We start from the raw sequence: 230,686 nt of genomic DNA on the forward strand, positions 1-230,686 counted from the left end.
CTTGCATTTAGATTAAAATGAAAATTCATCAAATTAAGCGAAATTTTTTCTGTATATAAAAAACTAACCATATTGAATTAATTTAGTAACTTTCAACATAAAAACAATTTTTGTCAACTAGATTAATTTTATTTGCAAAAAATATAAATATCTTAGAAGTGCTAAACTGGCGGAGTCCTGTCAGCAACATCCCGGCACATACATCCCCTGCTATGGCTGCTTCTTTCCAGACCTGACCAAGTTAACAAGTTAGCATTGCGGGAGCACCAACAGGACCCCATTGAATGGCTCTATATGAACAATAGAGGCACGCATTATGCGCTATTCATATTCAAATAGCAAGAAAGCAGAAATCAAGTGTTGTTTTCTTATTCAAATAAATAATATTAAACATTTAACTAGTTTAAAATATATAAAATAATAGCAAAAAAGATCAATAGACCACATCGAGATATTCTAAGCTAGCAGGATGTAATAAATTACCAATCTGCTGCAATTGGTACATCTGGGCATACAGCCCTGGGTGTCGCAACAATTGATTATGTTTGCCTTGCTGAACGATTTTACCACGATGTAAGACAAAAATTTTATCCGCGTCGATAACAGTAGAAAGTCGATGGGCAATAACGATTAATGTTGTCTGTCGACGAATTAACTGTAAAGTTTTTTGAATCGCTTTCTCAGTTCCTGAATCAACATTGGCCGTTGCCTCATCCAATATTAAAATTTTCGGCGTTTGTACTAAAGCCCGCGCTAACGCCAGTAGCTGCTTCTGCCCAGTAGATAGCATATTACCTTGCTCACCTAACAGTGTATTTAAGCCATTAGGTAATTTATATACCCAATCAGCGAGCTGTACAATTGTTAAAATTTGCCAAACTTTCTGTTCTGAAATTTCTCGGCCCAAAGCGATATTATCAAAAACAGTCGTTGCTAAAATAACCGGCTCTTGTTGTACAATAGTAATACAATTACGCAACACCTGATGGGAAAGAGATGATAGTGGACGTCCATCAAGTAATATTTGTCCTTCTTGCCACGGATAATATCCCATTAATAAGTTAGTGATCGTGCTTTTTCCACTACCTGTATGCCCAACTAATGCGACAAATTCGTTATCCTCTATCTGCATATCAATTTCGTTCAATACATATTTATCATCACGATAAGCAAAAGAGAGCTTTTGTATATCTACTCGACCTGACAATAAAGGTAATTGATCATGACCATAATATTGTCGTGGGCTATCTATTAATTCAAAAATTCTTTCGCCTGCAACTACCGCTTGTTGTAATACCGATTGCTGTGAAGTTAATTTAATTAATGGCTCATTTAAACGTCCAAGGTAATTAATAAAAGCATACAATACTCCAACACCAATAACATCTATTCCTTTAAATCCAAATAATAGAATTAATCCACAAAGGGTTAAGGCCGAAAATAAATTTAATAATGGGCGTAAAAGAATGCTATCTAACTTTAATGCCTGCATCCGAGCAGTATAGTGCTGACGATTCACCGCTAACATTTTCTCCCCAAAGCGGGCTCGTTGCCTAAATTGCTGAATCACAGTCATACCGTTAATGATCTCATTAAAACCATCGTTAATATCAGCTAGGTAAGTACGTACTCGACGAACAATTGGCGTACTTAAACGTTGGTAAATTACCATGATCAAAAATACTATAGGGAAAATTAAGCTAGCAACAATTGCCATGCGCCACTCTAAAAAAAACATCGCTACTAACATGGCAATAATTAGCGCTATACTACGAAATATAGTCGGAATAACCGTTACAAACAGATCCTTAACCACTTCAGTATCATTTGTCACTCGAGAGATAAGCTGTCCTACTGGTTGATTATCAAAAATACTCAATGGCTGCCTAATAGCAGCACTCATTACATCTGTACGTAATGTTTGAACAACGCCTATAGCTGCTTGATTAAATAAAATTGTTTGATAATAGTGTAAGATGGCAGCAATAATTTGTGATGCAAAAAAAACTATTATTAATATAACCGCACTTTCCAACGGTATATGACCTTTTGTTAACAAATTATCAATAAAGTAGCTTACTAGAAGGGGCCCACAAATTTCTACCGCAGCGGCTAGCCAAGATATCAAAACCGCAATAGTTATCGGTTTACGAAATGGATCTCCATAAATTAATAAGCGCTTTAAGGATGGCCATAAAAGACGAGGCTTATTCATGTTCATTTTCCATGGTGGCTTGAATTTGCTGATAACAATACATATCTCGATACCAACCAGGTTTTGCAATTAATTGCTGATGGGTACCTTGACATGCGATAGTTCCTTGTTGCAATACAAGTATCTGATCTGAATCCACTAAAGCAGATAATCGGTGGGCACTAATGATGATAGTATGACACCCTCGCCACTGACGTAAATTTTTTAAAATTCTATTTTCAGTCTGTCCATCTACAGCAGACAAAGCATCGTCTAATATCAAAATTTCAGTATTTAATAATAGTGCTCTTGCTATAGAAATACGCTGCTTTTGTCCACCAGATAACATAATGCCACGCTCACCAACTTGTGTGCTATACCCATCAGGTAAACGCAAAATATCTTCATGTACATCAGCTAGCCTTGCCGCTTCCTCTATTTCTGTTTGGCTGGCAGTTGGTCTACCTAAAGCAATATTACCTGCGATAGTATCAGAAAATAAAAATGGTATTTGGTTCACAACTGCCAGTCTGGCATGCCATTCTCGCTGCTGAATATGAGTCAGAGAAAGAGATTGAAACAAAATTTCACCATCAAGAACATCAAAATGACGTTGCAATAATGATAATAGTGTTGATTTCCCCGCCCCGGTTGGACCGCAAATTCCAACTAATTGCCCTGGCTGTATATTAAATACAATATTATGCAAGGATGATATTCCAACACCTGGGTAATTAAATTGCTGAATATTTACGCTCAATTGACCAGATGTTGGCTGCAAATACTGTTTCCCATCAATAATCGATAGGGGTTCTTCAAATAAAACACAGATTCTGCTATAGGCAGCGCTTCCACGCTCAACGATATTAAACATCCATGCAAGCGCTAACATTGGCCATATCATAAGCCCTAAATACATAACAAAACTGGTCAAGTCACCTAGTGTCATTTTATTATGCCAAACCATCCAGCTTCCACCCGCTACTGCCAAAAAATTTGCAGCGCCTATCGCAATATAGATAGTAGGGTCAAATTTCGCATCAACTTGAGCAACATGCATATTTTTACGCCCAGCCTCTAATGCCGCAATCTCAAACTGATGAGATTGGTGATCTTCTAGACCAAACGCTTTAATCATACGGATACTGGTTAAACTTTCCTGAGCATGATTATTGAGAGAAGAAAATGCACCTTGGGCAGATTTAAAGCGTGTATGCAGTTGTTCACCATATCGCTTAATAATGACTGCCATGATTGGCATTGGTAGCAATGAGATCAGGGTCAGTTGCCAACTGATTTCAATACTCATGACAATCAACACTGCACATCCCATCACCAAAGAATCGACTAATGTCAGGACACCTTCTCCTGCTGCAAAGACAACTCGATCAACATCATTGGTTGTACGTGCAATAAGATCGCCTACTCTATGTCGTAAATAAAACTCGGGAGTCTGACGACTAAATTGTTGATAAAATTTCTGTCTTAACTGTACAGCTAGTTTATAAGAAGCGCCAAATAACCATAATCGCCAAATATAGCGCAATCCATAAATAATAAATGCAATAAGTATCATTACACTTATCCAGCCCAAAAGTTGTTTGCTACTTAGGGTTTGCTTACTAATACCATCAATAATAAAGCCAACCAGCCGTGGTGGAATAAGTTGTAATCCTGCAATAATAATTAATAACATGATTGCACCAAAATACCGGCACCACTCAGTTAAAAAATACCAACGTAATTGAGAAAATAATCTCACATTTTTTTATCCTGATATTGAAAATTACATCAAAAAATATAATAAGTTACAGCTCAATAAATTAATCAGATACAGTCAAAATTGTTGTATATTTTATTTTCTCAATCAAAAATAAAAAAGATCAATTCAATTAGCAATATTGTTGATTATATGTTTACAAAAATACCAAAAACTATCCAATCTCATAATATCTTGCGAAAATGTTTTTAACAAATCAGATTTGTCAGCTTTATAATCAAGGAAATATTACGATATATTCAACAAATCATGGCATTTCTTATCTAATGATTTCATAGAATCAATTTAGTGTTATTAATAAATTGTTAGAATAAAATCATCCATATTTAAAAATTTAAACAAAATAATATAACACAATGAAGAAATCTTCCCAATTAAGGCTATCTAAACTAGATTAAACTGGGTAACATAACGTATCATCTGGAATAGCAAAAATTTTTTACTTGTACTTTATCGATGGATAGTATTAGCATGACGAAACGAGCAGTTATTGTATTTAGTGGCGGACAAGATTCCACCACTTGTCTTATACAAGCAATAAAACAATATAACGAAGTTCATTGTATCACTTTCAATTACGCTCAACGTCATAGTGCTGAAATTGTTGCTGCTCAAAAGATATGCCAGCATTTTAATATCACAGCACATAAAATACTGGATGTCGGATCATTAAATGAACTTGCCATTAGTAGTCTAACTCGCGACAACATTCCAATACCTTCCTATGAAAAAAGTATTGAAAGTGAATTACCCAACACTTTCGTTCCAGGACGTAATATTCTATTTCTCACGCTTGCTGCTATTTATGCTTACCAAGTTCAAGCTGAGGTGGTTATAACCGGTGTTTGTGAAACAGACTTTTCTGGTTATCCTGATTGTAGGGATGAATTTGTTAAAGCGCTCAATCAAGCTATTTGCCTAGGGATAGCTAAAGCAATTCGCTTTGAAACCCCACTTATGTGGCTAAATAAAGCCGAAACTTGGGCACTAGCCGATTATTACCACGCATTAGAATTTATACAAAATAAAACCCTTACTTGTTACAATGGTATTATAGGTGATGGCTGCCAACAATGTGCTGCCTGCCATCTGCGTGCTGAAGGATTAAAATATTACCTTAATCATCGACAAGCAATTATGTCTTCATTAAAACAAAAAATACGCCTTAAGTAATTTCAAACCGACACTATTTAACGATATTTAAACAATCAGCCAATTTAACTTACAATAAATACCACTATAATAATCAATACAAGATATAATAAATTGTATTTAGTATTTTTAGCTTAACTGTATTTTATAGCTATAGCTTATTCTGGTGTAAGCAATAAGGAACTGAGACTAATACTCCCTCTCAGTTCCTATTACGTTTTAATAGGTTAATTTCTCACGATTCTTTTCAATAAAACCCAAACCAATACCTGGCACATCCTGAAGATGTTCAATTGACTTAAAGCCGCCAAATTTCTTGCGATGCAGCACAATTAACTGCGCTTTTTTCAATCCGACTCCATTTAATTTCTCTGCCAGCTCCTCCTCAGATGCAGTATTAATATTGACTTTCTCATCTATCAACTGTCGCTTGTCTATTTTATTTATAACTAATTTCGTTGCATTTTGCGGTTGAGCATTAGCGACTTTTAGCTGATCTGATTGAGCAAATGCGGTATGAGTAAATCCTATCGCAAAAATCAAGATCCTAGTTGTATACTTTAGTTTATTTTTTATCATTAGCAGCATCTTTAACCTCCTTGCTAATTAGTAAAAATTAATATTTATTTACCAAAATAGGCATTATATTTCCCTGATGTAGACGCTTTATAGCCGTTTGCTAAGCAATCCTGCGATAATTCCTCTATCAAAAAACAGACTTTCTAAGCAATGGATAAGATACAAGAATAAAAAAACATTACGACCCCAGAATGATAAAATAGTAAAAGGCTGCGTAAACGCAGCCTCTAATTTATGTAACCGTATTCAATTATGTGAAAGCCGATCGCAAATTACTCGATCCGTCCTAAATCGACTTTAGCCCTATCACGTAAATTCAGCATCAGTGATTCCATCATCACATTGCCAAGTATCATTTTATAACGTTGCGAAAAAACTTTTAATTCTTCTTCCGTCGGTTGACCCTGAGTAACTTTGAGCAATTGGATAATAACTAAATTATCTTTAGCATCTTTGGTACTGAGATAAGTTGGTGTATTTTCTTTAGGAATTGGCATTTGAAAAATTGGTTCAGCCAATGCGTCATTTTGCCCAAAACGCTCAATAATCTTAGTATCACCAAAGTTAATACCTAGTTTCGCTAAAGCCGCTTCACCTGCCCCTTGTTTTAATGCAGTAAGCAATTTATTGCCCTCTGCTTCCATCTCTTTTGTGGCCTTATTATGCTTAAGTAATTCAGCTACGTTATTTTTCACTTCATCAAATGGCTGTGTTACCTGGGGTTTATATTTTTCAACTCGAATAACAAACGCACGATCACCATCGACATTAATAACATCTGAGTTAATACCTGTTGGCCCATTTTTATCTACTAAGTTACCGTTAAAAATAGTATCAGCTACCTTATCAAATCTTATTTCCTCAGGAAGATTATTACGACTAAACCAACCTGTTGTTACCGCTTTAATACCAGTAGCCTTTTCAGCGGCAGTTAAAGATTCGTTATCATCCATTGCCGCACGGCTTACAGTTTGTTGTAGTGAATAAAATGCATTAATCGCTTTTTCATTTTTTAGTGTATTGGCAATCTCCGTTTTCACGACCTGAAAAGGTTTTACTACTTCAGGTTTAATATCATCAAGGCGAAATATAATGTAATTGGTAGCCGATTTTATTACCCCAGAAACCTGCCCTTTCTTAGTTAGATTAGCAGCAATAATTTCACTTGGCGTTGAAGTCGCCTCCATCCAACCAAGGGCGCCATGATTTGCTGCACTAAATTTATCTGTCGATTTTTCAGCAACCAATTGCTTAAAATCAGCACCCGCAGCTAAGGCTTTAACAACGGAATCCGCTTCTTTTTCTGTTGCCAATTGGATCATGCTGTAATGTTTTTGCGCTGGCTGAGTAAAATTAGCTATATTTTGCTCATAATAGTTTTTCAGCTCTTCATCTTTGACCGCCACATTTTCACGCTGAGAAGCTGCATCTAACTTAATATAACTAACCTGTACCTGTTCGGGTGAAATAAAACTGTTCTGATGCGCATTATAGTAATCTTGTAACTCTTTATCTGTAACCGTTTGTTTAGATTGATAGTTAGCAAGCGATAAAGTTGCTGTTTTTACTTCACGTTGCTGTAAAAGTAACTGAGCATAGGACTTAACTTCTTCAGGCAAGACAAATTCATCCGTTATGTACATTTTACTAAGTTGACGGTTAATCAGGTTTTGCCGTATTTCCTGGGCAAGATCATCGGCATTAACATTATGTTGGGATAGAATAGCCCGATATTTTTCACTATCAAAATGCCCGTCGGTCTGAAATATCGGCATATTGTAGATATCCTGCTTAATTTGATTATCACTTGCCGTTAAACCCAATTGGTTTGAATATTGATTAAGCAATGTCACGCTAATTAAACGTTCCAAAGCTTGACGACGCAACATCTGGATCCCTTGTTCACTACTAGCAATTTCAGCAAATTGATCACCCAGTCGTTCTTGTAATGCTTGCTTTTCTTGCTGAAAAGCTTGCTGTAGTTGAACTTGACTAATTGTTGTACCATTCACTTTCGCCGCGTGATTACTTGAACCGCCAATCAGGTAACTACCAACGCCAGTAAGCACAAAGGATAAGATAATAATCACAAATACTATTTTTAGCACAAGACTATTCGCCGCCGTGCGTAGGTTGTCCATCATAAAGAGGCTACTCTCCGTTTTTAATCAAAGTAAATAGACGCATAATACGCTATTTTAGTATAAAAGAAAAAAGCGCATCATAAATATGATGCGCCCGATTCTAACTTACTAAAACAATTGACTCTGTTTTAGTTTATCCGTTAACAGTATGCCGCAATCCTTATTTTTTCTTGTGGCCGTTAACAGTATCTTTTAATCCTTGGCCGGCTTTAAATGACGGAACCTTAGAAGCAGCTATCTTAATTGCCTTACCTGTACTAGGATTACGGCCATTACGTGCTGCACGTTGTTTTACTTCAAAAGTGCCAAAACCTATTAACTGAACTTTATCTCCTTTCTTAAGAGCATGAGATACAGTTTTCAGAAATGTATTCAACACGGTCTCCGTGTCTTTTCTAGTAACCTTTGACTCTTTTGCAACTTTATCTACTAGTTCTTTCTTTTTCACGCTTATCATCCCCATTTTATTAATTATGGATTAAACAAACATATTGCTAACGGTTCACAAAAAGATGACACCGTCGTATCACTACTACAAAAGTATGGCAAGAAAACATATTACAGCCAAATAATTATAGATTTGTTTACTGAAATTATTTAGTCGATAAAAAAAACTGATAAACCATTTAAGATTTATCAGCTTTAATTTTATATAAAATTTTTAATTTAAATCAGTGCATTAAGAACATTTTTTGTTCACTATCTCCATCCCAAAAGGGGGATTTTGTAATGCAATAGAAAAAACCTCTTCAATGGTTTTTACCGGGTAAATTTTTAAATTTGCGATAACATTTTGAGGTATTTCTTCCAAATCACGACGATTTTCATCGGGAATTAACACAATTTTGATTCCACCACGGTGAGCCGCTAACAATTTTTCTTTTAAACCACCAATAGGTAACACTAACCCACGTAATGTTATCTCACCTGTCATCGCGACATCTGCTCTTACAGGATTACCGGTCAAACAAGAAACTAACGCTGTGCACATCGCAATTCCTGCACTGGGGCCATCTTTTGGCGTTGCACCCTCTGGTACATGCACATGAATATCCCGCTTTTCGTAGAAATCAGCATTAATACCTAACTTTTCGGCTCTCGCTCGCACTGCAGTTAACGCAGTTTGAATCGATTCTTGCATAACCTCACCTAACGAGCCGGTGTAAGTGAGTTTACCTTTGCCCGGTACACATGCCGTTTCAATAGTTAATAAATCGCCACCAACTTCTGTCCAAGCCAAACCAGTCACTTGACCAATACGATTTTCAGTATCTGCACGACCGTAATCCACTTTACGCACACCAAGATAGTCTTTTAGATTATCATCATTAATGACAAGGTGTTTTAATGATTTATCCATCAGTAGTGCTTTTACGGCTTTACGACATAATTTGGAAATTTCCCGTTCTAAACCACGGACACCAGCCTCGCGGGTATAATAACGAATAATACCAATAATTGCGCTATCGTCGATCGTAAGCTCACCTTTTTTCAGGGCATTTCGTTGGATTTGTTTTGGCAACAAATGTTTTTTTGCAATATTGAGTTTTTCATCTTCGGTATAACCAGAAAGACGAATCACTTCCATCCGGTCTAATAAGGGTGCTGGAATGTTCATTGAGTTTGAAGTTGCAACGAACATAACATCAGAAAGGTCATAATCCACTTCTAGATAGTGATCATTAAACGCAACATTTTGTTCTGGATCGAGTACTTCAAGTAAAGCTGATGCCGGATCACCACGCATATCCGAGGACATTTTGTCAATTTCATCTAACAAAAATAAGGGGTTCTTAACACCCACTTTTGCCATCTTTTGAATGAGTTTTCCCGGCATGGAGCCAATATAAGTTCTTCTATGTCCACGAATTTCGGCCTCATCACGGACACCTCCGAGTGCCATACGAATATATTTACGCCCTGTTGCTTTAGCAATTGATTGACCCAATGATGTCTTACCAACACCAGGCGGCCCCACTAAACATAAAATGGGTCCTTTAATTTTACTCACGCGACTCTGTACAGCTAAATATTCAAGAATACGTTCCTTAACGCGTTCTAAACCATAATGATCGCTATCCAATGTCTCCTGAGCTTTCACTAAATCTTTTTTAACTTTACTACGAGCATTCCACGGGACTTGCACCATCCAATCAATATAGCTCCGTAAAACTGTCGCTTCAGCAGACATCGGTGACATCATTTTCAATTTTTGTAATTCTGCTTCCGCTTTTTGCCGAGCTTCCTTCGGCATTTTGACTTCTTCAATTTTGCGTTTGAACATTTCATATTCATCAGGCGCATCTTCCATCTCACCTAATTCTTTCTGAATTGCTTTCATCTGCTCATTCAAATAGTATTCGCGCTGACTTTTCTCCATCTGCTTTTTAACGCGATTACGAATACGTTTTTCAACTTGCAGTAAATCAATTTCAGATTCCATCATTGCCATCAAATATTCAAGGCGCTCAACCACATCCGCCATTTCTAATACACGCTGTTTATCCGCTAATTTTAACGGCATATGGGAAGCAATTGTATCAGCCAATTTGTCCGATTGTTCAATAGAATGCAATGATGTTAATACTTCAGGTGGGATCTTTTTATTTAATTTAATATAGCCTTCAAACTGATTAATGGTTGTCCGATTTAGGACTTCTTGCTCTTTTTCATCAACAGTTGGAGAACTAAAATACTCAGCCTGTGCAATGAAATATTCTCCATTATCTGTTAGCGTTGTGATTTTTGCCCGCCGCAAACCTTCAACTAATACTTTAACAGTACCATCTGGTAGTTTTAGCATCTGCAAAACAGAAGCAACTGTCCCTACAGAAAAAAGATCATTTACACTTGGCTCGTCAGTAGACGCTTCTTTTTGAGCCACCAACATGACCTGCTTATTATGATCCATTGCGGCTTCAAGACAGTGAATCGATTTCTCACGGCCAACAAATAATGGGATCACCATATGTGGATAAACCACGACATCACGCAGAGGCAGTACGGGAATTTCAATGCGTTCGGAACGCTCAAGATTCATAAGGTTCTCTCTTCGTTTAGCTTATGCCAATTTTAGGGTTTCCTTAAAAGTTTTGAGAAACCTCAGTTCAAATATAAAGATATATGGGGACAAGATTTTGACATTCAATAGCCTGATTTGCTATTAAACACAAAATGAGGGAAATCCCTCATTTTGCATTATACAATTCAATCAAAAAAAGCATTGCGATTTATTTTTCACCGGATGCTTGAATATCAGGCTGACTATAAATCACCAAGGGTTCTGATTGACCGGCAACCACCATTTCATCAATCACTACCTTCTCAACATGCTCCATTGACGGCAAATCATACATAGTTTCTAGTAAAGCGCCTTCCACAATAGAGCGTAAACCACGTGCTCCTGTTTTTCTCGACATGGCTTTTTTTGCAATTGCTTTCAATGCTTCTTCACGAAATTCCAGATTAACACCTTCAAGTTCAAAAAGGGCTTGATATTGTTTAGTCAACGCATTTTTAGGCTCTTTCAGAATCTGAATTAATGCCTCTTCACTTAATTCACCTAAAGTAGCTACGACAGGTAAACGACCAATAAACTCAGGAATCAAACCAAACTTAATTAAATCTTCTGGTTCCACTTGAGAAAGCAACTCACCTTCAGTCGCCCGCTCAGATTCGCTTTTCACCTCAGCGGAGAAACCAATGCCTGAACGTGTATTTAACCGTTGTCCAATCACTTTATCAAGACCTGCAAAAGCTCCACCACAAATAAATAAAATTTTAGAAGTATCAACTTGCAAAAATTCTTGTTGTGGATGTTTACGGCCTCCTTGAGGCGGCACCGCAGCAATTGTACCTTCGATAAGCTTAAGTAAAGCTTGCTGAACCCCTTCCCCTGAAACATCTCGCGTAATTGACGGATTGTCCGACTTACGAGATATTTTGTCTATTTCGTCAATATAGACGATACCACGCTGTGCTTTCTCTACATCATAGTCACATTTTTGTAGAAGTTTCTGAATAATATTTTCAACATCTTCACCAACATAACCCGCTTCCGTTAATGTTGTCGCATCAGCCATGGTAAATGGGACATCTAGATAGCGAGCCAAAGTTTCAGCTAATAGCGTTTTACCACTACCTGTCGGCCCAATAAGCAAAATATTACTTTTACCTAGCTCTACCCCTTCACCATTCATTCCTTCGTTAGAAACATTACGTAGGCGTTTATAATGGTTATAAACGGCTACCGCCAATACTTTCTTAGCATTTTCTTGGCCAATAACATAATCATCCAGATGATGACGAATTTCATGGGGTGTCGGTAATGCGCTGCGCTCGCGATGTGGCGCAATCTCTTTAACTTCTTCTCGAATAATATCGTTACAGAGCTCAACACACTCATCACAGATATAAACTGACGGACCAGCAATTAATTTACGAACTTCATGCTGGCTTTTTCCGCAGAAGGAGCAGTACAGCAACTTTCCTGAACTCTCTTTGCGTTTATCTGTCATTCAGATAACCTCACTTTTTTAACCATTACCCTAATTTTAAAAAGGTAACAGAAAATTGTTACTAATTAATCATGTATATAACTATATCAGGCATGCCATACATTTATGTAAATTAATTACGATTAGTATAAATTTTATCTACCAAACCATAACTAACTGCTTCCTCTGCAGTTAAAAAACGATCCCGTTCGGTATCGTTCTCAACCTCTTTTATTTTTTTACCCGTATGCTTAGCCATTAATTCATTCATACGCGATTTAATTTTTAAAATCTCTTTGGCGTGAATTTCGATATCAGACGCTTGTCCTTGAAACCCGCCTAAAGGTTGGTGGATCATGACACGAGAATTGGGCAAACAATAACGTTTTCCTTTAGCACCAGCTGTAAGCAGAAAAGCGCCCATTGAACAGGCTTGTCCCATACAAATTGTACTAACGTCAGGTTTAATGAATTGCATTGTGTCATAAATTGACATACCTGCTGTGATAACTCCACCCGGTGAATTAATATAAAGATGGATGTCTTTATCCGGGTTTTCAGCTTCTAAAAACAGCATTTGAGCAACCACTAAATTTGCCATGTGATCTTCAACCTGGCCAGTTAAAAAAATAATTCTTTCTTTAAGTAGGCGCGAATAAATATCATAAGAACGTTCACCGCGTGAAGTCTGTTCGATTACCATTGGCACCAATGCCATACGCGGCGCAAGTTGATCTTGATTATTATGATATGACATTTCCATCTCCTAATTAAACGCTTTATGGTGCCCAATCTATCTAATTCTACTTGAGATAAATAAGAATGACTATAATTACAAACTTAACCATTATTCACAAAGGGATATTCTCCCTTATGAAGAAAGTCATACAACAATATAGAAAATTATCTGGGGTTATTCTTTTCTTTTTTCAAGAAAAAAGAAAAGTTTTTTAACGATAAAAAACCCGCAGCATAAAAACTACGGGTTTTCACAAAACCAGATAATAACGTTTCACTACTCAGAAACTACCTCATCTGAGCCTGATTCATCAACTCTTGGAATTGAGTTTCTTTATCTGTTACTTGCGCTTTTTCTAATAATATTTCAATGGCCTGTTCTTCTAGCGCCAGATTACGCACACTATCCATTAACTCTTTATTTTTGCTGTAGTATTCGATCACTTCAGCCGGATCTTCATAAGCTGAAGCCATCTCTTCAATCAGTGATTTTACGCGAGCATCATCTGCAGTGAGCGAGTTTTTATTAATAACTTCACCTAATAGTAAACCAACAATGACGCGATGTTTAGCTTGCTCTTCAAATATTTCACGTGGTAATTCTAACGCTTGTTTTTCATTACCACCAAAACGTTGTGCAGCTTGTCGACGTAGTACATTTATTTCACTGTCAACAACAGCAGCAGGCACCTCAATTTCGTTTTCCTTGACTAAACCATCAAGTACTTGGCTTTTAATTCGATTACGAACAGCCGTTTTCAGTTCACGCTCCATATTTTTGCGCACTTCTGCACGTAAACTCGCCATTGAACCATCAGGAACACCAAATTGTTTGATAAATTCTTCGGTCAGTTCTGGTAATATCCGTTGTTCCACTTTCTTCAAAGTGATAGCAAAATTAGCTGCTTTACCTTTTAAATTCTCGGCGTGATAATCGGCTGGGAAATTGACATCGATGGTAAATTCCTCACCTGCTTGGCGCCCCATAATACCATCTTCAAAACCAGGTATCATACGACCTTCACCCATTACCAACACAAAATCGCTTGCATTACCGCCTTCGAACGCTTCACCATCAATTGTGCCTTTAAAATCGATAGTCACTCGCGCATCAGCGCCAACTTTCTCTTTTGTCTCTTGCCAAGTTGCTTGTTGCTTGCGTAATGTTTCCAACATGGTGTCAACATCTTCATCTTTTACCGCAACAATAGGCTTTTCAACCTTGATATTTTCTAAACCTTTTAGCTCAATTTCTGGATAGACTTCAAATTCAACAGTATAGGTAAAATCTTCACCCGTTTTAAACTGTTCAGGTTGATATTTTGGTGCCCCAGCTGGATTAATTTTTTGTTCTATGATTGCACTGACAAAATTACGTTGCATTAAATCGCCCAGCACATCCTGTAATACAGAAGTACCATAACGTTGCTTAACGATATTCATTGGCACTTTGCCTTTACGAAAACCATCAATGCGCACTTTTTTTGCTACATTAATAAGTTCACTATTCACCGCTTTTTCAATATCAGCATTAGGAACGGTAATTGTTACACGACGCCCCAGGCCTTGAGTTGTTTCAACAGAAACTTGCATCTTGTTACCTCAAAAGAATCTTAGTACTCGGTCAACTCCAGAGTGAATGTTATCAAGCACTTGCTCTGACAACACACGGCTCCCGAAACCCGGGTTTACCCTCTATTTTTGAGGACCCCTGATAAGTAGAAGTGTTCCGAAACCTTATAGAAAATTAGACGCGACATTATACAGATGCATAAGGGGTGAGTCGAGAAAAGGTGAATAATAAATAGTAAACGCACTAAAATTGCTATATCTAATACGGTATAAGCCAAAAACGATAGCAGTATTTTATATTAGCAATTATTGTCAGCTAATAGCGGGGGTAAACCAGCATAATTATCTATTGTTTACCTAGTTTGATCTACTCTCCACCACGGCAAGCTGGTGAAGGAAAGGCTGTCTGTTGGCGTTGTTGCCACTCAATTGGGGTATATGTATGTAATGCCAATGCATGAATACAATTGGATAATTCATCTGCTAATAATTGATAAACAGCCTGGTGACGAGCAACCATCCTTTGTGCTGCAAATTTTTCTGTCACTAAAATAACTTTAAAGTGACTTTCCGAACCTTGCGGAACATTATGTTGATCACTTTCATCTAATACCAACAAATATAGTGGAGAAAAAGCGCATTTAAGTTTTTTTTCAATTTGCTTACACATGGTTTGCATAGGTTTAGTTACCATATTAATAGACTCTTTCAATTTAATTTACTAAGTAAGCTTTTTTTATTATTACTGACTGCGATTCAGCCAATATCGGTTAGCAATAGGATCATATTTTACTAAATTACGATTAAAGCATCATCCAGGCAAACTTTTTAGGGGGTTATTTCATCAAATGCCGATAACTTTCTGGCATACTAGCAGTAAAATTCCAAAATATGGTAACGATTAAATCAAGTAATTCCAAAATAGGTATGAGAAAATATGTTAAAAAACACCTTTTGTCTAATCATTGCTCTGTTAATTTCATTGGCTTTAATGGGATGTGTTGCCCCAAGTAATACCCTATCTATCGCTCCAAATATTACACTGCCAGCTCAAGATCCGACGATAAGAGCAGTTTCAATTAATATTACTAGCCTTGATAAACGAAGCTCAACGGCACTTGCCGAAGTTAATCGTAATGCGTCACTAGCCGTATTAAAGCCCTCTCGCGATTTACGCTATCTATTACAGGAAGCATTAGAAAAGCAGATGATTGCCAGAGGCTATACGATTAGCGCACCGGCTAATATTAACTTGCAAATTGTTCTAAATAAGCTGTATGCCGATGTACAAGAAGGTAGTTTAAGTCACAATATCACTGTCGATGTGGCGATCAGTGTCGTCGCTATGGCATCTAACGGCTCAACCAGTACGCGTACCTATACACGTAGCTATAACGAACGAGGGCCGCTTGATGCCAGTAACGAAAAAATTGCTAGTGCTATCAATAAAGCGTTAAGCGACATTATTGCTGATATGGCCAATGATCCTGAAACAAGCCAGTTTATTAAACGCAACGCACAATGAATGGTAAAGCGTATTAATAAGTGTATTGCCAGCAATAGCTCTGTCTAACAATAACAGAGTAACAGGACGACTATGAAAAAAAACTACCTGACCGTTTTTACCCAACATCGTTCCCGAGTGCTGCTTTTGTTAGGTTTTGTGTCAGGATTGCCCCTGGCACTTACCGCAAGAACTTTACAAGCCTGGCTAACCGTCGAAAATATTGATATTAAAACGATCGGTTTTTTTTCATTAGTTGGCCAAGCTTATGTATTAAAGTTTCTTTGGTCACCCTTAATGGATCGCTATACCCTACCGTGGTTAGGTCGTCGTCGTGGTTGGTTATTAACCACGCAGATTTTGCTGATTATCAGTATTGCGGCGATGGGATTTATGAACCCAAAGGAACATCTTTGGTACTTGGCAGCAGTTGCAGTGCTTGTCGCTTTCTGCTCTGCATCCCAAGATATTGTTTTTGATGCTTATAAAACCGATTTATTGTCGGCAGAAGAGCGCGGTGCTGGCGCAGCAATATCTGTTATGGGATATCGTATTAGTATGTTGGTTTCTGGCGGACTAGCCTTATGGTTGGTGGATCATTTTGTTACTTGGCAGCAACTCTATCTACTTATGGCCAGCTTAATGCTAATTGGTGTCTACGCAACACTATCCGCCAAAGAACCGCTAATAAAATCCTCACCACCCAAAACACTCTACGAAGCTATCTATGAACCCTTCGTAGAATTTTTTAGTCGTAATAATGCCTGGATCAGCTTGTTGTTGATCATTTTCTATAAAATGGGTGATGCATTTGTTATGGCGCTAAGTACCAATTTTCTATTAAATAAACTTGGTTTTTCTCTGGGTGAGGTTGGCACTATTAATAAAACTTTTGGACTATTTGCAACTATTATTGGCGCTTTATATGGCGGTTATGTTATGCAAAAAATGTCCTTATTTAAAGCCTTACTTATTTTCGCTATTTTACAGGCTATTTCTAATTTTGGTTATTGGTTTTTGGCAGTAACACCGGCCAATATTTATACTACCAGTAGTGTTATCTTTATTGAAAATATCTTCTCTGGCATGGGAACGGCCGCTTTTGTCGCACTACTTATGACGCTTTGCAATCATTCTCTTTCTGCAACTCAATTTGCCTTACTGTCGGCTTTATCTGCCATAGGACGTGTTTATGTGGGCCCCATAGCAAGCGCATTAGTAAGTAAATATGATTGGCCTGCTTTTTATCTTATCTCTATCGTTATTTCATTGCCGAGTATTTTTTATTATTGATATGCAAACCCTCTTTATCTTATATCCAACAAACTGGCCAATTTATGCGTCGAACTTATTTTAAACAATCATATAAATTAGCTATTATGTGTCTTGCCATATCAGCAGGTATATTTATATTTTGGCTAATAATAACAGTTGCTTGTTATTTTTCCGCCTGCCAAATTTATCTATTTACCCAACATATTGAGCTATGGCTAAAAATGTTAATCTATAAAGAGCAACTAATTAGTTTAAGTATAATAATGGGTACGGTTGGTTTTATTTTAGGCGGAATTCTGGATTATCTGGCAATACGTAAAACAGAAATACCTAAACAATACAATAATAACATTTAGAATATATTAATAAATACAGATAGTTAAAATCATAATATTTATATAAATTATTTATTGTTGACTGCTAAAAAATAATTATTGATACCGAGTGATCTCTATCACTCTATCAATAAGATCCTATTTCTATTTACCAAAACAAGCTCTATCATCTCGCGACTTTCACTTTCCCATTGCATTGTATTAAAATGCGTTTAAATTTATTTAAAATTAAGTTAACAAATTTATGAGTAAAAAGTTTTTACCTATTACAATATTGACCTCGCTAACTCCGTTTACCATGGCTAGTACCACAACAGAAAACCCTGTGGGTTATCAAAATGGTTTTGCTAATGTTAGTCTAAATTATTTTGACTGGTCACAACGAGCAGCAAATAAATCTGCTCACTCTACCCGCAAAAAAGATTTTGCCTATTTTGAACTGGAAGGAGGCGCTAACTTTAATTGGGGTGAACTTTATGGTTTCTTTGACGTTGAGAATCCATTTCATCCGCGTAAAACTGAGCCCAGCAGAAATCAACGCTATGCCGTTAAAACCACAGGTCGTTTTTACTTAGGTAACAGTGGCTTTAACCTCTATGGACATCTTTATGGTATTTGGTCCTTACCCGGCTATAAATATGGAGGTAATTTCCACGAAATTAACACACTTTATGGTTTTGGCTACAATTTCTCACGCGGCAATTTTTGGCTAAAACCCTTTTTAGCCTTACATTATGTTGATCAAAGCTTCTATTCTGGTAACAATGGTTATGTCATTGGTTGGGTCGCTGGCTATAGTTTCCAATTGTGGTCACAAAATTTTTCTATCACTAATTGGCATGAAATGGAATTTAATCGCGCAAAACGCTATGGCAATGGCGGAAAAGAAGGGGTTAATGGCGCTATTGCCTTATGGTGGACGCCATTTGAAACTTTATCTGCGGGTATTCAATATCGTTATGCCGATAACAAGCTTGGGGATGATTTTTATCACGATGGGATCATTTATACCATCAAATACAATTTTTAATTGCGTAAGCTAACGTAAAGACAGTATATTTGATAATAAATGCTATTTTTTACTAATGCTAAATAACATGCATCAAAAAAATTAACCGCTATTTAGCATGATAATTAATTTTCAACTTATAATATCACACGGCCACTTCCTTTTATCTACTTCTTTTTATTAATAATAAAATCATTTAATGTAAATAACTGTTAACAGCAAAATAATCATGAAAACCGTTCTATAATAAATTCAATTTTACATGTGATCACTTTAACAGAAAGTAATAACAATTATATTTGTGCGCCTTACAATTGTTTACACTAATATAACCTTACCGTAAAATGCCCACACTGAACAAAACGACAATAACCATCTTTGTCATTTGGGGTCGCTAAATGAGACTTATAAAATATAAAGGCAGTATTGGAGTCATCTCACTGCTTGCTATTGTTTACCTGCTAACTGGTTGCGATATGGTATTAATGGATCCCAAGGGCGCCATTGGTATCGAGCAAAAAAAACTAATACTGACTGCGCTTGGTTTAATGTTAATTGTTGTCATTCCAGTCATTTTTATGGCGATTATCTTCGCCAGAAAATATCGAGCAAGCAACAAACAGGCAACCTACCGGCCAGACTGGGCTCACTCAAATAAAATCGAGTTAGTTTGTTGGACAGTTCCTATCATCATTATCATCATTCTTGCCGTAATTACCTGGAAAACCACCCATCAACTGGATCCCTATAAACCATTAGAAAGCGATAAAAAACCTATTACCATTCAGGTCATTTCAACCGATTGGAAATGGGTATTTATCTACCCAGAAGAAAATATTGCTACCGTTAATGAAATTGCAATTCCTGTCGGCGTGCCAATTAACTTCAAAGTGACAGCCGAGTCAGTAATGAATTCCTTTTTTATTCCCGCCCTTGGTGGCCAAATTTATGCGATGGCCGGTATGCAAACTAAGCTTCACTTAATTGCTAATGAACCTGGTACCTATAAAGGCTTTTCAGCAACTTATAGCGGTCATGGCTTTTCAGACATGAAATTTAATGTCATTGCAACGCCTGATACGGCAAGTTTTGATAAATGGGTACAAAAAGTAAAAGCATCTCCCAAAAAACTAGATAGCATGGCAACATTTAACCTATTGGCTAAACCTAGCCACAATGTTCCTGTTACCTATTTTTCAAGCGTAAAACCAAATCTCTATGAAGAACTGATATTAAAATTCGGCCATGAACATCATATCAATCATGCTAACAAAACCGTACATGAAATGTCTGGCAATCAATCAATGCATATGAACCATTCTGCTCATGTCGATGCTAAGGAATAAATAGTATGTTGGGTAAATTAACGCTCGATGCAATCCCGATTCACGAGCCAATTATTGTCGTCACTGTGATCTGTATTTTATTAGCGGGTATCGCTATTTTAGGAGTTATCACCTATTTCGGTAAATGGAAGTGGCTGTGGAGTGAATGGCTAACCAGTGTCGATCATAAAAAAATTGGCATTATGTATATTATCGTTGCCATGGTCATGCTACTTCGCGGTTTTGCCGATGCAATTATGATGCGAGGCCAACAAGCATTAGCATCAGCTGGAGAAGCCGGTTTTTTGCCACCGCATCATTATGATCAAATTTTCACCGCTCACGGTGTGATCATGATTTTTTTCATGGCAACACCTTTCGTGGTTGGCTTAATGAATTTGGTCGTACCATTGCAAATTGGTGCTCGCGATGTCGCCTTTCCTTTTTTAAATTCTCTCAGTCTTTGGTTATTTGTTGTTGGCGTTATCTTGATTAATCTGTCATTAGGTATTGGTGAATTTGCACAGACCGGCTGGCTAGCTTATCCCCCATTATCAGGTAAGGAATACAATCCTGGTGTCGGGGTAGATTACTGGATTTGGAGTTTACAAATATCAGGCATTGGCACGACGCTAACCGGAATAAACTTTTTTGCAACTATTCTTCGAATGCGAGCACCTGGCATGTCAATGATGAAAATGCCTGTTTTTACCTGGACCGCGCTTTGTACTAATGTTCTGATTATTGCCGCATTCCCTATCCTAACCGTTACCATCGCACTCCTCACACTTGACCGATATTTAGGCACCCATTTCTTCACTAATGATATGGGCGGCAATATGATGATGTATATCAATTTGGTCTGGGCTTGGGGACATCCTGAAGTTTATATACTTGTGTTACCTGTTTTTGGCGTATTTTCGGAAGTTACCGCCACTTTCACCAAAAAACGTTTATTCGGTTATACGTCTCTGGTTTGGGCAACCATTGTTATTACCGTAATGTCGTTTGTTGTCTGGTTACACCACTTCTTTACCATGGGCAGCGGCGCCAACGTTAATGCCTTCTTTGGTATAGCTACCATGATTATTGCTATTCCAACTGGAGTCAAAATATTCAATTGGTTATTTACCATGTACCATGGCCGTATCGAATTCAAAACACCGATGCTCTGGACGATTGGCTTTATTATTACCTTCTCTATTGGTGGGATGACGGGTGTACTACTGGCGGTTCCCGGCGCAAATTTTGTGCTGCATAATAGTTTATTCCTGATTGCCCATTTCCATAATGTGATTATCGGCGGGGTTGTTTTTGGCTGCTTTGCCGGTATGACCTACTGGTTCCCGAAAGCTTTTGGTTTCACATTGAATGAAAAATGGGGCGTTCGTGCTTTCTGGTTTTGGATCAGTGGTTTCTTTATTGCCTTTATGCCACTTTATATACTGGGTTTCATGGGCATGACTCGTCGTTTAAGTCAAAACATTGATCCACAATATCATCCGATGCTGATGATCGCTTCACTCGGTGCGGCTCTAATTGCTATCGGGATTTTCTGCCAACTCATACAAATAATTGTCAGTATTCGCGATCGCCACAAAAATCGCGATATCACCGGCGACCCATGGGGTGGTCGTACACTAGAATGGTCAACATCATCTCCGGCCCCTTTTTATAACTTTGCTAAAGAGCCACAAATTGATACACGTGATGCTTGGTGGGATATGAAAGAAAAAGGGATTGCATATAAACAGCCAACTAAATATGAACCCATTCATATGCCTCAAAATACTGCTGCCGGAATCATTATTTCAGCCTTTTGTTTGATTTTCGGTTTTGCTATGGTCTGGCATATTTGGTGGCTAGCGATTATTGGCTTTGCAGGTGTTATCGCCACCTGGATTGGTAAAAGTTTTGATGACAATGTTGATTATTATGTTCCTGTTGAAGAAATTAAACGTATTGAAAATCAGCATTACGATGAACTGAAAAAAGCAGGTATCCACCATGTCAACTAATTCAATAACTAATCAACATATTGCCCATGAAAATCATGGGCATCATGACATAGGCGCAACAAAAGTATTTGGTTTTTGGATCTATTTAATGAGTGATTTGATCCTGTTTGCTTGCCTGTTTGCTACCTATGTTGTTCTAGTTAATGGTACTGCCGGCGGCCCGACAGGAAAGGATATTTTTAACCTCAATTTTGTATTGGTCGAAACCTTCCTGTTATTGTTTAGTAGCATCACTTATGGATTTGCGATGCTGGCGATGTATAAGCAGAAAATAAATCTAGTTAAGTTATGGCTACTGATTACTTTTTTACTCGGATTAGGTTTTGTTATCATGGAAATTTACGAATTCCATGAGCTGATTGCTGAGGGTTATGGGCCTGATCGCAGCGCTTTCCTTTCCGCTTTCTTCACCCTAGTTAGTACTCACGGTATTCATGTAAGCTTTGGATTAGCCTGGATTATTATCATGATTATCCATATCTCACGTCATGGCCTCACTGCCGTCAATCAGACTCGTTTAAGTTGTTTAAGTCTTTTTTGGCACTTCTTAGATGTTGTTTGGATCTGTGTATTCACCGTTGTTTATCTGTTGGGGGCCCTTGCATGAGTTACACCAATACACCGCACTCTGGTGCTAGCCACGGCAGTATGAAGACCTATCTAATTGGCTTTATACTCTCGATAATTTTAACGGTTGTCCCGTTTTGGATGGTAATGAATAGTCCTGCATCTCATGACACTATCCTGTGGATCGTTATTGGTGCGGCAATTGCCCAGATCCTGGTACATCTTGTCTGTTTCTTACATATGAATACCTTTTCAGATGACCGTTGGAATCTTGTTGCCTTCCTGTTCACGATGCTAATCATTGGCATTGTTGTTATTGGCTCTCTGTGGATAATGTATAACCTGAACATCAATATGATGCTCGACTAAAGAGTTGTGGATCTGATGAAGCAATATCTACAAGTGACCAAACCAGGTATTATTTTCGGTAATCTAATTTCTGTTATTGGCGGTTTTCTGCTCGCGGCTAAAGGGATAATTGATTACCCGCTATTTATGACTACATTACTCGGCGTATCTCTAGTCGTCGCTTCTGGTTGTGTTTTTAACAACTATATCGACCGAGATATCGACCGAATGATGGAGAGAACCAAAAATCGACCTTTAGTTAAAGGACTTATTGATCCGAAATTTTGCCTAATTTATGCCAGCATACTGGGTATTGCTGGCATAGCTTTGCTCTATATTGCCACCAATGCCTTAGCGGCTCTGCTTGCCGTTATCGGCTTTGTTATTTATGTCGGTATTTATAGCCTCTATATGAAACGTAAATCGGTTTATGGCACCCTAGTAGGCAGTTTATCCGGCGCTGCACCGCCAGTTATTGGTTACTGCGCTGTTTCTGATCAATTTGATATGGGAGCATTGATTCTGCTATTGATTTTTAGTTTATGGCAAATGCCACACTCTTATGCGATTGCTATTTTTCGTTTCAAAGATTATCAAACTGCCAATATTCCGGTGCTACCAGTGATTAAAGGAATTTCCGTCGCCAAAACTCATATCTTTTTATATATCCTGGCTTTTATGGTAGCCACGATTATGCTCGCCATTAGCGGCTATGCCGGCTACAAATATCTTATTGTTGCTGCTGCGGTGAGTTTATGGTGGCTTGGTATGGCAGTTTCTGGTTTTAAAAATCAGAATGATGATCATCTTTGGGCACGAAAATTGTTTATTTTCTCTATCGTGGCAATTACTTCTCTCAGCGTCATGATGTCTATTGATCCAACTGTTACCGCTAAACAGTCTTTTGTCTATCTCAAATAATAAGTTACCTTAAATAGTGGCAGCTAATTGCCACTACTTGAATGATTAAAATAGCTAAAATGCGAACCAATTCCCTACTTTTTTATTCATAGCTTGCTAATGCCTCCGCAACAAATATATTAACTAATCGATTAAACCATTTTACAATGTCTACTGTTAAAGTTTCAGAGATCAACCATGAATAACAGTATAATGACACCAAGAGAATTAAAGGCAATCTGGGGGTTAGGAGCAGTATTCACATTACGTATGCTAGGCATGTTTATGGTATTACCCATACTAACAAGCTACGGACTTGAACTAAAAGATGCTAACGAATTATTACTTGGTCTGGCTATTGGCATTTATGGTATAAGTCAGGCAATCTGCCAAATCCCTTTTGGTCTAATGTCCGACCGATTTGGTCGTAAGCAATTAATTATCGCCGGCTTGCTTATTTTTATTGCTGGTAGTGTGATCGCAGCCATTACAGATTCCATCTGGGGTATTATTATTGGCCGTGCTTTACAAGGCGCAGGCGCCATTTCTGCTGCCATTATGGCATTACTTTCCGATCTGACTAGCGAGCAAAATAGAACCAAAGCGATGGCTTTTATGGGAATAAGCTTTGGTATCACTTTTGCTATTGCGATTGTTCTTGGCCCGATTATTACTCATGCTATCGGTCTCCATGGTCTGTTTTGGGGAATAAGCTTACTTGCTTTGGGTGGAATATTGATAACTCGTTTCGTTATACCTGACTGTCAATACCATATGGTTAATCGTGAAACACATTTTATAAAAAATAGTGTCCAAAGAGTCATTAATAATCGCCAACTCCTTAAACTTAATTTTGGTATATTTTGTTTACATACCCTGCTGATGGCAAATTTTGTTGCTTTACCGTTAGTGCTTATCGATTCAGGCCTACCAACTAACCAACATTGGAAAATATATTTAATCACTTTACTTATTGCTTTTATCACGGTTCTACCTTTTGTTATCTATGCTGAAAAGCAACAGCGAATGAAACAAGTTTTCCTATTATGTATTAGCATCTTATTTATATCTGAATTAACGTTTTGTTTTTCTAATCAACAGGTTTGGTTAATCGTGCTTGGTCTGCAACTGTTTTTTATTGCATTTAATGTTATGGAGGCATTATTACCTTCACTTATTAGTAAAGAAGCGCCTGCCGGATATAAAGGAACCGCGATGGGGCTCTATTCAACCAGTCAGTTTCTCGGCGTTGCGTTAGGCGGGATTTTAGGCGGATGGCTTTTTCAATTAAATGGCGCTTCCTTAGTTTTTATGGCCGGCTTAATACTTTGTGCATGCTGGTTTTTTATTAGCTTAAATATGCATCAACCTGCTTATATCAGTAGTATTCGCTTAATTTTACCCCAAAAAATCAAAGATTTTAATTTACTACACACTCAATTAATCAATGAACCGGGTGTGCATGAAGTAATGCTCGATCTTAAAGCGCTTAGCGCCTACATTAAAATAGATAAAAAAATGATTAGTCGGATGCAGTTGGAAACTATCATTAATAACCAATAGCATACTACCTGCTGTAAGATATACAGCAGGAATGATAAATTTAGTCACGAAAATTAGTAAATTGAAAGGGTTGACCAAGTTCTGCCTCTCGCACTAATGTGATCACAGATTGTAAATCATTTCGTGACTTACCGGTTACTCGCACTTGTTCCCCCTGAATTTGCGCTTGAACTTTCAATTTACTCTCTTTAATTAGTTTAGTGATCTTTTTTGCCATGACCGAATCAATACCTTGTAATAATGAAGCCTCAAGGCTATAGGTTTTCCCACTATGAACAATATCGTCAGATATATTTGAAACAGCACCATCTATTCCACGTTTAGCTAATTTCTCGCGTAAAATATCTACTAATTGATTTACTTGAAAGTCGGACACACTCGTCACTTTAATGGATTCATTCTTTTCATTTAATTCAAAACTGGCTTCAACATTGCGAAAATCCCAACGACTAGCTAATTCACGTTGCGCATTTTCAACAGCATTACAGACTTCATGCATGTCAATTTCAGAAACTATATCAAATGATGGCATATTTCATGACCTCCTAATTACTCATAAAATAGCATAATACTACTTTTTATTATCAGCAAAAGCTCTATACTTGAAGTTAAATAACTTATCAAAAAGCATAGTTGATTCAGTCAGATGGAAAACAATCGCGATCTTTGGTGATGACACTGTTGGCAAGTTATGGCTGACAACATGATAAGTACGATTATTTATCCATTAATTAGACAGAGAGAAACTGAAATGTCACCAACCGTTCTCGTTTGCCTGACGCACGGTAGCGAAGAAATCGAAGCTGTAACAGCAATTGATCTATTAACTAGAGCCGAGATCTCAGTAACAACCGCTAGTAGCGCAGATAATGGCGAATTGGTATTAACTTGCTCAAGAGGAGTAAAAATTGTTGCCGACACTCAGTTAGTCAAGATTATTGAACAAGATTTTGATGCCATCGTATTACCTGGTGGATTAAAAGGAGCAGAAGCGTTTCGTGATAATCCGCTGATCATTGAAAAAATTCGCCAGTCCCATCATCAGGGTAAAATCATTGCCGCTATTTGTGCCGTACCTGCCATCGTATTAGAACACCATAATTTATTTCCCATTGGCAATATGACAGGTTATCCTGCTTTACAAAGTAAAATTGCCAGCCATAAACGCGTTGATTCTCGTGTCTACTATGATGAACGGGTAAAACTACTTACTAGTCAAGGGCCTGCCACAGCTATTGATTTTTCACTTAAACTTATCGAACTACTGGTTGGCAAAAAACAGGCAGCGGAAGTTGCTGCACAACTTGTCCTGCCACCTGGTATTTACAATTATGCTAATTAACGGCGATATAGTGACAAGTTGGCCATGTTAACTTGCAACTAGCCAGCCTATGCCTAGGACGCAAAAAGTTAAGCCGTTAGCATTAAGGTCGATACACTTTTACATTTTTAAAACCCTGTTCATGTAAATAAAGTGCTTGTAAGCGACTCATAACTCCACGCTCGCAATAGAGTAAATAAGGTTTTTGCGGTGGTAACTCACCAAATTGGCTATTGAGCTTATAAAATGGCAGTAGCTTGATGTTAACACCTGCCAGCTTGAGTGGGCGAGCTTCCTGTTCATCCGGGGAACGAATATCCAAAATAATATCATCAACAGAAAATGTACTAACTACTTCTACTGCTGGCGTTTCCTCTTGACTGTCATTCATTATCTGACGAATATCAATATTTTGTGCTGTACTAATAACATGATCAAGCAGCGTAAAATCAAAATTTGCTTCCTGCGCTTCAATTTTCGCTTTTACTGCTTTCACCGTTGGCTTTTTCGAGATCACACCACAATATTCGGGCATAGTATGCGCAAATTCTGCCGTCCCTATCTCACGAGCTAGGTTAATAATATGTTCTTTATCATGTGAAATTAATGGCCGTAAAATCAAGGTATCTGTAACATTATCAATTAAACGTAGATTGGTTAATGTCTGACTAGAAACTTGTCCTAACGCTTCACCGGTTACTAACGCTTGAACCCCATAACGTTCTGCTATTATCGATGCGGTACGCATCATCATCCTTTTTAGGACTACTCCCATCTGGCCGTCATCAATCTTTGTAAGAATTTCGCTTACAATTGGCGCAAAATCTATCGCCACAAAACGCACTTTATGTGAACGACCAAAACGATGCCAAAGATGGTAAGCAACCTGTTTGACACCAATCTCGTGGCTGGCGCCACCTAGATTAAAAAAGCAGTAATGAACTCGGCAGCCACGTCGCATTAGCATGTAGCTAGACACCCCAGAATCAAAGCCACCAGATATCAGCGATAAAACATCTTCTTGTGTACCGATAGGAAAACCACCAATTCCTTGAATTCGGGATTTAACCAGCATGACTTTATCGTTTTCAATTTCAAGATTCACGGTGATATCAGGCTGATTGAGTTTCACCTTAGCCGACGAAATATGTTGATTTAATCCGCCACCAACGTAACGTTCTACTTCAATTGAACTAAAATCGTGCTTACCGCGACGCTTAACGCGCACACAAAAGGTATTATTGGTTAGCGATTCAGCATAAGTGGCATAAGCCAACTCAAAAATATGGTGGAGATCACGGAATTGATATTCTTCAACTAACAGAATATGATGGATGCCAGGAATTCTTGTTAAGGCATCACAAATTTCATCATAATATGTGTTTTTTTTAGCGCGAACTACGATGTTATCCCAATGGCGAGTAACGGTAATTTCCGCATCTAATACCTTTAATATATTAAGAATATTGCTAGCCAAGATCTTAATAAAGCGCAACCGCACAGACTGGCTTTTGATGGTAATTTCAGGAAATAGTTTAATAATAAACTTCATAATTTTGTATAAAAGTCGGTTTTTATTTTTGCGAATAAACGCATATTATGCATATTTATTAGCAGGGCGTTTAATTTTAAGGCGGGAAGTATATCACTATATTGTGCTTTAGCGCTAAAAATCACAAAAAGAATAAATTGCATGCATAAATATAGTAAAATAAATCGCCTTATGCGCATATTCATCTGATATCAAGGCAAGTAAAACGATTATGGCTAAAAAGAAAATATCTGATAGACAAGATCCGCTATCTTTTGAAACTTCACTTACCGCGTTAGAGCAGATTGTCTCGCGCTTAGAGTCAGGCGAACTTCCGCTAGAAAAAGCATTAAGTGAATTTGAACAGGGGATCCAATTAGCCAGGCAAGGCCAGAAAGCGTTGCAACAGGCAGAACAGCGGGTTCAAATTTTGTTACAAGACGATGACAATGCACCATTAGATAACTTTACGCCGGAAGATAAATAAATCATGCCTGAAATAGTGACACTTTCTTTTGCCGATCAACGTCAGTGGGTACATGATCGCGTCAATAAAACACTACTAAACCAATTCCAGCGCTTTCGGTTTAATCAGAGTCAACTTGTTACGGCAATGGAATATGGCACATTGCTGGGTGGAAAACGACTAAGACCTTTTTTAGTTTACGCGATAGGTGATATGTTAAATGTTGCTGTGGAAAACCTGGATGTACTTGCTGCAGCTGTTGAATGTATTCATGCTTTTTCATTGATCCACGATGATTTACCAGCAATGGATAATGATAATCTACGCCGTGGCCAGCCTACCTGCCATATTTCTTTCGGTGAAGCCCATGCAATTTTAGCGGGTGATGCCCTGCAAACACTTGCCTTTGACATCTTGTCTCGTTCTGCTATGCCTGATGTTAGTGATACTAATCGCCTTGCCATGATAGCTGAGCTGGCTACTGCTACTGGTGCAGCAGGCATGTGTGGTGGCCAAGCGCTTGATATGGAATCAGAAGGTCAACAGATTGATCTCGCAACACTGGAATCAATCCATCATCATAAAACAGGTGTTTTAATTCGTGCCGCCATCAGAATTAGTGCACTTGCAGCTGGCAACCAAGGCTACAACTTACTACCATTATTAGATAATTATGCCAATGCGATTGGACTGTTATTTCAAGTCCATGATGATATTCTTGATGTTACTGGTGATACCGTCATTTTAGGTAAAAATCAGGGTTCTGATGAAAAACATAAAAAAAGTACCTATCCATCATTAATCGGTCTTGAACAAGCACAAAAAAAAGCGAACAATCTATATGAACAAGCACTGGATACACTCTATATATTAGAACAACAGTATGGACTTAATACGGAAACACTAAAAAACTTAACACATTTTATTATCAAACGAAAAAACTAATTTCCTTGATACAAAAACAGAACATTTTACCGGTAATAAAATTCCAAATAATCTTTTGGCGGCCTACTACAGCGTCATTAGTATAAACAAAAAAACAATTATTTAATGGGCAGACATGAGTATTGATATCGCTTCCTATCCAACTTTAGCATTAATAGACACACCGGAAGAATTAAGACTTTTACCAAAAGAAAGTCTTATCAAATTATGTGAAGAGTTGCGACAATTTTTATTAAATAGTGTTAGTCGTTCCAGTGGGCATTTCGCTTCTGGACTAGGAGCCATTGAACTCACTGTCGCTTTACACTATGTATATAAAACCCCCTTTGATAATCTTATCTGGGATGTCGGCCACCAGGCATATCCACATAAGATATTAACTGGTCGCCGCGACCGTATTGGTACAATACGACAAAAAAATGGCTTACACCCTTTCCCCTGGCGAGCAGAAAGTGAATATGACATTCTTAGCGTTGGTCATTCCTCTACTTCCATCAGTGCGGGACTCGGCCTGGCGGTAGCGGCAGAATATGAAAATAAAGATCGCAAAACGGTTTGTGTTATTGGTGATGGTGCCATTACAGCAGGTATGGCTTTTGAAGCAATGAATCATGCAGGTGATATTCACAAAGATATACTAGTGATCCTCAATGACAATGAAATGTCAATTTCAGAAAACGTTGGTGCATTAAATAATCATTTGGCACAACTGTTATCTGGCAATCTATATACTTGCTTACGTGAGGGTGGAAAAAAGGTATTTTCTAATATCCCATCCATTAAGGAATTATTAAAGAAAACCGAAGAGCATCTTAAAGGAATGATGATCCCAAGTACTATGTTTGAAGAATTGGGGTTTAACTACATTGGTCCAATTGATGGCCATGATGTACTTACATTAGTACAAACATTAAAAAATATGCGTGAGTTAAAAGGCCCGCAGTTTTTACATATCATGACTAAAAAAGGCAAGGGTTATGAACCGGCCGAAAAAGATCCTATCAGCTGGCATGCCGTGCCTAAATTTGATCCAGCAACGTTTAGCCTACCCAAAAACAGTAATAAGCAATTAACTTTTTCACAGGTTTTTGGCGATTGGTTATGCCAAGAAGCAACCGATGATCCTAAACTGATGGCAATTACGCCAGCCATGCGAGAAGGATCGGGCATGGTTGAGTTTTCTAAAACCTATCCTAAACAATATTTTGATGTAGCAATTGCAGAACAACACGCTGTGACTTTTGCTGCTGGCCTTGCCATTGGAGGCTACAAGCCTGTCGTTGCCATTTATTCAACTTTTTTACAACGTGCGTATGATCAAGTGATCCATGATGTGGCCATTCAAAAGTTGCCTATTCTGTTTGCTATCGATCGAGCTGGAGTTGTGGGAGCCGATGGACAAACCCATCAAGGTGCTTTCGATTTATCATTCTTACGTTGCCTACCTGATATGATCATTATGTCACCTAGTGATGAAAACGAATGCCGTCAAATGTTACATACGGGTTATCACTACCAGGATGGCCCTGTGGCAGTTCGTTATCCAAGAGGAACGGGTTCTGGTGCCACTCTACAACCACTAGCAAAAATTCCAATTGGTAAAGGGCTAATTTGCCGCCAAGGAAAAAAAATTGCCATCCTCAACTTTGGAACATTGCTTGCTGAAGCTATAAAAGCAGCAGAATTACTGAATGCCACGGTGGTTGATATGCGGTTTGTAAAACCGTTAGACGAAACATTGCTACTGGAGATAGCTCAAACTCATAAGCTATTGGTCACATTAGAAGAAAATGCAATTATGGGGGGAGCAGGTAGCGGCGTTAATGAATTTTTATTAAAAGCGCATCACATTATGCCTATTATCAATCTCGGCTTACCAGATCACTATATTCCACAAGGAAGTCAAGCAGAAATTCTGGCTAAGCTTGGGCTTAATTCAGCTGGAATTGTTAAATCAATTAACAACTATTACGCCAAATAAATTAATGGATAGGTTGAAAAAATTAAAAGCAGCGGTTTAGCGATCGCTTTTGATTTTCAGTAACTCACTGATATAAAAATGTAGGAAACCAGTGAACAAGAGCAGCTATGATCACAATAGCAAAAATGGCCGCAATGATATCATCTAACATGATACCTAATCCTCCGCCTACTTGCCGATCAAACCAACCAATAGGCCAAGGTTTTAACATGTCAAAAAAGCGGAAAAGCACAAATGCGATCAATACCCACTGCCAATTAACCAACGGTATCGCCATAAGGGTCATCCACATGCCAATAAATTCATCCCAAACAATACTACCGTGGTCGTGAACTTGCATATCATCAGATGTTCGTTGACAAATAACAATGCCAACAGCAAAACCAAATAAAATAATTAACCAACATAACCAAACCGGTAACAGCCAATACATAAGTAGCCAGAACGGAATAGCCGCTAAGGATCCCATGGTTCCAGGGATGATAGGTGATAAACCACTACCGAATCCGGTTGCCAATAGATGCCAAGGATTTGACAGTTTTAAGCGTGATTTGGCATCAGTCATAACAAGCTTCCTCAATAAAATGATCAAACCCGGCTAAATCAGGTGAAACTTCCTTATTGCCATGAAAATAGCGAATACCTTCTGATTCTGGTGTGATCTGACCAATACAATGAAAGTTTGCCCCAGTATGGGCGAGTGCTGACTCTAATGCACCACGGTTTATCTCTGGCACGGTAAAGCACAGTTCATAATCTTCTCCACCACTTAACGCCCAGCTTAATGCCTGCTCTGAGGTAACTTGTCTGCGCAATGCGTCGGATAATGGTAAAAAATCCAATTTAATTTTAGCGCCACGGCCACTAATTTTTAGAATATGACCGAGATCAGAAATCAAGCCATCAGAAATATCTATCGCTGAAGAAGCAAGATGGCGTAAAGCCTGGCCTTGCAAAATACGTGGCTGTGGCCTTAAATGACGCTGGAGCAAAAAATGACGATCTTTTACATCATCAACAACCAACTGAGATTGTAAAATCGCCAGACCTGCTGCACTATCTCCCAATGTTCCGGTGACATAAATCCAATCACCATTACAGGCACCTGACCGTGTTAGTGATTTACCTATAGGAATCAAACCATGGGCAGTATAGGTTAGACTCATTGGCCCACGGGTTGTATCGCCACCAATAAGCTGCATTTCATAATAATTAAGCTGTTCAAATAGGCTAGAACTAAATCTTGCCAACCAATCTTCATTGATTTGTGGCAATGTTAACGCCAGAGAAACCCAGGCAGGATCGGCACCCATAGCGGCTAAATCACTCAAATTAACCGCTAAAGATTTGTAGGCTAAATCTTCTGGTGAAATACTATCAAGGAAATGGATACCAGCAACTAGTGTATCAGTAGTAATTGCTAATTGCTGTTTTTCCGGTATTGTTATCAATGCACAATCATCACCAATGCCGATATTAACGTCATGCCGATTTTGCTGTTGACGATTAAAATAACGTGCGATGATATCAAATTCGCCACAAACCATAATAATATTCCAATATACTATGTTCCGATTGCTATAAGGCTATCACACTACCTTATAATCAAAATGAACATCAAATTATTCGAAAAGCCTGAACACCATTACTTCTTACGTACAATAGCAACAACTTTATCGAGGGCACCATTGATAAATTTGTGACTCTCCTCGGCACCAAAAACTTTTGCTAATTCTATCGCTTCATTAATAGCAACTTTATAAGGTACATCATTACGGTAACAGAGTTCAAACATCGCTAAACGTAAAACCGCTTTCTCTACCTGACCCAGTTCCCCCAATTGACGAGAAAGATAAGGAGCCATCTTTTTATCCAGTTCCGACACATGCGTTGAAACACCATTAAGTAGCTCACGGAAGTAAGTTACATCAACATCTGACATATCCTGTTCAGATAAAAATTCCTCTGTAACATCAGCAATACTATTACCCGATAATTGCCACGAATAAATCGCCTGAACAGCACACTCACGCGCGCGATGACGAGCAGCAGGTTTCACAAAATTCCCCTTAAAAAAATATTTAGCCTTTAATGGCCTGAATTACATTAACCATTTCCAGCGCAGCTAACGCAGCATCAGCACCTTTATTCCCTGCTTTTGTACCTGCACGCTCAATGGCCTGCTCAATATCCTCGGTGGTTAATACGCCAAAGGCAACCGGAATATTACTAGTCATCGCAACATTAGAAAGTCCAGCACTACATTCACCGGCAACATAGTCAAAATGTGGGGTTGCACCACGTATAACGCTAGCAAGAGCAACCACTGCATCATATTTTTTTGTTTCTACTAATGTTTTAATCGTCAATGGTAGTTCATAAGCACCAGGCACCCAAACTACCGTAATATTTTCTGTTTTAACTTGACCTACACGCGCCAGGGTATCCATAGCGCCTTCGAGCAAGCTATTGTTTATAAAATGATTAAAACGTGCAATAGCTATTGCTATACGCGCTTTTGGTGCTGTTACCGTAGCTTTTATTTCCTTCATAGCCTTCCTTAAATACTAATTATTCTGTACAGAAACAACAATTTTACCATATTCTTTTATATACTGCGCTGCTGAATTTAGCTAACTTTAGAACAGTTATTAGAAACGCTAGATTGAATCAATTAATATTATTTCAACAATAGAACTAGGCTCTGTTAAGCTAACCAGCTAATAAGAATATGACATCACAATGGACGCAGTGTTAAACGTAAATCAGTGCCAATAAGTTCAATATTAATAAATTCGAATCCAGGTGCATCTTTCAATTTTTGTAATTCTGGAATATTAATTAATCCTCTGGCGCTTGTCCCTAAAATTTTAGGGGCTATATAAACAATCAATTCATCAACTAAGCCTAGTGTCAACAAAGCGCCAGCAAGGGTTGGCCCGCTTTCAACCCAAATTGAATTAATATTACGTTTAGCCAACTGCATCATCAGCAAAACTAAATCAATACCATTTTGGTAGGTTGGGATGGTTATTTGTTCAACATTACCACACCAATTTTGCGCGATAGGATTCGGGCGAATAAGCCAACATTCACCCGCTGATTTTGTTACAAAATGTTCTGGTTTTACTTGATTATTGCGATCCAAAACAATTCTAATTGGTTGGCGCAACTGACTTTTAGGATATATATTTTGCAGTTCAGGCGCAAAATCTGTCCAACGAACATTTAAAGCAGGATTATCTGCTAAGACAGTGGCACTGGTGGTTAAAATTGCACTCGCCTGAGCTCTGAAATTTTGCACATCCTGACGAGCTGCTGGCGAAGTGATCCATTTGCTTTCACCTGATGCAAGCGCTGTCCGACCATCAAGGGATGCGGCTAACTTAAGTTGAACATAGGGGAAACCGGTTCGCATCCTTTTTAAAAAGCCTCGATTTAACTGCTCAGCTTCATCCATTAGTAAACCATGAATTACTTCGATACCAGCCTGCTGGAGTTTAAGTAAACCACGTCCTGCAACTTGAGGATTTGGATCTTGCATCGCCACAACAACACGCCGAATACCTGCACTAATTAACGCATCTGCACAAGGCGGCGTTTTACCATAATGGCTACAGGGTTCTAATGTGACATATGCGGTTGCTCCATTAGCTTTATCACCCGCCATTTGTAAAGCATAAATTTCCGCATGCTCATCGCCTGCTTTACAATGAAAACCTTCTCCCACAACTTCACCATCGCGCACAATGACGCAACCTACATTCGGGTTGGGTGAAGTAGTAAATCGTCCTTGGCTGGCCAATGACAACGCACGGCTCATAAACTGCTGATCAAACGGGGGCATTTTTTACTCTTAATCCTGTAACTTAGCTATTTCTTCGCCAAATTCACGAATATCTTCAAAACTACGATAAACCGAAGCAAAGCGTATATAAGCAACTTTATCCAATTTTTTTAACTCATCCATGACAATTTTTCCGATCATTTTCGCCGGAATTTCTCGCTCTCCAGTTGCGCGAAGTTGCGATTTTATATTGTTAATAGCTGTTTCAACATCATCAGAACTTACCGGGCGTTTTTCTAGTGCTTTTTGCATACCTCGTCTAAGTTTGTGTTCATCAAATGACTCACGCACATCATCACTTTTTACTACCCGTGGCATAACTAATTCAGCCACTTCAAAAGTCGTAAAACGCTCATGACATTCAAGACATTGTCGACGACGACGAACCTGCGAACCATCGCCAACCAGACGTGAATCAATCACTTTGGTATCTACAGCGGTGCAAAATGGGCAATGCATAAAATTTCCTGATTTTAGGGTCCGGTTTTTCAGTTTAACCCAGCTATCAATGAAAAACACCCTGCTAGCGCAATCTAACAGGGTGCAAGTTAACAAAATTTACCTTTAAGGCACCAGAGAATTTTGATCTGCTCCCTCTTTTTCGACTTTAGGAGGGATCAAATGCTCTCGTTTCATTCCCATCTTTAATGCCAGAGCAGAAGCAACATAAATTGAAGAAACGGTGCCAATCGTCACCCCAATTAACATAACTAGAGAAAATCCTTTCAGTATTGAACCACCAAAAAGATAGAGCATCAGTACCACTAATAAAGAAGTTCCTGATGTAATAAGTGTTCGACTCAATGTTTGTGTTAAGGAAACATTGACTATTTCGTATGAAGTACCGCGGCGGATCTTGCGGAAATTTTCACGAATACGATCAGAAACAACAATGCTGTCATTTAAGGAATAACCGATAACCGACATTAATGAAGCAACGATAGTCATATCAACTTCAATTTGAAAAAGCGACACAATGCCTAATGTAATAACTACATCATGAGCTAATGATATTACCGCACCAGCAGCCAGACGCCATTCAAAACGAAAACCAACGTAAATCAAAATACAGATCAAAGCTGCTAAAAGTGCCATTGCTCCGGTTTGAGCTAATTCACTACCGACACTCGGCCCAACAAACTCGATGCGCTTAACCGTTGCTTGATCATCGACATTTTTGTTAATCACTGAAATAATAGACTTACCGATTTCTTGACCTGCCACGCCTTCAGTGGGAGGCAACCGGATCATAATATCTCGGCTGCTACCAAAATTTTGGATCAGAGGTTCCTGATAACCATTATTCGCTAAACTGGCTCTAATTTTATCAAGATCTGCAGGTTGACTGAGGTTAATTTCAATTACAGTCCCACCGGTAAAATCTAATCCCCAGTTAAAACCTTTCAATGATATGACCGTAACGGAAAGAATAAACAAAGCAATTGAGATAGCAAACGCTAAATAATCCCAACGCATAAAATCGATAACTTTGCGGCCATGATTTAACTGTTCTACTGTGTAATCTTGCGCCATAACCACGCTCCTTAAATAGACAGCTTTTTAATACGTTTACCACCATACAATAAGTTCACGATAGCACGTGTTCCTACAATGGCAGTAAACATGGAGGTGGCAATACCAATTGCCGTAGTAATAGCAAAGCCCTTAATAGAGCCGGTGCCTACCGCATACAAAATGGTTGCCGTGATCACAGTTGTCAAATTCGCGTCTAATATACTGGAAAATGCCCCTTTATAACCTTCATGTATCGCTTGCTGTACCGAACGACCATTTTTTAGCTCTTCTTTAATACGTTCATTAATCAATACATTCGCATCCACTGCAACAGCAAGCGTTAAAACAATACCAGCAATTCCCGGCATGGTCAGAGTAGCTCCCGGCAATAAGGACATAATTCCCATAATGAGGATCAAGTTTGCTAACAACGCCGAACTGGCAATCAGGCCAAACTTGCGATAATAAATGACCATAAACAGCACAGAAGCGAGTAAACCAGCTAATGAGGCTTTCATACCTTGCTCAATATTTTGCAATCCTAATGTTGGCCCAATTGTGCGTTCTTCAACAATTTGAATGGGTGCAATCAATGCGCCAGCGCGTAATAATAAAGATAATTGACGAGCTTCTGTTGGATTGCTAATACCGGTAATACGAAATTTGCTACCAAAACGAGCGGAGATTCTGGCGACATTAATGACTTTTTCATCTTTTACCAAAATAGCACGACCATTGGCATCCTTTCGCCCGCTATCTTTATATTCGACAAATAAAGTTGCCATCAATTTATCCTGATTATCACGCGTAAAATCAGACATAATAGAGCCACCGACACTATCTAGACCAATACTGACCTGTGGACTACCCATTTCATCCATATCAGATGTCGAATCAGTAATGTGATCCCCTGTCAAAATCACGCGTTTATAAAGAACCACCGGCTCGCCATCACGCGTATATTTTATCTCGGAATCACCAGGAATATGGCCACGTTGAATAGCCGAACTGTCTATGCCGACATTAACTAAGCGAAACTCCAGTGTTGCAGTTGCACCGAGGATCTCTTTTGCTCGCGCCGTATCTTGAATACCCGGTAATTCAACGACAATACGATCAGCTCCCTGACGTTGCACCAATGGTTCAGCAACGCCTAATTGGTTAACGCGGTTACGGATAATATTAATATTTTGTGATACTGCATAATTACGCGCTTCACGGATCCGCTCATCTGTCATTACTGCCGTTAATATATTGTTGTTACCCATAGTAAAAACTAAATCACGATAACGTGGTGTCAGATAAGATTCTGCTTGTGAGCGATCACTATCATCACGGAAACGAATTTCAACGCCGTAATTATCTATTTTACGTATCGTTGAATATGGGATCCCTTTTTCTCGTAAATCACTACGCAGGCCATCCATATTCTGTTCTTGTAATTTACCCAACGCCGTTTCCATATCCACCTCCATTAAGAAGTGAACACCACCACGCAAATCTAACCCTAATTTCATGGGTTCACCGCCCAATGCCCTTAACCAATGAGTGGTGGCAGGTGCCAGATTTAACGCCACAATATACTGCTCTCCTAAACCAGCAACTAGGGTTTCGCGTGCATGTAACTGGACATCTGGATTATCAAAACGAGCAAGAATTACACCGTTTTCCAGTGCAATTGATTTACTTTCGATTTTCTCTTTCTTTAAAATATTGCGAACCTGATCAACAGTCTGTTCATTGGCAGCGGTTCCCCGCACGCCAGTGATCTGAACAGCCGGATCTTCTCCATAAAGATTGGGAAGCGCATACAGCAGACCGATGAGTAACGCAGCGATCAACATCAAATACTTCCACAAAGGATAACGATTTAGCACGGCAATTCCCTTCGGGAAAATCAGAAATTAGATAGACTTCATTGTACCTTTTGGTAGTACAGCAGCAACGAAATCACGTTTAATGGTTACTTCATTGCTGTCATTTAATGCGACAACAATATAACCTGTTTCAGATACTTTGGTGACACGGCCAATTAATCCACCAGTTGTTAGTACCTCATCACCTTTAGAAATAGAATCCATTAATTTTTTGTGCTCTTTAGCTCGCTTCTGCTGTGGGCGTAAAATCATAAAATAAAAAATTAATCCGAAAACAACCAGCATGATGATCAAAGAATATGGGTTTCCTTGCGCCTGACCACCCGCTGAAGCGACTGCTTCAGAAATAAACAAACTCATCAAAATTTCCTCATTGTGATTAAAACTATATGTCTAACTCAAAAAATTAATCTAAGCCAATAAATCCTACACTGATTTGATTCAATTAGCACGACTGAAATTATACTCTAGTTTGATGAAATCGATTTATTGATTCGTCGATAAAACGCTACCGCAAAAGCCTCAAATTCACCTTTCTCAATCGCTTGTCGAATTTCAGCCATTAGCCGTTGATAATAACGCAAATTGTGTAAGGTATTAAGCCTGGCCCCAAGAATTTCATTACAGCGGTCAAGATGATGTAAATAAGCACGGCTATAGTTAGAGCAAGTATAGCAGTCACAATGGGCATCTAGTGGCGAAGTATCCGATTTATATTTAGCATTACGGATTTTAATTACCCCTTCAGTGACAAATAGATGACCATTTCGTGCATTACGGGTTGGCATCACACAATCAAACATATCAATGCCGCGACGAACCCCTTCAATTAGATCCTCCGGTTTACCGACGCCCATTAAATAGCGTGGTTTATTATGCGGAATTTGTGGGCAAACATGCTCTAAAATGCGATGCATATCTGCTTTCGGTTCTCCCACAGCTAAACCGCCAACAGCATAGCCATCAAAACCAATCTCAACCAGGCCTTTTACTGATATGTCTCGTAAATCCGGGTAAACACTGCCCTGAATAATGCCAAAAAGCGCATTTTTATTGCCTAACTCATCAAACCGTTGACGACTACGTTGTGCCCAACGAAGCGACATCTCCATCGACTTTTTAGCATAATCCCAATCTGCTGGATAAGGCGTACATTCATCAAAAATCATGACAATATCCGAACCCAGATCATACTGAATTTCCATCGATTTTTCCGGACTAAGGAAAATTTTTTCACCATTAATTGGATGACGAAAATGGACACCCTCTTCTTTAATTTTACGCATCGCACCAAGGCTAAAAACTTGAAATCCACCTGAGTCAGTCAAAATTGGTCCTTGCCATTGCATAAAATCATGCAAATCACCATGTAATTTCATTATCTCTTGCCCGGGACGCAACCATAAATGAAAAGTATTGCCTAACAGAATTTGTGCTCCGGTCTGTTTAACTTCTTCCGGCGTCATACCCTTAACTGTGCCATAAGTACCAACCGGCATAAAAGCAGGCGTTTCTACTGTACCACGCTCAAAAATCAAACGACCTCGACGAGCCTGCCCATCTTGGGTTTGTAATTCATATTTCACTTTGCCTCTCCAACATCAGAAAAACAGTCCAATGTGTTATTTACCAATTTAGTAACTAAATTGATGATGTTAATTATCAAGTTAAGAACGCGTTAGCCAATTTTTTCATTCATTGCATTTGGATTATGCGTGATAAACATGGCATCCCCATAACTAAAAAAACGATACTTTTCTGCGATTGCTTTTTGGTAGGCATTCATCGTATTTTGATAACCAGCAAAAGCAGATACCAACATAATTAAAGTTGATTCAGGTAAATGGAAATTAGTAATCAATGCATCGACAATTTGAAAATGAAAGCCTGGGTAAATAAAAATTCGGGTATCAGCAAAAAAGGGAGCAATAATACCTTCTTTACAGGCGCTCGCCGCACTTTCTAAAGCTCGAATTGAAGTTGTGCCAACCGCAATAACCCGTTTACCTCTCGCTTTACACGCCAATATTGCATCAACAACCTCTTGCGATACTTCAACATACTCTGCATGCATGGTATGTTCAGCAACATTTTCCACCCGAACAGGTTGAAATGTACCTGCACCAACATGCAGCGTCACAAATGCCATTTCGACCCCTTTTTGCCGCAGCGCCGCTAGTAATGATTCATCAAAATGTAATCCTGCCGTGGGCGCAGCAACTGCACCAGGTCGTTGGCCATAAACTGTTTGATAAAGTGTTCTATCAACTTCTTCATCAGGACGAGCAATGTAGGAAGGTAATGGTATATGGCCAATATCATTTAAGATAGCTAACACATCAAGCTGATCCTGAAAAGCAATTTCAAATAATGTATCGTGTCTTGCTAACATAATAGCTTTGACGCTTTCATCATCACCTAATAATAATTCAGCGCCTACCTTGGGCGCTTTCGAAGCACGAACATGTGCCAAAACTCGGTGGGGATCTAACATGCGCTCAATTAATACTTCAATTTTGCCACCAGACATTTTACGGCCATAAAGGCGTGCAGGTATAACCTGCGTATTATTGAAAACTAGCAGATCACCTGATTCTAATTTATCAATAATATCAGTAAAAATACCATGAGCCAGTTCACCAGTTGAACCGTCTAAAGAAAGTAGCCGGCAGTGACTACGTTTAGCTAAGGGATAATGGGCTATTAACTCATCAGGTAATTTAAAAGCAAAATCAGAAATACGCATTTCTTTATACTATTTGATCAAAACAAGCGCACTAGTCTAGTGCGGTGATAAAGACAGTGCAACAAATAAGCATCACGAAAACTAAAAATTCACTTATAATGACACTATGAATTTTCTTGCACACTTGCATTTAGCTCAACGAGCTCAAAGTTCCTTATTAGGAAATTTAATGGCGGATTTCGTTCGCGGTGATCCTGATGGTTTGTATTCACCGGATATTGTGGCCGGGATCAGAATGCATCGCCAAGTAGATAAATTTACCGATCAACACCCCATTGTGATTAATGCAAAGCAACTTTTTCGGCCGCCATACCGTCGAGTCGCCGCAATTACTCTCGATTTAGTTTGGGATCATTTTCTCGCTTTATATTGGGATCAAATCGAATCAAAGCAAACTCTACCCCAATTTGTTGATTATGCTCGCCAGCAAATTGAACCGAACTTATATTATACCCCAGAGAAATTTCAAGAATTAAATGAGTATTTATGGTCACAAAACTGGCTGATCCGTTATGCAGAACCTGAATATATTAGTAATGTATTAAACAGCATGGCGCGCAGACGGCCTAAACTGGTTAATTTAATCGGTTCCTTTGATGACTTTATTCTGCATTACTCTCGCTTTTCTACTTTCTTTTGGCAATTTTATCCAGAAATGATCATCTTTGTTGAAACTCGAACAAAAAAAAGAGCGCTATTAATGAAAACAAATAAACCCTAGCTGATTAAAGACTAGGGTTTATTGCTATTAAATTACATGCTTTAGGCATCTAACTTTATATTAGTGCTGTTTAGTGTTAATACGATCATATAATGCAAACAAAACTAAGACAATTAATGATGGTACCAGCCAGGCTAGATCATGATTATAAAGTGGTAATTTTTTTGCCATTGCAGGAATGAATGCTTGCAAAAGCTCAGAGGATTTCATGGCACCTAATAAACCAAATAGTAAACTTACCAACATTGTTGGCGCAACCACCCTGGATGCACACTTCCACCATTTCAAAGTAAAGCTCATTATAATCAATACAATACATGGTGGGTAAATCGCAATTAATACTGGAATAGAGAATTCAATCAGTTTACTTAATCCTAAATTAGAAATCACCATAGAAAAGATACCAAGTATCCAGACTAATTTACGATAAGAAAATGGTACATAAAGCGCGAAAAATTCAGCACAAGCACAAGTAAGTCCAACCGCCGTTACCATACAAGCAACAAAAATCAGTACTCCTAAGAAAAAGCTACCATAATTACCGAAAGTATGTTGCACATAGGCATGCAAAATATCAGCACCATTACTGGCGTTAGGCAATAACGTGCCGCTATTCTCACCCAGTTTAAACAATGAAACATAAACCAATGTTAATAACACGCCGGCAATTAATCCAGCCCACATCGTATAACGGGTTAGAAGAGCGGAATTTTCGACGCCACGTGAGCGGGCAGCATTCACAATAACAATGCCAAAAACCATCGCACCCAAGGTATCCATAGTCAGATAGCCATTAATAAAACCATTAGAAAAAGCCATTTCTGTGTAGGATGGCGTTGACATAATAGGTTCACCTGCTGGCCAAAGTAACGCAGCAATACCTAAAATAGCTAATGCAATCATTTTTATTGGCGCTAGGATATGCCCTACACTATCGAGCAATCGGCCTGGATAGAGTGAAATCGCTATCACAATGGCAAAATAAATAAGACTATAGATAAACAATGAAATCGAAGAAACGCCGCCTACTAGTGGGGCAATTCCGACTTCATAAGAAACGGTTGCAGTACGAGGTGTCGCAAATAATGGCCCGACCGATAAATAGGCGACGATTGCTAACAGTAACCCCGCACATTTGCCAATCGGCGCACTAAGCTGTTCGATACCGCCACCTACTTTTGCTAAGGCGATAACAGCAATAACAGGCAAACCAACACCTGTTAGCAGGAATCCAGCTGCCGCTATCCATACATGCTCACCAGCTTGCAAACCAACCATGGGAGGAAAAATAATATTTCCTGCTCCTACAAATAACGCAAAGGTCATAAACCCTAACGCTAGAATATCTCTCGATGTTAAACGATATGCCATAATTGTTGTTAATTTGTTGTTATTTATCATCCAGCTTAAGTAGAACTAAAACCTAAACCACTTTTTATTTATTGACTGTGATCTCCGCTAATTTTAATCAGTAAAAAATATATTTAATTAATCTGATAAATTTGATAAAAACAGAAAAATACGCCAATAACAGACTACAAGTAAAACTTTTATAATGATAAAAGGCAATAGTAAATCGAAAAAGCAGAATAAAAATCTGAAATAAATTTTTTATTTAGTGATTGGTTTTAGTGTTTACTCAATATACGTTATATGATTTGCACAAAATTTAACCAACACTAACATTTACTCATGCAAATGTATTATTTTGCTAAACTTATTTAACTAAAATACAGCCAATGAAATTTAATTTTGTCCATTTTTTGTTATCACAACTAAACTAGACGGTAAAATAAAACTAAATACCGACCCCTTACCTAATTGACTTTCAATATTTAATTGGGAATGATGATGAATTAATGCATGTTTAACAATAGCCAATCCTAATCCACTGCCGCCGCCCATTCGGCGAGAACGCGATTTATCTGCTCGATAAAAACGTTCCGTTAAACGTGGCAAATGCGTGGAAGCAATTCCCGGACCATTATCGCGAATAGAAAAAAGTGCTCCCTGTTTAACATGTTGCCAACAAATGTGAATAGATGTTCCAACCGGTGTATGGTTAATCGCATTATAAATAAGATTTGAAATAGCACTTCTTAATTGCTCTTCATTACCATAAACTTGCAATTCTTTATCTACATCAAAAATAATTTTATGCTTTGCCAAGCTTAAATTTATTACATCCTGTTTTATTATATTTAGCATTGCCGGAATATTGATCTGTTCATTCAAATTAATATGCGCTGCTATTTCAATGCGGGAAAGCTGGAGTATTTGTTTAATTAAACTATCCATGCGTGCCACTTGTTCACGCATTGAGCATAAGGCTTTTTTATTAGCCGGATAGCTATCGTTTTGCTCATCCATGATTTCCAGGTAACCTTGCAAAACGGTCAACGGTGTGCGTAACTCATGATTAGCATTAGCAAAAAATTCGCCGCGTAATTTTTCCAATTTCTCCTTTTCCGTTATGTCTCTTGCAACCATTAGTAATTGGTCATCAACATAAGACATAATTTGAAATTCAACTATTGCACCGTTATTTAACGCTATCGTAAATGGCACGGAATAGTCGGCCAAAATAAAATAGCGGTTGAAATCAGGATAACGAAGTAAATTGAAAATAGATTGCCCACTATCTTCTGGCCAACGAAAACCTAATAAATATTCAGCTAAACGATTACACCAAACAATATTACCTTCTGCGGTCATGATGATTACGGCATCAGGTAAAGATTCTGCACCACTACGAAATCGCCTAATAATCTGTACCAATTCATGCCGGCGTTTACGATTACGTTGTTGTAACTGATAAATACCATAAAAAATCGGCTCCCAAACACCTTTCCCGGTGGGTGGCAGTAAACGACGTTCAAGCCAAAGCCAATCGGATAATTTCAGTAAATGATAACTATGCCAGCATAAAGCCGCTAATAGTGAAATCACGAGCAACCAAGATAAATGACCAATAAAAAGTGATAATCCACATGCCGGTAAGCAGAATAAAACCAGAACAACCACTAAGTTTTTCCACGACAAACGTTCAAGCACGTCGACTTTTCCTTATAACCAGCAATCAATAACGGACAGAGAAACGATAGCCTGTACCTCGAACAGTTTGGATCATTTTTTCATGACCAGCCACAGCCAGTGCTTTACGTAAACGACGAATATGCACATCTACTGTACGATCCTCAATATAAACATTCACACCCCATACATAATTTAATAATTGCTCACGATTATAAACTCGTTCTGGATGGGTCATAAAAAAATACAATAATTTATATTCTGTCGGTCCCAGTTCTATCGACATTGTATCGCTCATTACCCTATGAGAAGCAGGATCTAATTTCAATCCGTTCATTTCGATAACATTGTCGCTAGCCAAAGCTGAAACACGACGTAAAATTGCGTTTACCCTAGCAATCAGCTCTTTAGGTGAAAAAGGTTTAGTAAGATAATCATCTGCACCTATTTCTAAACCACGTACCCGATCTGCTTCTTCTCCCCTAGCGGTTAACATCATAATGGGAATATTTCGCGTCAGTTGATCACGTTTTATATGGGCAATAAGCTGGATGCCCGAACCACCTGGGATCATCCAATCCAGCAAAATAAGTGCAGGATAAGGCTCTATAAGCTGCGCGATTGCTGAATCATAATCATCTGCCTCAACTGTTTGAAATCCATTCTGTTCTAATATAAAGCAAATCATCTCACGGATCGCAGTTTCATCTTCGACGACCAGAATACGTCTTACCATGATTGATCCTATCATTATTTCATTATCAAATTAATTGGCACTATTATTTCATATTTATAACCATTTAATGAATTATTGTCGCCAATTTTATTAAGTTGCAAATTTTTAAACTTAAGATGAGATCTGGTATGTAATTCACAAAATTAATTAATAACTGAATTTTTGAACTATATAGTTAAATTTTTTATCTATGATTTTTTGTCAGTCCGATTATAGTTATCAATAACCTAGCTGCGCACAATCAATTTATGACCTTATTAATATAAGGAGAATATAATGCCAAACAAATTTATAGAAATGATGAAAGAAAGAAGAACCATTTACAATATAGATAACTCATTACCTATTTCTCAAGCAAGACTTATTAAATTGGTTAAAGAAGCCGTTAAAGAAGCACCTTCTTCATTTAATTCCCAAACATCGCGGGTGGTTATTTTATTAGGCGATGAACATAAAAAACTGTGGCACAATATTACCAAAGAAACGCTAAAAGAAATTGTTGCTAAAGAGATATTTACTACCACAGAGAAAAAAATCGATAGTTTTGCTGCCGGCGCAGGTACGGTATTATTTTTTGAAGAACAAAATATTATCAAAGAATTACAGCAAAAATTCCCACTTTATGCCGATAACTTCCCTGTTTGGTCAGAACAGAGTAGCGGAATGGCACAATATGCGGTTTGGGCGAGTCTAGCACAAGAAAAAGTGGGCGCATCACTGCAACACTACAATCCACTCATTGATGAAAAAGTGCATGCCAGTTGGAAGATCCCAAACTCGTGGAAATTACGTGCTCAGTTAGTCTTTGGTGCAATTAAACAACCGGCTAATGAAAAAACCTATATTGACGATAACATTCGCTTCAAAGTATTTGGTGAAAATTAACACAACTTGCAGCAGAATTTATTTTGTCCAATCGTTACTAACTATTAGCAAGTCGGCATTAGTATAGCAAAACACTATGCGTTTTTAGTGACTTTCTTATACCATTAAGATAACAATTGATAAGATATGGTTTGCCAAATATAGTGATTTTGCCATTGAATCTAATATAAAAAATAACAGCCATTCTGGCTGTTATTATAATTTTTACCTTTATATAATAGACTAAATCGCTATCATTCATTAGGGTGAATTTTCATGAAATTGGTTAGAAAAAGAAACGCAAACCTGTCTCAACCAAAAACCAATTATCTTTCTCATAAGCTTGATTTTTACTATGAAGGTGGTTATACGCCATTTCCATATATAAAAGTAATTGCTTATTTTTCATTACTGCAAAGTCTTTATCTACACCTAACGTATAAGTCTGCTTTGGATAGTCAAAGGTTTTTTTATCGCCTGATCTTAGTCCGTAACCGGCATATAAGCCTGTATCTGATTCTGGCCAGTGCCATTTTGCGCCAATACTGTAGAGATGAGCTGACCAATCCCCTGTCACCGATGTTGGCGTCAGTGTTTTCCTGGCGACTACTACATTCGTTGATTGTAACCGACCATAATCAATTCCAATTGAAGCGGTCTTATCAGGAAAAATATATTTGACCCCCAATGCGAACATTTTGTCTTGCGGTTTTTTTCCTGTTTGGTTTTTTTCACCCACCGCTTCAGCCCAACCAGTAGCCAGTTCGAAACCTAAAGCGTTCTGATAAAAAAGACCCAATGAGTAAGCATGAAGAATATCACTGTAATCACGCTCACCACTGCCTTCCGAGGGTCTAGAATAACTGCCTGCAAACTTTACGCCTTTAAATGAAGGTGTTTCTAAATAGATAGTATGGGGCAAACGTAGGGTAAAAATATCCCGTCCAGTACCACGATAAATGGTATTGCCATTTTCTTGCTTTACATAGCCAGAAGATATACCGGTATTTCGACTCAGTACATCAGCAAAATAGAGCACACCAGTATTGTTATAACCTAAATTAGATTTAGCAACTGAATCAATAGGAACATAAGTACGGCCAAATTGTACTTTCCCATATTCTGCATGAGAAATACCAACATAGCCAACCCGATTATAGAGTTCAAATTGGCTGTTAGGATTATTACTATTCGACTTTTGCGTATCTAAACCTAATTCAATATTGCCAAATACTTTAACCTCATGAGGCAGCTTATGCTCGGCAAATAAACCAATACGACTACCATCATCGCCAATCATGGCTCTATTTTTTTCCGTATCCCAGCTATTTAATAATCTAATTTGCCCATAAATATCAAAACGCGTATATTGATCATCATAAATACTTGTTGCCTGTGAAATCTCTGCTAAAGATAAAGTAGCAATAAATGTTATGATGGGTTTTAATTTTCTTGCCATAAAAATACCCATTAATTTATGCTGAACAAAATAATTGAAAAATGCCAATTTCAAATAATAAAATAATTTTCTTTGCTTTTAGTATTTAAAAAATCATAATAAAATAATAAAATGAAAATATTTTATAAAATGAATTAAAAATAATTTATTAAAATAACCCTACCCTCATAAATAAAAAACAAGCTTATAAAATCAGTAAGTTTACAATAAATCACCTTTAAGCATACAGCAAAAATATTATTTTTATGGCAAAAATAATCTCATTTTTATATTCTATTTCTGGCAATAGATCCCTCTAAAAATTTATTAAATAATTTAATCAAAAAAATAAGACATTATTTACCCTCTTTTTTAATCGATTATAAAAACCAGTATCAAGCAATAAAAATTTCATTAAAAATAATTAATGACAGAATATTAGCCTATATTTTAAAAATGTAATTTACCATTTAATTAAATAATTATTAAAGATAAAAATAACCTATGCGGATGGATAAAATCGATTAAAACTGACTTAATCAATAAAAATAGCGATTGAAAACTAGGGTCGAAGAGTGTGATCCGTTATCATATCCCCAATTTTTAAATAAGGAATAACGAGGAAGCCTTGAGATGTGGTTTAAAAATTTAATGATCTACCGCTTAAATCGGGAATTCAAATTATCCGTAGATAAGCTTGAAAAACAACTTGCCACCCTGGCTTATAGCCCATGCACAAGCCAAGATATCATGAAAATGGGCTGGACTTCACCGATGGGATCTCACAGTGAAGCACTAATACACACGGTTAATAACCAAATTTTACTTTGCGTCCAAAAAGAAGAAAAGCTTCTGCCAGCACAGGTTATTAAACAAGAGTTAGAAGCTAAAATTAAGAAAATAGAAACAGCCCAAGCACGAAAACTGAAAAAAAGCGAAAAAGATCCATTAAAAGATGAAGTCCTGCATGCACTTTTACCCAGGGCCTTTAGTAAAATCAGTCATACTTATATCTGGTTAGATATAACCAATAACCTGATTATTGTTGATGCAGCGAGTACTAAACGTGCTGAAGATAATCTGGCATTTTTACGTAAAACATTAGGCTCGCTTCCGGTTGTGCCTTTAAGTTATCAAAATCCGATCGAACTAACTTTAACGGAGTGGGTGCGCTCTGGCAAACCTGCTAATGGATTCAGTTTAATGGATGAAGCTGAATTAAAAGCACCCGTTGAAGAAGATGGAGTGATACGTTGTAAAAAACAAGATTTATTCTGTGATGAAATTATCGCCCACATTGAAGCTAAAAAACGAGTAACAAAGTTAGCATTAGAATGGGAAGAGCGTATTCAATTTATTCTTTCCGACGACGGAACAATTAAAAGACTAAAATTTAGTGATCTGATAAAAGAACAAAATGATGATATTGATAAAACAGATTTTGCCCAACGTTTTGATGCTGACTATATTTTGATGACAAACGAAATTAGTGCACTGATAAAATGCCTAATTGATGTATTCGGTGCAGAAATGAACATTTAATTAGCTTGACTTGGTAATGCAATAAACCACTAGGAATGGCGATTTTTAATCGCCAGTTTAGTTTTATCGACTAGATAGATTCACCCTCGCCTCCCAGACTGGATGATATATAAACGCATATCACTATACATTTATTTGTATAAATGAATAAAATATAATTATAAGTGGTAACTTATATATATTTTATGACAAATTTTTTCAACCGATAGATTATGACTAATCATAGTTAGATTAATTTTCTATCACTAAAAATTATAATACTAACTGTTTCAGTTATATTCGACTGAAAATTCCATTAAAATCAATAATAATCATAAATTAAAAAGTAAATAAAAAATTTATTATTTACCAAGATGGATAATTGAATATATCAACTTCTATATGGAACATATTAAATAGATTAAAAAAAACGTTATCTTGGCTAGATAACGTTAATATTACTGTAGTTAAATATTATTGATATACTTTGCTGTATGTAGTTATTGAAAAGTCAGCCCATTAAAATTTCTAAACTTGCTTTAAATCATAGCCAGCTTAAAAAATGACTATGGTTTATGGTTATTAGATATAAATTCCATTGCAGGCATAACTATATTAATTGTACAAATGATTTATAAACACAACTATTCTACTCTAATAGTAATTATCTACAATATTAATAATATATTATCTAATATTTAGCATAATTATTCTATAATTAAACTCTATTTTTATGCAAGTATTTTTTATTAAATTATTTTTTATCTGACAAGGCAATTAAATTACCTTATTTTTTTGTAGGTAATTATAGCGTACATTAAGCTAAACTTTCTTAAATACATTCATTCTCTTTATCTATGCTATAAATAGAAGTCAACTACTTATATGAATAAAAAACTTACCAACGCTTACTTCTAACTTATTAGTTTAAGAAAAATGAAATTAATAACTATAAATTATATAAAAAATAAATATAAGTTTTTTATTAAAATATTTTTATTCTAAGTAATAGTTTATTATTTTGTAATATAAATAAATTTGAAATTATTAATTATCTAATTTATTAACCATGCAATTAATATGTTTATAGAATATAAAAAATATATTATACTATTGATTTATTACTAACGTATATAAATCAACACTGGGTATTTAATTACCCAGTGGACAATATTAGCAATACGCTATTTTGTGCTCTGTGACATCTCCATGCCAACTAATCCCACTTTAAGGTAACCAGATTTACGTAATAAGTTCATTACATCCATTATTCTTTCATAATTTACTGTTTTATCTGCTTGAAAAAAAATAGTGGTTTCTTTATTTATACCAGTTATCTGATCCAAAGCTGATGCCAATTGCTCCTGAGAAACATTTTGCTCTCCAACATACATTTGACCATTCTCTTTCACTGTTAAAAATAACGGTTTTTCCGGTCTAGGTTGGGGTTTAGCCGTAGAAGCGGGTAAATCAACTTTAATGTCGACTGTTGCTAAAGGTGCCGCAACCATGAAAATAATCAGTAAAACCAACATTACATCAATAAATGGTGTAACATTAATTTCATGCATTTCACCATTATCATTTAAATCATCGTTCAAACGGATCGCCATAAGTACTTACCTTTCTCTTTTACTATCAGCTAAATCCAAATCTCTACCTAACAATACCGTAGCCTGAGCAGCTACATCACCCAGTTGTCCACGATAGGTATTAATCATGCGCGCAAATAAATTATAAATAACCACTGCTGGTATCGCAGCTACCAGTCCTATTGCCGTAGCTAACAAAGCTTCTGCTATGCCAGGGGCAACAACCGCTAAATTAGTCGTCTGAGAATGAGCTATACCAATAAAGCTATTCATAATTCCCCAAACCGTTCCAAATAAACCAATAAAGGGGGAAATTGCCCCTATGGTTGCTAAATAACCATTACCTCGCCCCATATAACGACTAATTGAAGCAACAGCTCTTTCAAGGCGAAAACTGGCACGATCTTTGGTTCCATTTAAATCACGACTGCCGGCAGATAATGTTTTTTCCGCCACAACTTCATCATATAATTTTCGAGTAATACTACTTTTTTTAAATGTTGCAGCAATTCCTATCGCTTCATCGAGTGATTTTACTTTAGATAGTTTTTGCTGTTCTTTTCGAAGCTGTCGGTATGCTCCAATCAGTTCGATGCTTTTTGAAAAAAATAGAGCCCAGGTAATAATTGAAGCAAAAATTAATCCTAACATGACGGCTTTTACAATCACGTCAGCATGCTGATACATACTCCAAATCGAAAGATCTTGATCAAATCCTCCTTGTGCAGTTAATAAGTTAGGTTCCTGTTGTAGTGTTGCTACATTTTTTTCAGTGGCAAGATCTTTCTCGCTTAGTTGCTCTCCATTGGCCGAAGTCGTTGGAATTTGATTAGCAATGGATATATCTTGCTGATTAGGTATATTAACAGGCTGAAACTGCTCAGACAGACCTACCGGATTTGTCTCGGCGAAAGTTACATTTATCAAACTTATTGCCAATAAAATAGAAGCTATCAATTTACGCATCAGTTGGCTATCACTCTTCTGTTATTTAACGCGATCCTTTTAGCTGATCATAGCTTATGCCAGCTAATCTATTCGTAGTAAATTTTTATTTTCCACACTTACATTATGAAAAACTTACTGATCATACCAGACATTAAATCATTTGATAGTAATTATCATTACTATTTGATGAAATTTTTATTTATTTACCTGTTATCAATAAGTTTGCAGCAATTTGATTTGTTCTAATAACAGATAGCCGCAACATACATTTGCCATCTTTAATATTTTTACTCTGAGATAGGCACTTTCTATCCAACTGCTTTTATAATAAACGCGTGAATAAATCCAACATAATCCAGTTTTTTAAGGTAAACTGACAACTATATCGGTTCTTCATTGGTGGTTATTAACAGGGTAAGCTATGCAAGTTCTCAATGAAATCGTGATGGCAATTTGGCATCATGATTTTGCTAAATTAATTAATCCCGATACTTTATGGATTATTTATGCGGTGCTTTTTACCATTATTGTATTAGAAAACGGTATTCTTCCTGCAGCATTTCTGCCCGGAGATACACTACTTGTTCTTTCCGGTGCTTTGATTGCCAAAGGTGTTCTTTCCTTTATTCCGACAATTATTATTTTAACTATTGCTGCTAGCCTAGGTTGTTGGTTAGGTTTTTTACAGGGGCGATGGCTTAGTGATACGAATGTAATAAAACAATGGTTAAAACAGATCCCACAAGAGTATCACGATCGTGCAAATCGATTATTTAACGACCAAGGCTTATATGCGCTTCTGTTCGGTCGTTTTTTAGCTTTTGTTCGCACACTATTGCCGGTTTTAGCCGGACTTTCAACCTTAAGCCACCGTCGCTTTCAATTATTCAATTGGCTTAGTGGTCTATTATGGATTGGGATCATTGTTTCTCTAGGCTACGCAATTAATCAAATTCCTTTTATTAAACGCCATGAAAATATTGTCATGAATATTTTAATATTCTTACCTATTCTGTTACTCATTAGCGGATTGATTGGCTCACTTGTTGTATATTGGAAACATAAAAAAGCCAAATAAATATCACGGCTTTTATTGGCACAGAATAAAAAATGACCCATTTAACAGGGCCATTTTTTAAATAGTAATAAAAGTTAACGCCCGATCATTTTATGCATCTCTTGGACAGAGATAACCCGCTCCGTAGGATCAGCATTGAGGGAAATCGCTGTCGCAAAACCGCCATTAATAGTAGTGTCATAATTTACTTTATATTGTAATGCACTTCGACGAATAAGCTTCGAATCTTCTATTGCACGGCGACCGGCAGTCGTATTGACAATATAACTATATTCACCATTTTTTATTCTATCCTGAATATGAGGGCGTCCCTCATGTACTTTATTAACTAAACGCGGGTTAATTCCTGCTTCACCCAACACAATTGCAGTACCATGAGTTGCATCTAAGTCAAAACCATGCTCAATTAATTTAGCTGCTAAATCAACAATTTTGGCTTTATCATTTTCTCTGACTGAAAGTAATGCCCGTCCAGATTTTTTCATTGTAGAAGAGCAACCAAACATGGCTTTAGCAAATGCTTCGGCAAAAGTACGACCTATACCCATAACTTCACCGGTCGAACGCATTTCTGGTCCCAAAATAGGATCAACCCCAGGGAATTTATTAAATGGTAATACAACTTCTTTTACCGAATAATAAGGTGGAATAATTTCTTTCGTTATACCCTGTTTTGCTAAGGATTGCCCAACCATGACGCGAGCGGCCACTTTTGCCAGTGGTATTCCTGTTGCTTTTGATACAAAAGGCACTGTACGCGCAGCACGCGGATTCACTTCGATTAAATAAACTTCATTATTTTTAACCGCAAATTGAACATTCACTAATCCTCGAACGCGTAATTCAAAAGCCAGTTTTTTTACCTGCTTACGCATGACATTCTGTATATTCTGACTCAAGGTATAAGGTGGCAAGGAACAGGCAGAATCACCAGAATGAACACCAGCCTGTTCAATATGCTCCATAATACCACCAATTAAAACGGCTTCCCCATCACAGATAGCATCGACATCAACCTCAATGGCATCATCGAGGAAATGATCGAGCAATACTGGTGCATCATTAGAAACACTGACTGCTGTCTGAAAGTACCGACGTAAGTCAGTTTCATCGTAGACAATCTCCATTGCGCGTCCGCCTAAAACATAAGAGGGACGTACAACTAATGGGTAACCAATACTGTGAGCTTTTTCTATAGCCTGTTCAATAGTGGTAACTGTGGCGTTTTCTGGCTGTTTCAACCCTAAACGGGTCACGGCTTGTTGAAACCGCTCACGATCTTCAGCGCGATCAATCGCATCTGGGCTAGTGCCAATAATAGGAACGCCCGCTTCTTCCAGAGCAAGTGCCAATTTTAATGGTGTCTGGCCACCATACTGCACAATTACACCTGCAGGTTGTTCGATCCTAACTATTTCTAATACGTCTTCTAACGTCACTGGTTCAAAATAGAGACGATCAGAAGTATCGTAATCGGTAGAAACTGTTTCAGGATTACAGTTTACCATTATTGTTTGATAACCGTCCTCACGTAACGCCAACGCAGCATGAACACAGCAATAATCAAATTCAATTCCTTGACCAATGCGGTTTGGTCCACCACCTAGTACCATAATCTTAGATTGGGTACTGTCAGGATTGGCTTCACATTCATCTTCATAAGTGGAATAGAGATAAGCGGTATCGGTAGCAAATTCTGCCGCACAAGTATCAACTCGCTTAAAAACAGGATGCAATTTATATTTATGACGTAATTTACGGATTTCAGCTTCAGAAACACCGACTAATTTAGCTAAACGAATATCGGCAAAACCTTTTCGTTTCAAGCGCCGCAAAAACTCTGCTGACAATCCATTAACGCCAAACTCAGTAACCTTCTCTTCTAAACGAACAAGTTCTTCAATCTGTACCAAGAACCAACGATCGATATTAGTTAAATTAAACACACCATCCACAGACATACCTGCGCGGAATGCATCGGCTATATACCAAATACGTTCAGCTCCAGCGTCTTTCAATTCACGGCGAATTTTGGTTAACGAGTCGAATTCATCTAAATCTACTTTAGGATCAAAACCCGTTGCGGCGACTTCTAATCCACGCAATGCTTTTTGCATAGATTCTTGAAAAGTTCGCCCAATCGCCATGACCTCACCAACAGATTTCATCTGAGTTGTCAGACGATCATTACTACCCGGGAATTTTTCAAAGTTAAAACGCGGGATCTTAGTCACGACATAATCAATAGAAGGTTCAAAAGAAGCGGGTGTGCGCCCGCCGGTAATATCATTCATTAATTCATCAAGGGTATAACCTACCGCAAGTTTCGCTGCAACCTTAGCAATAGGAAAACCAGTTGCTTTAGATGCCAGGGCCGATGAACGTGATACCCGGGGATTCATTTCAATAACAATTAAACGACCAGTTTTAGGATTTACGGCAAATTGAACATTTGAACCACCTGTTTCTACACCAATTTCTCGCAACACTGCCATCGATGCATTGCGCATAATTTGGTATTCTTTATCGGTTAATGTTTGTGCAGGAGCAACAGTAATAGAATCTCCCGTATGGATCCCCATCGCATCGACATTTTCAATAGAACAGATAATGATACAATTATCATTTTTATCACGAACCACTTCCATTTCATACTCTTTCCAACCAATTAACGATTCATCTATCAATAATTCATTGGTTGGTGAAAGATCTAAACCGGTCAGACAAATGTCTTCAAACTCTTCACGGTTATAAGCAATACCGCCACCCGAACCGCCCATAGTAAATGAAGGGCGAATAATACAGGGGAAGCCTACTTGCTCTACCACTTCTAATGCTTCTTCCAGGGAATGGGCAATTCCTGAACGAGCAGTTTCAAGGCCGATTTTCTTCATTGCTTTATCAAACCGCTGACGATCTTCCGCCTTATCAATTGCATCAGCCGTTGCGCCAATCATAGTAACAGCAAATTCGTTTAATACGCCTTTACGCTCTAATTCTAAAGCAAAGTTTAAAGCAGTTTGTCCACCCATTGTAGGTAAAATCGCATCAGGCCGCTCTTTTTCAATAATTTTGCGTACCACTTCCCACTGAATCGGCTCAATATAAGTAGCATCCGCCAGTTCGGGATCTGTCATAATAGTTGCCGGATTGGAATTGACTAAAATAACGCGATAACCCTCTTCACGTAGTGCTTTGCAAGCTTGTGCACCTGAGTAATCAAATTCACAAGCTTGGCCTATAACAATTGGACCGGCACCTAAAATCAGGATACTTTTTATATCTGTACGCTTTGCCATTTTTTGCTCCTGATCAATCAACTTGAGTAGCTAAATTTATTTGACGATACTTTATAATCAATTCAATAAAATAATTGAATAGAGGTTCTGCATCTTTAGGGCCAGGACTTGCCTCAGGATGTCCTTGAAATCCAAATGCAGGTTTATCGGTACGATGTATGCCCTGTAGGCTGCTATCAAATAGTGATTTGTGGGTAACTCGCAATTTGTCAGATAATGTTGTTTCATCAACCGCAAAACCATGATTTTGTGCGGTGATCATAACGCAATTATTAACTAAATCTTTTACTGGATGGTTACCACCATGATGGCCAAATTTCATTTTAACGGTATCGGTTCCACTAGCTAGTGCCAGTAATTGATGACCTAAACAAATACCAAAAATAGGGATTTCTGTCGTTAAAAACTGTTTGATGGCTTTGATCGCATAATCACAAGCGGCTGGATCACCCGGGCCATTAGAAAGAAATATTCCATCAGGTGCCATTTTTAATACTTCATCAGCAGGGGTTGTTGCTGGAACAACCGTCAAATAACAACCGCGATCAACGAGTAAGCGTAAAATATTTTGTTTGACACCAAAATCATAAGCAACAACATGATAAGGGAGTTGCTCCCGTGCCTTAATAGTCGATAATCCATCGGCTGCCAGCTGCCAACTCTGCTGTTGCCAGGTATAAACCTCTTTAGTTGTGACTTCTTTAGCTAAATCCAGTCCTTTTATTCCACCAAATAATTTAATTTTTTCTAATGCCAAATGGGCATCTAAATTATTGCCAGTAATAATACAACCATTCTGTGCGCCTTTTTCCCTTAATAACCGCGTAAGCTTACGAGTATCAATATCAGCAATTGCTACTGTTTTATGGCGCTTTAAATAATCAGATAAGCTTTCTTTTCCGCGAAAGTTACTATAAATTAATGATAAATCACGTATAACAAGCCCTTGAGCATGAATGATAGCAGACTCTTCGTCATCAGGATTGATGCCCGTGTTTCCAATATGAGGATAAGTAAGTGTAACAATTTGGCGGGAGTAGGAAGGATCAGTGAGAATTTCTTGATATCCAGTCATTGATGTATTAAAAACAACTTCTCCAACAACAATTCCTTCAGCCCCAATGGAATGACCATGAAACTGGGTTCCGTCTTCCAGAACCAATATAGCTGGCTTAATCAAAATACCCTCCAAAAGAATAAAAAACCATGTATTGAGCATATTTATTCATGCGTAAGCCAATAAATTCGTGCCAAAATGGACTTTAAGCAAATTTTTGACAAATTGCGCGCATTCTAATGATGAGAAGAGTGATTGTCTAGTAAAAAATTATTTTTTTAGCTAATTTATAATGAAAAATCAATGTAACTAGTAAAATGATAGATTATCTTAGCAAGATAATCGATTACATAACAAGATAATTGCAAAAATAGGTTTTAACTAAATTTCATTATAATGAATGCGCCAAAAACATCTTAAATCAATAAGATTTTCATTTTAAATATTAAAAAAAACAGTTATCAAACAAAACACTTAATAAATCTATAAATAAAACAAAAACTAAAAATTAATTATGCTTTATCAAATAAATAGATTAATAAAAAACTAAACATTTTCTAAATTTAATACATCTTTCATGCTATATAAGCCACTATTTTTTCCTTTTAACCACAAACAAGCTTTAACAGCGCCATTTGCAAACGTCATGCGACTTGATGCTTTATGAGTTATCTCAATTCTTTCACCAATATCAGCAAAAATCGCTGTATGCTCCCCAACAATATCGCCAGCTCTAATCGTGGCAAAACCAATGCTGTTCTTTTCTCTTTCACCCGTAATACCTTGACGACCATATACTGCACAATTTTTTAAATCACGACCCATTGTCTTAGCAATAACATCGCCCATTGCTAAGGCGGTTCCTGAGGGTGCATCGACTTTATGCCTGTGATGAGCTTCAATAATTTCAATGTCACTATATTGACCCATCACTTTTGCTGCTTTTTCTAATAACTTTAACACCAAATTAACGCCGACACTAAAATTTGCCGCCAATACAATAGGGATTGTTTTCGCCGCTTCTTCAATCAACTTTTGTTCAGTTTCATTAAAACTTGTAGTACCAATGATCATCGCTTTGGCATATTTTTTACAAACAGATAGGTAATATTGCGTACCTTCGGGACGAGTAAAATCGATCAAAATATCAAATTTATCTAAAACATTAATCAGATCATCGCTAATTATAACATTTAAACGGCCAATGCCGACTAATTCACCAGCATCAGTACCTACTATGCTTGAGCCTTTTCTTTCTAACACTGCCCCTAAAGTAACGCCATCCTGTTGTGAAACTGCTTTGATTAGTTCACGTCCCATGCGGCCACCAGCACCAACGATGGCAACTCGCATATCTGAATTAGTCATGTTTTTCTCTCTTGATTAAAAAACAGATTAAATATCCTAAGTTTGACAAGGCTAACACTGATCTAGTAAGCGTCAGTGACAAAAAAAGCCATCAGAGTTGGCTTAATTAGTAAATAAATTGCGGTACTAAAAATTAGTTGAATAAAATACCAAAATAACAATTATTATATTTGCTTGATCTCAACCCGTAGCTCTTTTGGCACTTCAAAAACAATATTTTCTTCATGACCCGCAAGTTCGACCATTTCACTAGCTCCTAAAATTTTTAAGCGTTCAATAACCTGGCGAACAAGAATATCCGGAGCAGAAGCACCAGCAGTAAGACCAATAATCTGCATATTTTCCAGCCAATGTTCTTGAATATCATCAGCAGAGTCAATTAGGTAACCAGGTTTGCCTGCTCTTTGCGCCAATTCAGCAAGACGATTGGAATTAGAAGAATTTTTAGAGCCGACAACTAATACAATATCAGCCTTATCGGCCAACTCTCGCGCCGCTTCTTGACGATTAGTGGTGGCATAGCAGATATCATCTTTACGTGGTCCGATAATATTTGGAAAACGCGTGTTTAGTGCATCTATAACATGAGCTGTGTCATCTACCGATAAAGTAGTCTGCGTCATAAAACAGAGATTATTTTCATCTTTTACTTGTAACTTCCAAACATCTTCCGGCGATTCAACAAGATACATACCACCCGCCGGGTTATTATATTGTCCCATTGTACCTTCTACTTCAGGGTGGCCAACATGCCCAATTAAAATCGCTTCTTTACCTTTACGACTAGCACGTGCCACTTCCATGTGTACTTTAGTCACCAATGGGCAAGTTGCATCAAATAACATGGTCAGATTACGTTGCTTAGCTTCCCGCCGGATTGCTTGAGAAACACCATGAGCAGAAAAGATCAAAATAGCACCATCAGGTACTTCAGCAATTTGTTCAATAAAAATCGCACCGCGTTGACGTAAATTATCAACCACATAACGGTTATGGACGACTTCGTGACGAACATAAATCGGAGCACCATAAAGAGCCAGTGCACGATCAACAATGCTAATTGCCCGATCAACACCGGCACAGAAACCTCGAGGGTTAGCCAGCAATATTTGCATTTGAGCCCTCCCATTTCGGGTCAATTTCCAACACTTCAATGTCAAAAATGATGTCCTGAGCCGCTAACGGGTGATTAAAATCAACGGTGATAGACTCTTCTGTCACTGCGGTTACCATCCCGGGCATTTCACTACCGTTTATCACAGTAAATAATATGATGGCACCAACTTGAGGCATACCGAGCTGAATAAAATCTTTTGGCGTAAAGTATTGGATCATATCTGGGTTTGGTTTACCAAAAACATCCTCTCCGCCTAAGGTAAATGTTTTTTTCTCACCAACACTTAAACCCATTAATTGTTTTTCCAGTGCTAGCGAAAGGCTTTTATCGCCAAGGCGAAAAAGTGCCGGTTTATCCTGATTATAGGTTGAATCAGCAATTGAGCCATCCTCAAGTTTCAGCGTGAAATGCAGCAACACGGCACTATCTGCTTGTACTAACGTTAACATGACAATAAAAACCTACTGTTAGAAATAAATCAACCTGTGATCAGCGTAAACGAACGATGAACTAAGCTGCACTCACTTTCTTGTCTGTATTGATGAAGCTGTCGAGAATAATGAGTGCCGCACCAATGCAAATCGCCATATCAGCAATGTTAAATGTCGGCCAATGCCAGTCACCAACATAGAAATCAATAAAATCAACTACAAAGCCATGGACTAAGCGATCACACAAATTCCCTAATGCTCCACCAATAACCAATGCATAAGCAATATTACTCAATTTTTTGTTCACGCTTTGACGATACATCATTACGATAAGCACCACACAAATGACAATCGCCACAAATGCAAAAAACCAACGCTGCCAGCCCCCTTTATCAGCTAAAAAACTAAATGCTGCACCAGGGTTTTGAGCATAAGCCAAATTGAAATAAGGCATTAATGGTATCGACTCATATAATTGAAAATGATTCAAAATGAGTTGCTTACTACCAAGATCAACAATTAATATCACAACCGTTAACCATAACCAGCGTAAGCCAGTAGAGCAAATAGGATTTTTCATTAGGCAAACTTACGTATTTCACCGTTACCGGCTACATTAGTAACACAGCGGCCGCATAATTCTGCATACTCCGCCTCCCGACCAATATCCGTTGCATAATGCCAACAACGAGGACATTTATCGCCTTCCGCCTGCTGGAAAGCAATTTTTAATCCACTCAGTTCACTATTCTGTGCGTGAACTGGAGCTTGGGTAATATCAATTACTTTAGCTTGTGAGGTTAATAATACAAAACGTAACTCATCACCTAAACGATTAAGTATTTCAGCCAGTTCGGTATCCGCATATAAAGTCACTGCGGCCTCCAACGAGCTACGAATAAGCTTATCTGCACGTGCTTGTTCAAGAACTTTATTAACCTCACTACGGATAATTAATAGTTCATCCCAAAATTCATCATTGAGTGTTTCATTATCATCCAGGCCAAACAAGCCATCATAATACTCCTCAGTAAAGACATATTTGCCATGTTCACCAGGCAATTGCTGCCAAATTTCATCGGCAGTGAAAGAAAGGATCGGCGCAATCCAACGTACCAATGCCTCTACGATATGGAATAAGGCTGTCTGGCAACTACGCCGCGCCAAACTATCACTTTTTGCTGTATATTGACGATCTTTTATTATATCTAAATAAAAAGAACCCATTTCAACAGAACAAAACTGCATTAACCGCTGAACAACTGCATGAAAATCATAATTAGCATAATGCATCATGATTTCCGTTTGAGCAGCTTTAGCCCGCCCTACTGCCCAGCGATCTAATACAACCATTTGTTCTGGTTTAATTTGGTGTAAAGCCGGATCAAAACCGTTCAAATTGGCTAATAAGAAACGTGCTGTATTACGAATACGCCGATAGCTATCGGCAGAACGTTTTAAAATCTCACTTGAAACAGCGATTTCACTGGTATAATCGGTTGAAGCAACCCATAGCCGTAGAATATCAGCGCCTAAATCATTCATGACATCTTGTGGACTAATCGTATTCCCCAAGGATTTTGACATTTTACGACCTTGTCCATCAACCGTAAAACCATGGGTTAATACTTCTCGATAAGGCGCTTTTCCTTTCATCGCCGTTGACAGCATTAGAGACGACATAAACCAACCACGATGCTGATCAGAACCTTCCAAATATAAATCCGCAGAATGTCCTTTAAATTCAGGGCGAACATCGACAACGGCATAATGGGTAGAACCAGAATCAAACCAGACATCAAGCGTATCGGGAACTTTAACATAATCAGTTGCATCACTGCCTAATAGGGCAACGGGATCCAGATCCCACCACGCCTGAATACCTGATTTTTCAACAAGTTTAGCAACTTCTTCAATCAGTTCTAACGTACGTGGATGTAATTTCTCTGTCTGCTTATGCACAAATAATGCCATCGGCATACCCCAAGTGCGCTGACGAGAAATGCACCAATCTGGGCGATTTGCCACCATAGATTCAATCCGGCTTTGACCCCACTCAGGGATCCATTTAACACCTTTGATCTCTTTGAGTGATTGTTCACGTAAGCCATTTTTTTCCATACTCACAAACCACTGAGGAGTTGCACGAAAAATAACGGGTGTCTTATGCCGCCAACAACAAGGATAACTATGCTGTAATATTTCTTTATGTAGCAGTGTGCCTTTGGCCGCTAAAAGTTCGATAATTAACTCATTTGCTTTAAATACAAAAACGCCATCTAAACCAGGATAAGTATCAGGTAAATAACAACCATTTGGGCCGACAGGATTTGCTATTTCAAGTTTATATTTTTGTCCAACAATATAATCCTCAGGGCCATGACCTGGTGCAGTATGTACAAGCCCGGTACCCGCATCTAAAGTAACGTGATCACCCAAAATAACAGGTACATCGAAATTCATAAACGGGTGATGAAAGCGCAGTAATTCCAATTCAGCACCATTACATTCTGCTATAATTTGCCACTCTGTGGCTGCAATACGCTGCATTACCGTTTCAACTAGCGATTTTGCCAAAATTAAACATTCATCATTATTAACTTTGACTAATTGATATTCCAAATCAGAGTTAACCGCAATCGCACGGTTAGCCGGCAATGTCCAAGGTGTTGTTGTCCAGATCACGGCTGAAACCGGCAAAGTTGCCGATTCTACACCAAATTTACTATAAACGGCTTTAGCATCCACCGCGCTAAAGCGTACATCAATGGAAGGCGATGATTTATCATAATATTCAACTTCCGCTTCTGCTAAGGAAGAACCACAAGCAGTACACCAATGAACCGGTTTAGCACCTTTTACTAAATGGCCATTTTCAATCACTTTACCTAACGCACGAATAATATTGGCTTCGGTATTAAAATCCATGGTTAAATAAGGCTGCGCCCAATCACCAAACACGCCCATTCTAATAAAATCAGCTCTTTGACCTTCAATTTGTTCCTTAGCGTATTTGCGGCATTGTTCACGAAATTCAGCAGCAGAAACCTTATCACCAGGTTTACCGATAATCTGTTCAACCTTATGTTCAATTGGCAAACCGTGGCAATCCCAACCAGGAATAAAGGGCGAATCAAACCCAGCCAGTCCTTTAGATTTAATGATAATATCTTTGAGAATTTTATTAACTGAGTGACCAATATGAAGACTACCGTTAGCATAAGGAGGACCATCATGCAGTATAAACATCTGTTTACCTGTTTTGGCCTGGCGAATAGCTTGGTACAAACCGTCTTTATGCCAACGGGCTAACATTTGTGGTTCTCGTTTAGCGAGATCACCACGCATAGGGAACCCTGTTTCCGGTAAATTCAGGGTATTTTTATAGTCACTCATTTAGATTCTCAGTTCCAATTTTCTGCTAAATATCTTAATTATGACGACTGGAAGAATTGTCTCGCAGCCATTATATCCTCACCGATTTGCTGTCTTAATTCATCAATAGAAGCAAATCGCTGCTCGTTACGCAATTTTTTACGCAATACAACATCAATATGACGTCCATATATATCCATACACACATCTATCAAATGCACTTCTATTTGCTGTTCTACCCCATTCACTGTTGGGCGGGTACCAATATTTGCTACTGCCTGCAATGGGTGGTCGGCTAAACCATATACTTCTACCACATAAACGCCTTTAACAGGCATAACTAAACATTTAAATGGTATATTTGCTGTTGGAAAACCGATCTTACTACCAAGCTGGCTACCATAAATCACTCGACCGCTTAATCGGTAGGGGTGTCCCATAAGATTCTCAGCAAGGGTAAGATTATCACTTAATAGTGCTTGCCTGACAGCCGTACTGCTAACACGCTGTCCGGCATCACAAAAACTTTCGGTATTGGCGACTTCAAAACCATATTGTTCACCAGCTGCACGGAGATATTGAAAATCACCCTGTCTATCTTTGCCAAAGCGAAAATCATCACCGATCGCCAAAAATTTAACCCCTAATTTCTCCACCAGTAATTGTGAAACAAAAGCTTGAGGTGATAATGAAGCAAATGTGGGATTAAATTTAACACACAGTAAATAATCAACGCCATATTCGGTAAAGTATTTTATCTTATCACGTAAACGCGTTAAACGTGCTGGCGCATTTGCGCCCAAAAAAAATTCCAATGGTTGCGGTTCAAAAATCATGACCATCGTTAGTAGTCCGAGACGCTGACCCTGTTGTTTTAAATGTTTCAATAATGCCTGATGTCCTCGATGAACAGCATCAAAATTGCCAATAGTCAATACACAACCATGATGATATGCGCGAATATTATGTATCCCACGTACTAACTTCATAATCGGCTCAATATAATAAAAATTGCTGGATTATACCGCTTACTACCTTGAAGGTTAAGTCACCATTTGATTAATATTTATAACAAATATAATAAGTTGTTGTTTGTCAGCAAGAAAAATAGTTAATTTACCCACTTTCCTGCAATTTCATCCCGTTTTTCACATTTAAAACTGTATTCTCACTCAGTAAACTGATAAAATCATCGGTCATCACAACAGATTGCATTGCAGTACACGATGCTTATTTACACAAATTCATTGACAAATGAGGGCTAAAAAGGCATATTCCTCGGCCTTTAGAGTGTCCTTGATAGAATAAATATTTGGGAGTTGGACCTTGGCTAATATCAAATCAGCTAAGAAACGTGCCATACAATCAGAGAAACGCCGTCAGCATAATGCTAGTCGTCGTTCTATGGTGCGTACTTTTATCAAAAAAGTTTATGCCGCTATCGCTACCGGTGATAAAGAAGCAGCACAAAAAGCATTTAACGACATGCAACCTATTGTTGATCGCTATGCTAGCAAAGGCTTGATCCACAAAAACAAAGCTGCACGTCATAAAGCAAACTTAGTTGCACAAATCAAATCAATGTAATTTATTTTGATTTTGCTAAAAAACCGGCTTTAGCCGGTTTTTTTATTACATTACTATTGAAAATGATTATTATGGTTTATAAAAGGTTTGATCAAATAAACCAGAAAAATCTTTATTACATACACGTTGCACTGCTGGATGCTGGATCATACGTTCAGCAAAAATAACATAATATTCTTCTTTCACTTTATCCATATGACCAATTTCAACCACTTCATTATCTGAAAAAATTTCATTAGCGTATAATGATGGTGCGACAAATATTGCGTTATGATACATGCCAAATGCTTTCATCAACGCAGCATCATCAAATTCACCCAAAATTTCTACCTGCAATTTATTATTCTGGATCCAAGAAAGTAGATGACGACCTAACATAGAACGTCGACCAGGGATCAATAATCGCCGCTCTTCTAAACAAAGCGGAAAAGGTTTTTCCGGTATTGGTTTGCGACAGAAAAAACTAACGCCACATTCACCAAGCTTCACGGAAAATAATCCTTCTTGTTGTGATGAATCAACCGGGCAATCAGATAAGATCATGTCTAACTTATGTTGACTCAATTGTTCCAATAAAAGCTCATGGGTCGATTCAAAACAACGTAAATGGATCCGCTCATGCTCAACGATAGCTGTTTCAAGGACGCGGCTTACCAGCCGTTTAGATAAAGCGTCAGCGACACCGACATCAAATAACAAATTCGATTCACGACTATAATTAACAATATCTAACATTTCCTGGCTTAGCACAAACATTTTATCAGCATAACGAAAAACCAGTTGTCCGAGTTCTGAAGGGACCAGTCCTCGGCCTTGCCTTTTAAATAATTTACCATTCAAACGTTCTTCTAACGCTTTTATCTGACCTGTTATTGTCTGAGGCGTTAAATAAAGTTCTTCAGCGGCGCCAACAACGGATCCCTCTTTACAAACATGCCAGAAGTAATAGAGATGATTAAAATTGAGATGCGACATTCTCATATCGATACCTTTTGTACCATCGATAACTGTTTATATACGTTATTTTCTAAACATCAGAAGATAAGCGATCCATTTTATTTTACCTAAACAAGATACTCGCGCTATAAATAAAAATATTGTAGCGCGAGCACAAAAACACTATTTATTTCACGTGACTATAACTTAAAATTAACTTTATCTTACCTAATTAGTCGTTTGCTCGCTAATTGGCTTTTTCGGTAATGCGGAATTCAATAATAATAATCCTAAAATTGCCGCTAGTGTCGAACCAATTAGGATCCCCAGTCGTGCATAAGTACTAAAATTATCTAAACCTTCGAATGCTAAACTAGCAATAAAAATTGACATAGTAAAACCAATACCACATAGCACTGAAACTGCAAATATCTGTTTAAGATTAATTTTGGCAGGCAATTTTGCGACGCCTGATTTTAATGCGAGCCAACTGAATAAAAAAATACCTGCTGGTTTGCCAATTAATAAACCTAACGCAACACCAAGGGGCAGGGAACTGGCAAGGTTGGCTAATGTCACACCACTAAGTTGCAAACCGGCATTAGCAAAAGCAAATAATGGTAAAATTAAATAAGCTACCCAAGGATGTAAAAGATGTTCTAATTGTTCAGAAGGGGAATTATTTTGTTTCCCTTTAAGGGGTATCAAAAACCCCACAATGACACCAGCTAATGTAGCATGAATACCCGATTTTAAAATACAAACCCATAAGATGATGCCAACAACCAAATAAGCAGAGGTATTTTCAACTTTACGCCAATTCATCCATAATAATACCAGCAGAGAAAGCGTAGCTAAACCTAATGACATAATAGAAACAGACTTGGTATAGAATAAAGCAATAATGATAATCACCCCAAGATCATCAATAATCGCCAAGGCAGGTAAAAATACTTTTAACTCTGTTGGTACACGCTTACCCAATAGTGCCATGATACCAAGTGCAAAAGCAATATCGGTCGCTGCCGGGATTGCCCAACCCTGCCGGGCAATTTCATCATTCACATTAAAAAATAGATATACCAGAGCAGGTAACAGCATACCACCTATCGCAGCAACAGCTGGGAATATCGCTTTATCACGACCAGCTAACGAGCCCTCTATTAGTTCTCGCTTAACTTCCAGGTCAACAACCAAAAAGAAAATGGCCATTAAACCATCGTTTATCCATAATAAAAAAGGTTTATCAATATTTAATGCACTGATTTTAACCGCAACGGGAATATTAAGAAATTGCTGATAAATACTTTGCAATGGGGTATTAGCCATAATCAAAGCTAAGACGGCAGCAATAATTAACAGCACCCCACTTGCTGCTTCTAACTTTAAAAATTGTCGTATAATTGCTGTCATTACAATAACCTCAGTGTTAATTAGCAAAATTAATTTTACGCTAATACTTACAATTCGGAAAATCATTTTTTTTAGCAGAAATAACACCGTTATACCGAATAATTACTAACAATATAGACGTTATTTGACTAGTTAGCAGTTTGAAACTGACTTAACTTTGAAAAACGATTAGTTAACCTTACTGTTAAAAAAAGTAGGTAATAAAAGCCTGATGAGTTTAGTTTTGATAAAATCCCGCGATGTTGCCAAAAGTTGCGTCGTTTTTTGGCGCAGTTTTTGCCAAAAACTGGGGTTACTTTCTCGTAGTAAATCTGATTTATCTGGTATTTCTACTTGTTGCTGGGATTGTTTTGCCACTTTATTTAATATAACCCCTCCACCTTGTTCTATTTCCTTTCTTTTCTCTACTTCCTCTGGACATAGTTTTAATGTTTCTTCTGCTATTTCCGTTCTGCTTTCAACTAATGTTAACTCTGCCGCTTTTGTTTTATTTTTCATAGCATATTCATTAACATGACTTATAATTATAAACTTATTAAGACATTCCCTAATTTCTTTGTTTATTTTATCTTCATCTGTCATATGATCAATCTTATTGGTACATTCTTTCGCATAACTAAAATCCTGTTAATCTATATTCTTACTTAAAACCCCTAATCCAATTGCATCTATAATATTTCCACCTATTTGTAATCGTATATTATCTAACTTATCTGAATTTTTTATCTCTTTAATACAATCGAAAAGAGAGCAACCAAACTTTTGTAAGTTAACTTTATTTATTTTCTCTACACCATGCCAAGTATATTTACGAGTTAAAATTGTCTCTAATCCTTCAGTGGAAAATGAACAATACTTTCCAGCTGCTATCTTGAATGTCTCGCTAATTTTAATATTTCCTTTACTATTATTTGCGATAAATTTTAGACAGTTAAGCAATTCCTTTTTAAAATATTGCTGGCAATTTTGTTCAGTGATAACTGGTTTGTTAAAAGAAAATGAGTTTTTTATTCTTAGCGCTAACGATTCTGCCATAACTATTTCCTATCTAATAAATTAATTAAAAATAAAACTAAATTGTATAGAAAATTCTGTTAAGCTCACGTTTAACGTATCGAAATTAATCTTAATTTATTTTTATAAAAAAATTAAAGCAGAAAATTTATATAAAACAGGCAAAATTTATCTTCATAATTAAACTTTTTAAATTTAATTTGTATAGATAAAAGCAATAAAATAATTCAAATTAATAAATAAAACACAATAAATTAGCCACTGTTATAAGATATCTCATTAATCAATTATTATTCTATTAAAAAAATCAAATAATCCTATTTTCAATTAATAAAAAAAGCATCGATCACTTACTATCGATGCTCTGTTAATTTAGCTAACTACCGTTATTTGGTCAGATCATCAAAAAACTTTTTCACACTATCTAAGAAACTCTTTGAACGAGGGCTATTCTTACCACCACTTTCACCATTCAAAGATTCACCAAATTCTTTCAGTAAAGCTTTTTGTTTATCATTAAGTTTAACCGGAGTTTCCACCAGAATGCGGCACATCAAATCACCTGTCATACCACCACGAACAGGCTTAACACCTTTTCCTTTCATGCGGAAAATTTTTCCTGTTTGTGTCTCAGCTGGAATTTTGAGACTCACCCGGCCATCAAGTGTTGGTACATCAATTTCACCGCCCAATGCCGCAATCGTAAAATTAATGGGTACTTCGCAATATAAGTTATTACCATCGCGCTCAAAAATAGCATGCCTTGCGACATTGACCTGAACATAGAGATCACCGGCTGGAGCGCCATTTTCACCGGCCTCACCTTCACCATTTAAGCGGATACGATCGCCAGTATTAACCCCTGGTGGAATTTTTACCGATAAAGTTTTGTATTTCTCTACTCGTCCATGGCCATGACATTTAATGCAAGGTTCTTTGATGATTTGACCACGACCATGACAAGTTGGGCAAGTTTGCTGAACTGCAAAAAATCCTTGCCGGATCTGAACTTGGCCTGCACCATGACAAGTTGAGCAAGTTTCTGGTTTGGTGCCTGGTTTAGCGCCACTTCCGTTACAAACATCACATTTTTCCAAAGTCGGAATACGGATCTCTTTGCTGACACCCCGAACTGCTTCTTCTAAGGTTAATGTTATTTCGTACTGAAGATCGGCCCCACGAGCCGATCGCTGACGCCGGCCACCACCAAAAATATCACCAAATACATCACCAAAAATATCACTAAAATCGGCGCCAGAAGCAAAGCCGCCGCTAAATCCGCCACCCATGCCACCTTGTTCAAAAGCAGCATGTCCATATTGATCATAAGCAGCACGTTTTTGCGCATCAGTTAAAATTTCATAAGCTTCTTTAATTTCTTTAAACTTACTTTCTGCTTCTTTATCACCCTGATTACGATCTGGATGATACTTCATCGCCAGACGTTTATATGCTTTTTTGATCTCTTTTTCATCAGCCGTTTTAGTAACGCCTAAAACTTGATAATAATCTCTTTTTGCCATATTTATTTTACCCTTAACACACGGAAACGGGCGTAGAGTTCCCCCAACGCCCGTACTCGGTTTTCAGTAACAGAGGAAATAATCCTAACACTATTACTGTGCCCGCTAAGGGCCCCTATTTTTTATCTTTATCCTTGTCATTGACTTCTTCAAATTCAGCATCAACAACATTATCATCCTGCTTAGGCTGGGCGCCTGCGCCTGTATCAGTTGCTCCTGCTTGAGCTTGCTGTTGAGCTAACTCGAGTAGTTTGGCTGAAGCTTGAACTAAAGCTTGAATTTTCTCTTCAATGACGGCTTTATCCTCACCTTTCACTGCGGTTTCCAGCTCAGAAATAGCTTTCTCTATGTTAGTTTTATCATCAGCAGGTAGCTTGTCAGCCGCTTCTTCAATTTGTTTACGCGTACCGTGAACTAATTGATCAGCCTGATTACGTACCTGAACTAACTGTTCAAACTTAAGATCTGCTTCCGCATTTGCTTCTGCATCGCTTACCATTCTTTGGATTTCATCTTCTTTCAAACCAGAAGATGCTTTAATGGTAATCTTCTGCTCGCGGCCAGTATTCTTATCTTTGGCTGACACATGTAAAATACCATCAGCGTCAATATCGAAGGTAACCTCAATTTGTGGCATACCACGTGGTGCCGCTTGAATACCATCCAAATTAAACTGGCCTAATGATTTGTTATCACTTGAGCGTTTACGTTCACCCTGCAACACATGAATGGTTACTGCCGACTGGTTATCTTCTGCTGTTGAAAACACCTGACTATGTTTAGTCGGAATAGTGGTATTCTTGGCAATTAACGTTGTCATTACACCACCCATCGTTTCAATACCTAAAGATAGTGGAGTTACATCAAGTAACAAGACATCTTTAACATCACCAGCTAACACACCACCTTGTACCGCCGCACCAATAGCAACCGCTTCATCAGGGTTAACGTCTTTACGAGGTTCTTTTCCGAAGAAGTCAGCAACCGCTTTTTGTACCATTGGCATGCGCGTCTGACCACCAACCAGAATGACATCGTTTATATCATTAACATTTAAGCCCGCATCTTGCAGTGCAACTTTCAGCGGCTCCATTGAGCGTTTAACCAAATCTTCAACCAGTGATTCAAGTTTCGCTCGCGTCACCTTAATATTCATATGCTTAGGACCGCTGGCATCTGCAGTAATGTAAGGCAGATTGACATCGGTCTGCTGGGCAGAAGAGAGTTCAATTTTAGCTTTCTCTGCAGCTTCTTTTAAGCGTTGCATTGCTAACGGATCATTGCGTAGGTCAAAACCTTGCTCTTTCTTAAATTCATCGACCAAATAATTGATCAGACGATTATCAAAGTCTTCACCACCTAAGTGAGTATCACCATTAGTTGCCAGCACTTCATAGGTTTTTTCACCATCGACTTCATCAATTTCAATAATTGAAATATCAAAGGTACCACCACCTAAGTCATATACCGCAATGGTACGGTTACCTACTTCACGATCTAAACCATAAGCAAGCGCCGCTGCCGTTGGTTCGTTAATAATACGTTTTACATCTAAACCAGCAATACGACCGGCATCTTTAGTTGCCTGACGCTGAGCATCATTAAAATAAGCTGGTACAGTAATAACAGCTTCAGTAACGGGCTCACCCAGATAATCTTCCGCCGTTTTTTTCATTTTTTTCAGCACCTCAGCGGAAACCTGAGGAGGAGCCATTTTTTGCCCCTTAACATCCAACCAAGCATCACCATTATCTGCGGCAATGATTTTATAAGGCATAATAGAAACGTCACGTTGAACTTCTTCATCTTCAAAGCGACGTCCAATCAGACGCTTAATAGCAAAAAGTGTATTTTGAGGATTTGTCACTGCCTGCCGTTTTGCCGGCTGACCGACAAGAATTTCACCATCTTGCGTGTAAGCAATAATAGAAGGTGTGGTACGGTCACCCTCACTGTTTTCCAATACTCGCGCACTTGCGCCATCCATAATAGCTACACAAGAGTTAGTTGTACCCAGGTCAATCCCGATAATTTTACCCATCTAAACAGCCTCCAAAGGGAATTCTTAACCAATCTAGTTACCAACCTATATGAGGTTCATTAAATTTTTTTTCAAGGGATTTTTTCCCTGACCTCAAAAAAAATCTACCTAACGAGACACCTTGTGACAGGTTGATAGATTGACCATTGGTAACTACGCTTTTCATTAAAATGGGGACATAAAAATATTCATCAAGGGGAAAGTAAAAAATTATTTTTAAATAAAAAGTCATTTTATTCTTTGTTTTGATGCAAACACTACCTATTATACTTGCTTTTCGTAAGACCCAATAGCATATATTAATTTGTATCCTATTGAATATTATATATTTTATGACATTTAGAGGAATGTATGAGTGCTAATAATATTGCCAATCCGGGCCCATTAGGTTTGATGGGTTTTGGTATGACAACCATTTTATTAAATATTCACAATGCAGGATTTTTTCCATTAACTTCAGTGATACTGAGTATGGGGATCTTCTATGGTGGTATTGCTCAGATTATTGCCGGTATTTTTGAATATAAAAAAGGAAATACCTTTGCCGCAACTGCATTTTTATCATATGGTCTGTTTTGGCTAAGTTTAGTTGGCTTACTGATGCTACCTAATATAGCATCCGTACAAGCAACATCAGCAGATTTTCTCGCGGTATACCTGGCACTTTGGGTTATCTTTACCTTGTTTATGTTTGTTGGTACATTAAAAGCTAATCGCGCACTACAATTTGTTTTTGCTAGTCTAACCGTACTTTTTGCGCTGTTAGCGATCGGTAATCTGTATGAAAACAAAACCATACTTACTATTGCCGGTTTTGAAGGTATTATCTGTGGCGCCAGCGCTTTTTACCTTGCTATGGCAGAAGTCATTAATGAACAATTTGGCCGTACCATATTGCCTATTGGTCATAATTCTTAAATAGCATCCAGAGATATTAATAAAGCAGTTTATGCTGCGCTGCTTTGTTAACTGCTGGTTAAAGGTGATTTTATTTAGATAACTATCATAATATGCAATGTACTAGCATATCTTATTAAATTAAGAAGATTCCTGAGTATTTTTAATATTCAGGAATAATGAATTGTAAAATTAATATACTAAGATAGTTAAACTAAATTTTTATTTACTATTTACTTCAAAGCAAACTTTAGTAAACTCTTGGAGTTTTGGCGACCAAGTAGTGCCATAGGTACATCCAGCTCTTAGATCATGTATTATGGCATTTGTGGTAACAAAAGTGTTTCCCTTATAGCCCTGCATTAAAACAGGTTTAGAACGAAATAAATCTTTTAATGCATCAATACTTTTTTCTGGGCTATATATAGCACGTAATTTAGCCGTATTAAGCCTCCATAATGTATTTGCAGATAAATTATCAAACAACCGTCAATTACCTTGAGCATATTTTTGCACCATCCATTTTTCTTCACCAATCGGATGATTGGTATGAACAATAAAGCCTTTCTGTGTACCATCAATTACTTTATTACCTTTATCTGTTATTTCTATGGTAATAATTTGGTTATTTAAATCGACAAAGCTTGGTGAATATGCGCCGTTGGTTTTCAAATCAGAGAAAATAGCAGGGATTTTATAGACATTATCATTTTTGGCAACCATTGCCATAATAACCGCACTAATAGGTACACCATTTTTACCACTACCTTGACGTAAGCCTTCAATAATATTTGTTGTAGTAGCTAGTTTTTTCCCCATTGCAATTGAGGTAAAGAAGGGCGTTGGTGCATGCACAATTAAGTCTGGGCTTTGCCAAATAGCGCCCCAACCAGAATATGCTACATTCATATCCTGGGTTTGACCTAAAATACCATTTGACCATCCTATCGCGGTACATGCGGAACTATTATTCTTCATCTCAGCCATTTTCTTTACAGCATTACCTGTCTCTTTTTGAATTTCCTTAGCAAATAATCCCTCTTCAGCCCAGGCAACCAAATAAATTTCGTCTAAAGTATGATTTGTTGCTGCTGCCAGTCCTTGCCAAAAACTAATTAATTCAGGAAATTGTTTTTTTATAACATCAATATTTTTAAGAATAGTAAGTTGATCATTTTCTAATATTTGTTTTTTTACTAAACCAAGTTGCAGTTTGATGTAATCGCCCATCACATCACTTTTAAAAACTTGCTTGTAACCGTTAACTATTTGTTTTCCACCTTCTTTAGATAGACCTTCAAATGAGAGAACGGGTGTTTTCTTTTGAATAATATCTGTTGTGTTAGAATGATAATAATTACCTGTCAAATGGAATTCTGCTCCATTAAAAGCTTTAACAATATTATCATTTGCTAAAGCAAATTCAGCATTAAGTAAAATCGATATGATAGTTGCTGAATATATTACTTTTTTCATATTATTTTTTTTCATAAACATTTCCTCTTAAGCATTTATTAACAAAAAATGCTATCTTCAGAACGTGTTATAACAAAAACTTAAATTTTTACAAATGCTTAAAATTATCTCAGATTATCATTCTATCCCCCATTATTTGTATTAATTTAATTACGGGTGAATTATTCATATATACCTAAATAGATGGCAAAAATAGATATGCCATATTATAACTAGTCATTTTTAGCTTTAATGAAAACAAATTATGATTTACATTTTTTTATTAAATATAATAATTGGTTAAATAAAATAACATTATTGTCTAATTATTTATTAATGACATTTAACATTAAAATTTATTAAATAAATTAATACTCAATCAAAAATACCACAAAAAAACATTAATATACTTTAATTTTATTTAAGGAAAATATTCGTGCTAAATATATGCTGATATATAATAATTTTAAACATTACTAAATTAAGATAAATAACTTCTGATATTTATCTTTGTTTAATTTTGAAGTTAACATAGAAAAGAAATTAGAATTAATCAAATATAGCTAACTAAATCACTTAAGTTAAATTAAAAAGAGTTAATATTTAACAAGTTAATTGTTTAATTGTTTAATTGTTTAATTATCTGATGATTTAATGATTTAATGATTTAATGATTTAATGATTTAATGATTTAATGATTTAACGAAATGGTTTAACATTAACTATATTAAAAAATAACTTACAAAAAGTAAAAACAATGTAATTAATTATAATTAAAATCTTTAATGCAATATTATTTTTGTTGTTTTCAATAAGAAATTAAACATAACTCACTCATTTTTGAAATTATTTATAAATAAAACCTTTCGATTACTTTTCATTATTTAACTATATCTGACTATAGATTTACTCAGTTTATAATAAAAGAAAATTTATAACTCTGGTTTCAATTATTATTAATTAAATTTCAACAACACCGCACAATGATAAACAAATTCACTATAAATATATTATTGACAAAAATGTAACCCTATAAAAGCAGTTGCAACGGCACTCGCCAGTGTGGCACAAAAAGTGCGCGCCATGGCTTATATTAGTGCTTATGACTGCCAAACTGTCAGTGAAGCGATTAAATATCGGAAAAATTTTAGCCCGCGTGAATTGATGTTAATCTGGCCGGATCTTTTGCGTTTCGATAGTGTAAATAAAGCCGAAAATACCGCCTAAGCAATAGCAACCATAACTGTCACAGCAATGAAGAAATTTTGTATTTAAAAATTGACACTATTTGATGGCAACGCAATTAACTGTTGTTTTAATCATGACTAATATTATTCTCTAATGTCAAAAACCCTCCGGTTGATCCATGCTAGCGCATGACTGATTTAGGTCTAAATGCTTTGATAACGTTGGGATCGGTTTCAACATAGGGGCCTTCTAATAACTGGATACAGTAAGGTACGCTAGCAAAAATTCCAGCAACAATTTCGCTTCCCTGTTGATCTTTTAAACCGGCTAATGTTTCTGTAATAGATTTTGGTTGGCCAGGTAAATTCAAAATCAATGTTTGCTTACGGATCACGCCAACTTGACGCGAAAGGATCGCCGTTGGGACAAAATGCAAACTAATTTGCCGCATTTGTTCACCAAAACCCGGCATGTGCCGATCAGCAATCGCCAGTGTCGCATCCGGTGTTACATCACGCAGCGCTGGCCCTGTGCCACCGGTTGTTAAAATTAAATGACAAGCTAGATCATCAACTAGCTCACAAAGTGTGAGTTCAATAATTTTTTGCTCATCAGGGATCAAACGTGACTCAATGGTAAAAGGGGTTTTAAGGGCGTTTGAAAGCCATTTTTCAAGGGTAGGGATCCCCTGATCTTGATAAATTCCCTTCGCTGCCCGATCTGAAACAGAAACCAAACCTATCCGTAATTTATCCATGAGATTCTCAAATTCAATATTGAAAACAAGATGTTTAATACTAAATCTATTCAACTTTTGCTGTAGCAACACAAAGATAAATAATATTATTCCCTTAAGCACCCTTAGACCAACAAATAAAAGCCAAAAGCCTAGTAAGATAATCCACTAGGCTTTTACTTATAACAGAGAAATATTAATTACAGTTGCTGTGCAACCATTTTTTCCAACTTTTCCTGATCGATAGCAAATTTACGAATACCCTCAGCCAATTTGTCGGTCGCCATAGCATCAGCATGATGTTGCCAATAGAATTCGGCTTCCGTCATTGGTTGAGGTGGTGACTGAGTTTGACCATTGGATGTCAATTGGCGAACAACTTCACCTTGTGACTCAGAAAGCTCTTTGAGTAATGCCGGTGCAATCGTTAAACGATCACAGCCTGCCAGTTGCAAAATTTCACCACTATTACGGAAACTGGCCCCCATCACCACCGTTTTATAACCATGTTGTTTATAGTAATTGTAAATTTGTGTAACAGAAATAACGCCAGGATCTTCTTGTGGGGCATACTCTTTTGTATCAGTATTGGCTTTATACCAATCAAGAATACGACCAACAAAAGGTGAAATCAGATAAACGCCGGCTTCAGCACAAGCGCGTGCCTGAGCAAAAGAGAATAATAGCGTTAAATTACAGTTGATACCCTCTTTTTCTAACTGTTCTGCTGCCCGGATCCCTTGCCAGGTTGAAGCCAACTTTATCAAAATACGATCATTTTTAATGCCTGCACTATTATAAAGTTCAATAATGCGGCGCGCTTTTTTAATGCATGCATCGCTATCATAGGAAAGACGTGCATCAACTTCGGTTGAAATTCTTCCTGGAATTAATTGTAAGATTTCTAACCCAACATTAACTGCCAATTTATCGCATGCATCAATGATTTGTTGCTCGCGAGAATTACTTTGCTCACGTGCCCATTTGATAGCTTCATTAATAAGTGGCTGATATTCTTGGATCTGAGCCGCATTAAGGATCAAAGAGGGGTTAGTTGTTGCATCTTCAGGTTTATAAAGCTTTATTGCGCTAATATCCCCTGTATCTGCCACAACCGTCGTTATTTTACGTAAAGAGGTTAATTTATCGCTCATTTTTTAATCCCGTCGTTATTGAGATGAAGCCAAGACTCATAATCCTATCTGGTTTTGATAATATCATGCATTGATATTACAACAAATAAGTGCACCAACCATTGTTGTTGATAACAAATTTAGCCCGCCATTTTTCACAGCCTACTGTCGTTTGAATAGCAATAATTGACGTTAAATGCTACAAATAACCGCAATGATAGCAATTTATCATTTTGATGAAGTCACTTATTTTTGAATTTTACTGGATATTAATTATGCTTATCACGATTTCACCAGCCAAAACACTTGATTATGATAGTCCGCTGGCTACAACAGAATATAGCCAACCAACCCTGTTATCACAGGCAGAGCAATTGATTAAGATCTGCCGTCAACTTACACCGGCGGAAATTGCCAGTTTAATGCATATTAGTGACAAATTAGCCGGTTTAAATGCCGCACGTTTTGGACAGTGGCAGGCTAATTCTACCTTAGAAAATGCCCGAGCGGCGATCTTGGCTTTTAAAGGTGACGTTTATACCGGCCTGCAAGCGGAAAGTTTTACGCCAAAAGATTTTACTTTTGCCCAAAAACATCTTCGGATTCTATCCGGTTTATATGGTGTATTACGTCCACTTGATCTGATGCAACCTTACCGATTAGAAATGGGAACTAAACTAAATAATAAACAAGGAAAAGATCTTTATGCTTTTTGGGGTGATATTATTACTGAAAATCTTAATCAAGCCCTAAATAATCAAGGTGATAATATTCTAATTAACTTAGCATCAGATGAATATTTTAAAGCCATTAATAGCAAAAAACTGGATGCTTATATTGTTAAACCTATTTTTCTAGATGAAAAACAGGGCAAATATAAAGTTATTAGTTTTTATGCTAAAAAAGCCCGTGGGCTAATGAGTCGCTTTATTATTCAAAATCAAGTAAAAAATATTGAGCAACTGACTGAATTTAATTTAGCCGGTTACCAATTTGATGACTCTGCTTCTAAAGATAATGTACTAGTGTTTAAACGATCTCAACAGAGTTAACAATGGAAGCTAGCGCTTCCATTTTAGCTCATTGTTATCTAACCGCATGCTGGAGCAAAAAATTACGTAATAAAGCAAAATCAGCGGGTAGTTGATGGGAAAGTAGTGGTAATTTAGCCCGTTTTGCTAAAGCGGTTGGTAATGGTAATGATTTAGCAAGAATACGCTCTACACTCTGTTTAAATTTTGCTGGGTGAGCGATACTTAAAAACAGTCCGTATTCATCATCTTGCAGTTGATCACATAAAATACGATAAGCAACTGCGCCATGCGGCTCAGAAATATAACCTTTACTCGCCAGTTGTTGAACGGTTTTTACGGTCGCTTTATCATCAACAACGCCATAACTAAGCTGATCAAGCTCCCATTTTTGGCGCTGGAAAAGCGCCTCTATCCTGGGCCAATTATTTGGTCGACTAACATCCATGGCATTTGACAGGGTCGCTATTGTCTGATGTGGCAACCATTGCCCCTGAGAAAGATAACGTGGAACGGTATCATTAACATTAGTGGCGGCAATAAAACGTTTTACTGGCAGCCCCATTGCTTTGGCTAATAAGCCGGCGGTTAAATTACCAAAATTACCACTGGGTACCGAAATAACCAAATGCTGGCGTTTTTCAACCGGTAGCTGGGCAACCGCCTCAAAATAATAACAAATTTGTGCCAATAAACGGCTAATATTAATCGAATTAGCAGAGGTTAGGCATACTAGCCGTTTTAATTCTTCATCATCAAATGCTTGTTTTACTAATGTTTGGCAATCATCAAAGTCACCATTGATAGCAATAGTGTGGATATTTTTCCCTAGTGTACAAAATAGCTTCTCCTGTAAAGTAGTGGTCTTGTTTTCCGGATAGAGAATAATTACCTGAACATTATTGAGACCATAAAAAGCATGGGCAACGGCTGCGCCAGTATCACCTGAAGTCGCAGTTAAAATAGTCATAGGTTCATTACTGGCAATTTGTGCCAATATTTGTGCCATAAACCGCCCACCAAAATCTTTGAATGCTAAGGTTGGGCCATGATACAACTCCAAGCTGGCGATATTTTCTTCTATTGGCCTAACCATTACCGGAAAATTAAATGCCTTTTTGACTCTTTCTGTCACTTGTTCAAACGGCATTTCATCACCAATATAGGCGGATAAAATATGGCTACTACGAGTGATAAAATCGTACTGTAACCATTTAGTTAGCTGCTCAGCACTTAGTTTTGGTAAATTAAGCGGGAAAAAAAGGCCCTGCTGCTGACCAAGCCCCTGTTTAACTGCCTGTACAAAACTAACCTGCTCATTTTGATTTTTTAAATTATATAATCTCATTTTTAGCCTATCACTCTTGCACCAACTTGATCTAAACGACAGATATGCACAAAACCTGCCCTATTTTGTAGGTAATATTGTGTCAACCATTGCATTACTTTTTCTGCTGTCTTTCTTTCATAACAAATTGCAAATAATGTCGGCCCTGAGCCAGAGATGCCACAAGCGACTGCGCCGAGATTTTTTACCTTTTCGCGGGCGGATATAAAACCGGGCAATATTTGAGCGCGATAAGGCTCAGCAATCACATCTTGCAACATATCGATCGCTAAATCAGTTTGCTGAGTATGACAAGCATGAATAAAACCAGCTAATAATCGGCCATGGTTAATTGTATCCTGCCGTTGATAATGCGTTGGCAAAATAGCCCTAGCTTCTGCTGTCGCAACCTTGATACCAGGATAAGCCATCACCCAAATCCAGTCAGCAAAAGTTGGGATTGCCTGGCTGATCATATTATTCTGTTCGACGATAAGCTGCATACCGCCCAAGTAGCAAGGCGCAACATTATCATAATGAATACTACCAGCAACAAGGCCTTCCAATTGCCCCATCATTAATAACAAACTATTTTTATCAAAAGGACGACCGGCATACTCATTTAATGCCATCAGGGCGGCTACCACTGAGCAGGCACTAGAGCCTAATCCAGAACCAATTGGCATATTCTTTTCCAATGTCATTTCAACATTAAGAGATTGGCCCAATTCTTGACAAAACAGTTGCCAGGCCTGGTAAACGATATTTTGCTGTTGCTGCTGGGGCAATTTGCCAACAAAAGCACCACTATTTTTCAAATTAAATTTATCCGCCTTCATGACTGAGACACAGTCACCTAATTGCTGATTATCAATCGGAGAGATAGCCGCACCTAATACATCAAACCCAACACTGACATTACCTATCGATGCGGGTGCATAAACTTTAACCATTTTATGCTCCTATTTTCCTTGTTAGGGCCCGTAATATATCGGCAAATACTCCTGCTGCCGTAACTTCATTACCCGCACCGTAACCCCTTAATACTAATGGAATGGGCTGATAATAGCGGGTATAAAATGCTAAAGCATTTTCACCATCCTGAACTTTATAAAGTGGATTATGTTCATCGACGGCTACCATTTTTACCTGACAACAACCGTCTTTAATTAACCCGACATAACGAAGAACTTTTCCCTGAGCCGCTGCTTGGGCAACCCTTATTTTAAAATCTTGATCTAATTGGGTTAACCGTTGAAGAAAATGGTTAACATCACCACTAACATCAAAAGAGATAGGCAAGATAGGTTCAATTTCAATATCACTAAGCTCAAGACAGTAACCGGCTTCACGCGCCAGGATCAGCAACTTACGCGCAACATCCATACCAGAAAGATCATCACGCGGATCCGGTTCAGTAAAACCTTTTTCTTTAGCTAACCGCGTCGCCTGCGATAAAGACATTCCTTCATCAAGTAAACCAAAAATATAGGAAAGTGAGCCAGATAGAATACCGCTAAACGCTAGCAGTTCATCCCCGGCATTGAGTAAATTCTGCAAATTTTCAATGACAGGTAACCCTGCACCAACATTCGCTTCATACAGAAATTTACGCTTTGATTGCTCAGCAACTAATCGGATCTGGCGATAGTAATCCATACTAGCGGTATTAGCTTTTTTATTTGGCGTAACAACACTAAATCCTGCCTTGAGCAAAAAAGCATAGTGCTTAGCTATTTGCTGAGCTGCGGTACAATCAACGATAACTGGATTGAAAAAACAATGTTTATCTTGTAGTTGGCATAAATCATTTAAACTAAAAGATCGTTTAGATTGTGATAATGCTAGTTGCCAATTATCCAGTGTTAATCCTTTAATATCCGTTACCATCAGCCGCGAATTAGCAATTGCACAAACTCGCAGATCAATATGTTTCTTTTTTAACCAATTTTGTTGCCGGTAAATTTGTTCAAGTAAAGCACTGCCAACGCCACCAACACCAACAATAAAAACATTGATAATTTGATCGGTATTAAACAACATTTGGTGACATAACTGCACCGCGATAGTAGTCATACTATTATCAATCACGGCAGAAATTGAGCGCTCAGAAGAACCTTGTGCAATAGCGACAATATTAATATTGCCACGTGCCAAAGCAGAAAAAAAACGAGCCGATACTCCTTTGCAAGTTCGCATACCATCACCCACGACTGAGATAATCGCTAGCTGCTCGATGATATCCAATGTTCCAAGCAAACCTTCTTTTAATTCCAAATAAAACTCTGCATTCAATGCCTGATATGCCTGTGATAACTGATCCTGATGCACACAAAAACTAATACTGTACTCAGAAGAGGATTGCGTGATTAACACAATGGAAATTCTCTTATGGGACATTGCAGAAAAGATACGAGCGGCCATACCTACCATGCCCTTCATACCAGGCCCTGAGACATTAATCATCGCCATATTTTTTAGGCTAGTGATCCCTTTAATTGGCATACATGCACTATTTTCTATATTACCAATTAAAGTGCCGTTACGATTAGGCGCGGAGGCATTTTTAATTAAACAAGGGATCTGAAATTGGGCAATCGGAGCAACTGTTCGCGGATGAAGAACTTTAGCTCCAAAATAGGAAAGCTCCATAGCTTCTTGATAAGATATTTCTGTTAGCAACTGAGTCTCTGGCACGATACGAGGATCACAAGTATAAACACCGTCAACATCAGTCCAAATTTCACAATAATCCGCCTGTAAGCAGGCAGCTAAAACCGCGGCTGAGTAATCTGAGCCATTACGCCCTAATATTACCGGTTCATTTTGCCAATTACCGGCAGTAAAACCTGCCATCAAAATAAGATTATCTTTAGGTATATTCAATGCGCTAATACGTTGGCTGGATTCACGAATATCGACTGTCGCGTCGAGATAAGATCCTTGTGCGAATAAATTTTTTACTGGATCAATAATTGTTATTCGGTAACCACGCGCACGCAGTAGAGATGCCATAATCGTAATCGAAATTTTTTCGCCACGACATATTAATCCGGCCTGAAGACTTGCTGGACATTGTCCCAATCCCAATAGCGCAATACCCTGTAATATTTGCTGAATTTGAATAAACTCATTGTCAATCATTTGCCTGATATTTTCATAGGCAAAATCAGCTTGCTTTTCCTGTAAACCGGAGATCAAAGTAGAAAAGATTTCATTAGCGCCTTTGATATGTGGAGTAATATCAGCGCCCGACGTCGCTGCATCGATCATAGCAACAAGATAGTCTGTGATCTTAGCTGGTGCTGACAAAACTAGCGCCACCGGTCCTGCTGTAAATTTATCCGCAACAATATTTGCAACGTTAAGCATTTTATTATCATTGGCAACCGACGTTCCACCAAATTTGAGCACACGCACTGGTTTTTTCCTTCTGAAATTGGGTTAAAAAAAAACCCGCATCATTTGCTTGGATGCGGGCTTTCTGTTTGATTTCGATTTTAGTTATGCGTCAGCCCGCCCCATAACCAATGGTTACGGTAGTGGTAATAATGCTGGTATTGAAGCTGGCTTTACGCATCACAGTCCTAACTTTTTTATTAAAAAATGTTTAGCTATATACTGGTTAAAGCAATTTTAATGCAAAGTCAAATAATTTGTTCTTTAATTACTAAAACTAATTAAACATATTTATTTCTTTGCTAAGTAACTTTACGTACAAAATACATTTCACTTTAAGTAGATAAAAAAACATCCATAACCGAATAAATAAGAATTTTTATCTAGTTACAGACACGAATGCTTGTATGCTAACAGATAAATAATAATATAAGGCTTAGCGTTTATATCTTTCATATAAATTACATTAGCGCCTATTTTAATATAAATACAATATTTTATGACACAAAAAATCATATAATTTAAGAAATAATCTTTATAATAGCTTTATTTCGATTTTGACGTGTATCAACAAAAGTCATTTTTTTAGGTGGTAAATAGCCTTTTAGCTGTTATATTGCTGTTAACATAAAAAGAGAAAAGAATTGTTTAGTAAATTTCTTTTAGGTTCGGCATAATTGTTTTTTTGTTACAAAAAATTTATATGAACTTTAATGATATTCGCTAAGCTTTCATTAGTATTATAAAACGAAATTAGAGAAAGCATGCTCTTGAAACATTAGTGTGTAAATCTGGTAATTTATATTGTAGAGAGTTAGGTAGCACATATGCAAACCCCACATATTTTGATTGTTGAAGACGAGATTGTCACACGCAATACCTTAAAAAGCATTTTCGAAGCAGAAGGCTATATTGTACATGAAGCTACTGATGGTGCCGAAATGCACAATATTTTATCTGATAATGATATTAATCTGGTCATTATGGATATTAATTTGCCAGGCAAAAATGGTCTGCTTCTTGCACGCGAATTACGTGAACAAGCTCATGTCGCGCTGATGTTTCTTACTGGGCGTGATAATGAAGTTGATAAGATATTAGGATTAGAAATTGGCGCTGATGACTATATAACTAAGCCTTTCAATCCTCGTGAATTAACAATTCGTGCCAGAAATTTACTTTCACGCACAATGAATCTTTGCCAAATTAGTGGTGAACGTCGCCAGGTTGAGAGTTATAAATTTAATAGCTGGGAACTGGATATTAATAGTCGCTCTTTAATCAGCCCGATTGGTGATCAATATAAATTACCACGTAGTGAATTCAGAGCTATGTTACATTTTTGTGAAAATCCAGGTAAAATTCAAACACGTGCAGAACTATTGAAAAAAATGACCGGACGTGAATTAAAGCCTCACGATAGAACTGTTGATGTGACTATCCGCCGTATTCGTAAGCACTTTGAGTCGATAGCCGATACACCTGAAATAATTGCCACCATCCATGGTGAAGGTTATCGTTTCTGTGGTGATATTGAAGAATAAATATAGAATATTAAACCCCTTTTATTTAAATCGGGGTTTTAATATATATTAATGCCATGGCATAATTGGCACGGCACTAATCGCATTTTTAGGCGAGCCATCAATTATTTTGTCTGAATAAGTTAAATAAATAAGTGCATTCCGTTGCTTATCGTAAAAACGTACTACTTGTAGTTTTTTGAAAATCAATGAAGTCCGTTTTTGGAAAACAACCTGCCCCTTTTTATTATTTAACTTAATTTTGTCATCTATAATTATTGGCCCAACTTGTTGACAAGAAATGGCCGAATCAGCAGTATCTTCTGCCAGACCAAGACCTCCTTTAATACCGCCTGTTTTTGCTCGACTCAGATAACAAGTTATATTGTTAATATCAGGATCGTCAAATGCTTCAATAACAATTTTATTATCAGGACCAAAGAATTTAAATACAGTATCAACAGCACCGATTTCTTCTGCAAATATTGTATTTGGTAGACAAAATATTATTAAAATAGATAGTATTTTTGATAAATTCCGCATGATATTAATTTTCCTTAATACTCATTTAATAATAAAATTATTTTTACATTATTAATGTCTATAAAAATAATAAAATAGCTATATAAAGCAACTTAGTATTAAATGGATGTTTATTATAAAGTCTTTATACTATTTATAGATGATTATTTAAACCAGGTACTTCTATGGATCAAAACAATATTATCCGCGATTTACTATATTGGATCGACACGCATTTAGATCAACCGCTATTTCTCGATAACGTGGCCGCTAAAGCCGGTTATTCAAAATGGCATTTACAGCGGATGTTTAAAAACATTACTCAGCAAGCGATTGGCTCTTATATACGTGCTCGCCGACTTTCTCGTGCGGCTGTTGCTCTTAGGCTAACTAGTCGGCCAATTCTTGATATTGCACTGCAATACCGTTTTGATTCACAGCAAACCTTTACTCGTGCATTTAAAAAACAATTTGGCATTACACCGGCTCTCTATCGTCGTAGTGAAGATTGGTGTGCAACAGGTATGCAACCTCCAATCACTTTAGAAAAACAGAAATTACCTAACGTCTCCTTTGTCACACTACCACCCAAACATTTAATGGGAATAGAACAAACTTGTTCATATATATTAGAAGAGTGGTCTACTGCCTGTGCCGAAATGCGCAAACATTTTTGGCAATATTATCAAGATAAAGCAAAAAATATACCTAATGAAGTTTATGGATTACATAGTGTCGTACATAGCTCAGAAAAGGATGATGAACAAACCGTTTTATATATCACTGCAGTTGAACCGCAATATGATGATAATAAAAATAATTTATACCATTCAATTATCATCGAAGGCGGTGATTATGCCCGCTTTACTTTTGAAGGCAAACCAACCAAAAGCGATCTACAACAGTTTTTGTATATGATTTATGGTGTTTATATGCCTAATCTCAATCTGACCCGTCGCGCGGGACACGATATAGAACATTATCATCTCAAAGATCCTAATAACCCTGAATGTAGCTACGATAATCCAGAAAATCATATGATCGCATTTGATTATTTTGTGCCGATTAAAAAAACACCTCTCCCTCCACCAAACACTAATTGATTATAATAGTTGCTAGTGGATCAAATCCAAGGGAATTTTTCCCTTGGCTAGATCATTCTTAAATAGTTTAATTATTATCAGCGTTAAATTTGCTGTTCATCTAATGCTGGCTCAACTAAATGAGATATATCCCCAGCGGTTTCTACTACCCAGCCATTCGCTAACCAGGGCGTTTCCTGAAAATCTACTTTTGAAATAGAGCAGTTACGTAAACGTAAACGCCTTTCAGCGTAAGTCGGCACACCCAGTATACGATTAAGAAGTGCCCCTAACCCTATCCCATGACTAACCAATAATGGTTGACTCCCCGCTGGTAAAGAACGACACTTCTCTAGTGCAGTAAACATACGTTTGGTTATCTCATCCATCGATTCTCCATCGGGAATACGTGCCCCGGGGGTTCCATTAACCAAACTTCGACGCCAACGTTCTTCTTCATCACTCAAGGAGCTAAGTGCCCTTCCCTCAAGTATTCCCATGTTCAATTCCCTTAACCGCGGCTCAAGAATAATGTTACAATGGCAAGCTTGCGCGATAATTTCTGCCGTTTTCTGGGTACGCCCTAAGTCGCTGGATATAATATGTGTGATGCCAATTGATTTAACTTTTTCAGCAACCAATTTAGCTTGTCTAATACCAACTTCAGTGAGTGGGCTGTCAGATTGTCCTTGAATACGCCGAGCCACGTTCCATTCAGTTTCTCCGTGGCGAACAAGATAGACCTGTAACATAATAATTTTCCGTTATACTGCACAAATAATATTTTAGAGGATACTAATTAATGTATAAAGTAATCGCAGCAACCGCAAATCCAGCCAAGATAAACGCTATTCACTTAGCATTCGAAGCGGTTTTTGGGACTAGCAATTATCAAATCGAGAGCATAAAGGTGAATAGTCACGTAGCCAAGCAACCAATTGGTAATACAGAAACCCGCACAGGTGCACGCCAACGTGTTATGGCTTAGCGCCATGTTCGACCTGAAGCCGATTTTTGGGTCGGTATAGAAGCCGGCATTGAAGATGAAATGACTTTTGCCTGGATTAGCATTGAACATAAACAAATTCGAGGTGAATCGCGTTCTGCCAGTATTATGTTACCCGAGCAAGTTCTGTTTAGCATCCAGCAAGGCAGTGAGTTAGGCGATGTGATGGCTCATATCACTGGCATAGCTGATATTAAACATAACGAAGGGGCAATTGGTTTTTTTACCAAGGGTTTACTCAGCCGAACCAGCGTCTACCAGCAAGCGCTTATTTTAGCATTAGCGCCTATCCAACATGAAATTTATAAAGAACTTAATGTGATGCATGACAACTAAGTCATGTCATCTTAACCAAATCCTAGCAAGACTGGTTAAAGATGTACATTTACACAATTAATAAAACATTTTTATAACTGGCTTAACTGCTGTTCCAACCAAGCTTTCACCTCTTTAGTTGCACTCTTCAAGCCATTAGAACCTCGCGTGATGGTTGCAATTCCGACACCCAACTCACTTTTAAGCTCCCGCTGACTCATTTCACCTTCCATTAAAGCCTGAATAATTCGCACCCTAGTCCCGAGCGCCAAACGTTCATCTGGGGTTAAAAATAGTTGTAAAATAGGTTGCTGTAAATCTTGTTGAAAAGCACTGCGTAATAATTCAACAAAGCGTTGCCAATCACTATTTTCTTCAGGTTCAAGGGCTGGATCAATAAGATAGTTTTCCATAATATATACCGCCATACTATTTAACTAGTACAACAGCATAGCATAAACGGCTTGATGATGGCTATAAGAGCACTAAAGTTCATCAACCATTCCCTTTCCGTCAATAGTTTAACTGATTTACCGAGAAAATGTTGATAATAAAGATTGTAGACAAGCACATTTTTAACATAACGTCGCGTTTCAGAAAATGGAATAGTTTCAATAAAAGCGATAACATTTAATTTTCCGTCACTTACTGCCAACCAACGTGTTACGCGAGCAGGGCCTGCATTATAAGCTGCACAAGCTAAAACTCGATTAAGACCAAATTGCTGAAAAACGGTCTCTAGATATGCGGTACCAAGCTCAATATTTTTTGCCGGATCAATCAATTTACTACTATCGGTATAAGCTACAATGCCATTAGATTTTGCCACTTGTTGTGCTGTCTGTGGCATTAATTGCATCAAACCTATCGCACCCGCCGCAGAACGCACTTGTGAATTCCAACCACTTTCTTGTCTGGCTATCGCCATGGCAAAACTTTTATCAATTTTTTTATCTTTTGTGTAGCGTTCAAATTCACGTTCCCAGGCTATAGGAAAACGTTCGGTTATATGATCCCATAGTTTGGCAATAATTGTCGCCTGTACACTCAAATCGGCCCACCGGTGTTCAAATGCATAGCGTGCTAGTTGCTGTTGGCGAACTTTTTTCTGCCTGATAAGCAGATTGATCCATTCAGTTCGGGCTAAATTTTCCTTTTGCCAATACAATAATTCGCCAATTCTCCGCACTTCAGGCAATGAATCGATATCATCTTCAGGTTTAGCGGTAAGCGCAATATTAATAGGATACGAAATGTTCAATTTTTGTGCCGCAACCATGGGATAAAATCCGCGCCGCTTTACCAAATTGAATAATATTTTTTTACCTTGTTTATGTTTGCCTTGAGCGATTAAGGTGATCGCTTGCCAATATTGCCACTCTTCCTTATTTTTGCTCTCTTTCGGTAATCGTTTTAACCATTGCGCAAGTGAATGCATATCATTGCTTGCTAACGCTAAGCGCACTCTTCGTTCACGTAAAGAAATGGAAGATGAATGTTGAATAACACTATCACGCCACTTTGCTTGTGCTTGCGTCACATCACCGAATAATTGCCAGGCAATATCTTCCTTCAATTGCTGTTGTTGGAAATGACTCATTTTCTGTGTTTGCGTAATTATGGGGAGCGCTAGCTTGGCTTTTTCTACCGATTGGCGCGCAAAACGGCTAAATATTACTAATATTAGTTGTCGATTAAACTCTGATGGCTTGACCTTGCTAGCAAATTCCACCACTGAAGCAGGATCTTGCTGTAATTTGGCCAAGTGTTGACCGATAATTTGCTCTTTAGTGGGTAATCGATTGACTAAGCTAGTAACCAAAGCAGCATCATTACTTTTAATGGCTAAAAAAATACGTTGCAAAATCAATTCTGTAGTTAATTGACCCGCCTGTTGCCAAAGAGTAAATAGTTGATCGCATGCTTTAGGTAGTGAATAACCGTGCAACCAAATCTGTTTCGCCCCCTGCCACGCCGCTTGCTTATTACCGGTTTGCCATTTAGCATAGTAATAATTACAGCGTGCAATAATCGCTTTCGGTGCTGTCGGGCTAAAAGCTAGCAAACCATGCCATTCGCTACGCTTGGCAAGCTGATTGACAAAAAGGGTAGATAACTTTTGATTGAGAGGAAAATAAGGATATCGTTTAATAAAATCCTTAACTTGCGCTATCGATATTGTATTAAGATCTTGCGTTAATCGTCGATATTCCAAATAGGGATAAAGCGGGTATTCTGTTAATGTTGGCATCAAATTTGCGACTCGCTGATTATCATTAGCATCCCAAGCTTGTTTAATTGCCTGATAACGCTCACGTTGAGCAGTTAATGAGTCTCCCAGAGCAAGGAAAGGTAACCAGAGTATGATCAGCAATATTATCTTTTGCCACCATTTTTTCGACATCGCTGTTCACTCCTGTTTAAGATAACAATATCTATATAAAAATATTATTATCAAAAACAAATATAATCACTGAGATTATTAAAAAATAGATTATAAAATACCATTCATAGGATGGTAAAATGATTGTCAGTACGCTTGACAATCAATATCCTAGCTAAAAACTAAACTACTAATGATAGTAAATAGGATCGTGTATAATAACCGCGCAGCAACCTACCTGCTTAATTAAATGGCTTAATACAATATGGATAAGGTAATTATTTATTTTAACAAAACTTTATGCTAAAGATCCGCAATAAATCTTAATTAAGATCTTATTAATATTATTAATCTTAATCGCAATTTAGGCAGAATTTAACCAAGAGTCTGAATATTTTCTTTAAATGAGATAAGCAACACGTTGATATCTAAAATTATTCAATTAGCTAAAAGGTAGAATAAATTGGCACAGTTCGTCTATTCCATGCATCGAGTGGGAAAAATTGTCCCACCGAAAAGACATATCTTAAAAAATATCTCTCTAAGTTTCTTCCCGGGTGCCAAAATTGGTGTTCTAGGCCTTAACGGAGCGGGTAAATCAACCTTACTTCGCATTATGGCTGGCATCGATACTGAAATTGAAGGTGAAGCACGCCCTAATCCAGGGATCAAAATTGGCTATCTCTCCCAGGAACCAAAACTTAACCCTAATCATACCGTACGTGAAGCAGTCGAAGAGGCGGTTAGTGAAATAAAAAATGCTCTAACTCGCCTTGATGAAGTTTATGCTGCCTACGCAGAACCTGATGCTGACTTTGACAAATTGGCAAAAGAACAGGGACAGTTAGAAGCCATTTTGCAATCACATGATGGTCATAATTTGGATAATCAGTTGGAGCGTGCCGCCGATGCATTGCGCTTACCCGCCTGGGAGACAAAAATAGAACAACTTTCCGGTGGAGAGCGGCGTCGAGTAGCTATTTGTCGGCTACTACTGGAAAAACCCGATATGCTATTACTTGATGAGCCAACTAACCATTTGGATGCAGAATCCGTTGCCTGGTTAGAACGGTTTTTACATGATTACGAAGGCACCGTTGTTGCAATCACTCACGATCGTTACTTCCTGGATAACGTTGCCGGTTGGATCCTGGAGCTTGATCGAGGAGAGGGCATTCCATGGGAAGGTAATTATTCCTCTTGGTTAGAACAAAAAGAGACTCGCCTAACACAAGAGGCTTCCAGCGAAGCAGCTCGCCGCAAATCGATCGAAAAAGAACTTGAGTGGATCCGACAAAATCCTAAAGGTCGTCAAGCGAAAGGAAAAGCCCGTTTAGCCCGTTTTGAAGAGTTAAACAGTGTTGAGTATCAAAAACGTAATGAAACTAGTGAGCTCTTCATTCCACCAGGTCCGCGCCTTGGTGACAAAGTTTTAACGGTTGAAAATCTCAGTAAATCTTATGGTGATCGAGTTTTAATTGATAACCTCAGTTTCTCGATCCCTAAAGGAGCTATCGTAGGTATTATCGGTCCAAATGGCGCGGGAAAATCAACCCTTTTTCGGATGATTTCAGGTCAAGAACAGCCTGACTCTGGCAGCATAATCTTAGGTGAAACCGTTAAAGTTGCCTCGGTTGAACAATTTCGCGACTCGATGGACAATAACAAAACTGTGTGGGAAGAGGTATCCGGCGGACAAGATATTATGCGCATCGGTAATTTTGAAATCCCAAGTAGAGCCTACGTCGGGCGTTTTAATTTCAAAGGTGTTGATCAGGGTAAGCGCGTTGGCGAACTTTCTGGTGGTGAACGTGGCCGATTACACTTGGCAAAACTACTCCAGGTTGGTGGAAATATGTTACTGCTGGATGAGCCAACCAATGATCTGGATGTCGAAACATTACGCGCGTTAGAAAATGCATTACTGGAATTCCCTGGCAGTGCATTAGTTATTTCCCACGATCGCTGGTTTCTTGACCGGATTGCTACTCATATTATTGATTATCAGGATGAAGGAAAAGTCACTTTCTTTGAAGGTAATTTTAGTGAATATGAAGATTACAAAAAACGGACATTGGGCGCTGATACGCTAGAACCGCATCGTATCAAATATAAAAAGATGAGCAAATAAATAATTCAAATAGCATAAGGCTTGCTAAAGCGAGCCTTATCATTTAAAGACTTGGGGATCTTTCATCCATCATAAGTAATTGCTGAACCAGCTCAATACAGCGTAAGAAACGCTCATCATAATTAGGCGAATCAACCACCACAAACTGCACTTGATTTTCAATCAGTAGTTCAATCAATAAATTTTGAAATGTTTTGCGTTCCTCATCACTACCCAAACTACGTAATCCATCCGCTACCCATGGAGTATTATTTTCTAATAAAATAACCAGATCAAAACGGTATTTATCAATCAATGCTTGCACAAAAGGATGTGGTTTGCCCTCATATCGTTTACAAAAAGCTTGAGTGGTAATGAAATCAGTATCGATAAACGCAACTTTATTGGCATATTTAACGGCAAAATCAATATACTTTGCATGACCCAATGCGATCTTGTCATAGTCAGAATATTGTAATGCCATCTCATCGCCACCTAAATGAGAGAAAACATAATCACGACCATATTCCCAGGCACTGGTGGTGTTAAAAATATTTGCCAACTTATTAACCAAAGTCGATTTACCGCTCGACTCTCCACCTAATATGGCTACCTTACGGACAAAAAAAGGTTTTACTTCCGTTGGAATATATTCCCAATAACGAAATGGCGCTTGCCTAATTTGATGACCACTAATATTCATAAATGTGCGTTCAGGATCAATCAGCACCACTTCTGCGCCAAGATATTTTTTATAATGCGCAATATCATCCACTTCGCCTGAATAAATAAATTGTGGTTGAATATTTTTTGCCATTAAAAATTTTTTCATTCCTTCACTCCACACTTGCCAGCCATGTGGGTATGGCTCAAAGCCTTGTTCATCAAAGCAATGAATATAAATATTTTTTTGATATTTGAAGGTTTGTAATAACCATCGTAGCCGATCGCTGACGGTCGGTTGCTGTGACATAGAACTGTCGATAAAAAGCGCTCGATCACGTGGTTCATCATGGCAAAGAATGACATATAACTCATCAACTTGACTACATGCGCGTTGAATCAAATAAATATGTCCGGTATGTAAGGGATAAAATTTACCAAATACTACGCCAACCCGTTTAGGCTTTAATGGATATTCAATATTTAAAAAACGATGTAATGCGGCAATTTTTCGCGCGCTAGGATTGTTAATTTTATCATTAATTAATTGGCTTAAATAACCTTTAGTCATGCCGCAAGCGCTAGCAATCTGTTGTAGAGTACAACCAGTTTGCTTTATTGCCTGTTTCAAATAATCAAACTGTTTCATCGCCTCTCCGGTTAATCAAAGTCTTCCATAACCGTTAATGCCTCTGACAGTTTTTTTACCCCAAATAACTGCATATTGGGTAATGGTTTTTTGGGCACATTTGCATAAGGGACAATCGCGCGTTTAAAACCATGTTTTGCCGCCTCAATAATTCGCTCTTGGCCACTCGGTACTGGACGAATTTCACCGGCTAACCCCACTTCACCAAAAACCACAACATCACGCGGCAGTGGACGATTACGGAAACTTGATACTAATGAAAAGAGTAACGCAAGATCGGCACTGGTTTCCGTCACTTTAACTCCACCTACAACATTCACAAAAACATCTTGATCCGACATTTGCAATCCACCATGTCGATGCAAAATAGCCAGCAAAATTGCTAATCTATTTTGTTCCAAGCCAACAGCAACTCGCCGCGGATTAGCTAACATTGAATAATCCACTAATGCCTGAATTTCCACCAGCAATGGGCGTGTTCCTTCCCACACCACCATCACCGAGCTACCTGAGGTGATCTCTTCTGCCCGACTGAGAAAAATAGCGGATGGGTTATTTACTTCTTTTAACCCTTTTTCCGTCATAGCAAACACACCCAGTTCATTAACCGCACCAAATCGGTTTTTGTGACTTCTTAGAGTACGAAATCGTGAGTCTGCTTCACCATCAAGCATGATTGAACAGTCAATACAGTGTTCAAGCACTTTGGGACCGGCCAAAGAACCATCTTTCGTGACATGACCTACCATGATAATGGCGATCCCTCGTGTTTTAGCAAATCGGGTAAGATAAGCCGCCGTTTCTCGCACTTGTGCCACACTACCCGGTGATGACTGTATATCAGCCATATGCATGACTTGAATAGAATCAATCACCATTAATTTTGGTTGCTCCTGCTCGGCTATCAAACAGATTTGCTCAATACTGGTTTCAGATAGCATATTGAGATTGTCGGACGGTAACCCTAATCGATGAGCTCGCATCGCTACTTGTTGTAAAGACTCCTCACCAGTGACGTATAAAGTTTTCATTTGTGAGGAAAGCCGACACATAGTTTGCAGCAACAATGTACTTTTACCTGCGCCTGGATTACCGCCAATTAAAATTGCGCTACCGGGTACCACTCCACCACCAAGCACACGATCAAATTCTTTAAAATCAGTAGAAAAACGTGGCAATGCTTCTAAACTAATGGCAGACAATTTTTGAACTTGATTACCTGCGGCGCCACCGGCATAACCATTAAAGCGTTCTGCTCGTGAGGAAGAACTGGCTGCTAACCTTACCTCGGTGATCGTATTCCAGGTATGACAAGCGATGCATTGGCCTTGCCAACGAGGATAATCTGCACCACATTCATTACAGACAAATGCTTTTTTTACTGCTTTTGCCACCGCCATTGCCTCTCTTATTTATTGTTCTAATAATTAACGTTCTTCATGCTTTAAACCACCACTTAAAACACAAAGTACTCCCATTAAATCACCATGTTGAATCGCTACTTTTGCCCTGGCCTGTACTTTGGATTTTGCATGATAAGCAATACCTAACCCTGCCTTACGGATCATTTTTACATCGTTGGCGCCATCACCGATAGCAACGGTTTGCTCGATTGGAATAGAGTATTGTCTAGCTAATTTTATCAAGGTTTGAGCTTTCACTTTAGCATCGACAATATTGCCATGCACTTTACCTGTCAATTTGTTATCCTTAATTTCCAGTTTGTTAGCCACCGCTGCGGTTAATTTTAATTTTTCCTTTAAATAATTAGTAAAAAAATTAAATCCACCTGAAACTATAACAACATGCCAATCAAACGCCTGCAATTTACGGACAAGACTCGTTAAGCCTGGTGTCAAGGGCATATGCGTTAATACATTTTGCAAAATTTGGATGTCGGTTCCAGCAAGTAACTTAACCCGAGCTTTTAAACTTTCACTAAAATCAATTTCCCCTTGCATAGCGCGTTCAGTAATTTCAGCAACCTGCTTACCAACTCCCGCCAAACGAGCAATTTCATCAATACATTCGATTTGAATTGCTGTTGAATCCATATCCATTACCAACAATCCTGGCGCACGTAAACGAGGAATATTACCCAGCGGTACAACATCTAGACTACACTCTTCAGCTATTTTCTTTATTTTTGCACTTAAGCTACCCGCAATACGCACGACTTGATAATCATCAATACGCCAAGAAGAAACAATGACAATGGCACTACCAGAGCGTTGTTGAAAGTGACTAATACGTTGTTTATTAAGCCCTCGCCCATAAAGCAACCAACCACTATCACCAGCCCGATAATCTAATGGCATAATTTCTTCGCCACTCAATGAAAGTGGTAATCCAGGCCACTTTTGGATCTCATTAGGCAAATAACAATAGGTTAAACTGGTCGACATTAATTCATACTCCTGTAATCCAATTGCGACAATTGGCCAACAAAAAAATAACTTTTTAAACTACCCTAACATCTTAAGCTCTGGCAATATGATAATGAACTAAGTTTAAAAGAGCCGATTATGATTAAAACAAAATTAAAGTTTCGATTACATAAAACAGTTATCATTTTAATTTGCCTCTTCTTACTTGTTATTCTAATCCAAGGAGTTACCTATTTTAGTCGTTCACATCAGCAAATCAGAATCGAGCAGTTTAAAGAACTAGCAATTACACTTGCTGAACAAGTCGCTTTTAGCTTATCCAATTATATACAAAGTGATGGTAAGAGTTTTAATAATGAACAGATCCTGGCCATTCTTAATCAATTAACAATTAATGAACATATTCTTGATGCCAGCGTTTATCTTAATGATGGTACCCAAATTCAACATGCGGGTGAAAAGGTTGCTTTACGAGAGCGGTTATCCCTTAATCAACCACCATGCCACAGCTATGTTAACTATCAATTGGTTGTTCCAATCATTGATACAGAAAAACCAAAAGGTTTTTTACGTTTAACCATCGATACTCATCAATTCAGTATAGGATCTAAACAAATAGATAATATGGCTAATTTATTAAAGATCATGCTATTGCTAGCACTCACAATCGGTTTTATTTTGGCTAATATCTTAGCAAGATCGATTCCAATACATTGGCCAAAATTACCATTTTTATCAATAAGCAATAGTCGCAATCAGCAAAAATAAAAATTGCTAAAAAGAAAGCAGATTAAAATCTGCTTTCTTACTTGATTTAAATTTAATGCTCTATTTTTAATCTAGTAATAATACTGATTCTAACGCAATTTCAACCATCTCATTAAATGTCGTTTGCCGTTCTGCTGAAGTTGTCTTCTCACCAAGACGAATATGATCAGATACTGTACAAATAGTTAGAGCTTTCACACCATACTCTGCGGCTATACTATACATACCAGCAGCTTCCATTTCTACGCCCAAAATGCCATATTTTTCCATCGTATCAAATACTTGCATTTGAGGTGAATAAAACAGATCAGTAGAAAAAATATTACCTACCCGAACATTGATGTTTTTTGCTTTAGCGGCGGTAATCGCATTATGCACCAAGTCATAATCAGCAATAGCAGCAAAATCATTATCATCAAATTTTAACCGATTTACTTTTGAATCAGTGCATGCGCCTAGGCCAATAATAATATCGCGTAATTTAACTTGAGGGCTAATCGCCCCACAGGAACCAACTCGTATTATGGTTTTAACACCAAAGTCAGTGATTAACTCTTTCATGTAAATCGAACAAGATGGGATACCCATTCCATGTCCCATCACAGAAATACTACGGCCTTGGTAATTACCAGTAAAACCTAACATACCACGAACATCATTTACCTGACGGCTATCAGTCAAAAATTTTTCTGCAATATGTTTGGCACGTAACGGATCACCTGGCATCAAAACAATATCAGCAAAATCGCCCATCTCAGCATTAATATGTGGGGTAGCCATAGATAGATTTCCTTTAATTTCTTATCAATAATATTGGGAATATCAACGAATATTTCCCATCATACTTAAAATAGCGTTTTGCCATATGCCATTGGAGATAAACCAAAATATTGTGCAATGGTTTGACCAATATCAGCAAAGGTCTGCCGATGACCTAATGCTCCAGGTTTTATTTTCGGACCATAAATTAAAATAGGTATATTTTCTCGCGTATGATCAGTTCCTCGCCAAGTCGGGTCACAACCATGATCAGCAGTAATAATCAAAATATCATCGTTTTCAATTAACTCCAGCATTTCAGGTAAACGGCGATCAAATAACTCAAGTCCAGCCGCATAACCTGCAACATCACGACGATGTCCATATGAGGAATCAAAATCAACAAAATTAGTAAATACAATAGTATTGTCGGCCGCTTTTTTGATCTCCTCAATGCTCGCTGCAAATAGTGCTTCAATACCTGTTGCTTTTACTTGCTTAGTAATGCCTACATTGGCATAAATATCGGCAATTTTGCCAATTGAAACTACCTCGCCAGCTTTTTCTTCCACCAGTTTTTTCAAGACAGTTGGTGCGGGGGGTTCAACGGAATAATCTCGCCGATTACCTGTACGCTCAAAACAGCCCGCTTTATTGCCGATAAAAGGTCGAGCAATAACCCGCCCGATATTATAAGCGCCATCATCCAGCGTCTTTCTCGCAATCTCACAAAGCTGATAAAGATTTTTAACCCCAAAAGTCTCTTCATGGCAGGCTATCTGAAACACTGAATCGGCTGAAGTATAGAAAATAGGTTTGCCTGTTTTCATATGCTCTTCACCTAATTGATCCAAGATCACTGTACCAGAAGAGTGGCAATTTCCCAGATAACCAGGCAAATTGGCTTCTTCAACAAGCTTATCCAATAATTGTTGCGGAAAACTATTTTTTTCCTGGGCAAAATATCCCCATTCAAATAAAACTGGTACCCCGGCAATCTCCCAATGACCTGATGGAGTATCTTTGCCGGAAGATAACTCACTCGCATAACCATAGGCAGCGATAATCTCAGCATCTTCATCCAGGCCGATTGGAAATGTTCCTGATGATCCCTCAGCAGCTTTTCCTAACCCTAAAAGTGTTAAATTAGGCAAATAGAGTTTCCCTTTACGACCTTTATCCGCCTTCCCTTGTGCACAAGCGGCCGCAATATGCCCTAACGTGTTCGCGCCAGCATCGCCAAATCTATTAGCGTCAGGTGTAGCACCGATACCAAAAGAATCAAGAACCATAATAAATACACGTTTCATAACTACCCTTGGTTAGTTCAAATTCAATTAATCCATTATTAAACAAAAAATAACGCATTCCATAATTCGAGTTCAGAATAACTTTTCACTAGCGTCAATAAATAAAAATACTAATCAATGCTAGTATTTAAAAACTGCTTTATTAGCGATTATTTTCACAAATTATTAAAAAAGATATTTTCATTTTTTTGCCAGCCAATAATTACTGAAACACTGCTTAAAGAGAGCAATAAAAACTAATAGTCGCCAGCAAAATTATCTATTTGACATCCTAATGTATTTAATAAACTAGCCAATAAACTTGATGCACCAAAACGAAAGTGACGAATATCCACCCATTCTTTTCCCATGATGCGATCGGCTAATGCCAGATATTGAGCTGCATCCTCTACCGCGCGAACGCCACCTGCCACCTTACAACCCACCTGGTTAGCAACGCCCATATCTCGAATAACCTTAAGCATAATTTCAACATTCTCAAGGGTGGCATTTATCGCTACCTTACCCGTTGAAGTCTTAACAAAATCAGCACCGGCAGTAATGGCAATTTCTGTCGCTTGACGAATAAGAGCTGCCTGCTTTAATTCACCGGCTTCAATAATAACTTTCAGTAATACTCTACTGGTTAGGCACATTTCCTTACACGCTTTAACCAGCTCAAAACCAATTTGCTTATTACCGGCTATTAACGCTTGATAAGGAAAAACAACGTCAACTTCGTCTGCGCCATAAGCAATAGCGGCTTGAGTTTCAGCTAATGCAATCGCGATATCATGCCCGCCAAATGGAAAATTAGTTACTGTTGCAATTCGAATACTCGGAGTGTTTTGTTCAGTTAAAATCTTACGTGCCAATGGAATAAAGCGAGGATAAATACATATCGCAGCTGTATTTCCTCGGGCGGTTTTTGCTTGATTGCATAATATCTTTACTTGTTCATCAGTATCGTTATCATTTAGCAGAGTTAAATCCATCAAGTTTAATGCACGTTGTGCTGCAAGTTTTAATTCCATCATATAATTCTCTAAAGCTAATCACATTGTTGCTTCAGTGTTTAAACAACCGTTTATATACCAGGCTTATTAGGTTACATTGTCGCTAACGATAAAAAGAAGCCAGCAATGGTGGCACTCATTAGATTGGATAACGAACCGGCTAAAACCGCTTTCAAACCTAACCGAGCAACATCTTTACGTCGATTTGGGGCAATTCCACCTAACCCACCCAGTAATATGGCTACGGAAGCCAAATTAGCAAACCCACATAATGCAAAAGAGATTATTGCTTTAGTATGCTGAGAAAGTACTTGCTTGCCTGCGGCAATCACCTCGCTATCAGGTTTTAAGTATTCGCCAAAGTTCATATAAGCAACAAATTCATTGACCACTAATTTTTGCCCGATAAATGAACCGGCAATTGTCGCTTCATGCCAGGGTATACCAATCAAGTAGGCGATTGGCGCAAAAATCCAGCCTAAGATCAATTCTAATGATAAGCCTGGTATATGGATCCAGCCACCAATCACCGCCAAAATGCCATTAAGCAAAGCTATCAATGCAACAAATGCCAGCAACATCGCACCGACATTTAAAGCAAGTTGCATACCGGAAGAGGCACCGGCGGCGGCGGCATCAATAATGTTAACTGGCCGCTCTTCGCCAGTGGCCACTGTGACCATATTGACGGCATCATGAGTTTTCTCTGTTTCCGGTACCATTAATTTGGCAAATAACAATCCGCCAGGTGCTGCCATAAAAGATGCTGCGATCAGATATTCCATTGGCACCCCCATTTGCGCATAGCCGGCCAATACCGAGCCAGCAACAGAAGCTAATCCACCACACATAACAGCAAACAGCTCAGAGTTTGTCATTGTGGCAATGTAGGGTCTGACAACCAAAGGCGCCTCAGTATGACCGACAAAAATATTAGCGGTAGCCGATAACGACTCAGTGCGTGAGGTGCCTAATATCCATTGCAAAAGTCCACCTAACATTTTGATAAAAAACTGCATAATACCAAGATAATAAAGCACAGCGATTAATGAGGAGAAGAAAACAATGACCGGTAAAACCCGTAAGGCAAAAATAAAACCACTACCGCCAAACAGTTCAAACATTTTATTGGAGACCAAACCACCAAAGATAAAATCCATACCAACTTGTCCATAACCAATCACACTAGAAACTGCATCAGACACGGTTTCTAAAGTACGGCGACCGGCAGGGACATAGAGAACAAATGCTCCCATTGCCATTTGAATAATAAAAGCACCAAATACGGTACGGAATTTAATTGCTCGGCGGTTACTGGAAAAAATGATAGCGATAAAAATCAATACTACCATCCCTAGCAGGCTCATAATGAGTTGCATGAATAATATCCCTGTATATTTTATTTCAAATGAAAAATTTCTATTGTTTAAAAAATAAACTGTCAGTGTAATGCGCAGACATTATATCGATTTTGCATTAATAACTTGCAGTCCGTATCGCAAATAATCATAACGAAAAATCACGAAAAAATAAATTTTGCGACACATATCACTTACGAAAAGCGATTTTGCCAGCAAAAATTATCGAAATAAACATCATTTTATAATTAAATGCCTTATTAATATGAGTATTAACCAATATTATTCTGCCTTTTTTTTGATATTAAATAGTTGCAAACTATTGTTATAAAGCTGTGCTGCAATTTCCTCTGCTGGCTCTTGTCGCAGGTTACATAGTGTCTCAAATACCAAATGTATTCTTTCGGGACGATTAACCTGGCCCTGAAATCCGGCTAATGGCATATCAGGCGCATCAGTTTCAAGTACTAATGACGTTAGTGGCAATTGCGCAACTACTGCTCTAGTTTTCTTAGCCCGCTCATAAGTGATAACACCACCAATACCGATAAAATAGCCTAAACGGACAAAAGCATTCGCTTGCGATAAACTGCCCGCAAATCCATGAATAACTCCCTTTTTCGGCACATCAAATCGTCTTAATAAAGCAGCTAAGTGATCATGGCTTTTACGCGAATGTAGAATAACCGGTAACTCATATTGTTTAGCCAACTTTAATTGCTGGATCAGCAATGTTTGTTGTTGATCAATCGCAGCATTAGTAACAAAATAATCTAAACCTATTTCACCAATAGCAACACATTTATTGCTGTTTTGCTGCAATAATGCCACTAATTTAGTAAAATGATCCGGTAAATAATTTGCAATATACAAAGGATGAAAACCTAATGCGGCATATAAATGCGGATGTTGTTGTGCCAGTGAATATACTCGCTCTAAATTCTCAATACCCACTGACGGGATAATGATATCGGTCACGCCAACTTTTGCGGCATGCAAAAAGCTATCTTCAATATCATGGATAAAAGGAGGAAAATCAAAATGACAATGGGTGTCAACGAACATCAATGACTAATCCTTCATCACCGGATTTAGGTTCTTCATCTTGCTGATTCGAAGTCATATTAGCAGACAAAGATGCCGAATTAACCATTTGATTATTTTCAATAGAATAGGGATAAGATGCGGCATCATTAGAAGCAAAATAGTCTCTTAAACTGGTTAAAAAATATCGGCCACATTGACGTCCAATATGATAATCACTATTTAAGTTTGCAGCACGGCTACCTAATGCACAACTCATTAAAGGTTTCGGTGGATAAATTTCAAAAATTTGGATATCTGGTGGTGGCGCAGCAATAAATTTCTGTGTTTGTTGGTAGCTTTTAATATGTACTTTGATCATCTTAGCCATGCGCCGTATATTGCGGTGTTCCAGCCAGCGTGTCATCCTTTTTAACCATTCGGATGTATAATAAATTCCCGAAGGAACTGTTCTAATCACCACAATTGTTTTTGCGCCACGGCGATAAGCTTCTTCAACAGGAATTGAAGCAGTTATACCGCCATCATGGTAAAGTTGACCATTAAATACCGCCCCCTGACGATAAAATCCAGGGATAGCACTTGACGCCCGAATAATATCTAACCAGCTATCTTGCGTAGGTTGAAAATAAACCGGACTAAAATCTTCATAGCGACATGCACTAATTAAAAATTGACGTCCACTATCTAAACAGGACAATCCTGTAGAGAAATCAAGGGGTAATTCACGGGAAGTAATCTCAATTAGCCAATCTAAATCAATCATATGGCCACCACGAATAAAACGTAATGGACTAAAAAACTGAGATTTAGTGGTATAATCAGTAATTACTTTCCGGGCATAACCGCGTTGTTGACAAAGATAGGCCGATAAATTTTGCGCTCCTGCCGATGTCCCTACCATGATGTCAAATGGATTGAAGCCAACACGGAGAAATTCATCCAAAACACCTGCGGTAAAAATACCGCGTTGCCCACCCCCCTCACAGACTAATGCTATTTTGCCCAGATCTGGTGCATTATCGTCGAAGGCTATAGGCTTAATATTCCCCAATGTAATTGGTATATGTCTTCCCATATTGCTTTCCCCTAAAACTGATAGTAGACCCTTAAAATAAAGTCTGCTATTCAATATCTACTATTGTGTTTAATACTGAAATTTTTGTTGCCTCAAAAGTTTGGGAGAAATCAATAAATACAACAACTAAAGAATAGACATACCCCCCACTAATAACAAGTGAGGGTAATGTAATAAAAAATCAATATGCGATTAATTAATGCTCACGCGTTTTACAGAACCGAATTTCAGGATATCGCTCACTGGTTAAGTTAAGATTTACCATCGTTGGAGCAATATAACTGAGGTTGTCACCACCATCTAAAGCTAGATTCTGTTCATTTTTCCGTTTGAATTGCTCTAATTTTTTCACATCATCACATTCGATCCAGCGTGCGGTTGACACATTTACCGGCTCATAAATAGCTTCAACGTTGTATTCACTCTTCAAACGAGCCACCACCACATCAAACTGAAGCACACCTACGGCACCAACAATAAGATCATTATTGGCTAAAGGGCGAAATACCTGGACAGCCCCCTCTTCGGATAACTGAACTAATCCTTTAAGTAACTGTTTCTGTTTTAACGGATCACGTAAACGGATGCGCTTGAAGAGTTCAGGCGCAAAATTGGGAATACCGGTAAATTTTAACGCTTCTCCCTGGGTAAAAGTATCACCGATCTGAATAGTGCCATGATTATGCAAGCCGATAATATCACCCGGAAATGCTTCTTCAACATGAGAACGATCACCTGCCATAAAAGTGAGTGCGTCTGAAATAACGACCTCTTTTTTATTTCGTACTTGATGAAGTTTCATACCTTTTTGATAGCTACCAGACACGATGCGTAAAAAAGCCACCCGATCACGATGTTTTGGATCCATGTTAGCTTGTATTTTAAATACAAAACCAGAAAATTTCTCTTCTTGGGCATTAACAATACGACTATCAGCCTGGCGCGGCATCGGTGTTGGAGCCCAATTGACCAAACCATCTAACATATGATCAACACCAAAATTACCCAAAGCGGTACCAAAAAAGACCGGTGTTAATTTGCCTTGCAAAAAAGCGTCTAAATCGAATTCATGAGAAGCCCCTTTGACTAACTCAAGCTCTTCGCGTAGCTGAGCAGCAAAGTCATCACCAATGACTTTATCCAATTCGTTATTATTTAATCCTTTAATAATAACGACTTCTTGAATAGCATGTCCTTGTCCGCTTTGATATAAAATGGTTTCATCACGATAAAGATGATAGACCCCTTTAAATAACTTACCACAACCAATTGGCCAAGTAATCGGGCTACAAGCAATACTTAATTCACTTTCAACCTCATCCATTAATTCCATTGGGTCGCGAATATCACGATCTAATTTATTCATAAAGGTTAAAATAGGGGTATCACGCAGCCGAGTTACTTCCATCAATTTACGCGTGCGATCTTCAACACCTTTAGCCGCATCAATCACCATTAAACAACAATCGACCGCCGTTAAAGTACGATAAGTGTCTTCCGAAAAATCCTCATGTCCTGGCGTATCAAGCAAATTAATCAAACAATCTTGATAAGGAAATTGCATTACCGAAGTGGTAATTGAAATTCCCCGCTGCTTTTCCATTTCCATCCAGTCAGACTTTGCATGTTGATTCGAACCACGACCTTTCACTGTGCCTGCTTTTTGAATAGCTTGGCCAAACAATAGCACTTTTTCTGTGATCGTGGTTTTCCCTGCATCAGGGTGAGAAATAATAGCAAAGGTTCTCCGCTGTGCTATTTTCTGACAAAAACTATTCTCTTTCATTATAACTACCCAGCATACACAACGTGATGTATAAAAATTGGCGAAAATTCTACACCGACAAAGCCACTTTGAAAACAATTACCATCTAATTAAAAAACATTTTTTAGTTAGTCGGCGAAATTAAATATAAAAAAGATCTACAATTGTTTTTAGCTAGAGATAAATTATCTAATTAACATACTTATTATCTTATAAAATTTTATCAATATAAGTATATATCTATACATGCTCAAATAAATAAAGCTATCAATAAAATACCTATTACAAAATAGGTTAAATATTAACATATTATTCTTATAATAGACGTTTCATATTTAAAGTAAATTTATAAAATAAGCGACTAATACTTTTATTACAATTGACAATGTTTTATTTTCACTGCATAAAATATTATAAACTTTTTTTCGCTGACATCTGGGAATGATTGACATAAATGGTGGATATATCATATTGCTTTGAAAAGGCGCCAGCAATTTGATCTTGCGGTTTTAATGTACCTAATGATATAAAAAAAATAAATGTGAAAATATTTTTTGCGGTACTAACAACCCCCGGTTCGGTTAATTTATCTGGTATTAATACTTTTATAATAAGATCCGCTATTTCAGAATCATGATTAACACCATTCATTGAGGTTACGGAAACAATACTGGCTGAATAGTTGGCAGCAAAATAGCGTGCAAATAAAGCATCTTGACTATAAACAATCAAGTTGACTTTCTCGCGGCGACTTAGCTTTCTTTTACGTACATTGTTGTAAAACCATAATTGCTCTTCATTTACTTCATTTGAATTAACGTCAGACAATAAAGATGAAAACACATTATGCCCTGTTTTTTCAATCGATTTTCTATAGCAAAAACATGGATAACCCGCTATGCTATCAAAACCAAATAATCCGTGAACTAAAATAATAGGGATATTTCGTCTCCATGATCTCCCCTTAGTAAGTTAATTTAATGATAAAAATATATCCGGCTACTTTAATCAGAGTAATTAATTATAAAATTGAGATCTTCATAATTGAATAATTGAAGTTGAAAAAGGTAAGCAAAAAAATATTATATAACAAGTAACTTAAATTCATTGATATAACAATTTCAATTAATTAAATTTTTGATAAATAAGTTAATATTATTCATCTTTAGTAGAGTGATTAATATAAAGATAATTATTACATAATAAAAATCTGAAATAATATAAAAATGCCATCAATAAAGATGGCATTGGGGAAATGTTACCAATAAAAAGTCGCTAATTTAATAATAATAAACAAGATAAATCATCACCAAAATTAAGTTTATCAATTAATTCATCAAGCTGCTGGCGTAAATTAATAGAGTGCTGAGTAACGGTCGAATAATGACAAAACATTAATTGAATACTTTCCATCGATACCTCAATATCATAAATTGATTGAACCGACAGTAATGTTTTAATATAAAAATAATCAGTAAAACAATAATAAAGTGAGCGTAAACTCTGCTTCAAATCATATAAGCCAAATTTTTCGTCATATATTCGATAAAGAAAATAGTTTTTCAACACCTGCGGTTCAGCTAAACAACTACTTGACAAGATCTTTTGCCATTCATCATCCAATTTTTTCCAATTAGCTAGCATGTCCTCATTGAGTGATTCTGACTCTAAACCAAAAAAGTGCATGGTATTGGTAAAAGCGGGTAATAAATAATGTTTAGAACGATCTGTAACAGTAAAAAAACGTAGCATTATAAGTAATAAAGAAAACTTTAATTGATGCCTGGCTGAAGAGGTAATTTGTTTTCTTTGTTGATATATTTCTCCATTTGTTAATTTTTCCACTAACGACATAAATATACTTTCTACTTGGCTACAATTGGCCTCTACTTGATAATCTATTGATTGTAAAAACACCATAAATTGAGCAAGGGCATAGAGATTATCCTCAATAAAAGGACTATCTGCCATAATCAAATGACTACAAAATAGTTGTATCAATTGATGTTCTTGCGTAACTACTCTAGTCTGATCAATCACGCGTTTTTCAGTAATTTTAACATTTTCAATCACTGTATTTTCTTCATATTGCATCGAATCTGGCTGAAATAACACTAAACGAACCACTTCTGGACAAGAAAAACTTAAAGAATGTTGCGTATAGCCATCCAGTTGAGTTTTTGAGCGTGGATAAGTCTGACAAGTATGACTTAATGCGCTGGGGCCTAATGTTTTATATATCCCACACAATTTATCATGCCCGAAAAAAGGACAATTACCTTCTTCATTCATGGCGATATAAGAATAATTGTTAGTACCTGTGCCATTAGGATATTTTATTAGATGTTTATCCGTGATCTCTTTAATTTCAATTTGATGGGCGGTTTTATATTTTTTATGTGTTTTTTTATCAACATTAATCGTCCAGCCACGGCAACAATGAGATAAACACTGATCACCAATGCATTTAAATTTTTTATAAAAAAGTGGGATAATTTCTCTATGTTGTTTCATTACAAATAGACTCTATTAAGCTAATATTGCCATGCAAGTTCCCACTTAATAGCGCCTATCAATGGTACTATTATCGAATATAAACCATTTTTTTTATCTTAATTGGAGTATTTCTAATTTATAAAGCAGGCAAAATAGTTAACGCCATAACCACTGCATCTTCCCGTTTTTTTGCTGCTGGATAATAATTTTTTCTTATTGTGACAATATGAAAACCCAGTTTTTCATATAAGTGAATTGCCGCATGATTTGATTGTCTGACTTCCAACCACAAAGTTTGAATATTTTTGCTTACCAATTGATCGATTAAATAACGTAATAAATACTCACCACAACCTTGACCTTGATAATCAGGATGAATAGCAATATTAAATAGTGTAGCTTCATCAAGCAGATATTGTGTGATGGCAAAACCAATTAATCGATTTTCTAGACTGATTTTTAAATTAATATATTGTTTGCCTTGATTACTGTAAAAAACTTTTTCACTCCAGGGAAAAGTATGACTCATTTTTTCAATAGCAAAAGCAGAGACTAAATCAGTTTGTTCTAAATTCGAAATTATTTTCATACTGGCATATTTGCGCCCACAAAGCGCGTTTTGACTGCGGATTAAAGTAAATCTCTTGCAATGGCAAAGTATGGATAACCCATTTTTTTGAACTAACAGCTAATTGCCTGCCTAGGATCCAACAGGGCCAAAGAACTTCTTTTGGTAGCAGCGATACCTCTTTGGTTAATAGACAACATACCTGACAACTGTCTATCATCATCGCTCGTAAAATATCTTTGACAAAATGGTTGTCTAAATCAATGCGCTCATCAGCGATGATAAGTAATTGGGTAGAATCAGGAATAGACACCGCATGTTCACCACGCAGTACCGTCGGATTGCGTAATGTCCATTGCATAATTCCCATATGCTTTAGTAATTGATCTCTAATCGTCATCAAACTACTCCACCACAAATATAACGCGCACCTTAGCAAACAGAGCTAGATAAATCAAAATAATAACATTGCAAGACATAGCAATATAAGCACAATTACTGTCGCTTGCTAGTAACATTTTATTTGCTGAATTTAGACCTTAAATCAAACAAGAACAATGTACAACTTATTAAGTTATCAAGGGACAACATGAACACCAAATATTAGACAACAAGTAACTATTGGATTGAAGTCTCATAATAGTGATATAATCCTACTAATAAGTTCATATCTCACGAATTTATCAAAATTACCGATTTTATGAGCGATATTTTTGCGCCACGCGGCGAATTTTTTCCTTTTATAGCTAGTTGATAAAAAGAAACTTAATTTCTACTACAGGAGCCAAAATTTATGTCTTCACTGACGCCCGCTAGTGAAGTGATTTTACGCCATGATGAATATTTTATCGGCCGTCGTGTTTTAATCGCTGGTAACTTGCAAGATAATATTAGCTCACAAATTAATGCTGAAATTTTACATATTTTAACTAATCAATACCACTACTGGTTATCATTTAACAAAGCACTAGGCGAAAATGCCCATTATGACTTAACACTTGAAAAAGCAGTAGCAACACAATTTAATACTCTGATCTATTTTTGGCCCAAAAACAAACAAGAAGCCAATTTCCAACTACAAAATATATGTTCAGTTCTACCAATAGGTAGTGATATTTTTATTGTTGGTGAAAATCGTAGTGGGGTAAATAGCGTCGATAAAATTCTAAAAGAAATAGGTTGTGTACGTAAAGTTGATGCAGCACGGCGCTGTAGCCTCTACTATTGCCAGCTAGAAAAGCAACCCTCATTTCATTTGCCTGATTGGTGGAATATCTATAAGGTAGCTGATATTACTATCAAAACTCTGCCTGGTGTATTTAGCCAGCAAGCGCTGGATACAGGTAGTCAATTACTTCTTTCTACATTCCAGACGCCAATAAAAGGTAAGTTGTTGGATATGGCATCCGGTTGTGGTGTACTAGGCACGGTTATTGGCAAAAAAAATCCTAACATAAAATTAACGCTTTGCGATACCCATGCAGCAGCGATCACATCATCTATTGAAACCTTAAAAATAAATGGCTTAACTGGCCATGTTATAGCCAGTGATATCTACTCTATGATTGAAGATAGTTACGACTGGATAATTTGCAATCCGCCGTTCCATGATGGATTAAAAACAGATTATTCAGCCGCTGAAACCATCATCAAACAAGCACCAAGTTATCTAAAATCAGGTGGAAAATTTAGAATGGTTGCCAACGCCTTCTTACCCTACCCTAATTGGTTAGATAAAGCTTTTGGTCGCCATGAAATACTTGCCCAAACAGGTAAATTTAAAATTTATCAAGCCAGCAAATTTCGTTAAATCTAATACGATAAATTTCTAGCAAAATAATTAACTATCTGAACAATATTGTTACCTCTTTCGTTTTAAATGAATTTGAGATGAGAATGAAAATAGGTAGCAATATTTAACTGCAATTTTATATAGCATAAGTAAATAATTAGTTTAAATAACAAGATGCGATAAAGATAACGGTTTAAATCATTCTGCGCTTATTGGCATTCATTGGCTTCAAATTAATATTTAAATAATTAATTATATATTTTTATCGTTTTCCAGATTAATTTGTTCGGCTCGACTTTCGCTTACACCGTCTAGTACATGATAGGCAATCGCACAAAAAAGCGAATTCAATCGTTTCATATCACCAAGTAAACTAACATGTAGGTTACTGGTATCTAAACTTTGCATATTTCGTTTATGTAAGCGCTCAACATGTGCATAAGCATAACGTTGATTTAATAACCGGAATCGATGTTTAGCTCTTCGTAATCGACGCGCATTATCTATGTCTCCAGAGACAAATACCGACATTGCTAAACTTAAATTATTCTGTAACCGTTCCATAAGCGTATTTAGCTCTTTAGTTCCTTCAGGCGAGAAAAAGTTTTGTTTGCCAAATATTTTTTTGACCACGTCAGTTGCCATACGATTGATGATGGTGGCTGATTGCTGTAAATTCAGAGCAGTATCAATAATCTCTGCCCAGCGACGAGAATCGGCTTCTCCTAATTCATTTTGCTGAATTTGAGCCAAATAAAGTTTAATACTACTATGGAGCATATCGATCTCTTCTTCCAGATGCGTAATATAACGCCGCTGAATTTTATTGCCATTTAAAACTTCAGCCAAACGTTGAACCATTTGCTCAACGATATCCCCCATGCGTAATGTTTCTCTTACCGCATTAGCAATGGCTAATGAAGGTGTTTCCAACGCCGCCTTGTCTAAATAGCGGGGTGCAAAAATCTCAACCTCTACAGGCGAAATAGGGATAAGACGTTGACATAAACGTGACATGAATTCAACAAAGGGCAGCATAACTAAGCAACGCAGTAAATTATAAAACACATGAAAATAGATCACGACTTCAGACGGATTAAAATTATAATGTTCTAGCCAAGCGGCTATTTGTGTAATCCAGGGTAAAACCACTATTGCACCGATGAGTTTGAACAACAAACTGCCTAAAGCCACCTGTCGTGCTGATCCGCTTTGCCGACTACTGCTTATCATAGCTAAGAAACCACTACCGATATTTGAGCCAATAACAATCGCTAGGCTAATATAAAGCGGAACGAGTCCTGCCACGCTTAATGTGGCTGTTAATAAAACCGCCGCCAAACTAGAATAAGTGAGCATAGCAAATATAGCACCAACGAATAGTGCTAAGATAATATCACCTCTTAAAGAAGTAAAAATTGCTTGGATAGCGGATGCATGGGTAATCGGCGTTGCTGAACTAACAATAAGCTGTAAAGCTAATAAAATGAGTCCTAATCCTATGGCAGCTCGCCCTAATTGACCAACCCGATTTTTTTTCTGACTAAGAAAAGTAATAACACCAAACAAAATTAACAAGGGTGATAACCATGCCAAATCAAAAGTTAACACCCGGGCCATTATGGCGGTACCAACATCTGCACCCAACATAATAACCATAGCTGGCGTGATAGAAATTAAACCTTGCGTTACAAATGAAATAACCAATAGTGCCGTCGCATTACTACTTTGCACTAAAGCAGTAACCGCCATACCCGCTAAAAATGCGCGCGATTTTTTTCCGATACTTTGGCCTAATATTCGGCGTAAATCGGTACCGAAAAGCCGCATAATACCGGTTCGGACAATATATGTGCCCCATACCAACAAAGCCACAGATGATAATAATTCAAGTAATGTTAACATTAATTATCCATGCTATTTGTCTATAACTCATTATATTAATATTGACTCTTCTATATTAGCATTTACAGCCATTTTATCGCTTAATTTAAATTATTTACTAGAAAATGTTATTTTTTATTTTAATAAAAATAATATCAATTTTCTTTTAATGCTGATACAAAAAATTGCCACTGCTTGTTTAAACAAACAGTGGCAAACATTATCCATTACTTGGGAAATTTATTTAATATCCATAGAATATTTAATTATAAAGTAAAAAAACATTTGATCCATTAAACCCATCACATTTGTCAATCTAAGAATTCTAAACTCTGGTATAAGTTTAATAACAATATCACCAGCTTATTCTCAATATAATAATAAGGGGAATGCTATTTTCTCATTACCACAATCTCTATTTGCATATCATTACGATTTGTATTTAAGTAACGATTTTAGCTTTAAATAACGCCGACTCAGGCGCCATTTTAATTTTAAGGTTGTCGCATTTTGCCAAGTAATTTGCCAATATCCTTCGTCAAAAAAGCGCTTAACCATCTCGTATTTAATTTTTGGCGATTCAATTGCTTGAATAGACAACACAACCCCAAAACCTTCCTTACCAATCTGCCACCAATAAGCGGGTGTTTGATTTACCGCATTAGGATATTTTTTGTAAATATCCATTAGCATATCAATAATTTTTAAATAAGTATTAACCTTACGCACGCGTAAAGCATCGCCACATAATGAATGAGATACTGATTTACTATGAATAAAATAATCATAATAAGATTCATTGATAAACTGAACGCGTTTTGCATTAAGTAATATTTCTGTTGTCCAAGGGATATCTTGATGATGAAGTTGCGGTTCAAACTGATACTGATGTTCACGAATAAAACTTAACTTATAAATATTCAGCCAAGTAACGTGTAAAAATTTACCTGAGCTTAAACCTTTTTGTAACCATTCAATTCCTGAAATTATGCCTGTCGATGGAACTTTCTTTAAAGGAAAAATTAATTTAGAGGGTGAGCCATCCATATAAACATAAGTACCATTACACATCGCCACATCTAAATTACCCAACTTTGTCAATGTTAATAAACGGTTATACATACCTTCATGAATGACATCATCAATATCCGGAAAGGCTATATATTTACCTGTCGCCATATTCATTCCTATATTTCGTGCGACAGATACCCCGCGATTTTCCTGATGTAAAATCTTAGTATTTGGGAATCGTTCTCTACATTCCTCTAATAGTAAAGCACTATTATCCGTTGAACCATCATTGACTAAAATAAGCTCCCAATTTTCTAATTTTTGTTGTTCCAGACAATTAAAAAATTTTGGTAAAAATGGTTCGCCATTAAATATAGCAACAACAATACTTAGCATAGGTTCAGCTAACATATGTTTACCTTAATCATTATCCTTTTATTGAGGTTATTTAATCTTATATCAAATATTCAATAGATAAATGTTTAGGCACTCAATTTTGTTAAAAAAATAGAATAATAATATTTCTAATATCAAATAAATATACCATAAGATAATTTATATAATTAATTATGTATTAATGTAAGTATTAAAATTAATATAAATATCACTTGTATTATCGATAAAGAAATTGCATCAGTATTAAAACTGTTATGCAAATTTTATATTGAATATAGCTATTTTTCAGATAAAAAAAGCCACCCTTAGGTGGCTTTTTAAACATAATTAACGTCTGGCAGCTCCCTACTCTCACATGGGGAGACCCCACACTACCATCGGCGCTACGGCATTTCACTTCTGAGTTCGGCATGGGATCAGGTGGCACCACCGCGCTATTACCGCCAGACAAATTCTTTTTTCGCTATCCTGTTTCGTTACGCTACTGCCTCGGGCGCTCATCTCGGCTGCCTCTCGCTATGCGCAGGCCATCTCGCCCGTTGACTTCTAGCGCCGTAACCGCTTACAGGCACCAATCTCTGAACAAGCTAAAATCTCTTCTCTCTTCTCAAAACACCTTCGGTGTTGTCAGGTTAAGCCTCTCGGGTCATTAGTACTGGTTAGCTCAACGTATCGCTACGCTTACACACCCAGCCTATCTACGTCCTCGTCTCGAACACCCCTTATAGGACATTACTGTCAGGGAAGACTCATCTTGAGGCAAGTTTCCCGCTTAGATGCTTTCAGCGGTTATCTCTTCCGCACTTAGCTACCAGGCGATGCCATTGGCATGACAACCTGTACACCAGTGGTGCGTCCACTCCGGTCCTCTCGTACTAGGAGCAGCCCCCCTCAATCTTCCTTCGCCCACGACAGATAGGGACCGAACTGTCTCACGACGTTCTAAACCCAGCTCGCGTACCACTTTAAATGGCGAACAGCCATACCCTTGGGACCTACTTCAGCCCCAGGATGTGATGAGCCGACATCGAGGTGCCAAACACCGCCGTCGATATGAACTCTTGGGCGGTATCAGCCTGTTATCCCCGGAGTACCTTTTATCCGTTGAGCGATGGCCCTTCCATTCAGAACCACCGGATCACTAAGACCTACTTTCGTACCTGCTCGCGCCGTCACGCTCGCAGTCAAGCTGGCTTATGCCTTTGCACTAACCTCACGATGTCCGACCGTGATTAGCCAACCTTCGTGCTCCTCCGTTACTCTTTGGGAGGAGACCGCCCCAGTCAAACTACCCACCAGACACTGTCCTCAGCCCGGATTACGGGCCCAAGTTAGAACATCAAACATTAAAGGGTGGTATTTCAACGTCGGCTCCATGCGAACTGGCGTCCACACTTCAAAGCCTCCCACCTATCCTACACATCAAGGCTCAATGTTCAGTGTCAAGCTATAGTAAAGGTTCACGGGGTCTTTCCGTCTTGCCGCGGGTACACTGCATCTTCACAGCGAGTTCAATTTCACTGAGTCTCGGGTGGAGACAGCCTGGCCATCATTACGCCATTCGTGCAGGTCGGAACTTACCCGACAAGGAATTTCGCTACCTTAGGACCGTTATAGTTACGGCCGCCGTTTACTGGGGCTTCGATCAAGAGCTTCGCCTTACGGCTTACCCCATCAATTAACCTTCCAGCACCGGGCAGGCGTCACACCGTATACGTCCACTTTCGTGTTTGCACAGTGCTGTGTTTTTAATAAACAGTTGCAGCCAGCTGGTATCTGCGACTGGCTTCAGCTCCATGGGCGAACCACTTCACCTAACGCCAGCGTGCCTTCTCCCGAAGTTACGGCACCATTTTGCCTAGTTCCTTCACCCGAGTTCTCTCAAGCGCCTGAGTATTCTCTACCTAACCACCTGTGTCGGTTTGGGGTACGATTAATGGTTACCTATCGCTTAGAGGCTTTTCCTGGAAGCCGGGCATCAACTACTTCACCACCTTAGTGGCTCGTCATCACGCCTCAGTGTCTTGGTCATGCGGATTTGCCGGCATAACCCACCTACACGCTTAAACCGGGACAACCGTCGCCCGGATAGCCTAGCCTTCTCCGTCCCCCCTTCGCAGTCACCCTTAGTACGGGAATATTAACCCGTTTCCCATCGACTACGCTTTTCAGCCTCGCCTTAGGGGTCGACTTACCCTGCCCCGATTAACGTTGGACAGGAACCCTTGGTCTTTCGGCGAGCGGGTTTTTCACCCGCTTTATCGTTACTTATGTCAGCATTCGCACTTCTGATACCTCCAGCAGACCTCTCAGTCCACCTTCGACGGCTTACAGAACGCTCCCCTACCCAACAACATTGCTGTCGCTGCCGCAGCTTCGGTGCATGGTTTAGCCCCGTTACATCTTCCGCGCAGGCCGACTCGACCAGTGAGCTATTACGCTTTCTTTAAATGATGGCTGCTTCTAAGCCAACATCCTGGCTGTCTAAGCCTTCCCACTTCGTTTCCCACTTAACCATGACTTTGGGACCTTAGCTGGCGGTCTGGGTTGTTTCCCTCTTCACGACGGACGTTAGCACCCGCCGTGTGTCTCCCGTGATTACATTCTTCGGTATTCGGAGTTTGCATCGGGTTGGTAAGTCGGGATGACCCCCTAGCCGAAACAGTGCTCTACCCCCGAAGATGAGTTCACGAGGCGCTACCTAAATAGCTTTCGGGGAGAACCAGCTATCTCCCGGTTTGATTGGCCTTTCACCCCCAGCCACAAGTCATCCGCTAATTTTTCAACATTAGTCGGTTCGGTCCTCCAGTTAGTGTTACCCAACCTTCAACCTGCCCATGGCTAGATCACCGGGTTTCGGGTCTATACCCTGCAACTTGACGCCCAGTTAAGACTCGGTTTCCCTACGGCTCCCCTATGCGGTTAACCTTGCTACAGAATATAAGTCGCTGACCCATTATACAAAAGGTACGCAGTCACCCCATCCTCAAATGTCCCGCTTGTCTTTGCGGCCAATCTTGTCCGCTTTTTTAACTTCCGCTGCTCGTGTACTTTTAGGTACACTGCGCTGCGGCTTGAAAAAACCGAACAACCTTGTTGGCAAAGCCTGCGCTGTTATTGTGATGGTATGCCATCACCCAACTGCCGAGGCACTTGAGTGATGGGGCTCCCACTGCTTGTACGTACACGGTTTCAGGTTCTTTTCACTCCCTCGCCGGGGTTCTTTTCGCCTTTCCCTCACGGTACTGGTTCACTATCGGTCAGTCAGGAGTATTTAGCCTTGGAGGATGGTCCCCATATTCAGACAGGATAACACGTGTCCCGCCCTACTCTTCGAGCTCACCATACTAACATCTTCGGATACGGGGCTATCACCCTTTATTGCGCGCCTTTCCAGACCCTTCTCCTGATGCTAATATCGATGCTGACTCTGGGCTGCTCCCCGTTCGCTCGCCGCTACTGGGGGAATCTCGGTTGATTTCTTTTCCTCGGGGTACTGAGATGTTTCAGTTCCCCCGGTTCGCCTCGTTTGACTATGTATTCATCAAACGATAGTGCATTAATGCACTGGGTTTCCCCATTCGGACATCGCCGGCTATAACGCTTCATATCAGCTTACCGACGCTTTTCGCAGATTAGCACGTCCTTCATCGCCTCTGACTGCCTAGGCATCCACCGTGTACGCTTCATTCGCTTAACCTCACAACCCGAAGGTGTCTTTATTTCACTATCATTCTGATAGGTTATGGCTGCGCGTACAGTAATTCTTTGTTGGGTAGTGCTCGCAATGCTCACGTACTTTTGTACGCTGCGCTTGCTGCGCGCTGGCCGCCTCGAATTCCTGACTGCTCGCTCATAACGCCTGCCTTCCTGACTGTGATGACACTTCACGTTGGAGTATTGAGAGTTCTCCACATTATTTTCTCAATAATGTGTGTTTCAATTTTTAGCTTGTTCCAGATTGTTAAAGAGCATTATTATTCGCAGCATACTGTTGCCAGCCTGCTCTGAATAACCTTTTATCTAGTTTTATCTTGCAATATGGTGGAGCTAAGCGGGATCGAACCGCTGACCTCCTGCGTGCAAAGCAGGCGCTCTCCCAGCTGAGCTATAGCCCCATTAAGATTCTCGTATCATTACTCCTTACCGCTAACTTCACCTTTGGGCAAAATCCGACAGCAATGTTGGTAGGCCTGAGTGGACTTGAACCACCGACCTCACCCTTATCAGGGGTGCGCTCTAACCACCTGAGCTACAAGCCTAATGATACCTTCTGCTCAATCTTCATCAGACAATCTGTGTGAACACTCACATTCCATCTATCTCGGTAAGGAGGTGATCCAACCGCAGGTTCCCCTACGGTTACCTTGTTACGACTTCACCCCAGTCATGAATCACAAAGTGGTAAGCGCCATCCCGAAGGTTAAGCTACCTACTTCTTTTGCAACCCACTCCCATGGTGTGACGGGCGGTGTGTACAAGGCCCGGGAACGTATTCACCGCGACATGCTGATCCGCGATTACTAGCGATTCCGACTTCATGGAGTCGAGTTGCAGACTCCAATCCGGACTTCGACGTACTTTCTGAGTTCCGCTTCCCCTCGCAGGCTCGCCTCTCTCTGTATACGCCATTGTAGCACGTGTGTAGCCCTACTCGTAAGGGCCATGATGACTTGACGTCATCCCCACCTTCCTCCGGTTTATCACCGGCAGTCTCCTTTGAGTTCCCGACCGTATCGCTGGCAACAAAGGATAAGGGTTGCGCTCGTTGCGGGACTTAACCCAACATTTCACAACACGAGCTGACGACAGCCATGCAGCACCTGTCTCAGCGCTCCCGAAGGCACGCCTCTATCTCTAAAGGCTTCGCTGGATGTCAAGAGTAGGTAAGGTTCTTCGCGTTGCATCGAATTAAACCACATGCTCCACCGCTTGTGCGGGCCCCCGTCAATTCATTTGAGTTTTAACCTTGCGGCCGTACTCCCCAGGCGGTCGATTTAACGCGTTAGCTCCGGAGGCCACAGTTCATGACCACAACCTCCAAATCGACATCGTTTACAGCGTGGACTACCAGGGTATCTAATCCTGTTTGCTCCCCACGCTTTCGCACATGAGCGTCAGTCTCTGTCCAGGGGGCCGCCTTCGCCACCGGTATTCCTCCACATCTCTACGCATTTCACCGCTACACATGGAATTCTACCCCTCTACAAGACTCTAGCTAACCAGTCTTGAATGCCATTCCCAGGTTAAGCCCGGGGATTTCACATCCAACTTAATTAACCGCCTGCGTGCCCTTTACGCCCAGTAATTCCGATTAACGCTCGCACCCTCCGTATTACCGCGGCTGCTGGCACGGAGTTAGCCGGTGCTTCTTCTGTCGCTAACGTCAATTGCTAAGAATATTAACCTTAACACCTTCCTCACGACTGAAAGTACTTTACAACCCGAAGGCCTTCTTCATACACGCGGCATGGCTGCATCAGGCTTGCGCCCATTGTGCAATATTCCCACTGCTGCCTCCCGTAGGAGTCTGGGCCGTGTCTCAGTCCCAGTGTGGCTGATCATCCTCTCAGACCAGCTAGAGATCGTCGCCTAGGTGAGCCTTTACCCCACCTACTAGCTAATCTCATATGGGTTCATCCGAAGGTGTGAGGCCTAATGGTCCCCACTTTGCTCCTTAGAGATTATGCGGTATTAGCCACCGTTTCCAGTGGTTATCCCCGCCTTCGGCCAGATCCCCATACCTTACTCACCCGTCCGCCGCTCGCCGGCAAGAAAGCAAGCTTTCTCCGCTGCCGCTCGACTTGCATGTGTTAGGCCTGCCGCCAGCGTTCAATCTGAGCCATGATCAAACTCTTCAATTAAAAGTTTGATGCTCAAAGAATGTTTTACTGGCCGTAACGCTTCTTTTTGCCACTTTGTCGACGTTTTAACGCCTTCGCTGTGGCCCAAAATCACGTTACTGCTTATTAGTTCATATATGAATTAACTGTTTTGTCACTCTTCAAGACTTAATCTTCAAATAGTTTTTGATGATGTCTTGCGAGTGCCCACACAGATTGTCTGATTAATTGTTAAAGAGCGTGCGACCCAGGTCGCGAGGTGGCGTATATTACGCTTTTCACCTGTAAAGTCAAGTAGTTATTTCTACTTTTCTTTACCCTAAGTTGATAAAATCCTCTTTAATTGATTCGTTCTATCCTGACTCAGTGGGGGCGCATTATAGGGAGTTTTACGCGGCAGGCAAGCAATAATTTGTAAACTTTAGCTGTTTGCTCTTTTTTTCGACAAAAATGAGAGGAAATAGCCATTTTTAAATAAAATTTTTATTTAAGCGCATTAAATTCACGTGCAAAATATTCAACTTTTTGCCAATCAGTATATTCAATTTCGTTATTTGTATTCGTTTCTCCGCCCGTTATTTTCATAATAAATTGGATCATCATACGATCAAACCAGTTATATTGGGGATAACGTAGCGCGCCAGCAAACACATTAGTAATAGTCGGTTGCCACGGAGTTTTAGCTAAAAATTTACGTACATAAACATTTGTTTCAGGTGTATCTTTGCCCTTTTTTCTGGCCGTTAAATTAACGCCAAAAAATGCACTTGGCATGGAATTTAACTCTTTTTGGTGATTTTGCGCAAAATTTAACACCGCAGAATTAAAATGACCATAACGTATTGAGGCACCAACTAATACTTTTTGATAAACAGAAAGATTAAAATTTTTATCCATATTTAAATCTCTGACATCACATTGCTTACCCTCTTTACGTGAATATTCAGTAATTTTAAGTATTATCTTTTTAGTCTGACCATTTTCACCAGAATAAAGTAGCAAATAGCTCATGAGTTACCTATAAAATTATATAAAAAATTATTCTCGCCAAAAGGTTGGTGTGAAAAGAACCAGTAAAGTGAAAACTTCCAATCGGCCAAATAGCATAGTAACAATTAGGATCCATTTTCCCGTTGGATTCATAGTGGTAAAATTTTCAGCTACCGAGCCTAATCCTGGCCCTAAATTATTGAGTGTTGCTGCAATTGAGGCAAAAGCAGAAAACTCATCTACGCCGGTAGCGATTAACAATAATAAACTTATAAGAAAAACCAATGCATAAGCAGAAAAGAAACCCCAAACGGCTTCTATAATACGTTCAGGTAATGCCCTGGCGCCTAATTTTATCGTGTAAACAGCATTTGGATGTACCAAACGTTTTAGCTCTCGTGATCCCTGTAAGAATAATAACAAAATTCGAATAACTTTTAATCCACCTCCGGTTGAGCCTGCACATCCGCCGACAAAAGCAGCACAAAGTAACAATATCGGTAGTGAAAGTGGCCAATTTGCAAACCCATCAGTACTAAAACCCGCTGTTGTTGCCACAGAAACAACTTGAAAAAAGGCTTGATCAAATGTTTGAAATAGTGAGTCGTAAACGGAATGATATAGAAGTACTAATGTACATATGACAATCAATACTAATTGAAAACCGATAAATACTCTAAATTCGGGATCACGCCAGTAAATTGTCAAACTACGGCCGGATAAAACGGCGAAATGAAGACCAAAATTACAGCCAGAAATCAGTAAAAAAATAGCAATAATGGTATTAATAGCAGGGCTATTAAAGTAGCCAATACTTTGGTCATGAGTAGAAAATCCACCAATAGCAACAGTAGAAAAACTATGAGAGATAGCATCAAAGACGTCCATGCCTGCACCCCATAATGCTATCGCGCATACTATCGTGAGCAAAACATAGATTAACCAAAGTGTCTTTGCTGTTTCCGCAATCCTTGGACGCATTTTATTGTCTTTAAGTGGCCCAGGCATTTCTGCCCGATAAAGCTGCATTCCTCCTACGCCTAATAAAGGCAATATGGCTACCGCTAAAACAATGATCCCCATGCCACCTAACCACTGTAGCATTTGTCGATAAAAGAGTATTGCTTTAGGTAAAGCATCTAACCCAACCAATGTGGTTGCCCCAGTTGTTGTTAAACCGGAAAAAGATTCAAAAAAAGCATCGGTAACCGAAAGATGGGGCCGATCAGCAAAGATAAAAGGTAATGCCCCAACACTGCCTAACACAGTCCAAAAAAGGGCGACGATCAGAAAACCTTCTTTAGGCTTTAAATCATGTCGATTATTTCTGTTTGGTATCCATAGTAGCAAACCTATAATCAACGCCGCGATAAAGGTCTGGCTAAAGGCACGTCCTGCTCCATCTCGATAAATCAATGCCACTATGCCTGGAATGATCATAGTGACAGAAAATAAGATAACAAGTAGCCCAACAATTCGGGTTATTGCTCGAAAATGCATGAATGGTTCCTTGAGAATCTAGTTATAACATTAAGATTTAGGGATTAAATTTAATGCGCCTCTACTCAAATTACGTAATTTATCAGCAAACTTTTGTTCAGCATTGGCAGGCAGGGAAATTTCTAATATCACATTTTCACTATATTCCCGCACAAGGATCTGCCCCGATGATTGTTGTATTAATTGCTCAACCATTTTTATATGCGTATATTCACAATATATAAAATAATATTTTTGTAACACTTTTTGCTGTGTATTTAAAAGTCCCAACGCTTGTTGAACACTATTACCATAAGCTCTAACCAATCCTCCAGTTCCCAATTTGATACCACCAAAATAACGAACCACAACCACGGTAATTTCTCCAATATGGCTAGCTAACAACTGGGTGATCATTGGCTTACCTGCCGTTCCTGTTGGCTCGCCATCATCAGAAAAACCTAACTGTTGACAATCATCAGGTCTACCGGCGACATAGGCCCAACAATGATGTCGGGCATCTGGATATTTATGCTTGATAATTTGGATAAAATTTTTCGCTTCAACAACTCCATCAGTATGTTCCAAGTAAGTAATAAAACGACTTTTTTTAATCTCTTCGGTAACCACAACCGACTCTGCAGGTATTAAATAGGCATTCATTATTTTAAATGTAAATTACGCGTCATATTTTCAACTTTATTTTCATATATGATGATATTATCTTCAATACGAATAACACCATTGGGCATAAGGGACGCAATTTTATGCCAGTTAAAATATTTACTAAACGAGCCTTCGCGCCAAGGCGCTAGCAGTGTCTCTATAAAGTAGAGACCAGGTTCAATCGTTAATACCATACCAGGTTGTAAAATCCGCGTACAACGCAAGAAAGGATAACATTCAGGTGCAGCCAAAGAAGCTCCTGTTTCATCCTGCATAAAGCCACCAACATCATGAACTTGTAATCCCAAAAGATGACCTAAGCCATGTGGGAAAAAGGGAGTTGTAAGCCCCTCTTTTATCATTGCTTCTTCACTGATATTGCAAATAATGCCATGATCTAGCAGTAAAGATGCAATATGTTGATGCATCCGTTGATGATATTCAGTATAGCGAATCCCCGATTTAATTGTATCAATCAATATTTGTTGTTTACTATCCAAGTCGTTAATCAGATTAGCAAATTCATTATTATTTCTAGCTGCATAGGTACGCGTAATATCTGCGGCATAACCGTGATATTCAGAACCTGCATCAATTAAAAAACTATACATTTTTTTTGGTGGTTGATATTTCAATTTAGTGTAGTGGAGTACTGAACAATTTTCATTGAGGGCAATAATATTACTGTATGGAACGTCGATATCTCGCTGACCCGTTGCCTGCAAGTAACTAACATTAATATCAAATTCACTCGCTCCCTGATAAAAAGCCTGCCGCAGCATGATGACCTGCTATTGCCATTTTCTGCGCTTGCTGTAAGCAACTTAATTCATAGTTTGTCTTATAAGCACGATGAAAATGAAAATAATCTACTACCGGTTTACAATTAATATTAGTCGCTAAAATGCCTAATTCTTTAGCTCGAACAATAGATTCACCAATATAACCAATATGTTTTTTATTTAATTGAAATAACCATTTTTTAATTTCATTAGCTTCTTTTAAATGAAACAACTCAAACTCCTTTACCCAAAAGTTGTCAGGTAAAGGCTCAATACTATGCCAATAATCAATTGGCGAATAAAACCATAATTTAGGCTTACTCACGCCATCAACCAATAACCAACAATGGGCAACTTGAGTAATAGGTAGCCAGGCTTTGAAATGTGGATTAGCTCTAAAAGGATAATGGTAGTCATCAAGAAAAATGCCTTGCGGCTCTCCAGAATGAATAAGTAAGGCATTCAATTTATTATTTTTCAATACATTCTGTGTACGTTGCTGTAATATTTTAATATGTTCTTGATATTGACTAGCAAGATTTTCCATTTTTAGTTCACCTGTTATTTTTTATCTCTAATATCCAGCAAAATACTACATTAAATATTATCATTAATTTAATGAATGCTATTTCCCAATTAAAGTGTCTCATTTTTATTAATAAAAACAAATAAGTAAGTATTAATGCGGTTTTTAATAGCCCAGATAATTTGTTGTGATCAGGCTAGCATATTTCTTATACTTAATTTGCATTTTCTTAACAAAAAAATCACACTGCCAACACCTGGTCGTACCAGACGGAAATCATAGGAGAACAGTATGCTCTATCAAAGTAATACTATTCAGGTTGATTGGATAAAACCCGGTATCGCAAAACTGATATTTAATTCACCAAATGCCATTAATAAATTTGATATAGAAACCATTAACTCGTTAAATCAAGCCATTGATTCTCTGGAAAACAAAAATACCTTGAGCCAATTAAAAGGGCTTATTCTGATTTCACAAAAATCCGCTTTTATTGTTGGGGCAGATATTAAACAATTTCTCTCGCTATTTAATGCACCAAAGTCACAACTTCAGCAATGGCTTAATTTTGCTAACAGTATCTTTAATTGTATCGAAGATCTACCCATTCCAACAGTAACTGCAATAAGTGGTTATGCTTTAGGGGGAGGCTGTGAGTGTGCATTAACAACAGATTACCGTATCGCCGCACCCGATCTTAAAATTGGTTTACCGGAAGTTAAACTGGGAATTATGCCTGGATTTGGCGGTTCAGTACGCCTACCACGTTTAATCGGTTTAGATAACGCCTTACAGATGATCACCACAGGAAAAGATATTGATGCCATAACCGCTTTAAAAAATGGCCTGATTGATGCGATTGTTGCCAAAGAACAGTTACTGAATTCAGCACTCTTACTACTAGAAAATGCCATTGCAAACAAATTAGATTGGCGGCAAGTACGTCAACCTAAAACCCAACCGTTAAAACTGAATAAAATAGAACAAACCATGAGTTTTGATGTCGCAAAAGGTTTAGTCATGAAAGCGGCAGGTTCACATTATCCTGCACCATTGACAGCGTTAGAAACTATCAAAAAAGCAGCCAATTGTGGGCGTAAAGAAGCGTTATTATTCGAAACTGAAGCTTTCATTCCATTGACTCAATCCCCTGAAGCTCATGCCTTAATTAGAGTTTTTCTTAATGATCAATATGTTAAAAATTTAGCTAAACAGAGAAGTCAATCAATTGAAACTCCCATAAAAACCGCTGTTATTGGCGCAGGCATTATGGGTGGCGGCATCGCTTATCAATCAGCACGTAAAGGTGTACCTATCATAATGAAAGATATTAGTGAAAAATCTCTTCAGTTAGGCATGAATGAAGCCGCTAAATTGCTAAATAATCAGTTTGAACGTAAGCAAATATCAGCGCTCGAAATGGCGAAGATATTATCTTCAATTACTCCAACACTCAATTACGCCGGAATTGAAAATGCGCAAGTTATTGTTGAGGCTGTAGTTGAGGATCCAAAGGTTAAAACAGTCGTTTTAGCGGAAACAGAAAAATTATTAAATGAACATGCCCTATTAGCCTGGAATACTTCAACTATCCCAATCACAAAATTAGCTAGTGTTTTACAGCGGCCAGAAAATTTCTGCGGCATGCATTTTTTCAATCCAGTTCATCGCATGCCATTAGTGGAAATTATTAAAGGCGAAAAAACTAGCGCGAAAACTATCGATACGATAACTGCCTATGCCAATAAAATGGGTAAAACGGCTATTATCGTCAACGATTGTCCAGGTTTTTTTGTTAATCGGGTGCTGTTCCCTTATTTTTCTGGCTTTAATTTACTCTTACAAGATGGCGCTGATTTTTATCAAATCGATAAGATCATGGAAAGGCAATTTGGCTGGCCGATGGGGCCTGCTTATTTGATAGATGTTATTGGTATTGATACTGTGCAACATGCTCAACAAGTTATGGCCGAAAGTTTTCCAGCACGTATGACAAAAATTGATCAAGATGCCATTTCTGTTCTATTCAATCATCAACGTTATGGCCAGAAGAATGGTGTTGGTTTTTATCAATACGTTAGCGATAAAAAGGGAAAAATAGAGAAACAACGCGATCCTAAAATTAACGACTTATTAGGCAAATTTGGCGCTAGCAGCAAACAATTCACCGAGCAAGATATTATCATGCGCATGATGATACCGATGATTAATGAAGTGGTTCGTTGCTTAGATGAACATATTATCGCCAGTCCTGCTGAAGCCGATATCGCTCTAGTATACGGTTTAGGTTTTCCGCCATTTAGAGGCGGTGCTATTTGCTATCTTGATAACCTTGGTATCGAAAATTATATCAAACTGGCTGAAAAATATGCCTCTCTAGGCCCTTTATATACCATTCCTACCAGTTTAAAAACCAAAGCAGAAAAACACGCGAGTTATTATCCTGCACCAGAAAAAATCACCTTTAACAGCAAATAATAGGCTTAAGGTCGTGATCATGGAAAATATTGTAATTATTGATAGTATACGCACGCCAATGGGACGTTCTAAAGGTGGCGCTTTTCGCCAGGTCAGAGCAGAAGAGCTATCTGCCCATTTAATGACACAATTATTAAGCCGTAATCCTGCCCTGAATAAAAATGAAATTGACGATATTATTTGGGGATGTGTACAACAAACTTTAGAACAAGGATTTAATATTGCTCGCAATGCGGCGCTATTAACGGATATTCCCCATACAGTACCCGCAGTAACGGTTAATCGGCTGTGCGGTTCATCCATGCAAGCATTACATGATGCCGCTCGCTTTATTATGTCAGGTGATGCAAATGTTGCGCTTGTGGGTGGTGTTGAACATATGGGACATGTTCCTATGACTCATGGTATCGATCTCAATAGTAAAATAGCGCTTCATGTTTCTACCGCTTCGGCTTCAATGGGATTAACCGCTGAGATGCTCGCCAGACAGTGCCAAATCAGTCGTGTTGAACAAGATGAATTCGCCTTACGTTCTCATCAAAGAGCAACTGAAGCAACTAAACAGGGATGGTTTAATGATGAAATTGTAGCAACTGTGGGCCATGATATTGACGGTAATCTGGTTGCCATCAATCAAGATGAAGTGATTAGATTTGATGCAAGTTTAGCTAGCCTAACGGCTTTACCACCGGTCTTTGATCCTGTCTCAGGCTCAATCACAGCAGGAAATTCCTCAGCATTATCGGATGGTGCATCCGCCATACTCGTTACCAGTGAAAAATATGCTAAAACACGAGAATTAAGGATAAGAGCTAAAATCCGATCCATGTCTGTTATTGGTTGCGACCCTGCCATTATGGGCTATGGGCCTGTCCCGGCAACTACAATGGCATTAAAACGTGCTAAGTTAACGCTGCAAGATATAGATGTTTTTGAAATTAATGAAGCTTTTGCTGCCCAAGCTTTGGCTTGTTTAAAAGATTTACGCCTTATCGATAAGATGGAAGAAAAAGTTAACCTGCATGGTGGAGCAATTGCTTTAGGTCACCCGTTAGGATGTTCTGGTGCGCGGATCATCACTTCTTTATTAAATGTTATGGAACGGAAAGATGCTCAGTTTGGTTTAGCCACTATGTGTATTGGCTTTGGACAAGGCATCGCTACACTTGTTGAGCGAATTAAATAACTAGTCTACGCTTTATTGTATGTTGTTGCTATTTTCCCGCCCAGAAGGGCGGTTTTTTTTATTTTGTGATTTCATTTAGATAAATTCGAACGCATCGCCATAAAGATACTCAGGGCTAACGCCTCTTTCACTACAAAAACGTTCTCTCGCAATTTTCGCCATTTCAAAACGCCCAGCAATGTAAATTTCGTACTTGGTAAGAGAACCAAAGTCATCCAGCACCGCACTCAAAACCGTACCTGTCCGTCCTCGCCAATCTGCTTCAGGTTGTTCAACAACAGGAATAATTTTTATGTTGCGATATTGCTCTGAAAGAGCCTGCAATTCACCTAAATCATATAGGTGTTCTAACCTTCGTCCTCCCCAATAGAAGGTAATATCTCTGTCGGGATTTTCCTCCAATGCAGCATATAAAATTGCGCGGGTATAAGAAAATCCGGTTCCGCCAGCAATAAGAATTATTGGTTTTTTACTTCCTTCACGGAACCAAGCTTTACCATGAGGAATATCAATATTAATGCTATTTTGCGCAAAAATACGCTCCATCACCGCCATGGCATACAGATTAAACTCTGACGCACCAATATGAAGCTCAATGAGTTTTTTTTCTGAAGGAATTGAGGCCAAGGAAAATGGGCGCTTATCACGCTCATCCATAATGACCATTAAATATTGACCGGCACGAAAGGAAAATTGACCTTCTGGTAATAAGCGAACGCGATAGACCGTATCAGTGATAGATTCAATTGAAATCACCTTACAACTTAATGTTGTCATTCACATCCTCTCATCATTTTAAAATATCCAATTCATGCCAAATTTCATCTATCCGTTTTTTTATTTTTTCTGTCATAACGATTGGACGACCCCACTCTCTTTGTGTTTCACCCGGCCATTTATTGGTTGCGTCAAGTCCCATTTTTGAACCTAAACCTGAAATGGGTGACGCAAAATCAAGATAATCGATCGGGGTATTTTCCATCATAACGGTATCTCGTGCAGGATCCATCCTGGTTGTAATTGCCCAAATAACATCATTCCAGTCACGAGCATTAATATCTTCATCACAGACAATAACAAATTTTGTATACATAAATTGCCGTAAATAAGACCAAACTCCCATCATAATGCGCTTAGCATGCCCAGCATATTGTTTCTTGATAGTCACCACAGCAAGTCGATAAGAACAGCCCTCGGGAGGTAAATAAAAGTCAACAATTTCTGGAAACTGTTTTTGTAATATAGGGACTAAAACCTCATTTAACGCAGCACCTAAAATAGCAGGCTCATCAGGAGGACGACCGGTATAGGTTGAATGATAAATAGCATCACTACGTTGAGTTATATGGGTAACTGTAAAGACTGGAAATTTATCCACTTCATTATAATAGCCGGTATGATCTCCATAAGGCCCTTCGGGGGCAAATTCTGCAGGATCAATATAACCTTCTAGAATAATTTCTGCCCCTGCCGGCACTTCAAGCTCATTAGAAATACATTTTACCACCGCTGAACGATGTCCGCGTAATAATCCAGCAAATGCATATTCGGAAAGGGTATCTGGAATGGGTGTCACCGCAGCTAAAATTGTGGCAGGATCAGCCCCTAAGGCTACCGCTACCGGAAAAGGTTTAGCTGGATATTTATTACACCACTCTTGAAAATCTAATGCCCCACCCCGATGAGATAGCCAACGCATAATCAGCTTATTTTTAGTTAATAGTTGCTGTCGATAGATACCTAAATTTTGCCGCGCCTTAAAAGGTCCCTGAGTAACCGTTAATCCCCATGTAATTAATGGTGCAACATCTTCTGGCCAACAATGCATTATAGGAAGACGAAACAGATCAACATCGTCACCTTGCCAAATCTGTTCTTGGCAGGCGGCCGACTTTAACCTTTTAGTTGGCATATTAAGCACTTGTTTAAACTTTGGTAGTTTGTCAATTAAATCAGTAAATCCTTTCGGCGCATCCGGCTCCTTAAGGAAAGCCAATAATTTGCCAACCTCATGTAATGCTTGGATATTTTCTTGTCCCATTCCCATTGCAACCCGTTCAACGGTACCAAACAAATTGCATAGAACTGGCATAGTAAAACCCTTTGGGTTTTCAAATAATAGTGCCGGCCCACCCGCTCGCAGAGTTCTATCCGCTATTTCTGTCATTTCTAAATAAGGATCGACTTCACGGCTGATTCGCTTCAGCTCTTTTTTTTGTTCTAATAATGATATGAAATCTTTGAGATCACGGTATTTCATTATATATTTTCTACTTTTTAATTTGTTGGAACTTCATTATAAATTGTTCTAAGAAGGTTACCAATAAAGGTTCAATTCGTTAAGATTAGTAAGCCTTTTAAATTGAACAGTAAACTTAGATACAGCAATAAGGAACCCATTTTTTTAATATTTTGGTATCATATTGTTCTGGAAAATGTTGGTTATACTGAAAAATCTTAAAACCTTCATTTTTCCCACTAAAATAATGTAGTTCCCTATCTTTAATTTGTAAGCCACTGCCTTCCCGTAAAGCAATAACAATTTCATGGGGATTGATGACACAAAACTCAGCAATACGATCATCTCTAGTTTCTCCCATATGTCCACTAATACGAGTATCAATATAATGCGGATTAATTTGTATTGGGAATAGCCCCAACGAGGGCATTACAACCGCATTAGATACTGGCATATCATTGGTTGTTCTTATACTAGGCGTAGCGACATTACATCCAGCACTCCAGCCAATATAGGGAATATTGCGTTCAAAAACAGCGCGTTGTATAGCCACGATCAGTCCATTTTCATGCAGGCATTTATTCAACCACCAGGTATTGCCTCCACTAACTAAAATACATTCTGCTGATTCAATTGCTTTTACTGGCGATTCAAAATGGGCAATTGAAACCACTTCGATACCTAATGATTGACTAAGCTCCGAGGCACGCTGATCATGATCACCGCGTAAAACAGCATAAGGGACTAATACTGCTTTACGGATCTGTCGGCGTTGAAACATTTCTTGTAATTGTGTTGTAGCATAATTTAGCCATTGAGAACTGGTGGTTAGTCGACCATTACTGAGAAGAAATATATCCATCTATCATTACCTTTTATTTTTTAATTATCATGTAAAACTATGTTACCCAAATTACAGAGAATTAATGCTGTTAGTTTTAACTACATAATAAGTTATAATTTGATATAGTAATAAAGTGTAATTTTATTTTTGAGCCATAACATGGAAAATTGGTATCTTCTTTACTGTAAGCGTGGGCAAATAGAGCGAGCAATAAAAAATTTAAAAAGACAGCATGTTATCTGCTTAACACCAGAAGCTCAAATAAAAAAAATAGTGCGCGGCAAGCGCATCACCGTTACAGAAGCGTTATTTCCCAACTATCTTTTCGTAAAATTTGATCCTGAAGAGATCCATACTACAACGATACGCTCAACCAGAGGTGTTAGCCATTTTATTCGATTTGGTCTCTATCCTGTGATCGTACCAGATAATATTATTAACGAGTTAAAGTCCGCCACTAAACCTGAAATTGTTGCAGCAAAGACACCGGTAGCAGGTGATACTGTTATTATTACTGAAGGTATTTTTGAAGGCCTAAAAGCAATTTACTCCGAACCTGACGGTGAAAATCGTTCAATTATTCTACTTAACATTCTTAACCAAAATATAGCTAAGCTAATAGATAATAAACAATTTAAAAAAAGTAATTAATTAGGATTAGGAAAATAGCTCTTTATTCTATTATTTGATCAGAATTTTTATCATCAGCCGCCTTGCGTCCTTTACCAACATAGAAGCGTGATAACAACAAGCCTAATTCAAATAATAAATACATTGGTACTGCCAATAGGGTCTGAGAAAACACATCTGGTGGAGTCAAAAACATACCGACAATAAAAGCACCAACAATAATATAAGGACGCTTACGTTTTAACAAATCTGGAGTTGTAACACCTGTCCAGCAAAGAAGAATAATGGCAACAGGAACTTCAAAGGCCGCACCAAATGCCATAAAAAGTGTCATGACAAAGCTGAGATATTTACTGATATCAGGAATGAAATTAACACTTTCTGGTGTGGTTTTTACAAAAAAACCAAATGCTAAAGGGAAAACAACAAAATAGGCAAAAAGCATCCCTAAGTAAAAAAGTACACTACTGGAGACCAGTAAAGGCAACATTAAGCGCCGCTCGTGCTTATAAAGTGCTGGCGCGATAAAAGCCCATAACTGATATAAGATCACTGGAATAGAAATAAATACCGCCACCATAAACGTAAGTTTAATGGGGGTAAAAAAAGTTGATGCCACATCGGTTGCACTCATGCGAGAGCCAACCGGTAGCTGTTCAATCAATGGTGCAGCAACTAAATGATAAATATCATTGGAAAAATAGACTAGGGCAAGAAAAACCACTGCAACAGTCAATAAACTATAAAGAATACGTCTACGTAATTCAATTAAATGGCTAATAAGTGGTTGTGGATCATCAATAGACATAGACTAATTTTCACCGTTAGTTTGATCAGAGTGCTTTTTTACTTCCTGGGCAGGGAATTTGAGTGCTTTTTTATTTTTAATAGGGCGGCGGTCTGATTCAGTTACCAACTGATCAGTCTGCGCTGGCTGACGTTGTTTATTAGCGGTTATAGGCATTTCTTCATCTATTTTACCTGCGCTATTTTCTTCCAGATCACTGGTAAATGCTTTTACTTTTGCCAATTCTTCTTCAATACGACTGTTGGATGATTGATAATTTTTCTTTAATAACTCAGTAGATTCTCGCAATTCTTCCATCGATTGCTTAAGTTCCGGCGAAAGGTCTTGTAATTGTGCTTTTTCTTCTGCCTTCCTCAACGTTTCCTGCAATTCCTGTAATTTTAACTCTTGCGAGAGTTCATGTTGAACGTTAGCTGCCAATGAGCGCAACGCACGTATCCAACCGGCAACCGTTTTAACGGCGATCGGCAAACGCTCTGGACCAAGAACCACCAAGCCAATAATCATAACCAATAGCAGTTCACTAAAACCAATATCAAGCACGGTTCATACCTACTCTTTATTTTTTTTATTTTCAGCCGTTTCTTTTGTCTGACTTATGGTTGTTTTTTCAGTAATGTTTTTCGGTTTAAAGTCTGCATCAGCCTGCTGTTTTTCTGCTTTGTTACTATCATCAGTTTTACTATGATCATCACTCATTGCTTTTTTGAAGTTTTTTAATGACTCCCCCAAATCTGAGCCGAGTGAGCGTAATTTCTTAGTACCGAAAATTAAAACAACCAATAAAGCAATAATAAGAAGCTGACCGGGACTACCAAATGTAGCCATAGCAATTGTTGTTCCCATTGATATATACCTCTACGAAATTAGGTTCAACTATGTATAATTTCATTATAAACAACTAATTTTATGTAAGATACATACAGATCCTAAGATAAATTTGTTTAAAGACAAACTTTAGCCAATTTTACCTGTACGATACCATCCCACACCCCATGCAATTATACCGAAAAAGATAAACCCAATGGCAGCAATTTTTGAATCGAAAATCTGCAATAAAGTACCAGATATCAAGCAAGTTGCGCCAATTCCAAGTAAATATTGGCCTTGTCTTTGCTTTACTTGTTGGCCTTGTAGCTGGACAGAGAATTTATCAATACTATCTTGTAAATATTTATGTTGCTTAAGCGCTCCGTAAATAAGATCAGGAATTTCTGGCATTTTTTCTGCCCAATAGGGTGCTTTTTCCTTAAATGCACTAATAATCGCCGCTAATCCCATTTGCCGATGTAGCCAATCTTCAAGAAAAGGTTTGGCTGTCTTCCACAAATCTAGTTGTGGATAAAGCTGCCTTCCCAAGCCTTCAATATAGATCAAGGTTTTTTGCAGTAACACTAATTGAGGCTGAACCTCCATATTAAAACGACGGGCGGTATTGAATAAATTGAATAAAACATGACCAAAAGAAATTTCTGCCAGTGGTTTCTCAAAAATTGGCTCGCATACTGTTCGAATGGCAAATTCAAAATCTTCTACATTAGTATCAGCTGGTACCCAACCCGAATCGACATGTAATTCAGCTACCTTCCGGTAATCACGATTAAAAAAGGCGATAAAATTTTCTGCCAAATAACGTTTATCTTCTTTATTTAACGAACCGACAATACCACAATCAATACCGATATATTGTGGATCCTCAGTTTGCTCTCGACTGATAAAAATATTACCAGGATGCATATCAGCATGAAAAAAGCTATCGCGAAAAACTTGGGTAAAAAAGACTTTTACCCCGCGCTCAGCTAATAACTTCATATTAATTCCCTGTTTCTTTAACGCGTCAATATCAGAAACAGGAATACCATAAATACGCTCCATAACCATCACATTCTCCCGACAGTAGTCTGAATAGACTTCGGGAATATAAAGCATGGAACTATTTTCAAAATTACGCCTCAATTGGATTGCATTTGCTGCCTCACGCAACAAATTTAATTCATCAATTAATGTTTTTTCATACTCTCGAACAACTTCCCGCGGACGTAAACGCCTTCCATCAGGTAAAAGTGGGATCCAATTAGCCAGCCGATACATCAAGTTTATATCGGCTTTAATAATAGGTAATATATCTGGGCGAATGACTTTAATTACAATTTGTTTATTATTCTGTTTTAATTTTGCCGTATGTACTTGGGCAATTGAGGCCGAGGCCAAGGGCTCCTCATCAAAATCATCGAACCAGGTTTCAAGAGAGCCACCTAATGACTGCTCTATATGTTGACGAGCCAATCGGCCATCGAAACTAGCAACTTTATCTTGCAATAATGCTAATTGGTCAGAAATTATAGTGGGAAAAAGATCGCGACGAGTAGATAGCATCTGACCTAATTTAATCCAAACCGGGCCTAAATCTTGTAAAGCTAAACGTAAGCGTTCACCAAGGGCTTTGTCTTTATGCTTATTTGATAACCAAAATAAACAATGGCGTCCAACCCTTAGTGGTAAAGTAAATTTAATTTTGGGAATGAGTTCATCTAAACCATAATTTAGAAATACTCGAACGATAAAATAGAGCCGTTTAATCTCTCCCGGTCTCATATTTTTCCTCCAATTTAGCCAAACGCTGTTCCAGTTTTGCAATATCCGCTGCCACTTTCTCAACCTTATCAGCAAAACTTAGCACTTCCAATGTATTAGGAGACATTCGCCATTCTTCCACCAATACATCTTTAAAATGATTTTTTTGTTGATATAACAAACCATTTATTCCAATTAAACCTTTTTTCACCCAGCGGCTCATCCCTTCGGCAAGGACATTACCGACATAAGGAGCAAGATAATGAGCGGGATCCCATTGCGCAGCATCAAGCAATGCTGACCAATGCTGCACAATTTGCATATCCCCTTCGATAACAATCTTGCCATCGTTGATAAGCGTTGAAAGTTGTTGTTTATCTTTAAGCTGCACTAGCGTTACAAACGCCGTTTTTATCACACAATCTGCCGGTGTAGGCCACTGATTTACGACATCAACTCGTTGCTCGGAGAAGATAAGTATTAATGGTTGAGATAACTCTTTTAAATTAATCGCCAACACTTTGCCAATCAACCTTATTCTGGCTGATTTCAACGCCACTTCCCGATAAAAAAATTTATTCAACATGTTCTGTAAAAAGGAAGCTGCTGCCGCATGTAATACAGGTATTGTTGAATCGCTTTTCGTTGACGAGGTAGCCATTTTAAAATTTGAACCCTCTATGTAGGGCAACAATTCCACCAGTCATATTGGTATAGGAAACTTGTTCAAACCCGACTAACTCCATCATTGCTTTTAACGTGTCCTGATCTGGATGCATGCGAATAGATTCAGCTAGATAGCGATAGCTATCGGCATCATTAACTATCATTTGACCAACGCGTGGCAAAATATGAAAAGAGTAGGCATCATAAGCTTTAGTTAATGCGGGTAAAATGGGTTTTGAAAACTCTAATACTAATAAACGACCGCCAGGTTTTAACACCCTAAACATTGATTTAAGTGCTTTATCTTTATCAGTAACATTGCGCAGCCCAAAAGAAATACTAATGCAATCAAAGTAGTTATCAAGGAAAGGCAGTTCTTCAGCATTAGCCTGGACATAATTAACATTACCAACAATACCCCGATCACGGAGCTTTTCTCGCCCCATCTTCAGCATAGAATCATTGATATCAGCAAGAACAACCTCACCTTTTTCGCCAACTATTTTAGCAAATTTAGCTGTCAAGTCGCCAGTCCCACCCGCCAGATCTAAAATATATTGCCCGCGGCGTGCGCCACTAGCTTCTATCGTAAAACGTTTCCAGATTCGATGGATCCCTAATGACATAAGATCGTTCATAAGATCATATTTCGCGGCCACCGAATGAAAAACAGCAGCAACCAAATTCGCTTTCTCATCCTTGGCTACTTTACGAAAGCCAAAATCAGTGGTTTCTTTAATTGGATCTACCATATTCACGCTCATTTAATCATTAAAATAATCGAAAGTGTAATCATGTTTATCGCAAGCACTTATTTACGATCTACCGATTTTTGTTAATTATGATTTAGCAGTTTGTTTGCTAAATTCAGTATCAATCGGACGTTTCACTTCTATTCCCAATTCTTTTAAACTTTCCGCCTGACTAATCAAATTACCTTTTCCTTCCGCTAATTTTTTGATCGCCGATTGATAATTCAGCTGTGCTTTGCTCAAACTCTGACCCAAAACCTGTATATCATCGACAAATAATCGCATTTTGTCATACATTCTAGCGGCACGCTCAGCAATGACTTGCGCATTTTGACTCTGTCGTTCATAGCGCCACAAATTATTAATAGTGCGTACTGCCACCAATAAGGTTGAAGGACAAACCAGTAAAATATTATTTCTCAACCCTTCGTCAATCAGGTCAGGGGCTTCACGTAAAGCAATCAAATAAGCGGGTTCGAGTGGAATAAACATTAATACATAATCTAGCGATCTTAATCCATTTAATTGATGATAATCTTTTCGTCCAAGCTCTTTTATATGGTTACGCACAGAATTAACATGCCCCCGCAATGCCGTAGCTCGCTGCTGCTCATCTTCACTATTAAAATAGTGCTCATAAGCTGTCAGAGACATTTTAGCGTCGATTACAACATCTTTACCTTGTGGTAAACGAATAATCACATCCGGCTGATAACGGCTATTGGAGGTATTGATACTGACTTGAGTTTCAAATTCATGCCCCTGCCTTAGCCCAGAAGCCTCCAATATGCGAGAAAGAATTGTCTCTCCCCAATTGCCCTGAATTTTATTATCCCCTTTTAGCGCTTTAGTCAGATTAATCGTTTCTTTTGCCATCTCTGCATTTAACTGCTGAAGCTGACGAATTTCATGCGCTAGGGTATGACGCTCACGCGCTTCCTGACTAAAACTTTCATGTACCTGACGGCGAAAACCGTCCAGTTGTTCACGGAAAGGTGTTAATAGTGCAATTAAACTCTGACGGTTCTGCTCAGAAGCGCGACGTTCATTCTGTTCAAAAATACGATTGGCTAAATTCTCAAATTGAACATTTAACCGCTGCTCACTATTAAGTAACAGCCGCTGTTTCTCTTCAAAAGCCAGTCGTGTCTCTTCAAGCCGTGTCATCACTTCACGTAATTCAACTTCTTGATTACGATTAATTTCCCTTTGTGATCTCAATTCTTGCTCACGTTGTTCACACTCAATTTTCCAATATTCGAGGTGGGCGATTTTTTCCTCATAGCAAGCCTGAATACTATAAAAGTCGCGCAATTCCGACTCTTTTTTATTCATTTTCTGCGCAATAACTAGCCAGATCAAACTGCCACCAAAGAGTGTGCCGGTAAGAAATCCAATAATTGCATATAATAACTGAATATCCACCTGGGTTTCCTTAAAATAGTCTTTATTTTATAAAGTAACTTAGTGGTCTACTGTATAAATGTCCAGAATAAAATTTGCTTATTTTGGTCAACCAACTGCGTGAGGCTGAAATTTAACGACTGTTTTACCCCATCCACTGAGCAAGCCAAGATAAACCAAATGCCCCTGGCGCTAAAATAGCAAATGCCCAGATCATGGCAGAAAGTAAATTAGCCAGCTGAAAATAATGTTTAGGCATAGCACAAATACCTGCTACTAAGGGAATTACCGCCCTTAAGGGGCCTAGAAAACGGCCAAGAAAAACACTCCATACTCCCCAACGGTCAAAAAAACGATGACCCCGATCGAGCACTTCAGGACGACGAGAAATTGGCCACATATGGCGTACACTGTTCTTATAATGAAAACCAAACCAATAAGACAACCAATCACCCAAAAAAGCACCACAAGCGGCAGCAAACCATATCGGTAAAAAAGCAAGTCCATTATCACCAATTAATGCACCTAAACCAAGCAAAATTACTGTTGCTGGTAACAATAGAGAAATAAAGGCTAACGATTCGCCAAAAGCTAATATAAAAACAATAATAATAGCTAATATTTGATGATGACGGGAAAATTCGGTAATAACATTAATAATCTCAGACAAAGTCAATTTATTATTCCTATTACAGTTAATCCTTCGTTATTATGTCGGCAATAATGTAAATTATTGTCAGCTTGAAATATAATAATGCGACAAGTTTAACTTATAAAATGATAAATTTAAGTTATTTTATTCTATGCTATTATCCGCCAGTTAACATTAATTGGTTTACTAAAAAAAACGAAATAAGAAAATTAGCCGTTAATTGATCAAAATAAAGCTTATTGAATACCTACGATAATAAAAAATAAAACGAATATTACTTAAGACGAATAAAAACCGCGATTAAATAAAAATATATAATAAAATAAATTTATCCTAATTTTATAAAAATAACAAAAAGTTATACTCGTTTTATCAAATAAAGTAGCAAAACAGGTAGTATTTATTAATTCAATAACCGGCGCACCGCATCAACAACGATCCCTAAAACATTTCCTTCAGTTTGGCGTAATAAAATTTCATCAGGCGTTTCTTGTTGTGTCCGGTTAACAATCACACCGGCTATCATACCTGCTGATAATCCTTGGCTAGAGCACATAGTCAGTAAGGTGGCCGACTCCATTTCATAATTAATCACTCCCATCTTTTGCCATTCTTCCATCGATCCGCGAAATCGACGAACAACCCGACCACTATAAGTATCGTAACGTTCCTGACCAGGATAAAAAGTATCTGAAGAAGCGGTAATACCAACATGGGTTGTGATCCCTGCTGCTTTAGCAGCTTCATAAAGCGCATTGGTACAATTAAAATCCGCTACGGCAGGGTATTCTAAAGGGGCAAAATGTAAGCTGGCACCATCTAGGCGTACCGCGCCAGTTGTAATGAGTACATCCCCTACATTGATATTTTTTTGAATGGCGCCGGTAGTGCCGATACGAAGAAAAGTACGTATTCCTAATTGCGCCAATTCTTCAACGGCAATTGAAGTAGAGGGGCCACCAATGCCGGTTGAACAAATAATAATTGGTTTACCATTAAGTTCAGCACGCCAGGAGGTAAATTCACGTAGCGATGCCAGATATACCGGATTATCCATTAATTTGGCAATCCTTTCTACCCGATTTGGATCGCCGGGTACAATAGCAATTGTTGCACCTTGTAAATCATTTTTAGTGAGTCCTAAATGAAAAACATCAGACATAATTACACCATATTGTATTTTTAATTTATTTAATCCATTAATTTAATAATAAAATGATCAGTTTTTAATGATAAGGATCATTTAAAACAAAAAAGAAAAGCGGCTTTTACTTAAAAATATGATCAAATTATTTATGCTAATTTGATCATATCGTATTTTTAATAAATAAAAATCACTTGATTAAATAAAAGGATCTGGTAAATCTTTTAGGCTTTTATTGTATTTTTAGCTTATCACTCACTATTATTAACGTAAGACTAGCAAAAATTTTAATAATTTCTAACCTTGTTAAATTTAAAGGTTGGAAGATACGAATCGTTTAACCAATTTTTATGTTGCAAGGGGGTTATCATGGGATTTTTAGATCAACTTACCAGTATGGTTGGTGGTGAAAAATTTAATCAATATAAAAATATTTTAAGCTGGATTGAAACACAAGGTGGCATACGTGGCTTAATTGAGAAATTTGAACAACAAGGATTTGGTGGAATTATTCAATCCTGGATAGGTTCAGGTGAGAACTTACCCGTAAGTATGGAGCAAATTAGCTCAATATTTGGCGCAAGTAATATTTCTACCCTCGCCAGTAAAGTCGGTTTAAATTCAGAACAAACTTCTTCCTTAATTGCTGAGTATTTGCCTAAATTAGTTAATACAGCAACCCCGGATGGCAAAATACCGGAAAAATTAGATTTAACGTCGATTGGTATGAAATTACTAAAAGATAAATTTTTTGGTGGTTAATCATTATTGCCCATCGCTGTTAGATGGGCAAATTTCATTTAAAAGCTAGTGCTAATTTCCGCCTGGCTGGATCCAATCGTTAGCACTTAATTTACCTTGCGTAAAGTCGATCGATAGAGCCAATGTCGATGCACCCAAAGTGATAACAATAGTAAACTACTACCTAAAATAAAGCTAAGCCAATTGGGATGTTGCTGCCAAATGACAAAATTAACCAATAAGCCGGCTGGTACCAACATATTATTCATAATGGCCAAAGTGCCAGCATCTACCTGTGTCGCACCATAATTCCACATAAAATAGCCAATACCGGAAGCGCCCACCCCCAACCAAATTAAAACGCCCCACTGTATTTTTGTCATGGGTAATTTACTTACATCACCAAATATCATCCAACCGAATAATGCCACCATACAGGCGCCGATATAGAACCATGAAAAGGCTTGCCGCTGTGGGATTGGATAAATTTCCATTATTCTTTTGTAACCAACTTGGCCAATTGCAAAGAAAATATTCGCCAACTGCACATAAAGTAACCCTAGCCAAAAAGATCCACTCAAATGATCATAGCGAATGATAGCGGCACCTATCACTGCCAACATTGCACTAAACAAGTATCCCCAGCGTAAATGTTGTCTTACCAATAGATCATAAAATAACGTTATATAAAGCGGGGTCAACACGGTAAAGAGTAAAAATTCGACTACGCTAAGATAGTTATATGCTTGAAAAACAAATAGATACATAATGCCTAGCTGAAAAGCACCCACTAGCATATAAAGTAAAATAATTTTCAATGACAAGCCACGCCAGCGTAGAAAAGGTAAAAAAACTAGCGCCGCCAGCGCAATACGAACTAAAACGGCAAACCAACTATCAACCTGGCCAGCTAAATATTCACCAATTAAACTAAAAGATGCTGCCCATAGCAGCGTCGTAATAACTAGCAATCCCATGGTTTGTCTCTTAGTAGATTAATGTTCTTTATCAATCAATAAAGCTTCCATCAAATCAAGATCTAATAATAGCGTTCGCATGGTTTCATTGCTGATCTCTTTCGTTGCACGTAAGTGATATAGCTCTGCCCGCTCGGCGCGTAACGCCGTTAAACGAAAACGACGCTCTAAATCTTCTATCAGCAAATTATGTTCCATCTCATCCTGACCCGCAGTTCTACGGCGAAGATAACCTGTCACACGGGAAGCAACTTCACTTATAACTTCAGGATCTAACGCTTCTTGTGCATCGGCCGAAAGGCGCTCTTCCATTTTATTTAAGCTCACAATAGCCACTTCTGCCATCGCCGCTTTTGCCATTCGCATCTCATTAATATCTGCCAGTTTGTCACCCACTTTAAAATTATGCAATAAAAGCGGCAAAGCAAGCACGCCAATAAAAATCGATAGCATGATCACCCCTGTCGCAATAAAAACTAACTGATAGCGAGCCGGAAAAGGCGTACCATCGGTAAGGAATAACGGTATGGAAAGGACACCAGCCAAGGTGATCGCGCCACGTACTCCAGCAAAGGAAGCTAACCACAATTCACGATAGGTGTAAGACGCAAATTGTAACGGCCGTTTTTTTAATAGCAGCCGGCTAAAACGCTTCATCAACCATAACCAACTAAACCTTAACAATAATAAAGCAGTATAAATAATCAAAACAGCGACAAATAGCATCCAAGTTTCAACACTAGGATCAAGCTCAGCTTGAATAACAGAAGTTTCCCATATACCTGGTAACTGTAAGCCAAGCATGATAAAAACTAAGCCATTAAAAACAAACTCCAGCATCGACCAGACATTATCCGATCTCAACCGCATCGCTAGTGGTGCATTGCGAATAACACCGGCTTTACTGATTGTCATACCGGAAGCGACGGCGGATAAAATACCGGAAAAACCAATATGCTCAGCAATAAGATATGCGGCAAAAGGTAATAGTAACATTAAGATCATTTGGGTTGCCGGATCATCACCACTCCAGCGACTCATAATGCGCAGTGATTTGCTATAGATCCAAGTGACCGCAATACCAATCAACAAACCACCGACTGCGACTTTAAAAAACTCAAGGGTGACACCAGACACAGTAAAAATCATGGTTCCCATAGCAATGGCGACAGCAAATTTTAGTGCCACCAAGCCGGAAGCATCATTCATCAGAGCTTCACCCTCTAATACACTCATCATCCGCTTCGGTATTCGATCTCTACCAACAATCGAGGAGAGTGCCACTGCATCAGTTGGTGAAAGAACGGCTGCCAAAGCAAAAGCCGCAATAAGCGGAATACTTGGTAATAGCCAATAGATCACATAACCTATTCCTACTACTGTTACTAAAACTAAGCCTAACACTAAGATAAAAATTTCACGTCCATTTTGGAAAAATTCACGCGTTGGGGTTTTCCAACCATCAACAAATAATAACGGCGGGATCAATAGAACGAGAAAAAGCTCTGGGTCAAAATCAACATGCAAACCAAAATGCGGCCAAGCTAACAATGCTCCTATCGCAATTTGCATAATCGGCAGCGGTATACGAAACGGAATAACTTTTGTAATGACACCTGATACTGAAACCACCAAAATTAAAATCAGGATGGTAAAAAATATTTTCATATTATCCTTACTGATAAGTCTGAGTTATAAGCCGAGCAAAGTATTATTATGCTTAACAGATATTAATAGAAAATAAGACTATGCTATCAAAAAAAGAGCTAGCCAACCGCAAAACGACTATATTTCGCCATATTCTATCCTTAACAACAAACTATCATTGGCAATATTTTTGACTTTAAGATTAATCGTATCAGTGAACTTTATGTTCCATTTCACTGAGTAATTAACATCAACGTCTATAAACTTAAATAGCTAAACCACTCATGTAAAAAGCGACTAAGATTATTGCGATTAGAACGGTACCCATATTTAATTTACGCCACTCTCCGGCGCAGAAACGGCCAATCACTAAGCCAGCAAAGCCAATCATGATACCAGTGACAATATTACAGGTTAAGACAATGAATACTGCACAAAGTAAACCGGCAATAGCATCAATAAAGTCATTAAAATCCAGTTGGGCAACATTACTCAACATTAACAAACCGACGTACATCAATGCTGGAGCTGTCGCATATGACGGCACTAAATAAGATAAGGGCGATAAAAATAAAATTAACAAAAATAGCAAGCCAACCACTACTGCAGTTAATCCGGTTTTGCCACCCGCAGCGGTGCCCGCTGCCGATTCAATATAAACTGCTGCGGGTGAAGCGCCAATGACACCAGCAAAAATACTACTCACTGAATCGGCGGTTAACGCCTTACCTCCATCAATAATTTGACCATTTTTGTCCAATAGATCAGCTTGACCGGCTACGGCACGGATCGTCCCTGTGGCATCAAAGATAGCGGTCATAACTAAGGCAAATAAACTCGGTAAAACGAATGGCTGTAACGCACCAACAATATCCATACTAAACAACAACGATAAACCGTCTTCACCCAGGGTTGGCAATTTAAAGAAACCTTGGTATTTCACTTGCGGATCAAAAATCAAGCCAATAATAGAAATCGCAATGATCACCATTAATACCCCACCCGGCGTTTTTCTTTTTTCCAAACCAAAAATAACGGCCAAGCCAATCAACGACATGAGGACAGGAAAAGAGGTAAATTGTCCAAGCGCAACTGGCAAACCGGCCTGCTCATTTTTTACCACCAACCCAATACCATTGGCGGCTATCAATAGCAAAAACAGCCCGATACCAATTCCTGTACCTTGAGCAATCCCCTTTGGCATACTGTGTAGAATAAAACTACGTACACCCGTAATGGAAATAAAAGTAAATAAGCATCCCATCAAAAAAACAGCGCCTAAAGCGACAGGAATGCTCACCTGCTGACTAAGTACCAGACTAAAGGCGGTAAATGCAGTTAATGAAATAGCACAACCGATGGCCATCGGTAAATTAGCCCATAATCCCATCAATAATGAACCAAATCCTGCTACCAGGCAGGTGGCAATAAAAATCGCCGTGGGTGGAAAACCAGCCTGGCCTAGCATACCTGGTACCACAATAACCGAGTAGACCATGGCTAAAAATGTGGTGAGACCTGCAATAATCTCGCGACGAATTGTCGAGCCTCGTTGCTGTATTTTAAAAAAATGATTTAGTTTGCAACTCGAAGGCGTTTGTCTAACAGACATGTTGATCCTCTGTTTAGAAATTGATGGTAACTTTCAACTATAGAAGAAAACGATTGCGTCAAAAAATAAACCATTTCAATTATACGCAATCGTTTGGCATCATAAAAAGAAAAAAGAAATTTTTAAAGGCGCAATTATCTGGTGATCCTAAGGAAATAATCAAGTATTTTTCACTATAAAAACAATTATCGCTATTTTATTTTTATGAAAAACAAAGCAATTTTTTATTTATTTTTTTACGATATGGCGCCTAAAAGTAGCGCCCTATTACTGGATAAAATAATGATATTATTTTGCCAGGCAAATAAATTTACCAATAAACTGACTAGGTTCGTCTTATAATTTCTTTCAAATATTAATTAAATGTAAAATGTTTATTTTTATTTCCTACCAGAGTAAGCGCTGGTACTTTTAAATCAACAATGTTATTAACATTTATGCTAATATGATTTATCGATGATTATTATATTATGTAAACCGTTTGAGTATGCTATAAACATAAGTCATGGCAGAGTTTGATGACAACGATATTTATTTTAATTAACTAATTTTATTTCATGGCAATAATAAATAATGACTCTTTATCTAAAACAGATATAAAAACGCTATTCGGTTTCTTACTGTTTCTGTTGATTTACCTGCTACCAGGTATCTTTGGACATAACCCGTGGAAACAAGATGAAAATTATAGTTTTGGTATCATACAAACTATGTATGAAACAGGTAATTGGCTGATACCAACTAACGCCGGCCAACCTTTCATGGAAAAACCCCCGCTCTATTATTGGGTTGCAACCATTGCTGTTCATCTTTTTTCCTCTTGGTTACCGATGCATGACGCAGCCAGAACTGCCTCGCTATTTTTTTCTGCTGTAAGTCTATCCTTTTTTATTTTTTTAGCCCGCCGTTTTTTCTCTGCTGACAGCTTCTCTGATCATCGCATCTGGATAGCACTAGCCCTATTCGCATCGGCGCCGGGTATATTACGTCATAGCCACGATATGTTTACCGATACCGCATTGATCGCTGGCACTATTATTGGATTATATGGCTTATTAGGCCTCATTAAACAGGGAAAAAATCTCTTTTCCACCTTTTGGTTAACAGTCGGTACCATCATTACTATGTTATCAAAGGGAGTTTTTATCCCCGGCTTAATTTGGATCTGTTTAATTCTGGCCCCAATTTGTTTAAAAAGTTGTCGTAATAAACGCTATTACTGCCTGGCAATTATTGCTGGTCTGCTATCTTTAAGTTTAATTTTACCCTGGCCAATTTTACTTTTTCGTGATAGCCCTGAGCTGTTTAAAGTTTGGTTTTGGGATAATAATATTGGTCGTTTTTTGGGTTTTTCAGTTGAACATTTAGGCGCAAAAGCCAAAGCCTTCCGTATTCCTGAAGCAATACTTCTTTTCGCCTTACCATCAGGTATCTTAGCTTTTATTTTTATCTTGAAACAACCAATAAAAAATCTAACGGATAATAGGTTTTTTTTACCCACCTGCTTTGTATTATTAGGCGTTATCTTATTACAAATTTCAGCCTCTGGCCGTGCGTTATATCTATTACCTTTTATTGCCCCGATGGCATTATTGGCAACCCACTGTTTTTGTCGTTTACCCTCACTAATATATAAAATTGGTTATTACTTTAGTCTAATTTTGTTTTCCCTAATCATTGCGTTGATATGGATTGGCTATGGGTTATCTTTCTCCACTGAACACCACCAATTACTAGCAATCTTTCGTCAATGGTTGCCTAGTGGTTATCAGCCTCATTTTTCTTGGTTAGCCTTTTTATTTGCCTTAGCGATCACCTTAATCTGGTTGGTTAAAAAACGTTTCCTGGCCGACCAATTGGCTTTAAAAGCCGCCCAAATATGGTGTCTGGGATTAACAGTTATCTGGGGATTAATCTTCTCACTCTTTATTGGCTGGATAGATTATGCTAAAGGTTATCAGAATGTGTTTGCAGATCTAAAACAGCATATTGCCAGCGAATTTCTTCCTACCGACTGTATGGTCTCCCATGAAGTAGGTGAATCAGAAGCGCCAATGCTTTATTACTACACCGGAATATTACATCAATCACAATATCACTACGAAACACCGCCTAATTGCCGTTGGTTACTCGATCTTTCCAAAGAGGTTAGAGAACCGCCTCCAGGCATGGAAATATTCTGGATCGGTCACCGTCCCGATGAAACAAAAGAGAATTTGGTGCTGTATAAGAAGATCGAACATTAACTACGCCAGTAATGGTTATGATGGAGAACCGCTATGGATCACATAGCGGTTTTCGGTTGTTGTTGAGTTACACAATGAATACCACCCCCGCCAATAGCGATAGTATCAATATTAACAGTGACAATTTTACGGTTGGGAAAACAGTCCGTTAATATTTCTACAGCGGCTTTATCTGCCTTTTGATCACCAAATTCTGGCATTATCACTGCCTGTTGACAGAGATAATAATTAACATAACTGGCAGCAAATTCAGGATAGTGCTGACGGTTAACTCTGACATTTTGCGGCGTATTTAATATAGTTATATCTTTAATTTTATTCATCGCTATTAAGCTGTCTTGATTCTCTTTGGTAACACGATAATCAAAAGAATAAGTATCATTTTCCAAGTTAATAATAATACTGTTTTCATTAATAAAACGGGCATAAAAATCGATATGGCCATCGGTAATATTATAACCTTTAATACCTTTTAACCAGATAATATCCTTCAATCCTAAATAGATTTTTAACTGATCTTCTATTTGCTGGCGTGTGCAATTAGGATTACGAGCACTATTTAAGATCGAGCTTTCGGTAAATATCCCTAATCCCGAACCATTAACTTCAATACTGCCACCTTCAATGTTAATATTTGCTTTAATTAGTTGGCTTTTTGTGTAGTCCGCCATAATTTTGGCTACATGACGGTCAAAATTATGCCGCTGTTTGTTGCCCCAACCATTAAAATTAAAATCGATAGCCACCAGTTGCCCTAAACTTTTATCCAGCACAAAATTAGCGCCGCTATCCCTGATCCAGATATCATTAAGTGGTGCTTCAATATAGTTCACCGAACTGCCGAGTAAATTCCATGCAACGGGATAATTTTCAGGCGTAACCAATAAATTAACCGGTTCAAATTCAGCAATTGCTAAGGCAATATCGGCTAAATTCTGCTGTAGGCTGGCAATTAAGTGTTTTGGCCAAATGGTTGCAGACATACCAAATGACATCCAGGTGCAAGTATGTGCCTGCGATTCGTGCGGAAAGTAATACATTTTCACCTATCCTACTAAAATAATTTAACAAGCAAGCAAATAGCTAAAATTCACTGTTGTTTAAGATTAATCAGCGAAAAGCCCTTTATTTCTGGCTTAAAAGTAGATAGAGTAATCGGTCTAAAAATTATTGTCTACTGTTTTGGAGATCAATATGGCTGACCAAACGGAAAAACAACGCGCTAAGAAAAAACAGATCATTACCGCCGCCATTCACTGTTTTGTTGAAAAAGGGTTTCATGCCACTTCAACGGCGGAAATATGTAAAGCCGCTGGCATGAGTCCCGGAAATTTATTCCATTACTATCCAACTAAAAATTCCATTATTGAAGCCATTGCTTTACAAGATCAGGCCGATTTTGCCACGCTACTACAGATAGAACAGGCCAATAGTTCGGCCATTGAAACTGTTATTACTATGATGACCAGGCTATTACAACTTTATAATGAGCCAACCTATGCTCGCTTAAGTCTGGAAATTATTGCCGAAGCCAGTAGAAACCCGGTAATTAACAGCACTTTTATTGAAAATGAAAAAATTGTCAGACAACAACTGGTTGATGTCCTAAAGCATGGCGTCAGTAATGGCGAAATTGATCCAAAATTATCGATTGAAAATACTGCTTCCTGGTTAATGACCATCGCTGACGGCGCAATCGGACGTGATCTTATGGAGCCAGAGTTTGATTTGGCCAATCGTTTAGAGTCATTTATCTATATGATCAAGAAGATATTGATACCAATTAAGTAGGAGTTAATAGGATAATTGGCAAGCAAATAAAACTAAGGTATTAGCATGCGATAACTTTGATGTGGGTAATAAATTGACTTTTCAATTTAATTTATTGATTAAAAGTGACAATAGATTTTGATGACGATATAAAAAGTTCTCTGATAGAAAGTATGCTCTATATTTTGGTCAAGAAAGTCATTATACCAACCATGATTAGAATAAATCTTGAAGCAATATGTACTAGCATGAAACATGAGCCGAAGAAACAATTGCTATTTCCAATTATTGAAATTAGGAAAACAAAGCGAATGATTTACTCCTCATGTAAACAAATTGATATGGATATCTACGAATATGTTGAGATGTTCTGCAATGTTAAGCATCAGAGCGGTTTCAATAATTAGCTGTCTTTTATTGAGTATGAAAAGCGATATAAAAAATACTAATAGTAGTCTACTTAAGTAGAAAGAGATTCAACCTAAGCTTTAGAGGAAGAATAAGACATATTAGCAGCAATCTATACAGATGGAATGTGAACTAAACTAAAAACACAGTAGTAAAGAAGTTCGATATTAATAGCTAACAATATAATTCAAGTTATGAAGAAGACTTTTCAAGAAGCAATATGTCCCACTTTTTGTATATTAATAGCTCTAGGACCTTTTGGTTTTTTTTCAACACCGAAACTGACGAGATCTCCTTCCGAAAGTTCTGTTCCCCCTTTTGGCAATTGATCATAAAAGAAAAATACATCTTTACCTTTAGTCCTTCTGATGAAGCCAAAACCTTTAAAAGGATCGTAAGTATGTATAACTCCAAACTCACGAGCAACCGTTTCATCACTCAAGCCAATACTCCTTATTGGTCGGTACATTTAAATAATGAGATTTCATTTTTTTAATTAGTACTTTTGCTAAAGCGGGGTGAGAGCGCTTTAAAATACCCAACTTAAATATCAGTCTATTATAATCTCTTATTCGACCAATTTTTTGATGGTGCTCTTTGGGTACTTGCAGTGATTTATTTGTTAATTTTTTCAATTTATAAGCTGTATTATTATCGTATTGGGGCAATACTAATCTAAGCCGTTCTCTTAAATTTTTGGCTTGAGAGTGATCTAACCTCACCAATTTAGCCACCTTCCCTGAAGTTTTATTCCAAAGCTCATGATATTCTGAATTAGTTTTCCTGTCATTATACTGCAGCTCACAATTATATACTAACTGCCTAATATAACGCTGCTCTTTTCTCCTTACTTTCGGTTTTTTATGCTCAACCCATAATCCAGTAACTTCAAAACCTTTATTTGCCTTTCCTCTATATTCAATTTTTGTTTTTTTTGTATTTAATCTCAATTCGTAGGATCTAAACATTGCCACAACATTTTTAATTAAATTAGTACACTTAATACTATCTAAATTTTTTTCAGAAGAAAGGGTCACGTCATCAAGCAATCTTGAATATTTAACATCCTTACCCCTAAAGGCTGAAACAAGGCTGTATTCTGAATTAAAAAATACTAAATTTGCGAGATAGCTAGAAGTACATCCACCTTGTGGAACACGTCCCCTATAAGTTGTTAATGTTGTTAAAATAGTAGAAACATCGTCTGGAAATTTAAAAAAATATTTAAATACAGAAAATACTTTATCAGCTTTTATATTTGTATAAAATTTTTTAATATCGAGGCTAATTAATGTTTCCGCATGAGAGTGTATCTTAGCGTTCTCAACATAATCCCGTTTAACTTCGGATTTTATTCCACCTTGTAAATATAAAGGATATTCAACTTTTTCGAAAATTCTTGAGTTAATTCGTTTCTGTATTTTTTTAAGTTCATACTTAGGTTCAAATACTGTTCTATTTTTATTAGCTAAATCATAAGTAGAATAAGATGATTCTACCTTATCGGCAATAGAACACAGTAATTTAGGGTGTATACCTAATGTTCTGGCAAGAGCTTCAATAGAAGCAATAGCATTAAAAGGGTAATAAGGCTTATCCATAAACCACCAATACAAAAAGAAAGGAGTCAATCGTTAGAAGTGGTTAAACATCTGCTTAAAGAAGATAACCACTACAGTAACGATCACAGGAATATAGTCTGATACCAGTCCTATTTTCCGTGAGCTCTGGTCAACTTGTGTTTTTGTCTCGTACTCGGCTTCGAATATCGATTCAGTGTTCTTTGTAATGCGTTTATATTTGAGTGTTAGCTTACGCATAAACATAAATCTCCTTATTGTTGGTTTAAAATTCGCCAGACCAACCAAAAGAGCCACAGAAATAATTTAATTGACCACTGAGCTGACTCCTAACTTATCGCCAGACAACTGTCGCTTATTAGACCTATCTATATCTGCCTTCAGCTGAGTTCGAGAAAAATTCCCATAGAACCCCAGGAGTCCGGTCATGATCCTTTCGGATCGCTCATGTTAGAGAGCATCGATTTTCTGTGTAAATCAACAAATATAAAACACTAGAACCACAAATAGGCGAATAACACCTACGCATACATGCTAAAACGGCATTCATGCATAGTCAATCACTTATATCCATAATAAATAAATGGATTTTAAAAAATATACATCGATCACATCAATAAATTAGGTGTGCGCAAAATCTTTACAAAATACAATTGAAACACTCGAATCAATGTCACAATAATTCAAAATAAACCATAACAACAAAACAAGGATAAAAAAATTTACAGAAATCCTAATACTCCTGTAAACTTTTTATCTAACCTATTATTAATATATATATATTTAAAATAAAACTTAAACCAAATCAAGTGGTTAGCATCTCTCAAAACGGAATATCATCATCAAAATCCATTGGTGGTTCAGCCGGTGTCGCGGGAGCGGTTTTACCGGAATGGGCAGCTGGCGCTGATGCTGGCGCGTTACCACTAAACTGCTGGCTTGCTTGTGGCTGTTGCGGTTGTTGTGGTTGTCCCCAGCCACTGGCTGGATTATTTTGTGACATACCCTCTTGTGAGCCACCACGCGCCCCTAACATTTGCATGGTTCCACCAATATTCACCACCACTTCGGTAGAGTAGCGATCCTGGCCATTTTGATCTTGCCATTTACGGGTTTGTAGTGAGCCTTCAATATAAACTTGTGAACCTTTACGTAAATATTCACCTGCCACTTCCGCCAGCTTGCCAAAGATCACAACACGGTGCCATTCTGTTTTTTCCCGCATTTCGCCACTTTGCTTATCACGCCAACTTTCAGAGGTGGCCAGCGTAAGATTCGCAACCGCACCACCATTTGGCATATAACGAATTTCAGGATCTTGTCCCAAGTTGCCGATAAGTATGACTTTGTTAACGCCTCTGCTGGCCATTCGATACTCCTGATGTATTAATATTTTTGCCTAAATTGAAGTGTCGCTAGTTTAACATGCGAACACGCTATTGAATATGGAAACCAAACCGTTGCGATTAAGGTTTGCGAAACGCCTTAGAAAATTATACTGCAATATTGCTAAATTTTTTTAAGTTTGACGATTAAATTGCAGAATATGAACGCCTATACTGTACTGTATATTCATTCAGCCAAAATTGTGTAATAATAAAACGTTTTATTTACTGTTTGAATGTGTTCTCATCCGGGATGTGGTATATGGATAACATTGAAGTCAGAGGTGCGCGCACCCATAATTTAAAAAATATCAATTTAATTATTCCTCGCGATAAATTGATTGTTATTACTGGGTTATCAGGCTCAGGAAAATCTTCCCTGGCATTTGATACCCTGTATGCAGAAGGCCAGCGCCGCTATGTTGAATCACTGTCTGCCTATGCCCGGCAGTTTTTATCCTTAATGGAAAAACCGGATGTTGATCATATTGAAGGACTATCACCGGCCATTTCGATTGAGCAAAAATCCACCTCACACAACCCACGCTCAACGGTAGGTACGATCACCGAAATCCACGATTATTTGCGGTTGTTGTTTGCCCGGGTTGGTGAACCTCGCTGTCCTGATCACGATACGCCGTTAGCAGCGCAAACAGTTAGCCAGATGGTTGATAACGTCCTGGCGCTGCCGGAAGGCAAGCGGTTAATGTTGCTGGCACCGGTAGTTAAAGAGCGTAAAGGTGAACATATTAAGCTATTGGATAATCTGGCCGCACAGGGTTATATTCGTGCCCGCATTGATGGCGAAGTTTGCGATCTCTCCGATCCGCCTAAATTAGAACTGCATAAAAAGCATACTATAGAAGCGGTCGTTGACCGTTTTAAAGTTCGTGCCGCGCTAGCGCAACGGCTGGCTGAGTCGTTTGAAACTACGCTTGAGTTATCAGGCGGTACTGCGGTTATCGCTGATATGGATGACAGTAAGGCAACTGAACTCGTTTTCTCCGCTAATTTTGCCTGCCCAATCTGCGGTTATAGCATGAGTGAATTAGAGCCGCGCCTGTTTTCCTTTAATAATCCAGCAGGAGCTTGTAGCTCTTGTGATGGACTCGGTGTACAACAATTTTTCGACCCGGAACGCGTGATCCAAAACGAGGAAATTTCTTTAGCTGGCGGGGCAATACGCGGTTGGGATCGACGTAATTTTTATTATTTCCAGATGCTACAATCGTTAGCTAAACACTATAAATTTGATGTCGAAGCCACGTTTAGTTCGTTAGATCCGGCGATCAAGCAAGTGATCTTATATGGCTCCGGCAAAGAAGCAATTGAATTTAAATATCAAAACGATCGCGGCGATGTTACGGTAAGGTGCCATCCCTTTGAAGGGGTGATCCATAATATGGAGCGCCGTTATAAAGAAACCGAATCAATGGCCGTGCGCGAGGAACTGGCAAAATATATCAATAATCGGCCATGTATAGCCTGTCATGGCACCCGTTTACGGCAAGAAGCCCGTTATGTGTTTATTGAAAATACCACCCTACCAGAAATTTCAGATTTTAGTATCGGCCATGCAATGGCATTTTTCCAAACTTTGCAGCTCAGTGGGCAACGTGCACAAATTGCGGAAAAGATTCTGAAAGAAATTAACGATCGATTAAAATTCTTGGTCAATGTAGGATTAAATTACCTGACCCTCTCTCGCTCAGCTGAGACCTTATCCGGTGGCGAAGCGCAACGCATACGGCTAGCAAGTCAAATTGGTGCCGGTTTAGTTGGTGTCATGTATGTATTGGACGAACCTTCGATTGGTTTACATCAACGAGATAATGATCGGCTGTTACAGACCTTGCTGCATTTACGAAATTTAGGCAATACGGTTATTGTGGTCGAGCATGATGAAGATGCGATCCGCGCCGCCGATCATATTATCGATATCGGCCCGGGAGCAGGTATACATGGAGGATGCATCGTTGCTCAAGGCAGCCTGGACGATATTATTAGCAATCCAGATTCATTAACCGGTAAGTATCTTAGTGGTGAGCGCAAAATTGCCATCCCACTCAAACGAGTACCACTCGATGCAGAAAAAATCTTAAAGTTGATTGGTGCCCAAGGTAATAATCTAAAAAATGTCACACTGGAACTACCTGTTGGCTTATTTACCTGTATTACTGGCGTTTCCGGCTCAGGTAAATCAACCTTGATCAATGATACCTTGTTTCCTATTGCCCAGCGGCAATTAAATAAAGCTACCAATGCAACCCCGGCGCCTTATACCGATATTGAAGGATTACAATTCTTCGATAAAGTGATTGATATTGACCAAAGTCCGATCGGCCGAACCCCCCGCTCTAATCCAGCTACCTATACCGGAGTATTTACGCCGGTACGGGAATTATTTGCTGGTGTACCTGAGTCTCGGGCGCGAGGTTATACCCCTGGACGGTTCAGTTTTAATGTCAAAGGTGGACGCTGTGAAGCTTGTCAGGGGGATGGAGTGATCAAAGTTGAAATGCATTTTCTGCCCGATGTCTATGTTCCCTGTGATCATTGCAAGGGCAAACGCTATAATCGTGAAACGTTAGAGATCAAATATAAAGGCAAAAATATTCACGAAGTGTTAGAAATGACTATTGAGGAAGCGCGTGAATATTTTTCCGCTGTCCCCTCGCTAGCGCGAAAATTGCAAACATTAATCGACGTGGGACTTTCTTATATTCGTTTAGGCCAATCGGCAACCACTTTATCCGGAGGTGAAGCACAACGGGTTAAGTTATCTCGCGAACTTTCCAAACGCGGTACCGGCCAAACGCTCTATATTTTGGATGAACCGACCACCGGTTTACATTTTGCTGATATTCAACAACTGTTGCATGTATTACATCAACTCCGTGATCAGGGCAATACAATCGTGATCATTGAACACAATTTAGACGTGATAAAAACAGCCGACTGGATTGTTGATTTGGGTCCAGAAGGCGGTAGTGGTGGTGGTGAGATCTTATTCGCCGGTACACCTGAGCAGATTGTAAAATGTAAGCAATCACATACCGGTCAGTTTTTAAAACCGATCCTAAAACGTGGTTATTAATAAGCCATTATTTCCGCTATAGAAAACTGAACAATCGCCCGGCTCTGCTGCTGGGAGCACTATTGCTCAACATTATTGTTACCAATGACAATCAGAACGGAATATTTGCTATAATAAGAAACGCTTTGTAGTGCTAGTACCTGCCAGCCCCTTTTCACGCTCTTAATCTGTTTGAGTATCGATTTTGATTGATTGCATAAACGCAAAAATTTCCATCCATTCTATTATTAACACAAAATTAACAATGTGAACGCGTTTATCAGCAAAGATAATGTTAAGTTTATCATTTTTATTTATCTTGCTTTTTATCCGAGTTTCAAGTGTCAAAGATAAATAGCGCTTTTCAACTCTATTTTAGCAAACAGTTTATCATTACAGTATTACTCTATATTTAATTAACCCGCTATTAGATTCTGTTAAGACAAAAATTACATTATTGAGTGATTGCGTTATCTGGTTAAAAAATTAATAAATACGATAGTTAACACCCACAAAAAGAGAGTGAAAAATGAACAATTTTGACAAGCATGACTTAACTAATTTGGTTGGCAAACACCTCGTATATACTTATGAAAACGGCTGGCAGCATGAAATTTACATAAAAAACGACAACACCGTGGATTATCGGGTCTGTAGTGGTTCCGCCAGTAACCGATGTGTAAAAGATCAATCTGCCTATATTGTACAGATCGGACTGAACATATATAAAGCATCCTGGACAGAACCAACCGGAACAAGTATTAGTGTAATTTTAAATCTTCGGATCCAATTGTTGCACTGTACCGCATTCTTTCCGCGCTGGGTCATCGAGGAACCAGAAAAAACCGCCTGTTTTCAGAATGACCATCTAAATGAAATGGAAGCCTATCGTGAAGCTGGGCCTACCTACCCGATCGAAATCATGGATGAATTTGCCACCATTACTGCTGTGCATAGTTGTGATTTAAATAATGACGGCGTAATTTCCTGTGCCACTAATGAACAAGCAAAATAACGCTAGTAAAAGCTTCGATAGGCCATCTACCGACTGATATGACAGAATAAAATGTGGATAGTTAAGTTCATCAATATAAAAACTATTTTGTTAACCAAAAGCTATCGCAAACATTTGATACCACGGATGGTGATGAAGAATTTGATAAAGAAAACCGCTAAATCAATTAATGGCTTATATTAAACCAGCAATGCACAAATAACGTGCCGACTTTTTTGCTCATAGTGCCCATGCCATAAAATTGTTAATAATTTGTTATTTTTTTATCAATCCGTTCTATACTATTAGCTCACTAATTATTAAGGAAGAAAATGTTGGCTTTTGCTTCTTATGCCGCCTTCCTCCTTACACAGATCGCGAAAATGGTGAAAAAAGTTGCAAATAGTCATTTAAGAGTAATTTACATGCTTAATATACCCAGCTCTTTATCAGTAAAGGGTAAATGTAAAATACTTTGATTAGTGACTTAAATTACAACTGTTTTTGGGCGGCAATAGAACCGGTTTAGCAAATAAAATAATCGTGTTTGTTAGCGTTTACTTTCTAAAAAATTATATAAAAATCAATATTCTGGGTTAATTAACCCAATAAATATTTTAACATAAATAAAATTTACGAGAGCTATCAATTATGTTTGATAATCTTTTTTATCCCAATAATGAAAAAAGAGCGGTAAGACTGACAGAACTTGTCGCCGACAATTCCACGGCAGTCGGTAATATTTCACAACAACATACCAAATACGAAATAGCAATAAATAACGCAAATGAAGCGATACGCAAAGCATACAAGGTTGTTGGAACACCAGTAAAATTTCATGATATCGATTTTGTCGCAGAGTCAAAAACACATAAAATTTTAATTAGTGTTGCTGACGTCATTACACCGATGCTTACCTATGGCATCGCTAACAAAGCCTTGTCTCTAGCCGCTAAATCATATCTTCTGCAACAAGGGCGTATTGGTGAAGCTGCCTTTATTAAATTAGTAGGTCTACCAAAGTGGTTTAGAGTGGGCACTGTATTCGGTGGGATCGCAGCGGCTGTTCTAGTTCAAGGCATTATTGATTCAGTCACAGGGGCGGTACAACGGAAAAATTTGCAAGACAAAATTAAAGAGTCGGTTGATCCCAGGTTCAAATTAAAAAAAGCTGAACTGACGAATGAAATTGTTATCAGTAAACTGAATGTTGTCACCACGTCAGTTTCAGTCGTCTTAGACGCCTTAGGGCCTGATGTATCGAAAGAGCAGATAGACAAAATCATTGACAATTCGATAAAACGAAACTAAGTTGAACTGAATAACATCGATTCTTTAACCAACACGACTCTGGCTGCTCTTGACAAATCCAGAGGTTCTTGGACCGATGAGGATTAATGGTTACTTAACCAGTATTTAATAGATCTTATTGAATAACAAATCTAGTCACGCAATTTTATCGCCTGAAACCAATGCTCAGTTGCTTGTGACGCTTATTGCGCTAGCGAAAACCAAAGATGATTGCAATGTAATTTTGCTAAAGCTTAAACCGCTATTACCAACATAATGGCAATCATTGGCGTTTTTAAATTAAAACTAATTAATTGAATGAGGTGAAAATGAGCTTTTGGAGTGATTTTGCCGATGGCTTTACCAGTGTCTACACAAAATATCTTCCCGGGTTATTTACCGGCGATACCTATTTCCCAGACAATCCAGTTAGGGAAGCCCGAGCGCATGAAATAGCGGTAGATTGTCAAACCTATGCCAGCAAAAATGCGCTATCGATTAAGGAAATCCAAGACAATGTAGTCGAGTTGAATAATTATCTTAAGGGAATGTATGAAAAAGAAATAAATGATGAAAAGATTAAATTTGAGAAATTCTCCTTTAACACATTAAATTTTGAAATACCAGCAATGATCGCCCCAATTATTACCGCGAACATTGTATCAGAGTCTATAACTGTCGGTGCAACAAGTTACTTAGTCTCTACAGGATAAATCGGCGCAGCAGCGCTTGTTGAGTTAGTTGGATTACCTGCCTCCTTCGAAATCGCTTCTATGGCAGCATCTGGAGGAGCTACCATCGGGGTTGTACTTGCTATCGGTTCGGTGGTTGGAAAAATTAAACGAGATAAACTGCAGAAAGCGATTCATGACGGCTATCAATCTCGCTTTAAACTAGCAAAAGCAGCCAATATTAATCACTCAATTTCTCAATCTATAAAAGTGATCAATGCCAGTATTTCAGAGCTAAAGGGAGTCGATGTGCCTTTCGCTGCGATAGAAGAACATATTTCTGAATTGATAACAAAACAACTAAATAGCATTAACGAAAATAGTCAATATTCAACAATGATTGAGCTACAAAATTTGGATGTAAATCGAGGTTCTTGGACCGATGAGGACGGATCTGTTTAAATAGCTAAATAATGTCTGTACAGATCCAACCCCCTAACCGCATCAAGAAAAATTAAACTGACAACAGCACAGAAAAATTTCGCGCGTAACGACAAAGTCATAACCCTTGGTTGTTAATAAAGTGTGAAAAAAATCATAAAATAGAACGGCTCTTGCTACTAGACTCCTAATCTTAAACTACAGTTAATTCATTTAATTATATTAAATATGAGTTTTAATGCCATTGAGTGCAATGGCATTAATGTTAAATAATTGTAAAAAAAGAGGAAGCACTAAATGGCTTTGACTAAGGAAATAAACGGTACTAATAATGATGACATATTAATAGGTAATCAAGGAAATGATGCCATTTCAGGTGATGCAGGCAATGATATAATATCTGGTAATGCCGGAGATGATACCATATCAGGTAATGCCGGAGACGATACCATATTAGGTGATGCAGGAGACGATAACCTATCAGGTAATGCGGGCAACGATACCATATTAGGTGATACAGGAGATGATAACCTATCAGGTAATGCCGGAGATGATACCATATTAGGTGATGAAGGAGATGATAAACTAGCAGGTAATGCTGGAAATGATATCATATTAGGAGATGCCGGAGATGATGAAATATTTGGTGATGCAGGAAACGATCAAATATCAGGCGGATCAGGAAACGATAGCATATCAGGTGGTTCTGGCGACGATATGCTATCAGGTGGCTCCGGTGATGATACACTAAGAGGTGACTCTGGAAATGATAGAATATTAGGCGGTTCTGGCGATGATACAATGTATGGTGATGCTGGAAATGATATCATGTCAGGAGACTCTGGAAACGATATACTATCGGGTGGTTTAGGTAATGATACCCTATTAGGCGGTTCTGGAGACGATAAAATATCGGGTGATGCAGGCAATGATATAATATCAGGTGGCTTAGGACGGGATACACTAACAGGCTATTTTAGTGATAAACAATCAGAAGGAAATAAAGGAAATGATACTTTTAAGTATCTATCCTTTAATGATTCTCTATCCGCATCACCAGATAAAATAACTGATTTTGAAACTGGTAGCGATAAAATAGATATCTCTTCTTTAAAGAAAATTAATAATTGTGATGTTATGATTAAGTTGGTAAATAAGTTTTCCAAGCAAAAAAATGAAATGATAATTAATTATAATAAAACAGAAAATTTAACCAAATTAATGCTTGATCATGATGGCGACGGACAAGCAGAGTTTCAAATCGACATCATCGGCACCGTTGATCCGGCAAAGGATATTATCATTTAACCTGCAAAAAACTAATTTTAGCCAGCAGCCCACCAACTTATTACTGATTGAGCGGGTTGCTTTACTCAGCACTGCATCTTGTTACGATATATTAATTGGCTACCAATCTTCTTGCTCAAAGCACACTCTCTTATCACCAAGCGCCTTAATTAGCTTGATATGGCGGTCTGTTACTTTTAATCCCTAGGTTCGAAATCCTAGCAACACTTCTGGCACCCAAACTATCAAAGACTTCCTTACCTTTTAGGGTAAGCTGGACTGTATCTAGCCGCAAGGCAGAAATTGTTTATGCACTTTGCGCATTTAATATAGAAATTATTACCGGCAAAAATTCGACTAACGACTAGCCGGGAAGCTAATTTGTAAGCCACTTTTTCCGATTAAACAAATTGCCTTAGCACTGGAGCGATTTCAGCAAACCAGTCTATTTTCATTTGATCTCAGAATTAGGTTTTAGATTTTTGCTGACACAAGTACTCATGCCAGCGCCATTTGTTCTGACAATATATGCTTTAACCTTGTTACTTATCCGGTGTTATTAATTGTGCCGTGATGGTTTCGTTATTGCTGTAGTTAATCACTTGTTTGGCTTCTAGGATCAGATTACCGGTTTGCGTTGAGATAGCCGCCGCATTACTTTCAATCCTTTCACTTGGCTCACCTCTGGCATTTTTCTGCAGCCAAAGATTGTTATAGGCTTCAATTTTAGCGCTTTCACCCTGATTGCTGATGATATTACTAAATAGATGCATATTTTGTTGAGCGGTTATTTTACCTTGATTAATTAGGCTATTGCTTTCAATTAATAGATTTTGCTGAGATAAAATTTCACTAGTTGCAGGGATTATAACGGCTGGCGCTTTGGCAGTTAAATGACGTTTAGTGGTAATATGGCCTAGCGTCAGTTTGCCTTTAGCAGAAACAAATAAATCTCTTTCACTAGTTTTAATATTATCCAGCTTAACTTCACATTTTGGCTCGGTGGCAATTATTTTAACTCGATTGGCATAGATCCCACCCGATCCTGTAATACTAACAGCAAATTGTGGTTTTAGGCTCGGGCTAGTTATTTGGGAAATCTTTCCAGTGTGATAATCAATCGCATTACTGCCTGGCAATAAGCTAATAGTTTTGCCGAGAATACTGGCATTGATAGTAACAGTACGGCTGATCATCTCTGCATAATCTTGACTACCACTATAGAGTCCTTTATTAAGGATCCTAATATCACCTTTTTTCACCCTAAGATGGGCAAATTCGCCTCGTTGATTCAGTGCCGGCTGGCCCGTTGTTAAGGTTAATCCACCAATATTGCTGAAATGACAGCCATCACAGCTGATGCCATTAGGATTAGCGATGATCACATCCGCTTTCCTACCTGCAATTTCCAATTTGCCCTTAAGCTGTGAAGAAGATGAGCCGGTTACTTCATTAATGATCAAGCTTGCTGCCCGCTCAACCAGCTGTTCATTTTTAGCCAGTTGACCAACTAGTTCACTATGAGTGGATCGGATGGCATTGTTCAAGACCGCACCTTGCGGCGGTATATTGAATTGCTGATAGTGATTATGAGAAATACCCGCCTGATTTGGCGCAGCTATATTGATGATAGGAATTTGATTTTTAACCGATAGCTGAGTTTGGTCATTTATCGCTTGGATAGTGGAACTGAAAACCGGCAACAGAGGATAACTGGCAATAAGATAAACTATTTTGGTGCTATAACGAATAATTTTATTTTTCATTGCATTACCTATATTCTATTTTTGCATAAATATGAGGGTGAAAATTAACGTCTCAAAATAGAAAACAAAAATTTAATAGGCAATATATAATAATCAACAATTTAATTAGTTATTCTAATAATGATCATTATTTTTAACTATAATTCAATATGTTAAATTTAATTAATGGTATTTTGTTTTTATTCCTAGAATTAAATATGATTTCTATAATTTTATGTTTAATAAATAAAAGCCAGTGTTTAGATAATCACTGGCTTTAATAGAATCATTGATGGTAATTAAATTTAGTTAACGACTTACTGCGGCAAAAGCCTGAGCAATCCTTTGAACATTATGTTGATTAACACCCGCCATACAAATACGCCCTGTGCTAACCAAATATATCGCGAACTCCTCACGTAAACGCGCAACCTGTTCTGGGCTAAAGCCGGTGTAACTAAACATACCATGCTGCTTTAGTAGGTGATCAAAGTTTTTCTCAGGTAACACATTTTTCAAATTGCTAACTAGCATTGTACGCATAGCAAAGATGCGCTGGCGCATCGATTCTACCTCACTTAACCATTCAGTGCGTAATGAATCATTGGTTAGCACATGTTCGACAATTTTAGCGCCATTTGACGGCGGGCTCGAATAGAGACGACGTACACCCGCCTTTAGTTGGCCAAATACCCGTTCACACTGTTGTTGATTTTGGCAAATAATAGATAGACCGCCAACCCGATCACCGTATAAACCAAAAATCTTGGAAAATGAATTACTGACAAATACCGGTAAGCCAGCCTGAGCCATTGTGCGAATAGCATAAACGTCCTCATCCATACTTTTAGCAAATCCCTGATAAGCCATATCAAGAAAAGGAATAAGATGACGCGCTTTTGCCACTTCGGTTATTTGATCCCATTGCTGCGCTGTTAAATCCGAGCCGGTCGGATTATGACAACATGGATGCATAAAGATAATACTTTTGCTGGCAGTTGTTTGAATGTTGCCAGCATTTCTGCAAATTTTACCCCTTTGGTCTCGACATCAAAATAGGGGTAATAATGGACGTTAATGCCTGATCCCATAAAGATAGAAGCATGATTTTCCCATGTCGGATCACTACACCAAACCTCTGAAGCAGGAAAATAACGATGTAAAAAATCGGCTCCTAGTTTTAAGGCTCCTGATCCTCCAATAGTCTGTACTGTTGCAATACGTTGCTCTTTTATTAGTGGGTTATCCGCACCAAAAAGCAGCTTTTGAACCGCTAACCGATAGTTATGTAATCCTTCCATCGGCAAATAGAGGGAGGCTATAGCGGGTAATTGGTTAAGCTCTGTTTTTGCTTTACCAACAGTTCCAAGTTGAGGAGTATACCCTTTGCCGTCATAATAAAGGCCAATGCTAAGGTTAATTTTATTTTCACGGGGATCCTTATTAAATTCATCCATCAATGATAGGATAGGATCACCCGCAAAGGCATCAACATTCTGAAACACTTAAAATTCTCCCTACTATCAGCACAGCCATTTTTTATTAAATAACCTACGACAAATTTATTCGTCCAGGTATTCCATTGCTACCCGCGAGGTTAGCTTTGTTAGTAATTCATAATCACTGACCCCAGTATATGCTGCCACTTCTTCAACAGGCAATAGTTCTCCCCATATGATCGCTTCATCGCCGACCTTATCTTTACTTTCAAATCCTAAATCTACTGAGATCATATCCATAGAGACTCTACCAACAATCGACACTTTGCGCCCATTTATTAGTATTGGTGTACCAGATGGGGCATTGCGGGGATAACCATCGCCATAACCAATAGCAACTACACCCAGATTGGTATCCTGCTCACTAACCCAAACTCCACCATAACCAACCGGCTCTCCGGCTTTATGTTGACGAATAGCAATTAAATTAGATTTGAGTGTCATCGCTGGTAGGAGACCAAAATCTTTGCCTTGTTTACCTTCTTGTGGTGAAGCACCATACATCATAATGCCAGGGCGCACCCAATCAAAATATGATGCCTGCCATAATAAAATACCGGCGGATGCCGCGATCGATTTTTCACCCGGTTTATCTTTTATAAAAGCATTAAAACAAGCCAATTGCTGATTGGTAGCAGCCGGGAGCCCTGGCTCATCCGCACGGCTAAAATGGCTCATAATATTGATAGGCTTTTGGATATTTTGGCATGCCATCAAGCGCGCATAAGATATTGCTGCCTCTTCAGGTCTAAACCCCAAACGGTGCATACCAGTATCAAGTTTCATCCAAACTTTTATCGGTTTTTCTAATTTAATCTGTTCTAACGTTTCAAGTTGTTCAATACTTTGTACAACAACGTCAATTGCATGCCTAGTGATAATAGGTAATTCAGCCAGATCAAAAAAACCTTCTAATAATAAGATGGGATTGTTGATCCCATTTTCACGTAATGCTATTGCTTCGCTAATACGAGCAACCCCAAAACTATCAGCCAGATCTTTAACTGTGTGCGCTGTTTCTAATAAACCATGCCCATAAGCATTAGCTTTAACGACAGCTATTATGCGGCTATGAACCGCAATTTCCCGAACTCGTTGTAAATTGTGACGCAGAGCGCGGCGGTCAATGACAGCGGTTGCCGCTTTCATTTTACTCTCCGTATTAAATTAAATAGATTGACTATTCGTCGTGGTAGATTGGCCCGGCATAGTTATCAAAACGAGACCATTGTCCATTGAAAGTCAGACGTACTGTTCCAATTGGGCCATTACGCTGCTTACCGATAATAATTTCTGATACCCCTTTAAGATCTGAATTATCGTTATAAACCTCATCTCGATAAATAAACATAATTAAATCCGCATCCTGTTCAATGGAGCCGGATTCCCGTAAATCTGAATTGACCGGTTTTTTATCCGCTCGTTGTTCCAGGCTACGGTTAAGTTGTGATAATGCAATCACCGGCACTTGTAACTCTTTTGCCAATGACTTAAGCGAACGGGAGATTTCGGCAATCTCAAGTGTGCGATTATCGGACAAGGAAGGAACACGCATAAGTTGGAGATAATCGATCATAATTAAACTTAAACCACCATGTTCACGGTAAACACGGCGAGCACGTGAACGGACCTCCGTCGGTGTTAATCCGGCAGAGTCATCAATGTACATATTGCGCTTTTCCATCAACAGTCCCATGGTACTGGAGATACGAGCCCAATCTTCGTCATCAAGTTGGCCAGTACGGATACGCGTCTGATCAACGCGCGACAGGGAAGCTAACATACGCATCATGATTTGATTAGCCGGCATTTCCAAACTAAAAATCAAGACCGGTTTTTGTTCCGTCATTGCTGCATGTTCACATAAATTCATCGCAAAAGTAGTTTTACCCATTGAAGGGCGAGCTGCCACAATAATTAGATCAGAGTTTTGTAATCCTGCGGTTTTTCTATCTAGATCCTGGTAGCCAGTAGATACACCTGTCACACCATCATGAGGCTTTTTATAGAGTTGTTCAATTTTTTCCACGGTTTCCGATAAGATCTCTTCAATCCCTTTCGGACCGTCATCTTTATTGGCTCGGGTTTCTGCAATTTGGAAAACACGTGATTCAGCTAAATCCAGTAACTCTTCACTAGTTCGACCTTGAGGATCATAACCGGCATCAGCGATCTCATTTGCCACCGCAATCATATCACGGACGACAGCACGTTCGCGCACAATATCAGCATAAGCGTTAATATTGGCAGCACTTGGGGTATTTTTAGCTAATTCCGCTAGATAGGCAAAGCCTCCGACACTATCCAATTCCCCTTGCTGCTCTAATGATTCAGATAAAGTAATTAGATCAATTGGTCTACTCTGCTCAAGCAGACGTTGCATCTCAGCAAAAATGGTGCGGTGCGGTCGACTAAAAAAATCTGCGTTAGTTACGCGTTCCGAGACATGATCCCAACGCTCGTTATCTAACATTAATCCACCAAGTACAGATTGCTCAGCTTCTAAGGAGTGAGGTGGCATTTTTAGCCCCTCTATTTGACGATCTTTCTGACCAATAAATACGGTTTCTGCGGAATACTTCTTCGCCATAGCACTTTCTTTACCCATTAATCAATAGAGTCGCTCATCAGTATATGCTATTTACTGCTATTTCGTGACAATTTGATCATTTAATGTGAGATTGAACCTTAAGAATTGTTCCCTGTTATCTTTTACAGAAAATCTGAAAATGTTGCAATGTTCCTCAATCAAACATAGCAAAATATTGGCAATAAATCTGAACTTTCTGAAAAATATTGCAATCATTGCTAATGATTCACTAGTTAAACGTCACCATTAATCAACTGTATTTTCAGATCGTATATTCGCGAACAATTATATTGTTTATTGATTTTTTAATAAGTAAATTTTTTTAATTAAACAGAGTTTAATTATTATGAACAGCTATCCAGAGAACAATACATTTATTAATCATGTTGATAGCAAAGATCGCTTTTCTAGTAATGAATTTCAAACTATTTGTCATTATGCTAAGCAAAAATTTAACACCCTTCTGGAACAATAGGGTAACAATGTTGAATTAGCTGATTTTCTGCAATTAATTAATCTCACTGTACAATTGATGGAAAATAGTTTGCCAAAAATGGGCCAAAACCGGCAAATAAAATGCGAATAAAAATAAAATTAAGGCCGCTTTCATTAGTTAGATACTCTATATGTTCGCTAATTTTGATCGCGCTTTTAGTTCCCTTTAATTAAACCGCCCCCAGGTCTGGCATAGGTAAAATAACCTGGGTTAGTCAATTATTTACCAGTAATAAACTCAAGTGCCTGCTTAACCACAGTCACATCAGCGCCCTTTTTATGGGCATTTTCACTCAAGTGACGGCGCCACTGACGGGCACCAGGAATAGCTTGAAATATGCCCAACATATGACGAGTAATATGACCTAAATAAGTTCCCTGTTTCAACTCGCGTTCAATATAAGGATACATTGCTTGTACTGCAACAATCGGATCAATAACTAGGCTACTTTGGTCAAAAAATTCAACATCAACCTGAGTTAATAATGCCGGATTTTGATAAGCTTCTCGTCCTATCATAACACCATCAAGGTGGTGTAAATGTTGTTTAGCCTCATCAATGTTTTTAATACCACCATTAACCTCAATGGTTAACTGAGGAAAATCTTTTTTCAATTGATAGACACGTAAATAGTCTAACGGCGGTATTTCCCGATTTTGTTTCGGACTTAGACCTGATAACCAAGCTTTACGCGCGTGAATGATAAATAAACGACATCGACTATCTGTCACAATTTTATCAATAAAATCGGTTAAAAAAGCATAACTATCATCATCATCAACGCCAATGCGGGTTTTAACTGTTATCGGGATCGTCGCAGCATCCTGCATTGCTTTTATACAATCCGCTACTAACCCGCCTTCACGCATCAAACAAGCACCAAAACGGCCATTTTGAACACGATCCGAAGGACAACCTATATTCAAATTGACCTCATCATAACCATTTTGCTGAGCCATTTTTGCACATTTGGCCAAGGCCGTAGGCTCGTTACCACCCAACTGCAAAGCAACTGGATGTTCTTCCTCACTATAAGCCAGATAATCACCTTTACCATAAATAAGCGCGCCAGTTGTCACCATTTCGGTATAAAGTAACGCTTCCTTAGTCAATAAACGGTGAAAATAGCGGCAATGGCGATCTGTCCAGTCAAGCATCGGTGCCACGCTAAAACGGTGGTGGTCATGGTAACCTGTAGATGCGGTTAATTCGTTGCCTGGCGTTAATTTTGGGTTAGTTGTATTATCGTGCATTTTTTGCTGTTTTGCTATGTTGTTTTTTATCGCCTCTAAATGGCATCACTGGTTTTTAGCAACCATTATAGAGAGGGTTTATTTGTTTACTTGCTGATTATACCATAGAGAAACATCTATATGTGGAATGGCTCTATATACGCACTGCCATTTCAGACTTGCAACCTAGTAGAAAGTCCTTAACGACTGAGGTTAGGTTATCTATTAATGCATTCATGATGAAATCATAGAAAATTAGTTCCCTCCAAAGCAGGGAGTTTTTAAACATCATCTGGTATAAAACTTATATAAAAAATTAAAAAAATTTTATTGGTGACATTATATTGTATTTACATAAATGTTATTGAATTGTAGTTAATTAAGGCTGAAAATGTTTTTTTATAGAATCATTAGAGAATAAATTATGAAATCGTTATTTAAGACATTGACTATTATCTCACTCTTCGGACTTAGCTTTCTTTCTTTAGCTAAGAATAGTGATATGAGTAATTCAGTTTTACAAGGAGCAAATTTAACTGAGGCAAATCTAGCTCAAGCAAATTTGGATGATGTAAAAAAGCAGTTATGTAAGTCCGCTGAATATAGTTCTCCCCCCTTTTGTATCAAGCAATTGAAATGACCAAACAAGTTTTCCCTCCTGCTTCTTGCGCTCCATTTAGCTAAACTAAATCTACCTCTTCAGTTTAAGAAGAGGTTAATTAGATAATTGACTGTTTTTATTGCATGTAAATTAAGATAATAACTGCTATAGAGATAATGATAACTACAAAGATACTAATTAATCTTTTTTTTATAAACCTATCTTAACCGTTTCTCTTGCCAATATTGTGCTGCTAAAGTTTTAGATTGATGTCTAAGACAAAATTAAATTCGCTTCGTGCTAAGTGCTTATCTAAATAAACTCATATTGTTAATGTTTAATAAAAATATCAATTAAATTAGTTATAAGTAAAATTTAATTGACTTTAATGTTAGCTAAACTAATGTTAATGAAAATTTTTATTTATACGGAAAAAAGATGAACAAATTAGGTAAGGTATTAATGACTCTATTTTTTATCGCGGCCAGCGACTTTTCATTTGCAAATCCAATTGATTTTAATTGCTCCAGATCTCAATGACCTTCCATTAACGCTTTCTGAGCGTGGTATGGTATTAAGTGATAAAAATCGTATTATTCCCTGCTCAGAAGTAAAAATTAATTTGCCATCTCTAGATAAATAAACTATATCCCGTTAAATTTATAATCAATGAAAATAAACATATCTCTTTTACCAATGGTGAAAGAGTTAAATAATAAATTTACTTCTATTTTATTATCGATATGTTGATTTTTATTATGTTTAACTTATTGAATTCAAAATTTATTAAAATCATCCGAACAAAACTTATATCAATTATAGTTAAAAATATATAGGAGATAATAGTTTAAGATATAACAAAATAAATAAGAGTAGGCGAGATACTCAAAAGCAATCTACTTATTTAACATTATTAAATAAAATCTTCTATATTTTTAAATATTACTTTAGTTACTAATTATTAGCGTTTAAAATTTTTTCAATACCATGAATGATTAAAAAGCACCAAAAATGGTGCATAGTAATTATTAGTAAAATGATTAACAAAGACAAAAATAAGATAAATTTGATTTTATTAAGAGTAAATTTTTATTTTTCACCGCTTATTTAACGTATTAAAATATTCAAATGTTCAACTTTATTTCTGGCTTTATCTAATAATTCTTTCTTAAATAAAGGGACATAACTTCTACTTTCTGTCGATTTACCAGGTAACATATTCTGCAATTGTGTTCTACATTTTTTACTTTCATCAGATACAGATTTGTCAAGAATCTTTAATAACAAACCTTCAAGACATGGCTCTGAACCTACTAATTTTATATTATTATATTCTGCTTCGTTTATTTTTTCTTTTTTCCACGCTATATCTGTATCGAGCAAAACAACAATTTCATCGTATTCACGTTGTTTCTTATATGATATCGCTTCGTCGATAGGACCATCTGGAGCTTTTCCACCTGCTGAAATCAGACTAATACTGGGTCCAGCAGCCGTAGAATATAATGATTTTAAATGTCCTAAAAATGCTTTCTCAGAGGATCCCTCACCTACTATTAAAAGTGTTTTTCTTACTCTGCGCTTGTTATTTCTAGAAGCCATCATCTATCCCTTATATGCAAATATCTGGAATTCCGCCCAAGGCTCCTGTTATATATTTGTTATATAAATTATCTTGACTTCTTAAACCCTGGATATCATCCATTCTCCAAGCTGTACTCTCACAATCACTCTTCTCTACTAAATATACGTTATGTTTCTTCAAATTATTTAGTACTTCAGGCGTATGGCAACTAAAAATTAATTGGGCATGATTTTTATTTATCTCGTCATCTTTGAACATATTTAATATTTCAGATACCATAATTGGATGTAAATCTCCGTCTAATTCATCGATAACAGCTACACCACCTTTATTTAATGACACTAGTAAATAATAAATAAGTGTAAAAAATTTCTGCGTGCCTGCTGACTCCAACATAAATGGTAATTCAAAATTGTCCTCGTTATTGGTATGTGTACCAAACGGTATAATAATTTTATCTTTTTCACCATTTTCCTCATTAATCCTTTCTCCAATTCTTAACTTAACTCCATCTAAGCCAAAATCCATTTTTTTTATGTAATTTATAGCTTGTGAAAATATTTCCGCATTCTCACTATATCTCTTCGCTGTCTCTATGATACTACCAGTATTAAAATAATTTTTACCATAAATATTTAAATTAGAATGAAAACTCATCGATTCAACAATATAAGAGGCTAGTTTGTTGCTCTTTCTATAGTAATAAGACAAAACCGTCGCATTGGCAGGTATCGTCTCCATTTCACTCTTTTCTAATAAACTTCTCTCATTAACTATTTTCTCAATTGCGTCCTCATTGATTTTTATTTCTTGTTTATCACCTTTGAGCTTTCTGTAGAAACAAGACAAATATTGTCTATTATCAGCCCTCTTCACTTTCAATTCTTCATGTAAAATTTTATTCTGATTAAATTGAATAAAATATTTAAAATAAAAGTTAATATTATTGGGGTCTCTGTTCATAAAAGACACTTCTATTTCAGAAACTTTATCTTCTTTCATCATATACGAAAAAAAAGGTAATCTTTCATTTTTACTTAAGTCTTTGAAAGCAGAAGTGCAAATCCAATGTATAAAAGCTAAAGGCTTAAGTAAATTAGACTTACCAGCACTATTAGCACCCATAACTACCAATACCTTAGTCACTCTTTCCTTTTCAAATTCCACATCATAGTATGTTTCTGGTGAATTCTTTTTAAGAGTAAAGGAGACCTTGGTTTCCTCTTGAAAAGAGAAGAAATTTTTAAATCTATACCATAGCAGCATAAACTTACCTCATTTAAACAAATTTTTGTCTATTTCAGTTGAGTTTATACAAAAAACAAGCGATGTCTATATAAAAAAGTCTCAGATAGATGAAAAATTATTAAAATTAAAAAACATCAGCACCCCAATAGCACACCACAAATTTGTAACTACTTGATTTTTATTAGCCGCTGATCCTATCAAGCATCAGTGCCATGCTAAAACGGCGGTGATTCTGATTACCTGTAGTTGCGGTTAATTCATTGTCTGGCGTTAATTTTAGGTTAGTTGTGTGGTCGTACATTTTCGCTGTTTTAATATGGTTTTTTATTGCTTCTAAATAATATTCCTGGCTAGTAACAACCATTTAATGAAGATTGCTATCAAATGACTCTCTTATACTTAGCGTAACGTCAAACTCTAGATGGTTCTATCTCATACCGTTAAGCACTGGCAATAATTTCAAACAGATAGGAAATAAAAATTTAGTGGGTAACGCAGAATAAACAAAAAGTTAACTTAGTACCTAGGCTATTTGTTCAGAAAAGTTATTTGCCATCCGTCCAAAAACCAACAATGAGAATAACAACAGGTTAAAGGAAAAATGCTGTACTCAAGCAAAGTCATGACAATAAAAGATAAAATAAAACTTAACCTTAACAAATTGTTGCTTTTTAAGCAGGGTATTCTGCTATAGCATCATGCTAATGCTGTATTGCTTATCTCTATGTGGAAAAACAAATATAATTTTTAAATCAAAAAATTATTAATTACATTCAATTCTAACTATAAGATCAATAAATTATGCAATATACTTACCTTTTTATACATGGCTCTTGGCATGATGGACGTGCATGGGGTGATGTTGCCAAAATATTACGTAATCAAGGTTTAAATGTTCATACCCCAACCATCGCAGGCCATGGTTTACAGGCAGATTTTACTACCAGTCATGCTGATTGTGTTGATTCTATCGTTGAATATATTAGGCAACAGGATTTAAAAGATCTGGTTGTGTTAGGCTATAGTTTTGGTGGCACGATTGTACAACGCTTAGCAGAATTAGAATCACCCCGTATAAAGCGTTTGGTTTTTCATAATGCATTTGTTTTACGCGATGGAGAATCGCTTTTCAATACGCTTCCTACTAGCTATCATAAAATTTGGCCAAAAATCACAATTGATAAAAAAATAATGCTACCTTTTGATATTTTTAGAGAATTATTTATTGGTGATGCAAAATTAGAAAAAGCAAAACATGTTTATGATAATTTTTTAACACCATGTTGCGCTGCCAGCCAATACGATAAAGTTCCATTGAAAACATTCGAATCTTTAACTATTCCTCGTAGCATCATATACGCCTCAACAGATAATGCTCTGCCGGTGGGTGAATATGGTTGGCATCCTAAATTTAGTAACCGTCTTAAGTTCTATCGTTTTACTACATTACCAGGAAGCCATGAGGTATTATTTACTAATCCACAAAAACTTGCTAAATGCATTATTCACGCCAGTAGACCTTAAATTTTTTTATTTATTGAAAATAAAACTGAAAATAATACATACAATAAAATATGTATTATTTACAATGATTGTAATAAAGTAAGTTAAATTAAACTTTATGAGGTAAGTTCGATTTACGTGCATTGAGTGGATCACATAAGCTCAAATCTACATGAGGATTAGCTTGTGATCTTGTTTCAGGCAAAAGAAGCGCAGCACAGTCTCTACCAGTAGGTAGTTTGTCTTGAGGAGGATCAGCAAAAACTGGCATATTGATAAAAACAAACGAAAATAAAATAAATAATTTAATTTTTAACATTTTTGCCCCTTAAATTAGAACTGCGATTGTAATGACAGGAAAGATTTATTATAAAAGGCAAATAGTAAGTTTAACAATAAATTTACATTATGTGAGATTTTTCCGATGTTGGTAAAAAATCACTAAAATTTATTGGACTTATTATCTATTTAGAATGTTGCTATAACAAGATAGCCTAGTTTTTTTACAATCATATTGAAAATAATTTTTAAAAATAATGAGTTATGATTAAATAACTACTCGGCTAAGCAAATATGCAGAAACCATTCTTTGACATATTACTTTCATCCCCACGATACAAATATCAATAATTAACATGAAATTTTTTTCTTGCTAATGTTATTTAAATGTTAAAATTATAAGCTAATATTTATTTCGATTTGTATTTAACGTTGGAGAATAATTCATGAAATTATTATGCTATTTATTTGCTAACATTTTGATTTTAGCGTTCAACTTAATTTCAGAGGCTAATGCCGGTAATAAACCCGTAGAGTGCTACGACACCAAGGTAGATAATTTATCGCCGATAGAAGAAAAAACCAAGATCGAATGGTTAATAGAGAATTGCGAACTAAAAAGAAGTGAAGCAGTAAATAATCGTTTAAAAATTTTAAATGGAATGATAAATGGCGCAAAGAATAAAACCAACAGCCAAGCAAATTAATTTTCAATTGTTAAATCCTTTTGACTGTTCTATAGCCGCAAATACCATATTTGTGCGGTGTTAAGCTGACCTCTGAACCAAAGATAATTGCGCTCGTAGCAAGCCATTAATTTTATGGATTATAACTCAACCATTATAGGCTTAATAGGGATGTTATCGATTTAATTTTAAGCCATTTGTTAATAAATATGTTTATATAATGTTAATTTATTGTATGTTTTTAATCATGATGTTCATTTATTGTTGGAGGATAAATTATGAAACCATTATGCAAGATCCATTCTACTACTGCTTTTTTAGAGTTTAGTATTATTGCTATAGCAAAAGATTCCTCACTTAAAAACACTATTCTTATTCCAAAGGGTAACGGAGAATATGCCAGAGTGTCATCCTCCTTTATTAATAGGCCAAACGAAAAAAATGCAGTTGATATTTGCTGGGAAGATCCTACCAAAGGCCCTAGATGTTTCAATGGCGATACAAAAGAAGTATATCCCAATCCTGAAAAATCAAAAATATCTGACTAATTGTAGATATATCTGTTTTTAGTCTTTAAAAAGCTAGATAAACTCATTCCTGAACGCTGTGATCTACTAATATTTCGATTGTTTTAGCAAAGCATCTGCGATCAATACTGACAACTGTGTTAATAATGAGTGACGAAGGGATGGGGGTTTAAGATAAACTTTAACGGTAAAAACATTTTTATAGCCAGCTAAAGAAATTTATTCCTAAATGGTGATAAGGTGGTTGAGAGTAAAAAAACGTGTTTGTTACTAGATTGTAATTTAAAGAGTGCTAATTGTACGTTTAGCTACACTAATCACGAAGGGAAATATTGTTAAATTAACCAGGATATAAAGTGTAAAAACATTAATATCTCTGACAAACTATGACAATTAAAATGTAAAATCGTCCAAGACTGATAGCAGTAGAAAAAAGTTAGTTTAAATCAATAATAAAATAGTAATTAAGAAAAACCCGCTAGCATCCTTCTTTAATAAGATATAGAATTGGTTAATTATTATTAATAATAATGTTATATTTACATAAAATAAAAGTAAACATACAAGCACAAATATCATAGCAATTTTATTGTTTAATTATGATGATTTCTATTATTTATTAAAAAATTAAATTATATTTATAATAATTTTTTTAAAAATTAAGTTATAAAATAATTTTTAATAAATATAGAATATAATAATAATTGGAGATTTATGTAATTAAATATTGAAGAGTCTATATCATTTTATAGATATGTAATAACATTACACAAACTAAACTGAGTAAATGGATTATTTTTATGTTAAAAAATCAAACTAAACAAAAAAATTAACAGGAAAAATAATATATAAATGTGATATTGATAATAAAAATGAATTACTGTTCAATAAAAGTAGATATAAAACAACCTATTTAGCCAAAATAAAAAATTTATAAAACACTATGCATGATATATCTAAGAAGAATTACAATGAAGCTAATTGAAATATGTGAACAAGAGACAAAGCAGGTTAATTACTTTGATATCGAATTAGTTGTTAATGCAGATATTAATTATTTGGCTACTGACCAAGATGGTTTTATTTACGGATATATCTTTAAGCCAGTAATAGATAATAAGTTTAATGCCTGGTTGCCAGCCCAAGAATATACTCCACATCCTAACCCACGTTTTTATAAACGCGGCAGCACTTCATCTCTAAAATAAGGAAACTCATCGAGATAGTTAACGAATGTTAATGCTGTGCCCGCTAAGCCTGCATTGTAGAGTTGTTCTATTCCATTGGCAATATCATCCGGGGTTCCGACCAAAGGATAACCCCCATGCCCAGCTGGAAATTTAAAACGATACAACTTAAGTTCTTCTATTGAAATAACTTTCGAATTGTTTGCCAATAATTTAACAATATGATCTACCGCCTCCCAATCTGCATTCTCCTGGGAATAATAGTGAAGATATTCTTCTGCTTCTTTATACGTTGGACGACAGACAACATAAGAATAAAATACAAAATTAAGCGGCTTTTTTCTCTTTTGCAATTTTGCTTGTTTTTTTATTGATATAATATCTTGTCGCAATTGATTTAAATCTAATGCTAACATAAATAAATAATCTACATTTCGAACAGCAAAATCTTTACCAATGTTAGAACCTGCGCCATTAAAAATAGGAATATTCTTTTGTAATGGCAATGGAAAGCTATATACCTTTTTAAATTTAAAAAATTGACTATTCCAATCAAAAGGGGTTTCGGTTTGCCATAATTTTTTTATTATATCAATCCATTCTTGAGCATGTTGATAACGTTCTTGATGACTATACAATAACTCTCCACCTAATGCTTCATATTCCTGCCTATTCCAGCCACATACCATATTTAACCCAGCTCGCCCACCGCCTATATGATCCATCGTCGCTAATTGCTTTGCTAGAATAACAGGATTATGCAAAGATGTATGGATAGTAGAAATTACTCCGATCTGCCGCGTAGTAGCTAATAATGCGGAAGCCCAGCTTATCGATTCTAAAACATTACTATGAAAATGTGTTTCCCCGTCATAGCCCTTCCAACGACCTAATGGTAATAAATATTCCAGCCCAGCCTCATCAGCAAGTTTTGCTATTTTAAGGTTGTTTTCCCATGAATTAAGCCAACGTTCGCTGACTTTGGTCACCGCCAAACCACTAGCACAATTTATTGCAAAAAGACCCAATTTAAATTTATTTTTGTTATCTAATGGATTAGAAAATTCTGCCATATATTTTATTTCCCTATTGTCATAACATATTAATAAAATAAAAAATATAAAACTATCATCAAATGAGAATAATAAAACATTATCTATTAATTCTTACATTTTAAATTAATGCCTATATCTTTTATTTATTATTATTTATATTTTAAAGTTAGATAAATTAATTTTAATATTTTTATTATATTTTGATATTAATAATTATTTTATTTAAACAACTTAATAAGTATCAAAACAAATTTAATAAAATTTCATAGAGCATTAATGAACCTAATGATTACAAATATCTGGTCAATATAAGAGCAAAGAACTAAAATCCGTGATTACTCTATTATATTAATATTTATAACTTTCTCTTAATCCTTGTTTTTCTAAACGAGGTAAAACTTCGTCTCTAAAATAGGGAAACTCGTCCAGATAATTAACAAAAGATAATGCTGCACCAGACAATCCAGCATTATAAAGCGCTACGATTTGTTTGCTAATATCGTCAGGTGAACCTATTAACGGATAACCACCAAAGCCGGCAGAAAATCGATTTCGTGCTGAATGCAGTTGCTCTTTTGGAAATGAGTGCGTATTATTAAATGCTAAATTAATAATTTTATCAACAGCTTGCCAATCAGCCTTTTCTTGTGAGTAATAGCGCAGATACTCTTCGGCTTCTTTACGCGTTTGACGGCAAACCACATAACAGAATGTCAATAAACCAAGAGGAGTCTTTCTATTTTGTAACTTTTCTTGTTCTTTTAATTCCTTAATATTTTTTTGTAAATGCGCTATATCCATCATCGAAGTAAATAAATAATCTGCATTACAAATAGCAAACTGCTTGCCTTCATTAGAACCTGCTGCATTTAATATTGGTATTTTTTTTTGTAATGGTAATGGAAAACTATAAACGTCTTTTAATTTAAAAAATTGACCATTCCAGTCAAATGGTTCTTTTCGCCACCACAAATTTTTAATTATATCAAACCATTCGCGACTATAGCGATAACGCTCTTCATGCTGTCGCCAGAATTTTATTCCCAGCCCTTCATACTCGATGGTATTCCAACCGCATACCACATTTAAACCTGCCCTACCATGACCAATATGATCTATGGTTGTTAGCTGCTTTGCAACAACCACAGGATGATGAAAAGAAGTATGTACTGTAGTAAAAATGGCAATATTGTTTGTCAAAGCCAATAAGGCTGACGCCAATATTGTGGGCTCTAATACATTAGCATGAAAAGATGATCCTTTTTCATAACCTAACCATCGAGCAGCGGGTAATATAAACTCTATACCTGCTTTATCAGCAAGTTGGGCTATTTTAAGATTATTTTCCCAGGAATTTAGCCAACTTCCTTTTACTGTTGTCATGGCTAAGCCACCAGAGCAATTAATAGAAAAAATACCCAATTTAAATTTATTATTATTAAACATAGGATTAGAGTTATTCTGCATAAAAAATACCTTTTAATAAGAAGGATATATTAACAGTGAGTATTTATGATGCAAGATACGCAAAAATTAGATAATCTATTTAATTTTTTTATGCTAAAAATTATATAATCTACTTAATAATTTTAATATTATAATGAATTTGTTATTTCAAAATTAATTATCACTTATTTTTCTTTATTTTATTACAACGATAAAGTGAAAAATTATTATTTTATTCACAAGAAAATCATATTATTACTTTAGTTAAAAATGATCTACTATTAAATATCATTTTCTATAACAATGATAAGGATAAATTATGACACAGTTACTTATAAAATTTACTATTTTTTCTTTTATTATATTTAGTCCGAACACAATTAAAGCTCAAGTTGAAATTAAACATTGGGAAAATAAAGAAAATGGTCTACCCTGTTCGGTTGATATCGATTATACCAAATGCTACCAATTAGAAAATAATCAGACAATTCTGGTCAAAAGCTCTAATTCTGATGAAAATAGTATTGAACAGGACTGGGAGGAAACTATACAATAAAACTATTTTCTCTAATATTACTCGTTTGAAGGATATAAAGAAATTTATTTCTTTATATCCTAATTATCAGGAAAATGTATGTAATTTAACTTTATCACTTTTGATGATAAAAACATTAGCAAATAAAAATAGCTATAGTTTAATTGAAGTAGTAATACTATTAATATCCATGGCTTAATCACATACTGTTTTTATTTATAAATTTTCCCAATTAAGTGTTATTGAATTATTTTGTTAATCACAGAAAATAAAATCTATTTCATCTTTTCCTACCTAATTATCAAATATCGCTTTTTGATGCTAAAATGGAAAAATAGATAAATCAGACGACAAAATTTAATACTAGCTAGTATGCAGACGAGAAAATTGCCGATTGCATAATTTATTTTACCGCTAGTAATAAATTATACCAATAGCATAAACGACAAAACTAATCCTACTTTTGCCAAGAGATCTGTTACTACAGCATTGCACTGTCAACTTTACGGAGCCAACCATAAATAACATACTAATACAAGAGAAATAATTGGACAGACTAAATTCATTTAACATAGTTAAAAATAACCCAGCTACATGGAAAGATCCCGATGAGCAAGCCTAGATCCTAGCTGGGTACGTTGTATCAGAAGAAAAACCTATTATTGAAAGTTCGACTGATAGCCGAATGGATAGACAAGTAAAAAAAGATATTTCAATCGGTTATTACGACCAAGAAAATATTAGACTATTATTTCTATTATTAGACTGCCTTAGTGAAACATTACGCTATTCACCACTCTATCCTAAACAGACAAAAGACAATGGTGGGCAAAGACAAGAGGCGATTGCTAAAAATGAAATTCATATTGTCGCCACAAAAATGGACAAATTTTCCCAAAAACAGCGTCTGTATTATATAGGGGGTTATCAATACCCAGCGCCGGATTGCAAAAAATACAAGATACCGGTTAACTACAAAATTATGCATTTGTTTTTTTACAAACAGAAATGTTGCACAATTCTTCATTATGCTAAGTGGTAGCCAAAACGATAGGAAAATTATATTTTAATTAACTATCGCGGATAAAATTGGCAAAGAGCTGCAATTTCACATTGGTAAGGTTATTTTTGCCGCTTAAACTCTTCTTGTACAGGACAAAAAGAATAAATTTAGCAAAAAAGATTTTAATGGCTTAAAAGAAATTATTGCCGATAAAAGCAGCACACTCTTGCTATATTTAATTAATAGACAAAAAATCATTTCAATAAACAATATTCATTAAATCTGCGATCAATTTATAGTTGATGAAATAAACAGAGAGCGTTAGAAATAAGCTCTCTACTTATTTATGATTTACTATAAAATTATAATAAAAATTGAAATTTATTAGCATAAAAAAAAAATCTTGGTAGGATTAGGATAAAGAAAAATAATCATACATGAAGTTAGAGAGTTAATTTTAAATATGCCGCCAATTGATTTTAATAATAAAATATCCAATTCTCCACTGTATACTCAACCTTCTAATAATAACGATGAAGATTTAGCTGATAAATATCCTGATTTAAAAATTCAATCAACGGATCCATCCCCAACAAGAAAGTCACATGACAAAATTGCAACCAATAGCGATAAACTACATTCATCGGAACATGTTACATCCCTATTTCTATCAAATAAAAAAATTGAATCAGAATCAGATGAAAACCAATACCAGTTATGTCACAAAGAACTATCCACTATCATGACCACGGCCTATGACAAAAGTCCAACTTTTAGGCGATTATTTAATTATGCGTATGAGAGCAATCTTTGCGATGGTGATAAATGGTATTTATCAACTCAAGATGCCTTTAGCACCACCGTAACTATAGAAGAGATAAAAGCTGAAAATGGTAAAAAAATTATATCCCTTACGACCGATCCTGCCAATTGTTCGCGCTTTAACGAGGACTATCAACTAGAAAATGGTAATTATGCTCTGTTTAGTATAACCCGCGCCTTTATGCATGAAATCGTGCATGCATTAACAATGCTTCCTGACGAGGATAATAATCATGCCAGAGGTGCGGTGGTAGAATATACCAATATTGTCCTTAAAGAAATGGGTAATAAAGAACCGGCCAGATTTAAATATTAATATAATGCAGATTAATATTAAGAAATTTTTAGAATATCGCTATGCTAGCTTTTTTGTTTAAATAGATTCAATCTGACAGATATCACATAAGAAATCAATATTTCTGTCAGATTAAAATAATTTCATTTGGTGTTAGAAAAAATTCACTCTAATTATTATTAATATTTAGTTGAAATCTATTTCTTTCAGATTTTTGAAATGATAGCATTGATGGAAAATTTTGATTACATGTCATTATCTCAATTTCGTTATTCGACATATTATATACAAAACTTACTTGGCCATGAATGGCTGGTCTATTTTGATTGCTAATAATAGCAATATTAGCATTATATAAATTCCCATCTTGTGGAAAAGAACCAATACATTGATAGTCTGTATTTGCTTTAATATATATCGGGTTACATAAAAAAGAAATATTAAACACAACTTGATAAAATATATTATTATTGCCTGTGTTATTGTTAAGTTGTATCGCTAATATATCGGTATGCTTAGGAAATACGGTAAATCTCGATAAGCCTTTTATCTCTGATAGATCAGGTGTATCATATTGCCAAATTTTTGTTATATTACCTGGAGCGTTATTAGCCGCATAATCTTTCCATTCTTGAACTTGTGAAAGTCTGCCCACTCTGACAGAATTAAATTTATCATTCAATTCAGTCGGTAGGCGATATTCTTCATTAGATTCAACATATAAAAATCCATCACCAGTATAATTTTTTCCTTTATAAAAAATAACACCCGTTGAAAATAATTCATTATTATTCATAAGTATCCTTTTTTTTATAACTTTTGATTAAATTGATTTAATAATATATAAAATTTCAAATTCATATTTTTCAATATAAAAATTTGATGCAAATTTTATATTATATTTTGTTTAGCCTGGCACAAGTTACTTTTAATAAAAAACACACTTTTATCTAAAATGAATCTATTTTTCAATTAAGTAAAAATGGGAGTAACTTGCAAAAAACAATAAAAGGATAAATATAAAAATAATTATTTAGTCTAGTGATTTAACTTATTTTCACAAATGGATATTTTAAAATTAAATTATTAATGATGAAAGTAATTTAGATATGGATATAATCATCTTACTATTTGTAATAATCGAGAGTTTGCTAACCCTTATAAAAAAATGCTTTTTACCATAACTAATATAGCAATATCTTTTTATATTTAAAACATAATAATTTACATACTATAATTAGTCTATTTGTTCACTACTTGGTTGAGTAAAAAATCTATGAAAAAAATACTATTACTACTAACATATATTTATGTTGTCGGATGTACTAATGCAACAGAATCATCGTCACCCACTAAAGCCATCGGCGTGGCAAATCCTGCCTCAGTTTATTGTATTAAAAAAGGTGGCAAAATTAACATTGTCAAGACAGCTAAAGGCGAAGTCGGTTATTGCCGCCTAGCTAACGGTGTGAGTATTGAAGAGTGGACACTATATCATCAAAATCATTAATAATTTATTGTTCCTAATATAGCAATTGCTACTAACTAAACTTTTCATATGCAAATTGCTACCAATAAAGTTAAAAATCCGATTATTACAAATATGATTATATCTTTTAGAAAAAATAATACCGTCATCCAAAATGTAGCGATAAGGGACACTTTCTTTAGAATAGTTGCAGTTGCATTATTAATGATACTGCCACATATGGCCGAAGTTAATAAAATGTTATTGAAAGGTTAAAATAAGCATCTATTATTAATATCGTTACATAACTATTAATATCGTTAAATAACTATTAATTGAGGTGACTAATGAAATTATTTACAAAACGCGTTGCTATCGCTTCTGTTTTAACATTTGGTTATATGTCAGCTATGGCTAGCCCAATAGGCGGTTTAGGCCTCCCTATCACTGGCTTAGATAAAGTTTTAGAAATATCAGAAAATGTGGCTAATACTGGTGCTGATGCTGTAAATACAGCTACTAATACTGGTGCTGATTTTGTTAATAAAGCCACTGATACTGGTGCTGATGCTGTGAATAAAGCTGCTGTTACTGGTGCTGATTTTGTTAATAAAGCCACTGATACTGGTGCTGATGCTATTAAGACGGGTACAGAGACTGCTAAGACCGCTGTTGGAGAGGTTGCAAGTACTGCTTCAACAGTAACTGATAACGCAGAAATAACAGAAGAGTTAGAAAAAACGAATGTTGTAAAAGGCTTATTGTAAGGCATAATCAAGCAATACAAATAAAGCGTTTAATTAATAAATACCTCTTCATTAAAATTAATAAAGAAGAGGTATTTGTATTATAATATTTAGTGGAAACTAAAAAATAAATATTAATGATCTCAAATTGATGCAACAGATCCTTGTTAAATTATAATTACTCTTTTGCTATTAATAGTTCTTTGATTAAAATTATAAATTATTTAGGCTGTTATCATACTTAACCTACTGCTCATAAATAATATAAGTATCTTAAAATAACAATCTACTAGTAAAATAAATCTCATTATAGATTAATTAGAAAATGCTGCTTAACTTTATATGGTTATAATTAATATACAAATACTTATGTTTAATTGTCTAATTTTCAAATGAAAATAACAAATAATATCATGATTAAATTAGATGAAAATATAACTCAACCAAGCAATGCAGATACTGTTAATTCAACACCAGATTATTAGAAAATAATTTTTACAGTGAGCAATTTTACATTTTTATTGTCGGTACAGCAAAATAAGCCGATAGAATAGCAATCAATCTATAAAATATTTTTAAACTAAAAATATCACTTCAATAACTTATTGCAATGGTCAAATATTAACCTATTATTTAATAATAATTATCATTATTATTAAATGAGGGGAAAGACATAATGAAACTATTATCTAAACCATTTATTTTTATAATTTTGCTTGGCACCAGTGCTATTTCAATGAGCACAGTGTCAATATCCAGCCAAATTACCGATATTGAGCGAACACAAGAGCAGAGTAACGCGACTGAAAGTTCAAACCCAATATCATCGACAACTGCTGACATTGATTGCAGCCTGCCCCATAATAAAAAATGTTATCCCAAATCAAATGCGCCAGACTCTGTATCAATAAGCGGGACAATTAATCGGGTTATTATAAACCGAAATCCCAAAAATTGAGTGTATGGAAATCCATGCCAGGGACGGTGTTCGTTCATTCCTAGCCGGATTGTTAATTAAATAGCATGATTTAACTTACTAAGCTCTATCTTACCAACTTGAACTCTTTATTAAAAAACCCTATTTATTCCATCTAATTATCTTATTTACCTTTTTTAATAGTAATTTGCCACTGGGCGTTGCCAGTTTGTTGAAAATTAATCACTTCATGACCTGATTTAGCCGCCCACTTCGGGATATTTTCTGTCGCTTGAGCACAATCATATTTAATAATTAAAATATCACCGTTTATCATTAAATCTTTCGCTTTTTGCACTTGAATCAATGGATATGGGCATAACTTTCCCCTAGTATCTAGTTGAATTTCACTCATATTCTATAACCTCTTTGGTTTTATTTGCCATGGACGAATGACAGTAAAATAACTAATGAGCCAACTACCAAATATAATACAAGGAATAAATACCCAACCTTGCCATGAAAACCAAGCGGTATTAACCAATGTATTACCTAGCATGCAGCCACCCGCCAAACCACTACCAATCCCCATTAATAAGCCACCAACAAAACTTTTTACCAATGTGATCCAACCTGGGTTCCTAAATCTGAATTCTTGACTTCCCTTTGCTGCAATAAATGAACCCAACAAAAGCCCGATTAATAAATAGCCAGCCCAGTTAAAAAATTTAAAATTGCCGTCAATCAATAATGTAAAGAATTGCGCGCTGGGTCCGCTAATACCAAGCCCGCCAATTCGACCAGCTGATAAACTTGCCGGCCAGGCTAGTAGCGCAATAATTCCTACCAACATTGCCGTAATAAATGGATGCCAACGTGCTTCAAATAATAGATGGCCAATTCCTCTCTTTTTTGCTGTTATTTTTGCTATATTAATCGGTTTCCACAGTCTGATATGCCTAATGGCTAAATAGATTGTTAGTGATGTTAAAATAGGCATGATTACACAGGGTGATACATGAAAAGTTTGCGTAATTGTTCCGCTATCTAATACCTGAGAGGTAATTGGTGAAAAAAAAGATTTACTGATCGGCAAGCGAACTAACCAACTGGAGAGGATAAAGCCAATAACAGCCATAATACTGCCAACTAAACCTTCAGCTGTTCGATAATAGGCTCCAGTAGAACAAGAGCCTGCCAATGCCATGCCACTACCAAATAGAATGCCACCAACAATGGTTGCTAACCATAAAAATTGGGTATAAGGGAGTATGATTAATTCTAGACTTTGCAATCCAAATAGTCCGACACTCTGAATAGAAATAACGATCAAAATAGCAATTATCATTTGCCCGTCACGGAATAAATAGAAATCTCTTATTCCACCAGCTAAACAAAAACGTCCTCGTTGCATGATAAAACCAAGTAATCCACCCAATACTAAACCAGATATATGAGATAAACTTATCATTAATATCATTCCTAAAATTAAAACAACATTTTATAAAATCGAATTTTTTGAATTCTTGATAAAAAGCACAGTTTTAAATATAGTCTAGTTGTTGGGATTACTTTTCTATTAGCTAAAATAAATTTGTTAAATCAAAGGATTATTTTTTTATTTATGTTTAACACCATATTTAATTAATATTGAGACTAATAAAAACTCTATCCTGCTTTATGCATCATTAAATTTACTAAGTCTTATATTGTTTCTAACATTTAATCTTTCTGTCTATTATTTATAGAGATAATTTTATATCTGAATGGCAATAATCCAATGAAAAGTGTACTAAATAGTCTCCCGGTATTTGTTGCTGCTGCTGAAGCTAACAGTTTCTCTCAAACAGCGGAAAAATTACATCTCACACGCTCATCGGTAGCAAAAAAAATTGCTCAATTAGAAGCAAGACTGGGTATTACCCTGTTTCATAGGACAACCCGCACGCAAAGTTTAACTGAGGAAGGAACGCTATATTATGAATATTGCCGACGTGCCCTCGATGAGATAGAAAAAATAGAAGACATCCTTGACAGTAGTAAGCTTGAAACTTGTGGCAAATTTAGGCTCTCCATGCCGGTATTATTTGGCCATTTATGCATAGCTCCGCTACTCATTTCTTTAATAAAACAGCACCCCAAACTAGAACTAGAAATGTCATTTAACGATCGTATTATTGATCTTATAGAAGAAGGAATTGATTTATCAATCTATATTGGCACACTACCTGATAGCACTAATCTAGTCGCAAGAAAAATTGGCAAACACCGTATGACAATTTGCGCTTCTCCCTCTTATCTTGTTCAAATGGGTGAACCACACACAATTATAGAATTGGCAAAACATTTCGCTGTTGCTTATAGCCATTCAAATCGAATACAAAAATGGCGCCTCAAAGATGATAACGGCGGTATATACGAATTCAGACCGAAAACAAGATTAATGATGGATGACATGCAAGCAATAAAAGATGCGATTATTTCAGATGCAGGTATTGCCTGGCTTCCTGACTGGTTAGTTAGAGAAGAACTGAGCAACGGGCGCCTAAAAGAGATTATGCCTCATGCTAGCCAAATAACTTTCTCTATTTATGCAGTATGGCCAAAAACACCTTACCTTTCGCGTAAAGTGCGTCTTATTGTTGATACTTTAGTTAATGATTTACCCGCTTATATGGAAAAAATTGCCGCGCCAAGCTGAGCAGATTTGTACTCACTGGTATTTTATGCCAGTGAGTACATCATCCAGCTTAAGCTATAAGACTAGCAATTTTTGCCTCAGCATTGGCAATCCCCTGTTCTTTTCCATGTGGTCTCATATCCATTCCTTCGGCATAGATAAACTCCACATCAGTGATACCAATTAATCCTAAAACCGATTTCAAATAAGGCGTCACTGCATCCGTCTGTTGTCCCAAATGGATACCACCACGAGAACTGACAACAACTGCACGCACACCTTCAACTAATCCCATCGGATAAGTTTCAGTATATTTAAATGTAACACCTGCACGAGTAACAAGATCAAACCAATTTTTCAGTTGGGTTGGCACATTCAAATTATACATGGGTGCTCCGATAACAACCATGTCACTCCGTTTTAGTTCAGCTATCAATTTATCTGATAGGGCGACAGCGTTAAAGGCTTTTTCACTGAAATTAGTCGCTCCTCGCATCGAATTAAACAGTTCATTATCCAATACAGGAAGATTAAGCGTGGCTAAGTCACGTATTGTAACTTCATCTTGTAATCCTTTTAATTGTCTTTTCGTCAGAAAAGTATCAATCAAGGAATTTGTTTGAGAATTATTTCCCATGATGCTGGATTTTAAAACAAGAATTTTATTCATAATACACTTCCTACTAAACTTTTATTTTATTATTTCAGCGCTGAAATTTTTATTACAAGCTTGTTACTTACAATGCATTAGATTTTACTACTAAAAAAAATTGTTAGTGTTGAAAGAAAGAATTTATATTGATTCAAATATTGCAACAATAAAAAAATAAAAGCCTCAAGCTAATATTAGTGAGGCTTTTATTTTTTCCAGCTTACGTTAATTATCTAATGTCTAATTGCCAGCAAATTATTTAGCTGTTTTTGTTTTTTTAGGCACTGAAGGTTTTTTCGTTGCTTTTAATTTTTTAGGCTCATTTTTCTTACCTTTTTTAATCGCAATTTTTTTTACCTTCTCATCTTTAGGAATTTCATATTCTAGGAAAATTTTAAGTAAACCATCATATAATTCAGCACTTTGAATTTTGGCATTTTTACCTAACGAATATTGAGCAGAGAACGATCTGTGAGAAATACCCTGATGAAGCCATTCGCCTTTTTTTGGTGTTTCTTCTTTATGATCACCAACAATAAATAATTGCCCATCAGAAAATGAAACATCTAAATCATTTTCAGTGAAACCTGGCACACTGATTATTAGTTCATAATGTTTATCATCAATTTTCTTTAAATTGTAAGATTCACTAGGTAATGCGAGTGGTTTAACACCCGTTAAGTGACTAAATAACTTATCTATTTTATTAAATCTATCTGAAAACAAATCATTTCTCAAATCTGAAAATAAACTTAATGGACGAATCATAATAAATCTCCTAATGTAGCTTAATTAAGCGTGGAAAACGTTGTTCTCTATTATTCTTATAGGAGTTACTACAGATTTTTCCAGTTATTTATTACAATTTAAATACACAGGCAAATAAAAAAACCTAATAAACAAGTATTTATTTAATTGGGCTCTATTGACTGATTTTTAATTTAATATCATCATAAATCAAAGCTTCAATTATCAAATTAATCCTAATGCTAACAAAATTTGGTGGCTACAAATTACAAAAAACACCTCCTTTATTTCCATAGCAAACATTGCGTTCATTGCCATTCTTTTAAGTGTTCTAAAATAGAACAAATTTACCTGAGCTAATTCAGCTCATAGCTTATTTTAGATAAATATTGATTACAATTAGCAAAATTTAGCGCTAAAGAATAAGGCATAAATAAACATTTATGCCCCATATTAATACGCCATAAAAAATAGAAATTTGTCTATAAGAAATAGCTTAAAATTAATTCGCTAGTTTTAAGCCAATTATCCCAGCAAAAATTAGCCCCAGGCTTAATAAGCGGAATAAACTCGCCGATTCACCAAGAAAAATAATCCCAATGGTCGCAGTACCCAGCGCACCAATACCTGTCCAAATAGCATATGCTGTACCGGCAGGTAAGGTTTTCATCGCATAAGCTAATAACCCTATACTGAACAACATGGCAACTAAAGTTATAATACTGGGGGTTAATCGGGTAAATCCTTGGGTATATTTCAATCCTATTGCCCAAACAATTTCAAGTAAACCGGCTATTATTAAAACCAACCAGGCCATCATTCCTCCTAATCACTCGGGGTCGTCCCCAATAAAATGCTATTTCTCAGGCCGTCCTGAACAACAGATGAAACTGAAAAAATTATAACCAGGCAATATTATAACTTCAACATTATGTATGATTACTTAATTGCTATTGAAGATTAGTTTATTTAGTTAAAATTTGATGTTCTATTTCTGTTACTATTTTCTGCAAAAGTGTCATAAATATTAGCCAATTTGCTTAGTTTTGTCACATTTTGGATGATAAATTATGCTTATCTATCCACCACAGCAATCGCAGCACCACCCTGGCAGTTTGTCACTTTTGTTACACTCAGTAGAAGTCTGCTGCATGAGGGAATTAAGACTGGCTATTTAACGCACGTTAATTAAACCGTCTGGCTAGCCATTGATACGGGTTGAAGAGTATATATTTTATTCGTTAAACGCTTTAGACTGTTAGCAATCTCTTGCCACTGGCAATATATTATTTTCTAGCGCAATCTTGTCATATTGAAAATGGCAGCGGTAAGGTTGGTTCAGATAATGAATTTTAGACCCCTAAAGCATAAAAAGCATTGATGAAATACGTATTAATCTTTTTACGGCAGAACGATTTGCTTTATCCAACATATTTACCGTAACGTTATCAATAATTAACGATATTGAATTTATACAAAAACTGCAGTTGGCAACAAAAAATAGGCCTGCACTTAACCGCTATTGAAGGAGACTAAAAACAAACCAGCAACAGCATATGTACAGGCAATTATCAGGAAAAGAATAACAACTATTATTACTTAATAAATTATATTAATAACCTAAAATCATCCTCCAAACTTATGAATCTGAGATTGGTTTATTTAATTGTTCAGCTAACACAGCCAGTGTTTGCATTTGCTCAGGTGTTTGAACCATTTTCCGATCACGTGTCGTGCGCATATCTCTAACAATACTCTCTAAACTTTGTTGACTTTCTGGTTTTAATAATTCCATGGTGGCAAGTAGTTGACCGGTACGCCCAACGCCAGCTCGACAATGCATTACTGGTAATAATTTATTTTCATCATTTATCGCGCTGCTTCCTTTTTCCTTATAAAAATTAATTTTTTTATCGACAACCGTATTAACATGCTCGGCTAATTCTTTTAATCCTTCATTACCTGAAGCCGTTAGATCCGGCCAATTAGAAACATGAATAACAGGTATGGTGACTTTAATATTTTGACCTTCATCGGTGACATGCAATAAATAGTCATGATAATCCAATTCGTCAGCCAATTTACCCTCACCTTTATCAATTACCGTCACGGCAACATCACCATATTGGTTGTCTTTTCTAAAATATTCGGGTAATCCGACGCCTGATTGTGGATTAATATCTTTGTCTGATGCTAATACAACTAATGCAGGTGTCCGATTAGCCACCAACATCTTAAAATAATCTTGCAGTGATGCAGGTTTTGGATATTGGCAAGCAATAGCAACATTTTGACCCGCAATTTGTACCCGATTAGCGGCTAGCGGCTGACCATTTGGAGCTGTCACCGCCGTTGCTTTTGCGGTCCAGATATTGCCAAATCGTTGATTCTCAACCTTCTGAATATATTGTGATTTGTCTAGTTTGGCATCACTAAATTCATCCATTAAGCGTTGAAATAAATCTTTAGCTAATATAGCGGCTTTCTGTTGCTCTTCTACCGGCAATGTACGTAGTGGTAATGTCGCTACGGGTACCGGTACCTTTGGATCACTTAACATTCTCTTTAATTTTGCCGGTAGCATATTAGTATCTATCGTATTTTCTAATTTAGTTGTATCTTCATCCATCCTAGCAGATGATCTTTTCTCCCGAGTGTAATTGCCCGCTGCTTTTTCAAATTGCTTAAGTAATTGCAACTGTGATGCATAATTTAATATTTTTTCGCTAGTTGAATTTTTTATTTCACTAACAATCTCTTCTGATCTCAATTTATTACCAGGTTTAGCTACTTCAGTTGCGGCAACCAGAAAAGCGTCACTTTCATATCCTTTAGTAGCGTGTATTACTGGTAATACTTTATTGGGATCATATACTGCTTGACTATTTTTTTGGTAAAGCTCGCTTGAATATTCTTGGCTTGTTTGATTAATACAATCAACAATAACTTTTAAGCCTTCATTATCGATGCTATTTTTTCCTAGCCCATTATTAATATGAATAATAGGCAGTTGATATGAACGGTTACCTTGCTTAATTTCTATTTCATACATATCACAGCAAAATTTACCCAACGATCTATCTTTAGACTGTTCATTAAGTTGAACCGACACACTACCATACTTGCCATTTTGTTTAAAATATTCAGGTAGACCTTTAGCTGCAATGTCCTTATTTGGTGCCAATACAACCAGTATTGGCGTTTGATTATCAGCTAGCATTTTAAAATAACTTTCTAAATACTCCGCTTTAGGATATTCACTAATCATTGCTACATTTTTGCCGCCAATCTGCACACGATTAGCCGGTAATATCCTACCATCCGGCGCTTCAACTCGCGTTGCTTTAGCCAACAAAAGTTTATCATTTTTTTGGCTAGCGAGATTGCTATCGTCATTGCCAATTGTGCTTACCGACGTCGATGACATCAATGTTTTAACTTCACCAGGTTGTAATTTAGCAACCCATTTTTCTGCTGGTATATCCAGAGTGTCTTTCTTGCCTAACGTTGGTAGACGAGAAAGCTGCGGTGGCTCAATTAACTTATTTTTCACCGCAGTTGATTTTGGTGCAAGTTCAGGTGGCGTTCCATCAATGTCAAAATTAAAACCACCATGACGTCGAGTTTTATTACTGTCCTGCTCCGTTTCGGTAGCAAGATGGGTTTTATGTCGTAACAAAACGGTCGACGAATCACTATCTTTGACAATTTCACGCCCTTGATAATAAGTTTTTTGTGTTCCGTCTTGACCGCTCGCTACCTCATTTGAGGCATAATTGATATTAGGTGTTATATTACTATAAATCGGTGAAGTATTAGGCATTATAAAATCCCTTACTTTTAAGTTAATCTATTATTTTTCAGCTACACATTGTTCTGATTTTTCAAGTAATAATCCAAAAATATCAACAATTTCATACTCATTGATCTCATGTAAAGGCAATCTCACCCATAATATAAGATGTTGTTCTTCATTAACTGCGGCAACCGGCTGCCAACGTAGCTGGGTCAAATTATTAAAATGCAATAAGGATAAGAGAGTAATATTTTTTTGCGTTAATTCATTTATATGGCCTAGATCAGTAAAAATATACCAATCAAACTGATTAATTAATCCTAGATAAAAGCGAAAATTATTATCAATAGTTAAACTAAAAGCTTCCTCTTTGGATGTTTTTTCTATTGGCTCAAGGCCAATATGATTAAAAAGTGATGATACTTTTTGGTGGAAAATAGCAAGTTGATGCACTAAACAATACCTCTTATCGATAAATAACTTCTTTACTCACCGCTTTTATTTAGCGTTTTTCTCAGTACTTATTAAATAAAATAAAAAAATGCTATTTAATACCACTCAATCTAAATTAATAAAGCAGAATAAACAGTCCATCTAAACAATTAAAAATTAATTATTATTAATCATCCCCTTTTACAGAAAATAATTATTAGTTACAAATAAAAAACGATACAACTGGCCAGTTTTACACTAATAGAAAAGGGTTCTATCGCATTAATGTAGAATGATTAAATTTATACAGGAGGTAAGGTTTTAGGCAACTAAAGCATAAAGGCATCTACTGGACGGATAACGTGCCCATTGATAGCGATTTGTTGTTCCGGGTATTATGTAATGTTAATTTCGTATTAATTATAGATAGTAACTAATTATTGAAGGCACTGTTGCAAATATCGTGATGCGACTGAACCGAAAATATCGCTAAAACAAAAATAGCCTGAAAATTTCAGGCTATTATTAGCAATAAAAAATGACGCTTCTATCACTCGATGGGTTGTTAACAAGCACCCTTCAACTAAAAGTGGTAGATGAGCTAAATATTATTTCACACGGGAAACATATTCACCGGAGCGGGTATCCACTTTGATTACCTCACCAATTTGCACAAATAGCGGAACTTTTACCACCGCGCCTGTACTTAATGTTGCCGGTTTTCCGCCCGTACCTGCTGTATCCCCCTTTAAACCCGGATCGGTATCAACCACTGCCAGTTCAACAAAATTCGGTGGCGTGATAGTAATAGGCTGTCCATTCCACAATGTGACAACGCAATCGGCTTGATCAATTAACCATTTGGCATTATCAGCGACTGCTTTTTCATCCGCAGCTAGTTGCTCAAACGTCTCATTATTCATAAAATGCCAAAACTCGCCATCATTGTATAGATAGGTCAAGTTCAGATCCATAACATCAGCACTTTCGACAGAATCAGTTGACTTAAATGTTTTTTCTAATAACTTATTAGAAATCAATTTACGGATCCGTACGCGAGCAAACGCTTGCCCTTTGCCTGGTTTGACAAATTCGCTTTCAACAATTGCACAAGGCTCGCCATCTAACATGATTTTAAGACCTGAGCGAAATTCATTGGTACTATAGGTAGCCATGGAAATCCTCTAAATTTTTTAAGTAAAAATGGCATAGCCAAAAAATGTTTAATATTGTAACTCAAAAAAGCCCCGCCAGAGAAGTCTGGCTACAACAACTTGCAGAAGCTGTCACTGATCCTGACGAATTGCTACGATTACTGTCACTACAAAATGACCCGGAATTGCATGCCGGAAGTGCCGCTCGTGCTTTATTTCCACTACGTGTGCCCCACCCTTTTATCGCAAAAATGCGGATCGGTGATGCTAATGATCCCCTTTTACGTCAAGTTATTACTTCAAAATCTGAATTTATTCTTACACCAACATTTTCAGTTGACCCATTAAATGAACACCATAGTCCGATTCCTGGACTATTGCATAAATATCAGGATCGCGTCTTACTGTTAGTCAAAGGAGGCTGTGCCGTTAATTGCCGCTACTGCTTCCGGCGTCACTTTCCGTATGAAGAAAATAAAGGCAATAAACAAAACTGGCAGACAGCATTAAATTACATTCAACGGCATACAGAACTTAACGAAGTTATTTTTTCAGGCGGCGATCCTTTGATGGCAAAAGATCATGAGTTAGATTGGTTGATGTCACAGTTAGAAACTATCCCCCATATCAAACGACTTAGGATCCATAGCCGATTACCAGTGGTTATTCCTGCACGTATTACCACCACACTTTGCCAACGTTTCAATGTTTCTCGACTAAAGGTAATTATGGTTACTCATATCAACCACGCCAACGAAATTGATAGCGAGTTTAGCCGTGCAATGGAACAGTTAAAACAGGTAAATGTTACCTTATTAAACCAAAGTGTCCTATTACGCGGCATTAATGATAATGCTGACTGTCTAGCTAAATTAAGTAATAAACTGTTTGAAAATGGAATACTACCTTATTATTTACATTTATTAGATAAAGTCCAAGGTGCCGCCCATTTTATGGTAACGGATGAAGAGGCTCGCATCATAATGAAAGAATTGCTTACTCGTATTTCAGGTTATCTGGTACCGAGATTGACCCGAGAAATAGGTGGCAAACTGAGTAAAACACCGATTGATTTGCAATTACAATAACAATTTAGCTAAATGCTTAAACGCATGACCCTATATTTATTCAGGATCATGCTTAGCATGCGTTATGGACACTTATAAACTTGTCCAATCATTTTACTATCAGTAGGAATAAAACTTGAGAGTAACGTTTCCGTTGGGCTATTAGCTCCATAAATAACATTTCCTCCCATCTCAGCCGCTTTATTACGTAAATCATTTGCTGCACCACGCAGTGAACTAGACTCATTATTTACGCCACTTAGCCAATTACTTTGTGTGCCTGTAACCAGCCCTAAATGCCGACATTCACTTCCAGGCTGGGCATTAACAAAACGAACTTTTTCACCCGCAGTGGTAATTTTATTGGTTGTTGAACAGCCAGCCAAGACTAATACTGTGACACCGAGCAATACTTTAATTCGCATGTTGTTCCTCATTTACTTTTAGCTATATATTAACCAACGCTTACATTACCGAATTTTTCTGCCAAATTAAGCTTATTATCAATAACAACCCAATAGCCAGCCAAAAAGTTTGGCTATCAATGTTCTATACACTGTGTTAACAACATTTTACCCTATTCTAGTAAATATACTCGGTTAAATCATATTATCGCAAAATTAAATCAACTTATGTGAAAAAATAGATTTAAAGCAAGTAATCAGTCGCTAGCAAAGCCTCAATGAAATTAAATCGCAAACAGATAAAATTTGATAATAAAAAACCCTGAGTCAAAAGTTAGACTCAGGGTTCTTCTTGGATAAGGATAATGATGTTAGGATCTTAACACCTTACATCATACCGCCCATACCACCCATACCGCCCATACCAGCAGCAGCACCTAGATCAGCTTTATCTTCTTTTGGTAAATCAGTTACCATCGCTTCAGTTGTGATCATAAGGCCGGCGATTGACGCAGCAAATTGTAAAGCGGAACGAGTAACCTTAGTTGGATCTAGAATACCCATGTCGATCATGTCGCCATACTCTTCCGTTGCAGCATTGTAACCGTAGTTATCTTCACCTTGTTTAACATTGTTAACAACTACCGCTGGCTCTTCACCCGCATTTTCAACAATTTGACGCATCGGTGATTCCATCGCGCGTAGTGCGATACGAATACCAACAGTTTGATCTTCGTTATCACCTTTCAACGCATCTAATACAGTTGCAACCCGGACGAGAGCAACACCACCACCAGCAACAACACCTTCCTCTACTGCGGCACGAGTTGCATGCAACGCATCATCAACACGAGCACGTTTCTCTTTCATTGCAACTTCAGTTGCGGCACCCACTTTAATCACAGCAACGCCGCCTGACAACTTAGCAATACGTTCTTGCAATTTTTCCCGATCGTAATCAGAAGTTGCTTCATCACGTTGTTGTGCTATCTGTTTGGCACGGGCATCAATCTCGCTTTTTTCACCAACACCATCAATAATAGTGGTGGTGTCTTTGTTAATGACGATGCGTTTCGCTTGTCCTAAATTTTCTAGCGTCGCTTTTTCCAACTCCATACCGATCTCTTCAGCGATAACAGTACCATTGGTCAGAATAGCAATATCCTGTAGCATGGCTTTACGACGGTCACCAAAACCAGGTGCTTTTACCGCAGCAACTTTTACAATGCCACGTAGATTGTTTACCACCAATGTTGCGAGCGCTTCACCTTCAACATCTTCAGCAATAATCAATAGTGGTTTACCCGCTTTAGCAACCGCTTCCAACACAGGTAATAATTCACGGATATTAGAAACTTTCTTATCTACCAATAGGATGTAAGGATTTTCTAATTCGGCAGAACCGGTATCTGGCTTATTGATAAAATAAGGAGACAAATAACCACGATCAAATTGCATACCTTCAACAACCGCCAGTTCATCTTCTAAACCGGAACCTTCTTCAACGGTAATAACACCTTCGTTGCCAACCTTTTCCATTGCTTCAGCAATTAATTTACCGACAGTTTGATCAGAGTTAGCTGAAATCGTACCAACTTGTTCAATCTCTTTATTATCAGCGCAAGGTTTAGATAATTTTTTCAATTCTTCAACTGCCGCAGAAACCGCTTTATCAATACCACGTTTTAAATCCATGGGATTCATACCTGCAGCAACTGCTTTTAAACCTTCGCTAACAATAGATTGAGCTAGTACTGTTGCAGTTGTTGTGCCATCACCTGCCGCATCATTCGCCTTAGAAGCAACTTCTTTTACCATCTGGGCGCCCATATTTTCGAATTTATCTTCTAATTCGATTTCACGCGCAACAGACACACCATCTTTAGTAATCGCAGGGGCGCCGAAAGATTTATCTAGAACGACATTCCGGCCTTTGGGTCCTAAAGTAACTTTAACTGCATCAGCAAGAATGTTCACTCCACGAAGCATTTTTGCACGGGCGTCAATACCAAATTTTACGTCTTTAGCTGCCATTGTTTCTTTCCTTTAAATTCATTCATTCTGAAGATCTAAGCGAGAAATTATTTTTCAACAATTGCCAGAATATCACTTTCTGACATAATCAAAACTTCGTCGTTATCAATCTTTTCTGTCTTCACGCCATAGCCGTCGTTAAAAATAACAGTATCGCCAACTTTCACATCTAATGGTTTATTTTCACCGTTTTCTAAGATGCGACCGTTACCAACAGCCAGCACTTTGCCTCGAGTTGATTTACCAGCAGCAGAGCCAGTCAGCACAATACCACCAGCAGATTTAGCTTCAACTTCTTCACGCTTGATGATAACCCGATCATGCAATGGACGTATCTTCATTAATAGATCTCCTATAAATAAAATCCATATAAAGTAAATAAGGATGATACTAGTATGTCTTATTAAACCAGTACCCTGTTTGACGAAATGGGGTCAATTAAAATCAGTTCAAGGGGCTATACAAAAAATTTTTCATTTTTTCTTTCTAGTTAAAAAAACAAAATCGTTAGCATCATTTATCATCATGATCTTATTTTTAAAAAAATTTGTCTTCATGTTTAATGCTGTTGGGTGGAGAATCAGATTTTCTATCAAACTCACCTTCATAAGTCTGCCCTTTTGAAGGGCGGTTGAAATTATCATTCGCTGCCCCGGCAGAATAAAAATGAATATACGGCATAAGCTTCATGACTATCAGTTTTTGGATCGGAGAAAATAGTAGTAACAAACCCAAAAAATCAGTAAAAAAACCAGGTAAAATTAACAGAATGCCGGCAATAACTAGGGCCACATTCTTAATCATTTCCTCGGCTGGATTTTCACCATCAGCTAATTTTTGACGTATTAACAATAAGTTCTTAATCCCCTGACTTTTTACTAAAGAAATGCCAAGGCATGAAGTTAAAACGACTAATATTAAGGTGGTTAATACACCAATACTCTCAGCAACCCTAACAAAAATAACCGCTTCTATATAAATTAACAGGCATAAAAGTATGAATGGAAACCAACGCATACAATTCTCCTAATATTTGCAAAAAAAGGCTAGTCTCTTGACTTAGCAAGATAAATTGTCTTCAAAAAACGAATATCACAATATTTGCTTTTTAAACCGTTAATACTTATATGATGCAGATCTATCATATATTTTTCAATGATAAAAAATTTTAATGTTTTTAATGGGTTATGTGAATATGATCACACATATCATATTTAATTCACTAAGATGCATATATAGTATTCCATATTTTGACTCTACCACTATTTCGGAATATATATCACGGTTATAATTAAAATCTTAGTTATTAATTTCAAATCTGACGTTAATATATCTCATTTTTACTATTACATTACATATTCAGTTAGTAAATCGCTATTTAATTTTAAGAAGGTTTGTATGTCTAAAAGTATCCGTTCTGAAGAAGACCTATTAGGTAAACGAGATGTACCTGCTGAAGCCTATTATGGTATTCATACATTGCGTGCGATCGAGAATTTCTATATTAGCGACCGAACTATTAATCATGTACCCGAATTTATTCGTGGAATGGTAATGGTAAAAAAAGCAGCGGCAATGGCAAATAAAGAATTAAAGACCATTCCACAAAAACAAGCAGATGCAATTATTAATGCCTGTGACGAAATTTTGAATAAAGGCAGGTGCATGGATCAGTTTCCAGTAGACGTCTTTCAAGGCGGAGCTGGTACATCTTTAAATATGAATACTAACGAAGTTCTGGCTAATATTGGTCTTGAATTAATGGGGCATAAAAAAGGTGACTACCAATATTTAGATCCCAATGACCATTTAAATAAAAGCCAATCAACCAACGATGCCTATCCAACCGGTTTTCGAATTGCCGTTTATAACTCTATTACTAATTTAATTAAATCAATTACCCTGCTGCAAGAGGGTTTCGAACAAAAAGCCAACCAATTTAAAGATATTCTTAAAATGGGCCGCACCCAATTACAAGATGCTGTCCCTATGACTGTAGGACAAGAATTTCATGCATTTGCCACATTACTAAAAGAAGAAATAAAAAATTTACATCGCGCTAGTGAATTATTACTCGAAGTTAATCTGGGTGCCACCGCAATCGGAACCAGAGTCAATACCGCTGCCGGTTATCAAGAATTAGTGGTAAAAAAATTAGCTGAAGTAACGGAATTGCCCTGCATTCCGGCAGAAGATTTAATTGAAGCAACTTCCGACTGTGGTGCTTATATTACAGTACACGCTGGGCTAAAACGCTTAGCGGTTAAGCTATCAAAAATTTGTAATGATCTTCGCCTGCTCTCTTCCGGCCCGCGTGCTGGTTTAAAAGAGATAAATCTACCGGAGTTGCAAGCGGGTTCATCTATTATGCCAGCTAAGGTCAATCCGGTTATCCCCGAAGTTGTCAATCAAGCCTGTTTCAAAGTTATCGGCAACGATACGTGTGTTACTATCGCGGCAGAAGCAGGACAATTGCAATTGAATGTGATGGAGCCGGCAATCGGCCAAGCCATTTTTGAATCTATTTCATTAATGAATAATTCTTGCCGGAATTTACTGGAAAAATGTATTACAGGCATTACTGTCAATAAAGAAATTTGCGAAAAATATGTTTTTAATTCTATTGGCATTGTTACTTATCTTAATCCATTTATCGGTCATCATAATGGCGATATCGTCGGAAAAATATGCGCTGAAACAGGTAAAAATGTTAAAATAGTGGTATTAGAGCGAGGTTTACTAACAGAAGAGCAATTAGACGATATTTTCTCTGTTGAAAATCTAAAAAATCCTCAATATAAAGCGAAACGCTATGATGATTAAATTAGCATGTTAATTATAAAAATTAATTCGTCTTAATTTTTAAGGCACGCTCTCTGTAAAGAAGCGTGCCTTTTACTTTAGGTTTATACAAAAAATAAACAAAATATTATCAATTATATTAAGGAGTAAACATTATGTTAGCCGTAGAATTTATTATTGTTCTGCTGGCCATCTTTCTGGGAGCACGACTAGGAAGTATCGGTATAGGCTTTGCTGGCGGACTTGGTGTTTTGATGCTGGCAATGTTAGGCGTAAAACCAGGAACAATACCCTATGATGTTATTTCAATTATTATGGCGGTTATCGCTGCTATCTCTGCCATGCAAATTGCCGGCGGATTAGATTATTTGGTTGATCAGACAGAAAAACTACTGCGTAAAAATCCCAAATACATTACCATCTTAGCGCCAATCGTGACCTATTTTCTGACTTTATTTGTTGGTACCGGTAATATTTCATTGGCAACATTACCGGTTATTGCAGAAGTTGCTAGAGAAAATGGGATTAAACCGTGTCGACCCTTATCAACAGCGGTTGTCGCGGCACAAATCGGCATTACCGCATCACCCATCTCTGCGGCGGTGGTCTATATCGCTTCAATTATGGAAAATCCGGCTATGGTTAGTCATACCACTAGCTATATTAGCTTACTAGCCATTCTATTACCGGCAACTTTTTTAGCTATTGTAATGATGTCATTCATTATTTCTTGGTGCTTTGATTCTAAACTTGCTGATGATCAAATTTATCAGCAACGTTTAGCCGCCGGATTAGTAGAATTAAGAGGCTGTCAGGCTAAAAAAATTAAAGCTGGCGCGAAAAAGTCAGTGTTATTTTTTTTGCTAGGCTTGATATGTGTGGTTATTTTTGCCATGATTAACAGCCCCAGCCTTGGTCTAATTGAAACACCACTAATGAATACGACCAATGCAATTCTGATTATTATGTTAAGTGTAGCCACCCTTATCACCCTAAGTTGCCAAGTTAAAACAGAGGCCATCTTAAATTCCAGTACCTTTAAAGCCGGTATGAGTGCCTGTATCTGCATTTTAGGCGTAGCATGGTTAGGCGACACCTTTGTCCAAGCTAACATTGACTGGATCAAAGCTACTGCCGACCAGCTTATTCATAATCATTCATGGATGTTAGCGGTGATATTTTTTATCTGTTCTGCGCTACTCTACTCTCAAGCTGCAACGGCTAAGGCATTAATGCCAATGGCATTAGCGTTAAACGTCAGCCCATTAACCGCTATTGCTTCTTTTTCTGCGGTTTCTGGTCTGTTCGTTTTACCAACCTATCCAACTTTAGTTGCTGCCGTTCAAATGGATGATACCCGTACGACGCGCATTGGTCGTTTTGTATTTAATCACCCATTTTTTATTCCTGGCACAATAGGAGTTTCTTTATCCGTCCTGTTCGGCTTTTTGTTTGGCAGCATCATCCTTTGACTTTGCCAAAATATGATTCAAGGGCCTAAAGTCCTTGAATTTTTATCGTAATAATTAATATTCTTTAAGCAAAATTAGACACTAAAACTTTTCCAATCCATAAACAGTAGGTTATAGTTCAATAATTATCTTATTTTAAACTTAACACCTATTTTAAAATCCATTATGCAGAGACGTCTTCATGTTTTAGGCTACTTACTACTACTTTGTGGGACATTCCTTTTATCAACCACAGCATATGCCATTTTTGAAAACGGAGGAATGAATCGCTTGCTCTCTGCGGATCAAGCTTTCTTGTTTGATTTTGAACAAAAAGAATACAAATTGATATTGAATTGGCAAATACAGCCCGGCTATTATCTCTACCAAAAACAGATTAAATTTCAGCCCAGCCATGCCAAGCTCGGTAAATATCAATTACCAAAAGGAAAATATCATGAAGATGAATTTTTTGGTAAAACCGTTGTTTATTATAATAATTTAGTTATTAATATTCCTATTATCCGTGCCACAGATCAAGCCAGTATTGAAGTGAAATATCAGGGGTGTGCGGCTGCCGGCTACTGCTATCCACCGGAAACCATAATTATTCCTCTTAACACCGTCGTTGCCACAAAAAAATCGCCAGCCAGCGGTAAATTTGTTCAATCAAATCCTAACGCATCAGCGAATAAAACGGCGTACGAAAAAACAGAACAACCCTTTTCACCTTTATGGGCACTACTATTCGGTATTGGTGTTGCCTTTACTCCTTGCGTTTTACCCATGTACCCTTTAATTTCAGGCATTATATTAGGTAAGCAACGCCCGAAAAGTGTAACAAAGATCTTTTGGTTAGCTTTTAGTTATGTGCAAGGAATGGCTCTCACTTATACGCTGTTGGGGCTAATTGTGGCAGCGGCCGGTTTATCATTTCAAGCTGCACTTCAGCACCCCTATGTTTTGATCATAATTTCTGCTCTATTTATTCTACTGGCATTTTCCATGTTTGGTTTCTATAACCTACAGCTACCTTCTTCACTACAAACAAAACTGATTAATTGGAGCGACCACCAAAAAGGGGGATCTTATTTTGGTGTATTCATTATGGGTGCCCTGGCTGGACTTATCTGTTCTCCCTGTACCACTGCGCCACTTAGTGCTATTTTGCTTTATATTGCCCAAAGCGGAAATATATTAACAGGAGGTTTAACACTTTATCTATATGCATTAGGTATGGGGCTGCCACTCATTGGCATAATATTATTTGGCCATCGACTACTTCCACGTAGCGGTCCCTGGATGCAGTATGTTAAAGAAGCTTTTGGCTTTGTGATCTTAGCATTACCCATTTTCTTACTGGAACGAATTTTTGGTGAGATCTGGAGTCTTCGCTTAACCAGTTTATTAATGACTTCATTCTGCATATGGGCACTGATTCTATTACTTAAGAAACATAGCGGCTGGGCGCGTATTGGTCAGATGTTATTTTTACTATTAGCTATCATCGCAGCACAGCCACTACAAAATGGAATTTGGCAAATGTCTGCCATATCACTTCCGCAAGAGCCGTTAGACTTAAAATTTAAACAGGTAAAAAACTGGCAGGAAATCAAACAAGCAATCAGCAATAATAGTGGCAAAATTGTTATGCTTGATTTTTATGCTGACTGGTGTGTCGCCTGTAAGGAATTTGAAAAATACACCTTTCGTGATCCTAAAGTGAAAAGTAAGCTGGATAATATGTTATTACTACAAGCCAATGTGACAGAAAATAGTGCTGAACAAAAATCCCTTTTGCAATATCTCGATGTCTTTGGATTACCCACTATTATTTTCTATGATGATAAGGGCAGTGAATTACCCAATTCCCGGGTTTATGGTTCCATGAATAGCAAAATGTTTTATCAGCATCTAGAAAAAATTACACAACAGCAAGGGAAATAGACATGCAACGTGAGCAAGTACTGAACTCGGTACTACAACTGTTAGAACAACAGGGCCTTAGCGGTAATAGAGAGAGCCTACTAAAAAAACTTAATGTTGACGTTAATCAGTCGCGTCAATTTTGGCCAGATGATGAAGCGCTGCTTTATGATTGTTTACGCTACCATAGTCAACAGATTGCAACCTGGCAACGACAACTACAACTGAATGACAAACTTTCGCCGGAAGAAAAACTATTAGCCCGTTATAACCAGTTAGCCCAAAAAGTTACCGATAATCGCTTTCCTGGCTGCCTATTTATCGCGGCCTGTAGTATTTTCCCCAATCCAGAGCATCCTATTCATCAACTAAGTGAACAGCAAAAACAATTGTCATTTAATTTTAGCCTCGAGCTACTAAGGCAATTAGATATTGACGACAGCGAACAAGTTGCTAAGCAAATGGAGCTGATTTTAGAGGGTTGTCTGAGCAAATTACTGGTTAAGCGAAATATTGCAGATGTTTTGATCGCCAAGCTATTGGCAGAAGATATATTAACGATGGCAAAATGCAGAAAGCATGATGCTTTAAATTAAAAAATAAGCCAAAAAAAGAGAGTCATTATTTTGGTTTAAAAAAACAGCAAATAAGCATAATTTAGCGTTTTTTACCGGAAATACATTGACGACTTGGGTGGAATAAGGTTTAATGCGCCCCGTTGCCCGGATAGCTCAGTCGGTAGAGCAGAGGATTGAAAATCCTCGTGTCGGTGGTTCGATTCCGCCTCCGGGCACCACGTTGCTAACAAGCTGCATTGAAGCTAACTATGCCAATGCCCGGTTAGAAACTTGAGTGCCCAGTTCATCTTTGAGTAACTTTATCACTTTGTGATTTATAGTTGCGTTTAAGCTACTAAGTAACAGGGTTTGCGGTTAACATACACCCTTACCAATCACTATCCATATTTACTTCTTGTTGGCGGTCTTAGTCAAGTTAACCAGGAGCAGTACCATATGCTGCATCTTTAGCCGCATCACTCACTAAAAAATCAGCTACCATCCCTAACTATATTAAACCTTTTATCTGCATGCTATATCCTTTAATATATTGCGTACGGCGCAACTAATCTACCTATATTACCGACAACAATATTCAAAATATTGATAGCGGCAAAGCCCAAGGAGACGCTCCATAAAATCCCAAAATCCTACGCCAAAAACGGCGATGGCTCTAAGCGTCGATGAAAATGAAAAGCTACATTCTTATGTTTATTGACGATTGTCCATTTGCGAACAGCACTGGCGGCAACCTATATTGTCCACCAGCAACACTGAGCATGACGCTATCAGGCTCTGAAGGTTCAAATGAGGCCATGGACTCAACAAGGTGTTCAACATCACTATCTATCAACTGAAGGTGACGACTGCTCGAGAGATCAGGCGATAGCAATGTAGGTTGCACAGCAAAATCATTTTCCGGCCTGTTAACTATTGCAGGCGGCTCAATACTTCTACGCCTGCGCGCACTATCTGCTTGATCCGGCTCAGACGTGTTCGCTGTCAACGGATCTTGCTCAATAACGGTCAACTGATCAGGTGATGGCACTACCACAGGTTCTACCGTCGGTACCAGCGCCGGTGTCGGCTTAGCAAAAAGAAAATCGTTGGCATCAAGCTGAGCAACATCCAGGGTATCAAGATACAGTAGCTTCACATTCGCGTCGGGGCCATTTGCGCCTTTTAAGAAAACATCAACACCATGGATCTGCGATAACCCATTGATGGTCGCACGATTATTCTTAACAATAATCAGTTGGCTAAAATCACTGATGCCAACTTGGCGCAAGTCAATTTTATCAATACCGTGCCGAAATCCTCTTAATGCATTCTGGTAATCATTAATGCCCTGCTGGGCTTCTACCACAAATACATCTGATGCTGCACTATCACGACTATAAATGGTTCCAGCCAGACTAAATTTCATCTGCCCTTGCGCATCAAGATTAAAATGGATCCCATCACCACCACCTTTGAGAAGCACCGTCCCCAGAGCTGCTTGTGATTGGATCGCAGCAGCATGGCTACTGGTATAAGTAGCTGGCGCAACAAAAGTGGGCTGGAAATTGAAATTCTTAGCACTGATCCCTGCAACAGTCTGTTTTTTTAAGGTAACACTCTGTCTATCACCCAAGTCAACTTTAACATCCTCCCCTTGTTGAGTTAGCCGCAAATCAGTAAATTTTTTGCCACCAAATCCAACCAGATTAACGATCTCTCCACGAACAGCCTCGAAATTGCCGATAACATCACTGCCTGCAGCGCGACGATGAACGACAAAGAAGTCTTTTCCCTCACCGCCCGTTAAGCTATTATTCCCGCGACCACCATTAAGCAAGGCATCCATTTTCCCTGCCACCAGGGTATCATTGCCATTACCGGTAATGATATTCTGGATTTCTGCCGGACGGTTGATATTCAACTCGCGTCCACCAATACTAGCAACGCCTGTCAATAAGTTAACTGACGTATCTTTCGCAACCGCAGCCGCATTAAGGGTATTACGTCCGCCGACGACGCCATTGACAGTATCATCCAGTATAGCGCGACTAGCTTGATCGCTGACCAATTGAGCATACTCATCGGTGTAAAAGTAAGTATTATCTGGCGTGCTTTTACTACCGTACAAACGTAACGACCAGGATTTTAAGGTGACCGGCAAACCTGAGCTCTCACTGGTCATCTGCAAAGTCCAGTTACCGGCTGAGTTTTCAGCAAAATCATGGGTTGACATAAAACGATATCTGAAGCTGCCCGATTGACTGCTGCCCTTATCGCTGGTACTAGCGCCCGGCATACCGGTTGGGATTTTGCCCTGACGATCAAGTAATACACTCTGCGTGCCATCAGGCGAGATCAGTTTGAGCGTCAGATCGCCAAGACGACCCACATCGGCATCAAAATCGATTTCAATATGTTCAATATTTAGCCCCGCTTGCATCGCAATCGATGAGGTCAGCGTTTTGCCGGCGGCCAAGGTTTTTCCAAGCTTATCACTGGAGGCACTGTAAACATACTCGTTAGCGGCAGTGCTTTGTGTCATCCAAGATTCAGCCAGACGGACAGCCGCGCGGGCATCAACGGCACCAAAACCATAATCATGACTGGTATGCATTCCGCCGCCATTCCAGTGCTGCGCTTTATTGTCATGCCATTTGGTCGTGGGGTCGTTAATTTTACGCGCGGACAGAGCAAGGATCTGCTGTACATCCCGATAACCAAGGTTCGGGTTAGCATCTAGCATCAACGCCACAATGCCGGAGACTATCGGCGTCGCAAAACTGGTACCTTGCATGCTGGTATAATCATTGCCAAAAGTGGAACCCCGTTCCGTTTTCAGCATATGGCTGGTCGACACCACGTTGCTTCCAGGGGCGGAGATCAGTAAGCTGGCGCCCGGATTCGAGAACGGCGAGGAGCCTATGTGTAATGTCGACAAATCAGCTTGAGCATTGATAGCCCCCACCTGGACAGAAAAACGGTTATTGTTGGTCAATGATCCCTGCGCGCTGCCACCTGCCGCCCGATTATTACCGCCGGAGGTCACAATAACCGTCCCCAATCCACCACGACCATTAGCCGCCGCATATTGCGCATTCACACTGAGCGACGCCGCCGTACTTATACTGCCATCCGGGAAATTACTGAGGGCGAAATCGTTGGCAAATCCCCAACTATTGTTGGCAATGTCAAAATTGGACATATGTCCCAGTCCTGCTAAGTCGGCACCGTCATTAGCCAGATAATAGCCGCCTAAAGTAGCACCATGGGCAACCCCTACGCCACCTTTGTCGTTTTTCGCTGCCACCATCACACCCGCTACCATTGTCGCATGGTTGGAAACCATCTCCGGCATGGTTCCGTTAGTCTGATGAGTCTGCTGCCAGCTTTTATCGACATTGGCGACCAGATCAGGGTGAGCAATATCAAAAATTTCCGGCGCAGTGGCAAACTGACCACCTGGCTCGAACTGACCAATGCGCACCCCTTTACCAGTGTAATCCTGCCAAACTGGTAAAATATTGGCATCACTCAGATACCATTGTTGAGCGGCCAATGGATCAAGCGGCACCTCCGGCGTCAGTAGCGTAGCAACCGCCCGCATCGGCGCAGTTTTGCCGCTCGCTAAGTCCATGACTGATGCCGAAGGGTTACCAGCAGCATCAGTGACGCCATATTTAAAACTAATCAGACCCGAGTAAGTCGCATCCGGGGTAAACGAAACATCGCCCTGGCTGGTAAGAGTGACTTTGCCACCGATCGCATCGCCAACATGGGTGATACTTAAGTTACCCTGACTGTTAAGACGCTGATCGTTAGCCAATAGAGTGGAGGCCGAAATCAGATGCGTACGAGTACGAGAAAAAACCTTACCCTCCTTGTCATGGGTGAGAACATCCTCGACAGGCATCGCATTCGGCGTTTGTAAGTCAACCGCTGAAATATCGGCAAAATTGAGTTTGTGTATGTTCTTTAGCGTTACCGTGCCATCACGCCCAGCAACCTTATCAGCGATTTGATAGCCATTGTCGGTTCGAGTGATCCGATAATCACCGTGATTACCATGCAGGCTGACGATATTAATCCCCTCATCGCCATCAATCATGGCATTCCCATGGCCAACCTCAATAACATCATCGCCGACACTGCCGAAAATCATATCCGCTCCGCCACCAGCATATATAATGCTGCCGCCTTTGGAGGCATAAATTTTATCCCCTTTAGGTCCGGCATAGATAACCGACTTACCGCTCCCGCCAATCAAGGTATTATGCCCACTGCCACCGACCAGCACATCATCACCCATGCCACCTATCAAGGTCGAATGACCAGAGCCGCCTTTCATAAAGACACCATTAGGCCCGCCACTGATGATGGTATCATCGCCACTGCCACCTTCAGCAATCGTTAAACCAGCTTGATCCATATCTAATATCATACCTTGGTTACCGGTGATAATGACCATATCCTGTCCGCCGTTACCATGAATATTTTTGCTATCGTCAGAGGCGCTGATAACAAAAACATCGTTACCCGCACCACCAACATAGGTATTACTGCCAGCACCACCCACCAGCCAACTGCCTGTTTTAGCGGCAATTAACTGGTCATCACCACTGCCGCCATACAGGTTGCTGACACCCAATTTATCTGCATCCAGCGTTTGCGCGCTGTCACTATGACTAGCGTAAGCCGTGGTCGTGATATGGTTAAAAGTCGAAGTCACCCGTGTCCCCAGTCCTTGAGTCGTTAGTGTGTTGCTGACCGGATCAGCGACAAAGTCAACCGCTAACATTTCCCGCGTCTGATCTTGCATCATAAACGATCCACTGGCAACCACCCGGTTACCGTCACGGACTTCGCTTTTACTGGCTGACCGAACACTAATCTGACTGATCCCCAGTTCAGTCAGGGTCTTGAGCTCTCCCGCATCAACTTTGGCATCGTGGCTAACGTCAAGCCAAACCCGTAACTGCTGCCAGATAGGATCACGCTTATCAATCACGCCATCTTTATTGCTATCTTCACTGTCCAAGGCGGCAAAACCATCGGCAAATATTTTTTCGCCCGCCGCCCCGTTGCCACCGGCGCGACCACCATAGTACTCAGAGAACATTTGGCTGACATTTTTTATCTGACCGCTGCCATCGTCAATCACCAGTATGCCAGTTTGCCTATCTGCCCAACCGGTACGTTTAAGCGTGCCACTGTGATCCATATCGAATAACACCCCGTCGCGCATGTCGGTCATGTGCACGCCCTGACCACTCAAATCCAGTAACAGTGGGTCAACATAGGTATTGAAGGTTGTCCGTGCGGATAAACCGTTCAACATGGCAGCGTTTTGTAGACCGACGTCCAGTTTACAGGTATCACCGGGGCGGAAATAGGGTTTGCCGGAGCTAAAGAGGGATGGTTTATAGAACTCGGACAGATAAGCATTCGGTCGGACATTGGTATCCAGTTGTACCGCACCGGGTCGAATGCCGCCGGTCGCCAAACTGGCCATCTGAGAAGAGCTGAAGTCGGTTTTACTAAGTATATCGCCATTGGCAGATATCTTGTGGGTCGGGCTATTTTGAATATAGCCATTGCTCACATTCTGCTGCGCTTGGTTTTCAGCCTGGATCTGTTGCTGCGGTTTTGGCGTAGGATTAATATCAATCTTAATCATACTTTTCGGCGGGATAGGCAGCGGGCCGTTACTACTGATCGGCATAAGCCAGGGCGGCGTATTCATCGTAATATTAGGAATTCTTTTTTCGTATTTATCCCCATTACGGATCAGATCATCCCGAATAATAAATGCCCCCTTTGTTATTAACATCGATTTTAAAGAGGCCGGGTTATGATTAGGCAACAGATTGCCTTCAAAACGCTGACCGTTGTAGCCAATGGAGTTTAAGGAGTAATAGACAAAATCGACACAACTGTTGGCATGCACGCTATATTTGGCAGGATCAAATCCGCCTGATTCTGGTGTTTCTGAAAACTCTTTTAATTTATAATACTGCTCTTTGCTTAAGGTCAGGGTGACTTCATAAGAGGTCTGTTGGTAAGCAGCATTGTCAGTATCCGTTACCCACCCTTCGCCAAAAGGTTCGCCAAGCCTTGATTCAAAACCATAACTTAGCTCCTCGCCTTTGCCGTCACTTAACACATACCACATATGCCCGCCAACGGAGGAATCAATATCGCCCGCCTTATGCTTCTCCTTATCGGCTTGATAAATATATTTGGCTCCCATCGGTGCCACTTTATAGGTAACGGTATATTTTTTATTCATATTTTACTTCCTTGTTAACAGAACACTTCGGTTAAATTTTAGGATCAAAATAGGTGACGTTAACAAAACTTTCGATCCCGTTAAACAGCGCAACATCTTCCAGTGTGCTAATCACCACCGAATAACGACCGGGAGATAACGAAAAGAATTTAATATCCCGCACGGCGGTATTTAGCCTTCTCTCCTGTTAATCGAAAGCCAGCCCTCCATCAGTTCCCTGCGTATTGATTATCTCGTCAAAAAAAACCTGACCATCCTTAACGATCCGCAGCGAAATGGGAATTATCACCCCGGTCTTATCAATGCCACGGAATAACTCAAGCCGCCTAAGCACTTCTTCATAATCTCCCCCTTTATCAAATAACAGAGCAAACAGATAGCCCCCCTGCTTTTTAATTTCAAACTCAACCTTAACCGATTGACCAGCGCGGGTTATATCAATCGGCCGGTAGATACTAATATGTTCAGTACAGGCCACCAGCCAGACACTACTGAACAAAAACATTATTGTGCGCCACATGCTAACTCTTAACTGTCTCGCGAATACCTTCATCTTGTTACTCCCAGCAAAAGCAAATGATGAGAAAACATTCACTGTTAGTTTGTTAATTCTACGCTGGCTTGCTACCCGCTTTTAATTAGTAGCAGGTTTGGCTTTATCCGTTACTTTCCCTGCGCCAAAAGGTTCACCACCCTTTGATTGCAGAACCCTAACTTTGCTTCTCGTCTTTTCCGCCACTTAACAGATATACCCACCAAATCAGCAATCAATATCGCCCATTTGTTGCTTGCTTTTATCAGCCCGATAAACAAATTTGCCCATCGGTGCTACTTTATAAGTGATGGCATATTTATTTTACAGACAGATTATTTGTTACTTTTACCCAACTAATGTTAATTTTTTGATCATAATAAGCTAACTCAACAAAACTCTCGATAGCTTTAAACTCCGAAACTGCTGTACTGGATAAAATTCAGACATTTTGTTAAAACCAGGCCTTTAGCTTAAATACCAACGACAGATAGAAACAAAATTAGGGCAAAAATAGGCAGGCTCAGTTGGGGTTAGTGGTTAAACGGCGCAAGGGTATGAAGGGTGTAAGGCGGGGGTTTTTCACAGTGGCTGACAAAGACAAAATACTTATGGACAAAATCCATCTTTACTGAAAAACGATAAGAGCAAAAAGCGCCAAGCTGACTTAGATGCTGGCTAGAATAATGCCCAAGTAGAACAATTTTCGAGCAATTTAAAGCATGATGGGTTGTTAAAGAAATATTATGCTAATCCAGAAGAAATGAAATAACAGATATTGGATTGCCTTGGTTACTACAACTGAATCCATTTACACCACAAATAACCATTATCACCATGAGTATCTAAGCGTCTTAAAACCATCACATACCACATATGGCCGCCCGATGAAGAAAGTATCTCCCCGGCCTTGTACCCATTCTTATCAGCCTGATAAATATATTTGGCGCCCATCGGTGCCACTTTGACGGTATATTTTTTATCCATATTTTACTTCCTTGTTGACAGAACACTTCGGTTAAATTTTAGGATCAAAATAGGTGACGTGAACAAAACTCTCGATCCCGTTAAACAGCGCAACATCTTCCAGCGTGGTAATCACCACCGAGTAACGACCGGGAGATAATGGCAATAGTTTAATTTCTCGAACTGCTGCGGTATTTATCCTTCTTCCTTCATAATAAAAAGCTCGTCCCCAACCAGTTCCTTTAGTGTTGATTTCCTCATCAAAAAAAACCTGACCATCCTTAACGATCCGCAGCGAAACCGGAATTACCACCCCAGCCTTGTCAATAGCTCCAAACAATTCAAATCTCCTTTCCATTTCATCATGTCCCTCCCCGGTCTCAAACAACAAGGCAAACTGATAATCCCCCTGCTTTTTAATTTCAAACTCAACCTTAACCGATTGGCCGGCGCGGGTTATATCAATCGGCCGGTAGATACTAATATTCAGTACAGGCCACCAGCCAGACGCTGCTGAACAAAAGCATTATTGTGCGCCACATGCTAACTCTTAACTGTCTCGCGAATACCTTCATCTTGTTACTCCCAGCAAAAGCAGATGATGAGAAAAACATTTATTGTTAGTTTGTTAATTCTACGCTTATTACCTGCTTTTAATTGCTAGCAGGTTTGGCTTTATCTGTTACTTTCCCTGTGCCAAAAGGTTCACCACCCTTTGATTGCAAAACCCTAACTTCGCTTCTCGTCTTTTCCGTCACTTAACAGATATGCCCACCAAATCAGCAATCAATATCGCCCACTTGCTGCTTGCTTTTATCAGCCCGATAAACAGATTTGACCCCATCGGTGCTACTTTATAAGTGATGGCATATTTATTTTACAGACAGATTATTTGTTACTTTTACCCAACTAATGTTAATTTTTTGATCATAATAAGCTAACTCAACAAAACTCTCGATAGCTTTAAACTCCGAAACTGCTGTACTGGATAAAATTCAGACATTTTGCTAAAAACAAGGCCTTTTTTGCTTAAATACCAGCGGCAGATAGAAAAAAATTAGGTCAGAAATAGGCAAGTGTTGTTAGGGTTAGTGGTTAAACGGCGAAAAGGTAATCGCCTAGTTTAGAAGACAAAGCGATAGCGACAACAGATAACCGCTTTACATCGGTTATCCTTGCGCATGACCATTTTTGCGCTACCGCGCTTTGTAATAAGAATAACGGAATATTGTAATAAGAATAACGGAATATTTTCAGAGAGTTTAATAATGCATTTTCTTAATGGTCCAATATAAAAACCCTACCCGATTCCTGACTCTGTTTTGACTCACACTTATCAAGGTGTGGGTTGCGGAAATATTTTTAATAAGCTAAACCATATCCATAAGGATAGAGGATACGCTCTAAATTAGGCGTTTTGATATCAACCGGCAATTTACCTGTCGGTGAATTCATTAAGCGCTTGTTGGGGGTGAGAAATAGCGTTCTTAGTCCACTACGGATGTTGGTTTCTAAGTTATTTCTATTTTTATCAGTTTCATCAAAACCCGTAATACCATAAATGGCAATATTGGCTTTCACGCCACGCAAATAAGCAATATCATAAGGATTATTGGTCGATATCACGACCACTGGAATAGCATTACGATTAGCAACATTGAGTATTCGCTGGGCATTAATGGGAGCGTTTTTAAGATTATAAGTGGCTAAAATAATGAGATCTGAATTTTGCATTTTTGTCGTAAATTGCTGCTCAGTTTTATCATCCGCCATCATGGTAACCACATCATCTTGGGTAGCCATATTGATATTTAACTCATCAGCAATAGAGAGTAAATGTTTTTTAATTAATTGATTACGTGCTTTTTCATCGGAAAAAATAACAATTTTATTATTATTTTTTAACTGAAACGGCAGTATGTTACTATTTTTTATTAATGTGATGGCATTGTCTGCCACCATATTCTCAATATCTTTATCTATTTTTGCTGCAACAACTTGTTGTGCTCGCTGAGCAGACTTATCTTGTGCGGAAATTCTATTTTTTAACTTACTAAATACAACCCGGTAAGCTGATTCGCTAATGCGACGGTTTAATTCAGGATCGCTTTGCGCTTCCGTTTTTAAATAGTGATAGAGCTGTTCCAGTTTAGTTACATCCTCAATAGCAGTAATTTTTAATGGCATTAAAATGATGTCATTGCCCGCCAATATGGCTTGTTTAACCACCCAGTTACTATCAAAGTTATTGGCAATAGCGCCCATATCCATGGCATCGGTGATAATTAAACCTTGATAGTTCAATTTATTGCGTAATATCCCGCTTAATATTGGTTTAGAAAGGGTTGCCGGCACACCAACTCGCTGATTATCTAGGGTAGTTAATTTATGGTTATCTAATGCCGGCATCACGATATGCGCTGTGATGATAGCATCGGTATTTCGCATGGTATGCATAAACGGGAGTAATTCAAATTTACGCCATTGTTGCTGACTAATATTAATCGTTGGCAAGGATAAATGGCTATCAGCAGTCACATTACCATGGCCTGGAAAATGTTTAATTGCTGTTAAAACAGCATAGCGATGAATTCCTTGAATATAACCGTTGGCCATTTCAGCCACCAACTGTGGCCGATCAGAATAAGAACGGACACCAATAATAGGATTATTTTGATTATTGTTGATATCGACCACGGGCGCAAAATTAAAATTAAATCCTAAATGCGTAAGTTCATAACCATGGATCATACCAACTAATTCACTCAGTTGTTTAGAACGCGTTGCACCTAATGCCATATTACCCGGCATTTCAGTCCCTACCCTCAATCGTGTGACATAACCACCTTCCTGGTCAACGCTAATAAATAGTGGCAAGTTGCTACGCGCCTGTTGCAACGCATTAATCAGGTTTACCGTTTGAGGCGAGTCAATTAAATTATCTCGAAATAAGATCACTGAACCTAAATGATAATGGTGAATAATGTTGGCGATTTCTGGATTGAGTTTGGTCATTGCCAAAGCATTTTTTTCCGCATCAATCCCCCAATGGCGAAAACCCAACATTAACATCTGTCCTAGCTTTTCTTCAAAACTCATGTTTTCAACTAGCTGTTTGGCTTCCTTCTCTGGTGATTGCCATAGGTCAGCTAATTGTTGATGGGTAATCCCTTTCGCAGAACAAAAAAAACTTAATAGACACAATGATAAAGCTATTTTATTCATTTTTATTCCTATATTACTGGTAAGTAAAAAAGTTTCACTACCTGACTGTTGTACTTAGAGCAAAATAAACTAATATCATCAAATTGATCTAACTTAGCATAATTTTAACAAAAAAACCCCACTTTCATCAGTGAGGTTGTTATTCACTAAAATCAGCAATCTATTGAGCAAACTCAGCGATAGGATTAATCAAATCTTCAGCAAATTGCAAACTTTGCATTGGGTCCAACAAATCCAGCATCTGACGATTGTTAGCAATTTGTAATCGATTTAAGCAGCAACGTTTGATGGTAGGCGTAAATAGAGGATAACGTTTAAATTGCTGAGTAAATTCTGGATGCGCCGATTGATAATCTAAAATACAATTCGCTACCGCCTGCCAGAACTTTTGTTGGGCATAACCAGTTTGTTCATCAAGAATTGCTGCTATATAGCGAAAGACACCATCAAACACGTCCGATAAAATAGTTAGTGTTTTCATCTGTTCTGGCATACTAACTTTTATCCGACTCGCTTTTGCTGGCAAATCCGCCTTTGGATCCATCACCAACACTTCCTCTGCCAAATCTTTCATAAAAATAGATTGTGGAATATGATTTTCTAGCACTAGAATAATATTTTCACCATGTGGCATAAACATTAAATCATAAGCATATAAACAGTGTAAGAGGGGTAATAAGTAACAGTCCAGATAGCGTTTGATCCATTCATCAGCGCAGATGCCTGATGCCGTAATTAGGGCAGGTAAGAAAGCGTTGCCCTGTTGATCATGGTGTAATAATGCCGCCATAGTCATCAATTTCTGCTTGCTGCCAATCAATGGTAAGGGATTTTCTCGCCATAGTGCCGCCATCATTTTTTTATAAGGGGTATCGCTCTGGATCGCTTGTTCATAGTAATGATTTCTAAAACCAATACTGGCAACTTCACGTAATAACCGAAAACCACAATGGCGTAAAACAGCATCTTGTTGCACCAGATCACATAGCCAATCATTAATCGCTGGTGTGGTTACCATGTAATAGGGAGACAAACCGCGCATAAATCCCATATTCAAGATAGATAACGCAGTTTTTACATAATAGCGCTGAGGTTGGCTGCGATTAAATAACGTCCGTATTGATTGTTGGGCCTGATAACAATCTTTGCCTAGGCCTAAATAGATTAGTTTTTGACTAGCAAGCTCATGGGCAAAGATAGACGGTAATTTATTTTGCCACTGCCATGGATGAAATGGCATCAATAGATACTCCTGCGGATCCAATCCAAGCAAAATCAATTGGTGGTTAAAGTCAATTATCTCCTGTTGACTCAACTCTTGCTCAATTAGCTGTTGATAGCTTAGCTGCTCAATACAGGCAAATTGGGCCATACTTTTATGGGCAGCTAACCATATTAAGTGGATACCTGCCGCTGATTCAGGACTGAAACATTGAAAATCCTGTGCATCAAAGCCAATCCGGCCATTGTTCGCGATAAAAACTGGGTGCCCTTCCATCATTTCAGCCTCAATTGTCTGAAAATCAGCATTGACTAAACTATCTACGGCAATACCGCTACGATGATATTTAAATGCACAACTATGTAGTGTACTCATCAACTCTTCCAGATAAGTTGGCATAACACTATCACTGATCCCAAGCTGGTGTTTAAATTCAATAATGAAACGGATAAAGTCGAGTTCGGCCCAATTCTCTGTGTGCATTTTTTGCAGCGAGTCAGCATCAATCAACCAATGATCTAACGCTAATCGTCGCGCACGAAAATAATACTGTACGCCATATTCGTCATTATCCAAACGATAATAGTGATAACCATCTTGATCGATTTTTTCTGTTAATTGTTTTGGCGATAATAAACACTCATGAGCAAACTCAGAAATGGCTTTTCTCACCTGTAAACGATGTACTTTTTGCCAAACCTGCGGATATAAATGCCGTACAAAAGGATTATCGGGCGGAGAAAATTTGATTAATTGCGCTGATTGCAAAGCGATGTGATGCTGTTCTCTGGTACACAATGCTAAGCCAGCTATCTTATTCACTAATTGCACGGTTTTTTCATAAATAAAACCCGCTTTTATATTCAACCGATGAATTTTTGTATTACGAATATCAGGCTCAACAACAATTCGCTTAACCGCAGGGTTGTTGAAAATAAAAGCGATAACGGTTTGAAAAACACCCCAAGTAAACTGGTTGATTTTTTCCTCTGGTGGCGCAACCAAAATATGCATTCCCATGTCACCTGGGTCGGCACTATAGTGTTGACTGATAAAATCATCTTGTGCCCAATAACACTCGAGTAAAAACACTTTTTTCCCCTGGTAACTACCAGTAAATACCGAATTAGGCTGACGGATTAAGAGATCTTGATAAAATTTTTTCACTTGTTGCGAAGTATAATTTTGCATTCCCCAATAATGCGCATAATTGCGATTAACCCATTGGCTAATAATGCTAATATCTTCATTTAGATCCAGTGGCTGTACTGAAAATGTACCGACATCAGTGACTGTTTTTTTAAACGACGCCATAGCTGCAACAGACATTAATTGACTCCTTCTTGCGCTACGCCAAACTGCTGGAATGCAATACTATTCTCTATTGCATAGTGTTCTTTGCCAGTAATTTCTTTAATTAAATAAGAATTACGATAACAGGCCATGCCAAGATCTGGCGTAATAAATCCATGAGTATGAAGTTCGGCGTTTTGCACAAAAATGCGATTATGATAATCAATACTGTAATTACGTTGTACGTCATAGCGTCCGAACTTATCCCAACGGATCTGGTCACGAATACCATCAATACATTTAGGTATTTGATATTGATAACCCGTTGCTAATACAACAGCTTCGCTTGCCAGTGAAAATGCCGCTTGTTGCTCTTGTTGACATAAATCTAATACCAGCTGTTGTTTTTCATGATCATACTGTAGGTGTTTTAATTCACTGTTGGTATGTAATGCCACAGGCAGCTTGCCATTCAACCGTTTGCAATACATCAGATCAAAAATGTCATTGATAAGTGAACTATTAATTCCTTTGTAGAGGGATTTTTGGCTACGATTGAGTTCATCACGTACGGTGTCTGATAAGTTATGGAAATAATCGACATACTCCGGTGAAGTCATTTCTAACGTTAATTTGCTATATTCTAACGGGAAGAAACGTGGTGAGCGCGTTACCCAATTCAGTTGATAACCATGGATATCAATTTGACTGAGCAAATCATAAAAAATTTCTGCTGCACTCTGGCCACTACCGATGATAGTAATTGATTTCTTTTGCTGTAAACTGGCTTTATTAGCCAGATAGTTATCAGTTCGTACTATTTGCTCTTCAAATGGCTGGCAACATTTCGGTACATAAAGTGAAGGGCCAGTTCCTAATACGAGTTTTTTGCAGCAAAACTGATGGCACTGTCCCGTTACCGTATCACCACAATGTAAGGTGTAGCAATCCAGCGATGGATCATACTTAATATTTTCTAGGCGCAAATTAAAACGCAAATTGGATAATTGCTCTGCTGCCCATTGGCAATATTGGTTATATTCTTTGCGCAATAAAAAGAAATTTTCCCGAATATAAAATGAGTAAATGCGTCCTTTTTGTTTGATATAATTTAGAAAACTTAATGGATGACTGGGTGAGGCTAAAGTCACTAAATCGGCAATAAATGGTGTCTGCATCGAGGAGTTTTCCAACATCATTCCAGGATGCCAATCGAAAGCTGCATTCTGATCAATAAACAGACTATTGATCTCTTTTATTGGTTGAACCAGACAGGCCAATCCCAGATTAAAGGGGCCAATACCAATCGCGATAAAATCATAAATCCTGGTTGTCATAATAACTCCTAACAAAATTGCTCCGTTTAAAAACGGTAATAATTATTTATTTACCTGATGTCTTGTTAGTAAACGCTTACTATGTCAATAAGAAATTGCCATGCTGAATAATGTTATTCATTATTTCTACCAAATGTTGACGTTCCGTTAATGGATTAAGAAAGGTAAATTTCAAGTATTGTCGCCCGTTAATTTTGGTAGCGGCAATAATGCTTTCACCTTCTCGGAACAAGGCCTTACGAATGTTAGCGTTAAGATCATCAATTTTTTCTTGTGACAGAGATTGCGGCGGTATGAAACGAAAAACTAACGTACTGAGCACGGGTTGATGAACAACTTCAAAATGGGAATTTGCTACCATTAAGTGATAAGCAATTTGTGCTGTATCCAATACTTTATCAAATGCCCTACCCAATTGCTCCGCCCCCATCATTCTCAGGGTCAGCCACATTTTTAAGGCATCAAAACGGCGGGTTGTCTGAATACTTTTATTTACCAAATTGGGGATCTGTTCTTGTTCAGCACTTAACGGATTCAAATAATCGGCATGATAGGTTAAATGACAAAAGTGCTGCCGATCTTTAATAAAAAAGGCACCACAACTGACTGGCTGGAAAAATGCTTTGTGATAATCGATAGTAACCGAATCAGCCTGTTCTATTCCCTGAAGTAAATGAGAATGACGCGATGAGACTAATAATCCACAGCCATACGCCGCATCAACATGCATCCACAAACCATATTGCTTGGCTAGATTGGCAATAGCGGGGAGGGGATCAATACTACCAAAATCAGTCGTCCCCGCCGTAGCTACCACCGCAAACGGGATATTTCCTTCAGCCAGGCACTGTTGAATACTCGTTTCCAGTGCCTCAATCGACATACAGAATTTATCATCATGGGGCACTGAAATAATAGCTTGATAACCGAGCCCTAACATAGCTGCTGCTTTTTGGGTACTAAAGTGACTGACCGATGATGTTAATATGCGTAACTTGCGAAAATCTTCCGGTAAGCCATGGATCAAATTTTTATGTTGTCGATCGCGCTGATGACAAAACCAATCACGAGCCAGTAGCATTGCCATAAAATTGGATTGCGTTCCACCACTGGTAAAAATGCCATCTGCACCCTTACCTAAACCCAGCTTATCCACCGTCCAAGCAAGCACTTTTTGTTCAATTAAGGTTGCTCCTGCACTTTGATCCCAAGTATCCATCGATGAATTAATGGCACCAATCAACATTTCGGCGATCACTGCGGGTAAGACTAATGGGCAATTTAGATGAGCAACATATTTTGGATGATGAAAATAAACCGCATCTTTAATATAAAGCCGGTTTAATTCTGCTAAAACTGATGACCAAGAAGATAATGGATTATCTAGATTTACTTTAGAAAATAATTGAGATAAATCATAAGGTAATATTCCACTAAATGGAATTTGTGTTTGCTGCAATATTTTTTTTATCTTAATTATGACGTCATAAGCATTATCAAAATAACATTGTGCATTATCACGATTAAAGAAATATGAATAAAAATGGCTTTCTTTAAAATAGTCCTCCTTTATAAAAGAAGTTGTTGTTGATGGTAATTCAACACACGTTTTAACTTCAATAGGCATTGTATATCCTTACTCTTGTATAGTAATTATCTAAGATAATTGCTCAACATTATTTTAAATAGATTAAATGCCTTACATTAATCATTTAATAAAACTGTACAAAACAAACAAATAATTATTTTTTATTTTAAATAAGCAGTAAATTTAATAAATTAAATTGATGCCATCGTCTCAAGAGGGCAATCATGGCAATTACCTACGCCTGGTAATTTGTTTCGCTGACAGCAGCTACGCCGTTGTATAATATTATTTCTAATAATAACGGTATGATAAAGCGGGTTATCTTGGTTATTTAACATTTTTTTTTCAAAAAAAAGCATATTAATTAAACTATTATACTGATTAGCGTCTAGCTTTTCTTTAAAATTCATTAAATACCAATACATTATGTAGCCAATATTATTCCATAATAAACGGCCATTGATACCACGATAAAATTCTATTTTCTTACATACTGGAATAATATGCTGCTGCAATAGATCATGATAACGCTCTAATAAAGATAAAGGTTTTACCATCCATGCTAGCTGATAATAAACAATATTAGGCCTACCACTAGCATGAAATTCAACGCTAACACGATGATAACTTGTATTAATCGCCTGGGGATACTCTAATAGCATCAACATCATAGGCGGAATCACTAAACCAAAATACCATTGAGCCCATAAAGAATACAGCCCCTTCTGATTAGCATTCTGGCTACTATTACCATAATATTCATATTGATAACGAGCCATTAATGATAAAAACTGTTTTTCCTTTGACCATTGATAAAATTCCATACAGTTGGTAGATATATTTTCTTCATTCACTTTAAATGAAGAATTAAAATGGCTAAATTTACTATCAAATAACTTAGTAATATCTGCTATTTCAATTTTAGGTATAATAGCTATGGAACTATCATTATTTTTATTTCCCATGCCATATTCTCCAATTTTATATTGCCAATACAAAATGTAATAAAATATCTTGTCGATTATTTATTGGTTTTATATTTTGGAATAATTAGTGGTTTACCCGATTCAGGATCTGAAATAATGCGACATGCTAAACCAAATACATTTTTAATATTCTGTTCGGTAATAATTTTTTCAGGTTTGCCTTCAGCATAGATCTGCCCCTCTTTCATCATAATTAGGCGTGAGGCATAACGTAAAGCCAGATTAATATCATGTAATACCAAAACTAACGTTTTCCCTTGCTGATGCAAACGTTGGCAAAGATCAAGCATTTCAATTTGATGGGCAATATCTAAATAGGTTGTTGGCTCATCTAATAAAATGATCGGAGTTTGCTGAGCAAGTGTCATCGCAAACCAGACACGCTGACGTTGACCGCCTGATAATTCACTGACTAATTTTTGTGCCATAGGCCAAAGATCTACCGCCTTTAACGCATCATGCACCGCCCGTTCATCTTCAGTTGACCACTGTAAGAAAAAAGATTGATAAGGATAACGACCGCGTGAAACGAGTTCATAGATAGTCAATGGTTCTGTGATAACCGCGCCTTGCGCTAATAATGAGAGCTGCCGAGCAACCCATTTAGGTTTAGCGTGGAAAACATCCTTACCATCCAATCGAATTTCACCACACTGCGGTTGCATAATACGGCTAAGGGTTTTTAATAAAGTTGATTTACCGCAGCCGTTAGGTCCGATAATGACACTCAATTCATTATCATAAATAGCTATATTTATCTCTTTAATAATGCTTTTTTTGCCGTATCCAACAGAGACATCATGAGCTGTCAGCCGTGAAGCAACCGAGGGAGAATGAGTGGATGATACCATTAGCTTATTCTCCTAAATTCCATATACAATAAGTACATTAAATAAATCCCACCAATGGCTGACGTGACTAAACCTACGGTTAAACGCCCCGGCGTTGGCAATATTAACGTAATAAAATCAGCGCTCAGCATTAATAAAGCGCCCACTAGCATCGAACAAAATAGTGCGACACCTTTATGCAAAATGATCCGCCGGGCAATTTGTGGTGCCGCTAATGCGACAAAAGCAACCGGCCCAACAACCAATACCGACAGGGTGGCAAAAATAATCGCTACCAGTATGCTGATAATTTGTACCAAACGAACGGGAACACCGAGTGTAATCGCAATATCATTACCTAAACTGATATAGTTTAATTGTTTACCTAACCAAAACAGAATAGGTATAAAAACCAACATACCACTAATTAGCACCACATCTTGCCAACCGCGATTAGCCAAACTACCACTTAACAGTGAGCGAATTTGTTGTGCCTGCTCAATACGCGTATTAGAAATGGCAAAATCAACTAAAGCCATACATAAAGCCGCAACAGCGATCCCTGAAAGCACAATTTTTACCGTCTGTATTTCACCACTTACGGCACCATTAGCAAGATAAACCAAAAATACGGCAATAATAGCGCCGCTCAGTGCGCCGACAGAAACGGGCACAACATCTGGCCAGAGTAATAGTACCGCCATAATGCCAACAGCGGCGCCGGCATTAATCCCAATAATGTCTGGACTAGCTAATGCGTTACGGGTGGTGATCTGAAAAAGCGCACCGGAAAGCGCCAGCGTCATACCGGCACCGATGGCAACTAATGCTCTAGGTAAACGGATCTGTAATAGAATAAATTGCTGATAGCGGGTTTTCATCTCTAACCAAGGATTATCCATCCCTTCCCGACCAAAGGCTAAAGTGAGATACAAGAACAATACTAACAACAGAAGTAAGAATAAAATTCTACTAGACGTCTGCCGTGAAGGAGTAATAAATCGTATATTGGCTAAACCAAATGTTTTAGTGCTCACTTGTTTAGTTGAAAAATCGATCTGGATCATATTTTACTCTACCATTCTGCTATCAGTTGGTTTTTTAGCTACCCAATAAAGCAAAGGAGCACCAACTAGGGCAGTGATAATACCCACCATCACCTCTTCTGGTGCAATCACTAACCGTGCTATCACATCAGAGATTAACAACAAACATGAACCCGCAAACATGCTATAAGGCAATAGCCAGCGAAAATCACTGCCTATCCAGGCTCGCATTAAATGGGGCGCCGCCAAACCGATAAAAGCAATTGGCCCAGCCATTGCGGTGGCAACAGCGGCTAGCATGCTAACACTTAACAGCGATAATAGACGTGTACGCGCAACATTCCCCCCCAAAGAGTGCACAATACCATCACCAAAAACCATAATATTTAATGCCGCACTCAATGAAAATGTTAAGGTGATAGCCACTAATAAATAGGGGATTAGCCAACTAGCCTCAGTTAATGATGTTGAATTTAAAGCACCCATGATCCAAAAACGGTAATTATCCATCGCTTGCGGGTGGATTAAAATAATGCCCTGCACTAACGCTAGTAAACAAGCATTAATAGCTACACCTGTTAAGATTAGTCTTACCGGGTTAGTATTACGGCTACTACCACTCATAAAATAAAACAGTAAAGTTGATAAACTAGCGCCAATAAAAGCAGCCCAAAAATGAGAGACATTGGTTAATACAGGAACAAAAGAGCAAAAAACAACTGCGGCGGCGGCACCGGCATTAATGCCTAATAAACCGGGATCACCAAGCGGATTACGCAGCAATCCTTGCGCTACTGCGCCTGCTAACGCTAATGCTGCACCGGCCATTAACCCAATAAAGGTACGGGATTCTCGAGCGTTAATGACTAAATCATAATAATTAACCTGACTGTTAGAGCAATAATGTTGCCAAATTGCTGATAACGGCACGGGCTTTGAACCAAAACTTAGACTGACCAAAATACAAAGGCAGGTTAATAGCAACATTAATAGTAATCCCAACACGCGGGTAATTCGTCGCTTAGGGTTTATCATGCTTGGCTAGCTCCTGCTGTAGTAATGACATAAATTTTGGTAATCCCCAGCGTAAACTAAGAGGCGAGCCATACGACATCGACATGACCAACGCTTGATCCGTTAATGGCATATAGACTCCCTGACGAACTGCCCGTATCGATTGGAATAGCGGTTGAGATTCAGTTTCTTGTCGCTCTTTTTCGCTGTTATACCAGGTTAACAAAATATCAGCATCATTCAGTAAGTCGGCATTTTCCAGACCAATATTGACAGCAAAATTACCAAAGGAGGCGGTGACTGTTTTTGCCAATGGCAATAATGACAAACCAATATGAACCAAGGTATCCACTCGCGGATCATTTTTTACATAAATGGACAAACTATTGGCTGTTGTCCCAGCCTTAATATAGGCAAACTGATAGTTTTGTATATTAGGGATGCGATGGCCGGTTGCGACTAACATTGCATCAAGTTCAGCGCTCAATTTTTTTCCCTGCTGTTGTTTATCCAAGGCATTAGCAATTAATTTAATTTGCTGTTGTGATGTTGTCTGCCATGGTTTATCTGGATAGGCGACCACAGGCGCAAAATAAGATAAAGAATTAAAATCCTCTTGTGTGATGCCTGATTGGGTTGCCAGAATTAAATCAGGTTTTAATTTAATAATTTTTTCTATATCCAATTCTGGATACATTTCAATAATCACGGGTAATCGGGCGCCGCGCCGCTCAATTTCTTCCTTAAACCAGGGTAAATATCCTTGCGCATCGCCACCCCAATAATGTGATTCAATCGCTATAGGCACGATCCCGAGTGCTAATAAGATATCCTCGCTACCACTTCCCAATGCCACAATCCGTTGCGGCTGTTGGTTAATTTCTGCTTTTCCTAGCGCAGTAATAATCGTTTTGGGATAGCCGATAGTATCTGACGATAAATTTGTTACTACCGGCGGTTTATCACAAGCAGTTAATAAAATTATCAGCCACATTAATGGCACTGTGAGCCCCATTTTATAAGATGCTAATCGTTGTTGCAGCAGTACCATTATTGATAACCTTTAAATCGATTATTTAATTAAAACTGATAATTTAGGGTCGCTTCAATATTACGAGGAGCACCATAATAATATTGTTTGTAATCACCCAATTGCGTGTAATAAGTTTTATCAAACAGATTATTCAAATTAACCGTTAGCGAAAGCGCCGGTGTAAATTGATAACGTCCCATTAAATTAACAACAGCAAAGCTCGCTTGTTCAACCTTCACTTGCTTCTTAGCTGGCCCATCGAGCAGTTGCCAAGTACTACCTTTCCAATTAACACCGCCGCCAATCGTCAGATTGCTCATCGCACCCGGCAAAGTATAAGTGGTAAACAGTTTAAACAATCTATTTGGCGTTTCTCTATTGATACGTTTTCCATTCGTATCCGTGCCGCGGAACTGGGTATAACCGGCATAAATTTTCCAATCATCAGTGAGCTGACCGCTGACTTCAACTTCAAAACCTCGGGTTTTAACGCCATCAATAGCGTAATAAACCCTGGAGCCATCCGGACGTGGTGGAGCATTACTATCTAATTGGGTAAAGTTATTCTGCCGGATCTCAAATAGCGCTAATGAATAATCAACACTATTATCCATCGCAATACCCTTTATTCCTAACTCAAAATTTTCCCCACTAACCGGTTTTAGTAGCTTGCCATTGCGATCAACCCGACTTTCTGGATCAAAGATTTGGGTATAACTCCCATACACAGAGGTATCTGGCGTAATATCATAAATTAATCCACCATACGGCACAAACTGATCACTATAACTGCCATTTTTTGGCTGATTGAAATCATCACCACGAGTTTTCCAACTGGTTATACGCCCGCCAAGAATAAGGGTTACAGGATCCATTAATGAGAGTTGAGTCACCGCATAACCCGCCGTTTGTTCAATATAGCCTTTTGAACCATAGGTGCGAGACTTTGACCAAGTGGGTTGCGGATAATTCCAATGAGATTGGCTAAAATCGCCTAAGGATTTACAAGTTCCCTTCAGCATACACAACGCACTGTAATAATCGTTTTGAAAATGCTGTTTTTGATAATTAATACCAAAACTCGCATGATGGGTACGGCTGAATAATCCATAATCACCATTAAGTTGTAAATCAAAACTAGTTTGACGGCGACTACCATCAATCAAGGTCATACTCCCTGGATACATACCCTGATTATTGTTAGGATTGGGGTATCCGGTGGTCCATAATACTTTTTGATCGAGGGTATTATTATCGTAAGTAAACGTTCCTTTCATACTCCAATTATTAGTAAATTGATGTTGTAAGCTGGTAAACATGGAGAATGAACGAACCTTGGAAAATGCCCAATCCGGCGCATAACTGGTATGACGCTTATAATCGGTCTTGCGCCCATCGGAGAAGAAAATCGGTAAGCCACCAAACATCCCCTGTCGAGTATGATTAAATTGGTAATCGGCACCTATTGTTAACAAGGTATTGGCAGTTAAGTCCATCTCGACAATGCCATAAAATGGATATCGCTCATGTTGTTCGCGATCAATAAAGGCATTGCCCCGTTGATAAGCGGTAACAAATCGCCCTCTCATCGTACCTGCCGCATTTAGAGGCCCAGACAAATCAAGCCCAGTTCTCCACTTATCCCAGGAACCGACAGCCATTATTACTTCACCACGGAAATCGCGAGTCGGTCGCTTACGGATCAAATTTATTACTGCTGAAGGCTGGCCTGGCCCGACCATCAAACCGGCCGCACCGCGAACAACTTCAATCCGATCGAATAAGATCGTATCCAATAAGTTATCACCATAATTAAAGCGCGTATCATAATAGGTCGCTACACCATCACGCAGAATATTTTTAATCCGCATTCCCCGCGAAGTAAAACTAAAACGATCGCTATCTGATTGACGCACGCTGATGCCAGCAATATTATCCACCGCGCTGGTAACATTTTTAAGATCCTGATCTAGCATTCGTTGCTTGGTAAGTACACTTACACTTTGTGGTGTTTCACGCGCTGAAAGATCTAATCCGGTAGCCGTTGACATCGATGAAGTATTATACATTCTGTTGTCTTCGGTAATACCTTTTGCTTCTGCCTTACCGGTTATAATAATAATATCGTCATTTTTAGCTGACTTTTCTGCAGCTAAAGCAGAATTGTTCCCTGATATAAATAGTGGAACCATCAAAGATAATATCTTCTTCAATGTCACCCTATAGCGATATAAATGTGGGTTAATCATTTTTCTCATCCCATCCCTAAAATTATTTATTGTTATAATTAGTTCGATATTGTTATTGTCTTGTTCATCTGCACCTTAACTGCATAGTTATCACGGAATGCATAGAGAGGATTGCGCAATTTTTCGGCGAATTTCAGATTTTTTTCTCGATCATCAAGATCGATCATCTGTTGATTATTCGCCATTTGTAACCGATTCAGACAAACACGCACAAAATCTGGCTTAAACAGATCAAACTTAGCGAATTTTTCTATTAGTTCTAAATGTTGTGATTGGTAGTTATAGATACACTGAGCCACTAATTGCCAAAAATGACTTTCCGCGAAAGAAAGATGTTTTTGCAGTAGAGGGACAAGATAACGGAAAAAACAGTCAAAAATATCCAGCAGAATATAGTTAATTTTCATCTCATCTTTGACCGTGACATGAAGAAACTCAATTTCTTTGGGTAATTGAATATCACTATTTAAGATAGCAATCTCTTCACCAATATCCTTCATTAACATTTTTACCGGTAGATTGTTTTCTAACACCAACATTAAGTTTTCACCATGTGGCATAAAGACCAAATCGTAGGCAAAAAAAGTATGTAGCAATGGTGACAGATAAACATCTAAATAACGTGAGATCCAATCTGCTACTGTAATGGCAGAATCTTCAATGAGTGCGGCAACAACAGCTTTACCTTGATTATCAAGATGTAATAATGAAGCCATGGTCATCAAACGCTGATCGCTGTTTAAAATGGTCATCGGGCTTTCTCGCCACAATGCTGATAACATTTTTTTATGCGGATTATTGTTCTTAATCGCTATTTCAAAATAAGGATTAAAATAACCTATTGCTGCATGTTCACGTAGGATAGTGAACCCTTTTTGCTGTAAAAATTTATCAGACTGGACTAGATGATTAAGCCATTCATTAACACTGGGTGTTGTTACCATGCTATGTGGATCTAACCCACGCATAAATCCCATATTCAGCACTGATAATGCCGTTTTGACATAATTTTTTTGCGGTTGACTAATATTAAAAAAGGTACGAATAGATTGTTGAGCCAGATAATCATGATGACCTTCGCCCAAATAAACAATATCTTGATTGGCAATATCAGCGGCAAAACTAATTGCAATCCGATGTTTCCATTGCCAGGGATGGAGCGGCATTAAATAATAATCCGCTAAATCTAAATCTAATGTCTGCATATATTGGGCAAATTGCGTGAGCAAATACTTCTCTAATTCTTGTTCCATTAATGCCGAATATGAGAGTGACGATAATGAGGAGAAAACGGTTTTATTACGATGGGCAGCAATCCAGACCAATTTGATTGGATTGGCGCTTTCTGGTGCATAATGTAAATAGTCATCAGCATCAAAACCGATCCTGCCATTATTTGCGATAAATACTGGGTGGCCTTCGGTCATCGCGGTTTCTACTATCTGATAATCAGCTCGTACCAGATCATGTGCCGTGAATCGATTATTTTGATACTTAAACGCATAACCATAAAGTGTGCTGGATATTTCATCAAGATAGATAGGTAGCATTGAGGCAGAAATATCCAATAATGGCAACAATTCAATAATAAGGGCGATGGCATCAATAACTTGTGGTTGACCATTCTTACTCCTACTTATCGAGCTAGGATTAATATCTAAATGATCAAGTTGATAGCTTTGCGCTTGAAAACGATAGTGTGATTGGCCAATCTCAATCGAATAACTATCGCCACAATTTAGTGGCTGAATTATTTTTTCGTGAAAAAGCTCACGTAATATTTTGGTGGCTAGGTGCTGGTTTGCATATAACCAATTCTTTTTAGTCAGATGTGAAGTTTGTGATTTTACTTTTGTACATAGTGAGTTCATTTAATAAAGCCCTTGTATTGCATATCCCTTTCAACATTCATCTATCAACATAAGCCATGATGCTAAAGCTTAATATTTTATTGATTTTTAAAGTAATAATTGAAACCTCTGAATATAGAAACTTGGATATAACCATCCAATTTTAGGTTTAAATTTCGCTCACTAAAATTTAATTATTTAGACTAATAGTTACAATAAATTATAATTAATTGACATTTGTTTACTTATGGAAATGATATAGAGAATCATTCTCATTATCAACTAGAAAAATATTAAGTTTTTTAATCATTACTCTTGCGAATGGAAAAAAACTAAATAATGGGTCAGGCAGGCAACCTATATATTAATGATATTTTAAATAATATCAATACTTGTTGCCTGACCAAAAGAGGGAAGATTTTATTAAATACGCATAATTTTTATCAAATAATTAACATATTTACTTACATACCCAAGAGTTGCTCAAAATTAATTTTTTCAAAACAGTCAACTCGTAAATCAGCACCGACTAAATTGTCTTGTGGCGATATACCAACAGAAAAAATATTCGCTCTATTTAATGCTTCAATGCCAGCTTGTGAATCTTCAAAACCAATCGCTTCACTAGGCGACACATCGATTAAATTGGCCGCAGTTAAAAAGATCTCTGGATCCGGCTTGCCTTTAGACAAAGAGTGAGGATCAACAATAACATCAAAATAATCTTTAATATTAAGTTGCTCGAGGATCATGGTGGCATTTTTAGATGCGGAGGCTATCGCACAAGGAATTTTGTTTTTTTTGGCTTGCTTAATAAAAGACAAAACTCCAGGCAAAATATTTTTTTCTGTCAGTTTACTGAGTAATTGCAGATAGTAATCATTTTTACGGTTCATCAGAATATTTTTTTCTGCCATACTGAAAGCATCAGCTTTATCACCATAACGTAAAATTTTTTCCAATGACTCAACTCTGCTTATTCCTTTCAAGCTTTCATTAAACTTCGCATCAAAATCAATATCTATCTGTTTAGCCAGATATTGCCAAGCTTTGAAATGATAAAAAGCAGTATCGACAATAACACCGTCAAGATCGAAGATCATTCCCTTCTTCATGCAACTACCTCATTTTTATAATCAAAGTTAGCAATTTTACCGGCAAAAATCTGATACGCCTGCTTACCCACCTTTATTTCAGTATCCTGATCACAAGTGATAGATAATTTTTCTTGCGTAATAAAAAATTGGTAATTAACGCCTAAGTGGCACAACTTAAACTGAAGATGCCGCCAATGAGTAGGTAATGAAGGATTGATATCCAATAACGGTTGACGAATATCTACCCCACCATATGTCATAATTGTCATATTGAGGGTAGCGGCCATTACGCCAGTATGAATACCTTCTGCTGTCGTTCCACCTTGAATATCCTGATAGTCAGAAAATAGAGCCTCATTATATAATTGCCATGATAAAGCTGACGATTTAATATTCTCAGCCAAAGAAGCATGGACAATACGAGATAGTGTCGAACCGTGGGAAGTTCGAGAAAAATAATAATTGAAATTTTTTTCTACATAATTATCAGAGGTAGGATAGTTCATTTTTTTTAATAAATTTTTTATAACATCTTGCCTAAGGTTATGAAATACCATAAGCAAGTCTGCTTGTTTAGCGACTTTGTAATTATCGGCTGATTTCCCTTCAGCGCGCAGTATTCTGTCTAACCGATAAATATTAACGTATTTATTGCGGTATTTTTGCCAATCAATTTCTTTAAGGGCAAAATAACCATCAAATTGACCTATGATATTTTGCTCATTAATTGACAACGCTAAGTTTTGTTTAATGGTTGTTAATTGCTGCCAGAAATCAGTATTGATATCAACTCGATTTAAAATATTATTTAAATCCGGTTTTGACAGAGACAAAGCTATTATGTCAATTTGATTAAATAACCATGCCACCATTAAATTAGTATAAGCATTATCCTGCAAACCGGCTTCTTTATTGCCTAGACTATATTCATGAAATTCATCTGGTCCCATCACCCCGGTAATATGATATCGATTAGTCGATGCATCCCAGACTGTTTTACTCAGCCAAAACTTGGCAATCTCAATTAATAATTCCAGCCCAAAGTCGATCATAAATGGCTTATCGCCAGTATTTAGCCAATATAACCAAACATTATAAGCAATGCTTAAAGAAATATGACACTGTAAGTGACTATGATCAGGATCCCATTTTCCTGTCAGCGGATTTATATGTAAGGTTTGCGTCTGCTCACTACCATCGTGACCTGATTGCCACGGAAACATAGCACCTTGATAACCGGCTTGTGAAGCCGCATGTTTTGCGGCAGGTAACCGCCGATAACGGTACATCAGTAATTGGCGAGCGGTTGTTGGAAAATGCATAATATA

187 protein-coding genes, 3 tRNA genes, 3 rRNA genes, 1 other RNA gene, 5 pseudogenes and 1 other annotated feature (1 of these 200 cut by a window edge) are annotated in these 230,686 nt (G+C 37.7%); of the genes and pseudogenes, 57 read left to right on the forward strand and 142 right to left on the reverse strand.

Translation table 11 applies throughout. The annotated features are described in order from the left end of the window. Positions 1-175 precede the first annotated feature (175 nt). From ffs to LDL57_RS12645, 3 genes are all read right to left on the reverse strand, one after another. An RNA gene (gene ffs, locus LDL57_RS12635) (signal recognition particle sRNA small type) lies at positions 176-272 on the reverse strand. 161 nt (positions 273-433) lie between these two features. Continuing rightward, a complete protein-coding gene (locus tag LDL57_RS12640) occupies positions 434-2,215 on the reverse strand; it encodes a SmdB family multidrug efflux ABC transporter permease/ATP-binding protein (protein ID WP_225505867.1) in 1,782 nt (593 codons plus the stop codon). Then, entirely contained in the window at positions 2,208-3,956 is a 1,749-nt protein-coding gene (locus LDL57_RS12645) for a SmdA family multidrug ABC transporter permease/ATP-binding protein (RefSeq protein ID WP_180559666.1), read from the reverse strand. Before LDL57_RS12645 ends, LDL57_RS12640 begins: the two co-directional genes overlap by 8 nt. A 489-nt stretch (positions 3,957-4,445) precedes the next feature. Here LDL57_RS12645 and queC point away from each other — a divergent pair, with 489 nt between their 5' ends. After that, a complete protein-coding gene (gene queC / locus LDL57_RS12650) occupies positions 4,446-5,147 on the forward strand; it encodes a 7-cyano-7-deazaguanine synthase QueC (RefSeq protein WP_180559665.1) in 702 nt (233 codons plus the stop codon). Positions 5,148-5,345: 198 nt separating this feature from the next. Here the strand turns inward: queC and LDL57_RS12655 are convergent, their stop codons facing one another. The 8 genes from LDL57_RS12655 to bolA form a co-directional block, all read right to left on the reverse strand. Beyond that, complete coding sequence (locus tag LDL57_RS12655; RefSeq protein ID WP_225505869.1) at positions 5,346-5,714, reverse strand: ComEA family DNA-binding protein; 369 nt, start codon at positions 5,712-5,714, stop codon at positions 5,346-5,348. 263 nt (positions 5,715-5,977) lie between these two features. Then, complete coding sequence (ppiD, locus tag LDL57_RS12660; protein ID WP_180559664.1) at positions 5,978-7,849, reverse strand: peptidylprolyl isomerase; 1,872 nt, start codon at positions 7,847-7,849, stop codon at positions 5,978-5,980. 160 nt (positions 7,850-8,009) lie between these two features. Continuing rightward, positions 8,010-8,297, reverse strand: a complete 288-nt coding sequence (hbs, locus tag LDL57_RS12665; RefSeq protein WP_180559663.1) for a non-specific DNA-binding protein Hbs — start codon at positions 8,295-8,297, stop codon at positions 8,010-8,012. 231 nt (positions 8,298-8,528) lie between these two features. After that, positions 8,529-10,889 (reverse strand): endopeptidase La, encoded by a 2,361-nt coding sequence (lon, locus tag LDL57_RS12670; protein ID WP_180559662.1) that lies wholly within the window; start codon positions 10,887-10,889, stop codon positions 8,529-8,531. A 190-nt stretch (positions 10,890-11,079) separates the two neighbouring features. Next, entirely contained in the window at positions 11,080-12,366 is a 1,287-nt protein-coding gene (clpX, locus tag LDL57_RS12675; RefSeq protein ID WP_180559661.1) for an ATP-dependent protease ATP-binding subunit ClpX, read from the reverse strand. A gap of 112 nt (positions 12,367-12,478) precedes the next feature. After that, positions 12,479-13,102 (reverse strand): ATP-dependent Clp endopeptidase proteolytic subunit ClpP, encoded by a 624-nt coding sequence (clpP, locus tag LDL57_RS12680; protein WP_180559660.1) that lies wholly within the window; start codon positions 13,100-13,102, stop codon positions 12,479-12,481. A gap of 269 nt (positions 13,103-13,371) precedes the next feature. Then, positions 13,372-14,676, reverse strand: coding sequence for a trigger factor (gene tig / locus LDL57_RS12685; protein ID WP_180559659.1), 1,305 nt, complete (start codon positions 14,674-14,676; stop codon positions 13,372-13,374). Positions 14,677-15,022: 346 nt separating this feature from the next. Next, positions 15,023-15,325, reverse strand: a complete 303-nt coding sequence (bolA, locus tag LDL57_RS12690; protein ID WP_225507534.1) for a transcriptional regulator BolA — start codon at positions 15,323-15,325, stop codon at positions 15,023-15,025. A gap of 267 nt (positions 15,326-15,592) precedes the next feature. On the opposite strand from bolA, the gene LDL57_RS12695 reads away from it, so the two are divergent. The 9 genes and pseudogenes from LDL57_RS12695 to LDL57_RS12735 all read left to right on the forward strand — a co-directional run bounded on the left by LDL57_RS12695 (position 15,593) and on the right by LDL57_RS12735 (position 25,499). Next, positions 15,593-16,180: a YajG family lipoprotein gene (locus LDL57_RS12695; RefSeq protein ID WP_225505871.1), complete on the forward strand. Its 588-nt coding sequence runs from the start codon at positions 15,593-15,595 to the stop codon at positions 16,178-16,180. 72 nt (positions 16,181-16,252) lie between these two features. Then, positions 16,253-17,790, forward strand: a pseudogene (ampG, locus tag LDL57_RS12700) (muropeptide MFS transporter AmpG). Between the two features lie 223 nt (positions 17,791-18,013). Beyond that, the gene (locus LDL57_RS12705; protein WP_180559657.1) at positions 18,014-18,799 is read left to right on the forward strand and encodes a nucleoside-specific channel-forming Tsx family protein; all 786 of its coding nucleotides are present in this window, start codon (positions 18,014-18,016) and stop codon (positions 18,797-18,799) included. A gap of 377 nt (positions 18,800-19,176) precedes the next feature. Continuing rightward, entirely contained in the window at positions 19,177-20,124 is a 948-nt protein-coding gene (gene cyoA / locus LDL57_RS12710; RefSeq protein ID WP_180559656.1) for a cytochrome o ubiquinol oxidase subunit II, read from the forward strand. 5 nt (positions 20,125-20,129) lie between these two features. After that, a complete protein-coding gene (cyoB, locus tag LDL57_RS12715) occupies positions 20,130-22,121 on the forward strand; it encodes a cytochrome o ubiquinol oxidase subunit I (protein WP_180559655.1) in 1,992 nt (663 codons plus the stop codon). Beyond that, on the forward strand, positions 22,111-22,728 hold the full coding sequence (locus LDL57_RS12720) for a cytochrome o ubiquinol oxidase subunit III (RefSeq protein WP_180559654.1): 618 nt from the start codon (positions 22,111-22,113) through the stop codon (positions 22,726-22,728). Before cyoB ends, LDL57_RS12720 begins: the two co-directional genes overlap by 11 nt. Beyond that, positions 22,725-23,057 (forward strand): cytochrome o ubiquinol oxidase subunit IV, encoded by a 333-nt coding sequence (locus LDL57_RS12725; RefSeq protein WP_180559653.1) that lies wholly within the window; start codon positions 22,725-22,727, stop codon positions 23,055-23,057. The genes LDL57_RS12720 and LDL57_RS12725 overlap by 4 nt, the downstream gene beginning before the upstream one ends. Before the next feature lie 12 nt (positions 23,058-23,069). Then, positions 23,070-23,957, forward strand: coding sequence for a heme o synthase (gene cyoE, locus LDL57_RS12730; protein WP_180559716.1), 888 nt, complete (start codon positions 23,070-23,072; stop codon positions 23,955-23,957). Positions 23,958-24,134: 177 nt separating this feature from the next. Further along, positions 24,135-25,499, forward strand: coding sequence for an MFS transporter (locus LDL57_RS12735; RefSeq protein ID WP_225505879.1), 1,365 nt, complete (start codon positions 24,135-24,137; stop codon positions 25,497-25,499). 40 nt (positions 25,500-25,539) lie between these two features. On the opposite strand, the gene LDL57_RS12740 is transcribed toward LDL57_RS12735, so the two are convergent. Beyond that, positions 25,540-26,031 (reverse strand): YajQ family cyclic di-GMP-binding protein, encoded by a 492-nt coding sequence (locus LDL57_RS12740; protein WP_180559651.1) that lies wholly within the window; start codon positions 26,029-26,031, stop codon positions 25,540-25,542. A gap of 219 nt (positions 26,032-26,250) precedes the next feature. Here LDL57_RS12740 and yajL point away from each other — a divergent pair, with 219 nt between their 5' ends. Continuing rightward, positions 26,251-26,841, forward strand: coding sequence for a protein deglycase YajL (yajL, locus tag LDL57_RS12745; protein ID WP_180559715.1), 591 nt, complete (start codon positions 26,251-26,253; stop codon positions 26,839-26,841). Positions 26,842-26,923: 82 nt separating this feature from the next. Here yajL and thiI read toward each other — a convergent pair whose 3' ends face one another. After that, on the reverse strand, positions 26,924-28,372 hold the full coding sequence (gene thiI / locus LDL57_RS12750) for a tRNA uracil 4-sulfurtransferase ThiI (RefSeq protein WP_180559650.1): 1,449 nt from the start codon (positions 28,370-28,372) through the stop codon (positions 26,924-26,926). 211 nt (positions 28,373-28,583) lie between these two features. Here thiI and xseB point away from each other — a divergent pair, with 211 nt between their 5' ends. From xseB to dxs, 3 genes are all read left to right on the forward strand, one after another. Further along, positions 28,584-28,838 carry an exodeoxyribonuclease VII small subunit gene (xseB, locus tag LDL57_RS12755; RefSeq protein WP_180559649.1) on the forward strand — a complete coding sequence of 85 codons (255 nt, stop codon included), beginning with the start codon at positions 28,584-28,586 and terminating at the stop codon, positions 28,836-28,838. A gap of 3 nt (positions 28,839-28,841) precedes the next feature. Further along, positions 28,842-29,762, forward strand: a complete 921-nt coding sequence (gene ispA / locus LDL57_RS12760; protein ID WP_180559648.1) for a (2E,6E)-farnesyl diphosphate synthase — start codon at positions 28,842-28,844, stop codon at positions 29,760-29,762. A 115-nt stretch (positions 29,763-29,877) separates the two neighbouring features. Continuing rightward, the gene (gene dxs, locus LDL57_RS12765; protein WP_225505881.1) at positions 29,878-31,743 is read left to right on the forward strand and encodes a 1-deoxy-D-xylulose-5-phosphate synthase; all 1,866 of its coding nucleotides are present in this window, start codon (positions 29,878-29,880) and stop codon (positions 31,741-31,743) included. A gap of 64 nt (positions 31,744-31,807) precedes the next feature. Here the strand turns inward: dxs and pgpA are convergent, their stop codons facing one another. The 11 genes from pgpA to queA form a co-directional block, all read right to left on the reverse strand. After that, a complete protein-coding gene (gene pgpA / locus LDL57_RS12770; protein WP_180559646.1) occupies positions 31,808-32,308 on the reverse strand; it encodes a phosphatidylglycerophosphatase A in 501 nt (166 codons plus the stop codon). Beyond that, a complete protein-coding gene (thiL, locus tag LDL57_RS12775; protein WP_180559645.1) occupies positions 32,301-33,290 on the reverse strand; it encodes a thiamine-phosphate kinase in 990 nt (329 codons plus the stop codon). Before thiL ends, pgpA begins: the two co-directional genes overlap by 8 nt. 98 nt (positions 33,291-33,388) lie before the next feature. After that, entirely contained in the window at positions 33,389-33,802 is a 414-nt protein-coding gene (gene nusB, locus LDL57_RS12780; protein WP_180559644.1) for a transcription antitermination factor NusB, read from the reverse strand. A 22-nt stretch (positions 33,803-33,824) separates the two neighbouring features. Next, a complete protein-coding gene (gene ribH, locus LDL57_RS12785; protein WP_180559643.1) occupies positions 33,825-34,295 on the reverse strand; it encodes a 6,7-dimethyl-8-ribityllumazine synthase in 471 nt (156 codons plus the stop codon). Between the two features lie 185 nt (positions 34,296-34,480). Then, complete coding sequence (gene ribD, locus LDL57_RS12790; RefSeq protein WP_180559642.1) at positions 34,481-35,590, reverse strand: bifunctional diaminohydroxyphosphoribosylaminopyrimidine deaminase/5-amino-6-(5-phosphoribosylamino)uracil reductase RibD; 1,110 nt, start codon at positions 35,588-35,590, stop codon at positions 34,481-34,483. A gap of 9 nt (positions 35,591-35,599) precedes the next feature. After that, positions 35,600-36,049: a transcriptional regulator NrdR gene (gene nrdR / locus LDL57_RS12795; RefSeq protein WP_026821453.1), complete on the reverse strand. Its 450-nt coding sequence runs from the start codon at positions 36,047-36,049 to the stop codon at positions 35,600-35,602. A 105-nt stretch (positions 36,050-36,154) separates the two neighbouring features. Continuing rightward, positions 36,155-37,123, reverse strand: a complete 969-nt coding sequence (gene secF / locus LDL57_RS12800; RefSeq protein ID WP_180559641.1) for a protein translocase subunit SecF — start codon at positions 37,121-37,123, stop codon at positions 36,155-36,157. 11 nt (positions 37,124-37,134) lie between these two features. Beyond that, the gene (gene secD, locus LDL57_RS12805; protein WP_180559640.1) at positions 37,135-38,982 is read right to left on the reverse strand and encodes a protein translocase subunit SecD; all 1,848 of its coding nucleotides are present in this window, start codon (positions 38,980-38,982) and stop codon (positions 37,135-37,137) included. Positions 38,983-39,009: 27 nt separating this feature from the next. Beyond that, complete coding sequence (gene yajC / locus LDL57_RS12810) at positions 39,010-39,342, reverse strand: preprotein translocase subunit YajC (RefSeq protein WP_180559639.1); 333 nt, start codon at positions 39,340-39,342, stop codon at positions 39,010-39,012. Positions 39,343-39,449: 107 nt separating this feature from the next. After that, the gene (gene tgt, locus LDL57_RS12815; RefSeq protein WP_180559638.1) at positions 39,450-40,568 is read right to left on the reverse strand and encodes a tRNA guanosine(34) transglycosylase Tgt; all 1,119 of its coding nucleotides are present in this window, start codon (positions 40,566-40,568) and stop codon (positions 39,450-39,452) included. Positions 40,569-40,660: 92 nt separating this feature from the next. Then, on the reverse strand, positions 40,661-41,728 hold the full coding sequence (gene queA, locus LDL57_RS12820; RefSeq protein WP_180559637.1) for a tRNA preQ1(34) S-adenosylmethionine ribosyltransferase-isomerase QueA: 1,068 nt from the start codon (positions 41,726-41,728) through the stop codon (positions 40,661-40,663). Between the two features lie 106 nt (positions 41,729-41,834). Between queA and LDL57_RS12825 the strand changes: the two genes are divergently transcribed. Continuing rightward, complete coding sequence (locus LDL57_RS12825) at positions 41,835-42,449, forward strand: acyl carrier protein phosphodiesterase (RefSeq protein WP_180559636.1); 615 nt, start codon at positions 41,835-41,837, stop codon at positions 42,447-42,449. A 60-nt stretch (positions 42,450-42,509) separates the two neighbouring features. Here the strand turns inward: LDL57_RS12825 and brnQ are convergent, their stop codons facing one another. The 3 genes from brnQ to phoB form a co-directional block, all read right to left on the reverse strand. After that, positions 42,510-43,820: a branched-chain amino acid transport system II carrier protein gene (gene brnQ / locus LDL57_RS12830; RefSeq protein ID WP_180559635.1), complete on the reverse strand. Its 1,311-nt coding sequence runs from the start codon at positions 43,818-43,820 to the stop codon at positions 42,510-42,512. A gap of 375 nt (positions 43,821-44,195) precedes the next feature. After that, entirely contained in the window at positions 44,196-45,503 is a 1,308-nt protein-coding gene (phoR, locus tag LDL57_RS12835) for a phosphate regulon sensor histidine kinase PhoR (protein ID WP_225505884.1), read from the reverse strand. Between the two features lie 25 nt (positions 45,504-45,528). Then, positions 45,529-46,218: a phosphate regulon transcriptional regulator PhoB gene (gene phoB / locus LDL57_RS12840; protein WP_225505892.1), complete on the reverse strand. Its 690-nt coding sequence runs from the start codon at positions 46,216-46,218 to the stop codon at positions 45,529-45,531. A gap of 276 nt (positions 46,219-46,494) precedes the next feature. Between phoB and LDL57_RS12845 the strand changes: the two genes are divergently transcribed. Continuing rightward, positions 46,495-47,103, forward strand: coding sequence for a nitroreductase family protein (locus LDL57_RS12845; protein ID WP_180559632.1), 609 nt, complete (start codon positions 46,495-46,497; stop codon positions 47,101-47,103). A 265-nt stretch (positions 47,104-47,368) separates the two neighbouring features. On the opposite strand, the gene LDL57_RS12850 is transcribed toward LDL57_RS12845, so the two are convergent. Next, positions 47,369-48,541 carry a porin gene (locus tag LDL57_RS12850; protein WP_225505894.1) on the reverse strand — a complete coding sequence of 391 codons (1,173 nt, stop codon included), beginning with the start codon at positions 48,539-48,541 and terminating at the stop codon, positions 47,369-47,371. 612 nt (positions 48,542-49,153) lie between these two features. On the opposite strand from LDL57_RS12850, the gene rdgC reads away from it, so the two are divergent. Continuing rightward, a complete protein-coding gene (rdgC, locus tag LDL57_RS12855) occupies positions 49,154-50,062 on the forward strand; it encodes a recombination-associated protein RdgC (RefSeq protein WP_180559630.1) in 909 nt (302 codons plus the stop codon). 1,163 nt (positions 50,063-51,225) lie between these two features. Here the strand turns inward: rdgC and exbD are convergent. Further along, positions 51,226-51,654 carry a TonB system transport protein ExbD gene (gene exbD / locus LDL57_RS12860; protein ID WP_180559629.1) on the reverse strand — a complete coding sequence of 143 codons (429 nt, stop codon included), beginning with the start codon at positions 51,652-51,654 and terminating at the stop codon, positions 51,226-51,228. A gap of 6 nt (positions 51,655-51,660) precedes the next feature. After that, on the reverse strand, positions 51,661-52,599 hold the full coding sequence (gene exbB, locus LDL57_RS12865; protein ID WP_225505896.1) for a tonB-system energizer ExbB: 939 nt from the start codon (positions 52,597-52,599) through the stop codon (positions 51,661-51,663). Between the two features lie 403 nt (positions 52,600-53,002). Here exbB and LDL57_RS12870 point away from each other — a divergent pair, with 403 nt between their 5' ends. Continuing rightward, a complete protein-coding gene (locus tag LDL57_RS12870; protein ID WP_180559627.1) occupies positions 53,003-53,659 on the forward strand; it encodes a DedA family protein in 657 nt (218 codons plus the stop codon). Positions 53,660-53,733: 74 nt separating this feature from the next. Here the strand turns inward: LDL57_RS12870 and carB are convergent, their stop codons facing one another. From carB to ribF, 8 genes are all read right to left on the reverse strand, one after another. Then, complete coding sequence (gene carB / locus LDL57_RS12875; protein WP_180559626.1) at positions 53,734-56,958, reverse strand: carbamoyl-phosphate synthase large subunit; 3,225 nt, start codon at positions 56,956-56,958, stop codon at positions 53,734-53,736. Between the two features lie 13 nt (positions 56,959-56,971). Further along, positions 56,972-58,138, reverse strand: coding sequence for a glutamine-hydrolyzing carbamoyl-phosphate synthase small subunit (gene carA / locus LDL57_RS12880; RefSeq protein ID WP_180559625.1), 1,167 nt, complete (start codon positions 58,136-58,138; stop codon positions 56,972-56,974). A gap of 423 nt (positions 58,139-58,561) precedes the next feature. Next, positions 58,562-59,383 carry a 4-hydroxy-tetrahydrodipicolinate reductase gene (gene dapB, locus LDL57_RS12885; RefSeq protein ID WP_225505898.1) on the reverse strand — a complete coding sequence of 274 codons (822 nt, stop codon included), beginning with the start codon at positions 59,381-59,383 and terminating at the stop codon, positions 58,562-58,564. Between the two features lie 164 nt (positions 59,384-59,547). Then, positions 59,548-60,498: a 4-hydroxy-3-methylbut-2-enyl diphosphate reductase gene (ispH, locus tag LDL57_RS12890; RefSeq protein WP_180559623.1), complete on the reverse strand. Its 951-nt coding sequence runs from the start codon at positions 60,496-60,498 to the stop codon at positions 59,548-59,550. After that, complete coding sequence (fkpB, locus tag LDL57_RS12895) at positions 60,479-60,949, reverse strand: FKBP-type peptidyl-prolyl cis-trans isomerase (RefSeq protein WP_180559622.1); 471 nt, start codon at positions 60,947-60,949, stop codon at positions 60,479-60,481. Before fkpB ends, ispH begins: the two co-directional genes overlap by 20 nt. 61 nt (positions 60,950-61,010) lie before the next feature. Next, positions 61,011-61,511 (reverse strand): signal peptidase II, encoded by a 501-nt coding sequence (gene lspA / locus LDL57_RS12900; RefSeq protein ID WP_180559621.1) that lies wholly within the window; start codon positions 61,509-61,511, stop codon positions 61,011-61,013. Continuing rightward, positions 61,511-64,327 carry an isoleucine--tRNA ligase gene (gene ileS / locus LDL57_RS12905; RefSeq protein ID WP_180559620.1) on the reverse strand — a complete coding sequence of 939 codons (2,817 nt, stop codon included), beginning with the start codon at positions 64,325-64,327 and terminating at the stop codon, positions 61,511-61,513. The genes lspA and ileS overlap by 1 nt, the downstream gene beginning before the upstream one ends. A gap of 38 nt (positions 64,328-64,365) precedes the next feature. Continuing rightward, positions 64,366-65,295 carry a bifunctional riboflavin kinase/FAD synthetase gene (gene ribF, locus LDL57_RS12910; protein WP_180559619.1) on the reverse strand — a complete coding sequence of 310 codons (930 nt, stop codon included), beginning with the start codon at positions 65,293-65,295 and terminating at the stop codon, positions 64,366-64,368. Positions 65,296-65,632: 337 nt separating this feature from the next. Here ribF and rpsT point away from each other — a divergent pair, with 337 nt between their 5' ends. Further along, complete coding sequence (rpsT, locus tag LDL57_RS12915; protein ID WP_026821429.1) at positions 65,633-65,893, forward strand: 30S ribosomal protein S20; 261 nt, start codon at positions 65,633-65,635, stop codon at positions 65,891-65,893. Between the two features lie 69 nt (positions 65,894-65,962). Here the strand turns inward: rpsT and nhaR are convergent, their stop codons facing one another. From nhaR to dnaK, 6 genes are all read right to left on the reverse strand, one after another. Beyond that, a complete protein-coding gene (nhaR, locus tag LDL57_RS12920; protein ID WP_180559618.1) occupies positions 65,963-66,874 on the reverse strand; it encodes a transcriptional activator NhaR in 912 nt (303 codons plus the stop codon). A gap of 183 nt (positions 66,875-67,057) precedes the next feature. Next, on the reverse strand, positions 67,058-68,242 hold the full coding sequence (nhaA, locus tag LDL57_RS12925; protein WP_180559617.1) for a Na+/H+ antiporter NhaA: 1,185 nt from the start codon (positions 68,240-68,242) through the stop codon (positions 67,058-67,060). Between the two features lie 168 nt (positions 68,243-68,410). After that, entirely contained in the window at positions 68,411-68,824 is a 414-nt protein-coding gene (locus LDL57_RS12930) for a hypothetical protein (protein ID WP_225505900.1), read from the reverse strand. A gap of 45 nt (positions 68,825-68,869) precedes the next feature. After that, positions 68,870-69,277 carry a hypothetical protein gene (locus LDL57_RS12935; RefSeq protein ID WP_180559615.1) on the reverse strand — a complete coding sequence of 136 codons (408 nt, stop codon included), beginning with the start codon at positions 69,275-69,277 and terminating at the stop codon, positions 68,870-68,872. Positions 69,278-69,642: 365 nt separating this feature from the next. Further along, a complete protein-coding gene (gene dnaJ / locus LDL57_RS12940; protein WP_180559614.1) occupies positions 69,643-70,779 on the reverse strand; it encodes a molecular chaperone DnaJ in 1,137 nt (378 codons plus the stop codon). A gap of 115 nt (positions 70,780-70,894) precedes the next feature. Continuing rightward, positions 70,895-72,820: a molecular chaperone DnaK gene (dnaK, locus tag LDL57_RS12945; RefSeq protein WP_180559613.1), complete on the reverse strand. Its 1,926-nt coding sequence runs from the start codon at positions 72,818-72,820 to the stop codon at positions 70,895-70,897. Positions 72,821-73,171: 351 nt separating this feature from the next. Between dnaK and satP the strand changes: the two genes are divergently transcribed. After that, positions 73,172-73,738, forward strand: a complete 567-nt coding sequence (gene satP, locus LDL57_RS12950) for an acetate uptake transporter (protein ID WP_180559612.1) — start codon at positions 73,172-73,174, stop codon at positions 73,736-73,738. A gap of 201 nt (positions 73,739-73,939) precedes the next feature. Here satP and LDL57_RS12955 read toward each other — a convergent pair whose 3' ends face one another. Both LDL57_RS12955 and LDL57_RS12960 read right to left on the reverse strand, forming a co-directional pair. Next, the gene (locus LDL57_RS12955; RefSeq protein ID WP_180559611.1) at positions 73,940-74,203 is read right to left on the reverse strand and encodes a hypothetical protein; all 264 of its coding nucleotides are present in this window, start codon (positions 74,201-74,203) and stop codon (positions 73,940-73,942) included. Between the two features lie 3 nt (positions 74,204-74,206). Beyond that, complete coding sequence (locus LDL57_RS12960; RefSeq protein ID WP_180559610.1) at positions 74,207-75,208, reverse strand: C45 family peptidase; 1,002 nt, start codon at positions 75,206-75,208, stop codon at positions 74,207-74,209. Between the two features lie 1,026 nt (positions 75,209-76,234). Here LDL57_RS12960 and LDL57_RS12965 point away from each other — a divergent pair. Beyond that, a complete protein-coding gene (locus tag LDL57_RS12965; protein ID WP_180559609.1) occupies positions 76,235-76,399 on the forward strand; it encodes a hypothetical protein in 165 nt (54 codons plus the stop codon). A 142-nt stretch (positions 76,400-76,541) separates the two neighbouring features. Here LDL57_RS12965 and mog read toward each other — a convergent pair whose 3' ends face one another. After that, on the reverse strand, positions 76,542-77,117 hold the full coding sequence (gene mog / locus LDL57_RS12970; RefSeq protein ID WP_180559608.1) for a molybdopterin adenylyltransferase: 576 nt from the start codon (positions 77,115-77,117) through the stop codon (positions 76,542-76,544). Between the two features lie 179 nt (positions 77,118-77,296). Next, entirely contained in the window at positions 77,297-78,250 is a 954-nt protein-coding gene (tal, locus tag LDL57_RS12975; RefSeq protein ID WP_180559607.1) for a transaldolase, read from the reverse strand. Between the two features lie 254 nt (positions 78,251-78,504). On the opposite strand from tal, the gene yaaA reads away from it, so the two are divergent. Further along, positions 78,505-79,281 (forward strand): peroxide stress protein YaaA, encoded by a 777-nt coding sequence (yaaA, locus tag LDL57_RS12980; protein WP_180559606.1) that lies wholly within the window; start codon positions 78,505-78,507, stop codon positions 79,279-79,281. Positions 79,282-79,315: 34 nt separating this feature from the next. Here the strand turns inward: yaaA and thrC are convergent, their stop codons facing one another. From thrC to thrL, 4 genes are all read right to left on the reverse strand, one after another. Further along, positions 79,316-80,608, reverse strand: coding sequence for a threonine synthase (gene thrC / locus LDL57_RS12985; protein WP_180559605.1), 1,293 nt, complete (start codon positions 80,606-80,608; stop codon positions 79,316-79,318). A 2-nt stretch (positions 80,609-80,610) separates the two neighbouring features. Continuing rightward, positions 80,611-81,540, reverse strand: coding sequence for a homoserine kinase (gene thrB, locus LDL57_RS12990; protein WP_180559604.1), 930 nt, complete (start codon positions 81,538-81,540; stop codon positions 80,611-80,613). Position 81,541: 1 nt separating this feature from the next. Further along, positions 81,542-84,007 carry a bifunctional aspartate kinase/homoserine dehydrogenase I gene (gene thrA, locus LDL57_RS12995; protein WP_225505902.1) on the reverse strand — a complete coding sequence of 822 codons (2,466 nt, stop codon included), beginning with the start codon at positions 84,005-84,007 and terminating at the stop codon, positions 81,542-81,544. A gap of 25 nt (positions 84,008-84,032) precedes the next feature. Continuing rightward, positions 84,033-84,160: a sequence feature (Thr leader region), on the reverse strand. Next, a complete protein-coding gene (thrL, locus tag LDL57_RS18210; protein WP_180559714.1) occupies positions 84,099-84,167 on the reverse strand; it encodes a thr operon leader peptide in 69 nt (22 codons plus the stop codon). Its footprint overlaps the feature before it by 62 nt. Positions 84,168-84,813: 646 nt before the next feature. Here thrL and arcA point away from each other — a divergent pair. After that, on the forward strand, positions 84,814-85,530 hold the full coding sequence (gene arcA / locus LDL57_RS13005) for a two-component system response regulator ArcA (protein ID WP_180559602.1): 717 nt from the start codon (positions 84,814-84,816) through the stop codon (positions 85,528-85,530). A 48-nt stretch (positions 85,531-85,578) separates the two neighbouring features. On the opposite strand, the gene creA is transcribed toward arcA, so the two are convergent. Further along, a complete protein-coding gene (gene creA / locus LDL57_RS13010; protein WP_180559601.1) occupies positions 85,579-86,052 on the reverse strand; it encodes a protein CreA in 474 nt (157 codons plus the stop codon). Positions 86,053-86,216: 164 nt separating this feature from the next. On the opposite strand from creA, the gene robA reads away from it, so the two are divergent. Continuing rightward, positions 86,217-87,134, forward strand: a complete 918-nt coding sequence (gene robA / locus LDL57_RS13015) for an MDR efflux pump AcrAB transcriptional activator RobA (protein WP_180559600.1) — start codon at positions 86,217-86,219, stop codon at positions 87,132-87,134. Between the two features lie 83 nt (positions 87,135-87,217). Here the strand turns inward: robA and gpmB are convergent, their stop codons facing one another. Continuing rightward, the gene (gene gpmB, locus LDL57_RS13020) at positions 87,218-87,865 is read right to left on the reverse strand and encodes a 2,3-diphosphoglycerate-dependent phosphoglycerate mutase GpmB (protein WP_180559599.1); all 648 of its coding nucleotides are present in this window, start codon (positions 87,863-87,865) and stop codon (positions 87,218-87,220) included. A gap of 50 nt (positions 87,866-87,915) precedes the next feature. Between gpmB and yjjX the strand changes: the two are divergent. Continuing rightward, a pseudogene (yjjX, locus tag LDL57_RS13025) lies at positions 87,916-88,455 on the forward strand (inosine/xanthosine triphosphatase). 71 nt (positions 88,456-88,526) lie between these two features. Here the strand turns inward: yjjX and trpR are convergent. Then, a complete protein-coding gene (trpR, locus tag LDL57_RS13030; RefSeq protein WP_370520679.1) occupies positions 88,527-88,847 on the reverse strand; it encodes a trp operon repressor in 321 nt (106 codons plus the stop codon). 20 nt (positions 88,848-88,867) lie between these two features. Beyond that, complete coding sequence (sltY, locus tag LDL57_RS13035; protein WP_180559598.1) at positions 88,868-90,838, reverse strand: murein transglycosylase; 1,971 nt, start codon at positions 90,836-90,838, stop codon at positions 88,868-88,870. Positions 90,839-91,280: 442 nt separating this feature from the next. Between sltY and ettA the strand changes: the two genes are divergently transcribed. Further along, positions 91,281-92,948, forward strand: a complete 1,668-nt coding sequence (gene ettA / locus LDL57_RS13040; RefSeq protein ID WP_180559597.1) for an energy-dependent translational throttle protein EttA — start codon at positions 91,281-91,283, stop codon at positions 92,946-92,948. Positions 92,949-92,991: 43 nt separating this feature from the next. Here the strand turns inward: ettA and nadR are convergent, their stop codons facing one another. Genes nadR through serB form a run of 3 tightly spaced genes read right to left on the reverse strand, consistent with a single transcriptional unit; the run spans position 92,992 to position 96,644 of the window. After that, positions 92,992-94,239 (reverse strand): multifunctional transcriptional regulator/nicotinamide-nucleotide adenylyltransferase/ribosylnicotinamide kinase NadR, encoded by a 1,248-nt coding sequence (gene nadR, locus LDL57_RS13045; protein WP_180559596.1) that lies wholly within the window; start codon positions 94,237-94,239, stop codon positions 92,992-92,994. Between the two features lie 11 nt (positions 94,240-94,250). Continuing rightward, positions 94,251-95,633, reverse strand: coding sequence for a DNA repair protein RadA (radA, locus tag LDL57_RS13050; protein ID WP_180559712.1), 1,383 nt, complete (start codon positions 95,631-95,633; stop codon positions 94,251-94,253). Between the two features lie 33 nt (positions 95,634-95,666). Then, a complete protein-coding gene (serB, locus tag LDL57_RS13055) occupies positions 95,667-96,644 on the reverse strand; it encodes a phosphoserine phosphatase (RefSeq protein ID WP_180559595.1) in 978 nt (325 codons plus the stop codon). Positions 96,645-96,764: 120 nt separating this feature from the next. Here serB and LDL57_RS13060 point away from each other — a divergent pair, with 120 nt between their 5' ends. Next, positions 96,765-97,394 carry an AhpA/YtjB family protein gene (locus tag LDL57_RS13060; RefSeq protein ID WP_180559594.1) on the forward strand — a complete coding sequence of 210 codons (630 nt, stop codon included), beginning with the start codon at positions 96,765-96,767 and terminating at the stop codon, positions 97,392-97,394. 66 nt (positions 97,395-97,460) lie between these two features. On the opposite strand, the gene deoD is transcribed toward LDL57_RS13060, so the two are convergent. From deoD to LDL57_RS13115, 11 genes are all read right to left on the reverse strand, one after another. Then, positions 97,461-98,174: a purine-nucleoside phosphorylase gene (gene deoD / locus LDL57_RS13065; protein WP_180559593.1), complete on the reverse strand. Its 714-nt coding sequence runs from the start codon at positions 98,172-98,174 to the stop codon at positions 97,461-97,463. A gap of 65 nt (positions 98,175-98,239) precedes the next feature. After that, positions 98,240-99,463: a phosphopentomutase gene (gene deoB, locus LDL57_RS13070; RefSeq protein WP_180559592.1), complete on the reverse strand. Its 1,224-nt coding sequence runs from the start codon at positions 99,461-99,463 to the stop codon at positions 98,240-98,242. A gap of 236 nt (positions 99,464-99,699) precedes the next feature. Further along, on the reverse strand, positions 99,700-100,479 hold the full coding sequence (gene deoC / locus LDL57_RS13075) for a deoxyribose-phosphate aldolase (RefSeq protein ID WP_180559591.1): 780 nt from the start codon (positions 100,477-100,479) through the stop codon (positions 99,700-99,702). A 71-nt stretch (positions 100,480-100,550) separates the two neighbouring features. Beyond that, positions 100,551-101,837 (reverse strand): NupC/NupG family nucleoside CNT transporter, encoded by a 1,287-nt coding sequence (locus LDL57_RS13080; protein WP_180559590.1) that lies wholly within the window; start codon positions 101,835-101,837, stop codon positions 100,551-100,553. A gap of 261 nt (positions 101,838-102,098) precedes the next feature. After that, a complete protein-coding gene (locus LDL57_RS13085; RefSeq protein ID WP_180559589.1) occupies positions 102,099-102,881 on the reverse strand; it encodes a TatD family hydrolase in 783 nt (260 codons plus the stop codon). After that, positions 102,871-103,938, reverse strand: a complete 1,068-nt coding sequence (locus LDL57_RS13090) for a patatin-like phospholipase family protein (protein WP_180559588.1) — start codon at positions 103,936-103,938, stop codon at positions 102,871-102,873. Before LDL57_RS13090 ends, LDL57_RS13085 begins: the two co-directional genes overlap by 11 nt. A 196-nt stretch (positions 103,939-104,134) precedes the next feature. Next, a complete protein-coding gene (prfC, locus tag LDL57_RS13095; protein WP_180559587.1) occupies positions 104,135-105,724 on the reverse strand; it encodes a peptide chain release factor 3 in 1,590 nt (529 codons plus the stop codon). 390 nt (positions 105,725-106,114) lie between these two features. Continuing rightward, a complete protein-coding gene (locus LDL57_RS13100) occupies positions 106,115-106,546 on the reverse strand; it encodes a lipase family protein (protein ID WP_180559586.1) in 432 nt (143 codons plus the stop codon). 432 nt (positions 106,547-106,978) lie between these two features. Continuing rightward, positions 106,979-108,217 carry a flagellin lysine-N-methylase gene (fliB, locus tag LDL57_RS13105; RefSeq protein WP_180559585.1) on the reverse strand — a complete coding sequence of 413 codons (1,239 nt, stop codon included), beginning with the start codon at positions 108,215-108,217 and terminating at the stop codon, positions 106,979-106,981. A 118-nt stretch (positions 108,218-108,335) separates the two neighbouring features. Beyond that, the gene (rimI, locus tag LDL57_RS13110; RefSeq protein ID WP_180559584.1) at positions 108,336-108,788 is read right to left on the reverse strand and encodes a ribosomal protein S18-alanine N-acetyltransferase; all 453 of its coding nucleotides are present in this window, start codon (positions 108,786-108,788) and stop codon (positions 108,336-108,338) included. Further along, on the reverse strand, positions 108,757-109,167 hold the full coding sequence (locus LDL57_RS13115) for a DNA polymerase III subunit psi (protein ID WP_180559583.1): 411 nt from the start codon (positions 109,165-109,167) through the stop codon (positions 108,757-108,759). The genes rimI and LDL57_RS13115 overlap by 32 nt, the downstream gene beginning before the upstream one ends. A 393-nt stretch (positions 109,168-109,560) precedes the next feature. Here LDL57_RS13115 and rsmC point away from each other — a divergent pair, with 393 nt between their 5' ends. Further along, complete coding sequence (gene rsmC / locus LDL57_RS13120; RefSeq protein ID WP_225505904.1) at positions 109,561-110,577, forward strand: 16S rRNA (guanine(1207)-N(2))-methyltransferase RsmC; 1,017 nt, start codon at positions 109,561-109,563, stop codon at positions 110,575-110,577. 234 nt (positions 110,578-110,811) lie between these two features. On the opposite strand, the gene LDL57_RS13125 is transcribed toward rsmC, so the two are convergent. The 11 genes and pseudogenes from LDL57_RS13125 to pepQ all read right to left on the reverse strand — a co-directional run bounded on the left by LDL57_RS13125 (position 110,812) and on the right by pepQ (position 124,157). Continuing rightward, positions 110,812-112,464 carry a Na/Pi cotransporter family protein gene (locus tag LDL57_RS13125; RefSeq protein ID WP_180559581.1) on the reverse strand — a complete coding sequence of 551 codons (1,653 nt, stop codon included), beginning with the start codon at positions 112,462-112,464 and terminating at the stop codon, positions 110,812-110,814. 408 nt (positions 112,465-112,872) lie between these two features. Beyond that, a complete protein-coding gene (locus tag LDL57_RS13130; RefSeq protein WP_180559580.1) occupies positions 112,873-113,865 on the reverse strand; it encodes a glycosyltransferase in 993 nt (330 codons plus the stop codon). A 317-nt stretch (positions 113,866-114,182) separates the two neighbouring features. Continuing rightward, positions 114,183-114,298, reverse strand: a 5S ribosomal RNA gene (rrf, locus tag LDL57_RS13135). 180 nt (positions 114,299-114,478) lie between these two features. Continuing rightward, positions 114,479-117,550, reverse strand: a 23S ribosomal RNA gene (locus tag LDL57_RS13140). Positions 117,551-117,892: 342 nt separating this feature from the next. After that, positions 117,893-117,968: transfer RNA gene (locus LDL57_RS13145), tRNA-Ala, on the reverse strand. Between the two features lie 67 nt (positions 117,969-118,035). Beyond that, positions 118,036-118,112, reverse strand: a tRNA-Ile gene (locus LDL57_RS13150). Positions 118,113-118,178: 66 nt separating this feature from the next. Beyond that, a 16S ribosomal RNA gene (locus LDL57_RS13155) occupies positions 118,179-119,714 on the reverse strand. The 16S, 23S and 5S rRNA genes sit together here with 2 tRNA genes alongside, the layout of an rRNA operon. Before the next feature lie 462 nt (positions 119,715-120,176). Further along, positions 120,177-120,704, reverse strand: coding sequence for a menaquinone-dependent protoporphyrinogen IX dehydrogenase (gene hemG, locus LDL57_RS13160; protein ID WP_180559527.1), 528 nt, complete (start codon positions 120,702-120,704; stop codon positions 120,177-120,179). Positions 120,705-120,731: 27 nt separating this feature from the next. Then, on the reverse strand, positions 120,732-122,183 hold the full coding sequence (gene trkH / locus LDL57_RS13165) for a Trk system potassium transporter TrkH (RefSeq protein ID WP_180559526.1): 1,452 nt from the start codon (positions 122,181-122,183) through the stop codon (positions 120,732-120,734). A 30-nt stretch (positions 122,184-122,213) separates the two neighbouring features. Next, the gene (locus LDL57_RS13170; RefSeq protein WP_225505905.1) at positions 122,214-122,825 is read right to left on the reverse strand and encodes an IMPACT family protein; all 612 of its coding nucleotides are present in this window, start codon (positions 122,823-122,825) and stop codon (positions 122,214-122,216) included. Then, a pseudogene (pepQ, locus tag LDL57_RS13175) lies at positions 122,825-124,157 on the reverse strand (Xaa-Pro dipeptidase). The gene LDL57_RS13170 and the pseudogene pepQ overlap by 1 nt, the downstream one beginning before the upstream one ends. 270 nt (positions 124,158-124,427) lie before the next feature. Here pepQ and fadB point away from each other — a divergent pair. Together fadB and fadA are read left to right on the forward strand one after the other, a co-directional pair. Beyond that, positions 124,428-126,614, forward strand: coding sequence for a fatty acid oxidation complex subunit alpha FadB (gene fadB / locus LDL57_RS13180; protein WP_225505907.1), 2,187 nt, complete (start codon positions 124,428-124,430; stop codon positions 126,612-126,614). 19 nt (positions 126,615-126,633) lie between these two features. After that, complete coding sequence (gene fadA, locus LDL57_RS13185) at positions 126,634-127,800, forward strand: acetyl-CoA C-acyltransferase FadA (RefSeq protein ID WP_180559523.1); 1,167 nt, start codon at positions 126,634-126,636, stop codon at positions 127,798-127,800. A 75-nt stretch (positions 127,801-127,875) separates the two neighbouring features. Here fadA and fre read toward each other — a convergent pair whose 3' ends face one another. The 3 genes from fre to pepE all read right to left on the reverse strand — a co-directional run bounded on the left by fre (position 127,876) and on the right by pepE (position 130,901). Next, positions 127,876-128,577 carry an NAD(P)H-flavin reductase gene (gene fre, locus LDL57_RS13190; protein ID WP_180559522.1) on the reverse strand — a complete coding sequence of 234 codons (702 nt, stop codon included), beginning with the start codon at positions 128,575-128,577 and terminating at the stop codon, positions 127,876-127,878. A 13-nt stretch (positions 128,578-128,590) separates the two neighbouring features. Beyond that, entirely contained in the window at positions 128,591-130,060 is a 1,470-nt protein-coding gene (gene ubiD, locus LDL57_RS13195) for a 4-hydroxy-3-polyprenylbenzoate decarboxylase (protein WP_180559521.1), read from the reverse strand. A gap of 115 nt (positions 130,061-130,175) precedes the next feature. After that, positions 130,176-130,901, reverse strand: coding sequence for a dipeptidase PepE (gene pepE / locus LDL57_RS13200; protein WP_180559520.1), 726 nt, complete (start codon positions 130,899-130,901; stop codon positions 130,176-130,178). A 141-nt stretch (positions 130,902-131,042) separates the two neighbouring features. Between pepE and rfaH the strand changes: the two genes are divergently transcribed. Beyond that, positions 131,043-131,534: a transcription/translation regulatory transformer protein RfaH gene (gene rfaH, locus LDL57_RS13205; RefSeq protein ID WP_180559519.1), complete on the forward strand. Its 492-nt coding sequence runs from the start codon at positions 131,043-131,045 to the stop codon at positions 131,532-131,534. A gap of 22 nt (positions 131,535-131,556) precedes the next feature. Here rfaH and tatC read toward each other — a convergent pair whose 3' ends face one another. The 9 genes from tatC to udp form a co-directional block, all read right to left on the reverse strand. Continuing rightward, positions 131,557-132,321: a Sec-independent protein translocase subunit TatC gene (tatC, locus tag LDL57_RS13210; protein WP_180559518.1), complete on the reverse strand. Its 765-nt coding sequence runs from the start codon at positions 132,319-132,321 to the stop codon at positions 131,557-131,559. Positions 132,322-132,324: 3 nt separating this feature from the next. Continuing rightward, positions 132,325-132,864, reverse strand: a complete 540-nt coding sequence (tatB, locus tag LDL57_RS13215) for a Sec-independent protein translocase protein TatB (protein ID WP_180559517.1) — start codon at positions 132,862-132,864, stop codon at positions 132,325-132,327. A 9-nt stretch (positions 132,865-132,873) separates the two neighbouring features. Beyond that, complete coding sequence (tatA, locus tag LDL57_RS13220; RefSeq protein WP_180559516.1) at positions 132,874-133,167, reverse strand: twin-arginine translocase TatA/TatE family subunit; 294 nt, start codon at positions 133,165-133,167, stop codon at positions 132,874-132,876. Positions 133,168-133,278: 111 nt separating this feature from the next. Then, positions 133,279-134,916, reverse strand: a complete 1,638-nt coding sequence (gene ubiB / locus LDL57_RS13225) for a ubiquinone biosynthesis regulatory protein kinase UbiB (protein WP_225505909.1) — start codon at positions 134,914-134,916, stop codon at positions 133,279-133,281. Further along, positions 134,897-135,556: a ubiquinone biosynthesis accessory factor UbiJ gene (locus tag LDL57_RS13230; RefSeq protein WP_180559514.1), complete on the reverse strand. Its 660-nt coding sequence runs from the start codon at positions 135,554-135,556 to the stop codon at positions 134,897-134,899. The genes ubiB and LDL57_RS13230 overlap by 20 nt, the downstream gene beginning before the upstream one ends. Before the next feature lies 1 nt (position 135,557). Further along, complete coding sequence (gene ubiE, locus LDL57_RS13235) at positions 135,558-136,313, reverse strand: bifunctional demethylmenaquinone methyltransferase/2-methoxy-6-polyprenyl-1,4-benzoquinol methylase UbiE (RefSeq protein ID WP_180559513.1); 756 nt, start codon at positions 136,311-136,313, stop codon at positions 135,558-135,560. Between the two features lie 87 nt (positions 136,314-136,400). Then, a complete protein-coding gene (gene rmuC / locus LDL57_RS13240; RefSeq protein WP_180559512.1) occupies positions 136,401-137,738 on the reverse strand; it encodes a DNA recombination protein RmuC in 1,338 nt (445 codons plus the stop codon). Positions 137,739-137,862: 124 nt separating this feature from the next. Beyond that, positions 137,863-138,393 carry a DedA family protein gene (locus LDL57_RS13245; RefSeq protein ID WP_180559511.1) on the reverse strand — a complete coding sequence of 177 codons (531 nt, stop codon included), beginning with the start codon at positions 138,391-138,393 and terminating at the stop codon, positions 137,863-137,865. Positions 138,394-138,772: 379 nt separating this feature from the next. Continuing rightward, positions 138,773-139,531 (reverse strand): uridine phosphorylase, encoded by a 759-nt coding sequence (udp, locus tag LDL57_RS13250; protein ID WP_225505911.1) that lies wholly within the window; start codon positions 139,529-139,531, stop codon positions 138,773-138,775. Between the two features lie 351 nt (positions 139,532-139,882). On the opposite strand from udp, the gene LDL57_RS13255 reads away from it, so the two are divergent. Continuing rightward, positions 139,883-140,275 (forward strand): YidB family protein, encoded by a 393-nt coding sequence (locus LDL57_RS13255; protein ID WP_180559510.1) that lies wholly within the window; start codon positions 139,883-139,885, stop codon positions 140,273-140,275. 86 nt (positions 140,276-140,361) lie between these two features. On the opposite strand, the gene LDL57_RS13260 is transcribed toward LDL57_RS13255, so the two are convergent. The 3 genes from LDL57_RS13260 to LDL57_RS13270 form a co-directional block, all read right to left on the reverse strand. Further along, positions 140,362-141,231 carry a carboxylate/amino acid/amine transporter gene (locus tag LDL57_RS13260; RefSeq protein ID WP_225505913.1) on the reverse strand — a complete coding sequence of 290 codons (870 nt, stop codon included), beginning with the start codon at positions 141,229-141,231 and terminating at the stop codon, positions 140,362-140,364. 18 nt (positions 141,232-141,249) lie between these two features. Continuing rightward, complete coding sequence (locus LDL57_RS13265; protein ID WP_180559508.1) at positions 141,250-142,899, reverse strand: Na+/H+ antiporter; 1,650 nt, start codon at positions 142,897-142,899, stop codon at positions 141,250-141,252. 244 nt (positions 142,900-143,143) lie between these two features. Then, positions 143,144-144,490, reverse strand: coding sequence for an NCS2 family permease (locus LDL57_RS13270; protein ID WP_180559507.1), 1,347 nt, complete (start codon positions 144,488-144,490; stop codon positions 143,144-143,146). A gap of 557 nt (positions 144,491-145,047) precedes the next feature. Between LDL57_RS13270 and LDL57_RS13275 the strand changes: the two genes are divergently transcribed. Next, the gene (locus LDL57_RS13275) at positions 145,048-146,736 is read left to right on the forward strand and encodes an ArnT family glycosyltransferase (protein ID WP_225505921.1); all 1,689 of its coding nucleotides are present in this window, start codon (positions 145,048-145,050) and stop codon (positions 146,734-146,736) included. 38 nt (positions 146,737-146,774) lie between these two features. Here the strand turns inward: LDL57_RS13275 and LDL57_RS13280 are convergent, their stop codons facing one another. Then, complete coding sequence (locus LDL57_RS13280; RefSeq protein WP_180559505.1) at positions 146,775-147,776, reverse strand: agmatine deiminase family protein; 1,002 nt, start codon at positions 147,774-147,776, stop codon at positions 146,775-146,777. 154 nt (positions 147,777-147,930) lie between these two features. Between LDL57_RS13280 and LDL57_RS13285 the strand changes: the two genes are divergently transcribed. Continuing rightward, the gene (locus tag LDL57_RS13285) at positions 147,931-148,527 is read left to right on the forward strand and encodes a TetR/AcrR family transcriptional regulator (protein ID WP_180559504.1); all 597 of its coding nucleotides are present in this window, start codon (positions 147,931-147,933) and stop codon (positions 148,525-148,527) included. 595 nt (positions 148,528-149,122) lie between these two features. Here the strand turns inward: LDL57_RS13285 and LDL57_RS13290 are convergent. The 3 genes from LDL57_RS13290 to LDL57_RS13300 form a co-directional block, all read right to left on the reverse strand. Beyond that, complete coding sequence (locus tag LDL57_RS13290) at positions 149,123-149,356, reverse strand: retron Se72 family effector protein (protein WP_202881804.1); 234 nt, start codon at positions 149,354-149,356, stop codon at positions 149,123-149,125. Next, on the reverse strand, positions 149,349-150,515 hold the full coding sequence (locus LDL57_RS13295) for a reverse transcriptase family protein (RefSeq protein WP_225505923.1): 1,167 nt from the start codon (positions 150,513-150,515) through the stop codon (positions 149,349-149,351). The genes LDL57_RS13290 and LDL57_RS13295 overlap by 8 nt, the downstream gene beginning before the upstream one ends. A gap of 802 nt (positions 150,516-151,317) precedes the next feature. After that, the gene (locus tag LDL57_RS13300) at positions 151,318-151,863 is read right to left on the reverse strand and encodes a single-stranded DNA-binding protein (RefSeq protein ID WP_180559501.1); all 546 of its coding nucleotides are present in this window, start codon (positions 151,861-151,863) and stop codon (positions 151,318-151,320) included. A gap of 278 nt (positions 151,864-152,141) precedes the next feature. On the opposite strand from LDL57_RS13300, the gene uvrA reads away from it, so the two are divergent. The 6 genes from uvrA to LDL57_RS13330 all read left to right on the forward strand — a co-directional run bounded on the left by uvrA (position 152,142) and on the right by LDL57_RS13330 (position 159,659). Further along, positions 152,142-154,976, forward strand: a complete 2,835-nt coding sequence (uvrA, locus tag LDL57_RS13305; protein WP_180559500.1) for an excinuclease ABC subunit UvrA — start codon at positions 152,142-152,144, stop codon at positions 154,974-154,976. Positions 154,977-155,484: 508 nt separating this feature from the next. Continuing rightward, positions 155,485-155,970: a phenolic acid decarboxylase gene (locus tag LDL57_RS13310; RefSeq protein ID WP_180559499.1), complete on the forward strand. Its 486-nt coding sequence runs from the start codon at positions 155,485-155,487 to the stop codon at positions 155,968-155,970. A 630-nt stretch (positions 155,971-156,600) separates the two neighbouring features. After that, positions 156,601-157,260: a hypothetical protein gene (locus LDL57_RS13315; RefSeq protein WP_225505925.1), complete on the forward strand. Its 660-nt coding sequence runs from the start codon at positions 156,601-156,603 to the stop codon at positions 157,258-157,260. Positions 157,261-157,568: 308 nt separating this feature from the next. After that, entirely contained in the window at positions 157,569-157,952 is a 384-nt protein-coding gene (locus tag LDL57_RS13320) for a hypothetical protein (RefSeq protein ID WP_180559497.1), read from the forward strand. A 60-nt stretch (positions 157,953-158,012) separates the two neighbouring features. Then, positions 158,013-158,372 (forward strand): hypothetical protein, encoded by a 360-nt coding sequence (locus tag LDL57_RS13325; RefSeq protein ID WP_180559496.1) that lies wholly within the window; start codon positions 158,013-158,015, stop codon positions 158,370-158,372. 276 nt (positions 158,373-158,648) lie between these two features. Continuing rightward, entirely contained in the window at positions 158,649-159,659 is a 1,011-nt protein-coding gene (locus tag LDL57_RS13330; protein ID WP_225505934.1) for a calcium-binding protein, read from the forward strand. Positions 159,660-160,180: 521 nt separating this feature from the next. Here the strand turns inward: LDL57_RS13330 and LDL57_RS13335 are convergent. The 5 genes and pseudogenes from LDL57_RS13335 to dusA all read right to left on the reverse strand — a co-directional run bounded on the left by LDL57_RS13335 (position 160,181) and on the right by dusA (position 167,221). Then, the gene (locus tag LDL57_RS13335) at positions 160,181-161,404 is read right to left on the reverse strand and encodes a filamentous hemagglutinin N-terminal domain-containing protein (RefSeq protein WP_225505936.1); all 1,224 of its coding nucleotides are present in this window, start codon (positions 161,402-161,404) and stop codon (positions 160,181-160,183) included. Between the two features lie 288 nt (positions 161,405-161,692). Further along, a pseudogene (locus LDL57_RS13340) lies at positions 161,693-162,888 on the reverse strand (amino acid aminotransferase). 57 nt (positions 162,889-162,945) lie between these two features. Next, the gene (alr, locus tag LDL57_RS13345) at positions 162,946-164,031 is read right to left on the reverse strand and encodes an alanine racemase (protein WP_180559493.1); all 1,086 of its coding nucleotides are present in this window, start codon (positions 164,029-164,031) and stop codon (positions 162,946-162,948) included. A 31-nt stretch (positions 164,032-164,062) separates the two neighbouring features. Next, a complete protein-coding gene (gene dnaB / locus LDL57_RS13350) occupies positions 164,063-165,472 on the reverse strand; it encodes a replicative DNA helicase (protein ID WP_180559492.1) in 1,410 nt (469 codons plus the stop codon). A gap of 714 nt (positions 165,473-166,186) precedes the next feature. Beyond that, entirely contained in the window at positions 166,187-167,221 is a 1,035-nt protein-coding gene (gene dusA / locus LDL57_RS13355; protein WP_180559491.1) for a tRNA dihydrouridine(20/20a) synthase DusA, read from the reverse strand. 481 nt (positions 167,222-167,702) lie between these two features. Here dusA and LDL57_RS13360 point away from each other — a divergent pair, with 481 nt between their 5' ends. Then, a complete protein-coding gene (locus LDL57_RS13360) occupies positions 167,703-167,840 on the forward strand; it encodes a pentapeptide repeat-containing protein (RefSeq protein ID WP_225505940.1) in 138 nt (45 codons plus the stop codon). A gap of 1,068 nt (positions 167,841-168,908) precedes the next feature. Here the strand turns inward: LDL57_RS13360 and LDL57_RS13365 are convergent. The 3 genes from LDL57_RS13365 to LDL57_RS13375 all read right to left on the reverse strand — a co-directional run bounded on the left by LDL57_RS13365 (position 168,909) and on the right by LDL57_RS13375 (position 170,998). Continuing rightward, positions 168,909-169,406 carry an RloB domain-containing protein gene (locus LDL57_RS13365; RefSeq protein ID WP_180559489.1) on the reverse strand — a complete coding sequence of 166 codons (498 nt, stop codon included), beginning with the start codon at positions 169,404-169,406 and terminating at the stop codon, positions 168,909-168,911. Between the two features lie 7 nt (positions 169,407-169,413). Continuing rightward, a complete protein-coding gene (locus tag LDL57_RS13370) occupies positions 169,414-170,652 on the reverse strand; it encodes an AAA family ATPase (protein ID WP_225505942.1) in 1,239 nt (412 codons plus the stop codon). A 163-nt stretch (positions 170,653-170,815) separates the two neighbouring features. Further along, the gene (locus LDL57_RS13375) at positions 170,816-170,998 is read right to left on the reverse strand and encodes a hypothetical protein (protein ID WP_180559487.1); all 183 of its coding nucleotides are present in this window, start codon (positions 170,996-170,998) and stop codon (positions 170,816-170,818) included. 437 nt (positions 170,999-171,435) lie between these two features. Between LDL57_RS13375 and LDL57_RS13380 the strand changes: the two genes are divergently transcribed. Continuing rightward, positions 171,436-172,158, forward strand: a complete 723-nt coding sequence (locus tag LDL57_RS13380) for an alpha/beta fold hydrolase (protein ID WP_180559486.1) — start codon at positions 171,436-171,438, stop codon at positions 172,156-172,158. An 88-nt stretch (positions 172,159-172,246) separates the two neighbouring features. Here LDL57_RS13380 and LDL57_RS13385 read toward each other — a convergent pair whose 3' ends face one another. After that, a complete protein-coding gene (locus tag LDL57_RS13385) occupies positions 172,247-172,456 on the reverse strand; it encodes a hypothetical protein (RefSeq protein ID WP_180559485.1) in 210 nt (69 codons plus the stop codon). A 406-nt stretch (positions 172,457-172,862) separates the two neighbouring features. Here LDL57_RS13385 and LDL57_RS13390 point away from each other — a divergent pair, with 406 nt between their 5' ends. From LDL57_RS13390 to LDL57_RS13400, 3 genes are all read left to right on the forward strand, one after another. Next, positions 172,863-173,123: a hypothetical protein gene (locus LDL57_RS13390; protein ID WP_180559484.1), complete on the forward strand. Its 261-nt coding sequence runs from the start codon at positions 172,863-172,865 to the stop codon at positions 173,121-173,123. A gap of 257 nt (positions 173,124-173,380) precedes the next feature. Further along, positions 173,381-173,650, forward strand: a complete 270-nt coding sequence (locus LDL57_RS13395) for a hypothetical protein (RefSeq protein WP_180559483.1) — start codon at positions 173,381-173,383, stop codon at positions 173,648-173,650. Between the two features lie 950 nt (positions 173,651-174,600). Further along, the gene (locus tag LDL57_RS13400) at positions 174,601-174,837 is read left to right on the forward strand and encodes a hypothetical protein (protein ID WP_225505944.1); all 237 of its coding nucleotides are present in this window, start codon (positions 174,601-174,603) and stop codon (positions 174,835-174,837) included. Here LDL57_RS13400 and LDL57_RS13405 read toward each other — a convergent pair. Together LDL57_RS13405 and LDL57_RS13410 are read right to left on the reverse strand one after the other, a co-directional pair. Next, a complete protein-coding gene (locus tag LDL57_RS13405; RefSeq protein WP_225505945.1) occupies positions 174,804-175,889 on the reverse strand; it encodes an LLM class flavin-dependent oxidoreductase in 1,086 nt (361 codons plus the stop codon). The genes LDL57_RS13400 and LDL57_RS13405 overlap by 34 nt on opposite strands. Positions 175,890-176,219: 330 nt before the next feature. Continuing rightward, the gene (locus LDL57_RS13410) at positions 176,220-177,338 is read right to left on the reverse strand and encodes an LLM class flavin-dependent oxidoreductase (RefSeq protein ID WP_180559480.1); all 1,119 of its coding nucleotides are present in this window, start codon (positions 177,336-177,338) and stop codon (positions 176,220-176,222) included. Between the two features lie 298 nt (positions 177,339-177,636). Between LDL57_RS13410 and LDL57_RS13415 the strand changes: the two genes are divergently transcribed. The 3 genes from LDL57_RS13415 (at position 177,637) to LDL57_RS13425 (ending at position 179,993) form a co-directional block, all read left to right on the forward strand. Further along, the gene (locus LDL57_RS13415) at positions 177,637-177,873 is read left to right on the forward strand and encodes a hypothetical protein (RefSeq protein ID WP_180559479.1); all 237 of its coding nucleotides are present in this window, start codon (positions 177,637-177,639) and stop codon (positions 177,871-177,873) included. A 664-nt stretch (positions 177,874-178,537) separates the two neighbouring features. Next, entirely contained in the window at positions 178,538-178,894 is a 357-nt protein-coding gene (locus LDL57_RS13420) for a hypothetical protein (RefSeq protein WP_180559478.1), read from the forward strand. 424 nt (positions 178,895-179,318) lie between these two features. After that, the gene (locus LDL57_RS13425) at positions 179,319-179,993 is read left to right on the forward strand and encodes a PipA/GogA/GtgA family type III secretion system effector (protein ID WP_180559477.1); all 675 of its coding nucleotides are present in this window, start codon (positions 179,319-179,321) and stop codon (positions 179,991-179,993) included. A 148-nt stretch (positions 179,994-180,141) separates the two neighbouring features. Here LDL57_RS13425 and LDL57_RS13430 read toward each other — a convergent pair whose 3' ends face one another. Then, positions 180,142-180,768 (reverse strand): beta/gamma crystallin domain-containing protein, encoded by a 627-nt coding sequence (locus tag LDL57_RS13430; RefSeq protein WP_225505952.1) that lies wholly within the window; start codon positions 180,766-180,768, stop codon positions 180,142-180,144. A 480-nt stretch (positions 180,769-181,248) separates the two neighbouring features. Here LDL57_RS13430 and LDL57_RS13435 point away from each other — a divergent pair, with 480 nt between their 5' ends. Beyond that, positions 181,249-181,482, forward strand: a complete 234-nt coding sequence (locus tag LDL57_RS13435) for a putative hemolysin (protein WP_180559475.1) — start codon at positions 181,249-181,251, stop codon at positions 181,480-181,482. A 305-nt stretch (positions 181,483-181,787) separates the two neighbouring features. Next, on the forward strand, positions 181,788-182,207 hold the full coding sequence (locus LDL57_RS13440) for a hypothetical protein (protein WP_180559474.1): 420 nt from the start codon (positions 181,788-181,790) through the stop codon (positions 182,205-182,207). A 612-nt stretch (positions 182,208-182,819) separates the two neighbouring features. Here LDL57_RS13440 and LDL57_RS13445 read toward each other — a convergent pair. From LDL57_RS13445 to LDL57_RS13455, 3 genes are all read right to left on the reverse strand, one after another. Beyond that, complete coding sequence (locus tag LDL57_RS13445) at positions 182,820-183,029, reverse strand: hypothetical protein (RefSeq protein WP_180559473.1); 210 nt, start codon at positions 183,027-183,029, stop codon at positions 182,820-182,822. 257 nt (positions 183,030-183,286) lie between these two features. After that, complete coding sequence (locus LDL57_RS13450; protein ID WP_180559472.1) at positions 183,287-183,517, reverse strand: sulfurtransferase TusA family protein; 231 nt, start codon at positions 183,515-183,517, stop codon at positions 183,287-183,289. A gap of 3 nt (positions 183,518-183,520) precedes the next feature. Next, positions 183,521-184,573, reverse strand: a complete 1,053-nt coding sequence (locus LDL57_RS13455; protein ID WP_180559471.1) for a YeeE/YedE family protein — start codon at positions 184,571-184,573, stop codon at positions 183,521-183,523. Between the two features lie 309 nt (positions 184,574-184,882). Here LDL57_RS13455 and LDL57_RS13460 point away from each other — a divergent pair, with 309 nt between their 5' ends. After that, positions 184,883-185,803 (forward strand): LysR family transcriptional regulator, encoded by a 921-nt coding sequence (locus LDL57_RS13460; protein ID WP_180559470.1) that lies wholly within the window; start codon positions 184,883-184,885, stop codon positions 185,801-185,803. A gap of 49 nt (positions 185,804-185,852) precedes the next feature. On the opposite strand, the gene LDL57_RS13465 is transcribed toward LDL57_RS13460, so the two are convergent. From LDL57_RS13465 to efp, 6 genes are all read right to left on the reverse strand, one after another. Then, positions 185,853-186,452, reverse strand: a complete 600-nt coding sequence (locus tag LDL57_RS13465; RefSeq protein WP_180559469.1) for an FMN-dependent NADH-azoreductase — start codon at positions 186,450-186,452, stop codon at positions 185,853-185,855. A gap of 237 nt (positions 186,453-186,689) precedes the next feature. Continuing rightward, on the reverse strand, positions 186,690-187,202 hold the full coding sequence (locus LDL57_RS13470) for an Hsp20 family protein (protein ID WP_180559468.1): 513 nt from the start codon (positions 187,200-187,202) through the stop codon (positions 186,690-186,692). A gap of 481 nt (positions 187,203-187,683) precedes the next feature. Further along, positions 187,684-187,998, reverse strand: a complete 315-nt coding sequence (gene sugE / locus LDL57_RS13475) for a quaternary ammonium compound efflux SMR transporter SugE (protein WP_180559539.1) — start codon at positions 187,996-187,998, stop codon at positions 187,684-187,686. A gap of 822 nt (positions 187,999-188,820) precedes the next feature. After that, complete coding sequence (locus tag LDL57_RS13480; protein ID WP_225505954.1) at positions 188,821-191,004, reverse strand: protein-tyrosine phosphatase family protein; 2,184 nt, start codon at positions 191,002-191,004, stop codon at positions 188,821-188,823. A 30-nt stretch (positions 191,005-191,034) separates the two neighbouring features. After that, positions 191,035-191,430, reverse strand: coding sequence for a CesT family type III secretion system chaperone (locus tag LDL57_RS13485; RefSeq protein WP_180559466.1), 396 nt, complete (start codon positions 191,428-191,430; stop codon positions 191,035-191,037). Between the two features lie 587 nt (positions 191,431-192,017). Next, positions 192,018-192,584, reverse strand: coding sequence for an elongation factor P (gene efp, locus LDL57_RS13490; RefSeq protein WP_180559465.1), 567 nt, complete (start codon positions 192,582-192,584; stop codon positions 192,018-192,020). 44 nt (positions 192,585-192,628) lie between these two features. Here efp and epmB point away from each other — a divergent pair, with 44 nt between their 5' ends. Continuing rightward, a complete protein-coding gene (epmB, locus tag LDL57_RS13495) occupies positions 192,629-193,651 on the forward strand; it encodes an EF-P beta-lysylation protein EpmB (RefSeq protein ID WP_225505962.1) in 1,023 nt (340 codons plus the stop codon). A 62-nt stretch (positions 193,652-193,713) separates the two neighbouring features. Here the strand turns inward: epmB and LDL57_RS13500 are convergent, their stop codons facing one another. The 4 genes from LDL57_RS13500 to LDL57_RS13515 form a co-directional block, all read right to left on the reverse strand. Further along, positions 193,714-194,055, reverse strand: a complete 342-nt coding sequence (locus tag LDL57_RS13500) for a DUF4156 domain-containing protein (RefSeq protein ID WP_180559463.1) — start codon at positions 194,053-194,055, stop codon at positions 193,714-193,716. A gap of 366 nt (positions 194,056-194,421) precedes the next feature. After that, positions 194,422-196,068 (reverse strand): chaperonin GroEL, encoded by a 1,647-nt coding sequence (gene groL / locus LDL57_RS13505; RefSeq protein WP_180559462.1) that lies wholly within the window; start codon positions 196,066-196,068, stop codon positions 194,422-194,424. A gap of 47 nt (positions 196,069-196,115) precedes the next feature. Continuing rightward, positions 196,116-196,409 (reverse strand): co-chaperone GroES, encoded by a 294-nt coding sequence (locus LDL57_RS13510; RefSeq protein WP_032116137.1) that lies wholly within the window; start codon positions 196,407-196,409, stop codon positions 196,116-196,118. Between the two features lie 196 nt (positions 196,410-196,605). Further along, positions 196,606-197,085 (reverse strand): FxsA family protein, encoded by a 480-nt coding sequence (locus LDL57_RS13515; protein ID WP_180559461.1) that lies wholly within the window; start codon positions 197,083-197,085, stop codon positions 196,606-196,608. 381 nt (positions 197,086-197,466) lie between these two features. On the opposite strand from LDL57_RS13515, the gene aspA reads away from it, so the two are divergent. The 5 genes from aspA (at position 197,467) to LDL57_RS13540 (ending at position 203,043) form a co-directional block, all read left to right on the forward strand. After that, the gene (aspA, locus tag LDL57_RS13520) at positions 197,467-198,891 is read left to right on the forward strand and encodes an aspartate ammonia-lyase (RefSeq protein WP_180559460.1); all 1,425 of its coding nucleotides are present in this window, start codon (positions 197,467-197,469) and stop codon (positions 198,889-198,891) included. Positions 198,892-199,025: 134 nt separating this feature from the next. Next, positions 199,026-200,342, forward strand: coding sequence for an anaerobic C4-dicarboxylate transporter (locus tag LDL57_RS13525; RefSeq protein ID WP_225505964.1), 1,317 nt, complete (start codon positions 199,026-199,028; stop codon positions 200,340-200,342). Between the two features lie 165 nt (positions 200,343-200,507). Beyond that, entirely contained in the window at positions 200,508-202,268 is a 1,761-nt protein-coding gene (locus LDL57_RS13530) for a protein-disulfide reductase DsbD (RefSeq protein WP_180559458.1), read from the forward strand. A 2-nt stretch (positions 202,269-202,270) separates the two neighbouring features. Then, positions 202,271-202,843, forward strand: coding sequence for a division control transcriptional repressor DicD (dicD, locus tag LDL57_RS13535; RefSeq protein WP_180559457.1), 573 nt, complete (start codon positions 202,271-202,273; stop codon positions 202,841-202,843). A 124-nt stretch (positions 202,844-202,967) separates the two neighbouring features. Next, positions 202,968-203,043: transfer RNA gene (locus LDL57_RS13540), tRNA-Phe, on the forward strand. Positions 203,044-203,501: 458 nt separating this feature from the next. Here LDL57_RS13540 and LDL57_RS13545 read toward each other — a convergent pair. The 17 genes and pseudogenes from LDL57_RS13545 to LDL57_RS13625 form a co-directional block, all read right to left on the reverse strand. Further along, positions 203,502-208,973 (reverse strand): SPM autocatalytic domain-containing protein, encoded by a 5,472-nt coding sequence (locus LDL57_RS13545; RefSeq protein WP_225505973.1) that lies wholly within the window; start codon positions 208,971-208,973, stop codon positions 203,502-203,504. Between the two features lie 148 nt (positions 208,974-209,121). Beyond that, positions 209,122-209,643 (reverse strand): annotated as a pseudogene (locus LDL57_RS13550) (DUF5625 family protein). Positions 209,644-210,417: 774 nt separating this feature from the next. Beyond that, positions 210,418-210,609, reverse strand: a complete 192-nt coding sequence (locus LDL57_RS13555) for a hypothetical protein (RefSeq protein WP_180559455.1) — start codon at positions 210,607-210,609, stop codon at positions 210,418-210,420. 31 nt (positions 210,610-210,640) lie between these two features. Further along, a complete protein-coding gene (locus LDL57_RS13560) occupies positions 210,641-211,078 on the reverse strand; it encodes a DUF5625 family protein (protein ID WP_310740190.1) in 438 nt (145 codons plus the stop codon). An 872-nt stretch (positions 211,079-211,950) separates the two neighbouring features. After that, positions 211,951-213,813 carry a glycoside hydrolase family 3 protein gene (locus LDL57_RS13565; RefSeq protein ID WP_180559454.1) on the reverse strand — a complete coding sequence of 621 codons (1,863 nt, stop codon included), beginning with the start codon at positions 213,811-213,813 and terminating at the stop codon, positions 211,951-211,953. A 160-nt stretch (positions 213,814-213,973) separates the two neighbouring features. Continuing rightward, positions 213,974-216,364, reverse strand: coding sequence for a GNAT family N-acetyltransferase (locus LDL57_RS13570; protein WP_225505975.1), 2,391 nt, complete (start codon positions 216,362-216,364; stop codon positions 213,974-213,976). Continuing rightward, the gene (locus LDL57_RS13575; RefSeq protein ID WP_180559452.1) at positions 216,364-217,665 is read right to left on the reverse strand and encodes a lysine N(6)-hydroxylase/L-ornithine N(5)-oxygenase family protein; all 1,302 of its coding nucleotides are present in this window, start codon (positions 217,663-217,665) and stop codon (positions 216,364-216,366) included. The genes LDL57_RS13570 and LDL57_RS13575 overlap by 1 nt, the downstream gene beginning before the upstream one ends. Before the next feature lie 79 nt (positions 217,666-217,744). Then, complete coding sequence (locus tag LDL57_RS13580; RefSeq protein WP_370520676.1) at positions 217,745-219,238, reverse strand: pyridoxal phosphate-dependent decarboxylase family protein; 1,494 nt, start codon at positions 219,236-219,238, stop codon at positions 217,745-217,747. A gap of 206 nt (positions 219,239-219,444) precedes the next feature. Next, positions 219,445-220,218 carry a siderophore-iron reductase FhuF gene (gene fhuF, locus LDL57_RS13585; protein ID WP_180559450.1) on the reverse strand — a complete coding sequence of 258 codons (774 nt, stop codon included), beginning with the start codon at positions 220,216-220,218 and terminating at the stop codon, positions 219,445-219,447. A 56-nt stretch (positions 220,219-220,274) separates the two neighbouring features. Continuing rightward, the gene (locus LDL57_RS13590) at positions 220,275-221,090 is read right to left on the reverse strand and encodes an ABC transporter ATP-binding protein (protein WP_180559449.1); all 816 of its coding nucleotides are present in this window, start codon (positions 221,088-221,090) and stop codon (positions 220,275-220,277) included. Further along, a complete protein-coding gene (locus LDL57_RS13595; protein WP_225505977.1) occupies positions 221,090-222,136 on the reverse strand; it encodes a FecCD family ABC transporter permease in 1,047 nt (348 codons plus the stop codon). Before LDL57_RS13595 ends, LDL57_RS13590 begins: the two co-directional genes overlap by 1 nt. 3 nt (positions 222,137-222,139) lie before the next feature. Beyond that, positions 222,140-223,150, reverse strand: coding sequence for a FecCD family ABC transporter permease (locus LDL57_RS13600; RefSeq protein WP_180559447.1), 1,011 nt, complete (start codon positions 223,148-223,150; stop codon positions 222,140-222,142). Continuing rightward, a complete protein-coding gene (locus tag LDL57_RS13605; RefSeq protein WP_225505979.1) occupies positions 223,137-224,180 on the reverse strand; it encodes an iron-siderophore ABC transporter substrate-binding protein in 1,044 nt (347 codons plus the stop codon). Before LDL57_RS13605 ends, LDL57_RS13600 begins: the two co-directional genes overlap by 14 nt. A gap of 29 nt (positions 224,181-224,209) precedes the next feature. After that, entirely contained in the window at positions 224,210-226,411 is a 2,202-nt protein-coding gene (locus LDL57_RS13610) for a TonB-dependent siderophore receptor (RefSeq protein ID WP_180559446.1), read from the reverse strand. Between the two features lie 38 nt (positions 226,412-226,449). Beyond that, a complete protein-coding gene (locus LDL57_RS13615) occupies positions 226,450-228,282 on the reverse strand; it encodes an IucA/IucC family protein (RefSeq protein ID WP_225505981.1) in 1,833 nt (610 codons plus the stop codon). Positions 228,283-228,725: 443 nt separating this feature from the next. Beyond that, complete coding sequence (pgmB, locus tag LDL57_RS13620; protein WP_180559444.1) at positions 228,726-229,376, reverse strand: beta-phosphoglucomutase; 651 nt, start codon at positions 229,374-229,376, stop codon at positions 228,726-228,728. After that, positions 229,373-230,686 carry the 3' portion of a glycoside hydrolase family 65 protein gene (locus LDL57_RS13625; RefSeq protein WP_225505983.1) on the reverse strand. Its footprint extends 1,416 nt past the window's final position, so the window shows 1,314 of its 2,730 coding nt (coding positions 1,417-2,730); its start codon lies beyond the right edge, outside the window; its stop codon occupies positions 229,373-229,375. The genes pgmB and LDL57_RS13625 overlap by 4 nt, the downstream gene beginning before the upstream one ends.

Source organism: Arsenophonus apicola (assembly GCF_020268605.1).
In the GTDB taxonomy this organism is placed as follows: domain Bacteria; phylum Pseudomonadota; class Gammaproteobacteria; order Enterobacterales; family Enterobacteriaceae; genus Arsenophonus; species Arsenophonus apicola.

What these genes read in the sequence shown, in the direction of transcription:
- LDL57_RS12640 (WP_225505867.1), bottom strand. Translation starts at nt 2,215, where the DNA reads ATGAATAAGCCTCGTCTTTTATGGCCATCCTTAAAGCGCTTATTAATT.
- queC (WP_180559665.1), top strand. Translation starts at nt 4,446, where the DNA reads ATGACGAAACGAGCAGTTATTGTATTTAGTGGCGGACAAGATTCCACC.
- LDL57_RS12655 (WP_225505869.1), bottom strand. Translation starts at nt 5,714, where the DNA reads ATGCTGCTAATGATAAAAAATAAACTAAAGTATACAACTAGGATCTTG.
- ppiD (WP_180559664.1), bottom strand. Translation starts at nt 7,849, where the DNA reads ATGATGGACAACCTACGCACGGCGGCGAATAGTCTTGTGCTAAAAATA.
- lon (WP_180559662.1), bottom strand. Translation starts at nt 10,889, where the DNA reads ATGAATCTTGAGCGTTCCGAACGCATTGAAATTCCCGTACTGCCTCTG.
- clpX (WP_180559661.1), bottom strand. Translation starts at nt 12,366, where the DNA reads ATGACAGATAAACGCAAAGAGAGTTCAGGAAAGTTGCTGTACTGCTCC.
- clpP (WP_180559660.1), bottom strand. Translation starts at nt 13,102, where the DNA reads ATGTCATATCATAATAATCAAGATCAACTTGCGCCGCGTATGGCATTG.
- tig (WP_180559659.1), bottom strand. Translation starts at nt 14,676, where the DNA reads ATGCAAGTTTCTGTTGAAACAACTCAAGGCCTGGGGCGTCGTGTAACA.
- bolA (WP_225507534.1), bottom strand. Translation starts at nt 15,325, where the DNA reads ATGTGTAAGCAAATTGAAAAAAAACTTAAATGCGCTTTTTCTCCACTA.
- LDL57_RS12695 (WP_225505871.1), top strand. Translation starts at nt 15,593, where the DNA reads ATGTTAAAAAACACCTTTTGTCTAATCATTGCTCTGTTAATTTCATTG.
- LDL57_RS12705 (WP_180559657.1), top strand. Translation starts at nt 18,014, where the DNA reads ATGAGTAAAAAGTTTTTACCTATTACAATATTGACCTCGCTAACTCCG.
- cyoA (WP_180559656.1), top strand. Translation starts at nt 19,177, where the DNA reads ATGAGACTTATAAAATATAAAGGCAGTATTGGAGTCATCTCACTGCTT.
- cyoB (WP_180559655.1), top strand. Translation starts at nt 20,130, where the DNA reads ATGTTGGGTAAATTAACGCTCGATGCAATCCCGATTCACGAGCCAATT.
- LDL57_RS12720 (WP_180559654.1), top strand. Translation starts at nt 22,111, where the DNA reads ATGTCAACTAATTCAATAACTAATCAACATATTGCCCATGAAAATCAT.
- LDL57_RS12725 (WP_180559653.1), top strand. Translation starts at nt 22,725, where the DNA reads ATGAGTTACACCAATACACCGCACTCTGGTGCTAGCCACGGCAGTATG.
- LDL57_RS12735 (WP_225505879.1), top strand. Translation starts at nt 24,135, where the DNA reads ATGAATAACAGTATAATGACACCAAGAGAATTAAAGGCAATCTGGGGG.
- LDL57_RS12740 (WP_180559651.1), bottom strand. Translation starts at nt 26,031, where the DNA reads ATGCCATCATTTGATATAGTTTCTGAAATTGACATGCATGAAGTCTGT.
- yajL (WP_180559715.1), top strand. Translation starts at nt 26,251, where the DNA reads ATGTCACCAACCGTTCTCGTTTGCCTGACGCACGGTAGCGAAGAAATC.
- thiI (WP_180559650.1), bottom strand. Translation starts at nt 28,372, where the DNA reads ATGAAGTTTATTATTAAACTATTTCCTGAAATTACCATCAAAAGCCAG.
- xseB (WP_180559649.1), top strand. Translation starts at nt 28,584, where the DNA reads ATGGCTAAAAAGAAAATATCTGATAGACAAGATCCGCTATCTTTTGAA.
- ispA (WP_180559648.1), top strand. Translation starts at nt 28,842, where the DNA reads ATGCCTGAAATAGTGACACTTTCTTTTGCCGATCAACGTCAGTGGGTA.
- dxs (WP_225505881.1), top strand. Translation starts at nt 29,878, where the DNA reads ATGAGTATTGATATCGCTTCCTATCCAACTTTAGCATTAATAGACACA.
- pgpA (WP_180559646.1), bottom strand. Translation starts at nt 32,308, where the DNA reads ATGACTGATGCCAAATCACGCTTAAAACTGTCAAATCCTTGGCATCTA.
- thiL (WP_180559645.1), bottom strand. Translation starts at nt 33,290, where the DNA reads ATGGTTTGTGGCGAATTTGATATCATCGCACGTTATTTTAATCGTCAA.
- ribH (WP_180559643.1), bottom strand. Translation starts at nt 34,295, where the DNA reads ATGAAGGAAATAAAAGCTACGGTAACAGCACCAAAAGCGCGTATAGCA.
- ribD (WP_180559642.1), bottom strand. Translation starts at nt 35,590, where the DNA reads ATGCCCCCGTTTGATCAGCAGTTTATGAGCCGTGCGTTGTCATTGGCC.
- nrdR (WP_026821453.1), bottom strand. Translation starts at nt 36,049, where the DNA reads ATGCATTGCCCATTTTGCACCGCTGTAGATACCAAAGTGATTGATTCA.
- secF (WP_180559641.1), bottom strand. Translation starts at nt 37,123, where the DNA reads ATGGCGCAAGATTACACAGTAGAACAGTTAAATCATGGCCGCAAAGTT.
- yajC (WP_180559639.1), bottom strand. Translation starts at nt 39,342, where the DNA reads ATGAGTTTGTTTATTTCTGAAGCAGTCGCTTCAGCGGGTGGTCAGGCG.
- queA (WP_180559637.1), bottom strand. Translation starts at nt 41,728, where the DNA reads ATGCGTATTTCTGATTTTGCTTTTAAATTACCTGATGAGTTAATAGCC.
- LDL57_RS12825 (WP_180559636.1), top strand. Translation starts at nt 41,835, where the DNA reads ATGAATTTTCTTGCACACTTGCATTTAGCTCAACGAGCTCAAAGTTCC.
- brnQ (WP_180559635.1), bottom strand. Translation starts at nt 43,820, where the DNA reads ATGGCATATCGTTTAACATCGAGAGATATTCTAGCGTTAGGGTTTATG.
- phoB (WP_225505892.1), bottom strand. Translation starts at nt 46,218, where the DNA reads ATGGTAAGACGTATTCTGGTCGTCGAAGATGAAACTGCGATCCGTGAG.
- LDL57_RS12845 (WP_180559632.1), top strand. Translation starts at nt 46,495, where the DNA reads ATGCCAAACAAATTTATAGAAATGATGAAAGAAAGAAGAACCATTTAC.
- LDL57_RS12850 (WP_225505894.1), bottom strand. Translation starts at nt 48,541, where the DNA reads ATGGCAAGAAAATTAAAACCCATCATAACATTTATTGCTACTTTATCT.
- rdgC (WP_180559630.1), top strand. Translation starts at nt 49,154, where the DNA reads ATGTGGTTTAAAAATTTAATGATCTACCGCTTAAATCGGGAATTCAAA.
- exbD (WP_180559629.1), bottom strand. Translation starts at nt 51,654, where the DNA reads ATGGCGATCCGTTTGAACGATGATTTAAATGATAATGGTGAAATGCAT.
- exbB (WP_225505896.1), bottom strand. Translation starts at nt 52,599, where the DNA reads ATGCGTAAATTGATAGCTTCTATTTTATTGGCAATAAGTTTGATAAAT.
- LDL57_RS12870 (WP_180559627.1), top strand. Translation starts at nt 53,003, where the DNA reads ATGCAAGTTCTCAATGAAATCGTGATGGCAATTTGGCATCATGATTTT.
- carB (WP_180559626.1), bottom strand. Translation starts at nt 56,958, where the DNA reads ATGGCAAAGCGTACAGATATAAAAAGTATCCTGATTTTAGGTGCCGGT.
- dapB (WP_225505898.1), bottom strand. Translation starts at nt 59,383, where the DNA reads ATGACTAATTCAGATATGCGAGTTGCCATCGTTGGTGCTGGTGGCCGC.
- ispH (WP_180559623.1), bottom strand. Translation starts at nt 60,498, where the DNA reads ATGCAAATATTGCTGGCTAACCCTCGAGGTTTCTGTGCCGGTGTTGAT.
- fkpB (WP_180559622.1), bottom strand. Translation starts at nt 60,949, where the DNA reads ATGTTAACGTTAGTACAAGCAGATAGTGCCGTGTTGCTGCATTTCACG.
- lspA (WP_180559621.1), bottom strand. Translation starts at nt 61,511, where the DNA reads ATGAAAAATCCTATTTGCTCTACTGGCTTACGCTGGTTATGGTTAACG.
- ileS (WP_180559620.1), bottom strand. Translation starts at nt 64,327, where the DNA reads ATGAGTGACTATAAAAATACCCTGAATTTACCGGAAACAGGGTTCCCT.
- ribF (WP_180559619.1), bottom strand. Translation starts at nt 65,295, where the DNA reads ATGAAGTTAGTACGTGGGATACATAATATTCGCGCATATCATCATGGT.
- nhaR (WP_180559618.1), bottom strand. Translation starts at nt 66,874, where the DNA reads ATGAGAATGTCGCATCTCAATTTTAATCATCTCTATTACTTCTGGCAT.
- nhaA (WP_180559617.1), bottom strand. Translation starts at nt 68,242, where the DNA reads ATGACAGCAATTATACGACAATTTTTAAAGTTAGAAGCAGCAAGTGGG.
- LDL57_RS12930 (WP_225505900.1), bottom strand. Translation starts at nt 68,824, where the DNA reads ATGACAGATGAAGATAAAATAAACAAAGAAATTAGGGAATGTCTTAAT.
- LDL57_RS12935 (WP_180559615.1), bottom strand. Translation starts at nt 69,277, where the DNA reads ATGGCAGAATCGTTAGCGCTAAGAATAAAAAACTCATTTTCTTTTAAC.
- dnaJ (WP_180559614.1), bottom strand. Translation starts at nt 70,779, where the DNA reads ATGGCAAAAAGAGATTATTATCAAGTTTTAGGCGTTACTAAAACGGCT.
- dnaK (WP_180559613.1), bottom strand. Translation starts at nt 72,820, where the DNA reads ATGGGTAAAATTATCGGGATTGACCTGGGTACAACTAACTCTTGTGTA.
- satP (WP_180559612.1), top strand. Translation starts at nt 73,172, where the DNA reads ATGAGTGCTAATAATATTGCCAATCCGGGCCCATTAGGTTTGATGGGT.
- LDL57_RS12960 (WP_180559610.1), bottom strand. Translation starts at nt 75,208, where the DNA reads ATGAAAAAAAATAATATGAAAAAAGTAATATATTCAGCAACTATCATA.
- mog (WP_180559608.1), bottom strand. Translation starts at nt 77,117, where the DNA reads ATGGATAAATTACGGATAGGTTTGGTTTCTGTTTCAGATCGGGCAGCG.
- tal (WP_180559607.1), bottom strand. Translation starts at nt 78,250, where the DNA reads ATGAGCGATAAATTAACCTCTTTACGTAAAATAACGACGGTTGTGGCA.
- yaaA (WP_180559606.1), top strand. Translation starts at nt 78,505, where the DNA reads ATGCTTATCACGATTTCACCAGCCAAAACACTTGATTATGATAGTCCG.
- thrC (WP_180559605.1), bottom strand. Translation starts at nt 80,608, where the DNA reads ATGAGATTATATAATTTAAAAAATCAAAATGAGCAGGTTAGTTTTGTA.
- thrB (WP_180559604.1), bottom strand. Translation starts at nt 81,540, where the DNA reads ATGGTTAAAGTTTATGCACCCGCATCGATAGGTAATGTCAGTGTTGGG.
- arcA (WP_180559602.1), top strand. Translation starts at nt 84,814, where the DNA reads ATGCAAACCCCACATATTTTGATTGTTGAAGACGAGATTGTCACACGC.
- creA (WP_180559601.1), bottom strand. Translation starts at nt 86,052, where the DNA reads ATGCGGAATTTATCAAAAATACTATCTATTTTAATAATATTTTGTCTA.
- robA (WP_180559600.1), top strand. Translation starts at nt 86,217, where the DNA reads ATGGATCAAAACAATATTATCCGCGATTTACTATATTGGATCGACACG.
- gpmB (WP_180559599.1), bottom strand. Translation starts at nt 87,865, where the DNA reads ATGTTACAGGTCTATCTTGTTCGCCACGGAGAAACTGAATGGAACGTG.
- trpR (WP_370520679.1), bottom strand. Translation starts at nt 88,847, where the DNA reads ATGGAAAACTATCTTATTGATCCAGCCCTTGAACCTGAAGAAAATAGT.
- sltY (WP_180559598.1), bottom strand. Translation starts at nt 90,838, where the DNA reads ATGTCGAAAAAATGGTGGCAAAAGATAATATTGCTGATCATACTCTGG.
- nadR (WP_180559596.1), bottom strand. Translation starts at nt 94,239, where the DNA reads ATGAAACAGTTTGATTATTTGAAACAGGCAATAAAGCAAACTGGTTGT.
- serB (WP_180559595.1), bottom strand. Translation starts at nt 96,644, where the DNA reads ATGTCGACCAGTTTAACCTATTGTTATTTGCCTAATGAGATCCAAAAG.
- LDL57_RS13060 (WP_180559594.1), top strand. Translation starts at nt 96,765, where the DNA reads ATGATTAAAACAAAATTAAAGTTTCGATTACATAAAACAGTTATCATT.
- deoD (WP_180559593.1), bottom strand. Translation starts at nt 98,174, where the DNA reads ATGGCTACCCCACATATTAATGCTGAGATGGGCGATTTTGCTGATATT.
- deoB (WP_180559592.1), bottom strand. Translation starts at nt 99,463, where the DNA reads ATGAAACGTGTATTTATTATGGTTCTTGATTCTTTTGGTATCGGTGCT.
- deoC (WP_180559591.1), bottom strand. Translation starts at nt 100,479, where the DNA reads ATGATGGAATTAAAACTTGCAGCACAACGTGCATTAAACTTGATGGAT.
- LDL57_RS13080 (WP_180559590.1), bottom strand. Translation starts at nt 101,837, where the DNA reads ATGCAACTCATTATGAGCCTGCTAGGGATGGTAGTATTGATTTTTATC.
- LDL57_RS13085 (WP_180559589.1), bottom strand. Translation starts at nt 102,881, where the DNA reads ATGTTCGTTGACACCCATTGTCATTTTGATTTTCCTCCTTTTATCCAT.
- LDL57_RS13090 (WP_180559588.1), bottom strand. Translation starts at nt 103,938, where the DNA reads ATGGGAAGACATATACCAATTACATTGGGGAATATTAAGCCTATAGCC.
- prfC (WP_180559587.1), bottom strand. Translation starts at nt 105,724, where the DNA reads ATGAAAGAGAATAGTTTTTGTCAGAAAATAGCACAGCGGAGAACCTTT.
- fliB (WP_180559585.1), bottom strand. Translation starts at nt 108,217, where the DNA reads ATGAAACAACATAGAGAAATTATCCCACTTTTTTATAAAAAATTTAAA.
- rimI (WP_180559584.1), bottom strand. Translation starts at nt 108,788, where the DNA reads ATGAAAATAATTTCGAATTTAGAACAAACTGATTTAGTCTCTGCTTTT.
- LDL57_RS13115 (WP_180559583.1), bottom strand. Translation starts at nt 109,167, where the DNA reads ATGACGATTAGAGATCAATTACTAAAGCATATGGGAATTATGCAATGG.
- rsmC (WP_225505904.1), top strand. Translation starts at nt 109,561, where the DNA reads ATGTCTTCACTGACGCCCGCTAGTGAAGTGATTTTACGCCATGATGAA.
- LDL57_RS13125 (WP_180559581.1), bottom strand. Translation starts at nt 112,464, where the DNA reads ATGTTAACATTACTTGAATTATTATCATCTGTGGCTTTGTTGGTATGG.
- LDL57_RS13130 (WP_180559580.1), bottom strand. Translation starts at nt 113,865, where the DNA reads ATGTTAGCTGAACCTATGCTAAGTATTGTTGTTGCTATATTTAATGGC.
- hemG (WP_180559527.1), bottom strand. Translation starts at nt 120,704, where the DNA reads ATGAGCTATTTGCTACTTTATTCTGGTGAAAATGGTCAGACTAAAAAG.
- trkH (WP_180559526.1), bottom strand. Translation starts at nt 122,183, where the DNA reads ATGCATTTTCGAGCAATAACCCGAATTGTTGGGCTACTTGTTATCTTA.
- LDL57_RS13170 (WP_225505905.1), bottom strand. Translation starts at nt 122,825, where the DNA reads ATGAATGCCTATTTAATACCTGCAGAGTCGGTTGTGGTTACCGAAGAG.
- fadB (WP_225505907.1), top strand. Translation starts at nt 124,428, where the DNA reads ATGCTCTATCAAAGTAATACTATTCAGGTTGATTGGATAAAACCCGGT.
- fadA (WP_180559523.1), top strand. Translation starts at nt 126,634, where the DNA reads ATGGAAAATATTGTAATTATTGATAGTATACGCACGCCAATGGGACGT.
- fre (WP_180559522.1), bottom strand. Translation starts at nt 128,577, where the DNA reads ATGACAACATTAAGTTGTAAGGTGATTTCAATTGAATCTATCACTGAT.
- ubiD (WP_180559521.1), bottom strand. Translation starts at nt 130,060, where the DNA reads ATGAAATACCGTGATCTCAAAGATTTCATATCATTATTAGAACAAAAA.
- pepE (WP_180559520.1), bottom strand. Translation starts at nt 130,901, where the DNA reads ATGGATATATTTCTTCTCAGTAATGGTCGACTAACCACCAGTTCTCAA.
- rfaH (WP_180559519.1), top strand. Translation starts at nt 131,043, where the DNA reads ATGGAAAATTGGTATCTTCTTTACTGTAAGCGTGGGCAAATAGAGCGA.
- tatC (WP_180559518.1), bottom strand. Translation starts at nt 132,321, where the DNA reads ATGTCTATTGATGATCCACAACCACTTATTAGCCATTTAATTGAATTA.
- tatA (WP_180559516.1), bottom strand. Translation starts at nt 133,167, where the DNA reads ATGGGAACAACAATTGCTATGGCTACATTTGGTAGTCCCGGTCAGCTT.
- ubiB (WP_225505909.1), bottom strand. Translation starts at nt 134,916, where the DNA reads ATGAGACCGGGAGAGATTAAACGGCTCTATTTTATCGTTCGAGTATTT.
- LDL57_RS13230 (WP_180559514.1), bottom strand. Translation starts at nt 135,556, where the DNA reads ATGGCTACCTCGTCAACGAAAAGCGATTCAACAATACCTGTATTACAT.
- ubiE (WP_180559513.1), bottom strand. Translation starts at nt 136,313, where the DNA reads ATGGTAGATCCAATTAAAGAAACCACTGATTTTGGCTTTCGTAAAGTA.
- udp (WP_225505911.1), bottom strand. Translation starts at nt 139,531, where the DNA reads ATGTCTGATGTTTTTCATTTAGGACTCACTAAAAATGATTTACAAGGT.
- LDL57_RS13255 (WP_180559510.1), top strand. Translation starts at nt 139,883, where the DNA reads ATGGGATTTTTAGATCAACTTACCAGTATGGTTGGTGGTGAAAAATTT.
- LDL57_RS13260 (WP_225505913.1), bottom strand. Translation starts at nt 141,231, where the DNA reads ATGGGATTGCTAGTTATTACGACGCTGCTATGGGCAGCATCTTTTAGT.
- LDL57_RS13265 (WP_180559508.1), bottom strand. Translation starts at nt 142,899, where the DNA reads ATGAAAATATTTTTTACCATCCTGATTTTAATTTTGGTGGTTTCAGTA.
- LDL57_RS13270 (WP_180559507.1), bottom strand. Translation starts at nt 144,490, where the DNA reads ATGTCTGTTAGACAAACGCCTTCGAGTTGCAAACTAAATCATTTTTTT.
- LDL57_RS13275 (WP_225505921.1), top strand. Translation starts at nt 145,048, where the DNA reads ATGGCAATAATAAATAATGACTCTTTATCTAAAACAGATATAAAAACG.
- LDL57_RS13280 (WP_180559505.1), bottom strand. Translation starts at nt 147,776, where the DNA reads ATGTATTACTTTCCGCACGAATCGCAGGCACATACTTGCACCTGGATG.
- LDL57_RS13285 (WP_180559504.1), top strand. Translation starts at nt 147,931, where the DNA reads ATGGCTGACCAAACGGAAAAACAACGCGCTAAGAAAAAACAGATCATT.
- LDL57_RS13295 (WP_225505923.1), bottom strand. Translation starts at nt 150,515, where the DNA reads ATGGATAAGCCTTATTACCCTTTTAATGCTATTGCTTCTATTGAAGCT.
- LDL57_RS13300 (WP_180559501.1), bottom strand. Translation starts at nt 151,863, where the DNA reads ATGGCCAGCAGAGGCGTTAACAAAGTCATACTTATCGGCAACTTGGGA.
- uvrA (WP_180559500.1), top strand. Translation starts at nt 152,142, where the DNA reads ATGGATAACATTGAAGTCAGAGGTGCGCGCACCCATAATTTAAAAAAT.
- LDL57_RS13310 (WP_180559499.1), top strand. Translation starts at nt 155,485, where the DNA reads ATGAACAATTTTGACAAGCATGACTTAACTAATTTGGTTGGCAAACAC.
- LDL57_RS13315 (WP_225505925.1), top strand. Translation starts at nt 156,601, where the DNA reads ATGTTTGATAATCTTTTTTATCCCAATAATGAAAAAAGAGCGGTAAGA.
- LDL57_RS13320 (WP_180559497.1), top strand. Translation starts at nt 157,569, where the DNA reads ATGAGCTTTTGGAGTGATTTTGCCGATGGCTTTACCAGTGTCTACACA.
- LDL57_RS13325 (WP_180559496.1), top strand. Translation starts at nt 158,013, where the DNA reads ATGGCAGCATCTGGAGGAGCTACCATCGGGGTTGTACTTGCTATCGGT.
- LDL57_RS13330 (WP_225505934.1), top strand. Translation starts at nt 158,649, where the DNA reads ATGGCTTTGACTAAGGAAATAAACGGTACTAATAATGATGACATATTA.
- LDL57_RS13335 (WP_225505936.1), bottom strand. Translation starts at nt 161,404, where the DNA reads ATGAAAAATAAAATTATTCGTTATAGCACCAAAATAGTTTATCTTATT.
- alr (WP_180559493.1), bottom strand. Translation starts at nt 164,031, where the DNA reads ATGAAAGCGGCAACCGCTGTCATTGACCGCCGCGCTCTGCGTCACAAT.
- dnaB (WP_180559492.1), bottom strand. Translation starts at nt 165,472, where the DNA reads ATGGCGAAGAAGTATTCCGCAGAAACCGTATTTATTGGTCAGAAAGAT.
- dusA (WP_180559491.1), bottom strand. Translation starts at nt 167,221, where the DNA reads ATGCACGATAATACAACTAACCCAAAATTAACGCCAGGCAACGAATTA.
- LDL57_RS13360 (WP_225505940.1), top strand. Translation starts at nt 167,703, where the DNA reads ATGAGTAATTCAGTTTTACAAGGAGCAAATTTAACTGAGGCAAATCTA.
- LDL57_RS13365 (WP_180559489.1), bottom strand. Translation starts at nt 169,406, where the DNA reads ATGATGGCTTCTAGAAATAACAAGCGCAGAGTAAGAAAAACACTTTTA.
- LDL57_RS13370 (WP_225505942.1), bottom strand. Translation starts at nt 170,652, where the DNA reads ATGCTGCTATGGTATAGATTTAAAAATTTCTTCTCTTTTCAAGAGGAA.
- LDL57_RS13375 (WP_180559487.1), bottom strand. Translation starts at nt 170,998, where the DNA reads ATGGTTGTTACTAGCCAGGAATATTATTTAGAAGCAATAAAAAACCAT.
- LDL57_RS13380 (WP_180559486.1), top strand. Translation starts at nt 171,436, where the DNA reads ATGCAATATACTTACCTTTTTATACATGGCTCTTGGCATGATGGACGT.
- LDL57_RS13385 (WP_180559485.1), bottom strand. Translation starts at nt 172,456, where the DNA reads ATGTTAAAAATTAAATTATTTATTTTATTTTCGTTTGTTTTTATCAAT.
- LDL57_RS13390 (WP_180559484.1), top strand. Translation starts at nt 172,863, where the DNA reads ATGAAATTATTATGCTATTTATTTGCTAACATTTTGATTTTAGCGTTC.
- LDL57_RS13395 (WP_180559483.1), top strand. Translation starts at nt 173,381, where the DNA reads ATGAAACCATTATGCAAGATCCATTCTACTACTGCTTTTTTAGAGTTT.
- LDL57_RS13400 (WP_225505944.1), top strand. Translation starts at nt 174,601, where the DNA reads ATGAAGCTAATTGAAATATGTGAACAAGAGACAAAGCAGGTTAATTAC.
- LDL57_RS13405 (WP_225505945.1), bottom strand. Translation starts at nt 175,889, where the DNA reads ATGGCAGAATTTTCTAATCCATTAGATAACAAAAATAAATTTAAATTG.
- LDL57_RS13410 (WP_180559480.1), bottom strand. Translation starts at nt 177,338, where the DNA reads ATGCAGAATAACTCTAATCCTATGTTTAATAATAATAAATTTAAATTG.
- LDL57_RS13415 (WP_180559479.1), top strand. Translation starts at nt 177,637, where the DNA reads ATGACACAGTTACTTATAAAATTTACTATTTTTTCTTTTATTATATTT.
- LDL57_RS13420 (WP_180559478.1), top strand. Translation starts at nt 178,538, where the DNA reads ATGGATAGACAAGTAAAAAAAGATATTTCAATCGGTTATTACGACCAA.
- LDL57_RS13425 (WP_180559477.1), top strand. Translation starts at nt 179,319, where the DNA reads ATGCCGCCAATTGATTTTAATAATAAAATATCCAATTCTCCACTGTAT.
- LDL57_RS13430 (WP_225505952.1), bottom strand. Translation starts at nt 180,768, where the DNA reads ATGAATAATAATGAATTATTTTCAACGGGTGTTATTTTTTATAAAGGA.
- LDL57_RS13435 (WP_180559475.1), top strand. Translation starts at nt 181,249, where the DNA reads ATGAAAAAAATACTATTACTACTAACATATATTTATGTTGTCGGATGT.
- LDL57_RS13440 (WP_180559474.1), top strand. Translation starts at nt 181,788, where the DNA reads ATGAAATTATTTACAAAACGCGTTGCTATCGCTTCTGTTTTAACATTT.
- LDL57_RS13445 (WP_180559473.1), bottom strand. Translation starts at nt 183,029, where the DNA reads ATGTCAGCAGTTGTCGATGATATTGGGTTTGAACTTTCAGTCGCGTTA.
- LDL57_RS13450 (WP_180559472.1), bottom strand. Translation starts at nt 183,517, where the DNA reads ATGAGTGAAATTCAACTAGATACTAGGGGAAAGTTATGCCCATATCCA.
- LDL57_RS13455 (WP_180559471.1), bottom strand. Translation starts at nt 184,573, where the DNA reads ATGATAAGTTTATCTCATATATCTGGTTTAGTATTGGGTGGATTACTT.
- LDL57_RS13460 (WP_180559470.1), top strand. Translation starts at nt 184,883, where the DNA reads ATGAAAAGTGTACTAAATAGTCTCCCGGTATTTGTTGCTGCTGCTGAA.
- LDL57_RS13465 (WP_180559469.1), bottom strand. Translation starts at nt 186,452, where the DNA reads ATGAATAAAATTCTTGTTTTAAAATCCAGCATCATGGGAAATAATTCT.
- LDL57_RS13470 (WP_180559468.1), bottom strand. Translation starts at nt 187,202, where the DNA reads ATGATTCGTCCATTAAGTTTATTTTCAGATTTGAGAAATGATTTGTTT.
- sugE (WP_180559539.1), bottom strand. Translation starts at nt 187,998, where the DNA reads ATGGCCTGGTTGGTTTTAATAATAGCCGGTTTACTTGAAATTGTTTGG.
- LDL57_RS13480 (WP_225505954.1), bottom strand. Translation starts at nt 191,004, where the DNA reads ATGCCTAATACTTCACCGATTTATAGTAATATAACACCTAATATCAAT.
- efp (WP_180559465.1), bottom strand. Translation starts at nt 192,584, where the DNA reads ATGGCTACCTATAGTACCAATGAATTTCGCTCAGGTCTTAAAATCATG.
- epmB (WP_225505962.1), top strand. Translation starts at nt 192,629, where the DNA reads ATGTTTAATATTGTAACTCAAAAAAGCCCCGCCAGAGAAGTCTGGCTA.
- LDL57_RS13500 (WP_180559463.1), bottom strand. Translation starts at nt 194,055, where the DNA reads ATGCGAATTAAAGTATTGCTCGGTGTCACAGTATTAGTCTTGGCTGGC.
- groL (WP_180559462.1), bottom strand. Translation starts at nt 196,068, where the DNA reads ATGGCAGCTAAAGACGTAAAATTTGGTATTGACGCCCGTGCAAAAATG.
- LDL57_RS13510 (WP_032116137.1), bottom strand. Translation starts at nt 196,409, where the DNA reads ATGAAGATACGTCCATTGCATGATCGGGTTATCATCAAGCGTGAAGAA.
- LDL57_RS13515 (WP_180559461.1), bottom strand. Translation starts at nt 197,085, where the DNA reads ATGCGTTGGTTTCCATTCATACTTTTATGCCTGTTAATTTATATAGAA.
- aspA (WP_180559460.1), top strand. Translation starts at nt 197,467, where the DNA reads ATGTCTAAAAGTATCCGTTCTGAAGAAGACCTATTAGGTAAACGAGAT.
- LDL57_RS13525 (WP_225505964.1), top strand. Translation starts at nt 199,026, where the DNA reads ATGTTAGCCGTAGAATTTATTATTGTTCTGCTGGCCATCTTTCTGGGA.
- LDL57_RS13530 (WP_180559458.1), top strand. Translation starts at nt 200,508, where the DNA reads ATGCAGAGACGTCTTCATGTTTTAGGCTACTTACTACTACTTTGTGGG.
- dicD (WP_180559457.1), top strand. Translation starts at nt 202,271, where the DNA reads ATGCAACGTGAGCAAGTACTGAACTCGGTACTACAACTGTTAGAACAA.
- LDL57_RS13545 (WP_225505973.1), bottom strand. Translation starts at nt 208,973, where the DNA reads ATGTGGTATGTGTTAAGTGACGGCAAAGGCGAGGAGCTAAGTTATGGT.
- LDL57_RS13555 (WP_180559455.1), bottom strand. Translation starts at nt 210,609, where the DNA reads ATGGATAAAAAATATACCGTCAAAGTGGCACCGATGGGCGCCAAATAT.
- LDL57_RS13565 (WP_180559454.1), bottom strand. Translation starts at nt 213,813, where the DNA reads ATGAATAAAATAGCTTTATCATTGTGTCTATTAAGTTTTTTTTGTTCT.
- LDL57_RS13570 (WP_225505975.1), bottom strand. Translation starts at nt 216,364, where the DNA reads ATGTCTGTTGCAGCTATGGCGTCGTTTAAAAAAACAGTCACTGATGTC.
- LDL57_RS13575 (WP_180559452.1), bottom strand. Translation starts at nt 217,665, where the DNA reads ATGACAACCAGGATTTATGATTTTATCGCGATTGGTATTGGCCCCTTT.
- fhuF (WP_180559450.1), bottom strand. Translation starts at nt 220,218, where the DNA reads ATGGGAAATAAAAATAATGATAGTTCCATAGCTATTATACCTAAAATT.
- LDL57_RS13590 (WP_180559449.1), bottom strand. Translation starts at nt 221,090, where the DNA reads ATGGTATCATCCACTCATTCTCCCTCGGTTGCTTCACGGCTGACAGCT.
- LDL57_RS13595 (WP_225505977.1), bottom strand. Translation starts at nt 222,136, where the DNA reads ATGATCCAGATCGATTTTTCAACTAAACAAGTGAGCACTAAAACATTT.
- LDL57_RS13600 (WP_180559447.1), bottom strand. Translation starts at nt 223,150, where the DNA reads ATGATAAACCCTAAGCGACGAATTACCCGCGTGTTGGGATTACTATTA.
- LDL57_RS13605 (WP_225505979.1), bottom strand. Translation starts at nt 224,180, where the DNA reads ATGGTACTGCTGCAACAACGATTAGCATCTTATAAAATGGGGCTCACA.
- LDL57_RS13610 (WP_180559446.1), bottom strand. Translation starts at nt 226,411, where the DNA reads ATGATTAACCCACATTTATATCGCTATAGGGTGACATTGAAGAAGATA.
- LDL57_RS13615 (WP_225505981.1), bottom strand. Translation starts at nt 228,282, where the DNA reads ATGAACTCACTATGTACAAAAGTAAAATCACAAACTTCACATCTGACT.
- pgmB (WP_180559444.1), bottom strand. Translation starts at nt 229,376, where the DNA reads ATGAAGAAGGGAATGATCTTCGATCTTGACGGTGTTATTGTCGATACT.